Source organism: Massilia alkalitolerans DSM 17462 (assembly GCF_000427785.1).
GTDB classification, from domain to species: Bacteria; Pseudomonadota; Gammaproteobacteria; order Burkholderiales; family Burkholderiaceae_D; genus Telluria; species Telluria alkalitolerans.
This window is the reverse complement of sequence record NZ_ATYR01000007.1, coordinates 57,672-234,470: the sequence shown is the minus strand read 5'-3', so window position 1 is coordinate 234,470 and position 176,799 is coordinate 57,672. Positions and strand designations below refer to the sequence as shown.

Annotated in this window: 156 protein-coding genes, 3 tRNA genes, 1 other RNA gene and 1 pseudogene (1 of these 161 cut by a window edge); 83 read left to right on the top strand and 78 right to left on the bottom strand. The window is 65.3% G+C overall.

Translation table 11 applies throughout. From position 1 onward, the window contains the following. Positions 1-570: 570 nt before the first annotated feature. From YWC_RS0110140 to YWC_RS0110125, 4 genes are all read right to left on the bottom strand, one after another. Positions 571-1,584, bottom strand: a complete 1,014-nt coding sequence (locus tag YWC_RS0110140) for a S49 family peptidase (protein WP_027865259.1) — start codon at positions 1,582-1,584, stop codon at positions 571-573. Positions 1,585-1,611: 27 nt separating this feature from the next. Continuing rightward, complete coding sequence (locus tag YWC_RS0110135) at positions 1,612-1,986, bottom strand: Rieske (2Fe-2S) protein (RefSeq protein ID WP_027865258.1); 375 nt, start codon at positions 1,984-1,986, stop codon at positions 1,612-1,614. A gap of 2 nt (positions 1,987-1,988) precedes the next feature. After that, entirely contained in the window at positions 1,989-2,648 is a 660-nt protein-coding gene (locus YWC_RS0110130; protein ID WP_027865257.1) for an HAD-IIIA family hydrolase, read from the bottom strand. 125 nt (positions 2,649-2,773) lie between these two features. Next, entirely contained in the window at positions 2,774-3,763 is a 990-nt protein-coding gene (locus YWC_RS0110125; RefSeq protein ID WP_156923591.1) for an RluA family pseudouridine synthase, read from the bottom strand. Between the two features lie 674 nt (positions 3,764-4,437). Between YWC_RS0110125 and YWC_RS0110120 the strand changes: the two genes are divergently transcribed. The 4 genes from YWC_RS0110120 to moeA all read left to right on the top strand — a co-directional run bounded on the left by YWC_RS0110120 (position 4,438) and on the right by moeA (position 12,039). After that, positions 4,438-7,488 carry an Rne/Rng family ribonuclease gene (locus tag YWC_RS0110120; RefSeq protein ID WP_027865255.1) on the top strand — a complete coding sequence of 1,017 codons (3,051 nt, stop codon included), beginning with the start codon at positions 4,438-4,440 and terminating at the stop codon, positions 7,486-7,488. A 245-nt stretch (positions 7,489-7,733) separates the two neighbouring features. Continuing rightward, positions 7,734-9,053 carry a chromate efflux transporter gene (gene chrA, locus YWC_RS0110115; protein WP_027865254.1) on the top strand — a complete coding sequence of 440 codons (1,320 nt, stop codon included), beginning with the start codon at positions 7,734-7,736 and terminating at the stop codon, positions 9,051-9,053. Next, complete coding sequence (gene moaA, locus YWC_RS0110110; RefSeq protein WP_027865253.1) at positions 9,046-10,155, top strand: GTP 3',8-cyclase MoaA; 1,110 nt, start codon at positions 9,046-9,048, stop codon at positions 10,153-10,155. Before chrA ends, moaA begins: the two co-directional genes overlap by 8 nt. Positions 10,156-10,167: 12 nt before the next feature. Next, positions 10,168-12,039: a molybdopterin molybdotransferase MoeA gene (moeA, locus tag YWC_RS0110105; protein ID WP_027865252.1), complete on the top strand. Its 1,872-nt coding sequence runs from the start codon at positions 10,168-10,170 to the stop codon at positions 12,037-12,039. An 8-nt stretch (positions 12,040-12,047) separates the two neighbouring features. Here moeA and YWC_RS0110100 read toward each other — a convergent pair whose 3' ends face one another. The 4 genes from YWC_RS0110100 to YWC_RS0110085 are packed head-to-tail and all read right to left on the bottom strand — an operon-like array spanning position 12,048 to position 17,406. Further along, positions 12,048-13,367, bottom strand: a complete 1,320-nt coding sequence (locus YWC_RS0110100; protein ID WP_027865251.1) for a DNA recombination protein RmuC — start codon at positions 13,365-13,367, stop codon at positions 12,048-12,050. A 3-nt stretch (positions 13,368-13,370) separates the two neighbouring features. Then, the gene (locus tag YWC_RS0110095) at positions 13,371-13,775 is read right to left on the bottom strand and encodes a group II truncated hemoglobin (protein ID WP_027865250.1); all 405 of its coding nucleotides are present in this window, start codon (positions 13,773-13,775) and stop codon (positions 13,371-13,373) included. A gap of 58 nt (positions 13,776-13,833) precedes the next feature. Beyond that, positions 13,834-16,365 (bottom strand): ABC transporter permease, encoded by a 2,532-nt coding sequence (locus YWC_RS0110090; protein WP_027865249.1) that lies wholly within the window; start codon positions 16,363-16,365, stop codon positions 13,834-13,836. A gap of 9 nt (positions 16,366-16,374) precedes the next feature. Then, a complete protein-coding gene (locus YWC_RS0110085) occupies positions 16,375-17,406 on the bottom strand; it encodes an adenosine deaminase (protein WP_027865248.1) in 1,032 nt (343 codons plus the stop codon). A gap of 590 nt (positions 17,407-17,996) precedes the next feature. Between YWC_RS0110085 and YWC_RS0110080 the strand changes: the two genes are divergently transcribed. From YWC_RS0110080 to YWC_RS0110000, 17 genes are all read left to right on the top strand, one after another. Continuing rightward, positions 17,997-19,919, top strand: a complete 1,923-nt coding sequence (locus YWC_RS0110080) for a PrkA family serine protein kinase (protein ID WP_027865247.1) — start codon at positions 17,997-17,999, stop codon at positions 19,917-19,919. Between the two features lie 249 nt (positions 19,920-20,168). Further along, complete coding sequence (locus YWC_RS0110075) at positions 20,169-21,440, top strand: YeaH/YhbH family protein (RefSeq protein WP_027865246.1); 1,272 nt, start codon at positions 20,169-20,171, stop codon at positions 21,438-21,440. Between the two features lie 10 nt (positions 21,441-21,450). After that, on the top strand, positions 21,451-22,974 hold the full coding sequence (locus YWC_RS0110070; RefSeq protein WP_027865245.1) for a SpoVR family protein: 1,524 nt from the start codon (positions 21,451-21,453) through the stop codon (positions 22,972-22,974). A gap of 1,032 nt (positions 22,975-24,006) precedes the next feature. After that, positions 24,007-24,672 (top strand): energy transducer TonB, encoded by a 666-nt coding sequence (locus YWC_RS0110065; RefSeq protein ID WP_027865244.1) that lies wholly within the window; start codon positions 24,007-24,009, stop codon positions 24,670-24,672. A gap of 86 nt (positions 24,673-24,758) precedes the next feature. Then, on the top strand, positions 24,759-25,688 hold the full coding sequence (locus YWC_RS0110060; RefSeq protein WP_169728106.1) for a MotA/TolQ/ExbB proton channel family protein: 930 nt from the start codon (positions 24,759-24,761) through the stop codon (positions 25,686-25,688). Positions 25,689-25,690: 2 nt separating this feature from the next. After that, the gene (locus YWC_RS0110055; protein ID WP_027865242.1) at positions 25,691-26,119 is read left to right on the top strand and encodes an ExbD/TolR family protein; all 429 of its coding nucleotides are present in this window, start codon (positions 25,691-25,693) and stop codon (positions 26,117-26,119) included. 79 nt (positions 26,120-26,198) lie between these two features. Then, positions 26,199-26,633, top strand: a complete 435-nt coding sequence (locus YWC_RS0110050) for an ExbD/TolR family protein (protein ID WP_027865241.1) — start codon at positions 26,199-26,201, stop codon at positions 26,631-26,633. Between the two features lie 68 nt (positions 26,634-26,701). Continuing rightward, positions 26,702-27,928 carry a tetratricopeptide repeat protein gene (locus tag YWC_RS0110045; protein WP_027865240.1) on the top strand — a complete coding sequence of 409 codons (1,227 nt, stop codon included), beginning with the start codon at positions 26,702-26,704 and terminating at the stop codon, positions 27,926-27,928. A gap of 177 nt (positions 27,929-28,105) precedes the next feature. Then, complete coding sequence (locus YWC_RS0110040) at positions 28,106-29,077, top strand: bifunctional riboflavin kinase/FAD synthetase (protein ID WP_027865239.1); 972 nt, start codon at positions 28,106-28,108, stop codon at positions 29,075-29,077. Positions 29,078-29,173: 96 nt separating this feature from the next. Then, positions 29,174-32,062 carry an isoleucine--tRNA ligase gene (ileS, locus tag YWC_RS0110035; RefSeq protein WP_027865238.1) on the top strand — a complete coding sequence of 963 codons (2,889 nt, stop codon included), beginning with the start codon at positions 29,174-29,176 and terminating at the stop codon, positions 32,060-32,062. A gap of 69 nt (positions 32,063-32,131) precedes the next feature. Beyond that, positions 32,132-32,659 (top strand): signal peptidase II, encoded by a 528-nt coding sequence (gene lspA / locus YWC_RS0110030; protein WP_027865237.1) that lies wholly within the window; start codon positions 32,132-32,134, stop codon positions 32,657-32,659. Positions 32,660-32,702: 43 nt separating this feature from the next. Continuing rightward, positions 32,703-33,923 (top strand): bifunctional phosphopantothenoylcysteine decarboxylase/phosphopantothenate--cysteine ligase CoaBC, encoded by a 1,221-nt coding sequence (coaBC, locus tag YWC_RS0110025; protein ID WP_027865236.1) that lies wholly within the window; start codon positions 32,703-32,705, stop codon positions 33,921-33,923. Positions 33,924-33,937: 14 nt separating this feature from the next. Next, positions 33,938-34,387: a dUTP diphosphatase gene (dut, locus tag YWC_RS0110020; RefSeq protein WP_027865235.1), complete on the top strand. Its 450-nt coding sequence runs from the start codon at positions 33,938-33,940 to the stop codon at positions 34,385-34,387. Between the two features lie 22 nt (positions 34,388-34,409). Next, entirely contained in the window at positions 34,410-35,489 is a 1,080-nt protein-coding gene (locus YWC_RS0110015) for a M48 family metallopeptidase (RefSeq protein ID WP_027865234.1), read from the top strand. 141 nt (positions 35,490-35,630) lie between these two features. After that, complete coding sequence (locus tag YWC_RS0110010) at positions 35,631-36,656, top strand: XdhC family protein (RefSeq protein ID WP_027865233.1); 1,026 nt, start codon at positions 35,631-35,633, stop codon at positions 36,654-36,656. An 88-nt stretch (positions 36,657-36,744) separates the two neighbouring features. Continuing rightward, positions 36,745-37,650 (top strand): DMT family transporter, encoded by a 906-nt coding sequence (locus YWC_RS0110005; RefSeq protein WP_027865232.1) that lies wholly within the window; start codon positions 36,745-36,747, stop codon positions 37,648-37,650. A 10-nt stretch (positions 37,651-37,660) separates the two neighbouring features. Continuing rightward, positions 37,661-38,548 (top strand): DNA-3-methyladenine glycosylase family protein, encoded by an 888-nt coding sequence (locus YWC_RS0110000; RefSeq protein ID WP_027865231.1) that lies wholly within the window; start codon positions 37,661-37,663, stop codon positions 38,546-38,548. Between the two features lie 2 nt (positions 38,549-38,550). On the opposite strand, the gene YWC_RS0109995 is transcribed toward YWC_RS0110000, so the two are convergent. Together YWC_RS0109995 and YWC_RS0109990 are read right to left on the bottom strand one after the other, a co-directional pair. Continuing rightward, a complete protein-coding gene (locus YWC_RS0109995; protein WP_027865230.1) occupies positions 38,551-38,964 on the bottom strand; it encodes a T6SS immunity protein Tdi1 domain-containing protein in 414 nt (137 codons plus the stop codon). Between the two features lie 187 nt (positions 38,965-39,151). Continuing rightward, positions 39,152-39,228 (bottom strand) — tRNA-Met (locus YWC_RS0109990). Positions 39,229-39,401: 173 nt separating this feature from the next. Between YWC_RS0109990 and YWC_RS0109985 the strand changes: the two genes are divergently transcribed. The 5 genes from YWC_RS0109985 (at position 39,402) to YWC_RS0109965 (ending at position 43,704) form a co-directional block, all read left to right on the top strand. Next, positions 39,402-39,983 carry an NUDIX hydrolase gene (locus YWC_RS0109985; protein ID WP_027865229.1) on the top strand — a complete coding sequence of 194 codons (582 nt, stop codon included), beginning with the start codon at positions 39,402-39,404 and terminating at the stop codon, positions 39,981-39,983. 14 nt (positions 39,984-39,997) lie between these two features. Beyond that, positions 39,998-40,726: a leucyl/phenylalanyl-tRNA--protein transferase gene (aat, locus tag YWC_RS0109980; protein WP_027865228.1), complete on the top strand. Its 729-nt coding sequence runs from the start codon at positions 39,998-40,000 to the stop codon at positions 40,724-40,726. 84 nt (positions 40,727-40,810) lie between these two features. After that, positions 40,811-41,539 (top strand): arginyltransferase, encoded by a 729-nt coding sequence (locus tag YWC_RS0109975; protein ID WP_027865227.1) that lies wholly within the window; start codon positions 40,811-40,813, stop codon positions 41,537-41,539. Positions 41,540-41,598: 59 nt separating this feature from the next. Continuing rightward, on the top strand, positions 41,599-42,642 hold the full coding sequence (locus tag YWC_RS0109970) for a quinone-dependent dihydroorotate dehydrogenase (RefSeq protein WP_027865226.1): 1,044 nt from the start codon (positions 41,599-41,601) through the stop codon (positions 42,640-42,642). 15 nt (positions 42,643-42,657) lie between these two features. Continuing rightward, complete coding sequence (locus YWC_RS0109965; RefSeq protein WP_027865225.1) at positions 42,658-43,704, top strand: aldo/keto reductase; 1,047 nt, start codon at positions 42,658-42,660, stop codon at positions 43,702-43,704. Between the two features lie 10 nt (positions 43,705-43,714). Here YWC_RS0109965 and YWC_RS0109960 read toward each other — a convergent pair whose 3' ends face one another. From YWC_RS0109960 to YWC_RS0109930, 7 genes are all read right to left on the bottom strand, one after another. Next, entirely contained in the window at positions 43,715-44,644 is a 930-nt protein-coding gene (locus YWC_RS0109960; RefSeq protein WP_027865224.1) for a CysB family HTH-type transcriptional regulator, read from the bottom strand. Then, positions 44,641-45,714, bottom strand: a complete 1,074-nt coding sequence (locus YWC_RS0109955; protein WP_027865223.1) for a sulfate/molybdate ABC transporter ATP-binding protein — start codon at positions 45,712-45,714, stop codon at positions 44,641-44,643. Before YWC_RS0109955 ends, YWC_RS0109960 begins: the two co-directional genes overlap by 4 nt. A 2-nt stretch (positions 45,715-45,716) precedes the next feature. Further along, the gene (gene cysW, locus YWC_RS0109950; protein WP_027865222.1) at positions 45,717-46,631 is read right to left on the bottom strand and encodes a sulfate ABC transporter permease subunit CysW; all 915 of its coding nucleotides are present in this window, start codon (positions 46,629-46,631) and stop codon (positions 45,717-45,719) included. After that, a complete protein-coding gene (cysT, locus tag YWC_RS0109945; RefSeq protein ID WP_027865221.1) occupies positions 46,628-47,479 on the bottom strand; it encodes a sulfate ABC transporter permease subunit CysT in 852 nt (283 codons plus the stop codon). Before cysT ends, cysW begins: the two co-directional genes overlap by 4 nt. 103 nt (positions 47,480-47,582) lie before the next feature. Next, entirely contained in the window at positions 47,583-48,356 is a 774-nt protein-coding gene (locus tag YWC_RS0109940; protein WP_027865220.1) for a sulfite exporter TauE/SafE family protein, read from the bottom strand. Positions 48,357-48,484: 128 nt separating this feature from the next. Then, positions 48,485-49,123, bottom strand: a complete 639-nt coding sequence (locus tag YWC_RS0109935; RefSeq protein ID WP_027865219.1) for a peroxiredoxin — start codon at positions 49,121-49,123, stop codon at positions 48,485-48,487. A gap of 112 nt (positions 49,124-49,235) precedes the next feature. Then, positions 49,236-49,622, bottom strand: a complete 387-nt coding sequence (locus YWC_RS0109930; RefSeq protein WP_027865218.1) for a diacylglycerol kinase — start codon at positions 49,620-49,622, stop codon at positions 49,236-49,238. A 134-nt stretch (positions 49,623-49,756) separates the two neighbouring features. On the opposite strand from YWC_RS0109930, the gene YWC_RS0109925 reads away from it, so the two are divergent. Then, the gene (locus YWC_RS0109925; RefSeq protein WP_027865217.1) at positions 49,757-50,557 is read left to right on the top strand and encodes an IclR family transcriptional regulator; all 801 of its coding nucleotides are present in this window, start codon (positions 49,757-49,759) and stop codon (positions 50,555-50,557) included. On the opposite strand, the gene YWC_RS29000 is transcribed toward YWC_RS0109925, so the two are convergent. The 3 genes from YWC_RS29000 to YWC_RS0109910 form a co-directional block, all read right to left on the bottom strand. Next, positions 50,558-51,769, bottom strand: a complete 1,212-nt coding sequence (locus YWC_RS29000; RefSeq protein ID WP_051306369.1) for a serine hydrolase — start codon at positions 51,767-51,769, stop codon at positions 50,558-50,560. Positions 51,770-51,931: 162 nt separating this feature from the next. After that, a complete protein-coding gene (locus tag YWC_RS0109915; RefSeq protein ID WP_027865216.1) occupies positions 51,932-52,627 on the bottom strand; it encodes a nitroreductase in 696 nt (231 codons plus the stop codon). Further along, positions 52,624-53,550, bottom strand: coding sequence for a DMT family transporter (locus YWC_RS0109910; protein WP_027865215.1), 927 nt, complete (start codon positions 53,548-53,550; stop codon positions 52,624-52,626). Before YWC_RS0109910 ends, YWC_RS0109915 begins: the two co-directional genes overlap by 4 nt. A 357-nt stretch (positions 53,551-53,907) precedes the next feature. Between YWC_RS0109910 and phaP the strand changes: the two genes are divergently transcribed. Continuing rightward, entirely contained in the window at positions 53,908-54,492 is a 585-nt protein-coding gene (phaP, locus tag YWC_RS0109905; RefSeq protein WP_027865214.1) for a TIGR01841 family phasin, read from the top strand. Positions 54,493-54,562: 70 nt separating this feature from the next. Here phaP and YWC_RS0109900 read toward each other — a convergent pair whose 3' ends face one another. From YWC_RS0109900 to YWC_RS0109875, 6 genes are all read right to left on the bottom strand, one after another. After that, positions 54,563-55,285, bottom strand: coding sequence for an ABC transporter ATP-binding protein (locus tag YWC_RS0109900; protein ID WP_027865213.1), 723 nt, complete (start codon positions 55,283-55,285; stop codon positions 54,563-54,565). Between the two features lie 8 nt (positions 55,286-55,293). Then, a complete protein-coding gene (locus tag YWC_RS0109895) occupies positions 55,294-56,067 on the bottom strand; it encodes an ABC transporter ATP-binding protein (RefSeq protein WP_027865212.1) in 774 nt (257 codons plus the stop codon). Then, positions 56,064-57,275 (bottom strand): ABC transporter permease subunit, encoded by a 1,212-nt coding sequence (locus YWC_RS0109890; protein ID WP_027865211.1) that lies wholly within the window; start codon positions 57,273-57,275, stop codon positions 56,064-56,066. Before YWC_RS0109890 ends, YWC_RS0109895 begins: the two co-directional genes overlap by 4 nt. Positions 57,276-57,292: 17 nt before the next feature. After that, positions 57,293-58,222 (bottom strand): branched-chain amino acid ABC transporter permease, encoded by a 930-nt coding sequence (locus YWC_RS0109885; protein ID WP_027865210.1) that lies wholly within the window; start codon positions 58,220-58,222, stop codon positions 57,293-57,295. A 277-nt stretch (positions 58,223-58,499) separates the two neighbouring features. Continuing rightward, the gene (gene ispH / locus YWC_RS0109880; protein ID WP_027865209.1) at positions 58,500-59,441 is read right to left on the bottom strand and encodes a 4-hydroxy-3-methylbut-2-enyl diphosphate reductase; all 942 of its coding nucleotides are present in this window, start codon (positions 59,439-59,441) and stop codon (positions 58,500-58,502) included. Between the two features lie 13 nt (positions 59,442-59,454). Further along, positions 59,455-59,904: an FKBP-type peptidyl-prolyl cis-trans isomerase gene (locus YWC_RS0109875; protein ID WP_027865208.1), complete on the bottom strand. Its 450-nt coding sequence runs from the start codon at positions 59,902-59,904 to the stop codon at positions 59,455-59,457. A 126-nt stretch (positions 59,905-60,030) separates the two neighbouring features. Between YWC_RS0109875 and radC the strand changes: the two genes are divergently transcribed. The 4 genes from radC (at position 60,031) to YWC_RS0109855 (ending at position 62,236) form a co-directional block, all read left to right on the top strand. Next, the gene (gene radC / locus YWC_RS0109870; protein ID WP_027865207.1) at positions 60,031-60,702 is read left to right on the top strand and encodes a RadC family protein; all 672 of its coding nucleotides are present in this window, start codon (positions 60,031-60,033) and stop codon (positions 60,700-60,702) included. A 185-nt stretch (positions 60,703-60,887) separates the two neighbouring features. Continuing rightward, entirely contained in the window at positions 60,888-61,124 is a 237-nt protein-coding gene (rpmB, locus tag YWC_RS0109865; RefSeq protein ID WP_005665737.1) for a 50S ribosomal protein L28, read from the top strand. 13 nt (positions 61,125-61,137) lie between these two features. Next, positions 61,138-61,305, top strand: coding sequence for a 50S ribosomal protein L33 (gene rpmG, locus YWC_RS0109860; protein WP_005665735.1), 168 nt, complete (start codon positions 61,138-61,140; stop codon positions 61,303-61,305). A gap of 184 nt (positions 61,306-61,489) precedes the next feature. After that, positions 61,490-62,236 (top strand): hypothetical protein, encoded by a 747-nt coding sequence (locus YWC_RS0109855; protein WP_027865206.1) that lies wholly within the window; start codon positions 61,490-61,492, stop codon positions 62,234-62,236. A gap of 63 nt (positions 62,237-62,299) precedes the next feature. Here the strand turns inward: YWC_RS0109855 and YWC_RS0109850 are convergent, their stop codons facing one another. From YWC_RS0109850 to YWC_RS0109830, 5 genes are all read right to left on the bottom strand, one after another. After that, entirely contained in the window at positions 62,300-63,514 is a 1,215-nt protein-coding gene (locus YWC_RS0109850) for a DesA family fatty acid desaturase (protein ID WP_036213927.1), read from the bottom strand. A gap of 115 nt (positions 63,515-63,629) precedes the next feature. After that, positions 63,630-64,949: a mechanosensitive ion channel family protein gene (locus YWC_RS28995; RefSeq protein WP_036213924.1), complete on the bottom strand. Its 1,320-nt coding sequence runs from the start codon at positions 64,947-64,949 to the stop codon at positions 63,630-63,632. A 9-nt stretch (positions 64,950-64,958) separates the two neighbouring features. Beyond that, on the bottom strand, positions 64,959-66,266 hold the full coding sequence (locus YWC_RS0109840; RefSeq protein ID WP_027865204.1) for an RsmB/NOP family class I SAM-dependent RNA methyltransferase: 1,308 nt from the start codon (positions 66,264-66,266) through the stop codon (positions 64,959-64,961). A gap of 41 nt (positions 66,267-66,307) precedes the next feature. After that, on the bottom strand, positions 66,308-66,928 hold the full coding sequence (purN, locus tag YWC_RS0109835; protein WP_027865203.1) for a phosphoribosylglycinamide formyltransferase: 621 nt from the start codon (positions 66,926-66,928) through the stop codon (positions 66,308-66,310). Between the two features lie 71 nt (positions 66,929-66,999). Continuing rightward, positions 67,000-67,485, bottom strand: a complete 486-nt coding sequence (locus YWC_RS0109830) for a barstar family protein (protein ID WP_371846198.1) — start codon at positions 67,483-67,485, stop codon at positions 67,000-67,002. A 323-nt stretch (positions 67,486-67,808) separates the two neighbouring features. Here YWC_RS0109830 and YWC_RS0109825 point away from each other — a divergent pair, with 323 nt between their 5' ends. From YWC_RS0109825 to YWC_RS0109810, 4 genes are all read left to right on the top strand, one after another. After that, complete coding sequence (locus YWC_RS0109825; RefSeq protein WP_027865201.1) at positions 67,809-68,318, top strand: glycine zipper 2TM domain-containing protein; 510 nt, start codon at positions 67,809-67,811, stop codon at positions 68,316-68,318. A 105-nt stretch (positions 68,319-68,423) separates the two neighbouring features. Next, on the top strand, positions 68,424-69,203 hold the full coding sequence (locus YWC_RS0109820) for a spermine/spermidine synthase domain-containing protein (RefSeq protein WP_027865200.1): 780 nt from the start codon (positions 68,424-68,426) through the stop codon (positions 69,201-69,203). A 22-nt stretch (positions 69,204-69,225) separates the two neighbouring features. After that, on the top strand, positions 69,226-71,034 hold the full coding sequence (gene tfpB, locus YWC_RS0109815) for a type IV pilus assembly ATPase TfpB (RefSeq protein WP_027865199.1): 1,809 nt from the start codon (positions 69,226-69,228) through the stop codon (positions 71,032-71,034). Between the two features lie 64 nt (positions 71,035-71,098). Then, positions 71,099-71,174: transfer RNA gene (locus YWC_RS0109810), tRNA-Lys, on the top strand. A gap of 108 nt (positions 71,175-71,282) precedes the next feature. On the opposite strand, the gene YWC_RS32025 is transcribed toward YWC_RS0109810, so the two are convergent. The 4 genes from YWC_RS32025 to YWC_RS28990 form a co-directional block, all read right to left on the bottom strand. Next, a complete protein-coding gene (locus YWC_RS32025; protein WP_084416376.1) occupies positions 71,283-73,253 on the bottom strand; it encodes a T6SS phospholipase effector Tle1-like catalytic domain-containing protein in 1,971 nt (656 codons plus the stop codon). Continuing rightward, complete coding sequence (locus tag YWC_RS0109805; protein WP_027865198.1) at positions 73,243-73,632, bottom strand: hypothetical protein; 390 nt, start codon at positions 73,630-73,632, stop codon at positions 73,243-73,245. The genes YWC_RS32025 and YWC_RS0109805 overlap by 11 nt, the downstream gene beginning before the upstream one ends. Before the next feature lie 99 nt (positions 73,633-73,731). After that, positions 73,732-74,610 (bottom strand): DUF4123 domain-containing protein, encoded by an 879-nt coding sequence (locus tag YWC_RS32020; RefSeq protein ID WP_084416375.1) that lies wholly within the window; start codon positions 74,608-74,610, stop codon positions 73,732-73,734. Further along, entirely contained in the window at positions 74,611-77,466 is a 2,856-nt protein-coding gene (locus tag YWC_RS28990) for a type VI secretion system Vgr family protein (RefSeq protein ID WP_051306368.1), read from the bottom strand. 167 nt (positions 77,467-77,633) lie between these two features. Here YWC_RS28990 and YWC_RS28985 point away from each other — a divergent pair, with 167 nt between their 5' ends. Further along, positions 77,634-78,182 carry a hypothetical protein gene (locus YWC_RS28985; RefSeq protein WP_229413066.1) on the top strand — a complete coding sequence of 183 codons (549 nt, stop codon included), beginning with the start codon at positions 77,634-77,636 and terminating at the stop codon, positions 78,180-78,182. 48 nt (positions 78,183-78,230) lie between these two features. Here YWC_RS28985 and YWC_RS0109790 read toward each other — a convergent pair whose 3' ends face one another. Continuing rightward, entirely contained in the window at positions 78,231-79,493 is a 1,263-nt protein-coding gene (locus YWC_RS0109790; RefSeq protein WP_027865197.1) for a hypothetical protein, read from the bottom strand. Between the two features lie 167 nt (positions 79,494-79,660). Here YWC_RS0109790 and YWC_RS0109785 point away from each other — a divergent pair. The 4 genes from YWC_RS0109785 to YWC_RS0109770 all read left to right on the top strand — a co-directional run bounded on the left by YWC_RS0109785 (position 79,661) and on the right by YWC_RS0109770 (position 83,450). Next, a tRNA-Lys gene (locus tag YWC_RS0109785) sits at positions 79,661-79,736 on the top strand. Between the two features lie 117 nt (positions 79,737-79,853). Continuing rightward, on the top strand, positions 79,854-81,500 hold the full coding sequence (locus YWC_RS0109780; protein WP_051306367.1) for a choice-of-anchor I family protein: 1,647 nt from the start codon (positions 79,854-79,856) through the stop codon (positions 81,498-81,500). Between the two features lie 66 nt (positions 81,501-81,566). Then, positions 81,567-82,160, top strand: coding sequence for an IMPACT family protein (locus YWC_RS0109775; protein ID WP_027865195.1), 594 nt, complete (start codon positions 81,567-81,569; stop codon positions 82,158-82,160). Positions 82,161-82,241: 81 nt separating this feature from the next. Then, positions 82,242-83,450, top strand: coding sequence for an MFS transporter (locus YWC_RS0109770; RefSeq protein WP_229413065.1), 1,209 nt, complete (start codon positions 82,242-82,244; stop codon positions 83,448-83,450). Here YWC_RS0109770 and YWC_RS0109765 read toward each other — a convergent pair. Continuing rightward, positions 83,439-84,005, bottom strand: a complete 567-nt coding sequence (locus tag YWC_RS0109765) for a cysteine hydrolase family protein (protein ID WP_027865193.1) — start codon at positions 84,003-84,005, stop codon at positions 83,439-83,441. The genes YWC_RS0109770 and YWC_RS0109765 overlap by 12 nt on opposite strands. Positions 84,006-84,112: 107 nt before the next feature. Between YWC_RS0109765 and YWC_RS0109760 the strand changes: the two genes are divergently transcribed. Further along, positions 84,113-85,039 carry a LysR family transcriptional regulator gene (locus tag YWC_RS0109760; RefSeq protein ID WP_229413064.1) on the top strand — a complete coding sequence of 309 codons (927 nt, stop codon included), beginning with the start codon at positions 84,113-84,115 and terminating at the stop codon, positions 85,037-85,039. A gap of 13 nt (positions 85,040-85,052) precedes the next feature. Here YWC_RS0109760 and YWC_RS0109755 read toward each other — a convergent pair whose 3' ends face one another. The 9 genes from YWC_RS0109755 to YWC_RS0109710 all read right to left on the bottom strand — a co-directional run bounded on the left by YWC_RS0109755 (position 85,053) and on the right by YWC_RS0109710 (position 96,287). Then, a complete protein-coding gene (locus YWC_RS0109755) occupies positions 85,053-85,871 on the bottom strand; it encodes an HDOD domain-containing protein (RefSeq protein ID WP_027865191.1) in 819 nt (272 codons plus the stop codon). Positions 85,872-85,971: 100 nt separating this feature from the next. Then, the gene (locus tag YWC_RS31550) at positions 85,972-86,955 is read right to left on the bottom strand and encodes a BON domain-containing protein (protein ID WP_051306364.1); all 984 of its coding nucleotides are present in this window, start codon (positions 86,953-86,955) and stop codon (positions 85,972-85,974) included. 141 nt (positions 86,956-87,096) lie between these two features. After that, on the bottom strand, positions 87,097-87,792 hold the full coding sequence (locus tag YWC_RS0109740; RefSeq protein ID WP_027865190.1) for a hypothetical protein: 696 nt from the start codon (positions 87,790-87,792) through the stop codon (positions 87,097-87,099). 103 nt (positions 87,793-87,895) lie between these two features. Continuing rightward, positions 87,896-89,071, bottom strand: coding sequence for an MCP four helix bundle domain-containing protein (locus YWC_RS0109735; protein ID WP_027865189.1), 1,176 nt, complete (start codon positions 89,069-89,071; stop codon positions 87,896-87,898). A gap of 147 nt (positions 89,072-89,218) precedes the next feature. Next, complete coding sequence (locus tag YWC_RS0109730) at positions 89,219-90,928, bottom strand: DUF8614 domain-containing protein (protein ID WP_027865188.1); 1,710 nt, start codon at positions 90,926-90,928, stop codon at positions 89,219-89,221. A gap of 51 nt (positions 90,929-90,979) precedes the next feature. Beyond that, positions 90,980-92,032 (bottom strand): WD40/YVTN/BNR-like repeat-containing protein, encoded by a 1,053-nt coding sequence (locus tag YWC_RS28970; protein WP_036213920.1) that lies wholly within the window; start codon positions 92,030-92,032, stop codon positions 90,980-90,982. 46 nt (positions 92,033-92,078) lie between these two features. Further along, entirely contained in the window at positions 92,079-93,518 is a 1,440-nt protein-coding gene (locus tag YWC_RS0109720; protein WP_027865187.1) for an efflux transporter outer membrane subunit, read from the bottom strand. A gap of 15 nt (positions 93,519-93,533) precedes the next feature. Continuing rightward, positions 93,534-95,138 (bottom strand): DHA2 family efflux MFS transporter permease subunit, encoded by a 1,605-nt coding sequence (locus YWC_RS0109715; RefSeq protein WP_027865186.1) that lies wholly within the window; start codon positions 95,136-95,138, stop codon positions 93,534-93,536. 9 nt (positions 95,139-95,147) lie between these two features. Further along, the gene (locus YWC_RS0109710) at positions 95,148-96,287 is read right to left on the bottom strand and encodes an HlyD family secretion protein (protein WP_027865185.1); all 1,140 of its coding nucleotides are present in this window, start codon (positions 96,285-96,287) and stop codon (positions 95,148-95,150) included. Positions 96,288-96,401: 114 nt separating this feature from the next. Between YWC_RS0109710 and YWC_RS0109705 the strand changes: the two genes are divergently transcribed. Together YWC_RS0109705 and YWC_RS0109700 are read left to right on the top strand one after the other, a co-directional pair. Next, on the top strand, positions 96,402-97,055 hold the full coding sequence (locus YWC_RS0109705) for a TetR/AcrR family transcriptional regulator (protein WP_027865184.1): 654 nt from the start codon (positions 96,402-96,404) through the stop codon (positions 97,053-97,055). 134 nt (positions 97,056-97,189) lie between these two features. Next, the gene (locus YWC_RS0109700) at positions 97,190-97,375 is read left to right on the top strand and encodes a hypothetical protein (RefSeq protein ID WP_027865183.1); all 186 of its coding nucleotides are present in this window, start codon (positions 97,190-97,192) and stop codon (positions 97,373-97,375) included. A gap of 66 nt (positions 97,376-97,441) precedes the next feature. On the opposite strand, the gene YWC_RS0109695 is transcribed toward YWC_RS0109700, so the two are convergent. Beyond that, on the bottom strand, positions 97,442-97,762 hold the full coding sequence (locus YWC_RS0109695; protein WP_027865182.1) for a hypothetical protein: 321 nt from the start codon (positions 97,760-97,762) through the stop codon (positions 97,442-97,444). Positions 97,763-97,963: 201 nt separating this feature from the next. Between YWC_RS0109695 and YWC_RS0109690 the strand changes: the two genes are divergently transcribed. Genes YWC_RS0109690 through YWC_RS0109675 form a run of 4 tightly spaced genes read left to right on the top strand, consistent with a single transcriptional unit; the run spans position 97,964 to position 101,778 of the window. Beyond that, positions 97,964-98,389: a DUF2141 domain-containing protein gene (locus YWC_RS0109690; protein ID WP_051306363.1), complete on the top strand. Its 426-nt coding sequence runs from the start codon at positions 97,964-97,966 to the stop codon at positions 98,387-98,389. A gap of 10 nt (positions 98,390-98,399) precedes the next feature. Beyond that, positions 98,400-99,872, top strand: coding sequence for a carotenoid oxygenase family protein (locus tag YWC_RS0109685; RefSeq protein WP_027865180.1), 1,473 nt, complete (start codon positions 98,400-98,402; stop codon positions 99,870-99,872). Beyond that, on the top strand, positions 99,869-101,014 hold the full coding sequence (locus YWC_RS0109680; protein ID WP_084416373.1) for a sensor histidine kinase: 1,146 nt from the start codon (positions 99,869-99,871) through the stop codon (positions 101,012-101,014). The genes YWC_RS0109685 and YWC_RS0109680 overlap by 4 nt, the downstream gene beginning before the upstream one ends. Next, positions 101,011-101,778: a LytR/AlgR family response regulator transcription factor gene (locus YWC_RS0109675; RefSeq protein WP_036213918.1), complete on the top strand. Its 768-nt coding sequence runs from the start codon at positions 101,011-101,013 to the stop codon at positions 101,776-101,778. Before YWC_RS0109680 ends, YWC_RS0109675 begins: the two co-directional genes overlap by 4 nt. A 52-nt stretch (positions 101,779-101,830) precedes the next feature. Here the strand turns inward: YWC_RS0109675 and lpdA are convergent, their stop codons facing one another. The 3 genes from lpdA to aceE form a co-directional block, all read right to left on the bottom strand. After that, positions 101,831-103,675 carry a dihydrolipoyl dehydrogenase gene (gene lpdA, locus YWC_RS0109670; RefSeq protein WP_027865177.1) on the bottom strand — a complete coding sequence of 615 codons (1,845 nt, stop codon included), beginning with the start codon at positions 103,673-103,675 and terminating at the stop codon, positions 101,831-101,833. A gap of 10 nt (positions 103,676-103,685) precedes the next feature. Next, positions 103,686-105,332: a dihydrolipoyllysine-residue acetyltransferase gene (aceF, locus tag YWC_RS0109665; RefSeq protein ID WP_027865176.1), complete on the bottom strand. Its 1,647-nt coding sequence runs from the start codon at positions 105,330-105,332 to the stop codon at positions 103,686-103,688. Positions 105,333-105,410: 78 nt separating this feature from the next. Further along, positions 105,411-108,122 carry a pyruvate dehydrogenase (acetyl-transferring), homodimeric type gene (gene aceE, locus YWC_RS0109660; protein WP_027865175.1) on the bottom strand — a complete coding sequence of 904 codons (2,712 nt, stop codon included), beginning with the start codon at positions 108,120-108,122 and terminating at the stop codon, positions 105,411-105,413. A gap of 371 nt (positions 108,123-108,493) precedes the next feature. Here aceE and folD point away from each other — a divergent pair, with 371 nt between their 5' ends. The 9 genes and pseudogenes from folD to YWC_RS0109615 all read left to right on the top strand — a co-directional run bounded on the left by folD (position 108,494) and on the right by YWC_RS0109615 (position 117,724). Next, a complete protein-coding gene (folD, locus tag YWC_RS28965; RefSeq protein ID WP_051306362.1) occupies positions 108,494-109,402 on the top strand; it encodes a bifunctional methylenetetrahydrofolate dehydrogenase/methenyltetrahydrofolate cyclohydrolase FolD in 909 nt (302 codons plus the stop codon). Between the two features lie 18 nt (positions 109,403-109,420). Next, positions 109,421-111,526, top strand: coding sequence for a M3 family metallopeptidase (locus YWC_RS28960; protein WP_211238959.1), 2,106 nt, complete (start codon positions 109,421-109,423; stop codon positions 111,524-111,526). Positions 111,527-111,568: 42 nt separating this feature from the next. After that, positions 111,569-111,994: a DNA polymerase III subunit chi gene (locus YWC_RS0109645; protein ID WP_027865174.1), complete on the top strand. Its 426-nt coding sequence runs from the start codon at positions 111,569-111,571 to the stop codon at positions 111,992-111,994. Continuing rightward, complete coding sequence (locus tag YWC_RS32755) at positions 111,991-112,398, top strand: DUF2486 family protein (protein ID WP_051306361.1); 408 nt, start codon at positions 111,991-111,993, stop codon at positions 112,396-112,398. The genes YWC_RS0109645 and YWC_RS32755 overlap by 4 nt, the downstream gene beginning before the upstream one ends. A gap of 38 nt (positions 112,399-112,436) precedes the next feature. Continuing rightward, a complete protein-coding gene (locus tag YWC_RS0109635) occupies positions 112,437-112,970 on the top strand; it encodes an REP-associated tyrosine transposase (protein ID WP_027865173.1) in 534 nt (177 codons plus the stop codon). 121 nt (positions 112,971-113,091) lie between these two features. After that, the gene (locus YWC_RS0109630) at positions 113,092-115,254 is read left to right on the top strand and encodes an NHL repeat-containing protein (RefSeq protein WP_027865172.1); all 2,163 of its coding nucleotides are present in this window, start codon (positions 113,092-113,094) and stop codon (positions 115,252-115,254) included. Between the two features lie 81 nt (positions 115,255-115,335). Then, positions 115,336-116,316 (top strand): annotated as a pseudogene (locus tag YWC_RS33690) (FAD-dependent oxidoreductase); the annotation flags it as partial. 37 nt (positions 116,317-116,353) lie between these two features. Further along, complete coding sequence (locus YWC_RS33685) at positions 116,354-116,902, top strand: hypothetical protein (protein WP_229413068.1); 549 nt, start codon at positions 116,354-116,356, stop codon at positions 116,900-116,902. Positions 116,903-117,001: 99 nt separating this feature from the next. Next, a complete protein-coding gene (locus YWC_RS0109615; protein WP_027865169.1) occupies positions 117,002-117,724 on the top strand; it encodes an SIMPL domain-containing protein in 723 nt (240 codons plus the stop codon). 92 nt (positions 117,725-117,816) lie between these two features. Here YWC_RS0109615 and YWC_RS0109610 read toward each other — a convergent pair whose 3' ends face one another. Further along, positions 117,817-118,125, bottom strand: a complete 309-nt coding sequence (locus tag YWC_RS0109610; RefSeq protein WP_027865168.1) for a c-type cytochrome — start codon at positions 118,123-118,125, stop codon at positions 117,817-117,819. 174 nt (positions 118,126-118,299) lie between these two features. Here YWC_RS0109610 and YWC_RS0109600 point away from each other — a divergent pair, with 174 nt between their 5' ends. The 3 genes from YWC_RS0109600 to lgt all read left to right on the top strand — a co-directional run bounded on the left by YWC_RS0109600 (position 118,300) and on the right by lgt (position 120,313). After that, the gene (locus tag YWC_RS0109600) at positions 118,300-118,530 is read left to right on the top strand and encodes a TIGR04438 family Trp-rich protein (protein ID WP_027865167.1); all 231 of its coding nucleotides are present in this window, start codon (positions 118,300-118,302) and stop codon (positions 118,528-118,530) included. Between the two features lie 75 nt (positions 118,531-118,605). After that, a complete protein-coding gene (locus YWC_RS0109595) occupies positions 118,606-119,499 on the top strand; it encodes a LysR family transcriptional regulator (protein WP_027865166.1) in 894 nt (297 codons plus the stop codon). Positions 119,500-119,503: 4 nt separating this feature from the next. Continuing rightward, positions 119,504-120,313, top strand: coding sequence for a prolipoprotein diacylglyceryl transferase (gene lgt, locus YWC_RS0109590; protein ID WP_027865165.1), 810 nt, complete (start codon positions 119,504-119,506; stop codon positions 120,311-120,313). Positions 120,314-120,325: 12 nt separating this feature from the next. Here the strand turns inward: lgt and YWC_RS0109585 are convergent, their stop codons facing one another. Both YWC_RS0109585 and YWC_RS0109580 read right to left on the bottom strand, forming a co-directional pair. Further along, positions 120,326-122,500 (bottom strand): hybrid sensor histidine kinase/response regulator, encoded by a 2,175-nt coding sequence (locus YWC_RS0109585; RefSeq protein WP_027865164.1) that lies wholly within the window; start codon positions 122,498-122,500, stop codon positions 120,326-120,328. Between the two features lie 76 nt (positions 122,501-122,576). Beyond that, positions 122,577-122,921, bottom strand: coding sequence for a hypothetical protein (locus YWC_RS0109580; RefSeq protein WP_027865163.1), 345 nt, complete (start codon positions 122,919-122,921; stop codon positions 122,577-122,579). 94 nt (positions 122,922-123,015) lie between these two features. Here YWC_RS0109580 and YWC_RS0109575 point away from each other — a divergent pair, with 94 nt between their 5' ends. From YWC_RS0109575 to YWC_RS0109565, 3 genes are read left to right on the top strand one after another with little or no spacing between them, the layout of a single operon-like run. After that, positions 123,016-124,314: a cytochrome c gene (locus tag YWC_RS0109575; protein WP_169728104.1), complete on the top strand. Its 1,299-nt coding sequence runs from the start codon at positions 123,016-123,018 to the stop codon at positions 124,312-124,314. Next, positions 124,311-124,799: a (2Fe-2S)-binding protein gene (locus YWC_RS0109570; protein ID WP_027865161.1), complete on the top strand. Its 489-nt coding sequence runs from the start codon at positions 124,311-124,313 to the stop codon at positions 124,797-124,799. The genes YWC_RS0109575 and YWC_RS0109570 overlap by 4 nt, the downstream gene beginning before the upstream one ends. Beyond that, positions 124,799-127,000, top strand: a complete 2,202-nt coding sequence (locus YWC_RS0109565; protein WP_027865160.1) for a molybdopterin cofactor-binding domain-containing protein — start codon at positions 124,799-124,801, stop codon at positions 126,998-127,000. The genes YWC_RS0109570 and YWC_RS0109565 overlap by 1 nt, the downstream gene beginning before the upstream one ends. On the opposite strand, the gene YWC_RS0109560 is transcribed toward YWC_RS0109565, so the two are convergent. The 5 genes from YWC_RS0109560 to YWC_RS0109545 form a co-directional block, all read right to left on the bottom strand. Further along, positions 126,990-127,796 (bottom strand): sulfite exporter TauE/SafE family protein, encoded by an 807-nt coding sequence (locus tag YWC_RS0109560; RefSeq protein ID WP_027865159.1) that lies wholly within the window; start codon positions 127,794-127,796, stop codon positions 126,990-126,992. The genes YWC_RS0109565 and YWC_RS0109560 overlap by 11 nt on opposite strands. Next, entirely contained in the window at positions 127,796-128,266 is a 471-nt protein-coding gene (locus tag YWC_RS0109555) for an EVE domain-containing protein (RefSeq protein ID WP_027865158.1), read from the bottom strand. Before YWC_RS0109555 ends, YWC_RS0109560 begins: the two co-directional genes overlap by 1 nt. 58 nt (positions 128,267-128,324) lie before the next feature. After that, positions 128,325-128,505, bottom strand: a non-coding RNA gene (gene ssrS, locus YWC_RS32015) — 6S RNA. A 45-nt stretch (positions 128,506-128,550) separates the two neighbouring features. Further along, on the bottom strand, positions 128,551-128,862 hold the full coding sequence (locus YWC_RS0109550; protein WP_027865157.1) for a cell division protein ZapA: 312 nt from the start codon (positions 128,860-128,862) through the stop codon (positions 128,551-128,553). Then, a complete protein-coding gene (locus tag YWC_RS0109545; protein ID WP_027865156.1) occupies positions 128,859-129,119 on the bottom strand; it encodes a hypothetical protein in 261 nt (86 codons plus the stop codon). The genes YWC_RS0109550 and YWC_RS0109545 overlap by 4 nt, the downstream gene beginning before the upstream one ends. A 374-nt stretch (positions 129,120-129,493) precedes the next feature. On the opposite strand from YWC_RS0109545, the gene groES reads away from it, so the two are divergent. Together groES and groL are read left to right on the top strand one after the other, a co-directional pair. Further along, positions 129,494-129,784: a co-chaperone GroES gene (gene groES, locus YWC_RS0109540; RefSeq protein WP_027865155.1), complete on the top strand. Its 291-nt coding sequence runs from the start codon at positions 129,494-129,496 to the stop codon at positions 129,782-129,784. 60 nt (positions 129,785-129,844) lie between these two features. Then, the gene (gene groL, locus YWC_RS0109535) at positions 129,845-131,491 is read left to right on the top strand and encodes a chaperonin GroEL (RefSeq protein ID WP_027865154.1); all 1,647 of its coding nucleotides are present in this window, start codon (positions 129,845-129,847) and stop codon (positions 131,489-131,491) included. Positions 131,492-131,579: 88 nt separating this feature from the next. On the opposite strand, the gene YWC_RS28945 is transcribed toward groL, so the two are convergent. After that, complete coding sequence (locus YWC_RS28945; RefSeq protein ID WP_036213913.1) at positions 131,580-131,840, bottom strand: hypothetical protein; 261 nt, start codon at positions 131,838-131,840, stop codon at positions 131,580-131,582. A 73-nt stretch (positions 131,841-131,913) separates the two neighbouring features. On the opposite strand from YWC_RS28945, the gene YWC_RS0109525 reads away from it, so the two are divergent. Further along, positions 131,914-132,813, top strand: a complete 900-nt coding sequence (locus tag YWC_RS0109525; protein WP_027865153.1) for a LysR family transcriptional regulator — start codon at positions 131,914-131,916, stop codon at positions 132,811-132,813. A gap of 1 nt (position 132,814) precedes the next feature. Here YWC_RS0109525 and YWC_RS0109520 read toward each other — a convergent pair whose 3' ends face one another. Further along, the gene (locus YWC_RS0109520) at positions 132,815-133,135 is read right to left on the bottom strand and encodes a DUF1330 domain-containing protein (RefSeq protein ID WP_027865152.1); all 321 of its coding nucleotides are present in this window, start codon (positions 133,133-133,135) and stop codon (positions 132,815-132,817) included. A 192-nt stretch (positions 133,136-133,327) separates the two neighbouring features. Here YWC_RS0109520 and YWC_RS0109515 point away from each other — a divergent pair, with 192 nt between their 5' ends. Genes YWC_RS0109515 through YWC_RS0109495 form a run of 5 tightly spaced genes read left to right on the top strand, consistent with a single transcriptional unit; the run spans position 133,328 to position 139,104 of the window. Continuing rightward, a complete protein-coding gene (locus tag YWC_RS0109515; RefSeq protein ID WP_084416372.1) occupies positions 133,328-133,738 on the top strand; it encodes a GntR family transcriptional regulator in 411 nt (136 codons plus the stop codon). Positions 133,739-133,750: 12 nt separating this feature from the next. Continuing rightward, positions 133,751-134,668, top strand: coding sequence for an ABC transporter ATP-binding protein (locus tag YWC_RS0109510; protein WP_027865150.1), 918 nt, complete (start codon positions 133,751-133,753; stop codon positions 134,666-134,668). 9 nt (positions 134,669-134,677) lie between these two features. Beyond that, positions 134,678-136,513 carry a hypothetical protein gene (locus tag YWC_RS0109505; protein WP_027865149.1) on the top strand — a complete coding sequence of 612 codons (1,836 nt, stop codon included), beginning with the start codon at positions 134,678-134,680 and terminating at the stop codon, positions 136,511-136,513. Between the two features lie 12 nt (positions 136,514-136,525). After that, positions 136,526-138,577, top strand: a complete 2,052-nt coding sequence (locus YWC_RS0109500; protein ID WP_027865148.1) for a S9 family peptidase — start codon at positions 136,526-136,528, stop codon at positions 138,575-138,577. 59 nt (positions 138,578-138,636) lie between these two features. Further along, positions 138,637-139,104, top strand: coding sequence for a hypothetical protein (locus YWC_RS0109495; RefSeq protein WP_027865147.1), 468 nt, complete (start codon positions 138,637-138,639; stop codon positions 139,102-139,104). On the opposite strand, the gene YWC_RS0109490 is transcribed toward YWC_RS0109495, so the two are convergent. From YWC_RS0109490 to YWC_RS0109480, 3 genes are read right to left on the bottom strand one after another with little or no spacing between them, the layout of a single operon-like run. Beyond that, positions 139,088-139,810 carry a 2'-5' RNA ligase family protein gene (locus YWC_RS0109490; protein ID WP_027865146.1) on the bottom strand — a complete coding sequence of 241 codons (723 nt, stop codon included), beginning with the start codon at positions 139,808-139,810 and terminating at the stop codon, positions 139,088-139,090. The genes YWC_RS0109495 and YWC_RS0109490 overlap by 17 nt on opposite strands. Positions 139,811-139,848: 38 nt before the next feature. Beyond that, positions 139,849-141,711, bottom strand: coding sequence for a glucokinase (locus YWC_RS0109485; RefSeq protein WP_027865145.1), 1,863 nt, complete (start codon positions 141,709-141,711; stop codon positions 139,849-139,851). Next, positions 141,711-143,375 carry an alpha-glucosidase gene (locus YWC_RS0109480; protein WP_027865144.1) on the bottom strand — a complete coding sequence of 555 codons (1,665 nt, stop codon included), beginning with the start codon at positions 143,373-143,375 and terminating at the stop codon, positions 141,711-141,713. Before YWC_RS0109480 ends, YWC_RS0109485 begins: the two co-directional genes overlap by 1 nt. Positions 143,376-143,686: 311 nt before the next feature. On the opposite strand from YWC_RS0109480, the gene YWC_RS0109475 reads away from it, so the two are divergent. From YWC_RS0109475 to YWC_RS0109450, 6 genes are all read left to right on the top strand, one after another. Next, the gene (locus tag YWC_RS0109475) at positions 143,687-145,225 is read left to right on the top strand and encodes a POT-type proton-dependent oligopeptide transporter (RefSeq protein ID WP_027865143.1); all 1,539 of its coding nucleotides are present in this window, start codon (positions 143,687-143,689) and stop codon (positions 145,223-145,225) included. A gap of 66 nt (positions 145,226-145,291) precedes the next feature. Further along, positions 145,292-148,003, top strand: coding sequence for an alpha-1,6-glucosidase domain-containing protein (locus tag YWC_RS0109470; protein ID WP_027865142.1), 2,712 nt, complete (start codon positions 145,292-145,294; stop codon positions 148,001-148,003). An 86-nt stretch (positions 148,004-148,089) separates the two neighbouring features. Then, entirely contained in the window at positions 148,090-148,440 is a 351-nt protein-coding gene (locus YWC_RS0109465; protein WP_027865141.1) for a helix-turn-helix domain-containing protein, read from the top strand. Between the two features lie 91 nt (positions 148,441-148,531). Further along, on the top strand, positions 148,532-148,939 hold the full coding sequence (locus YWC_RS31545; RefSeq protein ID WP_051306359.1) for a hypothetical protein: 408 nt from the start codon (positions 148,532-148,534) through the stop codon (positions 148,937-148,939). A 60-nt stretch (positions 148,940-148,999) separates the two neighbouring features. Beyond that, positions 149,000-149,389, top strand: coding sequence for a hypothetical protein (locus YWC_RS28935; protein ID WP_051306358.1), 390 nt, complete (start codon positions 149,000-149,002; stop codon positions 149,387-149,389). Continuing rightward, positions 149,386-150,063, top strand: coding sequence for a hypothetical protein (locus YWC_RS0109450; RefSeq protein WP_027865140.1), 678 nt, complete (start codon positions 149,386-149,388; stop codon positions 150,061-150,063). Before YWC_RS28935 ends, YWC_RS0109450 begins: the two co-directional genes overlap by 4 nt. Positions 150,064-150,086: 23 nt before the next feature. On the opposite strand, the gene YWC_RS0109445 is transcribed toward YWC_RS0109450, so the two are convergent. After that, positions 150,087-150,401 (bottom strand): YciI family protein, encoded by a 315-nt coding sequence (locus YWC_RS0109445; RefSeq protein ID WP_027865139.1) that lies wholly within the window; start codon positions 150,399-150,401, stop codon positions 150,087-150,089. Positions 150,402-150,574: 173 nt separating this feature from the next. On the opposite strand from YWC_RS0109445, the gene YWC_RS28925 reads away from it, so the two are divergent. The 3 genes from YWC_RS28925 to YWC_RS28920 all read left to right on the top strand — a co-directional run bounded on the left by YWC_RS28925 (position 150,575) and on the right by YWC_RS28920 (position 152,687). Next, positions 150,575-151,270 carry a hypothetical protein gene (locus YWC_RS28925; protein WP_051306357.1) on the top strand — a complete coding sequence of 232 codons (696 nt, stop codon included), beginning with the start codon at positions 150,575-150,577 and terminating at the stop codon, positions 151,268-151,270. A gap of 75 nt (positions 151,271-151,345) precedes the next feature. Next, the gene (locus YWC_RS34175; protein ID WP_371846186.1) at positions 151,346-152,083 is read left to right on the top strand and encodes a hypothetical protein; all 738 of its coding nucleotides are present in this window, start codon (positions 151,346-151,348) and stop codon (positions 152,081-152,083) included. After that, positions 151,977-152,687 (top strand): sulfatase-like hydrolase/transferase, encoded by a 711-nt coding sequence (locus tag YWC_RS28920; protein ID WP_371846213.1) that lies wholly within the window; start codon positions 151,977-151,979, stop codon positions 152,685-152,687. The genes YWC_RS34175 and YWC_RS28920 overlap by 107 nt, the downstream gene beginning before the upstream one ends. A gap of 20 nt (positions 152,688-152,707) precedes the next feature. Here the strand turns inward: YWC_RS28920 and YWC_RS0109430 are convergent, their stop codons facing one another. The 11 genes from YWC_RS0109430 to YWC_RS0109380 form a co-directional block, all read right to left on the bottom strand. Then, a complete protein-coding gene (locus YWC_RS0109430) occupies positions 152,708-153,460 on the bottom strand; it encodes an ABC transporter ATP-binding protein (protein ID WP_027865137.1) in 753 nt (250 codons plus the stop codon). Beyond that, on the bottom strand, positions 153,450-154,208 hold the full coding sequence (locus YWC_RS0109425) for an ABC transporter permease (RefSeq protein ID WP_027865136.1): 759 nt from the start codon (positions 154,206-154,208) through the stop codon (positions 153,450-153,452). The genes YWC_RS0109430 and YWC_RS0109425 overlap by 11 nt, the downstream gene beginning before the upstream one ends. Positions 154,209-154,211: 3 nt before the next feature. Next, positions 154,212-154,634 (bottom strand): cupredoxin domain-containing protein, encoded by a 423-nt coding sequence (locus YWC_RS0109420; protein ID WP_027865135.1) that lies wholly within the window; start codon positions 154,632-154,634, stop codon positions 154,212-154,214. Continuing rightward, positions 154,635-155,210, bottom strand: a complete 576-nt coding sequence (locus tag YWC_RS0109415) for an SCO family protein (RefSeq protein ID WP_027865134.1) — start codon at positions 155,208-155,210, stop codon at positions 154,635-154,637. Next, on the bottom strand, positions 155,207-156,229 hold the full coding sequence (locus YWC_RS0109410) for an ABC transporter substrate-binding protein (RefSeq protein WP_027865133.1): 1,023 nt from the start codon (positions 156,227-156,229) through the stop codon (positions 155,207-155,209). Before YWC_RS0109410 ends, YWC_RS0109415 begins: the two co-directional genes overlap by 4 nt. A 71-nt stretch (positions 156,230-156,300) precedes the next feature. After that, positions 156,301-158,172: a glucokinase gene (locus YWC_RS0109405; protein WP_027865132.1), complete on the bottom strand. Its 1,872-nt coding sequence runs from the start codon at positions 158,170-158,172 to the stop codon at positions 156,301-156,303. A gap of 214 nt (positions 158,173-158,386) precedes the next feature. Further along, positions 158,387-159,403, bottom strand: coding sequence for an alpha/beta fold hydrolase (locus YWC_RS0109400; protein ID WP_156923587.1), 1,017 nt, complete (start codon positions 159,401-159,403; stop codon positions 158,387-158,389). A 77-nt stretch (positions 159,404-159,480) separates the two neighbouring features. After that, positions 159,481-160,674, bottom strand: a complete 1,194-nt coding sequence (locus YWC_RS28915) for a PAS domain-containing sensor histidine kinase (RefSeq protein ID WP_051306355.1) — start codon at positions 160,672-160,674, stop codon at positions 159,481-159,483. Positions 160,675-160,765: 91 nt separating this feature from the next. Further along, positions 160,766-162,445: an alpha-amylase family glycosyl hydrolase gene (locus YWC_RS0109390; protein WP_027865130.1), complete on the bottom strand. Its 1,680-nt coding sequence runs from the start codon at positions 162,443-162,445 to the stop codon at positions 160,766-160,768. Positions 162,446-162,470: 25 nt separating this feature from the next. Further along, a complete protein-coding gene (locus tag YWC_RS0109385; RefSeq protein ID WP_027865129.1) occupies positions 162,471-164,114 on the bottom strand; it encodes an alpha-D-glucose phosphate-specific phosphoglucomutase in 1,644 nt (547 codons plus the stop codon). Positions 164,115-164,215: 101 nt separating this feature from the next. Beyond that, on the bottom strand, positions 164,216-165,553 hold the full coding sequence (locus YWC_RS0109380) for an MFS transporter (RefSeq protein WP_027865128.1): 1,338 nt from the start codon (positions 165,551-165,553) through the stop codon (positions 164,216-164,218). 213 nt (positions 165,554-165,766) lie between these two features. Between YWC_RS0109380 and YWC_RS0109375 the strand changes: the two genes are divergently transcribed. Next, the gene (locus YWC_RS0109375; RefSeq protein WP_036213905.1) at positions 165,767-166,633 is read left to right on the top strand and encodes an alpha/beta hydrolase; all 867 of its coding nucleotides are present in this window, start codon (positions 165,767-165,769) and stop codon (positions 166,631-166,633) included. A 65-nt stretch (positions 166,634-166,698) separates the two neighbouring features. Here the strand turns inward: YWC_RS0109375 and YWC_RS0109370 are convergent, their stop codons facing one another. The 3 genes from YWC_RS0109370 to YWC_RS0109360 all read right to left on the bottom strand — a co-directional run bounded on the left by YWC_RS0109370 (position 166,699) and on the right by YWC_RS0109360 (position 173,160). Next, positions 166,699-168,471 (bottom strand): DEAD/DEAH box helicase, encoded by a 1,773-nt coding sequence (locus YWC_RS0109370; RefSeq protein WP_027865126.1) that lies wholly within the window; start codon positions 168,469-168,471, stop codon positions 166,699-166,701. Between the two features lie 158 nt (positions 168,472-168,629). Beyond that, positions 168,630-170,141 carry a tryptophan halogenase family protein gene (locus YWC_RS0109365; protein ID WP_027865125.1) on the bottom strand — a complete coding sequence of 504 codons (1,512 nt, stop codon included), beginning with the start codon at positions 170,139-170,141 and terminating at the stop codon, positions 168,630-168,632. A 115-nt stretch (positions 170,142-170,256) separates the two neighbouring features. Continuing rightward, on the bottom strand, positions 170,257-173,160 hold the full coding sequence (locus YWC_RS0109360) for a TonB-dependent receptor (RefSeq protein WP_027865124.1): 2,904 nt from the start codon (positions 173,158-173,160) through the stop codon (positions 170,257-170,259). A 554-nt stretch (positions 173,161-173,714) separates the two neighbouring features. Between YWC_RS0109360 and YWC_RS0109355 the strand changes: the two genes are divergently transcribed. Together YWC_RS0109355 and YWC_RS0109350 are read left to right on the top strand one after the other, a co-directional pair. After that, a complete protein-coding gene (locus YWC_RS0109355) occupies positions 173,715-175,577 on the top strand; it encodes a glycoside hydrolase family 13 protein (protein ID WP_027865123.1) in 1,863 nt (620 codons plus the stop codon). Beyond that, positions 175,574-176,799: the beginning of an MGH1-like glycoside hydrolase domain-containing protein gene (locus tag YWC_RS0109350; protein ID WP_027865122.1), read on the top strand. It continues 1,678 nt past the right edge of the window; 1,226 of the gene's 2,904 nt are visible here — the first part of the coding sequence; it begins with the start codon at positions 175,574-175,576; its stop codon lies off the right edge, out of view. Before YWC_RS0109355 ends, YWC_RS0109350 begins: the two co-directional genes overlap by 4 nt.

The window sequence follows — 176,799 nt, the reverse complement described above, 5'->3', positions numbered from 1 at the left end:
TGATGCCGTACACGATTCATCGACAAGTTGTTCGACACTCCTACTCGTTCGGCCCTTCGCTGAAAAAAAAACTCAGCTACTATGGCCTCTGCTGACTTCTCGCTCCGTGTCGCCACGTCGCCCTTTCAGGCATGAGGCGAGATCTCCCCAAGGTAAGAACGCACTCCTTCCCTGCACAACCGCCGGATTTACGCCACTTCTCCTTGACCACGAGAGCTTCGCGGATCATTGCCCGCTCGCCCTGCTCGGTAGCGCCTTGTATCCGGTTCTTGTCCATCGGCTCGCAGTTTCGCTCCACGCTTCCTCCCCACGCTCGGTCGCCCTTACGCAGTTGCGCTTCACTTCGCTCGCTGTGGTCAGCTTACGGCGGGACTTGCACCCGCAAGAGTGCGCCCATGCTGGGCGCACAATGAAAACGACGGCCGAGGCCGTCGTTTCCACTTCCTGAGAAGGATCACTACTGTGAGGAATTGAATTCTCTCGAAGCTGCACCTGGTGTGCAGTTGGGTTGCGGCTCTCGAGTCGCACCACCTCAATATAGAACATGTTCCGCAGGATGCAAGCAAAATATCAACGAAGCTGCGGAACAGCTCCCTTGTAGGCGGCCTTCACGGCACCATTGCCCACCGCCGCGCCGAATTTCTTCAGCACACGCTCCGGCAAGCCCTCGTGGGCGGTGTAGTCGACGATGTCCTCGGCCTTGACGATGTCGCGCGCCACGGTGTCGACGGTGCCGTAGCCATCGGCCAGACCCATCGCCACTGCGCGTTCCCCGGTCCAGTACAGACCGGAGAAGGTTTCCGGGGTTTCCTTCAGGCGCTTGCCGCGGCCGGCGCGCACCACCGAGATGAACTGCTGGTGGATTTCGTTCAGCATCGCCTGGGCGTGCGCCTTGTGCTTGTCGGACTGCGGGCTGAACGGGTCGAGGAAGCCCTTGTTCTCGCCGGCGGTGAACAGGCGCCGCTCGACGCCCAGCTTTTCCATGGTGCCGACGAAGCCGAAGCTGTCCATCAGCACGCCCACCGAGCCGACGATCGAGGCCTTGTTTACATAGATGCGGTCGGCCGCCGAGGCGATGTAGTAGCCGCCCGAGGCGCAGATCTCGTCCACCACCACGTACAGGGGCTTGTCCGGGTAGCCTCGCTTGAGGCGCTGGATCTCGTCGACGATGATGCCGGCCTGCACCGGACTGCCGCCCGGGCTGTCGATGCGCAGCACCACCGCGGCCGAACCGGCGTCGGAGAAGGCCTTGTTCAGCGAGGGAATCACGGTGTCGGCCGCACCGCTGCCTTCGGCTTCGATCTCGCCGTTGATTTCGATCAAGGCCGTGTGGCGGCCCAGGTTTTCGTCGCCGCCGAAGCCGATGCTGGAATCGTAATAGGTTACCAGCGCCAGGATCGCGACCAGCAGGAAGCTCAGCTTGAAGAAGATGCCCCAGCGGCGCGCGGCGCGGCGTTCCTGCACGGTGGCAAACACCAGTTTTTCGAGGGTCGCGCGTTCCCAGTTGCCGATGCTGGGGTCGGCGGCAAGCCGCTTGTCGGCCTGGCTGGAAGGATCGTGGTCGTGACTCGCTTGCTCGCTCATTCGCTCAACATTCCGGTTTCGATATTCTTACACTGTAGGCGCTTGCACCATCTCGTCGGGCTGCCACCAGATGCCGCCACCCCGTTCGCTCACGGCGATCGGCCGCAGCCGGCCGCCGCGGCAAGGGCCGCCGGCGCACTTGCCGGTGTCCGGCTGGTACACCGCCCCGTGGGTCGCGCACATCAGGTACAGCCCGCTCGACTCGAAAAAATCGCCCTGCGACCAGTCGAGTTCGATGGGTACGTGCGCACAACGGTTCAGGTAAGCAAATGGTTTACCCGCATAACGTACCACAAAGCCGGTCGCCGGATGCCCAAAGGCAATAACCGGGAAGCGCACACCCTTGCCGCCGTCGAGCAGCGCGGATGCTTCGCACACGAACAGGCTGCCATCGTCGGTCATCGTTATGCGTTTTCCAGCAGCCAGGTGTGCAGCTCAGGGATCGAGCGGGCCGAGAAGATCGGCTTGCAGGCCTGCAGCTGGTGCACCGGATGGGCGCCGAATTCGACCGCGATACCGGCGGCGCCGGCATTGTTCGCCATCATCAGGTCGTGGGTGGTGTCGCCGATCATCACGGTGCGGCGCAGGTCCTGGCCCAGTTCGCGCGTCAGTTCCTGCAGCATGGCCGGGTGCGGCTTGGAGAAGGTCTCGTCGGCGCAGCGGGTGGCGTCGAACATGGCCAGCAGGCCGGCCGCGTTCATGGCGCGGTTCAAGCCCACGCGGCTCTTGCCCGTGGCCACTGCCAGGAAGTAGCCCTGCTGCGCAAGATCGGTCAACATCTCCCGAACTCCCTTGAACAGCACCAGTTCGTGGTCCTTCGTCAGGAAGTGGTAGCGGTAGCGCTCCACCATGCGCGGGTACAGCACCGGGTCGATGTCCGGCAGCACCGCTTGCATGGCTTCGGACAGGCCGAGGCCGATCACGTGCGAGGCCGAGGCATCGCTCGGCACCGGCAGCCCGAGGTCGCGGGCCGCCGACTGGATGCAGCGGACGATCGCCGCCGTGCTGTCCATCAGCGTGCCGTCCCAGTCGAAAACGATCAGGTCAAATTGCTTTCTTGGCATTGTATGTTTTGTTTTTCGTAGGGTGGACGGCTCTGCCGTCCGCGCGTTCAACTCGGGCATGAATGAACGTAGCGGTCATTCATGCCATGTTTGGACGCGCGGACGGCGAAGCCGTCCACCCTACATTATGTAAGTGGTTGCCCCAAGCTTACCAAGAATCGGTCGCACTCGGCCGGCAGCGGCGCGCGCAAGGTCAGCGGCTGGCCGGTGTCCGGATGGGTGAAGGTGATCTGGTAAGCGTGCAGGAACATGCGCTTGAGCGCCCCGCGCTCGGCAGTTGCCTTCTGAAGCTGCTTGTTCAATGCAAAATCGCCGTATTTCTCGTCACCGAGGATCGGAAACCCGCTCGAGGCCAGGTGCACGCGGATCTGGTGCGTGCGTCCGGTCTTGAGTTCGGCTTCGAGCAGGGCGAAGTCCTTCCACTTGCGCTTCAGGTTGAACACCGTGTGCGCTTCCTGGCCGCCGGCCTGCACCACCACGCGGCGCTCGCCGTCCGGCGTCGTGAATTTATGTAAAGGGAGCTTTACATGCTGGCGCTTGTTGGTCCAGTCGCCAGGCACCGCGGTGAGGTAGCGCTTGTCGGTCACGCCGTCGCGCATCTGGTCGTGCAGGTTGGTCAAGGCCGACCTTTTTTTGGCGATGAGCAGCAGGCCCGAGGTCTCGCGGTCGAGGCGGTGCACCAGTTCCAGGAACTTGGCCTGCGGCCGCGCTGCGCGCAATTGCTCGATGACGCCGTAGGACACGCCCGAGCCGCCGTGCACGGCGACGCCGGCCGGCTTGTCGATGACGAGCAGGTGCGTGTCTTCGAACACGATCGGGAATTCGACTCCGGGCGTGGCCTGCTGGCTGGCCTTCTCGGCAATGCGGATCGGCGGAATGCGCACCAGGTCGCCTTCGACGAGGCGGTACAGCTGGTCGATGCGGCCCTTGTTGACCCGCACTTCCCCCGAACGGAGAATGCGGTAGATGTGGCTTTTCGGGACGCCCTTGCAGACACGCAACAGATAATTATCGATGCGCTGGCCGGCTTCTTCCTCGGTGATTGTCACGAACTGCGCCTGGATTGTCGGCTGTGATGAAGGGGGAACAACATCGTTCTGTACCACTGTTCGCATTGTCTTCCCAGAAATTCTCTCTAAGTCCTTCATTTTGAATATATAATCGACAGGCGGCGGTCAAACCTCTGCTGGTGTAAGAATTAAAACGATATTTTACACAGGGGCGCGCTCCACCGGCCCCGCCATGAGCAAATTCGGTGGAAAAAAACGTGTACGCACATTCAGGCGCGAATCAGGGTTGCACCTGCAGTTGCAATCGGGTTGGGTGGCTGGATGCAGGATGGACTGTTTGGATTTGTATGGATAAGTACCGGCAAGCCGCACCGTTCGCGGCTCGCCGGTTGATGGTGTCGATAACGCTTGTCGTTGTGGCCCGACCCGATGTCAGCCTCACCTGAAGGCTGAGCGTTACGGAAGGCTGATTGATCGCCTCGGTATCGAAGTCTTGGTTGTTCGCTGGCTACGGTTTGGCTCGTTGTTGCACACTGCCCCGCTGTCTCCGCCGTGCCCACCCCAACGTGGTGGCAGGCGGACCAGCTGCTGGTTGCGGCGTGCGTAGACAATGACGTTCGACTCCACTGCGCCCCGTGCGGCAGCGATGCATTGCGTCGCCCTGCCCCGTCCCGGGTATTCCCCCCTCCAGCATTCCTTCTCCGCGTACATTCCCTGTACTTTCGCCGCGCCTAACCAGCGCGGCATGACACGGCCTTCGGGTCGCGGAGTTAATAAAAATGAAACGCATGTTGTTTAATGCTACGCAGCAAGAGGAGCTGCGCGTAGCGATTGTCGATGGCCAGAAGCTGATCGACATCGATATCGAGACCGCCGGTCGCGAGCAACGCAAGTCCAATATCTACAAGGGTGTCATCACCCGCATCGAACCCTCCCTCGAAGCCTGCTTCGTTTCCTACGGCGAAGACCGCCACGGTTTCCTCCCCTTCAAAGAAGTTGCCCGTTCTTATTTCCGCGATGGCGTCGACGTGCGTAACTGCACGATCAAGGAAGCCCTCAAGGAAGGCCAGGAAATCATGGTCCAGGTCGAGAAAGAGGAACGCGGCAACAAGGGCGCCGCGCTCACCTCCTTCATCTCGCTGGCTGGCCGCTACCTGGTCCTGATGCCGAACAACCCGCGCGGCGGCGGCGTGTCGCGCCGTGTCGAAGGTGAAGAGCGCCAGGAACTGCGCGAAACCATGGACAAGCTCGACCTGCCGCAGGGCATGTCGGTCATCGCCCGCACCGCCGGCATCGGCCGCACGGTCGAAGAACTGCAGTGGGACCTGAACTACCTGATGCAGCTGTGGCGCGCGATCGAAGGCGCCGGCAAGTCGGCCGCCGGTCCCTTCCTGATCTACCAGGAAAGCTCGCTGGTGATCCGCGCGATCCGCGACTACTTCCAGCCGGACATCGGCGAAGTCCTGATCGACACCGACGAGATTTTCGACCAGGCGCAGCAATTCATGTCGCACGTGATGCCGGACATGGCGCACCGCGTGAAGCGCTACAGTGACGACGTGCCGCTGTTCTCGCGCTTCCAGATTGAACACCAGATCGAGACCGCCTACGCGCGCACCGTGCCGCTGCCATCGGGCGGCGCGATCGTCATCGACCACACCGAAGCCCTGGTCTCCATCGACGTCAACTCGGCACGCGCCACGCGCGGCTCCGACATCGAGACCACCGCCTTCAACACCAACTGCGAAGCGGCCGACGAAGTGGCCCGCCAGCTGCGCCTGCGTGACCTGGGCGGCCTGATCGTGATCGACTTCATCGACATGGAAGTGGCCAAGAACCAGCGCGAGGTGGAAACCCGCCTGAAGGAAGCCCTGCACCATGACCGTGCACGCGTCCAGATGGGCAAGATCTCGCGCTTCGGCCTGATGGAACTGTCGCGCCAGCGCCTGCGTCCGTCGCTGTCGGAAGGCTCGCACGTGACCTGCCCGCGCTGCTCGGGCACCGGCCACATCCGCGATACCGAATCCTCGGCCCTGCAAGTCCTGCGCATCATCCAGGAAGAGGCCATGAAGGAAAACTCGGCCGCGATCCACGTGCAGGTGCCGGTCGACGTCGCCGCCTTCCTGCTCAACGAAAAGCGCGGCGAAGTGCTCAAGATCGAGAACCGCCACCGCATCACCGTGATCCTGATCCCGAACAAGCATCTGGACACCCCGCACTACAAGCTCGAGCGCATCAAGCACGACGACCCGCGCCTGGAAGACGCCGCCGCCAGCTACACCATGGCGGAATCGGCCGAGACCGACATGGGCTTCGCCAAGCGCCAGAAAGAAGAAGCCAAGCCGCGCCAGGAAGCCGTGGTCAAGACCATCACCCCGGCCCAGCCGGCCCCGATGGTGGACCGCAGCGAAGCGGCCAAGCCGGCCAAAGCCGCCGCCCCGGCAGCCCCGGTCGCGGCTCCGGCGCCAGCCGCGCCGGCACCGAGCGAATTGGGTTTCTTCGCCCGCATCAAGCAGTTCTTCATGGGCGCCCCGGTCCCACCGGCGCCGGCACCGGCACCGGTGGTGGCTGAAAAGCCGGCAGGTTCGGCAAGCGCGGCGGCTGCAGCCGAGCGCGGCGAACGCGCCGGCCGCAATGGCCAGCGCACCCGCAACGGCCGCGGCGCCAAGGGTGGCCGTGACCGCGACGAGCGCGACCTGACTGCCAAGCTTGAAGAAGGCGCCAAGCCGGTGGAAGCCGAAGCCAAGCCGGCCCGCCAGCCGCGCGAGAAGCGTGAGCCGCGCGAAGCACGCGCACCGCGCGAGCCGCGTGAGCAGCTCGACACCGTAGCGGCCGCGCCGCGCGCCGAGCGCGAGCCGGGCGAACGCAAGGAACGTGCACCGCGTCCGCCGCGTGGCGAGCGCACCGAGCGCGCCGCCCAGCAGCCGGTCGAAGCCAAGGCGGAAGAGCTGAAGCTGCAGGCCGTCCCGGCCCCGAGTGACGAAAGCGAACTGTCGACCACCACCCCGCACGGCGACGTGCTGGACCACGCGGTGAAAGTGGCAGCAACGGGCGCCAATGGCGAGGACCTGGACGCCGAAGGCGGCGACGAGCCGCGCCGCCGCCGCCGCCGCGGTGGCCGCAACCGCAACCGCCGCGACCGTGACCAGGTCGAAGGTATGGAATCGCTTGAGGGCGTCGACGGCGCACCGGCCTTTACGCCGGTCGCCGACGAGGAAGCCGCCAAGGTCGCGGCCGAGGCCAAGTCTGCGCCGAAGGCGAAGGCTGCCGCCGAGCAGGGTCCGTGGCCCTTCCCGACCGCTGCATCGGTGGCTGCCAAGGCGAAGGCCGAAGCTGCTGCCGTGGCCGCCGCGGCTGCACCGGCTCCGGTTGCCGCGCCGGCACCGGTTGCCGAAGCTGCTCCGGCCGTGGCTGCGGCAGTGGAGCGTGGTCCGTGGGTCTTCCCGACCGCGGCTTCGATGGCCGCCCTGAAGGCCCCGGCCGCCCCGGCTGCAGAGCCGGCACCGGCGCCTGTGGCTGAAGCACCGGCTGCGCCGGTCGCTCCGGCTGCCCCGGTGGCTGCCGAGCCGGTGCAGGCAGCCCCGGCGCCCGTCGCCGCTGCTCCGGCTCCGGCACCGGCTCCGGCTCCTGCACCGAGCGCCGCGCCGATCGACATGAACGACCTGCTGTCCCAGGCCGGCCTGCAGCTCGCATCGACCGATCCGGAAAAGCTGCGCGCCGCCCAGGAAGCCGCCGCCCAGGCCAATCCTCCGCAACGCATCGGCCGCGCCCGCAAGCCGGTCCAGGTGCCGGTGGACGAGCCGCTGATCCAGGTGGATACGCGTCAGTAAGCACTTGCTGCTGATGTAGCGAAAAGGGAAGCCCACTGGGCTTCCCTTTTTGTTTGGCGTTCACGGTACGCCAGCAAAATTGGGTTCCGGCCTTCGCTGCAATGACGTGCTGTGGGCGGCCAAGAGTCAGCGTAAATCTCTGCACTAGCTATGAGACCGTCGTTCCCGCGAAGGCGGGAACCCAATTTTTGGAACCGAAGTCGCCCTGCAAACACCCCGTCACATTGCCGGGTTACGATAGCAGGATGCAAGCCCCCGCCCCCATCACCTTCCGCGAAGCCCTGCTCTACTGGCTCAAGCTCGGCTTCATCAGCTTCGGCGGCCCCGCCGGCCAGATCGCCCTGATGCACGCCGAACTGGTCGAGCGCCGCCGCTGGATTTCCGAGCAGCGCTTCCTGCACGCCCTGAACTACTGCATGCTGCTGCCCGGCCCCGAGGCGACCCAGCTGGCGGTCTACATCGGCTGGCTCCTGCACCGCACCTGGGGCGGCATCCTGGCTGGGCTGCTGTTCATCCTGCCCTCGCTGGTCCTCCTGACCGGCCTGTCCTGGATCTACCTCGCCTGGGGCCACCTGCCGGTCATCGCCGGCATCATGGCCGGCATCAAGCCGGCCGTGGTGGCGATCGTCATCGCCGCTGCCTGGCGCATCGGCACGCGCACCCTGCGCAACGGCATGCTCGCCGCCATCGCCGCGCTGGCCTTCGTCGCCATCGCCCTGCTCGACGTTCCCTTCCCACTGATCGTGCTGGCCGCAGCAACGGCCGGCCTCATTGGCGGCCGTCTCTGGCCGCAGCGCTTCCAGCCCGGCGGCGGACACCCGGCCGACCGCAAGCACTACGGCCCCGCCCTGATCGACGACGATACCCCCAGCCCGGCGCACGCCCGCTTCTCGCTGCGCGCCCTGGCCAAGGCCCTGCTCGCCGGCGTCGGCCTGGCGCTCGCCGCCTGGCTCGTGCTCGCCGCGGTGGTTGGCGTGGACGGGACGCTGGCGCGCATGGGCTGGTTCTTCACCAAGGCCGCCCTGATGACCTTCGGCGGCGCCTATGCCGTGCTGCCCTACGTGGTGCAGGGAGCGGTCGAGAAGTATGGCTGGCTCAGCGCCACCCAGATGATCGACGGGCTGGCGCTGGGCGAGACCACGCCCGGTCCCCTGATCATGATCGTGGCCTTCGTCGGCTTCGTCGGCGGCTGGACCCATGCGCTGTTCGGCCCGGATGCGCTGGCCCTGGGCGGCATCGCCGGCGCACTGGTAGCGAGCCTGTTCACCTTCCTGCCCTCGTTCGTCTTCATCCTGGCCGGCGCACCGCTGGTCGAGTCGGGGCGCGGCAACGTGCGGCTGACGGCACCGCTGACCGCGATCTCCGCCGCCGTGGTGGGAGTGGTCGCCAGCCTGGCCGTGTTCTTCGGCCAGCACGTGTTCTTCGCCGGCGGCCAGGTCCGGCCTGGGGCGATCGCCATTGGCGCCGCGGCCAGCATCGCCCTGCTGCGCTACAAGATCGGGCCGATCAAGCTGATCGCCGCCTGTGCGCTGGCGGGGGTCGTGCTATCGTATTGGCATGCCTGAAAAAATCATTCCGATTACCGACCTGCGCTCGCCCGCGATGGCGGTCCCGGGCGCGCCCGAAGCGCCAAGCGGCCTGCTCCTGGACGCCCTGGGCCGGCCGCTGCACGACCTGCGCATCTCGGTGACCGACCGCTGCAACTTCCGCTGCGTCTACTGCATGCCGAAAGAGGTCTTCGACAAGGACTACGCCTACCTGCCGCACGGCGAGCTGCTCTCCTTCGAAGAAATCACGCGCGTGGCGCGCCTGTTCATCGCCCACGGCGTCGAGAAGATCCGCCTGACCGGCGGCGAGCCGCTGCTGCGCAAGAACCTCGAACGCCTGGTCGGCATGCTGCGTTCCCTGGGCACGCCGAGCGGGCGCCCGCTCGACCTCACGCTCACCACCAACGGCTCGCTGCTGGCGCGCAAGGCCCGGGCCTTGAAGGATGCCGGCCTGGACCGCGTCACGGTCTCGCTCGACGCGCTGGACGATACGGTGTTCCGGCGCATGAACGACGTCGACTTCGCGGTGGCCGACGTGCTGCACGGCCTGGACGCGGCGCACGCCACCGGGCTGGGACCAATCAAGGTCAACATGGTGGTCAAGCGCGGCACCAACGAGGACCAGATCCTGCCGATGGCGCGCCACTTCAAGGGCTCGCCCTTCATCCTGCGCTTCATCGAATACATGGACGTGGGCGCCTCGAACGGCTGGAACATGGACGAAGTCATCCCTTCCGCCGAGGTGGTGCGCCGGATCGGGCTTGAATTGCCCCTCGCTCCGGTTGCCGCCAACTACAGCGGCGAGACCGCCGCCCGCTGGCGCTACCTGGACGGCAGCGGCGAAGTCGGCGTCATTTCCAGCGTCACGCAAGCCTTCTGCCACGACTGCACGCGCCTGCGCCTGTCCACCGAGGGCAAGCTCTACACCTGCCTGTTCGCCACCCGCGGCCACGACCTGCGCTCCCTGCTGCGCGGCGAACGCAGCGACGCGGACATTGCGGGCGCCATCGCCCAGCTGTGGCGCGGACGCGCCGACCGTTATTCGGAAACGCGCACCGTGGAGTCGTCGGGGCTGGCGCGCGGCGGCAAGAAGGTCGAGATGTCGTACATCGGCGGTTAATTTCGGGCTCACATGGACAAGAAACTCATCACGGGACTCATCCTGGCGGGCGGCCGTGGCTCGCGCATGGGCAATGTGGACAAGGGCCTGCAGCCCTTCCGCGGCAAACCGATGGCGCAGCACGCGATCGAGCGCCTGCTGCCGCAGGTCGGCTCGGTCATGGTCAACGCCAACCGCAACATCGACAGCTGGCTGGAGCTGGCCGCGCCGGTGTGGGCGGACGAAACGCCCGGCTTCGCCGGACCGCTGGCGGGCCTGGAAGCCGGCCTGCGCCACTGCGTCACGCCATGGCTGCTGGCGGTGCCTTGCGATTCGCCCTTCCTCCCGCCCGACCTGGCCGAACGATTGGCCGCCGCGGTCGAAGAAAACGATGCGGACCTCGCTTTTGCCGTCACCCAGGAACCGGGCATGCGGCCCCAACCCCATCCGGTGTTCTGCCTGGTGAAGGCGAGCCGGCTGCCGGTACTGTCGCAGTACCTGGCTGAGGGCGGACGCCGCATGGACGGCTGGTACAAGGACCTGAAGGCGGCCGAGGTGCTGTTCGAGGATGCCGACGCTTTCCGTAACATCAACACGCTGGAAGAACTGCAAGGCTTCGATGACACGCTGCCCTTGAGCCTGGCGAAGGTGACGAGCTGCCTGTCCGGCTACGATCCCGACGCCCTGCCCGTGCGCGACGCCCAGCGCATCATCCAGGAGTTCGTGCAGCCGGTGCGCGCGGTGGAAAAAGTCGCGCTGCGCGCCGCGCTCGGCCGCGTGCTCGCCAAGGACGTGATCTCGCCGATCAACGTACCAGCGCATGACAACTCGGCCATGGACGGTTTCGCGCTGCGCGGCGAAGACCTGCGCACCGACGCGCCGCTGACGCTGCGGGTGATCGGCACGACCTACGCCGGCAATGCTTCCGGTCTGGTTCCTGCCGCGGGCGAGTGCGTGCGCATCATGACCGGCGGCGTCATGCCCGAAGGCTGCGACAGCGTCGTGCCGCAGGAATTCGTCACCCAGGAAGGCGAGACCGTCACCCTGCCTGCCGGCGTGATCCGCGCCGGCGACAACCGCCGCTTTGCCGGCGAAGACCTGAAGGCCGGCAGCCCGGCCTTGAAAGCGGGCCGCGTGGTGCGCCCCGCCGATCTCGGCATGATCGCCTCGCTCGGCATCGCCGAAGTCGCGGTGCAGCGGCGCCTGCGCGTGGCATTCTTCTCGACCGGCGACGAATTGCGCTCGGTCGGCGAGCCGCTCGACGAAGGCTGCGTCTACGACAGCAACCGCTACACCATCTATGGCATGCTGCAGCGCCTGGGCTGCGACATCATCGACATGGGCGTGGTGCGCGACGACCCGCTGGCGCTGGAAGAGGCGCTGCGCTGCGCCTGCGAGAACGCGGACGCCATCATCACCTCGGGCGGCGTGTCGGTGGGCGCGGCCGACTACACCAAGCAGATCATGGCCAGGCTCGGCGACGTGACCTTCTGGAAGATCGGCATGCGTCCCGGACGCCCGCTGGCCTTCGGCCGCGTCCATTCGAACGGCCGCAGCGCCTTCCTGTTCGGGCTGCCGGGCAATCCGGTGGCGGTGATGGTCTCCTTTTACTTCTTTGCGCGCGAGGCCCTGCTGCGCATGATGGGCGCCGAAGCTCCGCTGCCGCTGCTGCGCGCGCGGTCAAGCGGCGCGATCCGCAAGAAGCCCGGCCGCACCGAATACCAGCGCGGCATCCTGGCGCCCGGCGCGGATGGCCAGCCGGAAGTGCGCATCACCGGCTCGCAGGGTTCGGGCATCCTGCGCTCGATGTCCGAGGCGAACTGCATGGTGGTGCTGCACGACGAGCAGGGCAATGTCGCGGCGGGCGACATGGTGGACATCATCCCGTTCGACGGTTTGATGTAACGGTCGGATCAATCCTCGGCATCGACGCGTTCGCCGCCGAGCATCAACTGCGCCGCCTCGCTCGGCAGCGCTTCCACCGACTTCAGCTTGCGCGCCATCTGGCGGCTGCGCACCTCGGCGCTTTCGATGTTCTTGGCGGCCTTCTCCAGCGTCGCCTTGGTGGTGGCCAGCACGTCGCCGAACTTGGTGAATTCGGTCTTCACCGCACCCAGCACCTGCCACACCTCGGACGAGCGCTTCTCCAGCGCCAGCGTACGGAAGCCCATCTGCAGGCTGTTGAGCAGCGCGCTCAGGGTCGACGGGCCGGCGATCGTCACGCGCAAGCTGCGCTGCAGGTCGTCGGCCAGGCCGGGACGGCGCATCACTTCGGCGTACAGGCCTTCGGTCGGCAGGAACAGGATCGCGAAATCGGTCGTCTGCGGCGGCGACACGTACTTTTCGCAGATCGTCTTCGCCTCCACCCGCACAGCGCGTTCCAATTCGGCGCCGGCGCGCGCCACGCCGTCGGCATCGGCCATCTCGGCCGCTTCGAGCAGGCGTTCGTACTGCTCCTTCGGGAACTTGGCATCGATCGGCAGCCACAGCGGCGGGCCGCCATCGACCACGCCGGGCAGCTTGATCGCGAACTCGACCCGTGCGCCGCTGCCCGCGATGGTCTCGACGTTCTTGGCGTACTGGTCATTGGTGAGGACCTGCTCGAGCAGCATCTCGAGCTGCACTTCGCCCCAGGTGCCGCGGGTCTTGACGTTGGTGAGCACTCGCTTGAGGTCGCCCACGCCGATCGCCAGCTGCTGCATCTCGCCCAGGCCCTGGTGCACCTTTTCCAGGCGCTCGCTGACCTGCTTGAACGATTCGGTGAGGCGCGTCTCCAGGGTCGCGTGCAGCTTTTCGTCGACGGTCTGGCGCATCTCCTCGAGGCGCTTGGCGTTATCGTTCTGCAGGTCGCGGATCTTGGTTTCCAGCGTGCCGCGCACCTCCAGCATGCGCTGGGCATTCGATTCGGTGAGCTGCGACAGGGTCAGCTGCAGGGTGTCGGCGAAGCGCTTGAGGGCGCGCGCCTGCTCTTCGCGGCCGGCGCTCGATTGCAGCTGCATCTGCTGGCGCATGCCGTCGAACTGCTGCACGGCCGCGGCATGGTACTGGCCCATGTGCCCCGCCACCTCCTGGCGCGTGGCCTGGGCGGTGGATTGCATCTCGAGCCGCAGCTCGCGTTCCAGGCGTTCGATGTGGCGGCCGTCGCCGTTGGCGCGCGCGCGCAACAGCAGCACCAGCTGCAGGGCGATGATCACGAGCGCAGCCAGCAGGATCAGGAGTTCGGCGATGTCCATGCGTCAGTCGGCCTTGTTCCGCATCCAGTCGGCGGTGTTGAAGAAGGACTGCATCAGGCGCATGCGCAGGTCTTCGTCGTAGCCCAGGTCTTCCATCGCCCAGGCCATGGCGCGCAGCCACTGGTCGCGCTCCTTGGTGCCGATGGCGAACCCTAGGTGCCGCGCGCGCAGGCGCGGGTGGCCGTAGCGCTCGACGAAGAGATCGGGACCGCCCATCCAGCCGGACAGGAACATGAACAGCTTGTCGCGCGAGCTGTCGTTGGGTTGCGGGTGCATCGCGTGGATGCCGGCGAATTCCGGTTCCAGCTGCATCAGGTCGTAGAAGCGGTCGACCAGTTCGCGCAGGCGCTCGGCGCCGCCCATCACCTCATAGAGGGTTTGTGCTTCGGGGGTGTTCGGTTCGGACATGCCGCCATGATAGCGCGCCGGGGTGGCCACTGACCACCCCGGCAATGCGTTGTTGCAATCAGGCTTCGCGCAAGGTCTGCAGCGGCGGCTGGCGCAGCACGCTGCGCAGCCCCAGCCAGCCGCCGACCAGCGCGCAGAGGGCTCCCACGACCACGCCGGCCAGCCATACCTGCGGCTCGAACTTCCACGGGAACTTGAACACGTACTCGGCCAGCACCCAGCCCATGGCCGCCGCGCCGGTCGCCGCCAGCACGCCGGACAGGCCGCCGACCAGCACGAACTCGATCCGCTGCGCCGTCGCCAGCTGTCCGCGGGTGGCGCCGAGCGCGCGCAGCAGGCCCGCTTCGCGAGTGCGCTCCGACTGCGATCCCATCAGGGCCGCATACAGCACCAGCACGCCGGAAGCGAGCGTGAACATGAACAGGAACTCGACCGCCACCACCACCTGGTCGAGCACCTCCTGCAGCTGGCGGATGATGCCGGAGACGTCGATCACGGTCAGGTTCGGATAGGCGCGGGTCAGGCTGTTGGTGAGATTCCCTGCGCTGCCAGGAAGGTGGAAGGCCGTCATGAAGCTCTTCGGCGCATTCGCCATCGCCTGCGGGTTGATGATGACGAAGAAGTTGGCGCGCATCGAGCCCCATTCGAGCTTGCGCAGGCTGGTCACCTTCGCCTCCACCGGCATCCCGGCCATGTCGAAGCGCATGACGTCGCCCAGCTTCAGGCCCAGCCGGGTGGCCAGGCTCTGCTCCACCGAGGCCTCGGCCACGCCCGGGCCATCCTTGTACCAGCTGCCGGCGACGATCTCGTTGGTCTCGGGCAGGTCCGCCACCGTCGACAGGTTGAACTCGCGCTCGGCCAGGCGGCGCGCTTCGCCGTTCTGGAAGCTGTTGCGGGTGAGCAGGTCGCCGTTGATGTGGGTCAGGCGGCCGCGGATCATCGGATACAGGAACACGTTCTGCACCCCGGCCCCGCGCAGCTGCTGCTCGACGCCCTGCGCCTGCTCGGGCTGAATGTTGATGATGAAGCGGTTCGGCGCATCCGGTGGCGTGGCCGTGCGCCAGGCCGCCATCAGGTCGCCGCGCACCACGGTGAGCAGCAGCAGCGCCATCAGGCCGAGCGACAGCGACACCACCTGCACCACGGTGGCGCCGGGGCGGCGCTGCAGCGAGGTGATGGCGAAGCGCCAGCTCTGGTTTTTCGAGGCGCCGCGCAGCTGCCGCAGCAGGCGCAGGCCGAGCCAGGCGACCAGCGCGAACAGGCCCAGGCCGCCGAGGAAGCCGCCGGCCGTCATCAATGCCAGCTTGGTGTCGCCGGCCTGCCACAGCAGGAGCGCCAGGAACACGCCGACGCCGAGGCCATAGGTGGCCAGCGCCAGCGGCTGCGGGCTCGCCGCTTCGCGCCGGATGACGCGGTTGTGCGGCACGTTGCGCAACTGAAGCACCGGCGGCAGCGCGAAGCCGACCAGCAGCAGCAGGCCCGTGGCGATGCCTTGCAGCGCTGGCAGGGGCGAGACCGGCGGCAAATCGGGCGGCAGCAGGTTGCCGATCATCTGGATCAGGATGAAGTGGGCGCCGAAGCCGACCGCCACGCCCAGTATGCTGCCGGCCAGGCCGACGATGGCGAATTCGATCAGGTAGAGCGCGCCGACCTGGTTCTGGGTCATGCCGAGGCAGCGCAGCATGGCGCAGGCGTCCAGGTGGCGCTGCATGAAGCGGCGCGCCGCCATCGCGACCGCCACCGCGGCCAGCATCGCCGAGAGCAGGCCGACCAGCGACAGGAAGCTGTCGGCGCGGTCGAGCGTGGCGCGCATCTCGGGGCGGCCGTTCTCGAGCGTCTCGATGCGCACGCCACGCACGTTGCGCGTGGCGATGTCGGCGCGCAGCCATTTCTCGAAGGCCGCCACGCCGGACATGTCATTCTTCGAGGTCGAGGCCACCTGCAGCCGGTAGGTGACGCGCGAGAACGCGTCCACCAGCCCGGTGGCCGGCAGGTCCTGCAGCGACAGCATCACGCGCGGCGCGAAGTTGGAGAAGCCCGCGCCCTTGTCAGGTTCGGTGGCGATCAGCTGGGCGATGCGGAACTGCTTGTCGCCCAGCTGGATGCTGCCGCCCACCCCGGTGCGCAGCGCCGGCAGCAGGTTGGCGTCGACCCAGACGGTGCCGGGCGCCGGCGTGTCCCGGGTTTTCTGTCCGATGGCGCGGCTGGCGTCGTCGGGGTCGGTAGAGATGCTGAGCTGGCCGCGCAGCGGGTAGCCGTCCGACACCGCTTTTACCGCGGACAGCTGCGCCATCGAGGCTTCGCCCTCGCCGGCCTGCGCCATGCTCTGGAAGGCGGCCGTTTCGGCGACCAGCAGGCCGCGCCGCTTCGCCTCCTCTTTCCAGCGCTGCTGGATCGGATCGTCGGCATTCACCAGCAGGTCGGCGCCCAGCAGCTGGTGCGCGTCGCGGTTCAGGCCGGCGCGCATGCGGTCGATGAAGAAGCCGACCGAGGACAGCGCCGACACCGCCACGATCAGGGCCACCAGCAGGAAACGCAGCTCGCCCGCGCGCCAGTCGCGCCCGGTCATGCGGAGGGATTGGATGAGCATCGTGTCCTCTTATGCGGCTGCCGTGTCAGCGGGAATCGCCTGGGCGAAGAACGCGTCCACCTCGGCCAGGAAGGCGCGCTTGCGCTCGGGGTCGAGGAAGGAGGCGGCGAAGCTGTTGCGGGCCAGCTGGCGCGCATGGCCGGCATCGAGCGGCAGCGCCTCGAAGGCGGCGATGAAGTTGTCGTTCATGTAGCCGCCGAAGTAGGCCGGATCGTCCGAATTGACGGTGGCGGCCAGGCCGGCGTCGAGCAGCTCGCGCAGGTTGTGGCTGCCCATCACGTCGAACACGCGCAGCTTGATGTTCGACAGCGGGCAGACGGTCAGCGCCATGCCCTCGCGCGCCAGGCGCTCGGTCAGTTCGCGACTTTCGAGGGTGCGCACGCCATGGTCGATGCGCTCGACCTTGAGCACGTCGAGCGCGCTCTCGATGTAGGCCGGGGGGCCCTCCTCGCCCGCATGCGCCACCAGGCGCAGGCCGAGCTGGCGCGCGCGCTCGAACACGCGCGCGAATTTCTCGGGCGGGTGGCCGACCTCGGACGAGTCCAGGCCGACGCCGATGAATTTGTCGCGGTAAGGCAGCGCCTCCTCCAGCGTGGCCAGCGCTTCTTCCTCGGACAGGTGGCGCAGGAAGCACATGATCAGGGTCGCGCTGATGGGACTGTCCTGGCAGGCGCGCCAGATGCCGGTGATGACAGTCTCGAAGTGCACGCCGCGCGCGGTATGGGTCTGCGGATCGAAGAAGATCTCGGTGTGTCGGACATTGTCGGCATGCGCACGGGCCAGGTAGGCGGCGGTCATGTCGTAGAAATCCTGCTCGGTCAGCAGCACGCTGGCGCCGGCGTAATAGATGTCGAGGAAGGACTGCAGGTCGCTGAAAGCGTAGGCCTGGCGCAACGCCTCGACCGAGGGGTAAGGCAGCGATACACCATTTCTTTGTGCCAGCGCAAAGATCAGCTCGGGTTCCAGCGAACCCTCGATGTGGATGTGTAATTCTGCCTTCGGCATGTTCTGCAGGATATTGCGTAGTTGGGGATGCAGCATGATGTTCTCCGGCGCTGGTCTGTGTTCGATGGGACGTGGCCGACAAGTGTAACGCAAGCCCGTCCGCCCTCTGTGCCATAGGCGAAAACAGGTGGGCCGTATTGACGGTTTGCGTGCGCCACAGCTTGAGCATATCGTGCACTATCGGCTCACAAAGTTGATATTTAAGCAGCCTGAAGCGGGCCGAATCGAACCGCTTCCGAACCGTGAAAAAGGGGAGGTTTCAGGGAGCATTTTCAGTGCTCGCCAAGCCCTTCAAAAACGGACTTTTCTTATACGGTTCAAGCACTTGTATATGCAGTACCTGCGCGCACGACACTGCTTTGACTTCGGGAACTAATAGGCACATAATAAATTTCACAAACGCAAAAAAGACGCCCTCCAACCGACGGGAGACCGGACCAGCCACATTCGGCTCCGTCCGGGACGACAACAAGAAAATCGCAGCATCCACGGCCCCGTCGATCCCGGTGCCAGGTGCGGGCGACCGACAAGGAGTACGCCAGATAAAGACCGGGGCCTGAGGCAGCCCTTGCACAGTCGGCTGCCATGACGTGATCGTTGTTCGTACACAAGGAAGGACATTCGAAATGAGCATCTTTGACAACTACACCGCCCGCTACGAGCGTACCCGCGAAGAGGAATACTCCATGTCGGAGTTCCTCGCACTGTGCAAGAAAGACCCCCTGACCTATGCCAGCGCGCCCGAGCGCATGCTCGCGGCCATCGGCGATCCGACCCTGATCGACACCCGCCTCGACCCGCGCCTGTCGCGCATTTTCGCCAACAAGGTGATCAAGGTCTATCCGGCCTTCCGCGATTTCTACGGCATGGAAGAAGTGATCGAACAGGTCGTTTCCTACTTCCGCCACGCGGCCCAGGGCCTCGAAGAACGCAAGCAGATCCTCTACCTGCTCGGCCCGGTCGGCGGCGGCAAGTCGTCGATCGCGGAAAAGCTCAAGAGCCTGATGGAACACGTGCCCTTCTACGCCATCAAGGGTTCGCCGGTGAACGAATCGCCGCTCGGCCTGTTCAATGAGGAAGAAGACGGCACCATCCTCGAAGAGGACTACGGCATCCCGCGCCGCTACCTGCGCGCCATTCCGAGCCCATGGGCCGTCAAGCGCCTGCACGAGTTCGGTGGCGACATCAACAAGTTCCGCGTGGTCAAGCGCTACCCGTCGATCCTGAAGCAGATTGCGGTCTCCAAGACCGAACCGGGCGACGAGAACAACCAGGACATTTCCTCGCTGGTCGGCAAGGTCGACATCCGCAAGCTCGAAGATTACGCCCAGGACGATCCGGACGCCTACAGCTACTCGGGCGGCCTGTGCCTGGCCAACCAGGGCCTGATGGAATTCGTCGAGATGTTCAAGGCGCCGATCAAGGTGCTGCACCCGCTGCTGACGGCCACCCAGGAAGGCAACTACAAGGGTACCGAAGGCTTCGGCGCGATTCCTTTCGAGGGCATCGTGCTGGCGCACTCGAACGAATCCGAGTGGAAGACTTTCCGCAACAACCGCAACAACGAGGCTTTCCTCGACCGTATCTACATCGTCAAGGTGCCCTACTGCCTGCGCGTGTCCGACGAGATCAAGATCTACGACAAGCTGCTGTACAACTCCTCGCTCGACAAGGCGCCCTGCGCACCGGGCACGCTGCGCATGATGGCGCAGTTCGCGATCCTGTCGCGCCTGAAGGATCCGGAGAACTCGAGCATCTATTCCAAGATGCTGGTGTACGACGGCGAGAACCTGAAGGACACCGACCCCAAGGCCAAGTCGATGCACGAGTACGTCGACTATGCCGGCGTGGACGAAGGCATGAACGGCCTGTCGACCCGCTTCGCCTTCAAGATCCTGTCCAAGGTCTTCAACTTCGACAACACCGAAGTGGCGGCCAATCCGGTGCACCTGCTCTACGTGCTCGAACAGCAGATCGAGCGCGAGCAGTTCCCGCCGGAGACCGAGCAGCGCTACATGTCCTACATCAAGGAACACCTGGCGCAGCGCTACGTCGATTTCATCGGCAAGGAAATCCAGACCGCCTACCTGGAGAGCTATTCGGAATACGGCCAGAACATCTTCGACCGTTACGTGACCTTCGCCGACTTCTGGATCCAGGACCAGGAATTCCGCGACCCGGACACCGGCGAGAGCTTCGACCGCGAATCGCTCAACGCCGAGCTCGAGAAGATCGAGAAGCCGGCCGGCATTTCGAATCCGAAGGATTTCCGCAACGAGATCGTCAACTTCAGCCTGCGTGCGCGGGCCACCAATGCCGGCAAGAATCCGGCCTGGACCAGCTACGAGAAATTCCGTAGCGTGATCGAGAAGAAGATGTTCTCGAACACCGAAGAACTCCTGCCCGTCATTTCCTTCAATGCGAAAGCGAGTGCCGAGGATGCCAACAAGCATGCCGACTTCGTGGCCCGCATGGTCGAGAAAGGCTACACGCCGAAGCAGGTACGCCTGCTGTGCGAATGGTACCTGCGCGTGAGGAAATCCTCCTGACACGGCGCCGGCGCACGCTACGAAAAAATGGCGTGCGCCGTACACGCGATTGCGCTGCGTATTAAGATAGACCTATCGAGGTTCCGCCAGTCGCCAGTCCGCCCGCAACGCATCGGCGGCTCGAAGAACCGTCGCGAGCGGCGGCAGTTGCGGTCGAGAAGCGCAACCGTACAAACGTACGGTGAGCATCGCAGACCGCAAATGCAACGCGCAGCAGGTTCTTCGAGCCGCCACCACCGGAGGCTAGTTTTGACTTATCTTATTGACCGTCGCTTGCAGGGCAAGAACAAGTCCGCGGTCAACCGCGAACGCTTCCTGCGCCGCTACAAGGCGCAAATCAAGGACGCGGTCGGCCGCGCCATCAAAGGCCGTTCGATCACCGATATCGAGAACGGCGAGAAAGTCACGATCCCCGTCAAGGACGTGAACGAACCCCATTTCGGCCATGCCCATGGGGGCGTCTGGGAAACCGTCAACCCGGGCAATACCGAATACCAGAAGGGCGACCAATTCAACCGCCCGCGCAGCGGCGGCGGCGGCGCCGGGCGCGGGCGCGCCGGCAACAGCGACCAGACCACCGAGGACGATTTCATCTTCGAACTGTCGCGCGAAGAATTCATGAACTATTTCTTCGAGGATCTTGAGCTGCCGAACATGATCAAGACGCAGCTCAGCCAGACCATCGAGTACAAGAACCAGCGCGCCGGCTACAACGTGTCCGGCACGCCCTCCAACATCCACGTGCTGCGCTCGCTGCGCGGCGCGCTCGGGCGCCGCATCGCCGTCGGCGGCCCCGCCAAGCGCCAGCTGAGGGAAGCCGAGGAAGCACTGCAGGCCCTGTTCGACGAAGGCGCGCCTTCCGACGACGAAGGGGTGATCGAGCTGAAGGACAAGATCCACCATCTGCACATCCGCCTCAACGCGATTCCCTTCATCGATCCCTTCGACCTGCGCTATTCGAACCGGATCAAGGTGCCCAAGCCGAGCACCTCGGCCGTGATGTTCTGCATCATGGACGTCTCCGGCTCGATGGACGAAACGCGCAAGGACACCGCCAAGCGCTTCTTCATCCTGCTCTACCTGTTCCTCAAGCGCGTCTACGAGAAGATCGAGGTCGTCTTCATCCGTCACCATACGGCCGCGGCCGAGGTCGACGAGAACGAGTTCTTCCATTCGCGCGAGTCGGGCGGCACCGTGGTGTCCTCGGCCCTGCACCTGCTGCAGAAAGTGCTCACCGAGCGCTACGGCAGCGCGGACTGGAACGCCTACGTGGCCCAGGCCTCGGACGGCGACAACTGGGACAACGACTCGGTGCTGTGCAAGCAGATCCTGAACAACGCCATCATGCCGCGGGTCCAGTACTACACCTACGTCGAGATCACCGACGGTCCGCCGCAAAACCTGTGGGAGCAGTATTGCGAGGTGGCCGACCACCACAAGAATTTTGCGATGCAGAAGATCGTCACCCCGGCCGACATCTACCCGGTCTTCCGCGAGCTGTTCAAGAAGCAGCCAAAGTAAGAGGCCCGCCATGCCAAGAGACCCCAACAATCCGCGCGCCCTGCCCGACCAATCGGAGTGGACCTTCGACCTGATCGAACAGGCGCACGAGGAAATCAAGCGGGTGGCCAAGCGCTACGGCCTGGACACCTACCCCAACCAGCTCGAGATCATCACCGCCGAGCAGATGATGGACGCCTACACGTCCGTCGGCATGCCGGTGTCGTACAACCACTGGTCGTTCGGCAAACACTTCCTGACGACCGAAAAAAGCTACAAGCGCGGCCAGATGGGCCTTGCCTACGAGATCGTCATCAACTCGAATCCCTGCATCGCCTACCTGATGGAGGAAAACAGCCTGACGATGCAGGCCCTGGTCATTGCCCATGCTGCCTACGGGCACAATTCCTTCTTTAAAGGCAACTATCTTTTCCGCACCTGGACCGATGCCGACGCCATCGTCGACTATATGGTCTTCGCGAAGAACTATATTGCCGAGTGCGAACAGCGTTACGGCATCGACGCGGTCGAGGAGTTGCTCGACTCCTGTCACGCCCTGCAGAACTATGGCGTCGACCGCTACAAGCGGCCGGCCAAGCTGTCGGTGGCGCAGGAAACCGCGCGCCAGAAGGAGCGCGAGGAATACGCCCAGTCGCAGGTCAACGCGATCTGGCGCACCCTGCCGCTGCGCGAGGAACAGGTGACGAGTACGGCGCCGAGCCGCTTTCCGCCGGAACCGGAAGAAAACCTGCTCTACTTCATCGAGAAATACGCGCCGCTGCTCGAACCCTGGCAGCGCGAGCTGGTGCGTATCACGCGCAAGATCTCGCAGTACTTTTATCCACAGCGCCAGACCCAGGTGATGAACGAAGGCTGGGCCACCTTCTGGCACTACACCATCCTGCAAGACCTGTACAAGGAAGGCATCGTCGGCGACGGCTTCATGCTGGAGTTCCTGCAGAGCCATACGAACGTCGTCTACCAACCGCCGGCAACCAGTCCTTACTACAGTGGGATCAACCCGTATGCGCTTGGTTTCGCGATGATGACCGACATTCGTCGCATTTGCGAAGACCCCACCGATGAAGACCGCGCCTGGTTCCCGGACATCGCGGGCAGCGACTGGATCAAGACCCTGGACTTCGCGATGCGCAACTTCAAGGACGAGAGCTTCATCGCCCAGTACCTGTCGCCCAAGCTGATCCGCGAATTCCATTTCTTTGCCGTGCTCGATGACGACCGCAGCGACAAGCTGACGATCTCGGCGATCCACGACGAACAGGGCTACCGCTACGTGCGCCACAAGCTGGCCGAGCAGTACAACATCGGCAGCCGCGAGCCGAACATCCAGGTCTGGCAGGTGAATACCCGCGACGACCGCGCCCTGACCCTGCGCCACACGCAGTTCAACCGACGGCCGCTGAACCAGCAGGCGCAGGAAGTGCTCAAGCACGTCGCGCGCCTGTGGGGGTTCGATGTCAGGCTGGAAACAGTGGACCCGAGCGGCCACGTCGTCAGCTTCCTCGAGTGCCGCCGCGAGAAGCGCGGCCGCTGAAGGCCGCTTCATCCTTGCCGAAGGCCCGGCAGCGGCCACCCGGCGGCTGCCCTTCCCTCTGGGCCAGGCGGCCTGCCGAGTTGGAATGGCAGCGGCCGCGCCAGGCTTGTCCAGCGCAAGGTGCCGGCGCCGATTCCTGGCGCCGGGCGGCGCTACGGCAAGCCGAGCCATCCCTCTAAAATTTTTACGTACTCAGCCGCGCCGCCCAAGCAATTTTCCTGTAATAATGCCTGCGCTGACCATTTCGGCTGGACCAATTTGCATCAAGCATGCGTTTGATGTCCTTGCAAGCGCCGGCCGGGCGTCTCGAGCGGCCATTTGGCGTCGAGATTGACGATGCATGTGGCTTCTGCACGGAGAACAAGTCTACCTGTGCAACCTAGCAGCGCCTTCTATCGCCCCGCGCCTCGTTTTACTACCCCCTCCCCAACCAAATGACCACCTCGACGTAATTTTTTTGCGCTTGAGTGCGCGAACACACTGTTCAAAACGCCAAATTCCATGTAGTTTTGCTATGCATGAGAAGCAGATATCCGCAAACCGGTTATCAAACGCACAACTGAAGCATATCAAGACGCGCTTTGCCCATGACTTTTAGCTATGCGTTTCGTGGGGCAGAAGCGGGTTCCAGGGCTGCTCAACAGTACGCGCTGCTTCCGCAAAACTGGCTATAGTTTTCGTAAATACCAAGATGTCATCATATGAAATTTGTTATGTGACCGCTTTGGCATGGAAAATTCGGCAAAACCGGGTTAGGTGCCTCACGATCCACAGATGGAGGAGAACTGCTACATAAAATTACAATTCACCCCTGCTTTCTGGACCACGCACGACCGGTCGCGGGACTTGTATAGATGGGCTTCTTTGCCTGTTTTTACAGGCAGTTAGCATCCCTTCGGGGGTGTAAAAATGTCTCCTCAAAAAAGAATTCGTAGGTATAATTCTTTGATGTCCCGGATGCGGCCCTAGATTTTTGTCGTGTTTAGTGGGTTTAGTGGCAACAAAAAAGAGTTGGTATTGGAGAAAGATGGCATGAATTTTACGCATGATAAGAACCCGGGCAGGAATTACACCGGTCTCGCCATTGTTATCCTGTTGCACGTGGTGGTGGCTTGGGCATTTATCAATGGCCTGGGCACCCGGATCGTCACCAAGGTAACCGAGGCTGTTGAAACAAAACTGATTGAAGAGGTGAAGCCGCCGCCGCCGCCGGAAACGCCGCCGCCGCCGCCGCCGCCGGAAATGAAGGCTCCGCCACCGCCGTTCATCCCGCCGGTCGAAGTCCAGGTGCAGCAGCCGCCGCCGCCGCAGAACGCGATCACGACGGCGACCAATACGCCGCCGCCGACCACGACTCTGGCCCCCCCGGCTCCGCCGGCGCCGCCAGCTCCACCGGCGCCGCCGCGTGCTGCAGGTCCGAGCCGTACCGAAGCAGTCGCCGACTTTAACACTTGCGCACGTCCGGAATATCCGCGTTCGTCGCAGCGTAACGAAGAAACCGGTACCACGACCCTGCAGTTCCTGATCGGGGCCGATGGTCGAGTGATGGAATCCAAGCTGCAGAAGTCGTCGGGCTTCCGCGATCTGGATCGGGCCGCACAATCGGCCCTGAGCAAATGCCGATTCAAGCCGGCCACTGTAGATGGTCAGCCGCAACAGGCGTGGACAGCGGTGCAGTACGTCTGGACGCTGGAATAAAACCGAGACGGAACATCGTCTCAACTCAATGATTTTCGTTGTCAATAGTTCAGCGAACTGTCTATTTTTATATTTTTGGAGGAAGCATGTTTAAGAATACCCGTTTGTCCGCTATGCTGGCGGCTGTCCTGTTCTCGGTAACGGCGGCATCGGCCCTGGTTTCCGCACCGGCCTTCGCTGACGCTCCTGCTGCAGGCGCCACCGCTCCGGCGGCTGACGCGGCTGCCCCGGCTGCCGACGCAGCAGCACCGGCTGCCGACGCTGCAGCTGCTCCGGCTGACGCAGCTGCACCGGCTGCCGCCGAAGGCGCTACCGAAGAAGTCCACAACCCGTACGGCATCGAAGCCATGTGGGAAGAAGGCGACTTCGTCAACAAGGGCACCATCATCATCCTGGCACTGATGTCGATCGGTTCGTGGTACATCATCATCACCAAACTGATCGACCAGCAGAAGATCATGCGCCAGTCGAAGGAAGCTTCGGCCAAGTTCTGGAAAGCACCGTCGATCGCCGCTGGCTCGGCTCAGCTGAAAGAAGGCTCGCCGTTCCGCTTCATCGCTGAAACCGGCACCAAGGCAACCCAGCACCACGACGGCGCCCTGCTCGAGCAGATCGACCTGTCGACCTGGGTGACCATGCAGATCCAGCGCGCCGTGGACCGCGTCCAGTCGCGCCTGCAGGATGGCCTGTCGTTCCTGGCAACCGTCGGTTCGACCTCGCCGTTCATCGGTCTGTTCGGTACCGTCTGGGGCATCTACAACGCGCTGACCGCCATCGGTATGTCGGGTAACGCGTCGATCGACAAAGTGGCAGGCCCGGTGGGTGAAGCACTGATCATGACCGCATTCGGTCTGTTCGTTGCAGTCCCGGCGGTTCTGGGTTACAACTGGCTGGTTCGTCGTAACAAGTCGGTCATGGAAGACGTCCGTTCGTTCTCGGCTGACGTGCACTCGGTCCTGATCTCGGGCGCCATGTCGACCTCGAACGCTGCTGCTGGCGCCAAGAAGGCTGGTTAATCATGTCGATGAGTGTCGGCTCCGATTCCGGAGATGATGATGCCGTGATGTCAGAGATCAACACGACGCCGCTAGTCGACATCATGTTGGTTCTTCTGATCATCTTCCTGATCACCAGCCCGGTGGTTCTGAACCTGCAGAAAGTGAACCTGCCTGCAGAAACGAACCAGGTCACCAAGACCAAGCCGGAAGACGTCAACATCACCATCAACAAAGATGGCGAGATGTACTACAACCAGACCCGCATCGCGAACACGGACGAGCTGTTCAAGTTCCTCGCGGAGCAGTCGGTGAAAGTGCCGCAGCCGGCAGTGAAAGTTCGTGGCGACCAGGAATCCCGCTACGAATCGATCGGCCGGGTGATCTACACGGCACAACGTGCTGGGATTCAGAAGGTCGGTTTCGTTATCGAACCGCCTGACAAGGGCTAACACCCTGTCCGCGATATCGAGGTTTCTCAGGAGACCTTGATATCGCGTCCGAGACCCCAACATTTGAAAAGGAAACACCATGGGCATGAACGTAGGTTCGGGCTCCGCTAAAGGAGCCGATCCGGAACCGATGATGGAAATGAACATGACGCCGCTGATCGACGTCCTGCTCGTTCTCATCATTATGATGATTATCACGATTCCGAAACAAAACCACTCGGTCAATCTGAACATGCCGGTCGGCACCCCGCCACCGCAGACGAATGAGAAACCGGTGGTCGTGACGATCGACGTGGACTTCGACGGCACCATCCTGTGGGATGGCCAGGTAGTCTCGGATCGCGCGGAACTGGAAGCCAAGATGAACGGCGTCGCTGCGATGCCGAACCAGCCGGAAGTGCACCTGCGTCCGAACAAGCTGGTCGAGTACAAGGTGGTGGCCGGTGTCATGGCAACCGCTCAGCGTCTCGGCGTCACCAAGATCGGCATGGTCGGTAACGAGCAGTTCCAGTAATCGATCCATGTTTGACCAACACGGCAGGGTTTCCCTGCCGTGTCCATTTTGAAGAAGGATGTTTTCAGATGATTAAATTCCGTCTCGCACACCTTGGCCTCGCACTGGCCGCCCTCGGTTTCACTGCAACCATCCCTGTCGTTGGCCTGGCTCCTGTGCACGCTGCGGTCACCCTGCGTCCGGAAGTCGGCAAGCCGCTGCAACAGGCGCAGTCGCTGCTGAAACAGGGCAACGCCAAGGGCGCACTGGCCGCCCTGCGCGACGCGGACAAGGCAGCAAAGACCGATGACGAACGCTTCCTGATCGAGCGCGTGCGCGCCTCGGCAGCTTCGTCGGCCGGCGATTGGGGCCTTGCGGCCACCTCGTTCGAAAAGCTGCTCGACTCGGGCAAGCTGAGCGCGTCCGAGCGCTCGCAGTTCTCGGAAGGCCTGGTCGGCATCTACATGCGCGCCGGCGACCTGAACAAGGCGAACGCCGCCATCCTGAAGCTGCTGCAGAAGGGTAACGATCCGAAGCTGCGCGCCTACCTGCTGCAGAACTACTACAAGCAGGGCAATGTCGCCGCGCTCGAGCAGGAACTGCGCAAAGCCGAACAGAGCGGCCGCCTGAGCGAAGACGAGCTCGGCATGCTGGCCAACATCCAGCTGAAGAAGAACGACAAGGCCGGCTACGTGCAGACCATCGAGAAGCTGGCCGCCGGCTACCCGAAGGCCCAGTACTGGAACGACCTGCTGAACCGCGTCCAGGGCAAGCCTGGCTTCTCGGGCCGCCTGGCAGTGGACGTGTACCGTCTGAAGCTGGCCAACAACCTGATGAAGAAGCCAAGCGAGTTCATGGAAATGGCCCAGCTGGTGCTGCAGGCGAAAGCTCCGGCCGAAGCGCTGAAGGTCATCGACAAGGGCTACAAGGCCGGCGCCCTGGGCACCGGTGCGGACGCCGAGCGTCACAAGCGCCTGAAGGACCTGGCCGAGAAGAACCTGGCCGAGCAGAACAAGGGCGTCGCCGCCCTGGAAGCCGAATACACCGCCGCCAAGGACAACGACGCGCTGGTGGGCCTCGGCTACGCGCTGGTGCAGGCTGGCCAGGCCGACAAGGGTCTGAAGATGATGGAAACCGCCATCAAGGCCGGCAACCTGCGTTACGCTGACGAAGCCAAGCTGCGCCTGGGCGAAGCCTACGCCGCAGCCGGCAAGAAGCAGCAGGCCATCAGCACGCTCAAGACCGTCGGCGGCAAGGACGGCAGCGCCGACCTGGCCCGCTACTGGATCATGGCGATCAACCGTCCGATCGCCTGATCGGACGAGCGAGCGCTCCCGGTCGAGCGATCCGAAACGCCGCCTGTTCGCAGGCGGCGTTTTTTATTGCGCCAACGCATCCCCCTCTCCGGGGGCTTCGTTGCTGTGCAACATGCGAGTTACCGTATAATCAGGTATTTCGCGCCGGACCGGCCGGCTGCGCCACTGGAAGCATTGATGAAGGTATTTCGCGGACTACCCAACGACAGGGCGCGCGCACCCTGCGCCCTCACGATCGGCAACTTTGACGGTGTCCACCGCGGCCACCAGGCATTGTTGGCGCACGTGCGCGGCGCCGCCATGGCGCTCGGGATCGAAGCCGCCGTGATGACCTTCGAACCGCACCCGCGCGAATACTTCGCCCGCAAGATGGGCGACCTGTCGAAAGCCCCCGCCCGCATCGCCAACCTGCGCGACAAGCTGGAAGACCTGTCCGCCGCCGGCATCGATCGCGTCATCGTCGAGCATTTCAACGAACACTTCGCCGCCCAGTCGCCGCGCGATTTCATCGAGCGCGTGCTGGTCGACGGCCTGCACGTCAAATGGCTGATGGTGGGCGACGACTTCCGCTTCGGCGCCCGGCGTGCGGGCGACATCGCCATGCTGCAGGAAGCCGGCCGCGAGTACGGCTTCCAGGTCGCGACCCTGGATGCCGTGATGCTGGGCGAGCGCCGCATCTCGTCCTCGGCCGTGCGCGAAGCGCTTGCCGCCGGCGACTTCGGCGCCACCCAGCAGCTGCTCGGCCACCCCTACGCCATGTCGGGCCACGTGATCCATGGGCAGAAGCTCGGCCGCACGCTGGGCTTCCCGACCCTGAACCTGCGCGTGGCGCACCGCCCTGCCCTTGCCGGCATCTTCGTGGTGCAGGTGCACGGCCTGGCGGAGCAGCCCTTGCCGGCCGTCGCCAGCCTCGGCGTGCGCCCTACCGTCGAGGACCAGGGACGCATGCTGCTGGAAGTGCACGTGTTCGACTACGACCAGAGCGCCTACGGCAAGCTGGTGCGCGTCGAATTCCTCGCCAAGCTGCGCGACGAGGAGAAATACGTCGACCTGCCCACGCTCACCGACGCGATCGAGCGCGACGCCGTCCAGGCACGCGCCTTCTTCGCGCACCGTAACGGCGCGCTCACCGCGACCGACCGAATTTGACGCCTCGCATTTGACACCTTCCAGGCAAGCCGGCCGAAACCGGCGCACACGCGGCCCCGCCGCGAGACTGAACCGAATCCCCTAGAGAAAAACCTTATGTCCGATACCAAACCCGTCCAGAACAAGGCCCAGAAGGGCGCCAAGCCAGAGAGCAAATACCCGGTCAACATGACCGACACCCCCTTCCCGATGCGCGGCGACCTCGCCAAGCGCGAGCCGGGCTGGGTCAAGCAGTGGCAGGACAAGAAGATCTACCAGCGCATCCGCAAGGCGGCGGCCGGCCGTCCGAAGTTCATCCTGCACGATGGCCCGCCGTATGCGAACGGCGACATCCACCTCGGCCACGCCGTCAACAAGATCCTGAAGGACATGGTCGTCAAATCGCGCACCATGGCCGGCTTCGACGCGCCCTACGTGCCGGGCTGGGACTGCCACGGCATGCCGATCGAGATCCAGATCGAAAAGCAGTTCGGCAAGAACCTGCCGACCGCCGAGGTGCTGCAGAAGGCGCGCGCCTACGCGCTCGAGCAGATCGACCGCCAGCGTGCCGGCTTCATCCGCCTGGGCGTGCTGGGCGAATGGGAAAACCCCTACATGACCATGGCCTACGGGAACGAGGCGGACGAGCTGCGCGCCCTCGGCAAGCTGCTGGAGAAAGGTTACGTGTACCGCGGCCTCAAACCGGTGAACTGGTGCTTCGACTGCGGCTCGGCACTGGCCGAGGCCGAAGTGGAATACCAGGACAAGCGCGACCCGGCGATCGACGTCGGCTTCCCGTTCGCCGAACCGGAGAAAGTCGCCGCGGCCTTCGGCCTGGCGCAGCTGCCGACCACCAATGGCTTCATCGTGATCTGGACCACCACCCCATGGACCATCCCGTCGAACCAGGCCCTGAACGCCAACCCGGAAGTGACGTACGCGCTGGTGCAGGCCGAACGTGACGGCCAGCCGCTGCTGCTGATCCTGGCGCAGGACCTGGTCGAGGCCACCCTGCAGCGCTACAAGCTGGAAGGTCGAATCATCGCCACCACCCTGGGCGCCAGCTTGGCGAGCCTCCGCTTCAAGCATCCGCTGCACGCGCAGGACCCGTTCTACGACCGCACTTCCCCGGTCTACCTGGCCGACTACGTGACCACCGACAGCGGCACCGGCGTGGTCCACTCGGCGCCTGCCTACGGCCTGGAAGACTTCCAGTCCTGCAAGGCGCACGGCATGAAGGACGACGAGATCCTGAAACCGGTGATGGGCGACGGCCGCTTCGCCTCGACTCTGCCGCTGTTCGGCGGACTCACCATCTGGGAAGCGTCGAAGCCGATCTGCGAAGCCCTGCGCGCCGCCGGCGCCCTGTTCGAACTGAAGATGTTCGACCACAGCTACATGCACTGCTGGCGCCACAAGACCCCGATCGTCTACCGCGCCACCAGCCAGTGGTTCGCCGGCATGGACGTCACCCCGAAGGACGGCGGCCCCTCCCTGCGCGAAACCGCGCTGGCCGGCATCGCCGAGACCCAATTCTTCCCGGACTGGGGCCAGGCGCGCCTGCAGGGCATGATCGCCAACCGTCCGGACTGGACCCTGTCGCGCCAGCGCCAGTGGGGCGTGCCGATGGCCTTCTTCCTGCACAAGGAAACCGGCGAGCTGCATCCGCGCACCCCGGAGCTGCTGGAGCAGGTCGCCAAGCTGATCGAAGCCAAAGGCATCGAAGCCTGGCAGCAGCTGGAGCCGAGCGAACTGCTGGGCGAGGACGCCGCCAACTACGAGAAGAACAAGGACACGCTGGACGTGTGGTTCGACTCGGGCTCGACCCACCAGACCGTGCTGCGCGGCTCGCACAAGGAGCAGTCCGCCTTCCCGGCCGACCTCTACCTGGAAGGCTCGGACCAGCACCGCGGCTGGTTCCACTCCTCGCTGCTGACCTCTTCGATGCTCAACGGCCGTCCGCCGTACAAGGCGCTGTTGACCCACGGCTTCACCGTCGACGAGAACGGCAAGAAGATGTCGAAGTCGCTCGGCAACACGCTGGCGCCGCAGAAGATCTCCGATACCCTCGGCGCCGACATCCTGCGCCTGTGGGTGGCCTCGACCGACTACACCGGCGAGCTGTCGATCGGCGACGAGATCCTCAAGCGCGTCACCGAATCCTACCGACGCATCCGCAACACGCTGCGCTTCCTGCTGGCGAACACCTCGGACTTCGACCCGGCGAAGGATGCCGTGCCGGTGGCCGAGCTGCTCGAGATCGACCGCTACGCGATTGCCGCGATGGCCCAGCTTCAGGGCGACATCGCCGGTCACTTCGAGCGCTACGAGTTCCACCCGGTGGTGGCGCGCCTGCAGAATTACTGCTCGGAAGACCTGGGCGGCTTCTACCTCGACATCCTGAAGGACCGCCTGTACACCACCGGCGTCGAGTCGACGGCCCGCCGCTCGGCCCAGACCGCGCTGTGGCACATCGCCCATGCGCTGCTGCGCGTCATGGCCCCGATCCTGTCCTTCACCGCCGAGGAAGCCTGGGCCGTGTTCGCGGGCCAGCAGGCCTATGCGCAGAGCGACGAGACCATCTTCACGCAAACGCTGTGGACCTTCCCGGACGTCGCGGACGGCGAAGCCCTGCTGGCCAAGTACGCCGCGCTGCGCGAAGTACGTGCCGACGTGACCAAGCAGCTGGAAGAAGTGCGCGCCTCGGGCGCCATCGGCTCCTCGTTGCAGGCGGAACTGGCGATCAAGGCCGCGGGCGAGAAATTCCAGCTGCTGGCCAGCCTCGAGGATGACCTGAAGTTCGTGTTCATCACCTCGCAGGCCAGCGTGGAACAGGTGGCGGACGCCGCCAACGAAGCAGTGACCGTGACCCCGTCGGAAGCGGAAAAGTGCGAGCGCTGCTGGCATTACCGCCGCGACGTCGGCCACGACCATGCGCATGCCGGCCTGTGCGGCCGCTGCACCAGCAACCTGTTCGGCAGCGGCGAAGCCCGCCGCTACGCCTGACCTTCCCCTCACGGGGTTCCACCGCCATGCCGGCCCTCGGGCCGGCATGGCGGGCACCGACCTGACACCATGGCCACCAAAACCAAAAAAGCTTCTCCGGGCGCCAAGCCCCTCTACAAGCCTTCCGCCAGCCTGTTCCCATGGCTCGGCCTGGCGGCGATCATCGTCCTGCTCGACCAGGTGACCAAGCTCACCGTCGAGCGCACCTTCGCCTATGCCGAGACGCTGCCGATCACCAGCTTCTTCAACCTGATCAAGGTCTACAACCCCGGCGCGGCGTTCAGCTTCCTCGGCGACGCCAGCGGCTGGCAGCGCTGGCTCTTCCTCGGCATCGCCCTCGGCGCGGTCGGCTTCTGCCTGTACATGATCAAGAAGAACGCCAGCCAGCGCCTGTTCTGCTTCGCGCTGGCCCTGATCATGGCGGGCGCCATCGGCAACGGCATCGACCGCGTCGTGCACGGCCACGTGATCGACTTCCTCGACTTCTACTGGCGAGGCATCGGCCACTTCCCGGCCTTTAACATCGCCGACATCGGCATTTCGGTCGGCGCGGCCTTGTTCGTCCTGGACGAACTGCGGCGCGTGAACAAGTCCTGAGCATTAACGCATCAACTGAGCTGAATCCGGAGTCATCATGAGCATGGACCTCAAGGGCAAGAAGATCGTCCTCGGCCTCACCGGCGGCGTGGCCTGCTACAAGGCGGCGGAACTGTGCCGTTCCCTCGTCAAGGAAGGCGCCAGCGTGCAGGTGGTCATGACCGAGGCGGCCACCCACTTCATCGGCACGGTCACCATGCAGGCCCTGTCCGGCCAGACGGTCTATACCGACCAGTGGGATCCGCGCATGGCCAACAACATGGCCCACATCGACCTGACGCGCGACGCCGACGCCATCCTGGTCGCGCCCTGCTCGGCCGACTTCATCCGCAAGCTGGCGCACGGCGCCTGCAACGACCTGCTGTCGACCCTGTGCGTGGCCCGTCCGCGCCGCGTGCCGCTGCTGGTGGCGCCGGCGATGAACGTCGAGATGTGGGAAAACCCGGCGACCCAGCGCAATGTGAAACAGCTGGTCGAGGACGGCATTTGCCTGTTCGGCCCGGCGGCCGGCTCCCAGGCCTGCGGCGAGACCGGCCTGGGCCGCATGCTCGAGCCGGAAGAACTGGTCGAGGAACTGATCGCCTCCTTCCAGCACAAGGTGCTGGCGGGCCGCCGCGTCCTGATCACGGCCGGCCCCACGTTCGAGCCGATCGACCCGGTGCGCGGCATTACCAACCTCTCTTCGGGCAAGATGGGCTACGCGGTGGCGCGCGCGGCGCGCGAAGCCGGCGCCGAGGTCACCCTGGTGAGCGGCCCAACCTCCCTGAGCACACCGCACGGCGTGCGCCGCATCGACGTGCTCACCGCCCAGCAGATGCACGACGCCGTGATGGCGGGAGTGAGCGGCCAGCACGTCTTCATCGGCGTGGCGGCGGTGGCCGACTGGCGGGTGGCGAATGCCAGCGGCCAGAAGATCAAGAAGCAGGAAGGCGGCGGTGCGCCGCAGCTCGAGTTCGTGCAGAACGCCGACATCCTGGCCTCGGTCGCCGCCACCACCTCGCTGTCCGGCTGGCCCTACTGCGTGGGCTTCGCCGCCGAGTCCGAGAACCTGATGGAATTCGGCGCCGCCAAGCGCGAGAGAAAAGGCATTCCCCTGTTGGTGGGCAATATCGGCCCCCAGACCTTCGGGCAGGATGAGAACACCATCATCCTGTTCGACGAGAGCGGCCATACCGTGCTGCCGCGCGCCGACAAACTGAGCCTGGCGCGCCAGCTGGTGTCGGAAATCGCGAAACGCCTTGAACAGCGCTCCTTACTTACCTAAAGCATCAGAACAGCATGAAGAACATCGATCTCAAAATCCTCGATCCGCGCATGAAGGAGCTGCTCCCAAGCTACGGCACGCCCGGCAGCGCAGGCCTGGACCTGCGCGCCTGCATCGACGCCCCGCTCGTCATCGAGCCGGGCCAGACGACCCTGGTGCCGACCGGCCTGGCGATTCACATCGGCGACCCGGGCTATGCGGCCATGATCCTGCCGCGCAGTGGACTCGGCCATAAGAACGGCATCGTTCTCGGCAATCTGGTAGGCTTGATCGACTCCGACTACCAGGGACAGCTGATGGTCTCGACCTGGAACCGCGGCCACGCGAGCTTCACGCTGCAGCCGCTTGACCGGCTGGCCCAGCTCGTGATCGTGCCCGTGCTGCAGGTGGGTTTCAACGTGGTAGAGGAGTTCGCATCGAGCGAACGGGGCGCCGGAGGGTTCGGCAGCACCGGCAAACAATAAGAGACAAGGAATAAAGAGGACTATGATCGGTCAACATGTGCGCCAGACTGCGCTGGGTATTTCCATCGCCGTATTGCTCTCGGCCTGCGCCACGCAGTCACCGATGCAGCCGGGCCAGCCGCTCCCACCGGGGCAGGCGGCACCAGAGACGCCGCAAGTGACACCGGAGATGGCGGCGGCAGCCGAGACCCTCACCAGGATGGCGAGCCTGCAGGACCGCCTGTACAAGGTGGCCGCGCCCCTCCTCATCGACAATGCCGAACTGTGCACGCGCCATGCGCGCAACCTGCTCGGTTTCACCGCCAAGAACCGCTATACCTACCCCGGCAGCTACAACGACGCCGCGCACGCCGTGCTCGGCATGGGCGAGCGCCTGCAGGTCACCAATGTGCTGGCCGGCAGCGGCGCCGCCAAGGCCGGCCTGCGCAACGGCGACGAGCTGGTGGCCGCCGGCGGCAAGCCCTTGCCCACCGGCCCGAACGCGCTGTCGCAGGCCGGCGCCGTGTTCGGCCCCATCGTCGCGAAGCAGGCCAGCCTGCCGCTGACCATCGAGCGCCGCGGTTCGCAGCGCGACGTGACGGTGCCCGTGACCCGCGCCTGCGCCTTCGGCATCGAGCTGGGCAACGCGGACAACGTCAACGCCTATGCCGACGGCCAGCGCGTGATGGTCACGCGCGGCATGATGGGCTTCGTGCAGAACGACGACGAGCTGGCCTACGTGGTGGCGCACACGATGGCGCACAACATGCTGAACCATGCGGCCAGCCAGCGCAATGCCGCCACCATCGGCAGCATCATCGACAACCTCACCCGGATCGCGCCGGACACCTCGATGCTGATCGGCAGCGGCGGCATCAAGGCCATGCCGTCCACGCTCGACAGCGCCGCCGACCGCCTCGCAGTCTACCTGCTGGCGCGCGCCGATTACCGTGTCGAGGGCATCTCCGGGTTCTGGAAACGCTTCGCGGAAACCACTCCGGCGACGGTGCTGAACGGCCATACCGCCAACCACCCGGCGCTGGCGCAGCGCATGGCCGCGATCGACAAGGCGGTGGCCGAAGTCAAGGCCAAGAAGTCGGCCAACAAGCCGCTGACGCCCTGAGTTGCCAGCCCTTCCACCGAACGCGGACGCCTGGTGCGTCCGCGTTTGTTTTGGCTGTCTGCAGGCACCCTACAAGCCCGCCGTCCGGCAGGCTTGCCGCGTTTTTTGTATCATTGCCCATCCCGACCACAAAGCACAGCCATGGACAGCATCGACCTCGACGTATTGAAGACCTGCGACGCCTGGCTGGCCAGCGGCCGCCGCTGCCAGCTAGTGACGGTCATCAAGACCTGGGGCTCGAGCCCGCGCCCGATCGGCGCGCTCCTTGCCGTCTGCGACGACGGCAGCGTGGTCGGATCGGTCTCGGGCGGCTGCATCGAGGACGACCTGATCGAGAAGGTGCGCCGCAACGGCATCGAACTGGCGCGTCCCGAGATCGTCAGCTACGGCATCAGCGCCGACGAGGCGCACCGCTTCGGCCTGCCCTGCGGCGGCACCATCGAGCTGGCCATCGAGCCGCTGTCCCAGCACAGCCGCATCCGCGAACTGCTGGCGCGCCTGCACGAAGGCGAACTGGTCGAACGCCGCGTGACGCTTGCGACCGGCGCCGTCACCCTGGTACGCGCCGAGGCCGGCGCCATCCAGCGCGTGGAGGACGGCGTGCTGGCCACCATCCACGGCCCGCGCTGGCGCCTGTACATCATCGGCGCCGGCCCGCTGTCGCGCTTCCTGGCGCAGATCGCCAGCGGCATGGACTACCGCGTGGTCGTGTGCGACCCGCGCGAGGAATACCGCAGCGGCTGGAACCTGGCGGGCGTGGAACTGGTGCACGCCATGCCCGACGACCTGGTGATCGAAGCGCACCTGGATGCGCGCAGCGCGGTCGTCGCCCTGACCCACGACCCCAAGCTGGACGACCTGGCCCTGATGGAGGCGCTCAAGTCCGAGGCCTTCTATGTCGGCGCGATCGGCTCGCGCCTGAACAACGACAAGCGCCGCGAGCGCCTCAGGCTGTTCGACCTCAGCGAAGCCCAGCTGGCGCGCCTGCACGGCCCGATTGGCATCTACATCGGCAGCAAGACCCCGAGCGAGATCGCGGTCTCGATCATGGCCGAAATGACCGCCGTGAAGAACGGCGTACCTGCCGCCCTCTTGGTGCCGCATGCGGCCGCTCCTCAGCCGGCCGGCACCGCGGCCTGCACCGTGCTGCGCAGCGCAGCCGCGTGAGCCAGCCCGGCCCGAATTCCACGGCAAGAAGCGGATGGCGCGGCGTGCGCCCCGCCGCCACAATCGATCCTTTGTCCCACTCGTCCCGATGAATACCGTGAACATGCTGCGCCTGGTGGCGCTGGCCGCCATCTGGGGCGGCTCCTTCCTCTTCATGCGCATCGCCGCGCCCGTGCTCGGCCCCGCCGTTCTGATCGAGTACCGGGTGCTGTTCGCGGCCCTGTTCCTGCTAGGGATGGCCTGGGTGATGCGCCGCCGCGGCAAGGGCACGCCGCTCGACCTGCGCCAGCACTGGAAGCACTACCTGATGCTGGGCTTCTTCAACTCGGCCCTGCCCTTCCTGCTGTTCGCCTTCGCCGCGCGCACGCTGTCCGCTTCGGTGCTGTCGGTGCTGAACGCCACCGCGCCGATGTTCGGCGCACTGGTCGGGGCCGTGTGGGCGCGCCAGGGTGTCTCCGCACGCACCGGCCTCGGCCTGGTGCTGGGCACGGTCGGCGTGGCCCTGCTGGTCGGTTTCGACCATGTGTCGGAGCGTCCCGGCGCCGCGGTCGCGATCGCGGCCGCGCTGGTGGCGGCCTTCTGCTACAGCATCGCCAGCCAATACGCCAAGTCGGCCAAGGCGGTGCCGCCCTTCGCCAACGCGCATGGTTCGATGTGGGCCGCGACCCTGTTCGTGATCCCGGCCCTGCCCTTCTTCCCGTCGCCGGGCGTACCCACGGCCGGCATCTGGGCCGCGGTGCTCGCGCTGGGCGTGGTCTGCAGCGGCATCGCCTACATCCTCTACTTCAAGCTGATCGAAGAAGTCGGCACCACCTCGGCGCTGACAGTGACCTTCCTGAACCCGATGTTCGGCATCCTGTGGGGGGCGATCTTCCTGCACGAGGTGATCGGCTGGCCCACGCTGCTCGGCTCAGGCATCGTGCTGGTGGGCACGGCGCTGGTGACCGGCTTCGTGCCCTCCTTCCTGCGCGGGCCTGCCGCGCAGGCCAAGTAGGGACATCGCGATGCGCACCGAGATCATGCTCGACCTTCCGGCCGGCTACCGCAGCGAGGACGTGCTGGCCTTCCACAGCCGGGATGCGGAAGGGATCGCGGAGCAGGTGTCGCCCCGAGGCCTGCGCAAGGGTGTGCTGTTGGGTGGCACGCCCGTGGTGCTGGAAGTGCGCGTCGATTGCGACACCGCCGCTTGCTGCGTCGATGCCGATGGCGATGTGACGCCGGCACTGCTGGCACAGGCGCGCGAGGCCTTGCTGAGCATCCTCGGCCTGCGCATCGACCCGGCCGCGTTTGCCGCGTTCGCGCGCAATGATCCGGCGCTGGGCCCGGTCGTAGCGCGCCACCCGGGCCTGCGCATCGTCCAGTCGGCAACTGTGTTCGAAGCCCTGACCTGGGCCATCATCGGCCAGCAGATCAACCTGCCGTTTGCCATCTCGCTGCGCCGCACCTTGATCCAGCTCGCGGGCCGGGCCCATGCGAGCGGCCTGTGGTGCTATCCGGAGGCGGCCGGCGTCGCCCGCCTCGCCCTGGAAGACCTGACCAGCCGCAAGTTCTCGCGCTCGAAAGCCGAGACGCTGCTGCGCCTGGCCCGGCTCGTCGCCGACGGTCAGCTCGTGCTCGACCGCGGACGCCCCGTCGATGAGCTCGTGCAGGAATTGTTGGCCATCAAAGGCATCGGGCCCTGGACCGTCAATTACGCCCTGCTGCGCGGCTATGGCTACCCGGACTGCTCGCTGGAAGGCGACGTGGCCATCCGCACCGCCTTCCACCGCCTGCTGGGTGGCGACGCCCGTCCGGACATCCCGACCACGCAGCGCCTGCTGGAACGCTATGCGCCGCACCGCACGATGGCGGCGGCCTACCTGTGGGCCAGCCTCAGCGACACCGCCGCTTAGGTTCAATTCCAGCGCGGCAAGTCGTCGAACTGCTGCGCACTCTCCCCCGAAAAACGGATCAGTTCGGGCAGCGGCACCGTGGCCAGGTTGTCGCGTCCGTAGTGGCCGCCGAGCGCGCTCGGGATCTTGAGGCAGTATTTGCGGTCCTCGACCAGGGGGCCGAGCGTGGATTCAGCCAGGTGCACGACTTCCGGCATGTACCAGTCGTTCAGGAAATCCTGGTTATAGGCCAGCGCGTCGAGCGCGGCGCGGCTGTCGGCGACCGGCTCGCAGCACAGGTCTTGCGGACGCAGGCGCCAATAGCGCCCTTCGTCGTCGCGGATGATGAGGTTGCCGAATGCATTGGACCCAAGGACCTCGACAGCGGTCAAGCCGACCCAGCCCCAGGCGTCGTTGATGTCGTCTACGTTGATCATGTGGTCTGCCCCATTGGTTCGCAGGCCCGCGCCGAGTGCCGGCGCCGGCTGTTTCGCCTGTTGGACAAGACAGGCTCGACAACATTCCGGACGCTTGCGTCCGGTTTGACATGGCTCTTGTGCGAGCCCGTATGACGAGCGAAAAACAAAAAGCCGTTGATCCTTGCGAATCAACGGCCCTGAATTCTGGTTGCGGGGACAGGATTTGAACCTGTGACCTTCGGGTTATGAGCCCGACGAGCTGCCAGACTGCTCCACCCCGCGTCTGATGAAATGAATTATACGCCGAAACGGTCTTTTAGGCAAATGCAATCCTCCCCTGATCGGCGATTGCAGCACGACGGCGCTCGGCCGTGAGCACTTTTGCACGCGCCGGCAGCGGCCCAGGGCCGGCAATTCAGTGTAAAGTAAGCACAATCTCAACCTGCCGCTGACCTATGAAATTCTGTTCCGAGTGCGCCCATCCTGTCGCCCTGGCAATCCCCGAAGGCGACAACCGGCCGCGCTACGTCTGCCCCAACTGCCGCGCGATCCACTACCAGAATCCCAAGCTGGTCATCGGCTCGATCCCCGTCTGGGAACAGGACGGCAAGCTACAGATCCTGCTGTGCAAGCGCGCGATCGAACCGCGCTACGGCTACTGGACCTTGCCGGCCGGCTTCATGGAAAACGAGGAAACCACGGAGCAGGCGGCCGTGCGCGAAACCGAAGAGGAAGCCGGCGCCGACGTCGAACTCGGCAAGCTGTTCACCCTGCTGAATGTGGCCCATGTGCACCAGGTCCACCTGTTCTACCTGGCGCGCCTGCGCAATCTCGATTTCGCGCCGGGCGAGGAAAGTCTGGAAGTGCAGCTGTTCACCCAGGACGAGATCCCCTGGGACGAGCTGGCTTTCCCGACGGTGCGCAGCACGCTGGAACTCTTCTTTGCCGACCGCATCAAAGTGCGCGAGGGCGGCAGCTACGGTTTTCATAGCCGGGACATCGTTCGCCCGATGCTGGCTCCCCGCGAACCCGACTGATCCACGAGCCCGCCATGATCCCCTGGCTCGAGCCGACATCGCCGTTTCCCGACGTATCCGAGGCGCTGACGATCGACGCCCCCGGCCTGCTCGCGGCCGGCGCCGACCTGTCGCCGCAGCGCCTGCTGCTGGCCTACCAGAACGGCATCTTCCCCTGGTTCTCTGAAGGCCAGCCCATCCTGTGGTGGAGCACCGACCCGCGCATGGTGCTGCGCACGGAGCGCTTCAAGCTCAGCGACAGCCTGAAGAAAACCCTGAGACGCGTCGAGCGCAGCCGGCTCGAGGGCGGCCCGTGGGACGTGCGCTTCGACACGGCCTTCGAGGACGTGATGCGTGCCTGCGCCGCCCCGCGCAAGGACGGGCCCGGCACCTGGATCTCGGAAGACATCATCGACGGCTACACCGGCCTGCATGCGATGGGCTATGCCCATTCGTCGGAGGTTCGCTACGAGGGCGAGCTGGTGGGTGGCGCCTACGGCGTCTGCATCGGCCGCATGTTCTACGGAGAATCGATGTTCGCCCGGGTGTCGGACGCGTCCAAGGTGGCCCTGGCCTACCTGGTGGCTTTCCTGCGCAGCCAGGGCGTCTCGATGATCGACTGCCAGCAGGAGACCGGGCATCTGGCTTCGCTGGGGGCCGCGCCGATTCCGCGCAGCGCCTTCCTGGCGCACCTGCGCCAGGCCATCCGCGAGCCGGCCATCACCCGCTGGGAGATTGTGCCACCTCTGGGCGCGGCGCCCTGAAGGCGGCACCGTTGACTGGCTAACAGTGACACCGGCCTGATTTCGTTAAAATAGGATCATCACGTCGTCTCGAGAGCTTTTTGCATGACGCACCTAAATGACCTGCCTTTCGCTACGCTGCAGTTCTACACGACGGCGCCCTATCCCTGCAGTTACCTCGATGCGCGCCAGGCCCGCTCGCAAGTCGCGACGCCATCGCACCTGATCAATGCCGACGTCTATTCCGAACTGGTGCGCAACGGATTCCGCCGCAGCGGCATCTTCACCTACCGCCCCTACTGCGACGGCTGCCAGGCCTGCATCCCGGTGCGCGTGAAATGCGAGGATTTCACGCCCAACCGTACCCAGCGCCGCTCCTGGAAGCGCCACGGCGACCTGGTCGCGATGGTGGCCAACCTGGCGTTCTCGGACGAGCACTACGCGCTCTACCTGCGCTACCAGACCACCCGCCACGTCGGCGGCGGCATGGACCAGGACAGCCGCGACCAGTACGCCCAGTTCCTGCTGCAGAGCCGGGTGAATACCCGCCTGGTCGAGTTCCGCGAGCCCGACGGCCTGCTGCGCATGGTGTCGATCATCGACGTGCTGTCCGATGGCCTGTCGTCGGTATATACCTTCTTCGACCCGGACGTGCCGGGCGCGTCCTTCGGCACCTACAACGTCATGTGGCAGGTCAACCAGGCACGCGAGCTCGGCCTCCAGTACGTCTACCTGGGCTACTGGATCGAGCAGAGCCCGAAGATGGCCTACAAGATCAACTTCCGTCCGCTCGAAGCGCGCATCGGCGGCGTATGGGGCGTGCTGGAACGCTGAGGGACTTGCGCGCCTCCTGGCGCTGTAAAATGGCGGGAGTCACTTACGATGAGTCCTCCATGTCCGACAAGCTCCTGTATTCCCTCGCCCGCCCGCTGCTGTTCTCGCTCGATGCCGAGCAAGCCCACAACCTGACCCTGCCGCTGCTGCGCCGCGCCGCCGCGCTCGGCCTCACCAAGTTGTCCGGCCGCCCGGCGCCGGACCCGCGCACGGTCATGGGCATCACCTTCCCGAACCCGGTCGGCCTTGCCGCCGGCCTCGACAAGGACGGGGCCTACATCGACGGCCTGGCCTCGCTCGGCTTCGGCTCGATCGAGATCGGCACCGTGACGCCGCGCCCCCAGGGCGGCAACCCGAAGCCGCGCATCTTCCGCCTGCCGCAGGCGCAGGGCATCATCAACCGGATGGGCTTCAACAACGGCGGCGTGGATGCTTTTGTGTCCAACGTGCAGGCCTCGCGCTTCTACCAGGACAAGCAGGGCGTGCTCGGCCTGAACATCGGCAAGAACGCCGACACGCCCATCGAGCGCGCCGCCGACGATTACCTGCATTGCCTGCGCAAGGTCTACCCTTACGCCAGCTACGTGACGGTCAACATCTCCTCGCCGAACACCAAGAACCTGCGCCAGCTCCAGGGCGAATCCGAGCTCGACGCCCTGCTCTCCCAACTCAAGGAAGAGCAGCTGCGCCTGGCCGACCAGCACAAGCGCTATGTGCCGGTGGCGCTGAAGATCGCCCCGGACATCGACGGCGATCAAGTGCGCAACATTGCCGGCGCCCTGCTGCGCCACAAGATCGACGGCGTCATCGCCACCAACACCACGCTCAGCCGCACTGCGGTGCAAGGCATGCAGCATGGCGAGGAAGCAGGCGGCCTGTCGGGCGCGCCGGTATTCGAATTGTCGAACACGGTGATCCGCCTGTTGAAAGCCGAGCTGGGCGACGCGCTGCCGATCATCGGCGTGGGCGGCATCATGCGCGGCGAGGATGCGCGCGCCAAGATCGCCGCCGGCGCGCAGCTGGTACAGCTCTACACCGGTTTTATCTATGCGGGCCCGGCACTGATCCGCGACGCCGCGGCCGCGCTGCGCCACATGAAGTAATAGCGAGGGACCATCATGGAACGCAGGCAGCTGGGACAAACCGATCTGATGGTGTCGAAGGTCTGCCTCGGCACCATGACCTTCGGCGAACAGAACACCGAGGCCGAGGCACACAGCCAGCTCGACTACGCGCTGGAGCGCGGCATCAACTTCATTGATACCGCCGAGATGTACCCGGTGATGGCGCGGCCCGATACGCAAGGCTCGACCGAGCGTTATATCGGCAGCTGGCTCAAGAAGACGGGCCGCCGTGCCGACGTGGTGCTGGCGACCAAGATCGCCGGGCCGAACAAGATGATGCCCTGGATCCGCGGCGCCAACCACAACCTCGACGCGACCAACATCCGCGCCGCCGTCGAGGACAGCCTGCGCCGCCTGCACACCGACTACATCGACCTGTACCAGATCCACTGGCCGAGCCGGAACCTGCCGATCTTCGGGGCCAACAGCTTCGACCCGGAAGGCGAACGGCCGGCAGTGCCGATCCATGAGACGCTCGAGGCGCTGGACGACATGGTGCGGGCGGGGATGATCCGCCACGTCGGCGTGTCGAACGAAAGCACCTGGGGCGTGTGCCAGTACATCAAGCGCTCGGAGCAGCGCGGCTTGCCGCGCATCGCCACGGTGCAGAACCTGTACAACCTCACCGCGCGCCACTTCGAGACCAGCCTGATGGACGAGGCCTGCTACCGGGAAGGCGTGAGCCTGCTGGCCTACAGCCCGCTGGCCTTCGGGCAGCTGACGGCCAAGTATCTCGACGATCCGAACGCGCATGGCCGCCTGACGGTCTTCCCGAAGGGTTGGAGCCCGCGTTATGTGCGCCCGAGCGTGCTGGCAGCGACCGCCGAGTACGCGGCGCTGGCGCGCGCGAACGGCATGCTGCCTGCGCAGATGGCGCTGGCGTGGTGCTACTCGCGCTGGTTCGTGGGGTCGACCATCATCGGGGCCACCAGTATTGCGCAGCTGAAGGAGAACATCGACGCGGCGGACCTGGTGCTGTCAGCGGACGTGCTCAAGGGGATCGACGAGATCCACGCGCGCTACATGAACGTGGGGCAGTGAGCGCGGCTGCTCACAGCTCCGCCTGCAAGGCCTTCTCGATATCCGAGCGCGTATACCCCTGCGCAAAGCGCTCGATGAAGTGATACGCGTAGGCCCGCAGATACGAGCCCTTGCGCACGGCGAGGCGCGTCACGTTCGGCGCGAACAGGTGCGAAGCTTCGATCGCCCGCATCCCCTTGTCGCGGCCATGGTCGAAGGCCATCGAGGCCACGATGCCGACGCCCATCCCCAGCGACACATACTGCTTGATGACGTCCGAGTCCATCGCGGTCAGCACGATGTCCGGCGCCAGCCCGGCTTCCACGAAAGCGGCGTCGATGTGGCTGCGGCCCGTGAAGCCGACGTCGTAGGTAATCAGGGGATGCTCGGCCAGGTCTTCCAGGCGCAGCGGCTGGCTGGAGGTGAAGATCGGATGTCCTTCCGGCGCCACGATCAGGTGGCTCCAGCGGTAGCACGGGAAGGAGACCAGGTCCGGGAAGGCCGACAGGCCTTCGGTCGCGATGCCGATGTCGGCCTTGCCCGACAGGACCCACTCGGCGATGTGTTCCGGCGCGCTTTGCTGCAGGGCGATGCGCACGCCCGGGAAGGCATTGCGGAAGGACTGCACCACCTGCGGCAGCGCGTAGCGCGCCTGGGTGTGGGTCACGGCGACGGTGAGCGTGCCGCTGTCCTGGGCCGCGAACTCGGCGCTGGCCTGCTGCAGGTTCTCGGCCTCGACCAGCAGGCGTTCGACGATCTTGAGGATGCCCTTGCCGGGCGGGGTCAGCCCGGTCAGGCGCTTGCCGTTGCGCTCGAAGATCACGACCCCAAGCTCTTCCTCGAGCTCGCGGATCTGGCGCGACACGCCCGGCTGCGAGGTGAACAGCGCATTGGCGACTTCGGTCAGGTTGAAGTCGCGGCGTGCGGCCTCGCGCACGGAACGCAGCTGCTGGAAGTTCATATTCCCTCTCCTGCATCGACGAAGACTTCGATGCGGCGCGGCTTGACCACCAGGGTGTCCCCTTCCTTGAAGCCCTGGCTCGAGAACAGCTCGTTCGGGATCACCGCCTCGATCAGCTGCTGGTTGTCGGCGCGTTCGAGGTCGAGCTGGGCCAGCGGGCCGATCGCATGCGCGCGGCGCAGCCTGGCGACCACGCCGTCGGCGCCGGGCGTATAGCGCGCGACGTCGAGCTCGTGCGGACGCACGTAGCCGATGCCTTCGCCGTTACGGACGCTCGCATGCTCGGGCGCCTGGAACTGGGCTTCGCCACTGGCCAGCACGCCTTCGTGCACGCGGCCGTGGAACAGGTTGACGTTGCCGAGGAAGCCATAGACGAAGGGCGAAGCCGGCTTGTTGTACACCTCGCTTGGCGCGCCGAGCTGTTCGACGCGGCCCTTGTTCATCAGGACCACCTGGTCGGCCACTTCCAGCGCTTCTTCCTGGTCGTGGGTGACGAAGATCGAGGTCACGTGCAGCTCGTCGTGCAGGCGGCGCAGCCAGCGGCGCAGCTCCTTGCGCACCTTGGCGTCCAGCGCGCCGAAGGGTTCGTCGAGCAGCAGCACGCGCGGCTCCACCGCCAGGGCTCTAGCCAGGGCGATACGCTGGCGCTGGCCGCCCGAGAGCTGCGGCGGATAGCGGTCGGCGATCCAGTCGAGCTGCACGAGTTCGAGCAGCTGGCGCACCTTGTCGCGGATCTGCTGTTCCGACGGACGCTCCTTGCGCGGTTTCACGCGCAAACCGAAGGCGACGTTCTCGAACACGGTCATGTGCTTGAACAGCGCATAGTGCTGGAACACGAAGCCGACCTGGCGCTCGCGCACGTGGCGGCTCGACGCATCCTGGCCGTCGAGCAGCACGGCGCCGGAATCGGGATGTTCGAGGCCGGCGATGACGCGCAACAGGGTCGTCTTGCCGCAGCCCGAAGGGCCCAGCAAGGCGGTCAGCTGGCCGTCCGGGAACTGCAGCGAGACGTCGTCGAGCGCGGTGAACTGGCCGAACTGCTTGCGGATGTGTTGGACTTCGATCGTCATGTTCAGGCTTCCTTCTGTCGTTCTTCGGCGGCGGCTTTGCGTACCTGGTGCAGGCGCCATTCGATAAAGCTCTTCACCGCCAGGGTGACCAGCGCGAGCAGCGCCAGCAGCGATGCGATCGCGAACGCGGCCGTGAAGTTGTATTCGTTGTAGAGGATCTCGACCTGCAGCGGCATGGTGTTGGTCTCGCCACGGATGTGGCCTGAGACCACCGACACCGCGCCGAATTCGCCCATGGCACGGGCGTTACACAGGATGACGCCGTACAGCAGGCCCCATTTGATGTTCGGCAGCGTCACGCGCCAGAAGGTCGACCAGCCCGAGGCGCCCAGCACCAGCGCGGCTTCTTCCTCTTCGGTGCCCTGCTGCTGCATCAGCGGGATCAGCTCGCGCGCCACGAAAGGGAAGGTAATGAAGATGGTCGCCAGCACGATACCCGGCACCGCGAACAGGATCTTGATGTCGTGCTCCATCAGCCACTCGCCGAACCAGCCCTGGGCGCCGAACAGCAGCACGTAGATCAGGCCCGCGATGACCGGCGACACCGAGAACGGCAGGTCGATCAGCGTCAGCAGGACGCTCTTGCCGCGGAATTCGAACTTGGCGATGGCCCAGGCCGCGGCCACGCCGAACACCAGGTTCAGCGGCACCGAGATGCCGGCTGCGATGAGCGTGAGCTTGATGGCGGAGATCGCGTCCGGGTCCGTGATCGATTCGAGGTAGACGTCCCAGCCGCGCTTGAGCGCTTCGGTGAACACGGCGGCCAGCGGGACGAACAGGAACAGGGTCAGGAAAGCCAGCGCCACCGCGATCAGGAGGTAGCGCACCCAGTCCGGCTCCAGCACATTGGTCTTGCGGCGGCGCACCGGTGCAGCGCTCTTGGGTGCGGCATGGAGATTGTCGAGGACTGCGCTCATTTCTTGCCTGCCCGTTTGCGGGTCCATGCCTGCAGCAGGTTAATCGTCAGCAGCAGGATGAAGGAGATGACCAGCATGACCACCGCGATCGCCGTGGCGCCCGCGTAGTCGTACTGCTCGAGTTTGGTGATGATGAACAGCGGCGTGATCTCGGAGACCATCGGCAGATTGCCCGCGATGAAGATCACCGAGCCGTATTCGCCGGTCGCGCGCGCGAAAGCCAGCGCGAAGCCGGTCAGGAGCGCCGGCACGATCGAAGGCAGCACCACGCGCCAGAAAGTCTGCAGCGGAGAAGCGCCCAGGCTGGCGGCGGCTTCTTCCAGTTCGCGCTCGGCTTCTTCGAGCACCGGCTGCACCGTGCGCACCACGAAGGGCAGGCCGATGAAGGTCAGCGCCACCAGCACGCCCAGCGGCGTGAAGGCGACCTTGATGCCGAACTTGGCCAGCTGTTCGCCGATGAGGCCATTGTGCGAGTACAGGGCGGTGAGCGTGATGCCGGCCACCGCGGTGGGCAGCGCGAACGGCAGGTCGACCAGGGCGTCGATGATGCGCTTGCCCGGGAAGGTGTAGCGCACCAGCACCCAGGCGACGATGCCGCCGAAGATGACGTTGATGAAGGCGGCCAGCAGCGAGGCGCCGAAGGTGAGGCGGTACGACGCCATCACGCGCTCGGAAGTGACGGCGCTCCAGAAGGCCTCCCAGCTCATCGTGAAGGTGTTCAGGAAGACCGCCGACAGCGGGATCAGGACGATCAACGCGAGGTAGAAAATCGTGAAGCCGAGCGAGATGCCGAAGCCGGGGATGACCCGGCCGGGAGATCGTCGCGCTGGCAGTGCGAGCGTGGTCATGGAAGCCCTTCACAAATTCTTAAGGGAACGCATAATCTCATGCGGCCCTTATATTACAAACGAAACTTTCCTCATTTGCATAGACGGAAACAGCTATTACGGATCAGAAAACCAGCTTCGCCGCCACGCCGGTCAGCGTGGTCGCCAGGAGGGCGCGCAGGAAGCGCTCCGGCACCTTGCGCGCAGCCATGGCGCCCAGCGTAATACCCGGCACCGAACCGATGAGCAGGGTCAGCAGCAGCATCCAGTCGATCGAGCCCAGCCACCAGTGGCCGACGGCGGCGATCGCGGTCAGCGGCACGGCATAGGCGATATCGGTGCCGGCCACTTCGGCCGGTGTCAGGCGCGGATACAGCATGACCAGCAGCGTGGCGCCGATGGCGCCCGCGCCGATCGAAGACACGGTGACGAGCACGCCCAGCACCGCGCCGGAAACGACGGTGGCGGTGGTCAGCGCCCTGCCCTCCAGCTGGCGCCCCGGTTTGGCATTGACCCAGGCCAGCATGCGCGCGCGGAACAGCAGCGCGATCACGGTCAGCATCACGGAGCCGGCGATGGAATAACGGATGAGCTGCCCGATCTCTTCATCGAGCCCGCCGAAGTGCTTCAGCGCCAGGGTCGCCACCAGCGCGGCCGGCAAGGCGCCCAGGCACAGGCGGCCGACGATCTGCCACTGGACGGTGCGGTTGAAACGGTGGGTGATGGTGCCGACACCCTTGGTGATGGAAGCAAAGGCGAGGTCGGTGCCGACGGCAACCGAGGGCGAGACGCCGAACAGCAGCGTCAGCAGCGGCGTCATGAGCGAACCTCCGCCCACGCCGGTCATACCGACCAGCAGCCCTACTGCAAAACCCGCGATGATATACGTCGTCGACATGCCATTACCCCCAAGTTAAGCCACAGGGTAAGGGGACTCGGCAGTTCGGCAAACAACAGGTTTCTTATTTGCTTATGCGGCGACGGTGGAGCACGCCGGACGAACAAGCCGTCCGGCGTGGGAACAATTTACTTGTTCGGCTGTGGGGTCAGGCGCAGGTAAGGACGCGGCGAGGTGTAGCCTTTCGGATACTTCTGCTCGATGACGGCCGGATCCTGCACGGTCAGCGGGATGATGACGTCGTCGCCGTCCTTCCAGTTGCCCGGGGTGGCCACGGTGTAGCCGTCGGTCAGCTGCAGGGCGTCGATCACACGCAGGACTTCGTCGAAGTTGCGGCCGGTGCTCATCGGGTAGGTAATGATCAGGCGCACTTTCTTGGCCGGGTCGATCACGAACAGCGAGCGTACGGTGGCGGTGGCCGAGGCTTCCGGGTGGATCATGTCGTACAGGGTGGACACCGATTTGTCGGCGTCGGCGATGATCGGGAAGCCGACCACGGTCTGCTGGGTTTCCTCGATGTCCTTGATCCATGCACGATGCTGGTCGGCCGGGTCGACCGACAGCGCGATCGCCTTGACGTTGCGCTTGTCGAACTCCGGCTTCAGCTTGGCGGTCAGGCCCAGTTCGGTGGTGCAGACCGGGGTGAAGTCGGCCGGATGCGAGAACAGCACCACCCAGGAATCGCCCGCCCACTCGTGGAAGCGGATCTTGCCGATGCTGGAATCCTGCTCGAAATCGGGGGCGGTATCGCCGAGGCGTAAGGTCATCGTCATTTCTCCATGTGATTGGACTACGGGGTTACTTCTGCAACGCATAGTCTAAGAGCACTTGGCGGTTTGGCAAACGACAGCTTTGTAATTTGCTTGTTCCACAAAAGTGCTAGAAAAACCGGCTGTACAGCACCACTGCCCAAGTGGCCGTCGCCAGCAGCAAGGCCAGGGCGACGGCCGCGCTGCCCATGTCCTTCGCCACTTTCGACAGCGGATGGCGCTCGAGCGAAATGCGGTCGACCACGGCCTCGATGGCCGAGTTGATGATCTCCACGATCAGCACCAGGATCAGCACGCCGATCAGGACCAGTTTCTGGAAAGCCGAGACCGGCAGCAGCAAGGCCGCCACGCTCGCGATCGCGATCACCACGATCTCCTGGCGGAAGGCGGCCTCGCTGCGCCAGGCCCAGGCCAGGCCGTCCCGGGTGTTGCGGCAGGCGGCAAGGATGCGGGCGATGCCGCGCTTGGTCTTGAACTCGCTGATCGGGTGTTCCATTGATTTTTCAAAATAAATGCAGGACTGTCATTATGCCGCCCTTGCTGCGGCTTGCACACCGCACCCCATCGGTTTGCATCGGCGTTTCACATCATGGTATAAAGAGACCAATACTGCACTGCACCAACCACATCATGAAAATGGAAACCCCAGAACTGGCCGCTGCGGCACCGGGCAAGACCTCGATCCAGGTGATCGAGCGCATGATGGCGCTGCTCGATGCGCTGGCCAATTATTCCGACCCGGTGAGCCTGAAGGAATTGTCGAAAGTCTCCGGCCTGCATCCCTCGACCGCGCACCGCATCCTGAACGACATGGTGGTCACGCGCTTCGTCGACCGCGTCGAGCCGGGCACCTATCGCCTCGGCATGCGCCTGCTGGAACTGGGCAACGTGGTCAAGAGCCGCCTGTCGGTGCGCGAAGCGGCACTCGACTTCATGCGCGCCCTGCACAAGAAAACCCAGCAGACCGTGAACCTGTCGGTGCGCCAGGGCGACGAGATCGTCTACATCGACCGTGCCTATTCCGAGCGCTCGGGCATGCAGGTGGTGCGCGCGATCGGCGGCCGGGCGCCGCTGCACCTGACCTCGACCGGCAAGCTGTTCCTGTCGATCGACGATGCCAAGACCATCCGCGCCTATGCCACCCGCACCGGTCTCGCGGGCCACAACAAGAATTCGATCACCGACCTGGCCCGCTTCGAACGCGAGCTGAGCCTGGTGCGCGCGCGCGGTTATGCGCGCGACAACGAGGAACTGGAACTGGGGGTGCGCTGCATGGCCGCCGGCATCCACGACGACAGCGGCAAGCTGGTGGCCGGCCTGTCGATCTCGGCCCCGGCCGACCGCCTGCAGGAAGAATGGCTGGAAGACCTGGTGCAGACCGCATCCAGTATTTCGGCTACATTAGGCTACCGCCCCACCCCGGCGATCTGATCAGTGCAAGGCCGGCGCCGCGCTTGTTGCGGCGCTCATCACCGGCACATCGCTGGCATTGCTCAGCGTACCCGGCGCCAGCTCCTCGAGCTTGCCGGGCGCCAACGCCTCGAGGAAGCGGCGCACGCGGCCCGCGTCGGCGGTGCGCGACATCTTTCCCTTCGAATCCAGGAACACCATGATCACGTTGCGGCCGTGGATGGCCGCCTGCATCACCAGGCAGCGCCCTGCTTCGTTGATGAAGCCGGTCTTCTGCAGGCCGATGTTCCAGTCCGGCAGCGCCACCAGGTAGTTGGTGTTTGCATAGCGCATCGGCCGGCCGCTCGCCTTCACGATCGAATTCGGCGTGGTGGAAAATTCGCGCAGCAGCGATTCGCCGTGGGCGGTGGCGACCAGGCGCGCCAGGTCGCGCGCGCTGGAGACGTTGCGGCTCGACAGGCCGCTCGAATCGACGAAACGCGTATCCTTCATGCCCAGTTCGCGCGCCTTGGCGTTCATGGCGGCCACGAAGGCATTGATGCCGCCCGGGTAGTGGCGTCCGAGTGCGGAAGCAGCACGGTTTTCCGAACTCATCAGGGAAATGTGCAGCATCTCGCGGCGCGTCATGCGCGTGCCCACCGGCAGGCGCGAGCTGGAATACTTGTGGCGGTCGACGTCGGCGTCGGCAATGCGCAGCACCTCGTCGAGGTCCTGCCCGGCCTGGACCACGACCAGGCCGGTCATGAGCTTGGTGATCGAGGCGATCGGCAGGGCGACATTGGCGTTCTTTTCAAACAGGACTTCCGAGCTGTTCTGGTCGAGCACGAAGGCGACGTTCGAACGCAGGGACAATGAATCCGGGGTGCCGCGCAGGCCGGCGGCATCGCCGAAGGTGCGCGGATCGACCACGGCCGCGGCGCCAGCGGCAGCGCCGGCGCGGCGTACCGCATGATAGGTGACCTTGCGCTTGCCGCGCACCATCTCCACGCGGCGCACCATGCGCTGGCGATTGTCGTCGGCGATGGCGTGGGCCAGGTCCTTGCGCTTGGCGGGCGCGGCCTTGCGGCCGGCGGCGCGCTTTTTCTTGACGGCCTTCTTTTTGGTGGGCTGGGCCTTCTTGGATTTGGATGTGGATTCGGCGCCTGCACCCGCACCGGCGCCCGCGCCGGCCGCGTTGACGGGCTGGAGCGCAAACAGCAGCGATACGATGGCAGCCAATGCAACTTTGAACATCTCGAACCCTTTGGCGCAAACTGATGAGGTACGGATGCAGTTTAGCGGAACGACGCCTGATCGCAAGCGAAAAGATACATTCCGTGCGGCAACACCCAAAAACCAACAAGCCTTACTAATCAAGTATTTACGCTTGCATCGTCGCGCATATTGACCTGCACTTTACTCCATGAAGCGGGCAAAATGCGCGAGCGGTTCGCGCTCGGTGACGAGCGAATTCTCGACCTTGCCGGGGTCTGCCCAGCCGAGCGCCATGCCGCACACCACCATTTCATTCTCCGGCAACCCGAGCTGCTGCGCAATCACGCGGTGATACTGTGTGAAGGCAGCCTGCGGACAGGTGTCGAGGCCGCGGCCGCGCGCGGCGACCATGATGCTCTGCAAGAACATGCCGTAATCCAGCCAGGAGCCCTGCTCCATGATGCGGTCGATGGTGAAGATGAGGCCGACCGGCGCGTCGAAGAAGCGGTAGTTGCGCGCGTGCTGGGCCGCCATGCCGGCCTTGTTGTCGCGCGTGAGCCCCAGCAGGGAATACAGGTCCCAGCCCACCTTGCGGCGGCGGTCGACGAAGGGCGAGATCCACTCGCGCGGATAATAGGCGTATTCCTCGGTGTGCCGGCGGGCCTGCTCCGGGTCGGCGTTCACCGCCAGGATCGCCTCGCTCAGCTTCTCACGCGCCTGCCCCGTCAGCACGTAGACCTTCCATGGCTGGGTATTGGTGCCGGATGGCGCGCGCGCCGCCACTTCGAGGATGCGCTCGATGTCGGCACGCTCGACCGGCTTGGATAGAAAAGCGCGGATCGAGCGGCGCGAGGTGATGGCGGCGTCGACGGCTTCCTGCTGGGGGCTGTTGATCATGGGGTCTCCTTGTTATGTGGTTTCTTGACGACGAATGCGACACCCAGCACGGCGACCAGCATGCCGGCCACGGCGAGCAGGCTGAAGGACTCGCCGAACAGCAGCCAGGCCATGATGGCGGTGGTGGGCGGGGTCAGGTAGAGCAGGCTGCTGACTTCGGTGGCGCGGCTGCGCCGGATCAGGGTGAACAGCAAAAAGATCGCGCCGATCGACAGCGCGAAGATCGACCACAGCCAGGCGAAGATGAACTCCGCGCTCCAGGTGATGGTAGAGAAGCGCAGGTCCAGGCCTTCGAGCACGATGGCCAGCGGCAGCAAGGCCAGCACCGTGGCGGCGAACTGGATCACGGTGCCGGTGCGCAGGTCGAAGCCCGGGCAATACCGCTTCTGGTACATGGTGCCGGCGGTGATGCAGAACAAAGCGACGATGCACAGGGCGATGCCGGCGGCGGTGAGCCCGGCCAGGTGCAGCTTGCTGTAGACCACCAGCACCACGCCGGACAGGCCGAGCGCGAAACCGAGCCACTGGCGCGGGCGTACCCGCTCGCCGATCAGGGGCGCCGCGGCTGCCGTGAGGATCGGCTGCATGCCGACGATCAGCGCAGTCAGCCCGGCGGGCATGCCGATCTTGATCGCGGCCCAGACACCGCCGAGATAGCCGGCCTGCAGCAGCAGTCCTGCGACCGCGACGTGCAGGATCTGGCCGCGCGGCCAGGGAGCACGCAGGAGGAACACGACCGGCAGCAGCACCGCCAGCACGCCCAGGCAGCGCAGGATCACGAAGGTGAGCGGCGGCGCATACGGCAGGCCGAGCTTGGCGACGATGAAGCCGGTACTCCACAGGAACACGAACAGCAGCGGTACCGGCGAAAGCCAGGAAGATGTCGGGAGGGAAGCTGCGCTTGTTCGGGTACCGGAAGGCATGAATGGATGATCAGCGGGATGCTGCACAGCAGCTTGAATGGATGGCTTGGCGAAAACACAAGCCATCAGTCTAGCACGCCGCCGGAGAGAACCTTGGTGCTTCCCTTGGCGCAGCATTTCTTGCGCTAAATCAAGCCTAAGTCCTTGAAATTTCTTGCAATCAATGCATTCAAGAAATTTATGCACAAACGATGGTGCAGCGCGTCAAATTCGCTTGACTCGCCCGTCGACATGGTTGAAAATCCGTCCTGTTGCGGTGCACAAAAAAGAGTTTCGTCGACATCGGACGAAAAAAACCTGCCTCACAAGTCCAAGCAACATCCATCCCCTTAAACGCACTGAATTTTGGAGAGTCACATGTTTGCAATTCCTGAGCAGTTCTCGAACGCCACCAAAGCCAACCTGGAATCGCAGTTCGCGCTGCTGTCGTCGCTGACGGCCAAGACCTTCGAAGGCATGGAGAAGCTGGTCGACCTGAACATCAGCACCGCCCGCAGCGCCCTGGAAGAGTCGTCGAACGTCACCCGCCAGCTGCTGAGCGCCAAGGATCCGCAGGAGTTCTTCTCGGTCACCACTTCGCAAGCCCAGCCGGCCGCTGAAAAAGCCCTGTCGTACAACCGCCAGCTGGCCGCCATCGCCACCGGCACCGGCGCCGAGTTCTCGAAGGCCGCCGAAAGCCAGATCGTCGAAACCAACCGCAAGGTCATCGCCCTGGTCGACGAAGTGAGCAAGAACGCCCCGGCCGGTTCGGAAACCTTCGTTGCCGCCGTCAAGACCGTGATCAGCAACGCCAACGCCGGCTACGAGCATTTCAGCAAGACCAGCAAGCAGGCTGCCGAAGCGATCGAAAACAACGTCAACGCAGCGGTGAGCCAGTTTTCGGCGACTGCTCGCAAGGCTACCGCTACTGCTGCTGCCGCGACCCAGACCGCTGCCGCCTAAGCTGCGACTGGTCAAATGAAAAAGCCGGGACGTGTCCCGGCTTTTTGCTTTTTGCGCTCCCGGCGGGCGTTTACTCGCCCAGGTAGGCCGCCTGCACCCGCGGATCGTTCAGCATGTCCGCCGCATTCCCCGTCATGGTCATGCTGCCCGACTCCATCACATAAGCGCGGTGCGCGGCCTGCAGCGCCAGCTTGGCGTTCTGCTCCACCAGCAGGATCGTGATGCCCTGGTTTGAGACGTCGCGGATCACTTCGAAGATCTTCTCCACCATGATCGGCGACAGGCCCATCGAGGGCTCGTCCAGCAACAGCAGGGTCGGATGGCACATCAGCGCGCGCGCCATCGCCAGCATCTGCTGCTCGCCGCCCGACAGCGTCCCGGCCAGCTGAGCGGCGCGCTCCTTCAGGCGCGGGAACACCGCATACCATTTCTCGATGTCCGCCGCGATCCCCGCCTTGTCCTTGCGCGTATAGGCGCCCATCATGAGGTTCTCGTGGATGCTCATGCGGGTGAACACGCCCCGCCCTTCCGGCACCATGGCCAGCTTCTGCTGGACCATGCGGAAGGAGGGGGTGCCGCGCAGCGGCTGGCCGAGGTAGCTGATCTCGCCTTCCACCTTGCACGGCGGGAGCGTGCCAGTGATGGCCTTCAGGGTGGTGGTCTTGCCGGCGCCGTTGGCGCCGATCAGGGTCACCAGCTCGCCCTGGTTCACTTCCAGGTCCAGGCCCTTGACGGCCTTGATGCCGCCATAGGCGACCTTCAGGCCCGCAATCTTCAGGATGTTGTCGCTCATGTCCTTGGTCACTGATGTGCTCCGCCGAGATAAGCCTTGATCACGGCGTCGTTCTTCTGGATTTCGCTCGGGATCCCCTCCGCGATCTGCTTGCCGTACTCGAGCACGGTGATGCGGTCGCACAGGCCCATCATCAGCTTGACGTCGTGCTCGATCAGCAGCACGGTCTTGCCTTCGTTCTTGATCTTGACCAGCAGCTCGCGCAGCGCCAGCTTTTCGGTGGCGTTCATGCCGGCCGCCGGCTCGTCCAGCGCCAGCAGCTGCGGATCGGTGGCGAGCGCGCGCGCGATCTCCAGGCGGCGCTGGTCGCCATAGGACAGGTACTTGGCGGTGCGGTTGGCGAACTGGCCGATGCCCACGAAATCCAGCAGCTCCTGCGCGCGCCGGCGGATCGCCGCCTCTTCCGCGCGCGCCGCCTTGTGGCGGAAGATCGCCCCGAACACGCCCTGGCGGGTGCGCACGTGGCGGCCCACCATCACGTTTTCCAGCGCGCTCATTTCGCCGAACAGGCGGATGTTCTGGAAGGTGCGCGCGATGCCGGCTTTCGCCACTTCATGCGGGGCCGACGGCGAATACGGCTTGCCGGCCAGCTCGAACGTGCCGCTGTCCGGCTGGTACAGCCCGGTGATCACGTTGAAGAAGGTGGTCTTGCCGGCACCGTTCGGGCCGATCAGGCCATAGATCTGGCCGCGCTCGATGCGGATGCCGACGTCGGTCAGCGCCTGCAGGCCGCCGAAGCGCTTGTTGACACCCGCGATGTTCAAGATGATCTGCGCGCTCATGCCTTGGCTCCCTCTTCTTCCTCGCGCGCCAGGGCGGCGTTGGGACGCTCCTCCCGGTTCGGCGACGGCCACAGCCCGGCCGGGCGCACCAGCATGATCAGCACCAGCGCCAGGCCATAGAGCAGCTGGCGCAGCACCTCGGCCTCGATCACGACGGTGCCGAACAGCGCCTGCTGCACCGGCTCCACCACGTGGCGCAGCACTTCCGGCAGCGCCGCCAGCAGCACGCCGCCCAGCACCACGCCGGGGATGTGGCCGATCCCGCCCAGCACCACCATCGCCAGCACGGCGATCGATTCGGTGAGCGAAAACGACTCCGGCGACACGAAGCCCTGGAAGGCGCCGAACATGGCGCCGGCCACGCCCCCGAAACTGGCGCCCATGGCGAAAGCGAGCAGCTTGACGTTGCGGGTGTTGATGCCCATGGCCTTGGCCGCGATCTCGTCCTCGCGGATCGCCACCCACGCGCGCCCCAGGCGCGAATGCTGCAGGCGCGAGGTGATGAAGATGGTCGCGATGGTGAGAAACAGGAAAAGGAAGTAGTAGGCGTTCACCGAAGGCATCGAGAAGCCCCCGATGTGCACCGTGGCCTGCGAGCCCGCCTCGCCCGCCAGCGACACGCCGAACACGCGGATCGGGTCGATCATGTTAATGCCCTGCGGCCCGTTGGTGAAGTTGATCGGGTCGTTCAGGTTGTTCATGAAGATGCGGATGATCTCGCCGAAGCCGAGCGTGACGATGGCGAGGTAGTCGCCGCGCAGCTTCAGGGTCGGGGCGCCCAGCAGCGCGCCGCACAGGCCCGCCACGATCGCCGCCAGCGGCACGATCGCCCATACCGACAGGTGGATCCCGTTCTGCTGGATCTCGGGGCCGAAGAAGCTGACCAAGGCTTCGCCCAGCGCCGGCGAGTAATAGATGACGGACTCGAGCAGCGCCGCGAACTGCGGCGAGGAGAACAGGCCCACCAGGTAGGCGCCCACCGCGAAGAAGGCGATGTAGCCCAGGTCGAGCAGGCCGGCGAAGCCGACCACGATGTTCAGGCCCAGCGCCAGCATGATGTAGAGCAGCGCGATGTCGATGATGCGCACCCAGGAGTTGCCGAACTGGGAAGCGACGAAGGGGAAGACCAGCATCAGGGCCAGCACGGCCGCCATGCTGGCATAGGCCTGGCGCGGCTTGTGCCGGACGTCGAAAGTCAGGAGTGCCATGGTGTCTGTCCCTCCCCTTACGCGCGGTCCGCCACGCGCTCGCCCATGATGCCCGACGGGCGCAGGGTCAGCACGAGGATCAGCACGACGAAGGCGAAGATGTCCTGGTAGTGGCTGCCCAGGAAGCCGCCGGTCAGGTCGCCGATGTAGCCGGCGCCGAGCGCTTCGATGATGCCCAGCAGGATGCCGCCGATCATGGCGCCGTAGATGTTGCCGATACCGCCCAGCACGGCGGCGCAGAAGGCCTTCAGGCCCGGCAGCATGCCCATGGTGAAGGTGACCGAGGCGTAGTTGGCGCCCCACATCACCCCGGCCACCGCCGCCAGCGCGGCGCCGATGGCGAAGGTGGCGACGATGACGCGGTTCGCGTCCACGCCCATCAGGCCGGCCACCCTTGGGTTCTCGGCCACGGCGCGCATCGCCCGGCCCATGCGGGTGCGCTCGACCAGCAGCACCAGGGCGACCATCGCCACGGCGGCCAGCACCAGCAACAGGATCTGGGTATGCGAAATGAGCGCGCCCATGATCTCGACCGGCTCGGGCGACAGCAGCTGCGGGAACGGCAGCGGGCTGCGGCCCCAGATCATCATGGCGAAGGTCTGCAGCAGGATCGATACGCCGATCGCGGTGATCAGCGGCGCCAGGCGCGGCGCATTGCGCAGGCGGCGGTAGGCGACGCGCTCGATCAGGATGTTGACCAGGATGGCCACGGGAATGGCGCCGAGGATGGCGATGGCCAGCTGCAACCAGCCGGACAGGCCGGGCGCATGGGCGTCCAGTAGCTTGAGGATGGTGAGGCCGACCATCGCGCCGATCATCAGCACGTCGCCGTGCGCGAAGTTGATCAGGTTAAGCACCCCGTAGACCATGGTGTAGCCCAGAGCGACCAGGGCATACATGCTGCCCATCACCAGGCCGTTGAGGAGTTGTTGGATGAATGTTTCCATCGTGCGCGTTCGCTCTGCTTTCTTGAAGGGCCATGAAAAACGGCACTGCCGGGTAGCCCCGCAGTGCCGTTTCTGGCCTGGCGTTCATGTTCCGATTGCCGTCATCATAACTTGGCAAATGGAAAACTTGCAGTGGAAAACATGCGGCGCCACGAATTTTTGTAGGGTGGGCGGGTCTCCCGCCCACGCGGCGATAGTTAGCGGCAGGATCATCGAGCCCGATATCGGAGCCGTTATCGATCACCGCGTGGGCAAGAAACTTGCCCACCCTACGCGATTACGCGGCTTTCACCCCATCCAAGCCTTTCGGCAGCGGGAACACCACGTTCTCTTCGACGCCTTCGAGCGCACGCACGCTGGCCGCGCCCAGTTCCTTGAGGCGGTCGATCACGGCCTGCACCAGCACTTCCGGGGCCGAGGCGCCGGCGGTCACGCCGATGCGCTTCTTGCCGGCTATCCATTGCGGGTCAATGGCCGCGGCATTGTCGACCATATAGGCCGGCGTGCCCATCTTCTCCGCCACTTCGCGCAGGCGGTTCGAGTTGGAGCTGTTCGGGCTGCCGACCACGACCACGACTTCCACCTGCGGCGCCATGAACTTGACGGCTTCCTGGCGGTTGGTGGTGGCGTAGCAGATGTCGCCCTTCTTCGGTTCGATGATGTTCGGGAAGCGTGCCTTCAGCGCAGCGATGATCTCGGCGGTGTCGTCCACCGACAGCGTGGTCTGCGACACGTAGGCCAATTGATCGGGATTGTTGACCGCCAGCCGCGCCACGTCGTCGACGGTCTCGACCAGGTGCATGCCTTCTTCGGCCTGGCCCATGGTGCCTTCGACTTCCGGGTGGCCGTCATGGCCGATCATGACGATCTCGCAGCCCTGCTTGCGCATCTTGGCCACTTCCACGTGGACCTTGGTCACCAGCGGGCAGGTGGCATCGAAGATGGTGAGGCCGCGCGCTTCGGCGTCGGCGCGCACGGCTTTCGAGACGCCGTGCGCCGAGAACACCAGGGTATTGCCCACCGGGACGTCTTCGAGTTCTTCGATGAAGATCGCACCCTTGTTGCGCAGGTCTTCGACCACGTAGGCGTTGTGCACGATCTCGTGGCGCACGTAGATTGGGGCGCCGAACTGGTTCAGGGCGCGCTCGACGATCTCGATGGCGCGGTCCACGCCGGCGCAGAAGCCGCGCGGCTGGGCAAGCAGAATTTCGTTTTCCATGAAGGTTTCCTGTTTACAGAACCGAAATCAGTTTCACTTCGAATTGCAGGGCCTGGCCGGCCAGCGGGTGGTTGAAATCGAACAGTGCGGTGGTCTCGCGCATCTCCAGCAGCACGCCGGCGAAGCGGCCGCCCTTGGGTGCGTTGAATTCGATCAGCTCGCCCACCTTGTAGTCGGCGTCCGGCACCGAGTTCTCTTGCAGCGTTGCCTTCGACACCGGCTGGATCAGGTCCGGGTTGCGCTCGCCGAAGGCGTCAAGCGCGCTCAGCTGGAAGGTCTGGTGCGCGCCTTCCGGCAGGCCGATCAGGCGCGATTCGAGGAACGGTGCAAGCTGGCCCTGGCCCAGCATCAAGGTGGCCGGCGTGCCATTGAAGGTAGTGATGAGATCAGTACCGTCGGCGGTGGCCAGCCGATAATGCAGGGTCAGGTAGGACGATTCGTTGACGACTGGAGCGTTGGACATGTTCTTTGTGGTGACAGGCAGGCCTGTTGCAGGCAAACCGCTATTGTAAGCCACGCCCGGCCCTCGTGCCCTGGCGTGCCCCGATTTTAGACTCGCTTGGTAATGGAATAAGGCAAGGATCAGACAATGAGAATCACCGAATGGCCGGAAGAGCAACGCCCGCGTGAACGGCTGCTGCGCGGCGGCCCGGAAGTGCTGTCGGACACCGAACTGCTGGCGATCTTCCTGCGCGTGGGTGTCGCGGGAAAAAGTGCGGTGGCGCTGGCGCGCGACATGCTGGACCACTTCGGCTCGCTGCACCGGCTGCTGCATGCCAGCTCCAGCGAGTTCGGCGCCCTGCACGGGCTCGGTCCGGCCAAGTATGCCCAGTTGCAGGCAGCGATCGAATTGACGCGGCGCGCCGTGGCCGAGGAATTCAAACGCGAAGGCATGTGCTCGCCGGACGCGGTGCGCGCCTGGCTGCGCCACCAGTTCGCGCTGCAGGCGCATGAATCCTTCGTCGTGCTCTTCCTGGACGTCAAGAACCGCCTGATTAACTTTGAGGAGATGTTTCGCGGCACGCTGACCCATACCAGCGTGTACCCGCGCGAGGTGGTGAAGGCGGCGCTGCGCCGCAATGCCGCGGCCGTGATCCTGGCGCACAACCACCCGTCCGGGGTGCCGGAGCCGAGCGAGGCCGACCTGCGCCTGACGGCCAACCTGATGCAGGCGCTGGCCCTGGTCGACATCCGCGTGCTCGACCACTTCGTGGTGGCCGGCAGCCAGGTACATTCCTTTGCCGAGCACGGGCAGTTGTAAATCCGCACGGCAGGCTCCGCCTCCGTAAACCGGTGCCAAAACAAGGCTCTAGCGAACTCATCGGCAATTGTTAAATCCTTGAATTATCTTAAGACACAATTGTTTTTCGCAAGTGATTGATTTGCTTTCAGTTTTCACGCTATACTCTCGTTTTTCCAAATCTGGATATTCTTAAGGAGTGCACTATGGCACGTGTCTGCCAAGTTACCGGCAAGGGAGTGATGGTTGGCAACAACGTCTCCCACGCTAACAACAAAACCAAGCGTCGTTTCCTGCCGAACCTGCAGAACCGTCGCATCTACGTGGAATCGGAAAACCGCTGGGTCTCCCTGCGTCTGTCCAACGCCGGTCTGCGCGTGATCGACAAGCTCGGCATCGACGCCGTGCTGGCCGACATGCGTGCCCGTGGCGAAAAAGTTTAATTAGGGAGCTATCATGGCAAAAACTGGCCGCGACAAAATCAAGCTGGAATCGACCGCAGGTACCGGTCACTTCTACACCACCACCAAGAACAAGCGCACCATGCCGGCGAAGATGGAAATCACCAAATTCGACCCGAAGGCACGCAAGCACGTGATCTACAAGGAAACCAAGATCAAGTAATCGATCTTGTTTCTTCGAAAAAGCCGCCCGTTTCGACTGGCGGCTTTTTTTATTGCCGAGTCCGGCATGCACCGTCGCGAATACAACACTGCCTTGACTCGGCGCAGCGCGATCGAGTGCGAATATTGCAATATGCGCTCGGCCGTGAAAGCATGGGGTCTTGCCGACTTCACCACGAGCCAGCATGCATCCGCTGCTGAAACTGCCTGTGTTGTCCCTCCTCGCCGCCAGCCTGCTGTGGGCCATGCCCGCGCACGCCCAGTCGACCGGCCCCGAGGGCGTGCCGATGGTCGAAGTCAAGGCCGCCGCTCGCATGCGCCTGCTCCCCTACCGCCCCCTGTTTTATCCGATGGCCAAGGCGGTCCAGAAAAGCCTGCCTGGGCGCGCCGCGCTGGCGGTGCAGCTGCGGCCAATCCGGGCCGGCATCCGTACCGACGACCTGGTCCTCTGGCTGGAGGGCGGCGGCGAATCGCTGCCGATGCGCGCCGACGGACACGGCCTGTACATCGTGCCGGTCGCCGACCGGATCGCGCAGGAAGATGGCGGCTTTTTGGTTAACAAGCATCCGTCCGAGCTGCGCGCCAACCTGGTGCTCATCCCGACCCTGGCGCCGGACGCCTGGACCATCGGCGAAATGCGGCGCCTGCTGCGCGACGTGCACGCCACCATCGATCCGCTCGTGCCCTGGCACCACCGCTTCCTGAACTGGGCCTCGACGCGCAGGCTGGGCGTGTCGGTGTGCAGCCTGTCGCCGCGCGCCCAGGTCGAGGTCGTCGACGGCACCCGCCTGCTGGCGCGCTATCCCACCAGCGAGCCGGCCCGCAACCACGCGAATGCTCCGGTGTATTGCCACCGCTTTACCGGCAACGAGGACTTCGACCCGCGGGCGCGGCTGGTGCTGCCGGAAGATGCGCAGGTGCTGCTGATTTAGCAAATTTTGCGACGAAAAAAAAGCGGCTCCCGAAGGAGCCGCCCTTGTTGCGACACAAGTCGCTTATGCGTAGCTGCGCAGGCGCAGCGAGAAGTCCTGCAACGACTTGATGCCCGAAGCTTCGGCGCGTGCGCACCAGTCCTGCAGCTGCTGCAGCAGCTGGTCGCGGGTCGAGTGCGAACGCTCCCAGATCGCGCCCAGTTCCACGCGCATCTGGTGCATGGTTTCCAGCGCCTTGCTGTGCTGGAACAGCTCGACCAGTTGCTGCTTCTGCGACTGTTCCAGCTTGGCCGGTTCGCGCTGCATCAGCTTGCGCGAACTCTTCAGGAAGCGCGCTTCCAGCTCGGCCTTGTGCTTCAGGTGCTCGAATTCCTCATGGAAAGCGTGGCGCACCGACTTGGCATACTTGGCCATCACGTCGTAGCGGTTGGCGATCACCGACTGCAGGGTGTCGAGGTCGGCCACCATCTTGTCCTTGGCGAACTTCGGCGCCGGCGCGACTTTCTTCACCTTGGCCAAGCGCAGGGTTTCCAGGATGCGGATGTAGCCCCAGCCCAGGTCGAACTCGTACCACTTGCTCGACAGCTTGGCCGAGGTGGCGAAGGTGTGGTGATTGTTGTGCAGCTCCTCGCCACCGATCAGGATGCCAAGCGGGAAGATGTTGGTGGCCGCATCGCTGCAATCGTAGTTGCGGTAGCCCCAGTAGTGGCCGATGCCGTTGATGATGCCGGCCGCGGTGATCGGGATCCACATCATTTGCACCGCCCACACCGAGATGCCGACGATGCCGAACAGCGCGACGTTAATGAACAGCATCAGCACCACGCCCATGGCGCTGTGCTTGGTGTACAGGTTGCGCTCGATCCAGTCGTCCGGGGTGCCATGGCCGTATTTCTCCATGGTTTCCTTGACCTTGCTTTCAGCACGGTACAGCTCGGCGCCTTCGAACAGCACCTTGCGGATGCCGCGGGTCTGCGGGCTGTGCGGATCTTCTTCGGTATCGCACTTGGCGTGGTGCTTGCGGTGGATTGACGCCCACTCCTTGGTCACCTGGCCGGTGGTCAACCACAGCCAGAAGCGGAAGAAATGGCTCGGGATCGGGTGCAGGTCGAGGGCACGGTGCGCCTGGTGGCGGTGCAGGTAGATCGTCACGGCGGCGATCGTGATGTGCGTCAGCACCAGCGTGGCGAAGAAGACCTGCCAGCCGGTGAAGTCGAGCAGGCCGGTGGACAGGAACGTCAGCACGGCTTGCACGGGTTCGCTACTCAAGAAATTCATTCAGTCTCCATGGATATCGCGTCGACACGCCGACAGTCGCGGCGCTCGCAACCCGATATTTTACGCGGTTCCAGTTACCCACGGCACGCTTTAGAGCGCTCGTGCATGCCTTATTTCAAGAAGCAGTCGGGGTTCGCGCCACAACTGATGTAATGTGGGCATCGAGCAGGCGCGTATCCATGGACGGATGGCCAAGTTTGATCTCGCCTGTCTGTACAAGCGCATAGATCTTCCTGTTCACGTCGGAGATCGGCCCGCCCTGCCCGTTTTCCGGATCGCCCAGCCAGAAACCGACTTCGAGCTCGTAGCCATCTTGCGCAAAGGCATTCAGCAACACGTTCGGGGCCGGCTGTTCCAGCACGCGGGGCACGCCGCGCGGCAGCGATTCCAGCAGCGGCATGAGCGTCGACAGATCGCTGTCGTAGGACACGGTCAGCCTGGTCACCGCGCGCACGTTGCGGTTGGTCGAGGACTGGTTCAGCACCACGCCGGTGATCAGCATTTCGTTCGGCAACAGGGTTTGCGTGCCGTCGGCGCCGCGCAGCACGGTGTAGCGCGTATTGATGCGCGCCACCTTGCCCGAGTATTTATCCAGCGTAATGGGGTCGCCGATCGTCAAGCTGCGTTCCAGCAGGATGATGAAGCCGGACACATAGTTACTGGCAATGCGCTGCATGCCGAGGCCGAGGCCAACGCCCAGCGCGCCACCGAATACCGACAGCACGGTCAGGTCCAGGCCCGCCAGTGACAGGCTGAACAGCACGGCGACGAGGATCAGCACTGCCCGGCTCATGCGCGCCAGCACGACCTTGATCGAGCTGTGCATGCGTTCGACATGCATCAGGCGCTCTTCCAGCGCAGCGCCGGCCCACAACGCCAGCATCATCAGCACCACGATCGAGACCGTCCCCTCGACCAGGTCGGCCAGGGAGAGCCTGTGCTTGCCGATCGGCAGTTCGGTCTTGTCGAAGTAAAGAATCACGTCCGGCAGCACGCCGACGATGTGCAGGGCCACGCCGAGCCACACGACCAGCGCGAAGATCTTCTCGAAGGTCTGCAGCGCCTCGCCCAGCTGGCCGCTGCGTGCGAACACCCGGCGCAGCAGGTAGAAGAAGGTGCGGATCACCGCGAACGAGGACGCGAGCGGCACCGCGATGTCGAGCAGGTGCACGCTCTGGTAGTGCGCCATGACGGCGCGCGTGGTCACCAAGAGGCCCAGGATCAGCAGCGGCGGCAGCACGCGGCTGAAACTGGCCATCCCCAGGCCGATCAGGCCCTGGTGCTGGTCCTGGTGGCTCGCCAGCCAGGAACGGTGCATCAGCCGCGCCAGGCCCCAGCCGACCGCGACACACAGGACGATCGCAAGCGCCTGCCACAGGATGGCAGGCTGTCGGATGTCGCCGAACAGGTCGGCCAGCAGTTGCTGGAGCGGCATGTGTCGGCGTTATTCCTCGGCTTGGGCGACTTCCGACTCGTCGGCCGGTGCCGCCTTGGCCTTCGCCTTGCGCTCGAGCACGGCGGCGAAGAAGCCGTCGGTCTGGTGCTTGTGCGGCAGCATCTTGAGGTACTGGTCCATTTCGAGCGGAATCTTCTGCTCGGCCAGCACCTGGTTCATCGGCACCAGTTCGAAGTCCGGATGGGTAGCCAGGAACTGTTCGACGATGAAGTCGTTTTCTTCGTTCAGCAAGCTGCAGGTGGCGTACACCAGGCGGCCGCCGTTCTTGACCAGGCGCGCGGCGCCGTCCAGGATCGAGGCCTGCTTTTCCTGCATCTCGGCCACGGCTTCGGGGCGCTGGCGCCACTTGACGTCCGGATTGCGGCGCAAGGTGCCCAGGCCGGAGCACGGCGCGTCGACCAGCACGCGGTCGATCTTGCCTGCCAGGCGCTTGATCTTGGCGTCGCGCTCGTGCGCGATCAGCTGCGGATGCACGTTCGACAGCCCGCTGCGCGCCATGCGCGGCTTCAGCTTGGCCAGGCGCTTCTCGGAGACGTCGAAGGCGTACAGGCGGCCGGTATTGCGCATGCTCGCGCCCAGCGCCAGGGTCTTGCCGCCGGCGCCGGCGCAGAAGTCCACCACCATCTCGCCGCGGCGCGCGCCGACGATCTGGGCCAGCACCTGGCTGCCCTCGTCCTGCACCTCGATCGCGCCATCCTTGAACAGCGGCAGGTTCTGCAGCGCCGGTTTCTTCAGGACGCGCAGGCCGAGCGGCGCGTAAGGCATCGGCTCGGCGGCGATCGGCGCCTTGGCCAGTTCGGCGATGACGTCGTCGCGATTGGCCTTGATGGAATTGACGCGCAGGTCGAGCGGCGCCGGGGTGTTCAGCACGGCGGCCAGCTCGAGGGCTTCGGCTTCGCCGAATTGCGCCACCAGCTTGTCGTACAGCCAGGCCGGCATATTGGCCTGCATTTGCGGCGGCAGCAGCGAACGGTCGACTTCCTTGACGCGGGTGAGCAGATGGGTTTCGTCCTCGCTCAGGCCGCCCAGCGCGTCGATGCCGACGGTTTCGGCCAGGCCCAGCAGGGCCAGCTTGCGCATCGAGGGCGTGTTGCCGGCGCCGGCGAAGTCGGTATAGAAGGATTTGTTGCGCAGGACGGCGTACACCGCCTCGGCAATGACGCCGCGCTCGCGGCCGCCGAAACGCGGGTGGTCCTTGAAGTAGCGCGACAGGGTGACGTCGGCGGGCGACATAAAGCGCAGGATCTCGCGCAATACCTCTTCGGTATTGCCGATGATCGCTGGAGGCAATCTCATGGTGTTCCTTACTCAGTTAAAGCTGATTAAATGCTTGTGGTTTAGGCGAGTGCACCGTCTTTGATGCGCACTTCGCCATTTTCTTCAATACTGAGCCTGTCTTCGACGAAGAGGCGCACCGCATACGGGTAGAGCTTGTGTTCTTCGACGAGGAGACGGGCAGACAGCGTGTCCTCGGTATCGTCGGGCAGCACGGAAATGCGCGCCTGCGCCACGATCGGACCGTGATCGAGCTCGGCCGTGACGAAATGGACGGTCGCGCCGTGTTCCTTGTCGCCGGCATCGATCGCCTGCTGGTGCGTACCCAGGCCCGGGTACAGCGGCAGCAGCGACGGGTGGATGTTCAGCATGCGGCCGGCGTAGTGCTCGACAAAAGGCGCCGTCAGGATGCGCATGAAGCCGGCGAGCACGACCAGGTCGGGTTCGAAGCGGTCGATCGTTTCCTGCAGCGCCGCATCGAACTCGGCGCGACTGGCGTATTCCTTGTTGGCCACGACCGCGGTCGGAATGCCGCGCCCCTGCGCGTATTCCAGGCCCTTGGCTTCCGGCTTGTTGCTGATGACGGCAGCAATCCGCGCCGGCCAGCCTTCGCTTTCCATGGCGCGCACGATCGCTTCCATGTTGCTGCCACGGCCAGAAATAAGGATGACGATATTTTTCATACCGCGCATTGTACCGTATCGCCGGAGGGCAACCGCGGTGGGCGGAGGGACTTCAGCCTGAGGTCAAGCTCTCAGGCTGGAATCGCGAAGGAGTAAAATACGCGGAACGGGACCTTCTTTTCGGCCCAGAATTCGGCTGCGTCGCGGAAGACGTCGAGCAGGTTCTCGCGCGCTTCCTTGTCGAATTTTTGCGCGCTTGGCAATTGCTCGAGGACGACGAGGAAGCCCGGCTGAGGACCGGCTTCGGCAACAGTTTCAGTGAGGCACTTACGCAGCGCATCAAAATTCTTGCTGCAGGGTTTGGGGAAATAAAAGTTTTCGCCGATGCGGGCGCACACCTGCTGCTTGGTCAAGGTGTTGGCACAATGTGCATACAAGAAGTGCTGACCCAGGCGCGCGGCCTCCTGCTGCAGCTCGGCAACGCGAAAGGCGCGGATCGACTGCACAAGATTAGGCGGCACTCTCATCAACAAACTCATTTTTTCCTCAAGTTGACCAGGTCGGTGTGATGTGGTCCTTCGCGCACCACATTGCGCGACGGTTGGCATCCGCCGCATTCATCTCTCCTGCTGTTGTTGCCATGCGCCAATAAAAGACCCTTAGTGTGTAAGGGTAACGTTTTGTGGTATTGGAAGCAACCCAAATGTGATTACAGGAATTGCATATGTAAAAATTAGTATGCGCTTGTCTGTATAAATTACGCCTCTCACAACAGCCCCGTCATTCTTGCGCGAAGCAGAAAATGCTTGCGTTGCTGTTACATTTTGTTGCCACGTGGATTGGGTTGAGTTCGGCGGATCGGATTACCATAGGAGGCATGAAAGTCCGGTCGGTTCCCTTCCCCCACCAGACTCGTCGATTGCCCACTACGAGGTAGAACATGAACATTCAAGCCAAACTGATCATTGCCGCCATGGGCCTCGCCACGCTGCCGCTGGCCCAGGCCCAGGATTTCGAAGACTTCGGCCGCGTGGTGCGTGTCCAGCCGCGCCTGGAAGAGATCCGGATCCCGCGCCAGGAATGCCGCACCGAATACGTGCAGGTGCCGGTGCAGCAGCAACGCGGCGTCGGCGGCGGCATCGTCGGCGGTGTCGTCGGCGGCCTGCTCGGTAACCAGGTCGGCAGCGGCAGCGGCCGTGTCGCCGCGACGGCGGCCGGCGCCATCGCCGGCGCCATGATCGGCGACCGTTCGGAAAACGCCAACCGCGGCGGCCCGGCCGTGCAGGAACAGGCCGTGCGCCAGTGCCGCACCGTCGACGCCATCGAATCGCGCACCAACGGCTACGACGTCACCTATGAATTCCGCGGCCAGACCTACAACACGGTGATGAATCGCGATCCGGGCAACCGCGTGCGCCTGCGCGTCTCGGTCCAGCCGATCGATTACTGATCCCTGCGCCGGCCTCGCGCCGGCAACCCGCAGCGCGTGCCGAAGGCGTGCTTGCGCTGCGGGAACCCCTCCACCGATAATAGGGCGATTCAACCAGGTTGCCCTATGCTCATCAAACGCAAATCCATCGAACAGGCCGAATCTTCGCGCCGTCCCGCGCGCAAGCCCAAGTTCGCCCCCGTCACCCTGTCCGAACAGGACGGCGTCCGCTACCTTCATTTCGGCACCGAATGGGTGCAGGGTGCGATGCGCATCCGCAAGCCGGACTGGCCGGAGCTGGAATACGCGCAGCAGATGATGGCCTGGATGCTGTTCATCGAATCGCCGCGCGCCATCGCCCAGCTGGGCCTGGGTGCTGCCACCTTGACCAAGTTCTGCTACCGCCAGTTCCTTGACGCGAGCGTCACCGCCGTCGAGCTCAACGAGTCGGTGATCAATATCTGCGCCTCGATGTTCAAGCTGCCGCCCAGCGACGAGCGCCTGAACATGCTGGAAATGGATGCGATGGATTTCGTGCTCGATCCCGCGAACCACGGCGCCTTCGACGTACTGCAGTGCGACCTGTACGACGCCACCGCGCGCGGGCCGGTACTGGACACGCCGGAGTTCTACCAGGCCTGCAACGATTGCCTGGCAGATGGTGGCATCATGACCGTCAACCTGTTCGGCGACCACCCGAGCTTTGCCAAGAACCTGAAGGCCATGAAGTTCGCCTTCGAGCACGTGATCTGCCTGCCGGAAGTCCACGACGGCAACGTGGTGGCGCTGTGCTTCAGGAACCGCCCGCAACTGGACAAGGAAGCGCTCACTCACCGTGCGGCCCAGATCGTCGCCAGCACCAAGCTGCCGGCGAAGTCCTGGGTCAAGGGTATCTTCGCGGCCTGAACTACTCTACCGGGAGCCGAACGTGAATACACATGCCGTCCCCGCTTCTTCCAAGACGCCGCGCCTACGGGCGCTCGACCTGCAGTCCATCTTCTCCTGGCTGCTGGCCGACGGCATCGTCACCAAGGAAAACGTCAAGGTGCTGTTCGCGCAGGCACAGGGCATCCTGAAGAATGCTGCCGGATCCATGCATCCGCTTACGGCCGTGGCCCAGTGCAAGCTGGTCTCGGCGCTGCCTCCACACCGCCTGCTGACCCTGGACGCGCTGACCGAATGGTGCGCGAGCAAGGTCGGCCTGCCCTTCATCCGTATCGATCCGCTGAAGATCGACTTCACCAAGGTGGCGGATGTGATGTCGGCCAGCTATGCGGCGCGCTTCAATATCCTGCCGGTGGAAATGACCGGCTCGACGCTGGTGGTGGCGACGGCCGACCCGGCCAATGTGGAATGGGAAGCGGAAATCGCCAAGCTCTCGCGACGCAAGATCGAACTGGTGCTGGCCAATCCGCTCGATATCGCGCAGTACATCTCGCAGTTTTTCAGCCTGGCCAAATCGATCCGCGACGCCAATCGCCATACCGGGCAGGACCTGGCGATGCGCAACAATTTCGAGCAGCTGGTCGAGCTGGGCAAATCGAACAAGCAGTTCGATGCGAACGACCAGCACATCGTCAACATCGTCGACTGGCTGTGGAGTTATGCCTTCGAACAGCGCGCGTCGGATATTCACCTGGAACCGAAGCGCGAGTTTGCGACCATCCGCTTCCGCATCGATGGCGTGCTGCACCAGGTGTATCAGGTGCCGGCGGTCGTGATGATTGCGATGACGGCGCGCATCAAGCTGCTGGGGCGGATGGACGTGATCGAAAAGCGGCGGCCGCAGGATGGGCGGATCAAGACCCGTACCGCCGGCGGGCAGGAAGTCGAACTGCGCCTGTCGACGCTGCCGACGGCCTTCGGCGAAAAGCTGGTGATGCGTATTTTCGATCCGGAAGTGGTCGTCAAGACGCTGCCGGAACTGGGTTTTCCGCCGGACGATGCGGCGCGCTGGGATGCGCTGACCAATCGGCCGCACGGGATCATCCTCGTTACCGGACCAACGGGGTCGGGCAAGACGACGACCTTGTATACCACGCTGAAGGCGCTGGCCACCAGCGAGGTGAATGTATGCACGGTCGAGGATCCGATCGAGATGGTCGAGGCTTCGTTCAACCAGATGCAGGTGCAGCCGGGGATCGACTTGTCGTTTGCCGATGGCATACGCGCGCTGATGCGGCAGGATCCGGACATCATCATGGTGGGCGAGATTCGCGATCTGCAGACGGCGGAGATGGCGATCCAGGCGGCGCTGACGGGACATCTGGTGTTCTCCACCCTGCATACGAGTGACGCGCCGGCCGCGGTGGTGCGCCTGCTCGAGCTGGGGGTCCCGGATTATCTGCTGGAGGCGACCTTGATCGGCGTGATGGCGCAAAGGCTGGTGCGCACGCTTTGCCCGGACTGCAAGGCGCCCGGCGGTGAACTCAGTGACGAGGTGTGGCAGGGCATCGGGGGAGCCTGGAATATTCCAAAGCCTGCCTCGGTGTATCGGCCGATCGGGTGTCCGGAGTGCCGGCAGACGGGGTATCGGGGGCGGACCGGTATCTATGAACTGCTGACCGTGGGCGAAGGGTTTGCGCGCGTGGTGCGGGAATCCGGCGAGATCCAGAAGCTGCGCCGGCAGAGTGTGGCGGATGGAATGAAGCCCTTGCGCATTGCGGGGGCGATGAAGGTGGTCGAGGGCGTGACCACGGCGGATGAAGTGCTGAAGGTCACTGCGGCGCTGGTGTGATTGCTGTCTTGTTCAGGTAGCACTAGCGCAAACTGAAATGCCCGGCTATAATGCTGCCTCTTTCGGGTCGTTAGCTCAGTTGGTAGAGCAGCGGACTTTTAATCCGTTGGTCGCTGGTTCGAGCCCAGCACGGCCTACCAGAATTGGTTGTAGCAAAGAAGGCGTTACGAGTGATCGTAGCGCCTTTTTTGCATGAATTTCGGTATGTTTGCCAAGCATAATCCTAGCATTTCATAATTGCAGAACAATTACTTTAATCGATTATGAAGCTCATCCGCACTCCGGCACACCCAACGTATTCCGCCTTCAACCATTTTCTGTGCACCGTTCTGCAATTCACTTGTTTTTCTCTTCGCTTCTGTTACCGTTTGCATAGTTGATTGTCTTGCAGTTGTGTATGCTTTCTCTGATATCTGCGCAGCCTCACTCGCTTTCTTCTTTGCATAATCCGCAGCCTCTTGAGCTCTATGCTTTGCAGCATCAGCAGCTTCTTTCGCTGACTTTGCTGTCGCAGCATAAGCGCTGCTCGCAGCCGCAGCCGCTTCGTTAGCTTTAATTTTCGCAAACTCGGCTGCTTCGAGCGCTTTTTCCTGAGCTGCTTCCGCAGATTTTCTTGCCTTGACTACTGCTTCCTCGGCAACACCTGCGATTTTCGCACTTCCAGCTTCCGCTACCGATATTGCCGCTTTGACTCGTGGACGAATCCAGTTTCCTCCTTCAGCCCATACGCTAATACAAGACTCTTCTACACCTCGGGGTCTGAAATAACTAAATGGCTCGACATTTCCCATAAAGTCCACTTTTGAGTCGTGCACAAAACTCGCTATGAAATCAATAGCGCCTTGAGGTGCGTTTCTGTCCCAAGCGGCAAGTTGCCAATCTTTGATTTCAAGATACTGCGCGTACCCCCTTGCATTACGCTCACCAAGCCGCAATAACTGGCCAGCACGTAGCAGCTTACGGTGCCTGCCAATCTCAAATTCCATTCCTTTTGAACCGAAAATATACTTGAGCTTGTTAGCATTTCGGCTCCTATCTCCTGCAGTAGCGACACCTTGTCGGGCCATTGAACCATTTATGCTGTAATAAAGCCCAATATGTGTCTTGATCTGCTCTTCAACAGTACCCCCTGTTCTAGGAAGCGCCGCCATGTACGATATGAACATTTTCTCGGTTTCAGGACGATAGGCAAAGCGTTCAACAAACAATCTAGAAGATTTCTTCTTGATTGTATCGTATCCAAATATCCTCACTCCATAAACTAGGGCTTCGTCCATCATATCGCGCATCGGAATCCGCGCATAATTATCATCGATACCTTGCTCAAGGGGCTCATACCCTCCTCCCACGTCCGAATGAACGCCAGGATAAACTTTTTCCAGCCAATTACCGGCAAGTCTTCCGTTCTTACGAATTAAATCGACCGGAAACGAAAATCTAACTTCATGCGCGGCAACAAAGTGTACACAACGCTCCACCAAGCTTGAAACGATAAGTTCGCGATCACTAAATGGAGTTCTGGCATTTGTTGCTGGAATCCCAAAGGACGCCACAGTATCGAAAAGACCCATGAAGTTTATTCGTAGCGGGTACCCTTCGTACATCAAATCATCGCCATCTTTAACACATAGTTTCAAAATTCGATTCGAGAAAGCCCGTGCGAGCGCTGCGCCGCGCGAGAACCCAAATACCGAGAGGTTTATAATTTTGATCAATCGGTGTTTCGACAAAACAGAGTTTACCTCATTGAAAGTCTTTGTAGCACCTTGCTCAGTGTATTTCTCGACTTCAACCCCCAGAAGTTTTGCGTTAGAAATCAAAGTATCCCGCAATGTGTCATTAACGAAATCGCCTGCATGTTCCATGCGTCGGCTACCCCCTGCACCAGCACCACCGCCGGGCAGTCCATCTTCTATCCATGCTAAGGTCGCTGCTTGCCAATCAGCAGCCTTGCCGTTGAATTTAGTCCCGACCCCCGCAATATAGACAGGATAAATCGTTTCGTTTTTGTCAGCCAGAGCCGCCATATATGCGGCTTGATAAATTCGAGCAACGTTGCTCCACTTCTTCTTTTCATTATCGAGTTTTTCATTGTTTCCGGTGCCATCGAAAAAAATCATGACGTGAATAACGTCGCGGCAGTCTTGGGTGGGCTTGGGACTGTCGCGTGGAACGTCACGATTTGAAGCAACCAGCGCTTGGATCGCTCTACTTGCCATGTTTGGCTCTCCACGCGTCGATAATTTTTCTGCCGCGCTCTGTTTCCAACTCGAATTTGGAGCCTTTACTCAGCTTGATTTCAACAGTTTCGTCGTCGTATATATGCAAGGCCAGCCATGTCACGCCGCTTGGTATCTCATTTAAAATTGGGATATTCCGTGCCCGTACGGTTTCGCCATTCCTTGGCATGCCCTCAGGTCCATCGAGCCGCCACGTCACGATCTGGGGACCCAAAGTGATCATTTGCTCGACCATTACAGCGTTTGAGCCGTAAAACGAATGCTCTAAGGCAGACATGAAATCAGTCCCATTCATATCCACATCGAAAATAGGCCGATCCAAGTAGCTAAACAAGGAGATATTCATATAGGTACGCATCGGCTTTGCTCCACAAGCACAAATTGATAAGAACGATAGGCCTGCGGCACATATGAATAGCCGCCGAACTGTTTGACTGTTTGATTTATCCATATTAAGTCACGGTAGTTCACTTATCGCATCTCGAAACGACACCTGGCCATCCCTTATCTTACAAAGCAGATTCGCGATACGTGCGTCGTGATCCATCCTCTCTCGGTAATACAATTTGATGGAGACAAAATCAACAAGGTCACGCATTGTTGCAAGTCCAATATCGCGCGCTTGCACCAAGGCTTTTCGGATCATGTCATACCGATCAGAGCAAGGAATGTCTTCAAGAAGATGATATTGATTTAGATTCATGTAATACAGCACGTGATCTGGCACGCTAGCTTCTACTAAACTATCAATCTGTGATTGATCTAGTTTAAATTGGCGACATGCGGCTATCTCTCCCTGAGATTGAATGGCAATAGCATGTCGATCTCCTGCTCGATCCCAATACCACCATTTTTCGATCCCATCAGTTAAAAGGGTTTGTTGATCCTGGCTTAATACTGGCCCGGGGATATGGAGCGTTCGATCGTCTACCTGCCCCACAAGCGTGCCCAATACTGCAGAATCCCAAAAAGCAAAGAACATCGTATCTAAATCCGGCAACACAACCTGCGTACACTCTACAAATTGTTTATAGAGATCATCAAATGTTTTTCGTGTCGCAATAATCGAAAAACATGGTACCAAAAGAGCATTTCTGCTGATCCACTCCCAAACATAATCCAAATGAGCAGGTGGCGGGAGTTCTATGAGATGAGGAGTATGAAGCGTTAACGGACTTCCTTGCAACCCGCCGAACAAGCAACGTACATTACGCGAACTCGTCGAAATCACACCCGGGAGTCGCTTATCTTGAGCGCTGTCGGCAAGCGCAAACCACTTAGTATTTTCCGGACTAGCGCCTTTGAATAATTCTATATCTGAGATTGCTCTCTGCATCTAAGCACCCTTATTTATGAAGGCTGACCTCTGCAGTGCACGTTTAGCCAGACATTCAACACAAACAGACTGCGGCAAAATTGGCATCTTGTACTTCAGTTCAGCTTGGGGCGAGAGTTGTTTTTTCCCAGCATGGATGGTTAGCTTGTTAGGGCACTGAAAAATAATGTTACCCCCTTCGATGGTTATGCTTGCACCACCAGCAGTACTCAAGCTAATCTTGCTTGCACTGGCGAAGTCGACGTGAGTTTTAGCACTGATAATTTTTACGTCTTCTTTTGCTCGCACTGCCAACTCATCAGCTTGTGATTGGATATCGATCGTTTCTTTGCTTGCGACAAGTTGGAAACCTACGTCGGCGCTGTCACTTTTGAGTGCGCCGGCCATTATTCCAAGTGCTTGTTTTGTTTGAAGCCGTATCTCGGAGCCTGTAATGATTTGAATATCTTTACCAGATATTAAACTCGCTGCATCGCCACTTATCAGTTGCAAACTCAGCCCGGCGTTGGCGCTGAAATTATCACATGACGCTATTGCGACAACGGGATCGGCCAGATGCGGAATCTGATTGTCATCTGCTTTTTTAATGTTATCCCTGACATCAACCAACGCGGTCTGAAGATCTTTAGTGCTAACTAAGCTAGACAGGCTGGCTAGTCCTGCTTTGAGTGGTGCTGCTGCTGGGTTTAACAGGCTTCCATTGGCTTTCGCTGTACCTTGATAAGCGGCTAAAGTCACGCTCTGATGTGTACCAGCTACCGAGCTAAAAGCGTTCCCTATCGCTACAGCTTGCTTCATAAGAGCGGTTCCGGCAGCGTTCTCGCTGACGAGGTCACGTGTGTTCGCGCTGTGGCTGAGCTGGTAGCTCGACACCAGTAAACCCGCACCAGCTCGCGCGACGCCATACGCCCCCGTTCGAAGCTCCGCGCCGACTCCTCGGAAACTGCCGCGATAATTGTCTGCTGCATGACTCAGATTACCCAGATTCAGTTCGCTTCCAGCATGCGTACTCCGTAACTGCATACGGCTTTGACCATCTATGTCATCGAACAACAGCTGAGAATACCCATAGCCACCAAATTCCTTGCTCCGAATCCCCCACTGCGATGTCGAGTTGCGATGCCCTACACTATCAGCCGACGCACCATGCCACACCGGACTATTCCCGCCGCTGAGATTCGCCTGCGCCGATGACGCATGGTCATGCGCCGTTTCAAAACATGAAAGGTCAGTTTCCCTATCACGACGCCCACCAGGCGTAGCAGCAACCCCTCCTTCACCTTGCCCGTTATAGAGCGCCCCAACGACAACCGGCCGATCGATGTCGTTCTCCAAAAACTGCACCAACACTTCCTGCCCGATACGCGGCAAGAACTGCTGCCCCATCCCCCCGCCAGCCGAGCGTTGCGCGACCCGTACCCAGCAGGTCGCATTCCCACCATCCTGCCAATGGAAGCGAACCCGAACCCGCCCCAGCCTGTCGCAATACAACTCATCCGCCCCGCTCGGCTGATCATTGCCATCCGCGCCAACGACAATGGCACTCTGCGCCCCGAACGCGACCGGCTTCGAATATGCAGCTCTGTCACTCCCAGCCAAAGGCGGACGCCAAATGATGTCCGTTGCGACAGTGCTGAAACAGTTCGCATAACCGGTCTCACGAGCCTGAGCAATGGTCAGCTCAATGTCCCTAGGCATATCCGCCCGCGCGAACTCCTCCAGCAATTCCGGAATCGGCCCGAACAACTCAGCCAATGCATTCTGCGTCGCAGGTGGCATATTGTTGACCCCAATGCTGAGCACCCGCAGCACAGTGAACGACGCCGATTCCCCCAACTGCTGCAGCGGCGCCCCAAGCACCTGCACCCGCGTCCCCGCGCGTAAGGTCCGCACACTCGAGCGTCCACGCCACGTCTGGCCTTGTGCTTCCTGCTCCTGCATGCGCAGATCCGCGTAATGCTGCGCCTGCTGCCAATCCGCATAGGCATACTGCCCCGACACCTCAAACGATTCGAGAGCCGGAAGCTTTCCATAGGTGTAGTGTGATGGCGAACTGGCCCCGACAGCCTGCTTGGCCTTGTAGTCATAGCTGAGCACCGTCGTCAGCGATGCATGCAAGCGCCGCTCGGCCGACAAGGCCTGGATGCTGTCCGACTCCTCCACCGAGCGCGCACCGTGAAAGCGAATGCCCCCGAGCGCCTCGCTGCTGGCATCCTCCGGCACCGCACACAGCTGGCTGCTATCGGCGAACAAGACGAGCCCCGGTCCATTCGCGGTCTGCTCGGTCCGCCAGCACAGCCCCTCTTCGGCCAGCAGCCGGCGCACGAAGTCGAGATCGGATTCCCGATACTGGCAGCAGTAACTGCGGGGCGACACCTCGGCCAGGAATGGGCCGACATCATCGCTCCAGCGCCAGCGCGCCAATGGCAGATAGGCATCGAACACCGCATCGATGATCTCGACGACGCTCTTGTCCTGCCACACCCGGCTATTGCGCACATGCTCGAGCCGCCACAGCCATGACGCGATCCGGACGCGGTAACGCGCCAGGCCGCCGTCAGTGCCGAGCATGGCCGCTTCACAAATCTCCCCGGCGAAACGCTCCCGCGTTCCATCGGCCAGGCAAATCTCGAACACCGCCGGCTGGCCCAGCAAGGCGTCGAGCTCCAGGCGGGCATCGGTCGAGAGCGCAATCACATCCCGCGTCCCGACCTCCTGTACGGCCTCATCCGCAAGAAAGGCTTCCACCAGCAGACCGGTTTCCTCACGATCGCCAATCTTGAGCTCATACAACCGGCTTGTACTGCTGAACTCAGCCAGGGCGGCAAAGATCTGATCCGTCAGCGTCGTGCTCATACCCGTATGGATTCCTTGTGGACTCGGCAGCCGAAGGCACCACGATATAAGCAGTCTGACCGGCAATTCTTGCGCCGTGTCATCAGTTGCAAAGCAACGCTGAATCGAACGCGCCAGCGCAGCGGATAGCGTTAATATATTTACAACTGAGTCAACAGGCGCGCGCCGTGAAATTCGTCCAGAATATCTTCCTCCTCGGCTACATGCTGATCGTCGCCCTGTTCTTCATTTGCGGGGTGGGCCTGATCGTTCTGGCGGGCGTAGAAACGTGGCAAGCGCTCGATCCCCGCGATAACTTCAAGGTACGGGAACGTTTCGAGCTCATTCTGGAATGCGTTGGCCTCCTGACCATCGCAGTCGCCTCGCTGGAACTGGGCCAGACCGTGCTGGAAGAAGAAGTGCAGCGCTCGGTCAACATCAGCTCGCCGACCCGCGTACGCCGTTTCCTGTCGCGTTTCCTGATCGTGGTAGTGGTGTCGCTGTCGATCGAATGCCTGATCGGCGTGTTCCAGTTCATGCACGGGCGCCCGGAATACCTGCTGCACTCTGCCGCCATCGGTGTCGCCGCGGCGGCGATCCTCGCCACCTGGGGCATGTTCGTACGCATGAATGTCGAAGCCGAAAAACTCGAACCGCATTCGATGCACGAGGTCCAGGCCGAGGACAAGGAACTTGAACAGGCGCAAGACAAGGAACTCGAAAAACCAGAACGATAAGGCCAGGCTTCACAGCCTGGCCTTGTCCACACTACAGCACGCGGAGCATCAGCGACCGAACAGCCCCCGGGTCAGCGCATCCACCACCCCTTTGGTCACGGCTTCCGTCACCACTCCTTTGGCCGTGGTAGCCGGAGCCTGCTTCTCTTCCGGCGCCGCTTCCTGCTCTACCATGGCGGCATGCATCGCCTTCCCCATGCCCGGCGTCAAGGATGCGACCGACTTCAGCCGCAGCTTGAGGTTCCATTGCGGCTCCCAGGTGACTTTTGGATCCTTCGGCCGCGGCGGGTAGGCCATGTTCAGCTCCTCGCCATAGGCGATGACGCGCGATATCGACATCGTACTGACGGCTTCCTTCGGGGCCATGCATTCGGTTGCCCCGGCCGGCAACAGCACTTTTTCCTTTTGCCACTTGTCGATGGAGCCGTTCGGCTGGTAATTCACCAGGCCCATACCCATGTCCGGCAACTCGCTCGAGGTCCAGTACACCATCTCCATGTCGCCGGCATCGGCCTCGCCGGTATCGCGCATGCCGATCGCCTGCACGAACCAGGCGCTGGCCTGCTGCATCGGCTTCCACTTGAACAGCACAGCCTTGTCGCCATCGTCGCGGCTTGCCTCGACGGCAGGCATCAGGTCGTGTCGGGCGCCGATGTTAAACTTGAAGCCGTCCACCACGCCGTCGCCGGCAAAGCCGTGCTCCCCGACCAGCGAGGCGCCCTCCGGCAAGCGGCGGGCATCGTTCTTGTTCGGCCAGGCCGGGCGGCCGGGCGCCGGCTGCGGCACGCGGGAGGTGGCGCTGCGGTTCTGGAAGAACTTGTTGAATTGCTTGGGATCCATCTTGGCGAGGTCGAGCACCAGCGGCTGCCCTTTGCGTACCTCGGCGCCACAGCCCCAGTAGAGGTACATCTTCCCTTTCGGCATGTCGATCCTGGGTGGCTCGGTGTCCGACTCCTCGTCCGGGCCGGGAAGGTCGACCGGCCCCTGGTCCGGCGCCAACAGGTTCAGCACGGGCCCGAGCCCGGCGCTGGCCGGCACGCTTTGCGTCGCTGTCGTCAGCTTGCCGTTGTTGCGCGTCAGGAGCGTGACATCCATCCAGCGGCCCGGGCTCTGGGCCTGGGTCATGCCGAAGCTGTCGTCATTGCCTTTGGCGCCAAGCAGGCTTCCCATCATGCCGCCGGAATAAGTGGCGAGATCGATAGTGGCGTGGCTGACAGGCGGCTTGACCTTCTGTACCGGCTGTGCGGCCAGGGCGGAAGGCAGGACAAACAGACCCGATACGGCAAGCGCAAGGTGTTTCGGCATGAACATGGGGCTTCCTGGGAGGTGGTAGGTGATCGTCGCCATTTTGCTGGCGTGCCGGTGTCCATCCCATCCCCCCGGGTGGGGGAACTTGCTGCGGTCGGCGCACCGCGCCAACAAATTGATACGAAGCACTTGGATATTCGCGCAAACGCCGCTATAATCTTGGCTTCTTCGGGTCGTTAGCTCAGTTGGTAGAGCAGCGGACTTTTAATCCGTTGGTCGCTGGTTCGAGCCCAGCACGGCCTACCAAAGATTCAGCAAGGAAGGCGTCATGAGCAATCGTGACGCCTTTTTTGTTTTTGGCGTCATATTGCTGTCATCCCCGCCTCCTATGCTGTCGGTTTTTCAACTCAGGAAATCCGACAAATGCTGCTTCTCGACCTCGCCGCTCCTCCGACCACCCTGCGCGCTCTGGGCGCCGCCATGCTCGCCGCCGGCCTCCTTGCCGGCTGCGGCGGCAGCGATGACGACGAAGATCTGACGCCCAGGACGCTGGCGCTGGAAAAGATAGGTGGCTATGACGGCGGCAAGGTCGGCGCGGCCGAGATCACCGCGTTCGACGCCGCCAGCAAGCGCCTGTTCGTGGTCAACGGCGCCAACGGCACTGTCGACGTGCTCGACCTCGCGACACCATCCGCGCCCAAGCTGGTCGGCACCATCAGCGTCACCGGCCTCGGCGCAGGTGTCAACAGCGTCGCCATTCACGATGGCCTGGTCGCCCTGGCCATCGAAGCTTCGCCCAAGACCAATCCCGGCACGGTCGCCTTCTACAATGCCGCCGACCTGAAACTGGTGAACAGCGTGCGCGTCGGCGCCCTGCCCGACATGCTCACCTTCACCCCGGACGGCCGCACCGTGCTGGTCGCCAATGAAGGCGAACCGAATAGTTACGGCCAGGCCGACTCCGTCGATCCGGAAGGCTCGATCAGCGTCATCACGGTCAACCGCGGCGGCACGCCGAGCGTCGCCACCGCCGACTTCCGCGCTTTCAACGGCCAGGAAGCCGCGCTGCGCAGCCAGGGCATCCGCATCTACGGCCCGGGCGCCAGCGCCGCCCAGGATCTCGAACCGGAATACATCGCCACCAGCGAGGACGGCCGCACGGCCTACGTCACCCTGCAGGAAAACAATGCCGTGGCCATTGTCGATGTCGCCAGCGCCAAGGTCACGGCGATCAAGCCGCTCGGCACCAAGAACCACAACCTGGCCGGCATGGGCATGGACGCTTCCGACGAAGACGGCGGCACCAACACCAACAGCGGCACGCCGGCGGTGAGAATCGCCCCGCAACCGGTGAAAGGCATGTACCTGCCGGATGCAATTGCCCGCTTCACCGTCGACGGCGCGTCCTACCTGATCACCGCCAACGAAGGCGATGCGCGCGCCGACTGGCCGGGCTTCAACGAAGAGACGCGCGTGCGTGCCCACTGCAGCGCCGGCCTCGACCCGGCCGTGTTCGGCGATGCCGCCAACCTGGTCCTCGATTCGAACCTCGGCCGCCTGCGCATCACCACCACGCCGAATGGCGGCAGCAGCGGCAAGAACGCGGCCGGCCAGTGCACCGAGCTGTACAGCTTCGGCGCCCGCTCCTTCTCGATCTGGGATACCAACCTGAACCGCGTCTACGACTCGGGCGACGAGTTCGAGCAGAAGACCGTGGCGCTGCCGAACGCCCGCTTCAATGCCAGCAACGACAACAACGATCTCGACGGCCGCAGCGCCTCCAAGGGGCCGGAGCCGGAAGGCGTCGTGGTTGGCCGCTTCGGCAGCAAGACCTATGCCTTCATCGGCCTGGAGCGGATCGGCGGCGTGATGGTCTACGACGTCAGCAAGCCTTCGGCGGCCAGCTTCGTCACCTACCTCAACACCCGCAACAACGAGAGCGGCGACCGTGGTCCAGAAGGCCTGACCTTCATCCCGGCGGACAAATCGCCGAACAACAAGCCACTGCTGGTCGTCGGTAACGAGACCAGCGGCACCACTGCGATCCTGCAAGTCAACCTGTCATATTAAGCCCCTGCCAGGGAATGCCAGCCAATGACGGTTGGCATTTCCTGGCGCGCCGCCGATAATCGGCGCATGCCACAGACCATCGCCTCCCCCGCCCACTTCGAACTCGTCATCAAGAAGAGCCGTTTCATTGCTTGCGTCCAGCCGATGCCGGACAGGGCCGGCGCCCAGCAGGTCGTCGCCAGCCTGCGCGCCGAGCACCCCGGCGCCGCCCACGTATGCTGGGCCCTGCTGGCCGGCGGCCAGTCGGCCGCGGTCGACGACGGCGAACCGAGCGGCACCGCGGGACGTCCGATGCTCGACGTGCTGCGCCACCAGGACCTGGAAGGCGTACTGGCCACCGTGGTGCGCTACTTCGGCGGGGTCAAGCTGGGTGCGGGCGGCCTGGTGCGCGCCTATACCGACAGCGTGGCGCAATCCCTCCTGCTGGCGCAGAAGGTGCCGATCATCAAACTGCAGGCCATGCGCTGCACGGCGCCCTATGCGCTCGAAGGCATGGTGCGGCGCGAACTCGACGCCGCCGGCGCCCACCTGGACGCGGTAGTCCATGGCGACGAGGTCCGGTTCGACTTCAGCCTGCCCGCGCAGGACGCCGGCGCGCTGCGCACCCGGCTCGACAATGCCGGCCACGGCCGCATCGCCTGGCCGAACATCGATGAGTAAGGGTTAGTACGTATTTCATACCAGGCCGCTATACCTGTCATCACGACTCAAAAGCGGACTGGGCGCGCATCAGGCGCTATAGTGGCCGACCCACCTCGCCACGCGCAGCACATCTTGATCAAGAAAAGCCTTCTTCCCCTCGCTCTCGGCGGCTTCGGCATCGGCATGACCGAATTCGTCATCATGGGCATCCTGCCCGACATCGCCGGCGGCCTGCAGATCAGCATCCCCCAGGCCGGCTACCTCATCACAGCCTACGCGCTCGGCGTCGTGGTCGGCGCGCCGACCCTGGTAAGCCTGATGGCGCACCGCCCGCCGCGCAGCGTGCTGATCTGGTTCATGCTGATGTTCACGCTGTTCAATGCGATGTCGGCCTTTGCGCCGAACTTCGAAGTGATGATGCTGTCGCGCTTCATGGCCGGCCTGCCGCACGGCGCTTTCTTCGGCGTCGGGGCGGTCGTCGCCAGCCGCCTGGCCGACGAGGGCAAGGTGGCCGCCGCATTGGCGACCATGTTCACCGGCCTGACGCTGGCCAACGTCGTGGGCGTGCCGGCGGGAACCTGGCTCGGCCACAACATGAGCTGGCGCGCCGTGTTCCTGGTGGTGGCGGTGATCGGCCTGCTCACCGTGCTGGCCCTGCGCCAGCTGGTGCCTGCCATCGAGGCCAAGGGGCGCACCAGCCTGAAGCAGGACTTGCGCATCTTCCGCAGCCCGGCCCTGTGGCTGGCCCTGGCCATCACCTCGATCGGCACCGGCGGCTTCTTCGCCTTCTTCAGCTATATCGCGCCGCTGCTGACCGAAGTCAGCGGGTTCAAGCCGTCGACGATCCCGATGGTGATGACCGTGGTCGGCGTCGGCATGACGGTGGGCGTGAACCTGGGCGGCCGCCTGGCCGACCGCGTGCCGCCGCTGCAGGCCATCCTGATCCTGCTGGTCACGATGACGGGCCTGCTGCTGTGCAATGGCCTGTTCGCGAGCTCGCAGGCGGCCATGCTGGTGCTGGCCTTCGCTACCGGCGCGAATGCGCTGGCATTGGGCCCGCCGATCCAGATGCTGCTGATCGAGCACTCGCGCGAAGCGGAAATGCTGGGTTCCTCGCTGGGCCAGTCGGGCTTCAATATCGGCAACGCCCTCGGTGCCTTCCTCGGCGGGATTCCGCTGACTCTAGGCTATTCCTACGCCTCGCCACAATGGGTCGCGGCCGGACTGGCCCTGTCGGGCGTCATGCTGGCTTTCCTGATGCTGGCGCAGGGCCGCGCGCAGGGGCGTCTCGCCGTTTCAGGCAGCTAGCGCCGCCAGCACTTGCTCCGACCAAACGACGGTCGCGAATTCGCCATGCAGGCTGGCCAGGGCCGTATCGTGCATCTGCTCGGCCGTGTAGTGGCGGCCGTCCGGTCCGGTGCGTTCGAAGGTGGCGGTCGCGTCCGCCACGAACCAGGTCTCGAAGCCGAAGTTGCCGGCCATGCGCGTCGTGGTCGAGACGCAGTGATCGGTCGTCAGTCCCATGATCACCAGTACCTCGATGCCTGCCGCGCGCAGGCGTGCCTCGAGGTCGGTGCCGATGAAGGAACTGTTGACGCTCTTGACGATCACCGGTTCGCCCGCGAGCGGCTGCCCTTCCGGCTTGTGCAGGTAGCCCGGCGTGCCCGGGCGGAACAAGCCGGTCGGCGAGGCCGAGCGGTGCTGGACGTGGAAGATCGGTCGCCCGCTCTCCCGCCAGGCCGCCAGCAGCGCGGCGATCTTCTGTTCGGCATCCGGATTGTTGCGCCGGCCCCAGCTGGGGTCATTGAAGGCCTGTTGCACGTCGATGCTGAGCAGGGCTGCATTCAGGGGTAGTGCTTGCATGTCGCTGTTCCTTGGAGTGGGTCGGAACGACATCCTGCGCCGGCGCCCGCGCTGCCACAACCGAAATGGCGGATAATGGCCGGCTTGACATGAAGGATTTCGATGGCATGAAGCTGAGCCAACTGAAGATGCTGGTTGCCGTGGCCGGGCACGGCAGTTTCAGCGCCGCCGCCGCGGAGCTGGGCTGCACCCAATCACGCATCAGCCATGCGATCGCCGAGCTGGAAGGCGAGCTGGGCGTGAGCCTGCTCGCGCGCGGCCGCGCCGGTTCCGTGCCCACCGAGGCCGGACAGCGGGTACTGGACAAGGCGCGCCAGATGCTGCGCCTGGAAGACAGCCTGCGCGAGGCGGCGGTGGCGGACGGGGGCCTGTCCGGCACCGTGCGCATCGCCTGCTTTCGCAGCATCGGCACCCATTTGCTGCCCCATGTGGTCGAAGCGCTGGCACAGCGCCATCCGCAGCTGCGCGTCGAGATCGACGACAGCTGCGAACAGCGTGCCGATGTCACGGCCGCGCTGCACGATGGCCTGGCCGAGATCGGCATCGCCCAGCTGCCGCTGGCCGGCACGCTGGCGTCCACCCCTTACCTGCACGACGACTATGTGCTGGTGGTCCCCGCCGCACTGGCGCTGCCGGACCATGCTGGCGCCGGCTGGCCGGCCCTGGGCGCCCTGCCCTTCATCGGCCTGGCCTGTACCGGTGCGGCGGAGATCCTGGCGCGCTGCCGTGCGGCCGGGTTTGCGCCCGAGCCCGGGCGCACCTTGAGCAACGACACCAGCATCGCCGCCATGGTCGGCCGCGGCATGGGTTATTCGATCCTGCCGCGCCTGGCCAGCTTCCCGGAAGCGCCCGACGTACGGATCCTGCCGCTGCCGCTGCCCTCGCCGGCCCTGGCGCGGCGCCAGTTCGCGATCGCGGCCCTGCCGGATGTGATGCGCCTGCCGCGGGTGCGCGCGGTAGTGCGCGCGCTGCGCGAACGCAGGCTGGCGGCCGTCACGCAGGCCGGCCGCGCCGGCATCATCGGGTGGAGTTAGAAATCGAGGAACGCTAGACCAGCGTGGCGTCGCCCAGCGCCTGGGCGGTCTCGGCCGCTTCGCTGCGCAGGACCTGCAGCGTGGCCGCCTCGAGCGGCCCGGCTTCGTGGTCGTCGAGCGGGCCGCCCAGCGGCGAATCGACCAGCGCATAGCGGTTCGCCAGCAGCAGGGTGTCGAGCAGGGTGTGCGGCGCCGGGTTCAGGACGCCGTCGCGCAGTCCGCCGACGGCCTCGGCCACATCCGCGGGAATCGCGAGTTTGCGCATGATCTCCAGGCTGGCCACGTCCTCGACCAGCACGCCCCAGTTCTCGGTATCGTCCTCGAGCAGGCCGGGGAACTCGTCGGCGCGCGACAGCAGGTAGAAGCCGCCGACCTCGTGCACGATGCCCGCGAACAGCGCGGTGTCGGGATCGACTTTGGTGACGTGGCCCGCGATGGCCTGCGCCAGCGCCGCCACCTGGGCGCTGTGGGTCCACAGCTGCTCGGCCTTGGCGCGCAGCACCCGGTCGGCGATGCGGTGGCCGAACTGGCGCACCATCAGCGCCGCGACCAGGCCGCGCAGGCGGCGGTAACCGATGCGCAGCACGGCCGCCCGCACATTGCTCACCTGGACGCCGCCCGCAGCCCCGTAGGCGGCGGTATTGGCCAGCGCCACGGTGCGCGCGGCCAGCTGCGGATCGGACAGCACCAGGCGGATCGCCTCGTCCACATGGCAATCCGGATCGTCCAGGGCCAGCTGCAGGCGCAACACGGCATTCACGCTGGTGGGAAAGGTGATGTCCCCGCGCGCGGCCTGGGCGGCGATGTATCCGAAGGCTTCAATTTTGTTCACGGGGGAATTATAACGTCGGTACGGTCCGGTACCCGCAGGTGTTGTGGCCGAAAAAAAACCCGCACGGCATGCGTGCGGGTTTTTCGGCCGTGCACGGCGTTTACTTCACCTTCAGCGTGCTCTTGACGCGGGTGACGCCGTCGACGCCCTTGGCGACCTTCTCGGCCCGCTCGGCTTCGGCCTTCGAGTCGACGAAGCCGCTCAGCATGACGACGCCCTTCTCGGTCTCGACCTTCACGGCCAGCGCGCTGGTGTCCTTCTCGGCGGCCAGGCCGGCCTTGACCTTGGCGGTGATCGCCGCATCCGACATGTTGGACGCGGTGCGCGAGCCGGCGCGCTCGGCCGCGTTCTCGGTCTTGTCACCGGCATTCTCGGCTGCGCGTTCGGTGCGGCCAGTCACTTCGCGGGTCTTGTCGGCAACGTTGCGGCCGGCTTCCTTGGTCTTGTCGACCGCGCCGGCGATGGCGTTACGGGTCTTTTCGCCGGCGCGCTCCAGGGCCGTGTCCGGCTTGTCCTTGTTCTCGACCAGGCAGGCGGTCTTGCTGCCCTTCTCTTCGCACTTCTCGACCGCGGCCGACTTCACCGGGTCCTTGGTGTCGGTCGACGCGACCAGGCCGGCGCTGCCGGCGGCGCCCGCGGTGGCGGCAGTGCTGCCGCTGCCGCCGGTGGTGCTGGCGCGGGTGTCGCGCTTGCCGTCGATCTCGGCCAGCGCGGCGGTGCGCACCGACTTGGCGGTGTTCATGCAGCTGTCCTTCTGGTTGCCTTTCATGGCATCGCACTTCTCTTCGGCCAGCTCATACTCGGCCTCGGCCAGCTTGCGGTGCGCGGCATTCAGGCGGTCCGGGGTGTTGTCGTACTTTTGCGCGGCGGCCAGTTCGGCTTTGGCGCGGGCGACGTCGGCCTGCTCTTCGCAGACGTCTTCCTTGGTCAGGGCATCGCACTTGTCCTTGGCAACGTCGTGCTCTTTCTCGATCTTTTGCATGGCGGCGCGGTAGCCGGCGGCGTCGGACTGGGCAAAAGCGGGAGCGGCGGCGATGGTGGCGCCGGCAACGGAGGCCAGCAGGGTGGCGAGGAGTCGGTTCATGATGTGTCCCTTGTGGTAGGTTGTTGTGATGACATCATTAGACGCCCTACACCCGACAACATCTGTGCGACAACGAACGCTCATCCTCCTCGGCATGCATTTGGCGGCCCGGACTGTTGCTGCGAGGCCGCGCGCGCAGGTTCATTCGGTGGCCAGCAGGCCTTCGCGCCAGAGCCCGTCGACGTCATCGAAGGGCGCCTCGGCCTTGCCGAACGCGGCGGCGTCGCCCGCCAGGCGCACCCAGGCGCGGGTGTCGTGGCCGCTGCGCGGCACCGCCACCTTGGCGCGCACGCTGGACAGCCAGCGGTACACGTGCGCATACTCGTCCGGATTGCTGTGCCGGATCCAGGCCAGCGCGGCCAGGTCGGCGAAGCCTTCTTCGCGGCGCGTCTCGCGCATGGCCTTCGACGCCGCCAGCAGCGAGGCGTCAAGGGCGCGCTCGTCGCCCACCTCGACGAAGCCGGCCGGCAGCGCATGCCAGGCACCCTGCACATAGCGCCAGCAGTGCGCGATCTCGTGCGCCGCCATGGCTTCGATCAGCACCCCTTGCTGCGCTTCCGGAATGCCGGCCAGCACGGTCTCGGCGTCGGGGTTGTTGCGCAGGGACATGACCAGCTTGCAGCGGCCCTTGTCGAAACCCATCGCCAGCGGCACGTCGCCGGGACGCGGCTGGGGCTGGACGGTGATGTCGAGGGGAAGCTTGAGTTGCTGGGAGTAGGCCAGCACCGGTCCGGCGGCGCCGAGCCAGCGCTTCTCCAGTGCGGTCAGCTCGGCGGCATGGAGGACGGGCGCTGCCGTGAGGACGCAGACCGCGGCGATGATCAGGGGCTTGAACACGAGAATTCTCCCAAGGACGATGAAATGCCTATCGGCAATTCTAGCCCGTGAGAAAGCCCCACTTTCGGGAATATTTTTCTCTGTTTTGAGAAGGATAAACTTGTCAGTTTTGCTTTGGCGTATCCGCTTCGCCCGTGGGCAGCACCGGCGCAACCATGGCCGCGAGGCGCTGGGCCTCGGCTTCCATGGCGGCAGCGGCAGTCGATGCCTGCAGCAGGGCCGTGGTGCGGCGCGAGCTCTCGGTCTGGGCTCTAGCCTGGCCCTCCTCCAGGCCGATCGCGGAGGTCACCGCCGTGACGCGCGCCACGGCATTGGCGATCGCCTGCAGGGCGCCGGCGTCTTCCATGTGGGCCACCGGACTGCCGACCAGGTCGCGGATATCCTTCACCACCGCACTCGAACGCAGCGCCAGCGCCTGCAACTCCTCGACCACGGCGGTCTGCTCTTCGTCGTGCTCGCCGGTGCGCAGCGCCTGTACCGCGGCGTCGAGCGCCAGGATGTTGGCGCGGAAGGCCAGGCCGTCGATGGCGCCGACGATGTCGTCGACGCGCTTCGGCGCGGCTTCCGCCGGCGCGGCCGGGGCCGCTTCATCTACGTCGGGCAGCGCTTCCTTCTCACGCGGCAGCCCGCGCACGACATACCAGGTGCCCGCCACGGCCGCCGCCACGGCGCCGGCGCACAGCAGCACGATCCATTGCGCGAATCCGGACGCCAGCTCGCGCGCCGAGGCCATGTCGTCGGCCGCGAGCTTCTGCTCGAGTTCGATAAAGCGGTTCAGGCTGGCGAGCCAGTCCACGAAAGCCGGCGCCGCCTGCTGCGACAGCAGGGTGGCCGCTTCGCGCGTCTCTCCCAGCGCATGCAGGGCGATCACGCGGTCGACCAGCGTACGGGTGCGGCGCTCCTGTTCCTTGATGGCGGCCAGGGCCTCGCGTTCCGCGGGCAGGATGCCCGGCAGTTCGTGGAACAACGCGTTCAGCGGGGAAGCGGCGCGTGCGTAGGCGTCGGCCAGGGTCTTGAGACGGGCGATCGGGGCCGCGGCGGCGACGGAATCGGGGGCCAGGGCGACGTCACGCAGCGCGATCGCACGATCGTGCACGCTGCTGCGCAGTTCGAAGGCGTAGCGCAGCTTGATGCCGCTGACGTCGTCGATGCGGAACAGCATCTGCTCGATCTGCCCCGCGCGCGCTGCGGCCAGCACGGAGAGCGCGATCATCAGGAGGATCACGGCGCCGTAGCCGATGGCCAGCCGCGCGCCGGTGGTAAGGGGCTTCGTCGTCATGTTCTGTCTTTCTGCCGCCTGGGAATTTCCCCCAAGCAATGCAGTGACTATAACATGCTCCCTGTATGGATTGACGGAGCTTTCAGTGTAGTTTAAGTAAAACCGGCGGCACTGTTGCGTCCGTACCAATGCCGCCGTTTTCCCTGCTTATTTCGTCAGTGCCGCCGCCGTCACGAAGTTCGGACGGATGTCGTTCGGCACGCTCGACTTGAGGCGGTCGAGCGCCTTCTGCACTTCCGGACGGATGACCACGTACTTTGCCATCATCGCCTTGGCGGCCTCGTAGTCGCCGGTGGCTTCGATGGTCAGGAAATCGCGGTCGAGGTCGGCAACCGCGCCCTTGATCTTCTTGAAGTCCACCGAGAACGTGCCGTCGCTATTGGCCACGAAGGCGCCCTTGTCGAGCAGGTAGTTCATCTGGATCGCCATGCCGCGCGCGTGCGAGGAGGTCAGGCCGAAATGCAGGGTGCGGAAGGCGGAGGCCAGGAAGGTGTTGTACAGCTTGCGCTCGGCCAGGCTGCCCTGCCCCAGCGTGTCCTTCAGCAGGCCCTTGTCCATCATGTAGCCCAGTGCCCACAGGCCGGTGATGTCAGCCTTGGCTTCCTCGATGGTCGAATAGGTGTCCTTAAGGTCCTGGCGCGGGGTCGATTCCTTGCCGTTCTTTTTCGTGGTGTGCGGGCCGAGGCCGTGCATGATCTCGTGCGCCAGGATGTGGGTGAAGAAGGAATCGAAGTCGAGGTCCTTCTGGTCTTGCGCACGCAATACCAGCTTCGAGATGGGTTTGAGGGTCGATTCGAACTTCGCTTCCTGCACGTTCTTGAGCATCACGCGCTTGGAACCGCGCTCGCGGATCACGCGCTCGTCGTTCGGCAGGTTGTAGGCGGCGGTCTGCACACCCATGTTGCCGTCGCCGGCGCCGAATACCTGGTTGACCACCACCATCGGGGCGATGGCGCCGACCTTCGGGTTGCGGTACTGCTTGGCCAGCGGCAGGTTGTCTTCCAGCTCCTGCAAGTGCTTGCCGAAGAAGGCCAGCTTCTGCGTTTCCTTCTGGTCGCGGATGCTCACATAGGCTTCGAAAGCGGCCTTGTAGCCGAACAGCTCGTCGTTATAGGTCTCGTACGGGCCAATCGTGACGTCGACCGGCGAATCCAGGTCCATCCAGGCGAAGTCCGAGGCCAGGTAGTCGTTGGACAGGAAAGCATCGGCGCGCAGCGTCAGGAATTTTTTGAGCGAGGCGTTGTCGGTGAGCGCGGCGGCTTCGCGCAGCAGCTTGGCCAGCTTCTCGAGGTCCGGGCGGTATTCGTCCGAGTACTTCACGGTGCGGAACTTGCCGTCGGGGCCGGTGCGAATGACGGTAAAGAACCACTGCGCATCGGCCTTCTGGGCGGCGGGCAAGCCGTTCATCCAGCCCTCCAGCGCTTCCTTGCTCGCGTTCTCCGGGTAGAAGTTGGCGCCCAGCGGCTTCTTGGCCGGTATCTTGATGCCGGCATATTCGGCGGGCATGAAGGACGCGTTGTCGTCGAGGCTGGACCATGGGCCCTTGTTCAGCCAGAAGGCGTTCTGGCGCGCGCGGCCGAGTTCCGAATTGTCCTTCTGCAAGGCGGCCCACAGGGCTTCGTTGCCGGCCCAGCGCTGGCGCAGCTGCAGGGTGTCGATGATCCTGGCCGCTTCGATCAGCTTGGCCATCGCGGCGCGGTCGCCTTTCGAGAGTTTCGCGGTGTCGGCCTTCAGCTCGGCCGGCGCGAAGCGCTTGGCCATGGTGTTCAGTTGGGCGGTAGTGGCGGGTTCGGCGGCATTGGCATAGGCGCTACCGATGGCGGCAAACAGCACGAGAGGAGCGAGGAATTTCTTCATGGTGTCTCTGGTCAAATAGTTATAGTCCGGCGATTGTAATCGCTTGTCCCGTCATTGCCCTTGTTGGGCGTCCAGCCGGGGGCCCGTGTACTGCATCAGCAGGCCTTTCGGCCCCACCGCCCAGCCCTGCGCCGGGCCGGCAAAGCCGACCGTGTTCATCGGCGTCGTGTCGAGTTCCTTCCAGGTACGGCCGGCGTCCTGCGAGTAGCCCGATCCGGCCAGGCCGGCGACCACCAGCGCACGCGGCGCTCCGGGTACCGGCACCACCACCGACAGGTAGCCTGCGGGCGCCACCTGGACCGGCGTCCAGCTGGCGCCGCCATCAAGGGTGTAGGCGCCGTTGGTGCCGGCCATGCGGGTTTCCTTGTAATCGCCGCCGGCCGCGAAACCTTCTTTCTGGTTCAGGAAGGCGACCGAGAACACGCCGCGCGCGGCGGCGCCGGCCGGGATCGGGGTCGACGACACGCGCCAGGTCTTGCCGCGATCAAGGGAGTGGAACACGCGCGAGCTGGCGCTGCCGCCGGTGGCGATCCAGGCATCCTTGCTGCCTGCCACCGTGAGGCAGGTGCCGCTGGCCGCGAAGGCGCCCTCGTTCGGCATGGCCTCCAGCCCCTTGGCGGCGACTTCCTGCCAGCTGCGGCCGCCGTCGCCCGTGGTGTAGACCTGGAAGCTGCCCTTGACCGGATCGCCGAACAGGATGCCGTTGTTCTTGTCCCAGAAGGCCATCGCGTCCCAGAAACCCTCGGCCACCGCGTTGGTGGTGACCAAAGTCCAGGTCGCGCCGCCGTCCTCGGTACGATAGATGCGCGAGGCCGCGCCAGGCCCCGCGCCCATCACGACGGCCGTCTTCGCATCGAACGCCTGGATGTCGCGGAAGTCGATCTTGTCGGCATCCGGCACCTGCATCGCCTGCCAGGCCTTGCCGTCGACGGTGCGCAGGACGGTGCCCTTGGCGCCGCTGGCCCAGGCGACCTTGCTGCTCACGACGGACAGGCCGCGCAGTTCGGCGCCGGTGCCGCTCGGGACGGGTTGCCAGGATTGGGCGGAGGCTGCGCTGGACGCCAGGAGGGCGGCGATGAGCAGGGCACGTGCGGGCAGGGACATGGGTGCGGATCCTCGTATGGTTGAGTATCCACCCATTGTAGCCCTACTAAGGTTTGGCGATCGTCGCGAGCGCCTCGCCCTGCTCCCAGCCGCCGCCGAGCGCGCGCGCCACGGCCACCGTGGCCAGCAGGCGCTGGGTGCGGATCTGCGCCGCCGCCCGGTCCGCCGCCAGGGCGTTGCGCTGGGCATCGGTCACGTCGAGGTAGGTCGACACGCCGCGCTCGTAGCGCGCCTGCGCCACCAGCAAGGCACGCGCCGCAGCCTGCTGGGACTGCGCCTGCACGTCGCCCTGCTGCTGGCGCTGCTGGACGTCGGACAGCGCGTCTTCCACTTCGCGCAGCGCGGTCAACAGGCGAGTCTGGTGATTCGCCACCGCTTCTTCGTAGCGCGCTTTGGACAGCGCCAGGTTGGCGCGGTTGCGGCCGCCGTCGAATACCGGCAGCGACAGCGCCAGCGGACCGATCGAGAACTGGCGCGCACCGCCGCTGGCGATGTCGCGCAGGTGTTCGGAGGCGAAGCCGAAGTTCGAGGTCAGCGACAGCGATGGATAGAAGGCGCCTTCGGCCACGCCCACCTGCGCATTGGCCGCCTTCAGCTGGGCCACGCTGGCGGCCAGGTCGGGACGCTGTTGCAGGAGGCTGGCCGGCAGGCCGACCGGAATGCTCGGTGGCAGCGGCAGCCGTGCGCCGGCGCTGTCGGCCAGCACGGGCTGGCTCGGCGAAGCGCCCACCAGCGTGGCCAGCGCGTGCTCGACCGCATTGCGCTGGCGCTGCACCTCGTGCAGGTCGGCTTCGGCATTGGCGCGCTCGATGCGGGCGCGCGAGACGTCCAGCTCGTTCGACATGCCGGCCTTGAAGCGCGCTTCCACCAGCTCCTGGGCTTCGCGGCGGGCGTCCAGCGCACCCCGCAGGATTGCCAGTTCGACGTCCAGGCCGCGCAGCTGCCAGTAGGACTGGGCCACCTGGCTCGAGAGCATCAAGAGCACGCCGTCGCGCTCGTCCTGGGCCGCCAGTGCTCCGGCATCGGCCGCTTCTACCACGCGGCGCACGCGGCCCCACAGGTCCAGTTCGTACGAGAGCGAGGCGCCGACGCTGAAGTTGTTGCCTTCGATCGAGCGTCCGCCCAGGGCGATCCCTTGCGCGGTCTCGCTTGAAGTACGCGAATTCGAGACGCCCGCGCTGAGCGCGACATTCGGCGCCTGGCCGGCGCGCACCACGCCCAGCTGGGCCTGGGCCTGCAGCAGGCGCTGCGCCGCGGCCTGCACGCCCGGGTTGTCGCGCAGGGCGCGCCGCTCCAGGCTGTCCAGGGTGGCGTCGCCGAACACGGTCCACCACTGGGCCGGCAGGCGCGCCGCCTCATTCGTGGCGGCGGCATGCCGGTAGGCCGCATCGGCTGCGCCGGCGGGCGCCTTGAAGTCGGGGCCGACGGTGGCGCAGCCGCCCAGGGCCGCGGCCAGCGCGGAGACGAGTACAAGCTTCTTCAACATTTCATTCTCTCTCTATCAGTGTGCACCGGAGGCGCCGCCCGGCGACTTGACCTTGTCCGCCAGCCAGATCGCGGCGATGCAGCCCAGCAGCACCATGCCGATGATCAGGAAGCCGTCGTTGTAGGCCATCACATAGGACTCGCGCCGCACGATGCGGTCGACCACCGCCAGCGCCTGGTTGGCGGCCGTGGCCGGATCCATGCCATTGGCAATGAAACCCTGGGTCAGCGCATCCAGGCGCCCCTGGGTCGCCGGGGCATAGCTCGACACCGCCTCTCCCAGGCGCGCCGAGTGGAAGTGCTCGCGATTGGTCAGCGCGGTGGCCAGCAGGGCGATGCCGATCGAGCCGCCCAGGTTGCGGGTCATGTTGAACAGGCTCGAGGCCGAGGGCATGTCCTTCGGCGCCAGGCCCTGCATCGCGAAGTTCGACAGGGTCAGCATCACGAAGGGCTGGCCGATCGCGCGGATCACCTGGGTCACCATCAGCTGGTCGTAGCCGGTGCTGGCATCCATGAAGGCATTCATCAGGCAGGAGCCGCCGAACAGCAGCAGGCCGAAGGAACACAGGATGCGATTGTCCACTTTGGAAGACAGCGCCGCCGCGAACGGCATCACCAGCAGCTGCGGCAGGCCGACCCAGGCGATCACTTCGCCGATCTGCATCGGCGTGTAGCCCGCGATCTGGCCAAGATACAGCGGCAGCAGAAACGAGGACCCGTATAAACCCATGCCGGTCACCGCCGACAGCACGGTCGCCACCAGGAAGTTGCGCTGGCCGTAGAGGCCCAGGTTCACGAAGGGATCGGGTTTCGTGAAGCTCACCGCCACCCAGCCCAGGATGCCCACCAGCGACAGCGACGCGAAGGCGACGATGAAGGAGGACTCGAACCAGTCCTTCGAATTGCCCTCTTCCAGGAAGATGGTCAGGCAGGCCAGGCCCATGGCCATCAGGCCGATGCCGAGCCAGTCCGCGTTCACCAGGGCCTTGAGGTTCGCCTTCTCCTTGTCCATGCCGTACGCCAGGCCGGCGATCAGGAGCACGCCCGGCACCCAGTTGATGTAGAAGATCGAGGGCCAGCCGTAGATCTCGGACAGGTAGCCGCCCAGGGTCGGCCCCATGGCCGGCGCCAGGGTGGCGGTGAGGCCGAAGATCGCCATGCCGACCGCGCGTTTGGAGGCGGGCAGGCGCGTCATGACGAGGGTCATCGCCATCGGGATCAGGGCGCCGCCGGTGAAGCCCTGCAGCATGCGGAACACGATCATGCTTTCCAGGTTCCAGGCCGCGCCGCACAGGGTCGAGAACAGCAGGAACAGCGCGGTGGTGCCGATCATGTAGGCGCGTGCGCCGAGCGCGCGCGTGAACAGCGCGGTCATCGGGATCACGACGATCTCGGCGCACAGGTAGGCGGTCGAGATCCACGAGCCCTCTTCCTGGGTAGCCGAGAGCGAACCGAGGATGTCGCGCAGCGAGGAGTTGGTGATCTGGATGTCGAGCACCGCCATGAAGGCGCCCAGCATGCCGGCGGCCACCGCGATCCAGGTGCGCGCGTCGATGCGGGCGCCGTTGGCCGGCGCTCCTGGCATCACGCCAGGGGTGGCGGCCTTGGTGAGGCTGGTCATCGTCTTTCCTTAGTGGGCGACGGCCGCGGTCTGGGTGTGCGCCACCTTCTGGCCGAGTTCCACTTCGGCGATGACCGACATGCCCGGCACCAGGCGGCCGGCGTACTTCTTCACATCAAGCGGGTCGAGCACGATCTTGACCGGCACGCGCTGGACGATCTTGGTGAAGTTGCCGGTGGCGTTATCGGCCGGCAGCAGCGCGAACTGGTTGCCCGAGGCCGGCGAGAAGCTGTGCACCCGTCCCACCAGGTGCTTGCCCGGCAGCGCGTCGACTTCGAGCGAGACCTGCTGGCCCGGCTCCAGGCCGGCCAGCTGGGTTTCCTTGAAGTTGGCGGTAACCCAGACCTCGTCCTCGACCACGGCCAGCAGCTGCTGGCCCGGCTGCACGCGGGCGCCGACTTCGACGCTGCGCTTGCCCACGCGCCCCGGCACCGGCGCGACGATCCGGTTGTAGGCCAGCTGCTGCTGGGCGTCCTTGAGCTGGGCCTGCAGCACCTTGACCTGGGCCTTCAGCACGTCGCGCCCGGCGCTTGCCGCGGCCACCTGGGCCTGGGCGGCGCCGGCGCTGTCGCGGCGCGCCGCCACGTCGGCAACGGCAGCGGCGCGCGCGGCGCTGGAGGCATCGACTTCCGCCTTCGACACCGCCTTCATGGTCTCGTTGTAGAGCTGGCCGAAGCGCTCGGCGTCCTGGCGCGCGCGCACCAGTTGGGCCTCGGCCTGCCTGACCTGGGCGCCGGCCGCGGCAGCCTGGGCGCGCACCTGCACCACCTGGGCGTCGGCCTGGGCGATCTGCTGCTCCACGCTGGCGATCTGCGCCTCGATCTGTTCGACGCGCACGTGGTGGTCGGCCGGGTCCAGCTCGGCGATCACTTCGCCTGCTTGTACCTGCTGGTTGTCGTCCACCAGCACGCGCGTGACCACGCCGGCCACACGGCTCGATACCGGGTGCACCCGGCCGGTGACGTAGGCGTTCTCGGTTTCCACATAATGCTGGCTGCGATACCACATGCGCCCGCCTGCCCCGAGGGCCAGCACGGCGATCAACCCCACCACGCCCAGCACGCGCTTGTTGGGCGGCGCCTTGCCCGGTGCCGCGAGGGTCTGAACAGCCTGCTGCATAGCCGGGGCCGAGGTGTGCGATTCTGCCATGGGGTCAAACTCCGATGAAAAATGAAATGGGTCATGCGCATTATTTGCCAGTGTTCGGCCGAAGTCAAGAAATGAAACGGTTGCATTTCATTTTTATTGGATTAGAATGAAGCCATGACGAAAGCCACCAGTCCCGTTCCCGCTACTCCGACCAAGTCCGCCGGCCGCCCCAAGGCCTCGGAGGTCGAAGCACGCACCCAGGAACTGATCGACGCCGCCGGCTGCCTGTTCATCAAGCACGGCTATGCCGGCGTGAGCCTGGAAGCCATCGCGCGCGAGGCGCGGGTGGCGGTGCGGACCATCTACGTGAAATTCGGCGGCAAGGCCGGCCTGCTCAAGGCCGTGCTGCAGGCGCGGCGCGAGCGCTTCTTCCCGGTCGGGAAAATGGATGTCGACCAGCGCCCGGTCCGCGAGGTCATCGACGAGTTCGCCGGCTATTTCTACGACATGCTGTGCGAGCCGGACGCGATGACCATGCAGCGCGTGGTGATGGCGGAAGCCAGCACCAATCCCGAGCTGGCCGAGACCTTTTACGAGGCGGGGCCGCGCATGACGCGCGAGATGCTCGAACGTTATTTTGCCCGGCCGGACGTGCGTGCCCAACTGCGTCCCGATGTGCCGGTCGCCCTGCTGCCGGCGCACCTGATCGCCTGCGTCAACGGCGACCCGGTGGTGCGCTATCTCTTCCCGGAGCGCGAGCCCGCGCGCGCGGAAGCGCGCCGGATGCTTGCCGAACGTTTAGAGTTGTTTTACCGCAGCATTTTTTGACCATATGGTCAAAAACGGGTCTGTGCGTCATCGCACCGACCTAAAGCAAGCTTTTATGACAATCTGACATCCTTATTAATGGAGGGTGTCATGAACAATAAAACGACAGCGGCTGTTCGCCGCGAGGAGGAAGCATGAGCAAGTCTTCCCGTTACGAATGGCGCGACCAGCAGGCTTCCTTGCAGGAGCGTATGAAGGGATTCCTGCAAAACCCGAACAACGAACAGCTGGAAGCGGTCGTTGCGGAAATGCGCGCCTACGCCGCCGCTGCCCAGTCCGGCAGCATCGACATTCCGGCGCGCTTCATCGCCTTTACCTGAACAAGCCGGCATACCGAGACGCCGCCCCGCGCAAGCCGGGCGGCATTTTTTTTGGTGTCGCCGCGCTCAGCCGGCCATGACCGGCGCCGGCGTCCCTTGGGAGCGGGGCTCGAAGTCGAACAGGCGGCTCAGGCAATACACCTTGCGCGGGGCACGGTGGCGTTCGTGGATCTCGCGGGTCATTACTTCGACCCGGCGCGGCTGGAGCGACAGCTGGCGTGGATCGATGTAATCCGGCGCGCCATCCGCAAAACGCGCCGCAAGCTGCTGGGAAATCGTGCCGTGGACGAGGTGCTGCTCCCCATGCACGGTCGTCCTGAGTTCGAAACAGCGCGTTTCGGGCAGGACGAATACCGTCCCGACATATTCATTGCCGTGTTCATACATAGCAGTCTCCCCCTGTAGCTTGACACGCAACCGGCGGCGAGCGGCTCACCGCCATACGCACCCATCATAGCAAGTCAATACAATAGCGCGCCGCGCAATTCACGCCTTGCGGATGCAACTCGCGCCGACGCGCCAGCGCTTCGTCGCAAGCACAGGCGCGGCCCCTGCCGGTTCGCCAGAATGGCGCCACCAACCCACTTCATGGAGACCGTCATGCAAGCCATCCGAATCGCCGCCGCCCTCGTCCTCATCGTTTCCGGCGCCGCCAGCGCTGCCGATCTCACGGTCCGCATCGACGACGTGAAGTCCGCGCAAGGCAATATCATGGTCGCGCTCTATGATTCGGCCGACAGCTTCCTGAAGCGCCCAGCCAGGGCGACCCGGCTGGCCGCCGCGGCTGGCGCCATGGAGCTGGTGATCAAGGACTTGCCGGCAGGCGAATATGGCATTGCTCTGTTTCACGATGCCAACAACAACGGCAGGATGGACAGCAACGCCATGGGCATTCCGTCCGAAGACCACGCGTTTAGCAACAATGCCCGTGGGAACATGGCGCCGCCGACATTCTCACAGGTCAAGTTCAGTCTGCCGGCCGCCGGCGCCACCGCCACCATCAGCCTGCGCTGAAGGAGCAGGCATGGACCGCCGCCACTTCATCGAAGCGGGGCTAGGCCTCGGTGCACTCGCGCTGGCCGGCAATGCGCGCGCCGACCAGGAAACCCGACGCCGCTTTCACGCTGCCCTGGAACACGACCCGGCGCTGGCCGTCTACGCGGACACCGTCGGGAGCCAGGCCGGCGAAGCGTCGCTCAGTGGACGCCTTCCCGCCGATCTGCAGGGCAGCTTCTACCGCAATGGTCCTGGCCGCTTCGAACTGGGCGGCGAGCGCTACCACCACTGGTTCGACGGCGACGGTTTCGCCCAGCGCTGGACCATTGCTGGCGGCAAAGTCCGTCACCAGGGCCGCTTCGTCGAGACGCGGCGCTACCTGGATGAGACGCAGGCCGGGCAATTCCTCTACCCGTCCTTCGGCACCTGGGTCGCCCGCCGCGGATTTCGCGACAACGACAGCCTGAATGCGGCCAACACCAATCTGCTGCCCTTCAACGGCCGCGTGTATGCGCTATGGGAAGGCGGCTCGGCCATCGAAGTCGACCCAGAGACGCTGGCCACCAAAGGCATCAAGACCTGGCGCGACGACCTGCGCGCCATGCCCTTCTCGGCCCATCCGAAATGCGATCCAGCGGGCGGAATGTGGAATTTCGGCGCCCTGCCCGGCTCCGGCCGGATCGCGCTCTACCAGATCGGCGCCGACGGCCAGGTCCTGCGTACCGCGCTGATCGACGTACCCGGGCAGGCCATGGTGCATGACTTCGTCGTCAGCGCCCGCCACCTCATCTTCCTGGTTCCGCCCTACGACCTGAAGCCCGGCAAGGACATGAGTTTCGTCGAACGGCACGTCTGGGCCGGCAGCGGACCGGCAGCGCGCCCGCTGCGCGCCGTGGTCGTGGCCAAGGACAGCCTGACGGTGCGCCACGTGTTCGAACTGCCGCCGCGCATGGTGTTCCACTTCGGAAATGCGTGGGAGGACGGCGCCTGTACCCGCTTCGACGCGGTGCTGCACGAAGGCGACGTACTGGGCGAACTCGGCGACCTGATGGCTGGCGCACGCCAGACCCGCTCGCGCAGCGAAGCGGTGCAGATCTGCCTCGACCATGCGGCCGGCCAGGCCCGCATCAACCGCCTGTTCGGCGCGAGTGAATTTCCGCGCGTGGCGCCACAGTCGGTCGGAAGCCGCCATCGCAGGCTGGTGCTGCTGGGTGGCGATGTGCAGCTGAACTCGGTGAACCTGGTCGATACCGATAGCGGCAAAGTGGATGCTTATCGCTTCGATGCCGGCTGGCAGGTCGAAGAACACGTGCTGGTGCCGCGCAACAATGCGCGCTCCGAGACCGATGGCTACCTGGTCGGCGTGGCCCAGGACCTGCGCCGGGGCGTAGGGGTATTGTGCGTATTCGATGCGGCACGGGTCAGTGCGGGGCCGATGGCGCTGGCCCGGCTTCCCTATCGCACACCACACTGCTTTCATGGTAATTTCTTATCAGCATGATCAACGCCCGACCCGACCAGCGCTACGCCATGGCGCGCGACCGCAACCATCCGCTCGAACTGATTCCCTGGTTCCGGCGCTGGCCGCCCTCGCTCGCGCGCGACGTCTTGTACACCGCGATCTGGAGCAGCATGCTGGCCCTGGTACTGACGGTGCTGCAGCGCTTCTTCGGCCGTGGGGACCTGCCTTTCGCGCGCCTGCTGCTCGCCACCCTGGTCATCAGCAACCTGATCGGCTTCATGATCCACGCGGCCCTGCAACTGCTGGAAAACCACCTGTCGCGCGCGAACATCTGGCTGTTCCGTTCTGCCCAGCTGCTGGCGATCGCTGTCGCCAGCGTCATTGGCATTCCCTTGGGCAATGCGCTGTTCATCGGCACCAACCCGCTGCGCTTCTTCCAGCACAGCACGGCCCTGGTGTTCCTGCTGGCCTTCGCCCTGATCACCGCCGGCTTGATGATCCTGGTGCTGGCTGCCGGCGAGCGGCGCACCCGGCGCGAAGCGGAAACGGCGCGCCAGCAGGAGCAGATCGCGGCGGCCGGAAGGCTGGTGGCCGAAGCACGCCTGCGCGCGCTGCAGGCCCAGATCGAGCCGCACTTCCTGTACAACACGCTGGCCAATGTCGTCGGCCTGATCGACAGCCAGCCGGCCAAGGCGCGCCGCATGCTCGAGCGCTTCATCGACTACCTGCGCGCCAGCCTCTCGGCCAGCCGCGCCGAGCATGCCAGCCTGCGGGGTGAACTCGACCTGGCCGGCGCCTATCTCGACGTGCTCGGCGTGCGCCTGGAAAGCCGCCTGCGCTGGCGCTTCGAGATCGCTCCCGGGATCGACAGCCTGCCGGTCGCCCCGATGCTGCTGCAGCCGCTGGTCGAGAACGCGATCATGCACGGCATCGAGCCGAAGATGGAAGGCGGAGAAGTCGTGCTGCGTGCCCGTTTGGACGCCGGCCTGCTGTGCATCGAAGTGTGCGACACCGGCCTTGGACTGCGCATGCTGCCTCCCCGTCCTGGGGGCGGCGTGGGCCTGTCCAACCTGCGCGAGCGCCTGCGTCAGCTGTACGGCCCCGCGGCCGGCTTGCAGCTCATCGAAAACCCTGCCGGCGGCGTCACCGCGCGCCTCCAGCTCCCCGTCACTGAGCCATGAGCGACCATCCCCACGCCGTGATCGCGGACGACGAGCCGCATTTGCTCGACTACCTGGAGTCGCAGCTGGCCGCCGCCTGGCCCGAACTGCGCGTCACGCGCGCCGCCAATGGGGTGCAGGCGCTGGCGTGCATCGACGAGTTGGCGCCGCAAATGGTGTTCCTCGATATCCAGATGCCCGGCCTGAACGGCATCGAACTGGCGGCGCGCCTGTGTGCCGGCAGCAAGCCACCCCATGTGCTGTTCACCACGGCCTACGATCACTACACCCTGCAAGCCTTCGAGCACGCGGCTTTCGATTACCTGCTCAAGCCGATCGGGCTGGAGCGCCTGTCGCGCACGGTGGCGCGGCTGAAGGGCGCGCTGGCCACGCCCGCCCCGGCCTTGGGGGCCGACGCCCTGCAGGCCCTGCTGCGCCAGCTGGGCGTGGCGGCGCCGGCCCCGCTGCAATGGATCCGCGCGGCCAAGGGCCAGGAAACGCGCCTGATCGCGATCGACGAAGTAATCTACTTCCAGAGCAACGACAAGTACACCAGTGTGTTCCTGCCGGACGGCGAAGCGCTGATCCGCACGCCCCTGAACAAGCTGAAGGAACAACTCGATCCGCAGCAGTTCTGGCAGATCCACCGCGGTGTGATCGTCGCGGCGCGCCATGTGGCCGGCACCCGGACCGACTTCCGCGGGCGACTGCACGTGCGTCTCAAGGGGCGCGACGAACAGCTGGTGGTGAGCCGGAATTACGTGGACCTGTTCAGGCAGATGTAAAAAAAATGGGACCCGCAGGGGTCCCATTTTCATTCCATCGCCTGGACGGCGATTACTTCTTGCGTGCCGGCGGCAGGTCGGTGCAGACGCCCTTGTAGGCTTCCGCCGCCATGCCGATCGATTCGCCCAGGGTCGGGTGCGGGTGGATGGTCTTGCCGATGTCCACGCCGTCCGCGCCCATCTCGATCGCCAGCGCCACTTCGCCGATCATGTCGCCGGCATTGGTGCCGACGATGGTGCCGCCGATGATGCGCTTGGTTTCCTTGTCGAACAGCAGCTTGGTGAAGCCCTCGTCGCGGCCGTTGGCGACCGCGCGGCCGCTGGCGTTCCACGGGAAGTGGCCCTTCTCCACGGCGATGCCCTTCTGCTTGGCTTCTTCCTCGGTCAGGCCGACCCACGCGACTTCCGGATCGGTGTAGGCCACCGACGGGATCACCTTGGCATCGAAATAGGCCTTCTCGCCGTGCGCCGCTTCCGCCGCCACGTGCGCCTCGTGCACCGCCTTGTGCGCCAGCATCGGCTGGCCCACCAGGTCGCCGATGGCGAAGATGTGCGGCACATTGGTGCGCATCTGGCCGTCCACGCCGATGAAGCCGCGGTCGGTCACGGCCACGCCGGCCTTCTCGGCGGCGATCTTCTTGCCGTTCGGGCTGCGGCCCACGGCCACCAGCACCAGGTCGTAGAGCTGCGGCTCGGGCGCGGTGGCGCCGGCTTCCGCCGCTTCGAACGAGACCCTGATCCCTTCCGGCAGCGCTTCCACGCCGACGGTCTTGGTCTTCAACATGATGTTGTCGAAGCGGTGCGCGTTGTACTTCTGCCAGACCTTGACGGCCTCGCGGTCGGCGCCCTGCATCAGGCCGTCCATCATCTCGACCACGTCGATGCGCGCACCCAGGGTCGAGTACACGGTTGCCATTTCCAGGCCGATGATGCCGCCGCCGATGACCAGCATGCGCTTCGGCACCTGGCGCAGTTCCAGCGCGCCGGTCGAGTCGACGATGCGCGGATCTTCCGGCACGAAGGGCAGCTTCACCACCGAGGAACCGGCGGCGATGATCGCCTTGGCGAACTTGACGACCTTCTTCGAACCGTCGGCCGCGGTGACTTCGATGTGGTTCGGGGAGAGGAAACTGCCCACGCCCTGCACCACATTGACCTTGCGCGCCTTGGCCATGAAGTTCAGGCCGCCGGTCATCTTCTTGATCACGCCATCCTTGTAGGCGCGCAGCTTGTCGATGTCGACGTCAGGCTTGGCGAAGGAGACGCCCAGGTCGGCCATGTGTGCGGTCTCGTCCATGATGTGCGCCACGTGCAGCAGCGCCTTGGACGGGATGCAGCCCACGTTCAGGCACACGCCGCCCAGGGTCGCGTACTTCTCGACCAGCACGGTGTTCATGCCCAGGTCGGCCGCGCGGAAGGCGGCCGAGTAGCCGCCCGGGCCGGCGCCCAGCACCATCATTTCGCATTCGATGTCGACCGGGCCGCTGTAGCTGGCCGCGCCCGGCGCCGGCGCGGCGCTTGGCGTGGCCGCCGGCGCCGGGTGCGCCGGTGCATACGAGTCGGTCGGTGCCGCGGCAGCGGTCGGCGCCACTGCCTGCGCGCCGATCTGGGCTGCAGGCTTGGTGTCGGCGCTTGATGCCGCCGGTGCCGCACCGGCGCCGGATTCCTCGACCATCAGCAGCAGCGAACCTTCGTTCACCTTGTCGCCGACCTTCACTTTGATTTCCTTGACCACGCCGGCGTTCGTCGACGGGATCTCCATGCTGGCCTTGTCCGACTCGACGGTCACCAGGGACTGGTCGACCTTGATGGTGTCGCCCGGCTTGACCAGCAGTTCGATGATCTCGACGTCCTTGAAGTCGCCGATGTTCGGTACTTTTACCTCAACAGTGCTCATTCGGCGCTCCTTACAGAAGGGTCTTGCGCAGGTCGGCCAGCACGTCCGCCAGGTAGGCGGCAAAGCGCGCGGCGCCGGCGCCATCGATCACGCGGTGGTCGTAGGACAGCGACAGCGGCAGCATCAGGCGCGGCTGGAAGGTCGAACCGTCCCACACCGGTTTCATCGCCGACTTCGACAGGCCCAGGATCGCGACTTCCGGTGCATTGATGATCGGCGTGAAGGCCGTGCCACCGATGCCGCCCAGCGAGGAGATGGTGAAGGTCGCGCCCTGCATCGCGGCTGGCGAGAGCTTGCCGTCGCGTGCCTGCGCCGACAGTTCGCCCATTTCGACGGCGATCTGCGAGATGGTCTTCTTGTCGGCATCCTTCACGACCGGAACCACCAGGCCGTTCGGGGTATCGGCCGCGAAGCCGATGTTGTAGTACTGCTTGACGATCAGGCTGGCGCCGTCTTCCGACAGCGACGAATTAAATTGCGGGAACTTCTTCAGTGCCGCAACCGAGGCCTTGATCACGAAGGCCAGCATGGTCAGCTTGACGGTCGATTTCTGCTTGGCCAGCGCGGCGTTCGAATCGACGCGGAACTGCTCCAGGTCGGTGACGTCGGCGTCCTCGAAGTGGGTCACGTGCGGGATCATGACCCAGTTGCGGTGCAGGTTCGGGCCGGAGATCTTCTTGATGCGCGGCAGGGCCACGGTCTCGGTCGGGCCGAACTTGGAGAAGTCCAGCGACGGCCAGGCCAGCACTTCCATGCCGCCGCCGGAACCACCCTTCGACGGTGCGGAGGCGGTCGGGCCGGCAGCCATCACGCCCTTGACGAAGTTCTGCACGTCCTGCTGGGTGATGCGGCCTTTCGGGCCGGTGCCCGGCACGCGCGCCAGGTCCACGCCCAGTTCGCGGGCGAACTTGCGGATCGACGGCGAAGCGTGGGCTTTCGAGCCGGTCACGCCCTGGCTTGGGGCGGCTGCGGCAGGCGCCGGAGCGGCTGCTGCAGGAGCAGGCGCAGCTGCGGCGGTCGGGGCTGCGGCAGGGGCCGGGGCAGCGGCTGCAGGCGCGGCGGCCGGCGCGCCACCGGTCGCTTCGACCAGCAGCACCAGCGAACCCTTGGCGACCTTGTCGCCCACCTTGACCTTGATTTCCTTGACGGTGCCGGCGTGGCTGGACGGGATCTCCATGCTCGCCTTGTCCGATTCGACCGTGATCAGGGACTGGTCAACCTTGATCTGGTCGCCCGGCTTGACCATCAGTTCGATGACTTCGACTTCCTTGAAGTCGCCGATGTCCGGCACGGTCACTTCGACGATACCGCCCGATGCGGCAGGGGCAGCGGCCGGCGCCGGTGCGGCTTCGGCGGCCGGTGCGGCGGCGGCAGGTGCCGGAGCCGGTGCGGCAGCTTCAGGCGCAGCGGCGGCGCCGCCGGCTTCCTCGAGCAGCAGCACCAGCGAACCTTCGGCAACCTTGTCGCCGACCTTGACTTTGATTTCTTTCACGACGCCGGCGTGGCTCGACGGGATTTCCATGCTGGCCTTGTCCGACTCGACGGTGACCAGCGACTGGTCGACCTTGATGGTGTCGCCCGGCTTGACCATCAGCTCGATGACTTCCACTTCCTTGAAGTCGCCGATATCGGGGACTTTGACTTCCACAATGCTCATAGTGTTAGCTCCAAATTATTCTTTGAGTTAGCGCCTGAACCGCCGCCCTGCGTGCGCAAGGGCGGCGGCTTCGAGCATTTACTGGGTCACAGGATTCGGCTTGTTCTGGTCGATGCCGTACTTCTGGATCGCCTGGCTCACGACGGCGCGGTCGATCTTGCCTTCGTCGGCCAGTGCGCGCAGCGACGCTACGGTGATGTAGTAACGGTTCACCTCGAAGAACTCGCGCAGCTTGACGCGCGAATCCGAGCGGCCGAAGCCGTCGGTGCCCAGCACCTTGTAGGTGCGGTCCTTCGGCATGAAGCCGCGGATCTGCTCGGCGAACAGGCGCATGTAGTCGGTGGTCGCAACGATCGGGCCGGCGGTGTTCTGCATCAGCGAGGTCACGTAGGGCACGCGCTGCTCGGCGTCCGGGTTCACCATGTTCCAGCGCTCGCAATCCTGGCCGTCTCTAGCCAGCAGCGTCAGCGACGGGGCCGACCACACGTCCGCATCGACGCCCCAGTCGTTCTTCAGCAGTTCTGCCGCGAAGATCGACTCGCGCAGGATGGTGCCGCAGCCGATCAGCTGGACGCGCTTGGCGCTGTCCTTGCCGCCTTCGATCGCAGCGCCTTCCTGCAGCAGGTACATGCCCTTCAGGATGCCCTCTTCCTGGCCCGGCTTCAGGCCCGGGTGGACATAGTTCTCGTTCATGATGGTGATGTAATAGAACACATCTTCCTGCTCCTGCACCATGCGGCGCAGGCCGTCCTGGATGATCACCGCCACCTCATGGCCGAAGGTCGGGTCGTAAGGGATGCAGTTCGGGACCGTGGCCGCGATGATGTGGCTATGGCCGTCCTCGTGCTGCAGGCCTTCGCCGTTCAGCGTGGTGCGGCCGGCGGTGCCGCCCATCAGGAAGCCGCGCGCACGGATGTCGCCGGCCAGCCAGACCAGGTCGCCCACGCGCTGCATGCCGAACATCGAGTAGAAGGTGTAGAACGGGATCATGGTGCGGTTGTTCGACGAGTACGAGGTCGCCGCGGCGATCCACGAGCTCATGCCGCCCGCTTCGTTGATACCTTCCTGCAGGATCTGGCCGGCCTTGTCTTCACGGTAGTACATCACCTGGTCGCGGTCGACCGGCTCATACAGCTGGCCCTGCTGGTTGAAGATACCGATCTGGCGGAACAGGCCTTCCATGCCGAAGGTACGCGATTCGTCGACCAGGATCGGCACGATGCGCTGGCCGATGCTCGGGTCCTTCAGCAGGCTGGTGATGACGCGCACGTAGGACTGGGTGGTCGAGATCTCGCGGCCTTCCGCGGTCGGCTCGAGCACGGACTTGAAGGTCTCGAGTGCCGGCACCACCAGGTTTTCATCGGACTTGGCGCGGCGCTGCGGCAGGTAGCCGCCCAGGGCCTTGCGGCGCTCGTGCAGGTACTGCATTTCCGGCGCGTCGTCGGCCGGCTTGAAGAACGGGATCTCGGCCAGCTTGTCGTCCGGGATCGGGATGGCGAAGCGGTCGCGCATTTCGCGGATGGCGGCGTCGTCCAGCTTCTTGGTCTGGTGCGCGGTGTTGCGCGCCTCGCCCGACTTGCCCATGCCAAAGCCCTTGACGGTCTTCACCAGCAGCACGGTCGGGGTGCCCTTGTTCTCCTGGGCGTTCTTGAACGCGGCGTAGATCTTGTGCGGGTCGTGGCCGCCGCGGGTCAGGCGCCAGATGTCGTCGTCGCTCATGTTGGCGACCATCTTCAGCAGCTCCGGGTGCTTGCCGAAGAAGTGCTTGCGCACGTAGGCGCCGTCCTTGGCCTTGTAGTTCTGGTATTCGCCGTCGACGGTTTCCATCATCACGCGCTGCAGGATGCCATCCTTGTCCTTCGACAGCAGCGCATCCCACTGCGAGCCCCAGATGACCTTGACCACGTTCCAGCCGGCGCCGCGGAAGTCGGCTTCCAGCTCCTGGATGATCTTGCCGTTGCCGCGCACCGGACCGTCCAGGCGCTGCAGGTTGCAGTTGACGACCATGACCAGGTTGTCGAGGCGCTCGCGCGCGGCCATGCCGATCGCGCCCATCGATTCCGGCTCGTCCATCTCGCCGTCGCCGCAGAAGACCCAGACCTTGCGGTTCTCGGTGTTGGCGATGCCGCGTGCGTGCAGGTACTTCAGGAAGCGCGCCTGGTAGATCGCCATCAGCGGGCCCAGGCCCATCGACACGGTCGGGAACTGCCAGAAGTCCGGCATCAGCTTCGGGTGCGGGTAGGACGACAGGCCCTTGCCGTCGACTTCGCGGCGGAAGTTCAGCAGCTGCTCTTCGGTGATACGGCCTTCCAGGAAAGCGCGCGCGTAGATGCCCGGCGAGGAGTGGCCCTGGATGTACAGCAGGTCGCCGCCGTGCTCTTCGGTCGGGGCGTGCCAGAAGTGGTTGAAGCCGATGCCCAGCATGTTCGCCAGCGAGGCGAAGGAGGAGATGTGGCCGCCCAGGTCGCCGTCGGCGCGGTTGGCCTTGACCACCATCGCCATCGCGTTCCAGCGCATCCACGAGCGCAGGCGCTCTTCGTATTCCAGGTTGCCCGGGCAGTTCACGTTCAGGTGGGCCGGGATGGTGTTGACGTAGGCGGTATTGCTGGAGAACGGGATGTGGGCGCCGCGGCGGCGCGCCAGGTCCACCATGCGCTCCATCAGGTAGTGGGCGCGCTCGGTGCCTTCATGTTCGATCACCGCCTCCAGCGCATCCAGCCATTCCTGGGTTTCGATGGTGTCGGGGTCGTTGGCAGCTTGTGCCGTCAACTGGTCGAGTTGAGCTGACATTAATGCGTCTCCTAAGATTTGGCGCCCCGACCTATCCTGTGAAATGGCTGGTGGCGATTTGGTGAAATTTCAAATATCTGAAAATAAACTCTTCGATTCTACCAGTGGGTTCGGTCTTTTTCAAATTGCGATATGTGGTTTCATATAGTGAAATCTCATGCTGCGAGTGCACAATTTCCCCTAGTGAAGCTGCTTATCAAGCCTATAACGAAGCGCCGCGCCGATGCGCTGGACCGGGCTCCTCCTTTTGGCAGAAAGCCGCGAATACTCAGCGATTTGAGCGCCTAAATATGACAATGCCTGGACGGGTGCGGCGCGCGATACGGATGGCGGCCTTATAATTTCATTTTTGCCTAGCCGTGAGCCTACCCATGCCTGCCCAGAACATCGACGGAGTCCTCCTTTCCCAACAACTGCGCGGCGAGATCGCCCAGCGCGCCGCCAAACTCACCGCTAGCGGCCGCCAGCCCGGCCTGGCGGTCATCCTGGTCGGCGAGGACCCGGCGAGCCACGTCTACGTGCGCAACAAGGTCAAGGCCTGCGGCGACGTGGGCTTCCACTCGGTGCTGGAAAAGTACGACGCCGACCTGAGCGAGCAGGCCCTGCTGGACCGCATCGCGGCCCTCAACGCCGACCCGAGCATCCACGGGATCCTGGTGCAGATGCCGCTGCCGAAGCACATCGACCCGAGCCGGGTCATCGAAGCGATCGCGACAGCCAAGGATGTCGACGGCTACTCGGTGCTGTCGGCCGGCGAACTGGTCGCCAACCTGCCGGGTTTCCGCCCCTGCACCCCGTATGGCTGCATGAAGCTGATCGAGACCACCGGCATCGACCTGCGCGGCAAGCACGCCGTCGTGATCGGCCGTTCGAACACCGTCGGCAAACCGATGGCCCTGCTGCTGTTGCAAGCCAACGCCACCGTCACCATCTGCCATAGCGCGACGCCGGACCTGGCCTACCATACCCGCCAGGCCGACGTGGTGGTGGCCGCCGTCGGCCGCCGCAACACCTTGACTGCAGACATGGTCAAGCCGGGCGCCGTCGTGATCGACGTCGGCATGAACCGCGACGACGCCGGCAAGCTGTGCGGCGATGTGGACTATGCCGGCGTGCGCGAAGTCGCTTCGCACATCACCCCGGTGCCGGGCGGCGTCGGTCCGATGACGATCACCATGCTGTTGATGAACACCGTGGAGTCCGCCGAACGCGTGCACTCCAGTAGCCAACACTGCCCCAGCCAGGCAACGGGAATGGAACCGAAGCCCGGCGTGGCCTGAATCTTTAAAAGGAAAGCCATGACCATCGACACCAGCAATCCCCTCCTCGATTTCTCGGGCCTGACCCGGTTCGACCTGGTCAAGCCGGAGCACGTGACGCCGGCCATCGAGCAACTCATCAAGGATGCGGCCGAGGTCGTGGCCAAACTGGAAGCGCCCGGCGACAGCGTGAGCTGGGACAGCTTCGTGGTGCCGCTCGAGGAAGCCACCGAGCGCCTGGGCCGCGCCTGGGGCGTGGTCAACCACCTGAACCACGTGGCGGACACGCCCGAGCTGCGCGCCACCTACAACGAGAACCAGCCGAAGGTCATCGAGTTCTGGACCTCGATCGGCCAGAACGAGGCGCTGTTCGCCAAGTACAAGATGCTGCGCGCCAGCAGCGAGTACGACAGCCTGAGCCCGGCGCGCAAGCGCATCGTCGAGAACGCGCTGCGCGACTTCCGCCTGGGCGGCGCCGAACTGCCGGACGATAAAAAGGAACGCTTCGCCGAGATCCAGGAACAGCAGTCCGCGACCTCCACCCGCTTCTCGCAGAACGTGCTGGACGCCACCAACGACTACAAGCTGCTGGTCGAGAACGAAGAAGAGCTGTCGGGCATCCCGGACGACGTCAAGGCCGCCGCGCGCGCTTCGGCCGAGAAGGACGGCAAGGCCGGCTGGCAGTTCAGCCTGCACTTCCCGTCCTACTACCCGGTGCTGCAGTTCTGCGACAACCGCGCCTTGCGCGAAACCATCTACCGCGCCAGCAGCACCAAGGCCTCGGATGCCGGCACCATGTTCAGCAAGGCCGCCGAGTGGGACAACACCGCCAACATCGTCAAGCTGCTGCAGCTGCGTCATGAAGAAGCCCAGCTGCTGGAGTACGCCAACTTCGCCGAGGTCTCGCTGGTGCCGAAGATGGCCGAGAGCCCGCAGCACGTGGTCGAGTTCCTCGAAGACCTGGCGCGCCGCGCCCGTCCCTTCGCCGAGAAGGACCTGGAAGAGCTGCGCGCCTTCGCGCGCGACGAGCTGGGCATCATTGATCTGCAGTCCTGGGACGTGGCCTATGCCTCGGAAAAGCTGCGCGAGCAGCGCTATGCCTTCTCCGAGAAGGAAGTGAAGGAATACTTCCCGGAGCCGAAGGTCGTACAAGGCCTGTTCACGGTCATCCAGGAGCTGTTCAACGTGCAGATCAAGGCGGACGAGGCGTCGGTGTGGCATCCGGACGTGCGCTTCTTCCGCATCGAGCGCGACGGCCAGCTGGTCGGCCAGTTCTACCTCGACCTGTATGCGCGCGAAGGCAAGAACCAGGGCGCCTGGATGGACGACGCGCGCGGCCGCCGCCTGACCACGGGCGGCATCGTGCAGACCCCGATCGCCTACCTGACCTGCAACTTCACCCCGCCGGCCGTCGTCGATGGCAAGCAGCAGCCTTCGCTGTTCACGCACGACGAAGTCATCACCCTGTTCCACGAGTTCGGCCACGGCCTGCACCACATGCTGACCGAAGTCGAGGAGTTGTCGGTGTCGGGCATCTCGGGTGTGGAATGGGATGCGGTGGAGCTGCCGTCGCAGTTCATGGAAAACTTCTGCTGGGAGTGGGACAAGCTGCAGCAGATGACCGCGCACGTGAAGACGGGCGAGCCACTGCCGCGCCAGCTGTACGACAAGATGCTGGCGGCGAAGAACTTCCAGTCCGGGATGATGACGCTGCGCCAGGTCGAGTTCTCGCTGATCGACATGCACCTGCACTACGACTTCGACCCGAAAGCCGAGCGCACCGTGCAGCACCTGATCGACGACATCCGCAAGCAGTTCGCGGTGCTGATCCCGCCGTCCTTCAACCGCTTCCAGCACTCCTTCGGCCACATCTTCTCGGGCGGCTATGCGGCCGGCTACTACAGCTACAAGTGGGCCGAGGTGCTGTCCGCCGACGCCTATGCGGCCTTTGAAGAGGCGCTGGAGTCGGGCCAGCTGCAGGAGACCGGCAAGCGCTTCCAGCAGGAGATCCTGGCGGTGGGCGGTTCGCGCCCGGCGCTGGAATCGTTCCGGGCCTTCCGCGGCCGCGAGCCTTCGATCGACGCCCTGCTGCGCCATAGCGGCATGATCCAGGCCGGCACTGCGCAGAGCGGCGCGAGCGCCTGATGTTCCAGGGGCGGCCTTGCCGCCCATTTCTTTTACAAGCACATGACGCGTATCGACTTCCATACCAACATCCCCGACAAGCTGGCCTACGCCTGCCGCCTCGCCCGCAAGGCCTATGCCGCGAAGGCCAAGGTGGTGCTGCTGGCTGAGGACGCCGCGCAGGCCGAGGCGCTGAACACGGCCCTGTGGACGGTATCGGATACCGACTTCATCCCGCACGTGCCGGCCGGCGACGCATTGGCGAACGAAACGCCGGTCATCGTCACCTTTGATGAAAGCGTGGGGCTGCCCCATCATGAGATGCTGGTCAACCTCACCCGCCGCACGCCCGCTACACTGGAACAGTTTGCGCGCGTGTTCGAGATCATCTCGATCGACGAAGACGACGCCGCCGCCGGGCGCCGGCGCTACGTCGCCTACAAGAAGCAGAACTATCCCCTGACCCACTTCGTCGCAGGACAGTCATGAGCCAGAACGCCCCTTTCGACCCCAGCATCCCGGTACTGACCGAAGTCGTGGCCGAACCGGTCACGCCCACGCCTGCCCCTGCCGCGGAGCCGGTCGCCGAACAGCTGGAACGCCGCGCCAACGAACGCTGGACCGGCGAGGAATGGAGCGTGCTCGAGCGCCGCGTCACCGAGCGCGTGCTGCAGCAACTGCAGGGCCGGGTCGACTTCGTGCTCGAGCAGCGCGTGCGCGACGCCATGGCCGACGCCATGCAGCGCACCCTGGAAAGCTTCACCGCCGACCTGCGCGCAGGGCTGCATGAAGCCTTGGGGGAGATCGTCAGCCAGGCCGTCACCCGCGAGATTGAACACCTCCGTAGGGTGGACGGCTCCGCCGTCCGCGCGTCCAACTCCCCTTTGATCTGACACACATTGGGGTTTCGGCGCCAACGTAACATGCGCCGATGCCCTACTACCGCCGCTCGCTGACCGGCTCGACCTACTTTTTCACGGTCGTCACACACCGCCGCCGCCCCATCCTCTGCGACGATGCCGTTCGCACCGCCCTGCGCCACGCCATCGAACGCGTGCGTACCCGCCTGCCATTCACGACCGATGCGATGGTCCTGATGCCGGACCACCTGCACTGCATCTGGACGCTTCCCGACGACGATACCGATTTCTCGTCCCGCTGGTCGCAAATCAAACATCACGTTTCATCCACCTGCAATCGCTTGTATCCGATGACGCTGTCGCGATCGCGCCAACACCGTGGCGCTGGCTCTATCTGGCAACGCCGATTCTGGGAACACCAGATCCGGGATGAGATCGATATGGAACGGCACGTGGATTACATCCATTTCAACCCTGTAAAGCACGGACTGGTAACAGGCGCATCGCAATGGCCGTATTCGACGTTTGAGCGGCATGTGCGTGCCGGAGCGTATACAAGGGATTGGGGAGGCAATCCAGCATGTGAAGGCATGGAGTTCGAATAAGCCTCGCGACAACGCATCCTTGAGTTGAACGCGCGGTCGGCGAAGCCGACCACCCTACGTGCAACATGGTTCACAGGTATCCGCTAAGATTGCAGGCTCTGCAATTCACCATCCGGCCCTTGTGAACCGAAAGATCCTGATCGCGGCGCTTGCGGGCGCAGGCGTCGCCATTGCCGGCGCCGTCCTCTACTTCACTGATACCATCGAGCGCCAGCCGGGCGCGCTGGCCGTATTCACGCCGAAGGCGGCGAAGACGCTGCCCTTCTGGCCCGCCCGCGTCACCACGCTGGCCGGCGACGGCATTCCCGGCGCGGTCGACGGCCCCGCCGCGACCAGCCGCTTCGACGACCCATTCGGCGTCGCCCTCGACAGCCACGGCAAGGTCTATGTGGCCGATGCCGGCAACAGCAACCGCATCCGCACGATCGCGCCGGACGGCACCGTGGCCACCTTCGCCGGCGACAAGGAAGGCTTCGTCGACGGCAAAGGGACGGCGGCCGCCTTCCACACTCCGTCCGCGCTGGCCTTCGACCACGAGGGCAACCTCTACGTGGCCGACACCGGCAACCATGCGATCCGCAAGATTGCGAAAGACGGCACGGTGACCACGCTGGCCGGCAACGGTACGCGCGGCGAGCTGGATGGCATCGGCCGCGCCGCCCAGTTCAACGGCCCGGTCGGCCTGGCGGTGGACGATGCCGGCATCGTCTACGTGGCCGACACCTACAACGACCGCATCCGCCGCATCGGCCGCGACGGCACGGTGACGACCATCGCCGGCAGCGGCAAGCCGGGCCTGCTTGATGGCCTGGCGGCAGCGGCAAGCTTCGACACCCCGAGCGCCCTCGCGGTGACTACCAACGGCACGCTCTACGTGGCCGACACCGGCAACAACGCGATCCGCCGCATCGCGACCGACGGGTCGGTCACGACCATCGCCGCCCCCGCCGAGGGCGAGCGCCGTGCGCCGCTGCGCCGTCCGGTCGGGCTGGCGCTTACTCGCGACGGCTACCTGTACATCGCCGCCAGCTCGGGCGGGCGCATCCTGCAGCTCACCCCGGAAGGCGAATTCCGTCCGCTGCCGGATGCCGACGTGCCGGCCTCGAACGACGGCTTCGGCCCCGACGGCACGGTGCAGCTCTACGGCCCGCGCGGCATCGCGGTCGAGCGCGACGGCAGCCTGGTGGTGGCCGATGCCCAGGCCCACCGCCTGCACCGCCTTGCGAGCCCGCACCCCGATGAAGTCGCGCCCGTCCGCCCGCAGCCGGTGGCGGTCGCGCGCAAGGAACCGATGCCATGGCCGGTCGGCCCGCAGGACATGGTGCACGAGGTGGTCGGCGTGATGGGCGAGGTGCGCGGCAGCTACAACGGCGACAGCCGCGACCACTTCCACGCCGGCCTCGACGTGCGCGCCGACGTCGGCGCGAAGGTGCTGGCGGTATTCCCGTCCAAGGTCTCCGACCCGTACGCCAACTGGGGCTTCGATTCGCTCAGCGAAGGCATCAGCGTGGGCCCGCTCTCGTACATCCACATGCGCGTGGGCCGCGACACCCGCGGCCGGCCGCTCGATCCGCGTTTCCAGGTCATGCTGGGTGCGCGCGGCAAGGCCGAGCGCGTGCGCGTACCGCGCGGCACCCGTTTCGCCGTGGGCGACCCGCTCGGCACCATCAATGCGATGGCCCACGTCCACCTCGACTACTACCAGGGCGGCGCGGTGGTCAATCCGCTCAGCCTTCCTTTCGTCGGCTTCACCGATACCGTCGCGCCGCGCATCAACAGCATCGCCCTGTTCGGCAGCGCGGGCAAGCGCCTGCGGCCGCCAACCGGGACCCGCAAGCAACCGGTGCTGGACAAGCGCCTGCGCGTGCCGCGCTCGCTGGGCGAGGTGAACATCGTGGTCGACGCCTACGACCAGGTGGACGGCAACCTGGCACGGCGCCGCCTGGGCCTGTACAAGCTCGGCTACCAGCTGCTGCGCGCCGACGGCACGCCCGTGCCCGGCCATGAGCGCCCCCTGATCACGCAGGTCTACGACCGCCTGCCGCGCAACCCGGACGCGGTCAAGGCCGTCTATGCGCCCAACAGCGGCATCACCGTGTACGGCAGCAAGGCCACCCAGTTCGCCTATGCGCTGCACAGCCGCCTGCGCGATGGCGAAGTCGAGACCGGCAGTTGGCAACTCGGCGACGTCGCGCCGGGCGAATACATCCTGCGCATCTACGCCGCCGACTACGCTGGCCAGGTGGCGCTGGAAGGTCGCGACCTGGCCCTCGTCATCGAGTAAACCTATACTGAAAATCGGGCCGCGGAACATTCACGCCGCGGCGACATCCGAGCAAGATGACGCTTGCGACAGGAGGTCATCATGGACCGATACGACGTACTCATCGCCGGCGCAGGCCCCACCGGCATGGTGCTGGCGCTCGCGCTGGCAAAACAGGGCATCCGGGTCTGCATCGTCGACCAAGCCGAGGGGCCGGGCACGACCTCGCGCGCGATGGCGGTGCAGGCGCGCACGCTGGAGCTGTACCGGCCGCTCGGACTGGCCGACGAGGTGGCCGCAGCGGGCCGTCCGAATCCCTGCATCAACCTGTGGGTGCGCGGCAAGCGCCGCGCCCAGCTGTCGCTGCGCGACGCCGGCGCGCGCCTGACGCCCTACCCCTACGTGCTGATCTACCCGCAGGACGCGCACGAGCAGCTTCTGGTGCGCCACCTCGAGGCCGCCGGGGTCTCGGTGCTCCGCCGCACCGAGCTGGCCGGATTCGAAGAGCAGCAAGACCACGTCCTTGCCAGCCTGCGCCAGGCCGGCGGTGCAGACCTGCAGGTCGAGGCGCGCTACCTGGCCGGCTGCGACGGCGCCCGCTCCTTCGTGCGGCGCCAGCTCGGCACCGGCTTCGGCGGCGGCACCTACGACCACATCTTCTACGTCGCCGACGTGCAGTCGCGCGGCCAGGCCGCCAATGGCGAGATCCACCTGTCGCTCGAGACTTCGGACTTCGTCATCTTCCTCGGCTACGACGACCGGGGCCGCGGACGCCTGGTGGGCACGATACGTGATACAAGCGGCGACGAGCGCGGGGATGCGGCCGGCGCCCTCAGCTTCAAGGACGTCAGCCACCGCGCCATGGCCAGCCTCGGGCTGGAGGTCGACGAGGTGTACTGGTTCTCGACCTACCGCGTGCATCACCGGGTGAGCGACCACTACCGCAAGGGGCGCGCCTTCCTGCTGGGCGACGCCGCGCACGTGCACAGCCCGGCCGGCGGCCAGGGCATGAACACCGGGATCGGCGACGCCATCAACCTGGCCTGGAAGCTGGCCGCGGTGGTGCGCGGCGACGCGCCCGACAGCCTGCTCGACACCTACGAGAAGGAACGCATCGCCTTTGCCCGCAAGCTGGTCGACACCACCCGACCGCCTGTTCAGCTTCGTCACGGCGGAGAGCGGTTTCGCCGACTTCGTGCGCACCCGCATCGCTCCGACCTTCGCCAGCGCCGCCTACGGGGTCAAGCCGGTGCGCGAGATGATCTTCCGGATCCTGTCGCAGACCACGATCAGCTACCACGACAGCCCGCTGTCGAGCGGCGTGGCCGGCCGCGTGCATGGCGGCGACCGCCTGCCCTGGGTGGTGCGCGGGGAGGTCGACAATTACGCGCCGCCGGCCCGGATCGACTGGCAGGTGCACGTCTACGGCCAGGCCTACCCCGACCTGCGCGCCTGGTGCGACCGCCACGGCATGATCCTGCGCGAATTCGAATGGGGAGCGGAACACGAACAGGCCGGCTTCTGCCGCAATGCCGGCTACCTGCTGCGGCCGGACGGCTACGTGGCGCTGTGCGACCCGGGCGCCTCGGCGCAGGCGCTGGAAGACTATTTCTGCGACCTCGACTACGGGCGCTTCCGCGTGTGCATGCCTAGACCGGCTGTTCTATGAATTCCGCATAAGTGCTCAGGCCAAGAGCGAAATATGTAGACATAGATGTCTAGCTAATCTATTGTCGAGGCATTCCTCATCGATCACGGAGTGCTTCGCATGCTGAAACGATTCGCCGCCGCCCTGCTGCTGGCCGCCGCCGCCCTGCCCGGCATGGCGGCCGACCTGCCCAACCATCCCTTCATCCACGTCAGTGCGACCGCCGACCAGTACATCATGCCCGACGTCGGCGAGATCGACATCGACATCGTGTCGCTCGAACCCGATGCCGACGCCGCCTGGAAGCTCGTCAACGACAGGTTGGAGGCCAGCCGCGCGCTGTTCGCCGAGAACGGCATCGCGCCGGAAGATGTGCTCGTGCAGGATATCGTGCGCCGCCCGCGCAAGGTCGAGGTCCTGCCCGAGGGCCAGCCGCTGCCGATGGAAACCCGGGTCTCCCTGCACGTCACCGTGCGCAACCTGGACGGGTGGACGCCCATCATGCGCGCCCTGCTCGTCATGAAGGACCTCGAATCGCTGGCGGTTTCCTTCAACCGCAGCGACCGCGAGAAGGTCGAAGCGGACCTGCTCCAGCAGGCGATCGGCATGGCCAGGCTCAAGGCGAAGGACATCGCGCGCGGCATTGGCGCCAAACTGGGAACGGCGACCGGCGTGTCGATCGGGCCGCTGAAGAACCTGTCGAATGCGATGGGCATGTCCAGCGATTCGAACGCACGCGGGGGCGGCGGTGGCCGGCGCAGCGCGCGCACGGAAATGGCGCTGGTGCAGGCGATCCGCCTGGCGCAGTCGGTCGACGTGATCTACCGGATCGGCGGCAAATAAGCACTGCCCAGAAAAACAAAAAGCGCGCCATGTTCGCACAGGCGCGCGTTCTCCGGTCCACTGGACCGGCTCACTTTATCGTCGGGACCAGCTTATTTGGTCGCCAGCACCCATTTCACCAGGCTGCGGGCTTCGGCCTCGCTCACCTGCGGGTTGGCCGGCATCGGCACCGGACCCCAGACGCCCGCGCCGCCCTTCATCACTTTCTGCACCAGCTTGTCCTCGGCGCCTTTCTGGCCCTCGTATTTGGCAGCGACGTCCTTGTAGGACGGGCCAACCAGCTTGTTGGCTGCCGCGTGGCAAGCCATGCAATTCTTGGCCTTCGCCAGGTCGGCCTGTGCAAACGCGCCGCTGGACGCGAAGGCCGACATCACCACACACAACAACAACGAGCGTTTCATTTGTTTCTCCTGGTTTATAACGACTGCATTCTACCGTGGATTGGCCAAAGCTTCATGGGTCGATACACTCTGTAACGACCGTAACACCGAATGTTGATGAATTCCGACATGAGGAAAGATTTTTCCACACGGAAATAATTTTTCTTTGTAATATGCATGCCGAAGGAGTCATCCATGCCGCTCATCCTCTCCATCGTCGCCCTCTGCGGGCTGCGCTTTTTCGACGTCTGGCGCTTCGCCGACCTGTCGTGGTGGTATATCGTCGGCCTGATGGTGTTCGCCTTCGTCTGGTTCGAGTTCATCGAAAAGGCGCTCGGGCTGGACAAGAAAAAGGAACACAAGGTCCTGGACCATCACCGCGCGACCCGCGTGAAGCAAGCCTTCTCCAAACGCAGGAAGACCTGATACAGCAAGAGTCGGACCGGATAGTGTGATATGTTTTGCATATCACCGAGTCCAATCCATACACTGCGCGTATCAATGAACCTGGAACTCCGCCAGCTCCGCCATTTCGTCACGGTCGCCGAAGAACTGCATTTCGGCCGCGCCGCCGAGCGCCTGCACATGACGCAGCCGCCGCTCTCGCAAAGCATCGCCGGGCTGGAAGAGCTGCTCGGCGCCCCGCTGTTCCTGCGCAACCGCCGCCAGGTGGCGCTCACCGCCGCCGGCGCCGCCCTGCTGCCCGAGGCGCGCCGCCTGCTGGGCGACGCCGGCGCCCTGCCCGACCTGGTGCGCCGGGCCGCCGAAGGCAGGGCCGGCCGCCTGACCCTTTCCTTCGTCTCGACCGCCGACTACAGCGTGCTGCCCGCCATCCTGCAGCGCTACCGCGCCGCCTTCCCGGACGTGCAGCTGGTGCTGCGCGAAGCGACGTCCGACGTGCAGGCCGATGAATTGCTGGACGGGCGGATCGACGCCGGGTTCGTGATCCCGCCCCTGCCGGGACAGGCGGGCACGACCCTCGATTACAGGAAAGTGCTGGAAGAGCCGCTGATCCTGTGCGCGCCCGCCGGGCTGGATGCGCTCAAGGGTAGCGGACCGGTACGCCTGCGCGACTTGCCTTCGCTGCCGCTGGTGATCTTCCCGCGCGCCGCCGCGCCCGCCCTGTACGACGCCATCCTGTCGTGCTTCCGCGCGGCCGGCATCACCCCCGTCATCGGGCAGGAAGCGCTGCAGATGCAGACCATCGTCAGCCTGGTCTCCGGCGGCATGGGATTGGCACTTGTGCCACAATCCGTGTCGAACCTGATGCGCGCGGGCGTAGAATACCGTGCCCTGGCCGACCCGACGCCGCTGGCCGAAACGGGCCTGGCCTGGCGCCGCGACAGCGCCTCGCCCGTGCTCAGGGGCTTCCTGGATTTAATCGAGAAAGAGTAAAACGATGCTAGTACACCCGCAGCCGGATCCCATTGCCTTCGCCATCGGACCGGTGCAGATCCACTGGTATGGCCTGATGTACGTGGTGGCCTTCGCCCTGTTCCTGATCCTGGGCCGGGTGCGCATCCGCCAGCCGCACATCGCCGCGCAGGGCTGGAAGGCCGAGGACCTGGACGACATGCTGTTCTACGGCATGCTCGGCGTGGTGCTGGGCGGACGCCTGGGCGAAGTGCTGTTCTACCAGCCGCTCTACTTCCTCCAGCATCCGCTCGAGATCTTCATGGTCTGGCGCGGCGGCATGTCCTTCCACGGCGGCTTCCTGGGCGTGCTGATCGCCATGGCGCTGTGGGCCCGCAAGAGCAAGCGCAACCTGCTCGACGTGTACGACTTCATCGCGCCGATGGTGCCGCTCGGGTATGCCGCCGGCCGCCTGGGCAACTTCATCAACGCCGAGCTGCCGGGCCGCCTGGCCGACCCGAGCCTGCCCTGGGCCATGCTGTGGCCGGGCGTCGAAGGCCCGCGCCATCCGTCGCCGCTGTACCAGATGCTGCTCGACGGGATCGTCGTGTTCCTGATCCTGTGGCCGTATGCGCGCAAGCAGCGCCCGCGCCTGGCGGTGGGCGCGATGTTCACCCTGCTGTATGGCTGCGCGCGCTTCATCACCGAGTATTTCCGCGTGCCGGACTGGGAAACCACGGTGCTCGGCATGCCGATCACCTCGGGCCAGGTGCTGTCGCTGCCGATGATCGTCGGCGCCCTGGTCATGCTGGCCTGGGCTTATCGCCAGCCGAACGGGCGCGCGGCGCACGCCTAAGTAGCTGTTCCTTCAGGCGGGCGTGAGCGCCCGCTGCAAATCCTCCAGCGTGGCCGGCTTGGTCAGGTGCAGGTCGAAGCCGGCGCCGAGTGCCTGGGCCACGTCGGCGCGCTGGCCGTAGCCGGTCAGCGCCACCAGCCGCAGCGCCGGCGCCGCGGCGCGCAGCAGCGCCGCCAGCGCGTAGCCATCCATGTCGGGCAGGCCGATGTCGAGGATCGCGACGTCCGGCGCCTGCTTGTGCACCTCCTCCGCCGCAGCCGCCGCCGTACCCGCGATGCGCACCGTGTGCCCGAGGTAATCGAGCACCGCGGCGGTTGCCCGGAGCGCGTCCAGGTTGTCGTCGACCACCAGCACGTCGAGCAGGTGCGCCTGCGCCGCGGCCGGCGCTTCCGCTTCCTTCGATGGCGCCGCTCCGAGCGGCAGCAGCACCTCGAAGCGGCTGCCCTTGCCCGGGCCCTCGCTGTGGGCCGACACCGTTCCCCCGTGCAGCTCGACGATGCGGCGCACGATCGCCAGGCCCAGCCCGAGTCCGCCTGCATGGCGCGCCAGCGGCTGCCTGGCCTGGAAGAAGGGATCGAACACGCGCTCCAGCATCTCCCGGTCCATGCCGACGCCGTCGTCGCTCACCGCCAGGCGTGCCTGGCCTTCCTCGACCAGTAGCTGGACGCCGGTCATGTCCTTGCCGAAGCGCGCCGCGTTGGTCAAGAGGTTGTTCAGCACCTGCGTCAGGCGGCTCTCGTCGCCCAGCACCCAGGCCTCGACCGGCGCGTGCGCCTCGACGGCGCGCCCCGGCGCTGCCGGGAACGAAGCCGTCACGTGGCGCACCAGCTCGGCCAGGTTAACCGGGCGCAGGTCGATGCGCAGCTTGCCGCTGGTGATGCGCGAGACGTCGAGCAGGTCGTCGACCAGGCGCTTGAGGTGATTCGTCTGGCGCCGCAGGATGGCGCGCTCGCGCTGGTTCGACGCCTCGTTGCGCAGGTCCATCAGGTCGAGCGAGGCGACGATCGGGCTGAGCGGATTGCGCAGCTCGTGGCCGAGCATGGCCAGGAATTCGTCCTTCACGCGCGAAGCGCTGCGGCTGTCGTCCAGCGCGCGCTCGAGCGATGCCAGCAACTGCGAGCGTTCGGCCTCGTGGGCGTCGCGCAGGGCCGCGGCGGCCATCAGCGCGCGTCCGGTCTCGTCGATCTCGCTGATGCGCGAGGGCGGGACCGACACCGGCAGGCCAGCGCCCAGCGCGGCGCCGCCGCGCTGCAGGCTGTGGAAGGCGCGCACGATGCGGTGCGACAGCAGGCTGGCGAGCAGCATGCAGGCCAGCAGCGATGCCGCCAGGCCGGCCGCGTACAGGGCGATACCCTGCATCGACGCCGGCGCCAGCGCCGAGGGCGGCACGCCGATCGCCACCGCCCAGCCGTAGCGCGAGCGGGTGAAGGCCGACATCACCGGCGCGCCCTCCAGCGTGACGGTCTCGCCCACCGCCTCCTGCCTGGGGTCTTGCATCAGCTTGACCAGCGAGGCGCTGGGCGGACCGCCGACCGTGTGCCGGTGCTCCTTCGAGCGGGCGACGATGGCGCCGCCGCCATCCATGATCGAGATCACCGAATTGCCCGGCACCTTCTGGCGCTCCAGCACGCGCAGCATGCGGCCGGGCTGGATCACCGCGCTCAGGACGTAGCGGCGCCCCGCGTCATCGAGCACCGGAACGCGCACCGGGAAGGCGGCGCGGCCGCCCTTGCCGAGCGCGACCCGGCCGGCCAGCGGCTGGCCGCTGTCGGCCGCCTGGCGCAAGCTGGCGGGGTCGGCGATGATGCCGCCCGGCCCGCCGAAGGGCGCATTGCTGCGGAACAGGATGGCGCCGCTGGCGTCGGTCAGGATCACGGCCAGCCATTCCGGCTGGGCCGCCACGTGCTTGCGGGCGATCCCGTGGACGGCGCGCAGGTCGCCGGTAGCCATCGCCGGGGAGCGCGCCATGCCGGCCAGGGCCGCCACCGCGCCATCGAGCTCGGCGTCGACGGCGCTCGACAGCGCACGCGCGAGGTCGAGCAGGTGACGCTGCTGCTCGCGCTGCTGGTATTCGCTGACGAGGTGCAGGCCCCACACGCCCAGCAGCGCCAGCGGCAGCAGGCCGAGGGCGGTGAGCAGCACCAGCAGGCGCCGGAGCGAAACGGTGGAGCCCTGGCGCAGCAGCATGGGATCGGCCTATGTCGGAAACGGACATTATAGGCACAATGCCGGCACGCCCCCGGGAAATGGCCGGGGCCGGCTGTTACTCGAAATCTTCGGCCAGGTTCTTCCAGCCGCGGCTCTTGGCGAAGGCGGTGAACTCCTCGGGCGCCTCGAGCACGATCAACTTGCTCTCCTGCAGGCCGGGATCGCTGTGGCCGAAGTCCGGCCCTTTATAGCCGAGCGTGCGCAGGCGCTCGATGATCTGGCGCACCAGCACCGCGTCCTTGTAGGCGCCGGGCTCGAGCCTGGCCTTGAAGTCCACGTACACGTCGATGATCCCGTAGCCCTCGTCGAAGATGCGGATCGCCTCCACGTCGAGGGTACGGCCGTTGCCGTCCTTGGCCTGGAAGGGGCCGGACAGCTCGATGTCGGAATCAGTAGTCATGGTTCCAGCATACCACCGCCCGGCCCCGGGCGCGTGCGTGTTGGCTTTTCAGTCATAATGCCGAGGGATGCCAATCGGGGAGAACAAGCAGGACATGGAACGGCCGGGACGCGCGCGGCGCAATCGATGGTGGCTGGCGCTGGCTGGGCTGGCGCTGCTGGCGCTCGCCGCGTTCTTCTTCATGTGGCGCCCCGCCCTGCCCGCGCAGGCGGCGCCGGCGCGCTTCGACAGCGCGCTGGTGGCGCGCGGCGCCAATTTGTCGAAGCTGGGCATGTGCGCGGCCTGCCACACGGTCGACCCGAGCAAACCCTTTGCCGGCGGGCTGGCAGTGAAGACGCCCTTCGGCACCGTCCACAGCACCAACATCACCCCGCACGCAAGCACCGGCATCGGTGCCTGGAGCTTCGAGGCCTTCGAGCGCGCGATGCGCCAGGGCGTCTCGCGCGACGGCCGCCTGCTCTACCCCGCCTTCCCCTATAACCACTACACGAAACTGGCGCCGGACGACATGCGCGCCCTGTACGCCTACTTCATGACGCGTCCGGCCCTGGCCGCCCCGGCGCGCGAGAACCAGATGACCTTCCCCTTCGGTTTCCGTCCCCTGGTCGCCTTCTGGAACCTGCTCTACCTCGACGAATCGCCCTGGGAGATTGATGCGCGCCAGCCGGCCGACTGGAACCGCGGCGCCTACGTCGCCAATGTGCTGGCCCACTGCAGCGCATGCCACACGCCGCGCACCCTGCTCGGCGGACCGGACCTGCAGCGCCGCTTCGACGGCGGCGATGCGGGCGGCTGGTACGCCCCGGCGCTCAACAGCAAGTCGCCCTCGCCCTTGCCGTGGAGCCGGGAACACCTGGAGGAATACCTGCGCACCGGCATCGCGCCCGAACACGCCGTGGCGGGCGGGCCGATGCAGGACGTGGTGGTCAACCTGGGCCAGGCCGATGCCGCGGACGTCGCCGCCCTCGCCACCTACATCCACGGTTACCTGAAACAGGCGCCGGCGCGCGCGACACCCGCGCAGCAGGCCGGCCCGCTGCCCGCGCCGTCGGACAAGGATCCCGAGCTGGCACAAATGAAGCTCGGCTACGAGACCTATGCGATGGCCTGCGCCAGCTGCCACGATGCCGGACGCAGCCCCAGCTCCGGCGCCGCCCTGCAGCTGCAGAAGGCGGTGGCCCTGTACGACCCGGACCCGCGCAGCCTGGTGCGCATCATCCGCGAAGGCATCGTGCCGCCCGAAGGGGAACCGGGGCGCTGGATGCCCGGCTTCGCCACCCTTCTGGGCGACCAGCAGGTGACGGCGCTGGCCGCCTACCTGCGCCGTTATGGCGCAGGGGCCGAGCCCTGGGCCGACCTGGACGACACCGTGAAGAAGACGAGACAGCCATGACCACCTTCAAGCTGCAGGTTAACGGCAAGCCGCAGGAAGTCGACGTCGACGCCGACACGCCGCTGCTCTACGTGCTGCGCAACGACCTGAAACTCAACGGCGCCAAGTTCGGCTGCGGCCTGGGACAGTGCGGCTCCTGCACCGTGATGCTCGACAAGGAACCCGTGATGTCCTGCCTGCTGCCGGTGTCGATGGTGGGCAGCCGCGCCGTGCGCACGGTGGAATCGGGCGGCACGCGCTGGGTGCCGAGCGTGGTGCTGCAGCAGGCCTTCATCGAGGAGCAGGCGGCGCAGTGCGGCTACTGCATCGCCGGCATGATCATGCGCGCCACCGCCCTGTTCGAGCAGGTGGCCTCGCCCACCGATGCCCAGATCAAGGCCTGGATGCAGCCGAATCTGTGCCGCTGCGGCACCCACCTGCGCATCCTGCGCGCGGTGCGCCGCGCCGCCGACGTGCTCAAGGCCCAGCCGATCCGGAACTACTGATGAACGATTCCCCCAAGCGCCCCGGCCGGCGCCGCTTCCTTGCAAGCGGCGGCGCCCTGACGCTGTCCTTCGCGCTGCCGCTGCGCGCCGCGCCCGGCGCCCTGCCCGGCAGCCTGGAACGCGAACCCTGGCTCGACGCCTGGATCCGCGTGGGCGGCGACAACCGCGTGAGCATCTTCACCGGCAAGGTGGAGCTGGGCCAGGGCATCAAGACCGCCCTGTTGCAGGTGGCCGCGCACGAGCTGCAGATCGATCCCGGACGCCTGGTGCTGGAAACCGCCGACACCGAGCGCTCGCCCGACGAAGGCTATACCGCCGGCAGCCACTCGATGCAGGACAGCGCCACCGCCATCCGCCACGCGGCGGCCCAAGTACGCGCGCAGCTAGCGGAAAAGGCCGCGGCACACTTGAAGGTGCCGGCCGCCACGCTGATGCAGGACAACAGCGTGTTCCGCACGCCCGACGGACGGCGCGTGAGCTTCAGCGAACTGGTGGCCGGCAGCGAGCAGCACGTGCGCGCGACAAGCGCCCTGCCGCCGCGCACGCCCAACGCGCGGCGCCTCATCGGGGTGACGCTGCCGCGGGTCGACATCCCCGGCAAGCTGAAGGGCCATGTCGCCTACGTCCAGGACCTGCGCCTGCCCGCCATGATGCATGGCCGCGTGGTGCGCCCGCCCTCCCCGAGCGCGCGCCTGGTCTCGGTGGACAAGGCGGCGGTGGCGCGCTTGCCTGGCGTGCTCGAAGTCGTGCAGGACGGGCGCTTCCTGGCCGTGATCGCGGACGAGGAATACCGCGCGGTGAAGGCGGCCAAGGCGCTGGCGCGCGCCGCGCGCTGGGAGGTGCCGGCCAGCTTGCCGGCCGGCCGCGACCTGGCCGCGCTGGTGCGCAGCCTGCCCGCGACGGCGGAGCAGGTGCTGGCCCAGGGCAAGCCGGGGACGCCCGGCAAGACGCTGCGGGCCAGCTACACCCGCCCCTTCCAGCTGCATGCCTCGATCGGCCCCTCGTGCGCGATCGCGCTGCTGGACGGAGGCCGCTACACGGTGTGGACCCATTCGCAGGGCATATTCCCGCTGCGCCGCGCCCTGGCCGAGCTGCTTGGCGCGCCCGAGGAAGCGGTGCGCTGCATCCATGCCGAGGGCTCCGGCTGCTACGGCCATAACGGCGCCGACGACGTCGCCGCCGACGCGGCGCTGATGGCGCGCGCCTTCCCCGGCATCCCAATCCGGGTGCAGTGGATGCGCGAGGACGAACATGCGTGGGAACCCTTCGGCCCGGCGATGGTGGCGGACGTCGCGGCCACGCTCGACGCGAGCGGCAGGATCGTCGACTGGCAGTACGAGGTCTGGAGCCAGTCGCACAACACCCGGCCCGGCAAGGCCGGCAACCTGCTGGCCGCCACCCTGCTGGCCAAGCCCTTCACGCCGCCCACGCCGAAGCCGATTCCGCAACCCCAGGGCAGCGGCGACCGCAACGCCATTCCCTATTACGTGTTGCCGAACGCGCGCGTGACCCACCGCTTCCAGCCGGCCGGGCCGTTCCGCACCTCGGCGGTACGCTCGCTGGGCGCCTACTGCAACGTGTTCGCGATCGAGAGCTTCATGGACGAGCTGGCGCGGGCGGCCGGCCTGGATCCGGTGGCTTTCCGCCTGCGCCACCTGGCGGATCCGCGCGCCATCGAGACGGTCAAGCTGGCGGCGGCCAAGTTCGGCTGGGACGGCTACAGGAAGACGCCCCGGCGCGGGCGCGGCTTCGCATTCGCCCGCTACAAGAACCTGGCGGCCTACTGCGCCGTCGCGCTGGAAGTCGAGGTGGCGCTGGACACCGGCTTCGTGCGCATCGTGCGCGCCGATGCCGCCGTCGACTGCGGCGAAGTGGTGAGTCCCGACGGGGTGCGCAACCAGATCGAGGGCGGCATCGTCCAATCGAGCAGCTGGACCCTGCTGGAGCAGGTGCGCTTCGACGCCAGCCAGGTGCTCAGCCAGGACTGGGCCGGCTATCCGATCCTGCGCTTCAACGGGGTGCCGGACAAGGTCGACGTGCACCTGCTGGACCGCCCGGGCCAGCCCTTCCTCGGCACCGGCGAGGCGGCCCAGGGGCCGGCCGCGGCGGCGCTGGCCAATGCGGTGGCCAACGCCTGCGGCAGGCGCGTGCGCGATTTGCCGCTCAATCGCGAGCGCATGCGCAAGTTGGTTACGGGTTGACGGCCTTCCAGAACATGTAGGCCGCAAGCAGGTACAGGATCACCGCGAACACCTTCTGCAGCTGCCGCACCGGCATCTTGTGCGCGGTGCGCGCGCCGACCGGCGCCATGGTGACGCTGGCCAGCACGATGATGGCCAGCGCCGGCAGGTAAATGAAACCGAGCGACCAGTCCGGCAAGCCCGGCTCGCCCCAGCCGAACCAGATGTTCGAGAGGGTTCCGGAGAGCGCGATCGGAAAGCCCAGCGCCGCACTGGTGGCCACCGCATTGTGGATGCGCACGCCGCACCAGGTCATGAAGGGCACCGACACGAAGCCGCCGCCGGCGCCGACGATGCCCGACAGGGTGCCGATCAGGCCACCGGTGGCGAACATGCCCGGCGCGCCCGGCAGCGCGCGCGACGCGGCGGGCTTTTTACCGATCAGCATCTGGGTCGCCGAGAAGGCGACGAACACGCCGAAGAAGGCTGCCAGCACCGTGGAATCCATCTGCTTGCCGATCCAGGGCCCGATCCAGGAACCGAGCAGGATGCCCGGCGCCAGCAGCTTCACCACCGGCCACAGGACCGCGCCGTGCTGGTGGTGGGCGCGCACCGAGGACAGGGAAGTGAACAGGATGGTCGCGAGCGAGGTGGCGATCGCCATGTGGATGGTCAGCTCGGGCGCAAAGCCGCGCGCGGTGAAGATCATCGTGATGAAGGGGACCAGCACCATGCCGCCGCCGATGCCGAGCAGCCCGGCCGCGAAGCCGCCGAAGGTGCCCATCGCCAGCAGCGCCAGGATCAGGGTGAGGTCCATCAGCGCTTCCCTTCGCGCACCAGCGTAAGGATGGCGTTCCACTCGGCCGCCGTCACCGGCGACACCGACAGCCGGCTGCCCTTCTGCAGCAGCACCATGTCTTCCAACGCCGGTATGCTACGCATCTCCGTCAACGGAAGGTAGCGCCCCGCTTCCACCGCACGCACGTCGACCGAGATCCAGCGCGGATTTTCCTGGGTGGCCTTGGGGTCGTGGTAGGGAGAGGACGGGTCGAACTGGGTCGCATCCGGATACGGGCCGCTCGCCACCTCGGCGATGCCGGCCACGCCGGGCAGCGCGCAGCTGGAGTGGTAGAACAGGACGCCGTCGCCGACCGACATGGCGTCGCGCAGAAAATTGCGCGCCTGGTAGTTACGTACGCCGTACCAGGACACGGTTTGCTCCGGCGCGGCCAGCACGTCGTCGAAACTGACGTCGTCCGGCTCCGATTTCATCAACCAATAACGCATGCAATCTCCATCGACAAAAAAAAGCGGCTGCGTACCGAAGTGCGCAACCGCTCGTGTGTGTAGCCCCGCCTGTGTCGTTATTGCCGGCATCCCGAACCAAAAGGCTCAAGGTGGTCGCAGTCAGCTCAATTTCGGGTTCGTCAGACTAGTGACGCTCGCGCCCACCAAGCATGTCCCACAACCTATGCGAAAGAATGGTTCAAGGAATATATGACAAATCTCGAACACCGCAGGGTAGAGCGCAGTTTACTCCGTTGGCCGAGCATGTCAATCGAATCTGAACCTCAAGACAGATTTTCCTGCGGCGCCAGGGCCTGGTCCAGCACCGTGTGCATCGCCTCGAGCTTCTGCTTGACTTCCAGGATCGACATGTCGGACAGCGGGCCCTGGGGCGATTTGACCGACAGGAATTCGGCCGCCACGCTGAGCGCCGCCATGACGGCGATGCGGTCGGTGCCCCTGACCTTGCCCGAGTCGCGCAGCGCGCACATCTTGCCGTCCAGGTAGCTGACCGCTTCGCGCAGGGTGCGCTCTTCGCCTTCGCGGCAGGCCAGGCGGTAGGACTGGCCCATGATGGTGCAATCAAGATGGATCATTGGCTGGCCTCGTTCGGCTCGCCGGCCTCAGGACCGGCATCGGCTGCATCGTCCGCTTCGCCTTCCGGCGCGGGCAACTGCTCGAGCAGCGCCTCCACGCGGCGCTGCGCCTCGATCAGCCGCTCCTTGAACGCGATGTTCTCGGCGCTCAGCAGGTGGTTGGCCTGGCGCAGCAGGTAGTTCTCGGCGCGCAGCGACTGGGTCAGCTGGGCGAGCCGGTCGATCTTGTCGGAGAGGTCTTGAAATTCGGAAATCATTCGACACTATAGGACTGAGATGGTTTTTCCGTCAACCGAATCGCGCCCCCATTCAGGAGGGAAGCGCTCGGGGCCATAGCATACAGCATCCGTGCGGCGTCCCGGCGCTATCCGGTGTACCCTGCCCGGCCATTGCTCGAATGCCACCGCCGACAGTGTACAACCCATCTATTGGATTGTGTTTTCGCAAAAAAGTCGGTTCGATCCCACACATTCCCGCTTGAAATGGGGTGTTATCGTCCCTATAATCACCTTCGTGTTAGCACTCGGCAGCCTAGAGTGCTAACAAACCGAAGCACAAATTTTCCCAGCCGCCACCACCGTATGGCGGCTTTGAACAGCTAGTCAAACCACTGAAAAATAAGGAGTTTTGCATGAACCTTCGTCCTCTGCACGATCGCGTAATCGTGAAGCGTCTCGACCAGGAGACCAAGACTGCATCCGGCCTGATCATCCCTGATGCGGCCGCCGAGAAGCCGGACCAGGGCGAGATCCTGGCTGTCGGCAACGGCAAGGTGCAGGAAAATGGTCAGGTTCGTCCGCTGGAAGTGAAGGTCGGTGACCGCGTCCTGTTCGGCAAGTACTCGGGCCAGGCCGTCAAGGTCGATGGCCAGGAACTGCTGGTCATGCGCGAAGAAGACATCATGGCCGTCGTGGCCCAGTAATTGGTCAAACCCGCATTCCTCCTGTAATACACATTCACGAATTCATTCGGAGAACAAGAAATGGCAGCTAAAGAAGTAATTTTCGGCGACGCAGCGCGCGCCAAGATGGTTGAAGGCGTCAACATCCTCGCCAACGCAGTCAAGGTCACCCTGGGCCCGAAAGGCCGCAATGTGGTGCTGGAGCGCTCGTTCGGCGCCCCGACCGTCACCAAGGACGGCGTCTCGGTCGCGAAAGAGATCGAACTGAAGGACAAGCTGCAGAACATGGGCGCGCAGATGGTCAAGGAAGTCGCGTCGAAGACCAGCGACAACGCCGGTGACGGCACCACCACCGCGACCGTGCTGGCACAGGCGATCGTCCGCGAAGGCATGAAGTTCGTTGCCGCCGGCATGAACCCGATGGACCTGAAGCGCGGCATCGACAAGGCCGTCGCCGCCACCGTCGAAGAACTGAAGAAGATCGCCAAGCCGACCACCACCTCGAAAGAGATCGCCCAGGTCGGCGCCATCTCGGCCAACTCGGAAACCTCGATCGGCGAGCGCATCGCCGAGGCGATGGAAAAAGTCGGCAAGGAAGGCGTCATCACCGTCGAAGACGGCAAGTCGCTGAACGACGAGCTGGACATCGTGGAAGGCATGCAGTTCGACCGCGGCTACCTGTCGCCGTACTTCATCAACAACCCGGACAAGCAAGTCGCGGTTCACGAGAACCCGTTCATCCTGCTGTGCGACAAGAAGATCTCGAACATCCGTGACCTGCTGCCGGTGCTGGAGCAAGTCGCCAAGGCCGGCCGTCCGCTGGTGATCGTCGCCGAAGACATCGAAGGCGAAGCGCTGGCGACCCTGGTGGTCAACAACATCCGTGGCATCCTGAAGACCGTCGCCGTCAAGGCGCCTGGCTTCGGCGACCGCCGCAAGGCCATGCTGGAAGACATCGCCATCCTGACCGGCGGCCAGGTGATCGCCGAAGAAGTCGGCCTGACCCTGGAAAAGGTCACGCTGCAGGAACTGGGCCAGGCCAAGCGCGTCGAAGTGGGCAAGGAAAACACCATCATCATCGACGGCGCCGGCGCCGCTGAAGCGATCGAAGCACGCGTCAAGATGGTCCGCGTCCAGATCGAAGAAGCGACCTCGGACTACGACCGCGAAAAACTGCAAGAGCGCGTGGCCAAGCTGGCCGGCGGCGTTGCCGTGATCCGCGTCGGTGCAGCCACCGAAGTCGAGATGAAAGAGAAGAAGGCACGCGTGGAAGACGCGCTGCACGCTACCCGCGCTGCCGTGGAAGAAGGCATCGTCCCGGGCGGCGGCGTGGCCCTGCTGCGCGCACGTTCGAACATCGACATCAAGGGCGATAACCCTGACCAGGACGCAGGCATCAAGATCGTCCTGCGCGCCATGGAAGAGCCGCTGCGCATGATCGTCCAGAACGCCGGCGACGAGCCGTCGGTCGTGGTCGCCGCAGTCATCGCCGGCACCGGCAACTACGGCTACAACGCCGCCAACGGCACCTACGGCGACATGGTCGAAATGGGCGTGCTGGATCCGGCCAAGGTCACCCGCTCGGCACTGCAGAACGCAGCGTCGATCGCCGGCCTGATGCTGACCACCGACTGCATGGTCTCGGAAGTCACCGAAGACAAGCCGGCCGGCGGCATGGGCGGCATGGGCGGCATGGGTGGCATGGGCGGCATGGACGGCATGATGTAATCATCCGGCCCACCAGCCAGAAAGCCTGCAGGGTTCGCGCCTTGCAGGCTTTTTTACTTTAACGGGGTCAGGCCCCTGAGCACATCGCTTAGCGCGCCGCGGCCGCCCGCGCTCTTGCCGGCGCCACCGCGCGCGGGGCGGGCCGGTGCAGGAAGAATGCGGCCAGCGCGAGCGCGCATTCAAGCAGCACGGCTGGCCAGCTCAAGGGCACTGGCATGCCTTGCGCGGCGAGATCCGCTGCGAAGGCGGGCACGCCGAGCGCGGCCGCGGTCAGCATGGCGAGCGTGAGCGCGAGCGCACCGATCGACAGGCGCAGCAGCAGGACGAGGGAGCGGAAAGTATGGTCCATGATGGCTTCCTTGCGAGGTGGGTTGAGGAGTCCCTACTGTATCGCTGCAGGAATGCCTATAAAATAGGCGCTCATGAAACCATCGTATGCAAAACTGCAATCGAAGCTCGGCCTCCAGGACCTGGAAACCATCCTGGCCCTGCACCGCGGCCGCACCCTGGCCGGCGCCGCCGAGCGGCTGAAGGTGGATGCGTCCACCGTGTTCCGCGCCATCAAGCGCATCGAGGCCGATGTCGGCGAGCTGCTGTTCGACCGCGGCCGGCAAGGTTATACGGCGACGGAACTCGGGCGCGTGCTGGCCAGCCATGCCGAGCGGATCGAGACCCAGCTCGAGGAGGCGCGCGAAGCGGCCTTCCACCAGGCCACGGCGCCCTCCGGCGTGCTGCGCATTACCCTGACCGACACGCTGCTGCATACCGTGCTGCTGCCGGTTCTGGCGCGCTTTGCCGAGCGCTACCCGGACATCCGGCTCGAACTGGCCAGCACCAACGTGCTCGTCAACCTGAGCCAGCGCGAGGCCGACATCGCCATCCGCGCCACCAATGCGCCGCCCGAGCATCTGGTCGGCATCCGGCTGGGCACGATGCGTTCGGCCGTGTATGGGGGCATTGGCTACCTGGCGGGGCAGCCGCAAGGCAGGCACTACAGCGAGATGGACTGGATCGCGCTGGACGACAGCCTGCCCGACCATCCGTCCCAGCACTGGCGCCGCGCGCGCCATCCCCAGGCCGTGCCGCGCCACAAGGTCGGCAACCTGCTGGCGGTTGCCGGCGCCGTCGTCAACGGATTGGGCGTCGGCGTCGTGCCGCTGGCGGTGATGCGCAATCATCCCCAGGTCACCATGCTGGACGGGCCGCTGCCGGAACTGGACATCGGCCTGTGGCTGCTGGCCCATCCCGATACCCGCTACCTGGGACGGATGAAGGCCATGTTCGATTTCCTCCGCACGGCCGTCGCATTGCCTGCATCCTGAACTATCGCAGGATGTCGGTCGCCAGATGCCCTTCCGGCAATCCGTCGACCAGGAACACCACGCTCGCCGCGTTCCTCGTCCGCAGCGGCAGGATCTCCTGGTAGGCAGGCGAGGCATACCACCGGCGGGCATGTTCGATGTCGGGAAACTCGATCACCACCACGTCCGCCGGCAGGCTGCCTTCCAGTACCTCGGGCGCTTGGCCATGCAGCAGGAACCGGCCCCGATACGGCTTCATCGTCTCGTCGATCCGTTCGAGGTAACTGACGATGTCCGGGCCAAACACCACGTCCTTCAGCAGACCGACGGCATACGCATTCATGTTCTTCTCCTGTCCGGGTTTCGTGGAGTGAACTATCCGCTCCGCCGCGGCGCCTGGCGATTACCTGCCAGGTAATCATGGCTCCCCTTTTATCGCTGGCGCATAGACTGCACCGTCCTGCGCATGCATATATTGACAAGGCGGCGCCCCGGATCTACTGTACTACGTGTAATAGTACAGTTAGGAGCCACCATGAGCCGCCGAACACCCTTGATGCTGAACATCGCCACCGGCGACACCCGCCCGATCAACCGCCAGATCGTCGACGGCGTGCGCCGCCTGATCGCCAGCGGCGAGCTGCCGGTCGGCGCCGCGCTGCCCAGCGTGCGCGGCCTGGCCCAGCAGCTGTCGATCAACCCCAACACCGTGGCCAAGGCCTACGGCGAACTGGCCGCCGAAGGCTGGGTGGAGTCGCGCGCGGGCCTCGGCCTGTTCGTGCTGCCGCCGCGCCAGCTGCTGTCGGACGCCGAGCGCGAACGCCGCCTGGGCGAGGCGGTCGACCGCTTCACCGGCGACGTCATCGGCCTCGGCTACAGCGATACCGACATCCTCGACCGCGTCGCCGGCGAACTGGCTGCCTGCCTGCCGCGCAAGGTCGCATAACAGAGAAAAAACATGAACGACCTCGTCATCCGCACCGACAATCTGTGCCTGTCCTACAAGGGCAAGCAGGCCCTCGACAAGCTCAGCCTGCACCTGCCGCGCGGCGGCGTGCACGCCATCGTCGGCGCCAACGGCGCCGGCAAGTCGACCCTGTTCCGCGTACTGCTCGGCTTTGCCTGCGCCGACAGTGGCTCGGCCGCCGTGCTGGGCTGCGACAGCCGCACCCTCACCCCGGCCCTGCGCGCGCGCATCGGCTTCGTCAACGAAGAGCACACCCTGCCCGCCTGGATGCGGGTGCAGGAACTGGCGCACATGCAGCGGCGCCTGTACCCGCTGTGGAACCAGGAGCGCTATCGCCAGGTCCTGGCCAACTTCAACGTGGCCGACCGCCAGCGGATCAGCGAGCTCTCGCGCGGCGAGCGCGCCGGCGTGAGCCTGGCCCTCGCCCTGGCGCAGGGACCAGAGCTGCTGATCCTCGACGAGCCCACGCTCGGCCTGGACGTGGTGGCCAAGCGCGCCTTCCTCGACGCCCTGTTGCAGACCAGCCTGGACGACGGCGCCACGGTCGTCTACTGCTCGCACCAGATGGAAGAGATCGAGCGCGTCGCCGACAACCTCGTCATCCTCGAGCGCGGCGTGCTGCGCCACATGTCGGCGCCGGGCGACTTCTGCGAGCGGGTCAGCCTGTGGATCGCCGACTTCCCGTTCCGCCAGCCGGAAGCAGCCCATTTACCCGGCGTGCTCGAGATGCGCGTCATCGACGGCCTGACCCACCTGGTGGTGTTCGACGGCGGCATCGATTTCGGCCACCGCCTGCGCCTGATGGGCGCGCGCACCGCGCAGCAGATGCCGGTGAGCCTCGACCGCGCCGTCAACGGCTTCCTCACGCGCGGCCATGCCGGCGCCAACCACCTGTCCGCAGCAGCCTGAAAGTCCCACATGAAAGAACTCTTCCTGAGCGAGTGCCGGCGCTTCCGCACCCTGTCCCTGGTCGCAGCGGCCGTGCTGCTGGTGTTGCTGCAGCTGGCCATCCGCATGGCCGACCCGCTGCAGCAGCGCTGGCAGGTACAGATGATCATGTTCCTGGCCATCGCCGCCATGGGGCTTGCCTTTGCCGTGGTCCAGTTCAACGGCTACCGCCAGCCCAGCCGCTGGCTGTGGCTGATGCACCGCCCATTGGCCCGTGGCCGCATCTTCGGCGCGCTGGCCCTGGCTTCGCTGGTCCTCCTGGGCGTCGCCGTCGGGCTCCCGGCCCTGCTGGCGGTGGCCGGCACCGACTACTTCACCGGCGACACCATCGACACGCGCCACTACCTGATCCCGCTGCACCTGCTGCTGGCAAGCTACACCGCCTGGCTGGCCGGCTGCTACCTGGTGCTGTGCGGCCGCCGCAGCGCCTTCGTGGTGCTGTTCGTGCCAAGCGTGCTGGTCCTGCACCTGGCCTCCGGCGCCGCACTGCTGGCGCCGGCCGCGATCGGCCTGGCATTGATGGCGGCGCTGGCCTACACCGCCTTCCGGCCGGACCGCACCGGGCCGCCGGCCGGTGCGAGCGCACACCTGGCAACCGCCGTCCCGCTGGTGCTCGGCTTCTACCTGCTCATGCTGTGGGGCGGCTCGACCATGTTCCAGGTCGGCCAGATGCTGCTGGGCGTGAATCCGCTCAACAGCAAGGTGGCGCCCTCCGGCGGCTACAGGGAACTGGTGCGCTCCCCCGGCGGCGACAACCTGCAGCGCGCCCTGGCGCTTTCCAGCGACCCGCGCGCCGCGCATTGGCGCCGCCAGCTGGCGCTGCTCGAAGTGGGCAAGATCGAACCCCAGGGGCGCGAGCACCCGGTGCGCGGCGCGATCGCCAACCTCGATGCAACGCAATGGCGCGACGGGAAGCGCAACATCGCGTGGACCTTCAACCACGACCGCATGCTGTACGAAGGACGCGATATGCATACCGATGCGCCGCGCGGCTGGTTCGGCATGGGCGGAGCGGGCGACCTGCGCCCCTTCGATTCGCCGCCGCTCATCGTGATGAAATCCTTCATGACGCAGCAGCGGCTGTTCGGGATCGACTCCGAGTCCGGCCGCGCCCCCACGCTGTTGACGGTGAGCGGCACCGAGAAAATGACCGGCGGCGTGCAGGAAGTCGGCCGCCAGCCCTTCGTGCTGACCAACCAGCGCCTGATTTCCTTCCGCCGCCAGGCTAGTGCGCAGGCGCCGCTGGAAGAAGCCTGGAGCGTGCCCCTGCCCGGCCCCTTCGGGGACCTCAACCGGGTCGACGTCGCCCGCCTGCTCGACGGCACCCTGCTCTCCTTTAACTTCGGCCGCCGCATGGTGAACGGCGAGACCGGCTCGCGCCAGCAGGTGCTGTTCGTCGATGCCGCCGGCCACGCGACGCCGGTTGCATCGCGCCTCGTCGAGCACGACTTCCCGCTGCTGTTCGAGCACAAGGACTGGTGGCTGTCGCCGGTGGCGAACGCGGTGATGACGCTGCCTGAACGCCTGCTCGACAGGGGCCTGATCGAGGATGCGCCCGGAACGCCGGTCGGGGCACGCCCGCCGGCCGTGGTCGCGGCGGCACTCGTCGCGGCCCTGCTGTCCGCCACACTGGCGGCATGGCGCCTGCGGGAACAGCCCATCCGCTACCGGCTGGCCTGGACCGTGGCCGCCCTGGTGCTGGGGCCACCTTGCGCAGCCGCCCTGTGGGTGCTGGCGCCGCGCGCCAACCTTGCAAGCACTGCTGCCGTCGAAACACAAGGCGCGCCCATTCCCGCCGCCGCCTGAAAGGAACCGATCATGCGACACCCTGTCTGCGCCACGCCGGCGCAGGCCGGCGCGCGCCTGTGCGCTGCGCTGCTGGCCCTCATGTGCACCCTCTCGTGCGCGCAGGCCGCGCCCTTATCGAGCGAGCTGGCGCGCAATGCCGCGCTGCCGCGCGCGCCGCTGCTCGACCCCGGCCTGTTCGACCGCCCCGAGCGCCTGCGCGAGGTGCGCCTTGCGCCCGACGGCGCCCACCTGGCCTGGGTTGAGGACACCGACGGCAAGCCCGCACTGTACGTAAAACCGCTGGCAGGCGGCGCAGCCCGTTCCCTGGTCGCGCTCGAGCCGGGCGACCGGGTCCACTGGTCGCGCGACGGCACGGTGCTGTTCCTGGCGCAGGAAAGCGGCGTGGCGGCGATCGGCGTGCGCGACGGCGCGGGCGGCCTGATCGCGATGTTCGGCAGAGACGGCAAGGACGGCAACGCACGTTTTGCAGGCATCGACCGCGCCATGCCGCGCCATGCCCTGGTCGAAGAAAACGACCCGATCAAGCGCACGACGCGCCTGGTGCGCATCGGCGCCGACGGCGCGCGCAGCATCCTGTACGACGGCCGCGGCACCGTCAACGCCCAGCTTTCCGCGCCTGGCGGCGTGCCCGCCATCCTGCGCCGCCAGGAAGCGGACTTCGCGCAGCTGATCCTGCAGCGCCGCGGGAAGGAGTGGATCGAAGCCACCCGTTGCGCGCCGTTGCGCACCTGTGTTCCGCTGGCGCTGTCGCCCGACGGCAGCCGGCTGTTCCTGCGCACCCTGCATGCCGGCGACCGCGAAGCGCTGGTCGAGGTGCAGCTGGCCAGCGGCGCGCGGCGCCTGGTCCACACCGATCCGGCGGGCCTGGCGGACCTGGTCGACGTGACCCTGTCGCCGCGCGACGGGCAACCGATGCTGGCCACTTACCAGTTGCCGGAGCTGCGCCTGGTCGGACTGGATGCCGAGGGCAGGCGCATCGCAGCCGGCATCGCGCGGCGCTTCCCGGCGGGCGGCGTCGCGGTCGAGTCCTGCGCCGCGAACGCCTGCCTGCTGGCCGAACGCAACGCACGCATGGCGCGTGCACGCTACTGGATCCTGGACCTGCAGCGCCAGGCTTTCCGTCCCGTGCTCGACGAGGTGCGCGCGAAAGGCGGCATGCCGCCCGACACCCAGCTGGCGCAGCGGATCGCGCTGCGCTACCCGGCCTCGGACGGCGTCAAGGTGCACGGCTACCTGACCCTGCCGCCCGGCCTGCCGGCGCGCTCGCTGCCGCTGGTCACTCTCGTGCATGGCGGCCCCTGGGGCCATGTCACGGGCGGCTACAGCCCGAGCGCGCAGCTGCTGGCCAACCGGGGCTTTGCGGTGTTCGAGCCGAACTTCCGCGGCTCGACCGGCTACGGCGTGCGCTACACGCTGGCGCCAGGCGCCGGCTACGGCAACGGCCGCGTGCAGGCCGACATCATCGACGGCGTGCGCTGGCTGCTGGCGCAGGGCGTGGGCGACCCGCAGCGGCTCGGCATCGCGGGCGGCTCGTTCGGCGGCTACGCCACCCTGCTGGCGCTGACCCATACGCCCGCCATGTTCCGCTTCGGGATGGCGACCCAGCCGCCCACCGACTTCGCACGTGTGCTGCGCCAGGGAGCGGCCGAGCCGGCGCGGCCGGGCCAGCCGCCGCTGCGCCAGGTGCTGGCCGCGGTGGGGATCGATCCGGCCAACCCGGCGCAAATCGACCCGATCGCCGCCGCGGCCCCGCACCGGCTGGCCAGCCGCGTGCGTGCGCCGCTGTTGCTGGTGGCCGGCGCGAAGGACGACAAGGTCGAGGTGGAAGCGGTTGCCGACTACGCGGCGCGCCTGCAGGAACTGGGCAAGCCGGTCAGCCTGCTGGTCGATCCGGACAAGGGACACAACGCGCGCAACCCGGTGGCGCGCGAGGCGCAGATGCACCTGCTGCTGCGGATGCTGCACCGCCACCTCGGCGGCCCGCCGGCCCCTGCGCCTTCTCCCGCGGTCGCCAGCTACCTCGCCCGCACGCTGCGCGCCAACGGCGCCCTGGGGGAGTGATTTGTTGCTGACAAAATACACAGGGTGTAGACTTCCCGCTCCATCCTGTGAGACACCCCATGTCGAGACGCGCTGCAATCCATCCTTCCCTGCCCCTGCTGGCCGCCCTTGCCATCGCGCTGGCGGCCGCCGGCTGCAAGCGTGCCGAGCGCGAGGAAGTGAAGCCGCCCCCGGCGCCCGCGGTCGTCAAGGAAGCGCCGGCGCGCACCCGCGAACAGGCCATGGAAGCCCTGCTCGCGGTGCCGGAACTGAAGGCCTGGTCCGCGCAGATCGAAAAGCGCTCGAAGGGCAAGGCGCATGGCGCGGTGATCGAGGACGACCCGGCGCCGCGCGAGATCAACGGCAGGAAGTACTACCAGCTCAGCTTCGTTGAGAACCGCGCCAACGACGTGCGCCGCCGCGAAAACTTCCTCGTGTCCCAGCAGGGCGACGAGATCCTGGTGGAGGATGCCGAGACCGATACCGTCCTCAGCCTGCAGGAATGGCGCCGCAACATCGAGCGCGTCGAACTCAAGAGCGCGGACTGAAGGCCGGCAGGCGCAGCAGCTCCACCCGCCGCAGCGAGCCGCTCGACATGTACCAGTCATTGACCACCAGCTCCAGCCCATCCACGCGCATGCTGCCGAGCGGCGCATGGCGCAGCTCCTCGAGCAGCGCCGCGAAGCGCGCCGGCTGCAGCAAGGGCGCGGCAAAGCGCAGCAGCGTCGCATGCGCGGTCACCAGCCGGTAGCGCTGGTCCAGCGAGGCATCCAGGCCGCGCGCCCGCAACTGGATGCGCAGGCGCTCGCGCAGGGTCTCGAGCGCCGGGCCGCGCGGATAACCGCAGGCCATGACGGCGCCGCGCGATAGCGTGATGCCGGCGAATTCGATCTCGAATGCCTCCATGCCTTTCAGCGCGGCGTGCACCGCGGCGCGATAGGCGTCCAGCCGCGCCAGCTGGGCGCCCGGTTCTTCGGTGACGGTGAACAGGGACAGGACGGTGAGGTGCATGTCGGCCGGCGGATGGCGGTACTGCCCCGGCTCGGCCTGTGCCAGGCGCTCGAGCAGCGCATCGAAGCGCGCCCCGAGCGCCGCACCGGGACGCGCGACCAGGGTCAGGCCGCGGCGCGCGTCTGGCCCGGCCAGCACCCGTTCGTCGCGTTCGATGTCGCCGGCGGCGATCGCGCCATGGGCGCGCGTCCACATGGCGTCGTACCAGGCGTGCAGATCGGGCAAACGGGAATCGTCTTTCATTCCCCTATTCTCGCTCAAACCCGAAGAACGCGGCCGGTTCAGCTGTCCAGGTGCGAGATCAGGAGCCTGCGCGGATCATCGCCCTGCGCTTCACCGTGCTGGCCGTCCACCGAAATGCCCACCGCGAGGATGTCGATCAGCAGCAGCTGCAGGATGCGCGAGATCATCGACAGGAAGCTGGTGCTGTCCTCGGCATGGTCCACCGCCAGGCACACCGTCGCCTTGCGCGCCAGCGGCGACTGGCTGTTGCTGATGGCGATCACGTCGGCGCCAGCGGCGCGGGCGGTGTCCACCGCGCCCAGGAGCTCGGCGATGCTGCCCGAATTCGATACCGCGATGACGACGTCGCCCGGCTGCAGCAGCTCGGCCGCGAGCTGGAACAGGTGTGAGTCGCCGTACAGCGAGGTCGGGATGCGGAAGCGGAAGAACTTGTGCTGCCCGTCCAGCGCCACCGCGCGCGAATTCCCCATCGCGAAGAACTCGACGCGGCGCGCCCGGCTCACCAGTTCGATGGCGCGGTCGAGTGCGCGTACGTCCAGCTGGTCGCGGAAGCGCAGGATCGCCGACACCGTGTTGTCGATCACCTTGGCCGACAGGTCGTGGGTGCTGTCGCTGATGCGCACCTGGCTGTGGCGCACCGGGATCGAGCCGGTCAGGCTGCTCGCGAACTTGAGCTTGAAGTCGGCCAGGCCCTGGAAGCCGAGCGAGCGGCAGAAGCGGATCACGGTCGGCTGGCTCACGTCGGCCAGCCGGGCGATCTCGGCGATCGGCTCGTTCAGCACCAGGCGCGGCTGCTCGAGCACCAGGCTGGCGACCCGCTGCTCGGCCGGGCTCAGGCTGTGGCGCAGCTGCTGGACGCGTTCCATCAGGGTGTTGGCGCCGCTGCGCCCGCGCAGGTGCTCGGCCAGGATGGTCGCCACGCCGTGCAGGGCCGGGTGCGGCGTGGTGATGACGTAGGTCGGGATGTCGGCCAGGTAGCTGGAAAAGCGTCCCTTGGCTTCGAAGCGCGCGCGGAAGGGCGAGCCGGCGAACCATTCACCCATGCGCGGCACGATGCCGCCGCCGATGAAGATGCCGCCGAAGGCGCCCAGCGTCACCGCCAGGTTGGCCGCGGCCGCGCCCAGCATGCCGCAGAAGCATTCCAGCACCTCCAGGCACAGCGGGTCCTGCTCGTCCAGCGCGCTGTTGACGATCTCGGCCGCCTTGCGCGCCGGGGCCGCGACGCCGTTGCGCGCGGCCAGCGCGCGGTGGATGATTTCCATGCCCGGCCCGGAGATCAAGCGCTCGTTCGAGACGTGCGGCCATTCCTTCCAGGCGGTCTGCAGGATGGCGAACTCGCGTTCGTCACCGGGAGCGAAATTGACGTGGCCGCCCTCGCTGCCGAGGGTGACGAAGCCGTCGGCGGTCGGGATCACGCCCGACACGCCCAGGCCGGTGCCCGGCCCCAGCACGCCGATCACGGCGTTCGGCGCCGGCGCGCCCTGCCCCACCTGCATCAGGTCGCCGTGGGTCAGGCCGGGAATCGCCATCGCCAGCGCGGTGAAGTCGTTGACGATCAGGAGCGTCGTCAGGCCCAGCTCGCGCCGCACCGCGTCGGTCGAGAACTGCCAGTCGCGGTTGGTCATGCGGACGAAATCGCCGCTGATCGGGTTGGCCACCGCCAGCGCTGCATGATGCAAACGCATGTCGGCGTGGTCTTTCAGGTAGTAGCGCAGCAGCGAAACGATGCCGTCGAAGTCCTCGCACAGCAGCACCCGCACGGCGGTGAACACGCCGGGCGCGGTCTGCAGCGCGAAGCGGGCGTGGGTCGCGCCGATGTCGGCCAGCAGGCGTGGTCCGTCGGCGAAGGCCGTGCGCGCCGATTTTTCCGCGAAGGTTCCAGCTTCCTGCTGGCTGCCCATTATTTGCCCGCGCCCGCTGCGATGCTGCCGAACCAGGCGCCGTAGGGCGGCAGGCTGACCTTGCCGCCGGCCGCCTGGCCCGGCAGGCCGTGCGTATCGAGCGGCTGCGCGGCGCTGCTGGCCGGCCAGTCGAAGCTCACTTCACGATCCGACAGGTTGAAGGCGGCCAGTACGCTGTCCATGCCGTCCCCATCATCCACCCAGCGGCGCAGGGCCAGCACCGGCTCGGGCGCATCGAAGAAGGCGATGTCGCCGCGGGTCAGCTGCGGCATCGTCTTGCGCCAGGCGATGAAGCGGCGCTGGAAGTTCAGCATCGAGTCCGGATCCTGGTCCTGCCGTTCGACGCTGCTTGCCAGGTGCGGTTCGGCCACCGGCAGCCAGGGCTTGCCGGCCGTGAAGCCGGCGTTCGGGGCCTCGCTCGTCCAGGGCATCGGGGTGCGGCAACCGTCGCGGCCCTTGAACTCCGGCCAGAAGGTGATGCCGTACGGGTCCTGCAGCAGTTCGAAGGGCACATCGGCTTCGGGCAGGGCCAGCTCGTCGCCCTGGTACAGGCAGGGCGTGCCCTTGAGCGAGAGCTGCATCGCCAGCACCAGCTTGGCCAACGCCGGACCGGCACTCTGGCCTGGCGCGCCGCCCCAGCGGGTGACGACGCGGATGGCGTCGTGGTTGCCGACCGACCAGGAGGCCCAGCCGTCCTTGACGCGTTCCTTGAAATCCTCGACCTGCTTGCGGATGTGGGCTGCGCTGAATTCCGGCGTGAGCAGGTTGAAGCTGTAGGCCATGTGCAGCTTGTCGCCGCCTTCGGTGTACTCGGCCATCTGGGCCAGCGCGTCGTCCGAGCTGACCTCGCCGATCGACACCGCGCCGAACTCGTTCAGCTGGGCGCGCACGCGCTGCAGGAAAGCGATGTTCTCCGGCTGGGTCTTGTCGTAGACGTGGGCCTGCATGCCGTAGGGGTTCACGTCGGTGACGGTCGAGGTGTCGCGCACCAGGGCCGGCGGGTTGCTGCGCAGCTCGCGGTCGTGGAAGTGGAACACGCAGGCATCCATGCGCACGCCGTCCACGCCGCGCTCGAGCCAGAAGCGCTGCGCGTCCAGGTGGGCCTGCTGCACTTCCGGGTTGTGGAAGTTCAGCTGCGGCTGGCTGACCAGGAAGTTGTGCATGTAGTACTGCTTGCGGCGGGTATCCCACTGCCAGGCCGAGCCGCCGAACACCGACAGCCAGTTGTTCGGCGGGCAGCCGTCCGGGAGCGGGTCGGCCCACACGTACCAGTCCGACTTCGGGTTGTCGCGGCTCTTGCGGCTCTCGACGAACCAGGGGTGGGTGTCGGCGGTGTGCGACATCACCTGGTCGATCATGATCTTCAGGCCCAGGCTGTGCGCCTTGGCGATCAGCTTGTCGAAGTCGGCCAGGGTGCCGAACAGCGGGTCGACGTCGCAGTAGTCGGCGATGTCGTAGCCGAAGTCCTTCATTGGTGAGGTGAAGAAGGGCGACAGCCAGACGATGTCCACGCCCAGGCTCGCGATGTAGTCGAGCTTGTCGGTGATGCCGGCCAGGTCGCCCACGCCGTCGCCGTTGGTGTCGAGGTAGCTGCGCGGATAGACCTGGTAGATGATGGCTTCTTTCCACCAGTTCGGGTTGGTCGTCGTCGAGATCTGGGTCATGGCTGGCTCGTCAGGATGATCGGAATTCTAGGCAATATACAGGATCAGATAGAACTTTACAATTGGCCAACTGGTCTTACACAAGAGTCATATTCCTTTAAATTCAATAACTTATGGAAAAACGTCGTTTCGACGCATCGATATCAAAGTAGCTAAACTACGCGTCATTTGTATCTGCAATGTTTCACAACCATATTTTTATTGCAAAGTAACTCAGCCTCGGCATAGGATCGCGTCTGTTGCGATTTTCCGAGGAAGCCATGACGTCTCCAGCCACCGAAGCAAAAAGCGAAGTAAAGAGCACCGGGCGCATGCCGCGGCAGATCCCCTACATCATCGCCAACGAGGGCTGCGAGCGCTTCAGCTTCTATGGGATGCGCAACATCCTGACGCCCTTCCTGATCTCGACGCTGCTGCTGTTCGTGGCCGAAGAACATCGCGCCGGCGAAGCCAAGCACGTGTTCCACACCTTCATGATGGGTGTGTACTTCTTCCCGCTGCTGGGCGGCTGGCTGGCCGACCGCTACTTCGGCAAGTACAACACCATCTTCTGGTTCAGCCTGATCTATTGCGCCGGCCACGCCTGCCTGGCCATCTTCGAGCACAGTGTCAACGGCTTCTATTTCGGCCTGTTCCTGATCGCCTTCGGCTCGGGCGGCATCAAGCCGCTGGTCGCGTCCTTCGTGGGCGACCAGTTCGACAAGACCAACAAGGACAAGGCGAAGGTGGTGTTCGACGCCTTCTACTGGATCATCAACTTCGGCTCCTTCTTCGCCTCGCTGCTGATGCCGATCCTGCTGGTCGACTACGGTCCGTCGATCGCCTTCGGCGTGCCGGGCATCCTGATGTTCATCGCCACCATGGTGCTGTGGAGCGGCAAGAAGAAGTACGTGCACGTGCCGCCGGCACCTAGCGATCCGCATTCCTTCCTGCGCGTGGTGCGCACCGCCCTGCTGGCAAAGCAGCCGGGCGCCGGCCGTCCCGGCCTGTTCGTCGCCGGTCTCGGCATCGCAGGCGCCGTGGCCGCGATGGGGCTATGGTCAAGCATGGGTCCCGTGATCGCGCTCTGCCTGGCGCTGGTGGTCGTGATCGCCTTCGTCGGCACCGGGGCCTCGATGCAGCTCGACCGCGCGCGCGGCGTGCACCCGGATGCCGCCGTGGACGGCGTACGCGCCGTGCTGCGCATCCTGATCGTGTTCGCCCTGGTGACCCCGTTCTGGTCGCTGTTCGACCAGAAGGCCTCGACCTGGATCGTGCAGGCCAATACGATGTCCACCGAGGTCAGCCTGCTGGGCTGGACCTTCGAAGTCATCCCGGCCCAGATGCAGGCCCTGAACCCGCTGCTGGTGATGCTGCTCATCCCCTTCAACAACCTGGTGCTGTTCCCGCTGCTGAGCAAGATGGGCCTGCTGCCGACCGCCCTGCGCCGCATGACCGCCGGCATCGTCTTCTCGGCGCTGGCCTGGATCGTGGTCGGCAACCTGCAGGTGCAGCTCGATGCGGGCGATACGGTGTCGATCGCGTGGCAGATCCTGCCCTATGCCCTGCTGACCCTGGGCGAGGTGCTGGTCTCGGCCACCGGCCTCGAGTTCGCCTACAGCCAGGCCCCGGCTTCGATGAAAGGCGTGATCATGGCCCTGTGGTACCTCGCGGTCACCGTCGGCAACCTGTGGGTCCTGATCGTGAACGCAGGCGTGAAGAACGAGGCGGTCATCGCGCACATCGAGAACTCGGGCGTGGGCGTGATCGCCTTCCAGATGTATTTCTTCGCCGGCTTCGCCATGCTGGCGGCGCTGGCCTTCGGCCTGTACGCCAAGCGCTACAAGATGGTCGACCACTATCGCGCCTGACGCGATACCCCGCGGGCGGGCGCGGTTTCCCTGCGCCCGCCCTGTTCCACCTACTCCTTCGCCACGATGACCCGACTCCATTACGCCGCGTTCGCCGCGGCCGCCCTCGCCTCGTCCGCCCACGCCGCGGTTCCCCTCGCCACCTGCGACGATCCGTCGTTCCAGCAGGTCCTGCACGCATCGAGCGCCACGCTCGATGCTCGCGCCGTCTGGCTCGACCGGCGCCTGCTGACCTGGCCCGGCGCCGAAGCCGGCTCCAGCTTCCGCCTCTACCATTCGGCCAAGGCCGTGATCGTCGCCACACCCGGCGCCAAGGTGGCAGGCGCAGACGGCGCGCTCGCGCTCGAGGCCTCCACGGCCACGCTGCCGGTCCGCTTCAAGTGGGTCGGCGCCGGCCCGGTGCTGTCGGTGCGCACGCAAGACCTGGCGCGCCTGAAGGACCTGCACCGCGGCCAGCTGGTGCTGGTGCAGGAAGCCGCGGACGGCAAGGTGGTCGCGGCCACGCGCATCCAGGCCGCCGGCGCGCTCGACGACCTGTACGTGGCGGCGGGCAAGCTGCCCGACCTGGGCGCCACGCCGAAGAAGGGACGCACGGCTTTCCGCCTGTGGGCGCCGACCGCGCAGAGCGCCGCCGTCTGCACCTACGACAGCGGCAGCGGCAAGGCGACCGCCGTGCACGAGATGGCCTTCGATGCGCGCACCGGCGCCTGGAATGCCTACGTCGCGCGCGACCTTTCGGGCAGCTATTACCGCTATGCGGTGGACGTGGCCGTCGACGGCATGGGCCTGGTGCGCAACCTCGTCACCGACCCTTACTCCGTCAGCCTCACCACCGACTCGAAGCGCAGCTACGTCGCCGACCTGGGCGCGGCGAACCTCAAGCCGACAGGCTGGGACGCCACCCGCGCGCCGAACACGGTCAAGGCCCAGACCGACATGGTCATCTACGAGCTGCACGTACGCGATTTCTCGATCAACGACCCGAGCGTCCCGGCGGAAAAACGCGGCAAGTACACCGCTTTCGGCGAAGCGAATTCGAACGGCATGCGCCACCTGAAGGCGCTGGCCAGGGCCGGCCTGACCGACATCCACCTGCTGCCGGTGTATGACCTCGGCACGGTGCCGGAAAAGGACTGCGCCGTGCCCCAGCCGACAGGCAGCCCGGACGGCGAGAGCCAGCAGGCCCTCACCCGCAAGACCGCCGACACCGACTGCTTCAACTGGGGCTACGACCCCTACCACTACAACGCCCTGGAAGGCAGCTACGCCAGCGACCCGTCGGACGGCGCGCGCCGCATCCTCGAGTTCCGCCAGATGGTGATGGACCTGCACCGGGCCGGCCTGCGCGTCGGTACCGACGTGGTTTACAACCACACCTTCATCGCCGGCCAGAACGAGAAATCGGTGCTGGACCGCGTGGTGCCGGGCTACTACCACCGCCTGAATGCCGTCGGCGCCATCGAGCGTTCGACCTGCTGCGACAACACCGCCACCGAAAACATGATGATGGCCAGGCTGATGATCGACTCGGCCGAGCTGTGGACCCGCCACTACAAGATCGATTCCTTCCGCTTCGACCTGATGGGCCACCAGCCGCGCGCAGCGATGGAGCGCCTGCAACAGCGCGTGAACAAGGCCGCGGGGCGGCACGTGGAACTGATCGGCGAAGGCTGGAACTTCGGCGAGGTCGCCGACGGCGCCCGCTTCGTGCAGGCCTCGCAGCTGTCGCTGAACGGCTCCGGCATCGGCACCTTCAGCGACCGCGCGCGCGACGCCGTGCGCGGCGGCTCGGCCGGCGACTCGGGCGAGGCGATGGTGCGCCGCCAGGGCTATATCAACGGCCTGGTGGTCGACCGCAATGCCATGGGCGGCGAGCAGAAAGAGGTCGACCTGCTGCGCGCGGCCGACATGATCCGCGTCGGCCTGGCCGGCTCGGTGCGCCCGTTTGCGTTCCAGACTTTCGAAGGCAAGCTGCGCAAGCTGGAAGACATCGCCTACGGCAACCAGCCGGCCGGTTATGCGAGCCAGCCGGGCGAAGTGGTCAACTACGTCGAGAACCACGACAACCAGACGCTGTTCGACATCAACGTGCTGAAACTGCCGGTGGAGACCAGCCCGGCCGAGCGCGCTAGAGTGCAGGTGCTGGGCATGGCGATCAACGCCTTCAGCCAGGGCGTGGCCTACTATCACGCCGGCATCGACACGCTGCGCTCGAAATCGCTGGACAAGAACAGCTTCAATTCCGGCGACTGGTTCAACCGCATTGACTGGACCTACCAGGACAACTACTTCGGCACCGGCCTGCCGCAAAGCGACGACAACGGCAAGGACTGGCCGCTGCTCAAGCCTTTCCTGGCCAAGGCCGCTGCGATCAAGCCGGCTCCCGCCGATATCGCCTTTGCTCGCGACGCCTTCCGCGACCTGCTGGCGATCCGCGCCAGCTCGACGCTGTTCCGGCTACGCTCGACCGAGGATATCGTGCAGCGCCTGCGCTTCTTCAATACCGGACCGCAGCAAGAGGCGACCGTGCTGGCGGCCTGGATCGACGGCAAGGGCTACCCGGGCGCGAAGTTCGCCGGCCTGAGCTACCTGGTGAACGTGGACAAGGTGGCGCACACGGTGAGCGACGACGCCTTGCGCGGCAAGCGCCTCAAGCTGCACCCGGTGCATACGGCCGCCGGCGCCGCCGACAAGCGTGCCGCCCAGGCAAGCTTCGACAGCGCGAGCGGCAGCTTCACGGTGCCGCCGCGTACGGCGGTGGTGTTCGTCGTCGAGTAAGAACATTGGGACATCGGGAGGACTTAGTAACGTTGACAGATGAAACATAGCACCGGATACTGAGTCCTTTCCCTTTCACCTATGCCATGAACTCTCTGCCTCCTGTCACCGACCCGACGTTTCGCGAGAAGCTGAAGGAAGCTCGCGAAGCGCGCGGTCTTTCCCAGTATGCCCTGGCCAAGCTGGCCGGCATCGCAGGCGTCATGCCGAAGCGCTACGAGGATGCAACGGACAAGTATGCCACCCTCCCGAATGCCGCAACCTGGAGCAAGCTGAATGCCGTGCTGTTCTCCAGCATGGCGGAACATGCCTCAGGCAACGCTCCTGCCGTTTCCTCCGGCGCCCGTGCAGCTGGACTGCTGGCGGAGGCCAGCATCGAAGAGATCGTGGCTGAGCTCAAGCGACGGGGAGCCTCTTCAGTAGTCATCAACTGGTAGTAACTTGACTTACTAACGTATATCATGCGATACTCGGTTTCATGCGGAATGGAATGGCCATGCCCGCTTAAACTGATGAAAGGGACACCTCATGGGTATCGCCAAAGCTGCGCTCGACGGGATCTGGAATAACATCATGACGGCGTGCCAGGGCGCCGAGTTGCTCACTCCTGCAGAGAGATCGTGGTTCAAGGTGGCTGAAGTCACCCAGGAACGGATTGTCATCACCACAAAGCTCGAGGGTAGCCTGTACATCGGCAAGGAATATTTCGAAGGTGCGCTTCACTATCTGCTAGAACATGGGCATCACGACAAATCGCCGTGTGAAATCCGCTCCAACAACACCTATGAAAAAGCAGGTCCGCTGTGCCGTGCAGCACGCAAGCCGCACGGTGGCCAGATGAACATCACGTATGTCCTGCCGATCCTCAAACAGATGGGACTAGTCGGCATCGATCCCGCCGCCTCCCCAGTGAGCACCGCCTGGTACATCGCCTGACACCGCAACCGGCCACCCCGCCGGGTGGCCCTACCTCACCCGCACCCGGGCATTGCTACCATGCGCTCCACCCTGATTCTCCCCACCCATGCCAACCTGAAGTCCCGCACCGACCCCGTACGGCCGGACATCCTGTGGGTCAGCGGTCCTGGCATCCCGCATCCCAACCCGAGGCTCTACAAGTTCCTCTGCCGGGTATTCAGTCCCGAGTCGCTTCTCGAGGGAGACGAATTCATGGAGCACGCGCCATGGCTTTGCCGCGCGGACTACGAGAAGGAAACCGCGCGCCTGCTCGGCCAGGGAATGTCCTGCCTGGTGTATAGCGTCAGCCGGCCGCGCCGGGATCCGGCGAACCCCTGGAACATGGAGCACCCACGGTGGCAGGCGTATGAGTTCGCTCCGTCGTGGGACGAGGACACGGACCCGGTCGTCGAAGGTGGCCACAAATGAGCGACGCGACACCGGCACACGAATTCCTGTGCGAAGTCGCCGACCTGGCCGGCTTCATTGACGACGTGCTCGGCATGCCGCGCGGGAGCTGCTGGCACTGGCCTTCGTACTACCTGTTCTATGTCGAGGTCGACCGGCTGGGGGGCCTGCTCACGCGGATCCGCTGGCAGTTCGAGTCGCCCTGCGCGGGCCTCGCAGAACCGTCGAGCGCTCAAGAAGATGCCGACAGCGCCAATGCGCTGTTCGCACTGCTCGATAAATCCCAGCGAGCGATCGTCGATGGCTTGTCGCAGATGTGGAGGAATACCCGGAGTGCGACCGGGAATGCGCACGCACACCTGCGTCTGGAAGCCCATGTCCATCCCAAGAGCGGCTGGTACCAGCTGTTCAGGAAAGGCCACTGCACTGGCCGGATGTCGGCGGACGGTGCGACCTTGCGGCGCGCCGTTCTGGGTGTCGATGCCGGCAGTTCGCGTCACCACATCTCCTATCCGACTGCGGAGTGCATGCTCCGGCACCAGTCGTTCGACCTCCACCCACCGGCAGGCAAGGCGGCCCTCGCACAGGCCACCGCGCAGGCCGAGACGCGTCTGGGGACAACGCTGGCTGCCATGGGGACGCTGCTTGTCGAGCACTGCACGATCAAGGATCTCGTGCATCCCTCGTCGCGCTAGCGCCAACAGAACATGAAACCCGATCAGCCCGCCGGCCCCACCAGGCGGGCAATTTCCACCGAGCCCTTCTCGTCGAAGATCGGGCATTGCTCGGCCAGCTCGACCGCCGCGTTGAAGTCGGCGGCCGCGATGACCGAATAGCCCGACAGCGAAGCGCTGCTCAGTTTCGGGCCGCGCAGGCGGCTCGGCACCTCGACGCTGCTGTGCGACAGGGCGCCGCGGTCCACCAGCGCGGCGCCGAGCGCGTCGAACCAGCTGGCCCAGCGCTGCGGGTCGTGCTGCGGGCCTTCCGACTCGTCGACGGTCGATCCGCGGTAAACGATCAGGTATCGTTCCATTGCCGGCTCCTCTGCAGTATTGTTCAGTCAAACCTTAGCAGAAGCACTGTGCGGGCGACGCACATCTCGGCGCCAGCGGAAAAAATTGGTGACTTTCCGGCAGGCCAGCTTCGCTATACTGCCCAGCTATGGCCAGCTTCCCGCTTTCCCCTGCACTCCCGCCCAGCCTGCCGATGACGAGCGATCGCCGCCTGGCCGGCATCCTGGCCACCGTGCTGGTCCACGCGGCGCTGGTCCTGGGCTGGCAGGTGGCGCGCACGCTGCCGCCGGAGGCCGAGGCGGAAAGCCCGCTGATGCAGTGGATCGCATTGCCGCCCCTGGCGCCGGAGCCGACACCAGAGGCGCCGCCTGACGCGGCGCGCCAGCCGCAGCGTCAGGCGGCCGGCCGCCCTGCCCGTTCCGCGCCCGTCGTGGCGGCGCCTGCGCCTTCCGCACCGGCAGAAGCACCCGCCGCCATTGTCGAGGATGCGCCAGAAGCGCCCGCCAGGCCGAACGCCGCCAGCATCCTGGAAAACGCGCGGCGCAGCGTCGCCGGCATCGACCGCGCACTGCGCAAGGAGAGCAAGCCGCTCATCATCGCGCCGCCGGACAGTCCGGAGCTGCGCATGCGCAAGGGCATGGAGCAGGCCCACGCGCTGGCGCCGCCGCGCCTGTGGGAAGCGCCGAAGGTGGAGGAACTGGTGAACAACACCGGCGATGGCGCACGCCGCACGCGCGTGATCAGCGGGCGCCGCACCTATTGCATCACCGAGCGCTCAGCGGCGACCAATGTCGAGATGATCGAGATGCACGGCAAGATCAGGCTGACCAATTGCCCGGCGCCCGAGGAGCCTGCGAAGCGGCAGGAATGGCGTACGGCAAGAGACTGAGAATAGAGGGAACTGCTGACCGGCAGGGCCGGTCATACCACTCATCGCGCTTCGCGCTGCCCCGAATGCCGAGCCATGAAAAACAAGCCTGCCGCGCCGATGGCCGAAGCAGCCGACATCCAGCGGCCGTTTTCCCCGGTCCGTGCGGGCGTCTATTTCACGGCGATCCTGCTGTTCTGCCTGAACCACTGGATCAACCGCTACTTCGGCAGGCCCGATATCGACCAGATCGCCTATCACCTGCAATTCGGCACACAAGGACTGGAAGCGTCGGACCCTGCCATCGCCGAGCGTTTCCTGCGCTGGTGCGTGCTGATACCGCTGTTCCTGCTCGCGACGGTGCTGCTGGCCGAGCGCTGGGCCATCGTTGCCTGCCGCTACGGCCTCATCCTGCGTGCCTGCCCGGTGCTGCCGCAGGCCGCGCTGCTGGCGGCCGTGCTGCTCTGGCTGGTCCAGCTGTCGGTGGTCGACTACCTGAGGTCCGGCATGGGCCCGGATTACTTCTCCATGCAGTTTCCACTCCTTCGTGCAGATGCCCGGCACCGGCTGGACCATCGCCGCCATGGTGGCCACGCAGTGCGCCATACCGCTCAAGCGGGTCACGATCTTCGACGAGAACACGCAAGGGCAACAGGTCCGCTCCTTCCTGCCGAACGCCACCTGCCTCGGCGACATCCTGGCCCGGCACGGCTACCGCAACGTGTTCATGGGCGGGGCCTCGACCAGCTTCGCCGGCAAGGGACGCTTCCTGCGCGCCCATCAGTACCACGAGGTGCTCGGCAAGGAGGACTGGCAAGCCCAGGGGGTGCTTGACGCGGCGATGAACGGGTGGGGCCTGTTCGACGACGCCCTGTTCAGCCGCGCACGCGCCAAGCTCAGCCAGCTGCACGCGTCCGGCCAGCCCTTCAACCTGACGCTGCTGACGGTCGACACCCATGAGCCAAGCGGCTACCTGTCGCACAGCTGCGCACGGCGCGGCCATGCCGGTTTCGAGGGTGTGATCCGCTGCAGCGCCGCCGAGGTGGCCGATTTCGTGCGCTTCGTGCGCGAGCGCGGCTACCTCGCCGATACCAATATCGTGATCCTGGGAGACCATACGGCGCGCCGCAATCCCCTGTCCGAAGCGCTCGAACGCCTGCCGGAACGCACGCTGTTCAACGCATTCATCGGCGCGAGCCTGCCGCCGCGGAACCGCGAGCAACTGGTGCATTTCGACCTGCTGCCGACGATCCTCGAGTTCAGCGGCTTCACCGTGGGCGGCGGCCGGCTCGGCCTCGGCTACAGCGGCTTCAACCGGCACGGCGCGAGGCCGCCTCCGGGGCGGCTGGCGGACATGCGCGCTTCCCTCCTCAACCGTTCCGAGGCCTACCTTTCACTGTGGCGCGACACGGCGGCGCCGCGCCGAGGCACGCCGTAGAAGCGCAGGCGCCCGGCCTGCTACAGGCCGAGCTGCGCCAGGATCGCGTCCTTGGTCTGCTGCAGTTCGGGCTGCGATACCTTGCGCGGATGCGCCTGCGTGATCGGGAATACCGACTGGATCGTGGCCGGACGTGGCGACAGCACCACCACGCGATCGGCCAGGTAGATCGACTCTTCCACGTCGTGGGTGATCAGGATGACCGTGTGGTTCTCCTCGCGCAGCACGCGCAGCAGTTCGTTGCGCATCTTCAGGGCGGTGAGCGCGTCGAGCGCCGAGAAGGGCTCGTCCATCAGCAGGATGTCGGGCTTGACCGCCAGCGCGCGCGCGATCTCGACGCGCTTGAGCATGCCGCCCGAGAGCTCGTGCGGATAGGATTTCTCGAAGCCCTTCAGGCCGACCATCTCGGCGTAGTGGTCGGCCGTCGCCACCTTGGCGGCATCGTCCTTGCCGGACAGGCCGAACATCAGGTTCTCGCGCACCGTCAGCCAGGGAAAGACCGAACCGTGCTGCGAGATGACGATGGCGTTGGGCGACGGCTTCGTTACCGGCACGCCGTCGATCGCTACCGCCCCGCCATCGGGACGCTCGAAGCCGGACAGCAGCTTCATGAGGGTCGACTTGCCGCAGCCCGAGGGGCCGACGATGGCGATGAACTCACCCGGCGCGATGTCGAGGTCGATGCCGCCCACCACCTGCAGCGCCTTGAAGTCCTTGCGCAGGGAGCGGATCGCGATCTTCGCGTCGGCCCTGGCTTCCACCTTAGCGTCCATAACGCCACCTTACCTGTTTGAGGCCTTCGAGACGGCGCATCAGGGCGTCCAGCCCCAGGCCGATGAGACCGATGATGATCATGGCCGCCACCACCAGGTCGTAGCGGTTGCCGGCATTGCGCGCGTCCATGATCAGGAAACCCAGGCCCGAGCTGCGCACGATCATCTCGGCCGCCACCACCACCAGCCAGGCCACCCCCAGGGCGATGCGCATGCCGGTCAGGACTTCGGGCAGCACGGCCGGCACGATCACCTGGCGGAACAGCTTGGCGCGCGGGACGCCGAAGTTCTCGGCCGCGCGCAGGTAGCGACCGTCGATGGCGTGCACGCCCGCAGAGGTCTGCACGATCAGCGGAAACACCGCGGCCAGGAAGATCAGGAACACCGGCGCGACGTCGCCCACGCCGAACCACAGGATCGCGATCGGGATCCAGGCGATCGGCGAGATCGGGCGCATGATCTGGAAGATCGGGTTGAGCGTGCGGTAGGCGCCGTCCACGCGGCCCATCCACAGGCCGAGCGGCAGCGCCACCACCAGCGCCAGCAGGAAGCCGGTGGCCACCCTCACCAGCGACGCAATGATGTGCTGCCATAGCGTGCCGTCGCGGGCCAGCTCCAGCGCGCCGGCGGCCACCTGCTGCGGCGAGGGGAAGATCAGGCTGCCGCTATGAACGATCACTGCCCACCAGAGCAGCACGATGGTGGCGAGCACCAGCAGCGGGGGCCATATCCGGTTCAGTCTATCCATGGTTCATGTCTTGCTGTCGATGAGGGAATGCAGGCGCCATTTCAGGCGCTCGATGCCAGGGGCCGGGTTCTCCTCGACCACGACCGTCATCTTGCCGCTGACGTGAGCGGTGCAGTCGAAGGGATGTTCGCCGGCCTGGGCGAATGGCAGGCGGAAATCCTGACCCGGCATGATCAGGACCGGGCCGAAGATCTGCGGCACCGTGTCGCTGTTGCGCAGCAAAAGCACGTCGCGCACGCCCAGGGTCAGGGTGATCTGCTCTGGCAGGATGCTGGTCTTGTCGCCTTTCATGCGGCGCTCCCAAGTGCCCTTGGGGATGTCGAACAGCTGCTCGCGCGAGGATGCCCGCAGGGGCGCGAACGAGGCCCAGGCGAATGATGCCGCCAGCAGTGCCACGATCAAGGCGATGCCGATGCGCAGCTTCATCTACTCGGCCGCCAGCACGTTCACATCGTGCACCATCTCGTCGGCCGGGCGGCCGAACGGCATCATCGCGCGCAGCATGCCCTTCTTGTCGATGAAATACAGGTAGGACGAGTGTCCCATCTGGTAGCCGGACTGGCCGGCCGGCGCCGGGAAGCGGGTGGCGCTGATGCCATAGTCCTTGCGGATCGCCGCCATCTGTTCGGGCGTGCCGGTCAGGCCGATGAAATCCTTGTCGAACTGGACCAGATAGGATTTGAGGCGCGCCGGCGTGTCGCGTTCCGGGTCGACCGAGATGAACACCACCTGCAGACGGTCGGCATCGGCGCCGAGCTTCTGGCGCGCCTGCGCCAGCATGGCCAGCGAAGCCGGGCATACGGCCGGGCAATGGGTGAAGCCGAACTCCAGCACCACCACCTTGCCGCGCAAAGAAGACAGGCGGAAGTCCTTGCCGTCGGCGGCCTTTTGCGCGATCTCGGGCGCCGGTCGCGCCGGCGAGAAGGTTCCGGATTTCAGCGCCGGCGCCGCATGGACGGTCGCGGCCAGCGCCAGCACCGCCGCAAGCAAAGCGCGCTTCATAACGCCACCTTCACGGGCTTGATGTTCTTGACGAAGCTCTCGTCCACGTATTGTTCGTAGCGTACCGGGCGCTTGAGCGTGCCGGCCTGCACCGAGAGCTGCATCAGCTCGTCGAACTCGGCGCGCAGCATGCGCAGGTCGCCGTAGGTCACGCGGTCCGAGGGGTTGTTCATGACGAAGCGAATGATGTTCGGGTCCTGGTTGAAGAACTTGCGGTTCGCCGCGATCACGGCCGCCTTGTCGCGGTTGCCGGGCGTCGCGTCGAGCCAGTTGCCGGCCGCCTGCACGTAGTTCACCAGCTCCTGCACCAGCGGGCGGTTGGTATCGATCAGCTCCTGGCGCACGGTGAGCACGCAGCAGATGTAGTTGCGCCACTCGTCGCGCGTCATCGACAGCGGGCGCGCATAGCCGGCGCGCTGGGCCGCGGCGCCGAAGGGCTCGCCGGTGCAGTAGCCGTCCACGGCCCTGGCGTAGAGCGCGGCCGGCATGTCCGGCGGCGCCATCTCGATGATCTCGATGTCCTTGGGCGACATGCCTTCGCGCGCCAGCATCTTGCGCAGGAACAGGTAGTCGACCGCGAAACGGCTCGGAATGGCGATGCTCTTGCCGCGCATGTCCGAAAACTTGCGGAAGGGCGAATCGGTGCGCACCATGATGACCGCGCCCGAGCGGTGGCCGAGCGAGACGATCTTGAGCGGGATACGCCAGTCGGTCAGGTCCATCACCAGGGGCGCCAGCATGTAGGCGGCCTGGATGCGGCCGGTCATCAGGGATTCCTTGATCTCCGGCCAGCCCGAGAACTTGTTGTATTCGAAAGCGGTGAAGGGCGCATCCGGCTTGCCGTCGTTGACGGCGCGCGCCTTGCAGGCGATCGGCAGCGTCAGGTTGCAGGTGACGGGCAAGCCGCCCACGCGCAGCGGAGCCGACGCCGCCGCGTTCGCGCTCGTGCCCATGCCGACCAGCGGCAGGGCCAGTGCGCCGCCGATCATCTGGCGCCGGCGCGGGGAATGCTCGTACATGGAAACGCTTCCAAAACCAAGGAGTGGGCTAATTCTAGCACCGTATTGACCCAGGTCAATACGTAAAGCCCTTATATGTCCAGGTGGGAGATCAACAGCCGGCGCTGCGCATCGCCCTCCCCCTCCTCGCCGTTGCCGTTGTGGTTGCCGAGCGAAATCCCGACCGACATGATGTCGATCAGGAGCAGTTGCAGGATGCGCGAAATCATCGACAGGAAGGTCGTGCTGTCCTCGCTGTGGTCCACCGCCAGGCAGACGGTCGACTTCTTCGCCAGCAGCGACTTGCTGCTGGTGATGGCGATGACGTCCGCCCCCGCCGCGCGTGCCGTGTCCACCGCCTCGAGCAGCTCGGGCAGCTGGCCACCGTTGGAAATCGCGATCACCACGTCGCCCGGCCCCAGCAGGCCGGCGGCCAGCGTGAACAGGTGCGAGTCGCCGTACAGCGCGGCCGGGATGCGGAAGCGGAAGAACTTGTGCTGGCCGTCCAGGGCCACCGCGCGCGCATTGCCCATCGCGTAGAACTCGACGCGGCGCGCGCGCCTCAGGAGCTCGATGGCGCGGTCGATCGCGTGCACGTCCAGCTGGTCGCGGAACTTCAGGATCGCCGACACCGTGTTGTCGATGACTTTCGCCGACAGGTCGTGGGTGCTGTCGCTCATGCGCACCTGGCTGTGGCGCACCGGGATGGTGCCGGTCAGGCTGCCGGCGAACTTGAGCTTGAATTCGGCCAGGCCCTGGAAGCCGAGCGAACGGCAGAAACGGATCACGGTCGGCTGGCTCACATCCGCCAGGCGCGCGATCTCGGCGATCGGCTCGGACAGCACCTTGCGCGGATGCTCCAGCACCAGGGCGGCCACGCGCTGCTCGGCCGGCGAGAGTTCGTGGCGCAGCTGCTGCACCCGGTCCATCAGGGTGTTGGCGCCGCTGCGGCCGCGCAGGTGCTCGGACAGGATCGCCGACACCCCGTGCAGGGCCGGGTTGGGCGTCATGATCACATAGGTGGGGATCTGGGCGATGTAGTTGGTGAAGCGGCCCTTGGCCTCGAAGCGGGCGCGGAACGGCGACGTGGCGAACCACTCGGCGATGCGCGGCACGATGCCGCCGCCGATGAAGATGCCCCCAAAAGCGCCGAGCGTCACCGCCAGGTTGGCGGCCGCGCCGCCCAGCATGCCGGCGAAGGTTTCCAGCACTTCCAGGCACAGGGCGTCCTTGTCGTCGAGTGCGCCGCTGACGATGTCGGCGGTGCTGCGCGCAGGCGCCTGGTCAGCCGTTGCGCCATTGCGCCTGGCCAGCGCCCGGTACATCAGTTCGATGCCGGGGCCGGAGATCAGGCGCTCGTTCGACACGTGCGGCCATTCCTGCCAGGCATGCTGCAGGATCGCGAACTCGCGTTCGTCGGCCGGGGCGAAGTTGACGTGGCCGCCCTCGCTGCCCAGGGTGACGAAACCGTCGATGGTCGGGATCACGCCCGACACGCCCAGGCCGGTGCCCGGCCCGAGCACGCCGGCCACCGCGTGGCTTTGCGGGGCGCCGCCGCCGACCTGCATCAGGTCTTTCGGCTCGAAGCCCGGCAACGCCATCGCCAGCGCCGTAAAGTCGTTCACGATCAGGAGGGTCGACAGGCCGAGGGTGCGGCGCACCTCGTCGGTCGAGAACTCCCAGTCGCGGTTGGTCATGCGGATGTAGTCGCCGCTGATCGGGTTGGCCAGGGCGAAGGCGGCGTGGTTGATGCGCACCCCGCCGGTCTGGGCCAAATAGGCGTGCAGCAGCGGCACGATGCCGCTGTAGTCGTCGCAGAGCAGCACCGACACCTGGCGCAGCACGCCGGGCGCGGTCTCGAGCCCGAAGCGCGCGTGGGTGGCGCCGATGTCGGCGAGCAGACGGGGACCGTCGGCGAAAGCGGCGCGGGAGGGTTTCAGTTCGGTATCGGGTTCAACAGTCATCGCGATTCAGGGCTGGGCGGGACCTCGGTCCCGGATCGCCTTAGGATACCATTGAACGAAAAGCAAGAACACGGTCGCGTGTTCGCCGTTGTAGGGTGGACGGGTCTCCCGTCCGCGCGTCCAAACTACATGTGCACTGATGCGCCGTGGACAATCACACGTGTGTTGGACGCGCGGACGGCGAAGCCGTCCACCCTACGAAAGTCAACCTAGCTCAGCGCACCAAGCCCTTCAGCAGCTCGCGGTGAAAACGCGCCGGATCCTGCATCTGCGGCGCATGTCCCATGTCCGGGAAACTGACCAAGGTCGCCTTCGGAATGCTCTTCGCGGTCTGCCTGGCCAGTTCCGGATAATTGCCGAGCTTCGGGCGGATCTCCGCCGGCGCGGCATCCTTGCCGATCGCGGTGGTGTCCTTCAGGCCGATCAGCAGCAGCACCGGCATGGTCAAATGCGGGAATTCATACACCACCGGCTGCGTGTAGATCATGTCGTACAGCAGCGCCGAGTTCCAGGCAACGATCTGCTTGCCCGGCCCGCGGTACATCCCCGCCAGCATCTGCACCCAGGGCTCGTATTCCGGCTTCCAGGTATTCACGTAATAGGTCGATTTCTCGTAGTTGCGGATGCGCTCGGCCGTGGTCTGCAGCTCGCGCTCGTACCACTTGTCCACGCCCAGCGAGGGCACGCCCACGGCCTTCCAGTCCTCCAGGCCGATCGGATTCACCAGCACCAGTTGCTCGGACTGCTGCGGGTACATCAGGCCGTAGCGCACCGCCAGCATGCCGCCGGTCGAGTGGCCCATGACGATGGTGTTCTTCACGCCGATCGATGCGAGCAGCGCATGCGTGTTCTGGGCCAACTGCTGGAAGCTGTACTGGTAGTGGGCGGGCTTGGTGGACTTGCAGAAGCCCACCTGGTCGGGCGCCACCACGCGGTAGCCGGCCCCGCTCAACTCCTTGATCGTGCCTTCCCAGGTCGCGCCGCAGAAGTTCTTGCCGTGCATGAGCACCACCGTGCGGCCGTTCGGCTTGGCCGGCTTGACGTCCATGTAGGCCATCTGCAGCTTCACGCCCTGCGAGGTGAATTGGTAGCGCTGGACCGGATACGGATAGTCGAAGCCTTCCAGCTCGGGGCCATAGGCCGGCTCGGCGGCAGGCTGGGCGGCGACGGGCAGAGCGAGGGTGAATGCGGCGCACAGCAGCGCGCCGGACAAGCGTGTCAGTACAGGCATGATGGAATAGGCTCGGTTAACGGAAGGGCAAGAATAGCGGAAACACACGACGCCAACCTGACATCCGCCTTAAGGTCTCAGGGCTTGCCGGGCAGTTCCGGCTGCTCGGGCCGCTCGCGCCGGCCCTGCTCCGCGTCCGGCCGGCGCAATGGAATGCGCACCGTGAATTCGCTGCCCTTGCCCGCCCCTTCGCTGCGCACCTCGACCGTCCCCTGGTGCAGCGCGACGATCTCCTTCACCAGCGCCAGGCCGATGCCCAGACCGGCGCCGCGGTCGGCGCGCCCGCTCTCGGCCTGGGTGAACACGTCGAAGATCTTGGGCAGCATGTCCGGCTCGATGCCCTTGCCGCTGTCCTTCAGGTAGCAGATGAAGTGGGTCTGGTCGACGGTGGCCGTCAGCCACACGTTGCCACCCTGCGGGGTGAACTTGACCGCGTTGTTGAGCAGGTTGACGAACACCTGCTGCATCCGGCGCGCGTCCACCTCGACCTCGATCGGCAGGGGCGGAAAGCTGCGGTGGATCGCGATCCCCTTGAACTGCGCGGCGGTGGCGCAGCCGTCCACCGCGTCGTTCAGCAGGGCCTGGTATTCGACCCGCTCGTAGTTGATGCTCATCTTTCCCGAACTGACCCGGGCGACGTCGACCAGGTCTTCGACCAGGCGCTCGAGCAGGCCGAGCTGGCGCTCCATCACCTGCAGGGGCCGGTCCAGGGCGGTAGCGTCACCCACCTGCATGCGCATCAGCTGGACCGCGGTCTTGAGCGGCGAGAGCGGATTGCGCATCTCGTGCGCGATGGTCCCCAGGAAGACGTCGCGCCTGGATTCGCGTTCGCTGGAAGCCTTCAGTTCGTTCTCGAGATAGCGGGTGCGCACGCGCAGGTGGGTGGCGTCGCGGAAGATCTTGACGAAGCCCGTCACCCGCCCTCCTTCGCGGTGCAGCGGCAGGCTGACGCCGCTCGACCAGAACCAGGAGCCGTCGCGCCGCATGTGCCAGCGCTCGTCTTCGCCAACCCCGACCAGCGCGGCCGTACTGGCCTCGTGCTCGTCGAGCCGGCGCGCGCGGTCTTCGGGAACGAACAGCATGGCGGTGGACTGGCCCAGCACGTCGGGCGCCGTCCAGCCGGTGATGAACTCGGCGCCCGAGTTCCAGCCCGTGATGCGCCGCTCGGCATCGTAGAACATGATGCCGTACTGGCGGGTCTTTTCCAGCAGCAGGGTGTGCAGCGCGTCGGCGTCTTCGCGCTTCCAATACAGGGGTCCGGTGTCGGTCATGTCGACGTCAAAGCTTTATTGTCTCGGACACCATTGTATCGGGACGCAAGCCGCGCACGGCATGGCCGTGGCGGCTTGTGACGCGGCGGGCTCAGTCCTGCGCGATCAGGGCGACCGGCGCTGCCACTGGGAACTGCACCTTGCCTCCAGTTACTACCGCGGTCTTGCCCGAGTACCAGTCGCGCACCGTCTGGCCGTCGTTGAACACGCCGGCGACCGGAATCGGCACCGCCTTGTCCTTCGGCAGGTCGAGCGCGACCACCACGCGGTCGGTCACGCCATCCTTCTGCCAGGTGCGCTTGAAGGTGTAGGGGCTGGAGGCCAGCATCTGGTGCACGCCGGCGCCGACGGCAGGGTGGGCGGCGCGGAAGCGGCCCAGCTTGGCCCAGTGCTCGCGTACCTCGGCCACCCGGTGGGCGCCGCGCTGCGCATTCGCTGCCAGCTCGTCCCAGTTCATGAAGGAGCGCAGCTTGGCGTCGCCTTCGGCGCCTTCGATGTTGAGCAGGCGCGCGGTCTCGTCGCCGTAGTAGATCTGGGCCGAGCCCGGCGCCAGCAGCAGCTTGTTGGCCGATTCGATCGGGCGCTGGCGCGCCGGGTCGAAGGGGCTGCCGTCGTCGTGCGAGCTGATGTAGTTCAGCACCCCATAGCCCTTCATCGGGCCGTGCAGCGCCTTCGAATAATCCGAGAACAGCTGTTCGTAGCCCTTGGCCGCGTCGGACTTCATGCTGAAGTTGATCATGTTGTCGAAGCCGTTGGCAAGCCAGTCGACCGTGACCTTGCCGCCCATGTCGAAGCTGCGGCCGTGGTGGATCGAATAGTTGTAGACCTCCGAGGTCATGAAGAAAGGCAGGTTGCCGAGGCGCTTGGACGGGTTGGCGCGCTTCCATTCTTCATAGGCCAGGCTGGCTTCCTGCTTGAGTTCCTTCCACACGTCCGGCTCGGTATGCTTGACGGTGTCGGCGCGGAAGCCGTCCACGCCGTACTTGCGCACCCAGTCGGCATGCCACTTGATGAGGTAGTAGCGTGGCGCACGCGGATAGCCGGTGCGCTTGAAGAAGTCGTCCAGCTCCTTCACCTCGCGCTCGTAGCGCCCTTCCTTCTTCCACTTCGCCACCAGGTGCGGCGGCAGCGCCACGTTGGCGCGGCTGGCGGTGAGGAAGTCCGGCAGGTTGTCCACCAGCGTGCAGTCGACCGTGGTCGGCGCGTCCTTGTAGGCGCATTTCGGCCCCGTGCGCACCCAGTCCTTGGGCCAGACCGGGTCCTGCGCGGTGACCGGGCCGGTATGGTTCATCACCACGTCGAGGATCACGCGGATGCCGTTGGCGTGCGCGGTCTCGACAAAGTTGCGGAAGTCCTTCTCGGTGCCCAGGTTGGCGTCCACGGCGGTGAAATCCTTGGCCCAGTAGCCGTGGAAGCCATAGGACAGGCCGGTGCCCTCGTCGGTCGGCCCATGGATCTGCTCGACCGGGGGCGTGAGCCAGATCGCGTTCACGCCGAGCTCCTTGAAGTAGCCGTCCTTGATTTTCGCCGTGATGCCGGCCAGGTCGCCGCCCATGAAACCGCGCAGCTTGGCCGCATCGGCCTTGCGGCCGTATGCCAGGTCGTTCGCCTTGTCGCCGTTGTTGAAGCGGTCCGTCAGCAGGAAGTAGACGGTGGCGTTCTCCCAGACGAAGGGCTTGCCGGCCGGCTGGCTGGCGGTAGTCTGTGCGGCCGCTTGGGTAGCGACGCCAAAGGCGAGCAGCATGGAGGCGGCAAGGACGGGAAGTTTCATGCGGGTTCCTGGGGTTGGTGGTGGGTCAGGTAATCACGGTCGGTTGCTCCCGGCCGGTGCGCTGGCGCAGTTCCGCCACGCTGTCGGCGATGGCGATCAGTTCGGAAAGCGCTTGCTGGGTGTCGAGTTCGTGGCGTGCGGGGTCGGCCTCGTAGCGTTCGAGGTAGAGGCGGATGGTCGCGCCTTCGGTGCCGGTGCCGGACAGGCGCAGCACGATGCGCGAGCCGTCCGCCATGATGATGCGGATGCCCTGGCGCGTCGCCACCGAACCGTCGACCGGGTCGTTGTAGACGAAGTCGTCGGCCTCGGCCACGCGAAAGCTCCCCAGCGTCCGGCCGGCCAGGTCCGGCAGCTTCGCGCGCAGCGCCGCCATCAGGCTGTCCGCGGCGGCGGCGTCGACCGCTTCGTAGTCGTGGCGCGAATAGTAGTTCCGGCCGAAGCGCGCCCAGTGTTCGCGCACGATCTCGTTCACGGACGCATTTGCCGAATCCTTGCGCGCGGCAAGCAGGTTCAGCCAGAACAGCACGGCCCACAGGCCGTCCTTTTCGCGGATGTGGTGCGAACCGGTGCCATAGCTTTCTTCGCCGCACAGCGTGACCAGGTTGGCGTCCATCAGGTTGCCGAAGTACTTCCAGCCGGTCGGGGTCTCGAAGCAGGAAATGCCCAGGCTTTCCGCCACGCGGTCGGCCGCCTGCGAAGTGGGCATGGAGCGCGCGATGCCGGTGATGCCCTTGGCGTAGCCGGGCGCCACGGTGGCGTTGGCGGCGATGATGGCCAGGCTGTCCGACGGGGTCACCGCCAGGCCGCGGCCGACGATCATGTTGCGGTCGCCGTCGCCGTCCGAGGCAGCGCCGAAGTCGGGCGCATCAAGACCGTTCATGTGGGCGATCAGGTCGGCCGCGTTGACCGGGTTGGGGTCCGGATGGCCGCCGCCGAAGTCTTCCAGCGGATCGCAGTTGACCACGGTGCCGACTGGCGCGCCCAGCATGCCTTCGATGATGGCTTTCGCGTAGGGACCGGAGACCGCGTGCATGGCGTCGAAGCGCATCCGGAAACCGCGGTTGAACAGCGCGCGGATCGCCTCGAAGTCGAACAGGCGCGCCATCAATTCGCTGTAGTCGGCCACCGGGTCGATGACCTCGACCACCATGTGTTCCAATCGGGTGCGTCCCGGCTGGTCGAGGTCGACCGCGGCGGCGTCGCTGATGCGGTAGGACCTCACCGCCTGGGTGTGGGCGAAGATCGCCTCGGTGATCTTCTCGGGCGCCGGGCCGCCGTTCTCGATGTTGTACTTGATGCCGAAGTCGCCGTCCGGGCCGCCGGGATTGTGGCTGGCCGAGAGCACGATGCCGCCGAAGGCCCCGTGCTTGCGGATCACGCAGCTCACCGCCGGGGTGGACAGGATGCCGCCGCGCCCCACCAGGCAGCGGGCGATGCCGTGGGCGGCCGCCATGCGCAGGATGGTCTGGATCGCTTCGCGGTTGAAATAGCGGCCGTCGCCGCCGACGACCAGGGTACGCCCCGGGCCCTCGCCCAGGGTCAGGAAGATTGCTTCAACAAAATTCTCGAGGTAGCCGGCTTGCTGGAACTCGGTCACCTTCTTGCGCAGGCCCGAGGTGCCGGGCCGCTGTCCGGCGAACGGCGTGGTCGGGACGGTCTGGATGGTCATGCTTCGCTCCTGTCGTTATAACGAATTGCAACATCCACTGATGTTGATAAAACGTTACGATACGACAGGCGCGGAATCATTGGCGCAAGCCTCGCGGCGACTCAGATCGCGGCCTTGACCGGGGCTGCGCGGTCGGTCACGAACAGGGTCAGCACGGCCGCGAGCAGCATGCTGGCGCCGCCCAGCGCCACCGTCATGACGGTGTGGCCGCCGAAGAAGTGCTTGGTCACGCCGCCCAGCAGCAGGCCGCTGACGATCTGCGGAATCACGACGAAGAAGTTGAACAGGCCCATGAAGTAACCCATGCGCTTGGCCGGCAGCGAACCCGCCAGGATCGCGTAGGGCATGGTCAGGATCGAGGCCCAGGCCAGGCCGACGCCGATCATCGGCAGCATCAGCATGTTCTTGTCGGTGATCAGGACCAGGCTGGCCAGGCTCAGGCCGCCGATCGCCAGGCAGGTCGCGTGCACGGTCTTGCGGCTGGTAGCCCGCGCGAACACCGGCAGCAGGAAGGCGGCCAGCGCCGACACCCCGCTGTACACCGCGAACATCACGCCGACGAAGCTGCCGGCGGCCTGGAAGTTCGAGGATTGCGCATCGGTGGTGCCCCAGACGTTGTCGGCGATCGCCGAGCCGGTGTAGATCCACATCGCGAACAGCGCGATCCAGGTGAAGAACTGCACGAAGGCCAGCTGCACCATGGTCTTCGGCATCTTGGCGAAGCCGCCGAGGATCTCCTTGACGGCCACGCCAACGCTGCGGGAATGCTTGCGCTCGGCGTTGAAGGCGTCCATGTCGGGCGGCGGCAGTTCGTCGGCGCTCACCACGGTCCACAGCACGGCCAGGAAGAAGATGGCGCCGCCGGCATAGAAGGAATAGCGCACGGTCTCGGGAATCATCCCGCCCACCGCTTCGTTGGACACGCCCATCGATTCGAAGAACACCGGCAGCAGGGACGCGATCACCGCGCCGCAGCCGATGAAGAAGGTCTGCATCGCATAGCCCGCGGTCTGCTGCGAGGCGTCCAGCTTGTCGCCGACGAAGGCGCGGAACGGTTCCATCGAGACGTTGATGGCGGCATCCATCATCCACAGCACGGCCACGGCCATCCACAGCGCGGCGGAATTCGGCATCAGGAACAGCGCGATGGCGGCCAGCACGGCGCCGATGAAGAAGAACGGGCGGCGGCGTCCCCATTTCGGGTGCCAGGTATTGTCGCTCAGGTAGCCGATGATCGGCTGCACCAGCAGGCCGGTCACCGGCGCGGCCAGCCAGTACAGGGCCAGGTTGTCGGGGTCGGCGCCCAGCGTCGAAAAGATGCGGCTGGTGTTGGCGTTCTGCAGTGCGAAGCCGAACTGGATGCCGAAGAAGCCGAAGCTCATGTTCCAGAGCTGCCAGAACGACAGGCGCGGCTTGATGGCCGCGGTTTGCATATCCATGTGTGTCCCCAATGACGGCCCGGACCTGAGCGGGCTCTCGTGTGATGCAGGCAGCCCACATCAGGCCGACCTACAGGTAGCTGTAGCAAAATAACATGGCGATTTCCGAGTGTCAATCGAAGAGCTGTCATAGTAGAATCGGCACAACAGAGGTGCTCGCAGAGTGCAGCTCTGTAGTCAAACAACAGAATAAAACCTCACGGAGACTAGCGCATGTCCTTTGTTCGCCGCACTACCCTTCCCCTCCTGCTGGCCGCTGCGCTCGGCGCCCCTGCGCTTGCCGCCGACAAGCCCGCCGATGCCCAGAAGGTGTCGACCGCCCTGCCCGGCGTGAGCCTGCTGGGCGAGCCGCTCGCGATGCCGGGACTGGAGCGCAAGCGCCAGCTGCGCCTCTACCTGCCGCCGGGCTATGCCACCAGCAAGAAACGCTATCCGGTGCTGTACATGCACGACGGCCAGAACCTGTTCGACAATGCCACCGCCTACGCGGGCGAGTGGAAGGTGGACGAGACCCTCGACGCGCTGGCCAGGGAAGGCAAGCTGGAAATGATCGTGGTCGGCATCGACAACGGCCAGGAAAAGCGCATGACGGAGCTGAACGCCTGGGACAACGAGCGGATCGGCAAGGGCGAAGGCCGCGAATATACCGATTTCATCGTCAAGACCGTCAAGCCGATGATCGACAAGCAGTACCGCACCCTGCCCGGTCGCGAGCATACCGCGATCATGGGCAGCTCGATGGGCGGCCTGGCGTCGCACTACGCGCTGGTGCAGTATCCGCAGGTGTTCAGCAAGGCGGGCGTGTTCTCGCCGGCCTACTGGACCGCGCAGCCCTCCTTCGACTTCGTGGCCGCCAAGCCGGTGCCCAAGGATGCGCGCGTGTTCCTGCTGATGGGCGAGAAGGAAGGGCCGCAGATGAATGCGGACGTCAAGCGCATGGCGGAGGTGGTGAAGAAGACCGGGCATCCGGCGGCCAACACGGTCTTGAAGATCGTGCCGGGGGCGGAGCACAACGAGGCGTTCTGGGCGGGAGAGTTGCGCGAGGCGCTGTTGTGGATGTTCGCGCCGGATAAAACGTAATACATACCGTGGAGTGATCTGGTCCAGTGGACCAGATCACAAGCCGCCCACGGTACGGGTGAATCTTAACCCTTGCGATGCGGCTTCTTGCCCGCGTCCTTCTTGAAGAACTTCTTCTTCGGCGCCGCGGCGATCGGCGCTTCCAGCCCGTCGCGCGTCATGTTCAGCTGCTGGCCGGCCACCCACACGGTCTTGAGGTGGTCGATCAGTTCCTGCGTCATGTCGTCCGGCAGGTCGATGGTGCTGTAGTCGTCGTAGATCTCGATGCGGCCCATGTACTTGGCCGGCATGTCGGCCTCGTTGGCGATGGCGCCGACGATGTTGCCCGGCTTGACGCCGTGCTGGTGGCCGACTTCGATGCGGAAGGTCGCCATGCCCGGTTCCGCCTCGCGCACCACGCGCTCCTTCTTGAATGCCGGTTCGCGCGGTTCACGCACAGGACGCGCCGGACGGTCTTCCCACGCAACTTGCTCGCGCGGCACGAAGTCGGCGCGCTCCGGACGCGCCTCGCGGTCCGGCTTTTCCAGCAGCAGCGGCTGGTCGCCGCGCGCCAGCTTGGCCAGCGCGGCGGCGATGTCCACCGCCGGCACGTTCTGTTCGCGCTCGTATTCCTCGATCAGCGAGCGGAACACCTCCAGCCCGCCCTCGGCCAGGGTGGCCGCGATCTGCTCCTTGAATTTCGCGATGCGCACGTCGTTGACCGCCTTCACGGTCGGCAGCTGCAGCGGCGCCACCGGCTGGCGCGTGGCGCGCTCGATCGCCTTCAGCAGGCCGCGCTCGCGCGGCGTGATGAACAGGATCGCCTCGCCGCTGCGGCCGGCGCGGCCGGTGCGGCCGATGCGGTGGGTGTAGCTCTCCGGGTCCGAGGGCACGTCGTAGTTGACCACGTGACTGATGCGCTCGACGTCGAGGCCGCGCGCGGCGACGTCGGTCGCCACCAGGATGTCGATCTTGCCGTTCTTGAGCTGCTCGATGGTGCGTTCGCGCGCCTGCTGGGCCATGTCGCCGTTGATGGCGACCGCCGCGAAGCCGCGCGCCTGCAGCCTGGTCGCCAGCTCCTCGGTGCCGAGCTTGGTGCGCGCGAACACGATCATGCCGTCGAAAGGTTCCGCTTCCAGGATGCGGGTCAGCGCGTCGAGCTTCTGCATGCCCGCCACCAGCCAGTAGCGCTGGGTGATGTTGGCGGCGGTGCCGGTCTTGGCGGCGACCGTGATTTCCTGCGGATCGCGCAGGTAGGTCTTGGCGATGCGCTTGATCGCCGGCGGCATGGTGGCCGAGAACAGCGTGGTCTGGCGCTCCGGCGGGGTCTGCTGCAGGATGTGCTCGACGTCGTCGATGAAGCCCATGCGCAGCATCTCGTCCGCTTCGTCCAGCACCAGCGTTTTCAGCTGGGACAGGTCGAGCGAACCCTTTTCGATGTGGTCGATCACGCGGCCCGGGGTGGCCACGACCACGTGCACGCCGCGGCGCAGGGCCGACAACTGCGGGCCGTAGCTCTGGCCGCCGTAGATCGGCAACACGTGGAAGCCCTTGATGTGGGCGGCGTAGCTCTGGAAGGCTTCGGCCACCTGGATCGCCAGCTCGCGCGTCGGCGCCAGCACCAGCGCCTGGGGCACGGCCTGCTTGATGTCGATGCGCGACAGGATCGGCAGTGCGAAAGCGGCGGTCTTGCCGGTGCCGGTCTGGGCCTGCCCGAGGACGTCACGGTTGGCCAGCAGCAGCGGAATGGTCGCGGCCTGGATCGGCGATGGCGTTTCGTAGCCGACGTCCTTCAACGCCTTCAATACGGGCGCGGACAGGTCGAGATCGGCAAAAGTCGGGAGGGGGGTGTCAGACATGGCAAAACTTTCAAAGTTGATACTGAAGCCGCAGTTTACTCTCTCGCGCAGCGAGGGCGGGCACTATTCGGAACGGGGCTGTTTTTTTACCAAGTGGAAAAAAAACGGCGGCCCCATGCGCCTTCACGCATGGGGCCGCGAATGATACAGGGTAAGCGCTACATTTTCTTGGCTGCGCACATCCTGGCGATGTACTCGTTGTGGGTCGGCATGACGTCGACGCACTTGGCGATCACGTCGCGTACGCTCTCCAGGTACTCGGCAATATCCTCTTCCGACTGTGCGTCGGCCAGCGGGTGGTAGCCGTCGATCGGCATGTTCTGCCCTTCGAAGACCTGGATCCAGCCGACTTCCGAGAACAGCTCGTTGTCGACCCGGACCACGCGGCCGTGCGAGCGGTACATGGCCATCTTGTGGCGCAGCGTGTCGGGAATCGCCATGTTCGCGCACTCCTTCCAGTATTCCGAATCGGTGCGCTGGTTCAGGTGGTAGTGCAGGATGATGAAGTCGCGGATGCGCTCGTAGTCGAAGCGCGACTGGCGGTTGTATTCGTCGCGGTCGATCGCGCTCCAGCCGCGGTCCGGGAAGAAGTCGAGCAGGCGCTGGATGCCGGACTGGATCAGGTGGATGCTGGTCGACTCCAGGGGCTCGAGGAAGCCGCTCGACAGCCCCAGGGCCACCACGTTGCGGTTCCAGGCCAGCTTGCGCATGCCGGTCTGGAAGCGGATCAGGCGCGGCTCGGCCAGCGCCCGGCCATCCAGATTGGACAGCAAGGTAGCTGCGGCCTCGTCGTCGCTGATGAAGCGGCTGCAGTACACGTGACCGTTGCCGGTGCGGTGCTGCAGCGGGATGCGCCACTGCCAGCCCGACTTGTGCGCGGTCGAACGGGTATACGGCGTGATGACGGGTGCCGATTCGCAGGGCACGGCCAGCGCGCGGTCGGCCGGCAGCCAGTGGGTCCAGTCCTCATAGCCGGTCTGCAGGGTCTGTTCGATCAGCAGGCCGCGGAAGCCCGAGCAGTCGATGAACAGCTCGCCCTCCACCCGGGTGCCGTTCTCCAGCTCGACCGCGTCGACGTGGCCGTCCGGCTCGCGCAGCGTGGCGCGCGTGATCTTGCCTTCGATGCGCACCACGCCGCGCGACTCCGACAGCTTGCGCAGGAATTTCGCGTACAGGCTGGCGTCGAAGTGGTAGGCGTAGCCGATGTCGCGCAGCGGCGAATTCGGCACGTCGAAGCGCGGCGGCATGAACTTGCTGGCTTTCGAGGCCATCCGCGTGATCGAGTATTCCTCGAGCGGCGCGGCCTTGCCCGCGCGGCGCATCTTGTTCCAGTACTGGTCGAAGGGCAGCGTGGCCAGGTCCTGGCCGAGGCGCCCGAAGCCGTGCATGTAGCGGTCGCCGAGCTTGCCCCAGTTGACGAACTCGATCCCCAGCTTGAAGCTGCCCTGGGTCTCGCGCATGAATTCGTTCTCGTCGATGCCGAGCACGCGGTTGAAGCGCTGGATCATCGGAATGGTCGCTTCGCCGACGCCGACGATGCCGATCTCGTCCGATTCGACGAGGCGGATGTTGTAGCGGCCGTTGAGGACGGTGGACAGCGCGGCCGCGGTCATCCAGCCGGCGGTGCCGCCGCCGACGATGACGATGTCCTTGATTGGTTCAGTGTGCATGTGAGATACCCAGGGTTTTGCAGGGTGGGCGGAGAACCCGCCCACCCTACGAAAAACAACCCCTGGCGAGCGCTAGCCCGGCAGGGGTTGATACTGTACCTCAGTTCAGCTCAGCTTAGAACTTGTAGCTGGCGCCGAAGTGGTAGGTACGGCCGTAGTCGACGCGGTTGGTCGGGTTGTTCTCGTCGTCGGTGAACTCCAGGAACGGTGCGTTGTTCCAGTTCTGCGCCTGGGCGAACAGGCTCACGCCCTTCAGCCAGCCGCTCTGGATTTCATACGACGCCTGCAGGTCGACCACGGTCTCGCCCTTGATGAAGGTCAGCTGCGCATTGTCCTGGTAATCCGACACCTGGCCCAGGAAGCTCGAACGCTTGCGCGCCGCGGCAGCGATCTGGAAGCCGTTCTTCTCGTAGTACAGGCGCAGGTTGCTGACCTTGCGCGACAGGCCCGGCAGCGGGATGCTGATCGCGCTGCCCGTCACGTTGGCGAAGCCTTCGCGCGGCAGGTCGATGCTGCTCTTGGTATCCGAGTGGTTCAGCATCACGCCGAAGCCGTCCAGGTACTGGCTCGCCATCGAGAACGGCAGGTTGATCGCCAGCTCGTAACCGTACAGGTTGCCGCCATCGCCGTTCATCGGCTGGGTGAAGCGGCCGATGGTCCCGCCGCCCGGCGGCAGGGTGGTTTCCGGCGAAATGGTCTGCGCGAAGTCGTAGTCGCGCGCCATGCGGAAGATGTAGGTGTCGAGCTTCTTGTAGAAGACGGCAGCGCTGACATAACCCTTGTTGCCGAAGTACTTTTCGTACGACAGGTCGAAGGCCTTGGCGCGGAACGGCTTGAGCTGCGGGTTACCGCCGCTGCTGGTCAGGACCGAGACGCCCTGCTGGTTGCTGAGCGTGACGTTCTGGCCGGCGCGCAGGTCGTCCAGGTTGGCGCGCGAGACGACCTTGGCCAGGCCGACGCGCACTTTCTGCTCGTTCTTCAGGTCGAAGGACAGGTTCAGGCTAGGCAGGAAGTCCCAGTAGGTGGAGCTGTCGGTAACGCGCATGCCCGGGCAGGAGGTCGGGGTATTGCCCTTGCAACGGCCGCTGTCGACCTGGTAGCCGCCACCGGTCTGGTCCGAGTAGATCGCCTGGATGCCGGCGTTACCGCGGTACGGCAGGCCGAACAGTTCACCTTCCAGGTCGCCCATGGCGTAGCCGGTCCAGATGCGTTCCTTGACGTCCCACCACTTGTTCAGGATGTCGGCGTCGACCTTCGGTGCCAGTTCATACACGGTACCGAGCGAGCCGACCGGGTTCCACGACACCACGTTGAAGCCCGAGGCGCCGGCCTGGGCGACGTCGCTGCCCGGCACGTCCGCGGCGCCGTTCGGGTTGCCGCCGATGATCATCAGGCGGCCGTCCTGGCCGGTACGCTCCTTGTCGCGCATGGTGAGGTTGAAGCCGTAGGTGGTGCCGACCACTGGGCCCCACTCGACCGCCTTCTTGGCGGACAGGCGCAGCGCCTTGACTTCGTCCTCGACGTAAGGCTGGCCGAGGTAGCCTGCCTGCGGCGACGCCGCGCCGCCCGACCAGCCCATGGTGTCGGTCAGCTTGACCGCGCCACGGTCGGCGTAGTTCAGGCCCGGGGTGTACTTCACCTCGGTGACGTTGGCGCCGTTGAAGCCGGTGTAGCGCAGCGAATCCTGCTGGTTCGGCAGGGTGCCGGCGGTGGTCTCGTAGCGCGAACCCAGCTTGGTGGCCTTCGACCAGGTCAGGTCGGCCATCGTGGTCCACTCGCCGAATTTCAGCTCGTTGTTCCAGCCGATGGTCTTCAGGTCGTCTTCCGCGCCTTCGTAGTGATTACGCACCACGCCCTTCCAGTTGGTGATGGTGCCGCTGGTGGCGACGCCATTGGCCACGGTAGCCTGGCTCAGCACGTGCGGCAGCTCGTAGGCGCCGCCGGCGTTGCCGGCCACGCCGGCTTCGAAACCGGTCTTCTTCAGGCCGGTCTCGCCTGCCGAGTAGAACACGTCGACGGTCGACTTGAAGTTCTTGTTCGGACGGTACTGCAGCGAGGCGAAGGCGCCGTCGCGGTTGTGCATGTTCTGCTCGGTGTCGTAGCCGAAGCCGTTCGGGACCTTGACGGTGGCGCCGTTGTAGGTCATGTCGGCGGTACCCCAGGAATTGAACTTCGACTGGCCGCCGCCCATTTCCTCGTAGCGGGTGAAGCCCACTGCCACGCCGATGGTGCGGTTCGCGAACTGGTCGATGTACGACAGGGTGGCGCGCTTGCCGTCGCCTTCCGGCAGGCCGTCGCGCTGTTTCACGCCGAGGCGGCTCTTCTTGTAGCTGACGGCAACGGTGCGCTTGCCGAAGTCCAGCGGCTGCACGGTGCGCAGGTCGATGGTCGAGGCCAGGCCCTGGCCGACGACGCTGGCGTCCGGGGTCTTGTAGATGACGATGGAACCCATCAGTTCGGCCGGGAACAGGTCGAACTCGGGCGAACGGGCATTGCCGGTCGAGGCCATTTCGCGGCCGTTCAGCAGGGTGCCGTTGAAGCTCGGCGACAGGCCGCGCACCGAAATGTCCGATGCCTTGCCCGAGCTGCGGCCGCGCTGGGCCGAGACGCCCGGCAGGCGCGAGATCGATTCGGCGACGCTCTGGTCCGGCAGCTTGCCGATGTCTTCGGCCGAAACGGCTTCGACGATCGAGGTGGAATTCTTCTTGATCGAAATCGCCGCTTCGATACCGCGGCGGATACCGGTCACCTGCACGGTGGCGACGCCCGGCTGGACGTTCGCGGTGGCGCCCGCAGGGGTCGGCTCGGCGGCGGTAGCTGCCTGCTCGGCCGAATTCGGCTGGGTGGCAACGCTCGACGTGGCGCTGGTGGTCGTGGTGGTGTTGTCCTGCGCGGTCGATTGCGCGTAGGCGCTGCCCGCGAAGACGGACAGGAAGACTGCGCAGCCGGCGGCAACCGGGCTCAGCTGGAATGCAAGGCGGGCCGGCTCACCAGCGCGCTTGGTTGCGAAGATATTCATTTGTCCCCTCAATAAAGACACAATAATTTTTTCCCGAAACTACAGCGCGACAGGCAGCTGCACGCCAGCCTCAAGCAAACGTTTTTGGACGTTCAGCCGAGGATTCTGTATTAAAACTAGATGCACTGTCAACGGGAGTTGCTTGTTACTACGATAATGGCATGTTTTTCAGAAAATCGGCAGCACAGCACGTCTTTTCCGTTGTATTTGGGCTACAAGAGTGCATATAAGCCGCTGTAGTCGGACTACAAATGCACTTTGAAGCAGCATCCGGCGTGAAAGATGCACCATGTCGGTGCACACCTGAAAGCTACAGGGTGATCGAGGACTAAGAAAATTCCTCAAGGAAAAGTTTTCGGATAAGCGAATCTGTACTTTGACTAGATTCCGAACAGGCAATGTATTTGTACCATGTAGTCGCTTCATAGTATTCTCGCCGCAACACAACCAAGCGCGGCGACACTCTTTCCTCCTGATTCGGCTGAAAACTGTAGTCTGACTACGCAAGCGTATTCAAGCTGCATACAGGTGGCGTAGAGAAGCCCAAGAGACCCATGAAACTTTTCTTCGCCACTTTGCTGGTCGGCAGCGCCGCCCTGAGCCCCTTCGCCGCCCAGGCCCAGTCTCCCGCGATCGCCCACATGGAGCCGCCGTTCTGGTGGGTCGGCATGCAGCACAAGGGATTGCAGTTGATGGTGCATGGCGAGCGTATCGCCGACCTGGAACCTTCCCTCGCCTATCCGGGCGTGCGCATCGCCTCGGTGACCCGGGTACCGAGCAGGAACTACCTGTTCATCGATCTCGAGATCGGCCAGGACGCGCGGCCGGGCAAGTTCGACATCGTGTTCAAGGGCGCGGGCCGCCAGGCCTCCTATGCCTACCAGCTGCTGGCGCGCGAGCCCGGCTCGGCGCAGCGCCAGGGCTTCACCAGCCGCGACACGATCTACCAGGTGATGCCGGATCGCTTCGCCAATGGCAACCCTGGCAACGACAGCATCCCGGACACACTGGAGAAGGCGAACCGCGCGAACGGCTCGGGGCGCCATGGCGGCGACATCCAGGGCATCATCGACCGCCTCGACTATATCCAGGGCATGGGCTTCACCCAGCTGTGGCCGACGCCGCTGGTCGAGAACAACATGCCGGCCTACTCCTACCATGGCTACGCCGCCACCGATCATTACCGCATCGATCCGCGCTATGGCAGCAACGAGGACTTCCGCCGCCTGTCGAACGAGGCGAAGAAGCGCGGCATCGGCCTGATCCAGGACGTGGTGCTGTCGCACATCGGAGCAGAGCACTGGTGGATGAAAGACCTGCCGACCCCGGACTGGGTCAACTACGGCGGCAAGTTCGTCCCGACCCAGCACCACCGCGTCGCCGTGCAGGACCCGTATGCCTCGAAGGAAGACGCCGACAACTTCACGCGCGGCTGGTTCGTCGAGAGCATGCCGGACCTGAACCAGTCGAACCCGCTGGTGGCGAACTACCTCATCCAGAACAACATCTGGTGGATCGAGTACGCCGGACTGGCGGGACTGCGGATCGACACCTTCGGCTATTCGGACGGCGCCTTCCTGAGCGAATACACGCGGCGCCTGATGGCCGAATACCCGAAGCTGAACATGGTCGGCGAAGAATGGAGCAAGCTGGTGCCGGTGGTGGCGCGCTGGCAGCGCGGCAAGGACAACTTCGACGGCTATTCGGCCTCCACCCCGAGCCTGATGGACTTCCCGCTGGCCGAAGCCATGCGCACGGCACTCAGCGACAACAAGGGCGGCAACGTCTTCACCGACGTGTATGAAACGCTTTCGCTCGACTACCTGTACCCGGAACCGGGCAACCTGGTGCTGTTCGAGGCCAACCACGACGTCTCGCGTATCTGGAGCGTGGTGGGCGAAGACTTCGACCGCTACCGGATGATGATGGTGTTCCTGATGACGATGCCGCGCATCCCGCAGCTCTACACGGGCGACGAGATCCTGATGACCAGCGCCACCAGGGAACGCGACGATGCCAGCTACCGGCGCGACTTCCCCGGCGGCTGGGCCGGCGACCGGATCGATGCCTTCACCGGCAAGGGCCTCACGGCGCAGCAGCGCGCGGCCCAGGAGCTGGTGCGCAAGCTGGCCAACTGGCGCAAGGGCCAGTCCGTCATCCACCACGGCAAGCTGATGCACTACGGCCCGCGCGACAATACCTGGGTCTACTTCCGCTACGACGGGGACAAGAAAGTGCTGGTCGCCTTCAACAACAACCCGAAGGAGATGGTGCTCGACACCCACCGCTTCCGCGAGATGCTGGCCGGCGTGGCGGGCGGCGTCGATGTCCTGAGCGGCAAGCGTTTCGAACTGGGCAAGGAGCTGCGCCTGCCGGCGAAGGCAAGCCTGATCATCGAACTGGAGGCGGCACGATGAAGCGCAGCCTGCTGGCCACCGCCGCCTTCCTGGCCTGCCTGGGCGCGAGCGCACAGGACAAGGAACTGTATATCCGCGGCGCCTTCAACGGCTGGGGTACCGACAACGCCCTTGCCCACAAGGGCCAGGGCGTCTACGAAGCCGACATCCTGGTCAGTCCCGGCAACCATGCCTTCAAGGTGGGCAGCCGCGACTGGAGCGACGAGTGGGTGCTTGATGCCAACCAGAGCGTGACGGTGGCGCCGGGCACGCCCTACCGGCTGGAGACCCAGGCCGGTCCGGAAGACTATCTGTTCGTGCGCCAGACCGGCACCTACCGCTTCACGGTCGACGCCTCCAACCCGGCCGCGCCGAGCTTGCGCGTGCTGCGCCTGGAGACGCCGCAGGCGGCCAGCGCACCCGATCCGCACGCAGGTCGCGAGGCCGTCGCGACGCTCGACTTCCCGACCTGGGACGGCAAGCAGGAAACTGCGCGCTTCTCCTCGCCCGATCCCGGCGCCGAGCTGCGGCGCTATGCCCACTCCACCACCCTCAGCCTGCGCGACCCGGGACCGCAGCACAGCGAGTATGCCGAGCAGCCCGGCCTGCCGCGCATCCGCAGCGGCAACCTGGCCTTCGATGCCCTGTTCGCGCTGGCCGGTTCCGAGATGCGCCTCGACGCGGTCAGCCAGATCCGCGACGGCAACTACAACGGCGGCGCCGCCATTGCCTGCGAGTGTTTCGCGACCGGCGAGAAGTGGCATTACGTGTGGACGCGCGACCTGTCGTATGCGGCCGACCTGGGCCTGGCCCTGCTCGACCCGCAGCGGGTGCGCAACTCGCTTGAATTCAAGTTGTCCGGCTGGCGCAAGGGCCTGCCGATCGCGCCCCAGGTCGCGGGCAAGGGTTACGCAACTGAGGACGGTCTGCAGATCGTGCAGGACACCGGCAGCGGCGGCAGCTGGCCGGTCAGCACCGACCGCGTCACCTGGGCCTTCGCGGCCGAGGAAACCCTGCGCGCCCTGCCCGCCGCCGAGCGCGCCCCGTTCGCGCGGCGCGCGCTGCAGGCGCTCTCCAACACGATCGAGAACGACCGCATCGCCGCTTTCGACGCAAAGACCGGCCTGTACATGGGCGAACAGTCCTTCCTCGACTGGCGCGACCAGAGCTACGCCGCGTGGATCCCGAACGAGCTGGCCTTCATGTCGACCTCGAAGTCGCTGTCGACCAACGTCGGCCATTA

Bases quoted from the DNA above. Each gene is read 5' to 3' on its own strand.
- YWC_RS0110045 (WP_027865240.1), top strand. From the start codon at position 26,702: ATGATTAAATTCCGTCTCGCACACCTTGGCCTCGCACTGGCCGCCCTC.
- YWC_RS0109405 (WP_027865132.1), bottom strand. From the start codon at position 158,172: ATGACTGTTGAACCCGATACCGAACTGAAACCCTCCCGCGCCGCTTTC.
- YWC_RS0109735 (WP_027865189.1), bottom strand. From the start codon at position 89,071: ATGACGACGAAGCCCCTTACCACCGGCGCGCGGCTGGCCATCGGCTAC.
- YWC_RS0109685 (WP_027865180.1), top strand. From the start codon at position 98,400: ATGGACCGCCGCCACTTCATCGAAGCGGGGCTAGGCCTCGGTGCACTC.
- YWC_RS0109825 (WP_027865201.1), top strand. From the start codon at position 67,809: ATGAACATTCAAGCCAAACTGATCATTGCCGCCATGGGCCTCGCCACG.
- YWC_RS0109400 (WP_156923587.1), bottom strand. From the start codon at position 159,403: ATGCCTGTACTGACACGCTTGTCCGGCGCGCTGCTGTGCGCCGCATTC.
- YWC_RS0109695 (WP_027865182.1), bottom strand. From the start codon at position 97,762: ATGTATGAACACGGCAATGAATATGTCGGGACGGTATTCGTCCTGCCC.
- YWC_RS0109585 (WP_027865164.1), bottom strand. From the start codon at position 122,500: ATGCTGCTGCGCCAGGGCTCCACCGTTTCGCTCCGGCGCCTGCTGGTG.
- YWC_RS0110135 (WP_027865258.1), bottom strand. From the start codon at position 1,986: ATGACCGACGATGGCAGCCTGTTCGTGTGCGAAGCATCCGCGCTGCTC.
- dut (WP_027865235.1), top strand. From the start codon at position 33,938: ATGAAGAACATCGATCTCAAAATCCTCGATCCGCGCATGAAGGAGCTG.
- YWC_RS0109875 (WP_027865208.1), bottom strand. From the start codon at position 59,904: ATGTCCAACGCTCCAGTCGTCAACGAATCGTCCTACCTGACCCTGCAT.
- aceF (WP_027865176.1), bottom strand. From the start codon at position 105,332: ATGAGCATTGTGGAAGTCAAAGTCCCCGATATCGGCGACTTCAAGGAA.
- YWC_RS0109900 (WP_027865213.1), bottom strand. From the start codon at position 55,285: ATGAGCGACAACATCCTGAAGATTGCGGGCCTGAAGGTCGCCTATGGC.
- moaA (WP_027865253.1), top strand. From the start codon at position 9,046: ATGCCTGAAAAAATCATTCCGATTACCGACCTGCGCTCGCCCGCGATG.
- YWC_RS0109830 (WP_371846198.1), bottom strand. From the start codon at position 67,485: ATGCGGCGGATGCCAACCGTCGCGCAATGTGGTGCGCGAAGGACCACA.
- YWC_RS0110130 (WP_027865257.1), bottom strand. From the start codon at position 2,648: ATGCCAAGAAAGCAATTTGACCTGATCGTTTTCGACTGGGACGGCACG.
- YWC_RS0109575 (WP_169728104.1), top strand. From the start codon at position 123,016: ATGGAACGGCCGGGACGCGCGCGGCGCAATCGATGGTGGCTGGCGCTG.
- YWC_RS0109690 (WP_051306363.1), top strand. From the start codon at position 97,964: ATGGAGACCGTCATGCAAGCCATCCGAATCGCCGCCGCCCTCGTCCTC.
- YWC_RS0109960 (WP_027865224.1), bottom strand. From the start codon at position 44,644: ATGAACTTCCAGCAGCTGCGTTCCGTGCGCGAGGCCGCACGCCGCGAC.
- YWC_RS0109855 (WP_027865206.1), top strand. From the start codon at position 61,490: ATGCATCCGCTGCTGAAACTGCCTGTGTTGTCCCTCCTCGCCGCCAGC.
- YWC_RS0109890 (WP_027865211.1), bottom strand. From the start codon at position 57,275: ATGGCACTCCTGACTTTCGACGTCCGGCACAAGCCGCGCCAGGCCTAT.
- YWC_RS0110065 (WP_027865244.1), top strand. From the start codon at position 24,007: ATGAATTTTACGCATGATAAGAACCCGGGCAGGAATTACACCGGTCTC.
- YWC_RS0109560 (WP_027865159.1), bottom strand. From the start codon at position 127,796: ATGGACCTCACCCTGATCCTGGCGCTGCTGGCGATGGGCACCTTCGGC.
- YWC_RS0109450 (WP_027865140.1), top strand. From the start codon at position 149,386: ATGAGCGACGCGACACCGGCACACGAATTCCTGTGCGAAGTCGCCGAC.
- YWC_RS0109595 (WP_027865166.1), top strand. From the start codon at position 118,606: ATGAACCTGGAACTCCGCCAGCTCCGCCATTTCGTCACGGTCGCCGAA.
- YWC_RS28970 (WP_036213920.1), bottom strand. From the start codon at position 92,032: ATGTCCCTGCCCGCACGTGCCCTGCTCATCGCCGCCCTCCTGGCGTCC.
- YWC_RS0109555 (WP_027865158.1), bottom strand. From the start codon at position 128,266: ATGCGTTATTGGTTGATGAAATCGGAGCCGGACGACGTCAGTTTCGAC.
- YWC_RS0109710 (WP_027865185.1), bottom strand. From the start codon at position 96,287: ATGGCAGAATCGCACACCTCGGCCCCGGCTATGCAGCAGGCTGTTCAG.
- YWC_RS0109705 (WP_027865184.1), top strand. From the start codon at position 96,402: ATGACGAAAGCCACCAGTCCCGTTCCCGCTACTCCGACCAAGTCCGCC.
- YWC_RS0109760 (WP_229413064.1), top strand. From the start codon at position 84,113: ATGAAGCTGAGCCAACTGAAGATGCTGGTTGCCGTGGCCGGGCACGGC.
- lspA (WP_027865237.1), top strand. From the start codon at position 32,132: ATGGCCACCAAAACCAAAAAAGCTTCTCCGGGCGCCAAGCCCCTCTAC.
- YWC_RS0109445 (WP_027865139.1), bottom strand. From the start codon at position 150,401: ATGGAACGATACCTGATCGTTTACCGCGGATCGACCGTCGACGAGTCG.
- YWC_RS0110080 (WP_027865247.1), top strand. From the start codon at position 17,997: ATGAGCATCTTTGACAACTACACCGCCCGCTACGAGCGTACCCGCGAA.
- YWC_RS29000 (WP_051306369.1), bottom strand. From the start codon at position 51,769: ATGTTCAAAGTTGCATTGGCTGCCATCGTATCGCTGCTGTTTGCGCTC.
- YWC_RS0109790 (WP_027865197.1), bottom strand. From the start codon at position 79,493: ATGTTCATGCCGAAACACCTTGCGCTTGCCGTATCGGGTCTGTTTGTC.
- YWC_RS0109385 (WP_027865129.1), bottom strand. From the start codon at position 164,114: ATGACCATCCAGACCGTCCCGACCACGCCGTTCGCCGGACAGCGGCCC.
- moeA (WP_027865252.1), top strand. From the start codon at position 10,168: ATGGACAAGAAACTCATCACGGGACTCATCCTGGCGGGCGGCCGTGGC.
- YWC_RS0109495 (WP_027865147.1), top strand. From the start codon at position 138,637: ATGTCGAGACGCGCTGCAATCCATCCTTCCCTGCCCCTGCTGGCCGCC.
- YWC_RS0109930 (WP_027865218.1), bottom strand. From the start codon at position 49,622: ATGGAACACCCGATCAGCGAGTTCAAGACCAAGCGCGGCATCGCCCGC.
- YWC_RS0109465 (WP_027865141.1), top strand. From the start codon at position 148,090: ATGAACTCTCTGCCTCCTGTCACCGACCCGACGTTTCGCGAGAAGCTG.
- YWC_RS0110050 (WP_027865241.1), top strand. From the start codon at position 26,199: ATGGGCATGAACGTAGGTTCGGGCTCCGCTAAAGGAGCCGATCCGGAA.
- YWC_RS0110010 (WP_027865233.1), top strand. From the start codon at position 35,631: ATGGACAGCATCGACCTCGACGTATTGAAGACCTGCGACGCCTGGCTG.
- folD (WP_051306362.1), top strand. From the start codon at position 108,494: ATGCCTGCCCAGAACATCGACGGAGTCCTCCTTTCCCAACAACTGCGC.
- YWC_RS0109805 (WP_027865198.1), bottom strand. From the start codon at position 73,632: ATGCGTACCTATATGAATATCTCCTTGTTTAGCTACTTGGATCGGCCT.
- YWC_RS0109780 (WP_051306367.1), top strand. From the start codon at position 79,854: ATGCTGCTTCTCGACCTCGCCGCTCCTCCGACCACCCTGCGCGCTCTG.
- YWC_RS28915 (WP_051306355.1), bottom strand. From the start codon at position 160,674: ATGACCGACACCGGACCCCTGTATTGGAAGCGCGAAGACGCCGACGCG.
- YWC_RS0109475 (WP_027865143.1), top strand. From the start codon at position 143,687: ATGCCGCGGCAGATCCCCTACATCATCGCCAACGAGGGCTGCGAGCGC.
- YWC_RS0109915 (WP_027865216.1), bottom strand. From the start codon at position 52,627: ATGATCAACAGCCCCCAGCAGGAAGCCGTCGACGCCGCCATCACCTCG.
- YWC_RS0110100 (WP_027865251.1), bottom strand. From the start codon at position 13,367: ATGGACATCGCCGAACTCCTGATCCTGCTGGCTGCGCTCGTGATCATC.
- YWC_RS28945 (WP_036213913.1), bottom strand. From the start codon at position 131,840: ATGGACCATACTTTCCGCTCCCTCGTCCTGCTGCTGCGCCTGTCGATC.
- YWC_RS0109565 (WP_027865160.1), top strand. From the start codon at position 124,799: ATGAACGATTCCCCCAAGCGCCCCGGCCGGCGCCGCTTCCTTGCAAGC.
- YWC_RS28990 (WP_051306368.1), bottom strand. From the start codon at position 77,466: ATGAGCACGACGCTGACGGATCAGATCTTTGCCGCCCTGGCTGAGTTC.
- YWC_RS0109370 (WP_027865126.1), bottom strand. From the start codon at position 168,471: ATGTCTGACACCCCCCTCCCGACTTTTGCCGATCTCGACCTGTCCGCG.
- YWC_RS32025 (WP_084416376.1), bottom strand. From the start codon at position 73,253: ATGGCAAGTAGAGCGATCCAAGCGCTGGTTGCTTCAAATCGTGACGTT.
- YWC_RS0109680 (WP_084416373.1), top strand. From the start codon at position 99,869: ATGATCAACGCCCGACCCGACCAGCGCTACGCCATGGCGCGCGACCGC.
- YWC_RS0110005 (WP_027865232.1), top strand. From the start codon at position 36,745: ATGAATACCGTGAACATGCTGCGCCTGGTGGCGCTGGCCGCCATCTGG.
- YWC_RS0109600 (WP_027865167.1), top strand. From the start codon at position 118,300: ATGCCGCTCATCCTCTCCATCGTCGCCCTCTGCGGGCTGCGCTTTTTC.
- YWC_RS0109480 (WP_027865144.1), bottom strand. From the start codon at position 143,375: ATGACCCAGATCTCGACGACGACCAACCCGAACTGGTGGAAAGAAGCC.
- YWC_RS0109470 (WP_027865142.1), top strand. From the start codon at position 145,292: ATGACCCGACTCCATTACGCCGCGTTCGCCGCGGCCGCCCTCGCCTCG.
- YWC_RS0109380 (WP_027865128.1), bottom strand. From the start codon at position 165,553: ATGGATATGCAAACCGCGGCCATCAAGCCGCGCCTGTCGTTCTGGCAG.
- YWC_RS0109390 (WP_027865130.1), bottom strand. From the start codon at position 162,445: ATGAAACTTCCCGTCCTTGCCGCCTCCATGCTGCTCGCCTTTGGCGTC.
- YWC_RS0109715 (WP_027865186.1), bottom strand. From the start codon at position 95,138: ATGACCAGCCTCACCAAGGCCGCCACCCCTGGCGTGATGCCAGGAGCG.
- radC (WP_027865207.1), top strand. From the start codon at position 60,031: ATGAGAATCACCGAATGGCCGGAAGAGCAACGCCCGCGTGAACGGCTG.
- purN (WP_027865203.1), bottom strand. From the start codon at position 66,928: ATGAAAAATATCGTCATCCTTATTTCTGGCCGTGGCAGCAACATGGAA.
- YWC_RS0110090 (WP_027865249.1), bottom strand. From the start codon at position 16,365: ATGCTCATCCAATCCCTCCGCATGACCGGGCGCGACTGGCGCGCGGGC.
- YWC_RS0109365 (WP_027865125.1), bottom strand. From the start codon at position 170,141: ATGCACACTGAACCAATCAAGGACATCGTCATCGTCGGCGGCGGCACC.
- YWC_RS0110120 (WP_027865255.1), top strand. From the start codon at position 4,438: ATGAAACGCATGTTGTTTAATGCTACGCAGCAAGAGGAGCTGCGCGTA.
- YWC_RS0109550 (WP_027865157.1), bottom strand. From the start codon at position 128,862: ATGATCCATCTTGATTGCACCATCATGGGCCAGTCCTACCGCCTGGCC.
- YWC_RS0109850 (WP_036213927.1), bottom strand. From the start codon at position 63,514: ATGAATTTCTTGAGTAGCGAACCCGTGCAAGCCGTGCTGACGTTCCTG.
- coaBC (WP_027865236.1), top strand. From the start codon at position 32,703: ATGGACCTCAAGGGCAAGAAGATCGTCCTCGGCCTCACCGGCGGCGTG.
- lpdA (WP_027865177.1), bottom strand. From the start codon at position 103,675: ATGAGCACTGTTGAGGTAAAAGTACCGAACATCGGCGACTTCAAGGAC.
- YWC_RS0109965 (WP_027865225.1), top strand. From the start codon at position 42,658: ATGGAACGCAGGCAGCTGGGACAAACCGATCTGATGGTGTCGAAGGTC.
- YWC_RS0109615 (WP_027865169.1), top strand. From the start codon at position 117,002: ATGCTGAAACGATTCGCCGCCGCCCTGCTGCTGGCCGCCGCCGCCCTG.
- YWC_RS0109355 (WP_027865123.1), top strand. From the start codon at position 173,715: ATGAAACTTTTCTTCGCCACTTTGCTGGTCGGCAGCGCCGCCCTGAGC.
- YWC_RS28995 (WP_036213924.1), bottom strand. From the start codon at position 64,949: ATGCCGCTCCAGCAACTGCTGGCCGACCTGTTCGGCGACATCCGACAG.
- YWC_RS0109925 (WP_027865217.1), top strand. From the start codon at position 49,757: ATGAAAATGGAAACCCCAGAACTGGCCGCTGCGGCACCGGGCAAGACC.
- YWC_RS0109910 (WP_027865215.1), bottom strand. From the start codon at position 53,550: ATGCCTTCCGGTACCCGAACAAGCGCAGCTTCCCTCCCGACATCTTCC.
- YWC_RS0109515 (WP_084416372.1), top strand. From the start codon at position 133,328: ATGAGCCGCCGAACACCCTTGATGCTGAACATCGCCACCGGCGACACC.
- YWC_RS0110015 (WP_027865234.1), top strand. From the start codon at position 34,410: ATGATCGGTCAACATGTGCGCCAGACTGCGCTGGGTATTTCCATCGCC.
- YWC_RS0109505 (WP_027865149.1), top strand. From the start codon at position 134,678: ATGAAAGAACTCTTCCTGAGCGAGTGCCGGCGCTTCCGCACCCTGTCC.
- YWC_RS0109430 (WP_027865137.1), bottom strand. From the start codon at position 153,460: ATGGACGCTAAGGTGGAAGCCAGGGCCGACGCGAAGATCGCGATCCGC.
- cysW (WP_027865222.1), bottom strand. From the start codon at position 46,631: ATGAGCGCAGTCCTCGACAATCTCCATGCCGCACCCAAGAGCGCTGCA.
- YWC_RS0109885 (WP_027865210.1), bottom strand. From the start codon at position 58,222: ATGGAAACATTCATCCAACAACTCCTCAACGGCCTGGTGATGGGCAGC.
- YWC_RS0109955 (WP_027865223.1), bottom strand. From the start codon at position 45,714: ATGACGATCGAAGTCCAACACATCCGCAAGCAGTTCGGCCAGTTCACC.
- YWC_RS0110125 (WP_156923591.1), bottom strand. From the start codon at position 3,763: ATGCGAACAGTGGTACAGAACGATGTTGTTCCCCCTTCATCACAGCCG.
- lgt (WP_027865165.1), top strand. From the start codon at position 119,504: ATGCTAGTACACCCGCAGCCGGATCCCATTGCCTTCGCCATCGGACCG.
- groL (WP_027865154.1), top strand. From the start codon at position 129,845: ATGGCAGCTAAAGAAGTAATTTTCGGCGACGCAGCGCGCGCCAAGATG.
- YWC_RS0109520 (WP_027865152.1), bottom strand. From the start codon at position 133,135: ATGAATGCGTATGCCGTCGGTCTGCTGAAGGACGTGGTGTTTGGCCCG.
- YWC_RS0109545 (WP_027865156.1), bottom strand. From the start codon at position 129,119: ATGATTTCCGAATTTCAAGACCTCTCCGACAAGATCGACCGGCTCGCC.
- YWC_RS0109675 (WP_036213918.1), top strand. From the start codon at position 101,011: ATGAGCGACCATCCCCACGCCGTGATCGCGGACGACGAGCCGCATTTG.
- YWC_RS0109775 (WP_027865195.1), top strand. From the start codon at position 81,567: ATGCCACAGACCATCGCCTCCCCCGCCCACTTCGAACTCGTCATCAAG.
- YWC_RS0109895 (WP_027865212.1), bottom strand. From the start codon at position 56,067: ATGAGCGCGCAGATCATCTTGAACATCGCGGGTGTCAACAAGCGCTTC.
- YWC_RS0109730 (WP_027865188.1), bottom strand. From the start codon at position 90,928: ATGAAGAAATTCCTCGCTCCTCTCGTGCTGTTTGCCGCCATCGGTAGC.
- YWC_RS0109415 (WP_027865134.1), bottom strand. From the start codon at position 155,210: ATGAAGCGCGCTTTGCTTGCGGCGGTGCTGGCGCTGGCCGCGACCGTC.
- aceE (WP_027865175.1), bottom strand. From the start codon at position 108,122: ATGTCAGCTCAACTCGACCAGTTGACGGCACAAGCTGCCAACGACCCC.
- YWC_RS0110140 (WP_027865259.1), bottom strand. From the start codon at position 1,584: ATGAGCGAGCAAGCGAGTCACGACCACGATCCTTCCAGCCAGGCCGAC.
- YWC_RS0109570 (WP_027865161.1), top strand. From the start codon at position 124,311: ATGACCACCTTCAAGCTGCAGGTTAACGGCAAGCCGCAGGAAGTCGAC.
- cysT (WP_027865221.1), bottom strand. From the start codon at position 47,479: ATGACCACGCTCGCACTGCCAGCGCGACGATCTCCCGGCCGGGTCATC.
- YWC_RS0110085 (WP_027865248.1), bottom strand. From the start codon at position 17,406: ATGCTGCATCCCCAACTACGCAATATCCTGCAGAACATGCCGAAGGCA.
- YWC_RS0109765 (WP_027865193.1), bottom strand. From the start codon at position 84,005: ATGCAAGCACTACCCCTGAATGCAGCCCTGCTCAGCATCGACGTGCAA.
- YWC_RS0109410 (WP_027865133.1), bottom strand. From the start codon at position 156,229: ATGTACGAGCATTCCCCGCGCCGGCGCCAGATGATCGGCGGCGCACTG.
- YWC_RS0109840 (WP_027865204.1), bottom strand. From the start codon at position 66,266: ATGAGATTGCCTCCAGCGATCATCGGCAATACCGAAGAGGTATTGCGC.
- YWC_RS28925 (WP_051306357.1), top strand. From the start codon at position 150,575: ATGACGAGCGATCGCCGCCTGGCCGGCATCCTGGCCACCGTGCTGGTC.
- YWC_RS0109995 (WP_027865230.1), bottom strand. From the start codon at position 38,964: ATGATCAACGTAGACGACATCAACGACGCCTGGGGCTGGGTCGGCTTG.
- groES (WP_027865155.1), top strand. From the start codon at position 129,494: ATGAACCTTCGTCCTCTGCACGATCGCGTAATCGTGAAGCGTCTCGAC.
- YWC_RS32755 (WP_051306361.1), top strand. From the start codon at position 111,991: ATGAGCCAGAACGCCCCTTTCGACCCCAGCATCCCGGTACTGACCGAA.
- YWC_RS0109485 (WP_027865145.1), bottom strand. From the start codon at position 141,711: ATGGGCAGCCAGCAGGAAGCTGGAACCTTCGCGGAAAAATCGGCGCGC.
- YWC_RS0109580 (WP_027865163.1), bottom strand. From the start codon at position 122,921: ATGACTACTGATTCCGACATCGAGCTGTCCGGCCCCTTCCAGGCCAAG.
- YWC_RS31550 (WP_051306364.1), bottom strand. From the start codon at position 86,955: ATGAACCGACTCCTCGCCACCCTGCTGGCCTCCGTTGCCGGCGCCACC.
- chrA (WP_027865254.1), top strand. From the start codon at position 7,734: ATGCAAGCCCCCGCCCCCATCACCTTCCGCGAAGCCCTGCTCTACTGG.
- YWC_RS0109820 (WP_027865200.1), top strand. From the start codon at position 68,424: ATGCTCATCAAACGCAAATCCATCGAACAGGCCGAATCTTCGCGCCGT.
- YWC_RS0109645 (WP_027865174.1), top strand. From the start codon at position 111,569: ATGACGCGTATCGACTTCCATACCAACATCCCCGACAAGCTGGCCTAC.
- YWC_RS0109525 (WP_027865153.1), top strand. From the start codon at position 131,914: ATGAAACCATCGTATGCAAAACTGCAATCGAAGCTCGGCCTCCAGGAC.
- YWC_RS0109425 (WP_027865136.1), bottom strand. From the start codon at position 154,208: ATGGATAGACTGAACCGGATATGGCCCCCGCTGCTGGTGCTCGCCACC.
- YWC_RS0110000 (WP_027865231.1), top strand. From the start codon at position 37,661: ATGCGCACCGAGATCATGCTCGACCTTCCGGCCGGCTACCGCAGCGAG.
- YWC_RS0110070 (WP_027865245.1), top strand. From the start codon at position 21,451: ATGCCAAGAGACCCCAACAATCCGCGCGCCCTGCCCGACCAATCGGAG.
- YWC_RS34175 (WP_371846186.1), top strand. From the start codon at position 151,346: ATGAAAAACAAGCCTGCCGCGCCGATGGCCGAAGCAGCCGACATCCAG.
- YWC_RS0109375 (WP_036213905.1), top strand. From the start codon at position 165,767: ATGTCCTTTGTTCGCCGCACTACCCTTCCCCTCCTGCTGGCCGCTGCG.
- YWC_RS0110060 (WP_169728106.1), top strand. From the start codon at position 24,759: ATGTTTAAGAATACCCGTTTGTCCGCTATGCTGGCGGCTGTCCTGTTC.
- YWC_RS0109940 (WP_027865220.1), bottom strand. From the start codon at position 48,356: ATGTCGACGACGTATATCATCGCGGGTTTTGCAGTAGGGCTGCTGGTC.
- YWC_RS28920 (WP_371846213.1), top strand. From the start codon at position 151,977: ATGGGCGGGGCCTCGACCAGCTTCGCCGGCAAGGGACGCTTCCTGCGC.
- YWC_RS28960 (WP_211238959.1), top strand. From the start codon at position 109,421: ATGACCATCGACACCAGCAATCCCCTCCTCGATTTCTCGGGCCTGACC.
- YWC_RS0109360 (WP_027865124.1), bottom strand. From the start codon at position 173,160: ATGAATATCTTCGCAACCAAGCGCGCTGGTGAGCCGGCCCGCCTTGCA.
- YWC_RS0110055 (WP_027865242.1), top strand. From the start codon at position 25,691: ATGTCGATGAGTGTCGGCTCCGATTCCGGAGATGATGATGCCGTGATG.
- phaP (WP_027865214.1), top strand. From the start codon at position 53,908: ATGTTTGCAATTCCTGAGCAGTTCTCGAACGCCACCAAAGCCAACCTG.
- YWC_RS0109970 (WP_027865226.1), top strand. From the start codon at position 41,599: ATGTCCGACAAGCTCCTGTATTCCCTCGCCCGCCCGCTGCTGTTCTCG.
- YWC_RS0109490 (WP_027865146.1), bottom strand. From the start codon at position 139,810: ATGAAAGACGATTCCCGTTTGCCCGATCTGCACGCCTGGTACGACGCC.
- ileS (WP_027865238.1), top strand. From the start codon at position 29,174: ATGTCCGATACCAAACCCGTCCAGAACAAGGCCCAGAAGGGCGCCAAG.
- aat (WP_027865228.1), top strand. From the start codon at position 39,998: ATGATCCCCTGGCTCGAGCCGACATCGCCGTTTCCCGACGTATCCGAG.
- YWC_RS0109500 (WP_027865148.1), top strand. From the start codon at position 136,526: ATGCGACACCCTGTCTGCGCCACGCCGGCGCAGGCCGGCGCGCGCCTG.
- YWC_RS0110095 (WP_027865250.1), bottom strand. From the start codon at position 13,775: ATGTCCGAACCGAACACCCCCGAAGCACAAACCCTCTATGAGGTGATG.
- YWC_RS0109720 (WP_027865187.1), bottom strand. From the start codon at position 93,518: ATGTTGAAGAAGCTTGTACTCGTCTCCGCGCTGGCCGCGGCCCTGGGC.
- YWC_RS0109935 (WP_027865219.1), bottom strand. From the start codon at position 49,123: ATGACCTTACGCCTCGGCGATACCGCCCCCGATTTCGAGCAGGATTCC.
- YWC_RS0109700 (WP_027865183.1), top strand. From the start codon at position 97,190: ATGAGCAAGTCTTCCCGTTACGAATGGCGCGACCAGCAGGCTTCCTTG.
- ispH (WP_027865209.1), bottom strand. From the start codon at position 59,441: ATGGAAAACGAAATTCTGCTTGCCCAGCCGCGCGGCTTCTGCGCCGGC.
- YWC_RS0109985 (WP_027865229.1), top strand. From the start codon at position 39,402: ATGAAATTCTGTTCCGAGTGCGCCCATCCTGTCGCCCTGGCAATCCCC.
- rpmB (WP_005665737.1), top strand. From the start codon at position 60,888: ATGGCACGTGTCTGCCAAGTTACCGGCAAGGGAGTGATGGTTGGCAAC.
- YWC_RS31545 (WP_051306359.1), top strand. From the start codon at position 148,532: ATGGGTATCGCCAAAGCTGCGCTCGACGGGATCTGGAATAACATCATG.
- rpmG (WP_005665735.1), top strand. From the start codon at position 61,138: ATGGCAAAAACTGGCCGCGACAAAATCAAGCTGGAATCGACCGCAGGT.
- YWC_RS28935 (WP_051306358.1), top strand. From the start codon at position 149,000: ATGCGCTCCACCCTGATTCTCCCCACCCATGCCAACCTGAAGTCCCGC.
- YWC_RS0109635 (WP_027865173.1), top strand. From the start codon at position 112,437: ATGCCCTACTACCGCCGCTCGCTGACCGGCTCGACCTACTTTTTCACG.
- YWC_RS0109975 (WP_027865227.1), top strand. From the start codon at position 40,811: ATGACGCACCTAAATGACCTGCCTTTCGCTACGCTGCAGTTCTACACG.
- YWC_RS0109610 (WP_027865168.1), bottom strand. From the start codon at position 118,125: ATGAAACGCTCGTTGTTGTTGTGTGTGGTGATGTCGGCCTTCGCGTCC.
- YWC_RS0109420 (WP_027865135.1), bottom strand. From the start codon at position 154,634: ATGAAGCTGCGCATCGGCATCGCCTTGATCGTGGCACTGCTGGCGGCA.
- YWC_RS32020 (WP_084416375.1), bottom strand. From the start codon at position 74,610: ATGCAGAGAGCAATCTCAGATATAGAATTATTCAAAGGCGCTAGTCCG.
- YWC_RS0110040 (WP_027865239.1), top strand. From the start codon at position 28,106: ATGAAGGTATTTCGCGGACTACCCAACGACAGGGCGCGCGCACCCTGC.
- YWC_RS0109510 (WP_027865150.1), top strand. From the start codon at position 133,751: ATGAACGACCTCGTCATCCGCACCGACAATCTGTGCCTGTCCTACAAG.